Genomic DNA, 230,686 nt, shown 5'->3' with positions numbered 1-230,686 from the left:
CCAAAAGAATTTAGTCTTTCCTCGTCAGGAAGTAGTCTCCCACCTTCATCCCGTTCATCTGTCATTGTTCTAAATTTGTATAAACTAAAAATTTTTTCATCTTTTCCCGGACGTTTCTGTTTGAAAATAACAGGACTTCCTAATTTTATATATACACATACTATCAGTATTAAAAATATTGGGCTTAATATCACTATGCTTATAATAGCCAGTATTATATCCAATAATCTTTTTATATATTTTTCATACATTTTCTATACCTTCATTTTTCTTGCCGGAACCCCGATATAGGTTCCTATTTCATTCAAATTTTTTATCACAACTGCTCCTGCTCCAACAACTATATCTTCACTAACTTCAATATTATTACTTACAACTGCTCCCGCTCCAACCCACGTATTATTACCAATTTTAACATTTCCAGCCAAATGAGCTCCTACCGCAACATGTACAAAATCTCCTATTTTGTTTTCATGGTCAACAGATGTGCATGTATTTATTATTGTTCCTCGTCCAATGCTGGTTTCGGGTTGTATAACACTTCCAGCCATCACAACACATCCTCTATCAATTTTAGCATCTGTTGCCACACAGGCAAATGGCGACACCATTGTAACTACATTTACCCCTCTTTTTTCATATTCAGTTTGTATTTTATCACGGATTTTTGCATTTCCAATCGCAACAATTACATCATACTCTTCTTTATGCTTTATTGCATACTCACTACATCCTAAGACACCGCTCGTTTCTAACAAACTGGGATTATCATCTAAAAAAAATATATTATCATAACTTCTTGTCTGTCTTGCCAGTTCCATAACAGCCTTTCCATGACCATTTGCTCCTACCACTAAAAGTTTACTATATTTTCCATAGAGCTTAACTATCCTGGCGGGATTTCCTGCCACAGAACATCTCGTTTGAACACTTGATGTCACAACAGTCCCATCTATAACCTCTGCCGCAATGCCCACTTCTGTTTTAGGATAAATTTTTCCTCCACATCTAATCAAAGCGAAAGAGCCTACCAATGTTTCTTGATATATTTTGCAATCATTATCTATGATTGCAAAATTTTCTATAGTGGCATTACCCAAAATCTGACTTTCTCCAAAAATCAAATTGCCCTTTCCTATTTTTACTTCTTTAGATATCTTTACCTCTGGAGCAATCAAATTTGGAAATTTAAATTTACCAATTTTTTCTATTCTTCTTATAATTTTTTCTCTTTCATAATTGTTTTCAACCCCACATACGAGACATGTTTTTGGACCATACTCTTTTAATTTATCTATTTTCCCTAAAACTCTAATTTCCCCATATACTATTTCTGTTGTTACATTATCATCTAAACACCCTTCAATTTCCCACAAATTCTCTTTTTGGTTTATTTGCTCAATTAACTGCCGAACCTTTTTCGCAAACTCACTAATTCCTACAATAATAATTTTTTCCACAATACTCTCCTCCTACACGACATCGTTTTTGCGCCAAAATATTATGTAGTCAAATTATTCAAAGCAACAATGTATCATCTCTATTATTCTATCCTGCTGTTCTACTGTCATTTTATTATCACTAGGCAAGCATAATCCCCTGGAAAAAATATCCATTCCAACATCAGTTATTTTATTCTCAATATAAGCATTTGTTCTAGCTCGTCCATTTCCATCTTTTATAATAAAGGGATTTAAACGATAAATTGGCTGCATATGCATTGGTTTCCAAATTGGACGCCCCTCTGCATTCATTGCTGCAAGTACTTCAAGTATTTCCGTCGGACAGGTTTTCCCTATTTCTTTTTCAAAACACACATCTTGTTCGCCCCGAACCTGTTTACACATAGCTTTTTTATCTATCAGTAAGCATGATAACCAATAATTTGGTTCTGAATTTTCAAAATCTATTGGATTCATAGATACTGGTAAATCTTTCAAACCCTCTTTATAACGTATGTAAATTTTCCTTTTCTGTTCAATATGTTCATCCAAATACGGAATCTGTCCACGCACAACCCCAGCGATTACATTACTCATGCGGTAATTATATCCTAATTCCTCATGTTGATACCACGTTGCATTTTCTCTTGCCTGCGTAGACCACTTTCGAACTTTATTTGCTGCCTCTTCATCATCAGTCAAAAAGCAGCCTCCAGAACTTCCTGTAATAATTTTATTTCCATTAAAAGATATTGTATTGTATTTTCCAAATGTTCCTGTTTGTTTTCCCTTATATGTTGCCCCCATAGATTCTGCCGCATCTTCTACAAGAATAGCACCATGTTTCTTTATTATATTGTTTAATTCTTCTATTTTTCCCGGTGTTCCATATAAATGAGCAATAACAACAATCTTTGTATCTGGATACAATTCAAATGCCCTTTCCAATGCTTTCGGATCCATATTCCAAGTGTCATATTCTGTATCAATAAATACTGGCTCCCCTCCTTCATATACAACCGGATTTACAGTTGCATCAAATGTCATATCTGAGCAAAACACTTTTTTCCCCTCTAATGTACCATGCCCAATCTTAGGCATACCATATACCTCTATGCCCGCAAGTTTTAATGACAAATGAAGTGATGCCGTACCAGCAGATAATGCTACTGCATATTTGCACCCTATTCTTTCACATATCATGCGCTCTACTTCACTAATATTTTTTCCTACGGTAGACATCCAATTGGTCTCATATGCTTCTCTCATAAACTCCATTTCAGAACCATGCATTGTTGGACTGCTTAACCATACCTTTTTTTCAAATTTCTTCACTTCACTATTTTCTCTAAACACTATACTTCACCTTTTCATTCTTCAAATTATTTGTAAAAATTTTTAATTTGACTTTATCTGATATGTAGGCACTATCTCCTTTACTACCCTTCGTATATCAGAAGGTTCTTCCACTACATAGTCCCTAAGATATTCTAACTGTTTCATAAACATTTCTTCATCTAATTCAATTGGTTTACCTATATGAATCAACTTGTTTGCAGTATCCTGCATACCTTCTTCTTTCATAAGCATCTCTTCATACAGCTTCTCACCTGGTCTAAGCCCTGTAAAGATAATTTTTATGTCCTCATCTGGTTTATGACCAGATAATAGAATCAAGTTTTTTGCCAAATCTAAAATTTTTACCGGTTCACCCATATCCAGTACAAAAATCTCTCCTCCTTTAGCATAAGCTCCTGCCTGAAGGACCAATGATACCGCCTCCGGAATTGTCATAAAATATCTGATGATGTCTGGATGAGTTACCGTAACCGGTCCACCTTCTGCAATCTGTTTTTTAAAAAGTGGAATAACACTTCCATTACTCCCGAGTACATTTCCAAAGCGAACTGCAACAAACTCTGTCTCAGAACGTTTATCATAGGTCTGTATAATCATCTCGCAGATTCTTTTTGTTGCCCCCATAATATTCGTTGGATTCACAGCTTTGTCCGTAGAAATCATTACAAAACGTTTCACCTTCCACTTATCCGCAGCCTGAACCACTTTCCATGTCCCAAGTACGTTATTTTTAACCGCTTCATTCGGACTATCTTCCATTAACGGCACATGTTTATGTGCCGCTGCATGGTAAACTATATCCGGACGATACATTTCAAAAATCTGATCCATGCGTTTTGTATTTCGCACAGAAGCAATTAAAACAACCAAATTCAAATTAGGGAAATTGTGTTTTAATTCATTTTGAATATCATATGTAGTATTTTCATAAATATCTACAATAACAAGCATTGCCGGATTATGTGCAGCAATCTGTCTGCATAATTCACTTCCGATAGAGCCGCCACCTCCAGTTACCATGACTACCTTATCAGATACATATCCCATAATAGAATCTAAATCTATCTCAATTGGTTTTCTTCCAAGCAAATCATTAATATCAACATATCTGAGTTTACTAATACTAATATCTCCATTTACCAACTGATATACACCTGGGAGTCGTTTCAATTCACACCCCGTTCTTTTACAAATATCTAAGATTTCCCTTATCTCGCTCTCCTTAGCAGTTGGAATTGCAATAATAATTTCATCAATCTTTTCTTCCTTTGCCACAACTTCTATAAGTTTACGATTTCCTATAACCTTTATCCCCCGGATATAGTTTCCAATCTTTTTTTTATCATCATCTATTACACACACAGGTTTCATATCAATATATTTACTACTTAACATTTCACGAATCAATGCTTCCCCAGCTGCTCCGGCTCCAATAATCATAACTCTTTTTCTACTTGCCTGTGTTGCACGTCGTTGCAAAAAGGAACGTAATACACGGTATGAAAAACGACTAATTGCCACCAATATCATTAACACTATTGTAAAAATTGCATAAAAACTTCTCGGCATTGGAGTCATTTTCTCACGGTTATCACTAAATATCAGCAAAAGATTCATAAATCCAACTGTAACACTTGCACCCACTACATTTACCAGTTCAGTAACACTCGCATATATCCACAAGCTTGAATACATATGAAATAAGTAAAATATTACAACTGTTCCAATCAATGTAAACGGAAGTACCTGCAACATAATCGTTTTATAAGAATCCGGTATTGCTGATAACTCAAAATCAAACCTTACTAATAAAGCAGTATAGCTTGCCACTATTACAGCAAATACGTCATATATCATTAATCCTATTCTTCGTATCCATAATTGTTTGTCCATTGGTATTTTATCCCCTTTTTCTTTCTTAATGTTAAATTCAAATATTATTTTAATATATCTGATTTTTCCTACATCACCTATCGTCCCTCTATTGCTCCATAATTTATATAATGCATATAATAGTCCTTCCAGTCATTTCCGAATGCCTGCTGCAAGTCTGCATATTTATTCCGATAAGCAGCTACATCAAAGGTTGCGTTTCCCCTTCTTCCTTCTCTCATTCCATAATTTATAAAATGCGCAAGGACTGCTCTGTCATCATTTCCAAAGGCCGCTCTTATATCCGGATAAAGATTGATATAATAATTATAATCGTATACAGAAGAATAATCCACCCCATTATATATAGTCAACGGGTTAACCAGTTCTGTCACGCCACTGGTTACACGTTTTTCCGACTTGCCAGCATATAGATAATGCAGATAATACTGTCTTAAATCCATTCCAAAAGCTGCCCTAAGATCAGAATACGCATTCCGATAAGAATTTATATCAAATGCCTCATTTCCACGCCGCCCTTCGCTCATTCCATAATTAACGAAATGGGAAAGCACTGCTAGATCATCATCTCCAAAAGCTGCACGGATATCCGGATAGGTGTTGATATAATACGCATAATCATATACCGCCGAATAATCCACACCATTGTATACCGTTACCGCATCAAAATTATCAACCGGTCCGGATGCAATTCTGTGCTCATTCTGTCCGGAATAAACATAATGAAGATAATACAATTTTAAATCATTTCCAAATGCCATTCGAAGGTCTTTATAACGTCGTTTATAAGAATTTACATCAAAATATACGATTCCCTGACGCCCTTCCTTCATTCCATAGTTTAGGAAATGTGAAAGCAGGCTGTCCGAGCTGCCACCACAGGCTGCTGCCACATCCGGGTTATGTAACATGTAATAATCCGGATTATATACCGCTTCATAGTTCACTCCCTGATACCAGGTGGAATAGGTAGAATAATTCCGCATTCTTGCTATGTAATCATTGACAATGCTGTTTCCGTAGCCCCATGCAGTTGCCCAGCCGATTCCCGTTGGATTCTCATGTTTTCCAAGCCATTCTACATAAGGAGCACTTCCTTTATTTACCAGACTGTATCTCGGATCTACTACTTCCTGATTCAATGAAGCTGATGTTGCATATGCTTTCAGATGCTGCACCTGTGCCCGGATTCCCATCCGGACGGTTGGAAAGCTGTTTCCCGGATTGCCTCCACCGGTTGCACCCAGACCTGCAAAGTTAAACTGTTCAATATGAACATCTCCTCTATACCGGAGGAATCCGGTCTCTTTCATAGCCTGGGCAAATGCTACCTCTGCCCTTACGCCTTCTGCATTACATTCTTCCATATACATCATGCAGAATACATAGATGTTCGGTGCATCTGAATTGGCATAAAATGCCGGATATGCCTGATTTGCCTGATAATAATTAATCATCTGGCCAATAGTTACCGTCGTTGGTCCCATAATACTATATCCACCGTCATAATATGTATTTATCGTCGATACTACGCTCTGCGGCTTTTTTTCCGCCGCCTGCACGGTATTTACCGGCAGCACCATGGCACATAACAGTACTGCTGTCCACAAATTCCGAAATACTTTCTGTAACTTTCTCTTCATTGTTTTTCTACGCTTCCTCTTGTAACTCTGATTCACTCAACTGCTGATAATATACTTTTCCATTGTGCAGATTCCTCTTAACAATGAAAATGGCCGCATCCTTTCCTACATTTGGAATCTCTGCTGCAAATCCACACAGATAAATATTTTTGTAGTGCGGCATGGATAACGCTACATCATAGCGTTCCTTTGCCTGTGTGGAACATACTCTTGCCTTGTCACCTTCTACAACCAGAATCTGTGTCTCGCAGTTAATATTATCTACATGTTCTAATACTGCCCAGCCTTTGATACTAAAAAGCTCTTCAGTACGCTTTACGCCATCGATTCTGTGCAGTATCTGTTTTTGTTTCCATCCTGCACGTTCTTCCAATGCAATATCACGTACCACAGTTCCTTTTAATTCCTGTCTGCCGCTCATGACATCCAGCCATCTTATAAAGACTTCTTTTTGATATTTCTGCATAATACCAATGGTATACGCATGAAGATTCATTGAAATCTGGTTTCGGTCTACCCGGCAGCGGAAGCCTGCCAGATAATTGGTGTTTCCCAAAGACTGTGCAACATCCTCACGGAATACTTTTTCCATCTTACACTGATAGATTTTTCCCTGCTCGGAGCGAAGCAGCAGATAACGTTCTGACGCATTATCTCTCTCTGCGTCTTCTCCCTGACACCAGCCTTCAATGGCAAAATCTTTATTGTCTGCTATTTTATCAATGCAGACTTTGAAATCACTTTTTACTTTTTTCGGATAATGCTTCATCCACTCACAGATGGCATATTCCTGTTCTTCCTCTTCTACATTGATACTGAAATCCACTTTGTTCTGGGTTAAATTATCATTGTAGAACGGGTCTTTTCCTTTCAGCTTCGGATGCTTCGCGTATAAGCGTTCTCTCTCTTTCAGCAATCTCTGCTGCTTTTTCTCATCCACATCATCAGAGCCACGGCTGATAGATTCATAATGATACATTGGAACATCATTCCGCACGCTGTTGTAATAGCCCTTTTCGTACAATTTAAAGCAGAAATCTACATCATTGTAAGCAACAGTCAGTTCTTCATCCAGACCGCCTACTTCTTCATATTTGCTCTTCTTCACCATTAGACATGCTGCTGTTACTGCAAGCCAGTTATAATTCACACGGTTTCTGCCAAAATAATAGATATTGGAATCTGAAAATCCTATCTCACTGTGAGACGGCCCTATCTTAAGATTTGCAATTCCAATATGCTGGATAATGTCGGTCTCCGGATATAACAATTTCGCACCGACTGCTCCGGCATAATCAAGGGATGCCTGTCCCACCAGAAGAGACAGCCACTCTGCACGATACACTTTAATATCATCATTTAAAAGCAGAATATATTCTCCATCCGATGCTTTCACTCCCAGATTGCACATCTTCGAGAAATTAAAATTCATCGGCTCATAAACATAGGTTGCCTTCTGTTCTTCCAAGTAGTTCTCTATCTGTGCTTTATTCTCTTCGTTACTGCCATTGTCCACTACAATAATTTCATAATTTTCATAAATGGTGCACTGCTTTATGGAATCAATACACTGCTTTAATATTTTGAAATTATCCTTGGACGGAATGACAATACTGACCTTCGGATTACCCTCTGCTTCATAGCAGACTCTGTACTGATACATGTCACTGACGAATTCCACGGTTCCCTTTAATCCGCGTCTTTCCAGCGTTTCTTCTTTCAGGCGCTTCATCGCTTCCAGTGCATATGGCTTTGCCTCCATTTTTGCTGCAATGGATTCTGCCCGTTCACGCCAGTGATATAATACTTTCTTCACATGGCCAATCCGCTTATAATCCGTCAGTTCTGTAAAGCGCAGGGTAAAATCATAATCCTGTGCTCCATTATATTCCGTACGCAGTCCACCAGTCTTGCGCACCAATGCGGTACGGTATATTGCAAGATGGTTGGTATACATAATCGAAAAGAAGGTATCCGGTGACCAGTCCGGCTTGAAGAACGGAGAATGTCTTCTGGTTCCGTCCTCTGTCAGCTTGTCCTCATCACTGTAAATGAAATCCAGCTCCGGATTTTCGTTGATTAATGCCACCATTTCTTCTAACGTATTTAATTCTATTACATCATCACAGTCCATAAATGCGATGTATTCACCACTTGCTTTTGCAATTCCATCATTTGTTGCTTTGGAAATATTTCCATTTTCTGTACGATAGATGACATGAACTCCCGGTGTGGTTTCATAGCTGTGCAGCACTTCACGCACGGACTCCCATGATGAGAAATCATCCACCAGCCATAATTCCCAGTTCTTATAAGTCTGTCCGATAATGGAATCGATACAGGCTGTCAGCATGTCATCCGGCACATTATATACCGGCACTACAAATGAAATGAGCGGATTTTGCTCAAAGGTTCTTCCTGTAACGATATTGGTCTCATTTTCTTTGATAAAGCGCTGGTATGGATCTTTATTTTTGTGCTTTCTTTCTTCTTCCAGGAAATCAGCCGTAACTTTTCCATACTTCTTTAAATCTTTTTCATAAAGACTTTCTTTTGCCTGTTCTGCATCATCTGTTTCCACATCCTTATAATTCAGATGACGGTCCTGTGCAATCTGCTTTTTTAACTTTTCATCAATGTCCGGTCTCTTGAACAAGCCCTCCGCCCAGTATATTTCAATCTGTGGATTTTCTTTATATGAAGCTTCATCCAGTTTTGCGATATATTTTACAATTGCCTTCTGATTGGCAAATCCGTCTACATTGGCGATATTTCCTATTGTAACTGCTTCCTTTTCTGTCGGCTCATGAATCAAACGTAAAATAGCAGTCACAGCATGCTCCTGTTTCACCTGAATCTTATACTTCTCCACAAAGTCAATAGAGCGCTCCACAAAAGTAATAATACCCTGGCTGATTGCCTCTTTATATGCAGTTTCTTCCGGTATATCCTCTAATACTGCCCCTCCGTCTTTATATTTATAAACAGAGTTCATCGGCGCACCAAAGAACAATTCCATAATGACAATGGAATCCTTCATTTTATTCTGCAGATTATAATTTTCATCATAGTTAAACAGATAGGTCTCAAATTTTCTTCCGTTTAACTGGCGTTTACTCTTCTCTGTATTTAAAATTCCGGTATAGAAGAATTTATTTTTTTTCTGATAATCGACACATTCTAAGAAACGATCCAGAAGATACTGTGAGGAACCGTTCCAGCCACAGTCAAATACAATACTGTCTACGTCAAAGAAACCTTTTTCCTTAAAATACTGGTATGCTTCCTGTCTCTCTTCTTCACATTTTTTCAAGAAGGCTGTCTCATTTAATGTATACAGCTTCTTTACCTGTTCCATTTCTTCCCGTGTATGAATAATTTCATCTACACTTTCAAAGCCAGCTTCCTTTATGCTGTCCTGACAGATTTCAAGCACTCCAAGATATTCTAACACTTCTTTTATGGTCTGTCCTAATGTAAATGGGGGAAGAATCTGCATGGTTTCTTCGTCTAATTTACGGATTCCAGCCAATAACAAGGCTCTGCGGGAAGTCATCAGATATTCTGTCTTCTCATCGGTATATTTTCCAAACAACTGATAGAGATTATAACCATCTCTTGCAAGGAAAAATATCTTCTCATATTTTTCCCTTTTCAGACAGCTTTTTAACCAGGTGAATAAACCAAGATAAAGCGGTCCACCCACTTCTGCACCTAAATTTTTCCAGAATTCATAATGCTCCTTGTGAATACAGTTCTTTACTCCTTCGTCGATGCTGAACGGAAGCATGTTTTTATTATCTGCTTTTTCCTGTGGATAATGATAGGTCTGGAATCCCGCTTTCTGGGCATTTACCACATCAGATTCCCAGTTGTCACCGATATGTATGATTTTCCATGCAGGAACTCCTTCTTCCTTCTGCACCTGCTCGTACAAATCTCCGCGGAATTTTGTATGCATCTCATCTGCAGAATCATAGATTTTATCCATTTCATATCCGCATTTTTTCAATACTTTTCCTAAGAAATCCTTCTTTAAATACATATCACTTGTTGCTATCACACGCTTGCCCGCTGCTTTGGAAAACTCATAAATTTCTTTCATTTCCGGATTTGCAACCAGTGAATCATATTCCATTTCAAGCTCTGTCTGCTTTACTTTCTCCCAATCCATCTCAAGCCCGGAATGTGTCTTTATATAATCATAAATCTGATCCATAACCGCATGAGGCTGGTTCCATTTTTCTTCTGCTTCCATACTTGCCTGCCGCTGCATTTCCTGACGGATATGCTCATAATCCTTAATGCCGCAGACATCTCCAACCAGCTTAAATATGGTTTCCGGTGTATTTACAATTCGTAAAATCAGCGTATCAAACACATCAAACGATACCACATCTGCCTGTTCTATTTTTTTCTTTAATTCTTCAAAGCTTTCTCTATTACTCATAGTTGTTCTCCATTAGCTATTACCGATTTCTATGTAATATCCTGTTTTTCCAATTGCGTAATTTATTTTTGAATCTGTACCAAAGTCCATTCTTATGATACATCAGTTCATCTTCCCTTATCATAATCAGTTTACGCATTTCATCTATCTGCCTGCCCTGTTCTTCCAGCCGGATTATGCCCTGTTTCTGTTTCTCTTCATATTGTGCAATCTGCTCATTCAGCTCTTCGATTTCATTTTTCCGCTCTTCTGCAGTCTTTTTCACTTTCCCATAATCATAGAACTTGGTCACATCGGAAAGTTCTGTGATAAGAGCCGTTGTGGCTGCCACCATACATTTTATTTCAAGATAGGAAATTCCTTTTTCTATTTCAACGAGAATCTGTGGATCTTCCTCTTCAAAGAAAATACTCTGCTTAGAAAGCCACCGTCCGTTACACCACTTGATTGCAGTTTTCTTTCCGTTGGAATCCTGTATGGATTCTATATAGACAACGCATTTTCCCATACTTGGGTCAAAGCGCACTTCTTTCTCATTTTCGCTGACAGGAATACGTATTTCTTCCATCTCCCCTTCATCCGTATGCGGAATAAAATAGGAATTCTGTTCTGAAAATCCTTTTCCACTGTTATAATAAACCTGCATCCTGTCCTTTGCTTCTGTTTCCGGATGTAACACCGCGCTAAATGGAATTGCTTTTGTTCCTAGATACTCTGTCATATCCCGGACTGGAATCTTTCCACCAATGACATACTTTTGGAAATTTGCTTCCATCTTCCGGAATTTTTCTTCCTCTTCTTCCGTAATCGAAACTAATTCCATTAACTCCTGCCAGGTAAACAACTGGCTGACATTCTGTTTTAAAAACCAGTAAAGAATACTTCTGTATATTACAAATTTCTCTGGAATAAGAAATGCAAAGCTCCACTCATAATCAATTACTTTCCAGCTTTCGGCATCTATCATAATATTTTCAAATATCAAATCGATATCTGTTATTTCCGCAGCAGAACTCTGCTCTTTTTCAAATGTTGCATCTCCGAAAACTTTTCTAAATTCCTCTGTTACATGAAAGATTGCTTTTGGTTCTATTGATGTTATCCGGTTGCAATAATCCCGTACCAGTTCTTCTATTCTGTCTTTTTCACCCTGTTCAATGTAGTTTTCTAATATTGCAGATAACGCAGTTCCTTTCACAAACTCAAACGCTGCCGCCTGTGCTTCCATCTGACAGGCTGCAACACCGAAAACATTCTGATACTGCCTCTTAAGCTTCAGATAGTTTTCATAAACGCCCTGCACATGATGGATTCCCTCTTTTTCCACCGGACGTTTGCGGATGCTCTTCTTTCCATTTTCATCTTTCAGTATTTCCGTACATATTGCAAATTCATCTGCACGATCATTTGAATATTTTGCGAATACTACTGTTTTCATGCTACTGCTCCTTTTTGATAGATACCATAAACGAATTGGAAAATTCTGAAAATAGCCCTTCTTTTATTACCGTTCCGAATGCCTTTTCTTCATCAAACATAACATAGCGGTCCCGGTCAAAATTACGGATATTCATCGTAAGTTCATCTGTTTTTGGAAGATATTCATCAGAATAAATCGCCATTGGAAATTTATAATCCGGATATGGATAATAGAATTTCCAGGAAATCCCCTCTATTCCCCTCAGTTCCTCTTCCAGTTCTTTTTTTGAAAATGTGCGGACATTATCTTCCCCCGGATAATCTTCAATTCCCCGGTAATAACCACCATAATAATCATCCTGGCAGCCCGCCCAATACTTCATTCCCATTTTATTTTCTGTAGCAAGAAGCAGTTCTCCACCGATTTTCAAATGTTTTAACAGTTCCAGAAGAAAGGTTCTATATGCGTCTTCTGAATTCTCATAATAGGACCTGGCATATTTCCATTCTCCAATCAGCGTAATGTAATCATAGCTGCCGAGTTTATCTTCTACTTCCGGATAATTTCCCAGGATTATTCTGACATTATCTTTTTCAGCGTTCCATGCTGCATTCATTTCGGCTCTCGTTTCCGATGTTTCCACGCAGGTAACGTGTGCTGCCTTTTGTGCCAGTGCATCCGTAAGCATTCCTGTATCCGCACCCACTGCAAGCACTTCTGCCTGTCCGGAAAACGGATACCATTCTATGATATTCTTGCGGAGTTCCGACAAATAGAATAAATAATTATAACTCTTACGTTCTTTTATCACTTCCTGCAGGCTGTCTTTCCCATAATGTTTTATGTCCTCTAACATCATTTTATCCGGAACCGCTTCCCCAAACACAGGCTCTGCCTGATATCTGCTTCTGTCAATTTGAACTTTCCCACAATTTTCTGTCATTTCCGCCGTCTTTCCTTTATCTTTTTACTCATCTATCTTCTCTACTGTCGTAACAGAATTCATATCATAAAAACCTACGGTATTCTTATCTGAAACCACCGTCACATTGCATACATCATATAATCTGTGATATACCTGGAACTCACCGCCTTGATATCCGGTACAGCTCATAGACAGAAGGTATTCCCCTCCCTGCAAAAACATATCCTGCTCAAAGGTTGCCACATAGGTTTCCCCAGCTTTTGCCAATGGAACATCCTTCTTTTCATACATGGTATTGGTTCCGGTTATCGCCACACCCTGGATATTCTTAAATGTATAAGTAAAGATCGGGTTCTGTATATCCTGTTTAAACTTCACCTTTGATTTCAGCCGGAAGCGGCTTCCTTTCATAATTGCACTGTTGTAATTCCCATTCTCATCTACAATTGCGAAATCAACTATTTCCGCCGCACCATTTCCATATTCATCCACATTTGGATTCAGATTATAATGATTCTTCCAGAGACCTTCACAAACCGCCTCTTTAATTTCTTTTTCTTCCTCTTCGTCAAATGCACTCATATCCATCTGATGTGCAGCTATCTCTTCTGCCTTATCCTGGTTTACCATGATACGTTTATACATGCCCACCATTTCCTTCGGTGAACCTTCTGCCAGTTTCTTTCCTCTGTTTAAAAGCACAACTCTGTCACAGTATTTGCTGATGCTGCCCAGATCATGGCTGACAAAAAGGATGGTTTTTCCCATTTTTTTAAAATCTTCAAATTTCTTATAGCATTTCGCCTGAAAGAATACGTCTCCTACCGACAACGCCTCATCGACAATCAGGATTTCCGGGTCAATGTTAATCGCTACCGCAAATGCCAGCCGTACAAACATACCACTGGAATATGTCTTGACCGGCTGATGCACAAAGTCACCGATATCTGCAAAATCAAGAATATCCTGCATCTTTGCATCAATCTCTTCCCTGGAAAAACCAATCATGGTTCCATTAAGGTAGATATTCTCAATTCCGGTATATTCCATATTGAAGCCTGCGCCCAGCTCCAACAGTGCAGAAATTCTTCCATCAATCTCTACATGACCACCGGATGGATTCAAGACTCCGGTAATAATCTTAAGAATCGTAGATTTTCCGGAGCCGTTGGTTCCGATTATGCCAACGGTTTCTCCTCTTTTTACATCAAAAGAAACATTATGCAGTGCATAATGTTCCTTATATAATTTCTTTCGTGTCAGGCCTAACGATTCCTTCAGTCTGTCTGAAGGTTTATCGTAAAGCTTATATAATTTACTTACATCATCTACTCTAATTGCTACTTCGCTCATATCCTATGCCTTCCTATAATACATCTGCAAAATGAATCTTCAACCGCTTAAATATCATGGTTCCGATACCGAATAATACCGCTGTCAGAAGCCAGAAGTATAAAGTCAGTGGTGCATTTTCCCAGAACCACGCCTTATTAATCAACGCATCCCGGTATCCTGCCACAATATAGTACATCGGATTCAGTTTGAATATGGTAATCAGCACTGGAGATAATTCCATGGTATCAATGTTCCACATAATCGGTGTCATCCACATCCCAACCTGCAGAACAATGTTAATCACCTGTGTTAAATCACGGAAAAAGATTACAATCGCACAGGTTGCATACACGATTCCCAATACCATAATAAACATGGCAAAGGTATAATACACAATCTGCAATGTATATAAATCCGGATAATAGTGATATGCACTATACAGCACCAGCGTAAATACTACGAAGAATACATGTACAAACAGTGCAGATACTACTTTCACAATTGGGAGAATACTTATCTTAAATACAACCTTCTTAACCAGATAGCTGTATTCAATCAGTGCATTGGTTCCACCATTTAATGCATCCTGGAAGAAGAACCAAGGCACCAGACCTGCGACCAGCCAGAGTACAAACGGAACATCAATTCCTGCTCTGGTGTTGATTCCGCCAGCCTTTAATCCTTTTTCAAATACGAACCAGTATACCACTACCGTTACAATCGGCTGTATAAATGCCCAGATAATACCAAGGTAGGAACCTGCAAATTTAGTTTTAAAATCATTCTTTGACAAATTCCAGAGCAGCTTTCTGTTCTGATACACTTCTTTCGGAAGAACAATCAGCTTTTTACCTGCTTTTAATGCAACAATAAGAATGATATCTAATACAACACACGCAAGGATTTTAACCAGAAGATACTGAAGCCACAGGCTGTCCTTTACCAGCTTCGCAATTCCCCAGTTCTCTGTATTCCATACCAGGTAAGGATCCTCTTTTTCTGCTGTCAGGTTAATACCGTCTGAAACATTATTCTGTTTTACTTCCTGCAGACGCACTGTTTCTGAAAAAACATTCTGATCTATTACCGCAGTTTTTCCATTACTTTCAATGGTTATGCCGGAAATAGTTGTCTCGGATGCTCCGCTTCCCAAATCAAAGCGAAGATATGAAGCATCTGCCGGCACGGTATATTCTAACGTTTTCTCTGTTCCAGCTTTTTTATAATTTACTCCGCTGCTTTGTTCTGCCTTGAAATCATCCGGCATTTTCTGCCCGTCTGTCAGATAGAACATCTCCATATAATTTTCTTCATCGGATGTAAGTGTTACCTTTACCGTAACCTTCTTCTCACTTAAAGCCGGTTCATATCTGAAAACCAGGATGTTCGCCAATATACCAAACAGTACCACCAGCAGGCTGGCTGCGAGTCTCTTCTTAGACATATCATTTACTCCTTATGTTACTTCAACTGTCTATCAGTCTTTCTTGCAGTTATTCTTATTCTCTGCATATGCCTTGATGCCATGCCATACTTTATCTTTATCGGATAAAATCAAGTCTGCCTCTGTCATTCCTTCCGGCATCGGCCAATCTACTCCGATGTCAGGGTCATTCCACAGAAGTCCGCCCTCATCGTTTGGATGATAGAAATCAGTAACTTTATAGCAGAATTCTGCATAATCACTTAATACGATAAATCCGTGTGCAAAATCCTTTGGAATGAAGAACTGTTTCTTGTTCTCAGCAGACAAAGTAACTCCAAACCATTTTCCAAAGGTTTCAGAACCTTCTCTTAAGTCAACTGCGACGTCAAATACTTCACCGTTTACTACACGCACCAGCTTGTCCTGTGGATAGTTTAACTGGAAATGAAGTCCACGAAGTACACCCTTCTTGGATGCAGACTGGTTGTCCTGTACGAATTCACAGTCAATTCCTGCTTCCTTGAAATCATTATAGTTATAGGTCTCCATGAAGTATCCTCTTGCATCTCCGAATACTGCAGGTTCAATTACTTTTAATCCTTTGATTCCATTACAGTCGTTTGTTACTTTGATTTTTCCCATTTTTCTCTTCCTCGCTTTTCTACAATAATACCCAACTCTATTTTATAATCCGTTAGCAACGTCCATCAGATACTGACCATATGCAGTCTTAAGTAATGGCTGCGCCAGCTTCTCTAACTGTGCTTTATCGATGAATCCTCTCTTGTATGCAATCTCTTCGATACAGGAAATATATAATCCCTGACGTTTCTGGAATGCTGCTACGAAATCTGCTGCATCAAGAAGCATGTCATGGTTTCCGGTATCTAACCATGCAAATCCTCTTCCTAAGGTCTCAACCTGAAGGGTTCCACGGTTCAGATATTCATTATTAACACTTGTAATTTCAATTTCACCTCTTGCAGATGGTTTTACATTCTTGGCAATCTCTACTACATCATTGTCATAGAAGTAAAGTCCCGGAACTGCATAATTAGATTTTGGCTGAGCCGGTTTTTCTTCGATTGACAATGCTTTACCGTGCTCATCAAATTCTACTACACCGTATTCTCTTGGATCTTTTACATAATATCCGAAAATGGTTGCTCCCGGCTGGCTCTCTGTACGCTCTGCTGCACTGCGAAGCACTTTAGAGAAACTCTGTCCATAGAAAATATTATCGCCTAATACCAATGCCACTGCATCATTGCCAATGAATTTCTCACCGATGATAAATGCATCTGCAAGTCCTCTTGGCTGTTCCTGCACTGCATAAGAGAAAGACATTCCCAGCTGGCTTCCATCTCCTAATAACTCCTCAAATACCGGAAGATCTCTTGGTGTAGAGATAACCAGCACCTCACGGATTCCTGCTAACATCAGTGTAGATAATGGATAATAAATCATTGGTTTGTCATATACCGGCATAATCTGTTTCGATACTGCCTTTGTCAATGGATAAAGTCTTGTTCCGGATCCTCCGGCTAAAATAATACCTTTCATGGAATAATCTCCTCCTTAATCATATTGTTTACGTTCTCCAACGCATTCTTTCACTCAATAAATCATTTAATTATAACATATTACATCGTATTTTTCATCTATATTTTCCTTAATAATTTCTGTAGTACCCGTGGAAATACTGGCGAAAACGCACAAAAAAAGCGGACAGGTCTTGTATTTTCCTATCCGCTTCTCTTTCTATACTTCTATTTATTTATCTTTATACATATCTGCATAATATTTCTGGTAGTCACCACTGGTTACATTGTTCATCCAGTCTTCATGCTCAAGATACCATGCAATTGTCTTCTTGATACCATCTTTGAACATGGTCTCCGGCTCCCAGCCAATCTCAGCTTTGATTTTGTCCGGAGCGATTGCATAACGTCTGTCATGTCCTTTACGGTCTTCTACATAAGTGATTAAGTCTTTGCTTACATTTGCTTTTCTTGGATCATCATCCGGAAGAATCTCCTGCAAGGTTTCAATAATGATATTGATGATTTCAATGTTACGTTTCTCATTGTGTCCACCGATGTTATAAGTCTGTCCAAGACGTCCCTGCTCCTGAACCATATCAATTCCCTTTGCATGATCATCTACATATAACCAGTCACGGATGTTCATTCCATCACCATATACCGGAAGTTTCTTTCCGTGTAAAGCATTGTTGATGATTAACGGAATCAGTTTCTCCGGGAACTGGTAAGGTCCGTAGTTATTGGATGTATTGGTAATATTTGCCGGGAAATGATAAGTATCAATATAAGATTTTACTAACATATCAGAAGATGCCTTACTTGCAGAGTATGGGCTGTGTGGCTGATATGGTGTTGTCTCATAGAAGAAGCTCTTTCCATCATCTGGAAGGGAACCATATACTTCGTCTGTGGATACGTGAAGGAATTTCTTACCTTCCTTGAAGCTTCCATCCGGAAGTTCCCATGCTTCTTTTGCGCAGTTTAACATAACTGCAGTACCCATTACATTGGTATGAACGAATACTTCAGGGTTTTTGATACTACGGTCAACATGACTTTCCGCAGCAAAGTGTACCACGCGGTCAATGTCATTTTCTGCAAACACTTTGCGGATTGCTTCTTTGTCTGTAATATCTGCTTTTACAAATGTATAGTTGTCTCTGTTCTCGATGTCTTTTAAATTTTCCAAGTTTCCTGCATAAGTTAATGCGTCTACATTGATAATACGAATCTCATTGTCGTATTTACGAAACATGTAGTGAATGTAGTTTGAACCAATAAATCCGGCTCCTCCAGTTACTAAATAAGTTCTCATCTTATTCTCCTCCTGATTTAAAAATCGTTTTATTATGGCACAGTCCTCATTTATTTGTCAACTTTTTAGAAGTTTGTGCACATTTTTGTACATAATTTAACAGTTCTATTCTTTATCCAGTCTTTTCTTTCTCTCTTCGATTGCCTGCAGTTCCATTTCAAAATCCTGCCGGTTCTTCTGTCCAATGGTCTGCAGGATAAGTCCCGAGAAGAATGCCTGGGTTGCTGCCAATATCGTAAAACAGCAAGCAAATAAAGTCGGGAAGTTCGGCACCATTCCGGTCTTTGCATATACTACCAATACCGGTATCAGGAAACCAACTCCAAGAGCAGCCAGTATAAATGCAATAATGCCAAAGAATGACATTGGCTTATAAGTCCGGTACAGTCTTGCAATGGTACGCAGTACCTTAAATCCATCCGAATAGGTATTCAGCTTGGATACACTTCCCTCCGGTCTGTCACGGTACTCAATAATCACATTGTCTACCTGCATATTCTTATCTGCTGCATGAATGCTCATTTCTGTTTCAATTTCAAATCCCTTGGATAATACCGGGAATGATTTTACAAACTGATAACTGAAAGCACGATAACCTGTCATAATATCTTTAATGTCCGTCCGGAAGAACAGATTAATGGATTTCCTGACCAGTGAATTACCAAAGTTATGGAATGGTCTGGTATTCTCCTGAAAATAGGTTGAAGAAAGTCTGTCTCCCACTACCATATCAGCTCCATGCTCTAATACCTGTTTTATCATCTCCGGTGCTGATTCTGCCGGATAGGTATCATCTCCATCTGTCATGATATAACATTCCGCATCAATCTCACGGAACATTCTTCGAATAACATTTCCTTTTCCCTGCTGATATTCATAACGTACGACCGCACCGGCACTTCTTGCGAGCTCGTCCGTTCCGTCATTGGAATTATTATCATATACATAAATAACAGCTTCCGGAATTACCCGTTTAAAATCCTCTACTACCTTTACGATTGTTTTACTCTCGTTATAGCAGGGAATCAATACTGCAATTTTATCCATTTTAGTCCCCTTTCGCTTATTTATGCACAAACAGTTTCAGATATACAGATGCCGCAAAGCAACGGAACTTCCGGATCATTACACTGCGTCTGATATCTTTCGGTGTCAGTTTCAAGCGTTCTTTGTTTTTCTCCAGTAAATGCAGATGTTCCTCTACATATACTTTTGTTTTTTCCTTGTTGCCCCCCATAACTTCTCCGGTATTTGAACCTTTTCGCACACGGAAGAAATTCAGTGGTTCGTGTATGATATAAACATCGCCTTCACATGCCAGGGAAACAAAGAAATCATAGTCTAAGATATAGGTATAATCTGTATCAAATCCTCCGATTTTCTCTGCCACATCTCTCCGGAAAGTATTTGCCTGTGGTGCTCCGAAATAATCCTGTGAAAAGAAGCCCTTCCGGCTGATTTCTTTTCCATCTACCAGTCCGCTCTTCTTATAGCGTTTATAAAAGCCTTTTCCTTTTCCATTTAAATCAATCAGCTTGGTATCACTTTCCGCAATCACTGCTGTAGGATTTGCCTCTAAAGCATCTACTTCCCGCTTCAATGCATCCGGCGATAAAATATCATCTGCACAGACAAGCTTTGCATATTTACCGGTGCATAAGGAAAGACAGCGGTTCCAGTTTCCTGACATTCCAAGATTCTTATCATTATGATAAAGCTTAATCCTCTCATCCCCGATTTCCTGAATCAGTTCATAAGTATTATCTTTTGAATTATCATCCACAATTACAAGCTCTATATTCTGATATGTCTGATTTAAAATTGAATCAATCGTATCTTTAATGTATTCCGCATTATTATATGCCGGAATACATACGCTTACTAATGGTTCCATTTTTTCACCTATTATCCCAACAGTTCTTTCATATAGACATCCAGTGCATCCTGCCAGTCTGCCATTACAAAGTCACTGGTAAGCTTAATCATATAATCCTCCAAGATAGAGTATGCCGGTCTGTTAGCGGATGCCGGATTCATCTCTTTGTACTGCTTACTGGTTACATGATTTACTTTTACATTCTTTCCTGCTCTTTTGAAGATTGCTTCTGCAAAATCTGCCCAGTTGGTATCTCCTTCACAGGTTGCATGGAAGGTTCCATAATTCTCTGTGCCTTCCAGATAATGAATCATTTTTGCTAATTCCACTGCGCTGGTAGGTGTTCCCACCTGGTCACAGACTACATTTAATTCATCATGGTTCTCTGCCAATGCCAGCATTGTCTTGACAAAGTTCTTTCCATCCCCATAAAGCCATGCTGTTCTTAAGATAAAATGTTTCTTTGCAAATTCCTTTACAAAGTTTTCACCCTCTAACTTAGTCTTTCCATAAGCACTTACCGGATTTGGTGCATCAAACTCTGTGTATGGTCTTGTCCCATTTCCTTCAAAAACATAATCCGTAGATACATGAATCATTTTTGCATCTGCTTCGGTTGCTGCAATACTTAAGTTTCTTGGTCCGATTGCATTAATCTTATATGCAAGATCCCACTGTTCCTCACACTTGTCTACATTGGTATGTGCGGCGCAGTTGATGATAACATCCGGTTTCTCTGCACGTACCAGCTTCAGTACTGCATCTACATCAGTAATATCAAGAGATACAACACCTTCTCCCTCTACTACATCTGTATTGATAAATTCCACATCACTTGCTGCATATTCCTTGCGAATTGCTCTTCCCAACTGTCCATTACATCCAGTTACCAGTATTTTTTTCATCTTTTATTCTCCTAATCCACTTTCTACGGCTTCTACCATTGCCTTTAATGCTTCGTCCTCATCATCACCTTCGCAGACAAATTCGATTTCATCTCCAAATTTGATGCACGCACCCAGTACACTTAAAACACTTTTGGCATTAGCGGTATTTCCGCGATAATGAAATGTTACTAACGATTTATACTGCATTGCTTCCTTACAGAGTATTCCTGCCGGACGCAAATGTAATCCTGTCGGATTCTTTATTTTAACTTTCTGACTTACCATTTCTATTCCCCTCCTGATTACAGCATTGTGTTGGTAATTAATTCAGCCAGCTTCTGTGCTTCTTCTTCAATCTCGCTCTGGTTCTTTCCCTCAATCATAACTCTTACCAGCGGCTCGGTTCCGGATGGACGAATCAGCACTCTTCCTTCTCCATTGAATTTCTCTTCCAATGCCTTGATTGCCTCTGCAATCTCAGTATATTCCATGAATTTTTCTTTCTTGTGATTCGGCACTTTGGCATTCACAAGTGCCTGCGGCAATACTTCCATCACCTCTGCCAGCTCAGATAATTTCCTGCCGGTTTCCTTCATTACCTGTAATAAATGAAGTCCGGAAAGAAGTCCGTCACCGGTTGTATTATCATCTAAAAATATAATATGTCCGGACTGCTCACCCCCGATATTATAGCCATTCTCCAGCATATTTTCAAGGACATATCTGTCTCCGACCTTGGTTTTCTCTACATGGATGCCTTCCCGCTCTCCCATCAGACTGAAGCCAAGATTGGTCATAACGGTTACTACAATGGTATTTTTCTTTAAAGTTCCTTTTTTCTTCATATGGCATCCACAGATTGCCATAAGCTGGTCGCCATCCACCAGGTTACCTTTTTCATCTACCGCAAGCATACGGTCAGCATCGCCATCAAATGCAAGGCCAACGTCTGCTTTTTCATAAACAACCCTTGCCTGAAGTTCTTCCATATGGGTGGAACCGCAGTTGGCATTGATATTGGTTCCATCCGGCTTCGTATGGATAGCAACCAGATCTGCACCCAGGTCTTTTAATGTCTTAACCGATGTATAGTAGGATGCACCCTCTGCACAGTCTATCACAATCTTCATACCGGTCAAATCAACCGGCACACATTTCTTCATGAATTTCACATATTCATCACGCAAATCAAAACGATAGTCAATTCTTCCCACACCGGATCCAATCGGCAGTACAACATCTTTCATATTATTGCGGATCAACTCTTCGATTTCATCCTCCAACGTATCAGAAAGCTTATATCCGTCTCCATTAAAGAATTTGATTCCGTTAAATTCCATCGGATTATGGGATGCGGAAATCACAACGCCTGCATCTACTTTATGTTTTCTGGTCAGATAGGCAATCGCCGGTGTCGGCATTACCCCTGCATAGATTGCATTGGCTCCTACAGAACAGATTCCTGCCATCAGTGCATTGGCAAGCATTCCACCTGAAATTCTTGTATCACATCCTACAATTAATGTCGGCTGATGTTCCTGCTCTTTCGTCAGCACATAGGCACCTGCCTGCCCAAGCTTTGTTGCCAGTTCAATGGTCAGCTCCGCTCCTGCAACACCTCTTACACCATCTGTTCCAAACATTCTGCTCATTTTCTAATCTTCCTCCGAATTTCCATTATTCGTATTATTTCCATTGGTACTGCCCGTTCCCGTTTCTGTACCACCATTCGAACCCGTATGGGTTCCATTGTCATTTCCAGTATTTGTAGTATCTGATGTGTCTTCTGATTTCTTTGTTATGGTTATCACTGCAGTCTGTGTTCCATTTACCGAATATAAGCTGTCATCCAGCTCCAGGGTAACTGTTACGGTATGATTGCCTTCTGCCAGTCCTGCTGCATTTACATTTCCCTTAATACTGTCTGCCATAAGTTTATCCAGATCATTCCGCAGTCCCTTTAAAGTTATCGTAACTGTACTCTCTGCAAAGGCTGCTTCATAACCCTCTTTCAGATTCTGAATTGCAATGTTTTCAACCGGTACGCTATAAGATTCTGACACAATCTGCTCCACCACTGCGGTTACTTCAACATTCAGATTGTCAGCATCGACCACCTCTACATCATCCGGCAGATAAGAAGAAATATTAATTGTCTTCACTACATTGCCAGTTGCATCGCTGATATCCAGCTGGTCTGACGGAATCACAATACTTCCGGCTGCGTTCAGTGCTTCCGGCGTTCCCTTTATCGCTATCTTATTCGGATTAATCGTCACTCCGGTGCATACAAATCCATCTGCAACCGTTCCACTCGGTTCAATTTCTACTGAAAGGTTACGGATATTAAGTATCGTAGCCGAAATTGTCACCTTATCAATATTAAAATTCAGCTTTGAGGTGTCTACCGCCTCACCGTTTGCATTATATACAACCGGGACTACACTATCCGTCAAGTCTGCGGATGCACCTGTTACATCAATGGTTGCTTCTACATGATCAATCTGATTCACCACCGATTCCGGTCCGGTTACTTTTAAGATGTTCGGAGATACCCGCACATCTCCCACCGCATAATTCTCAGCTGCATCTCCTACTGTTTTTGCCTTAATAGAAAACTGTGACAGCATCAGATCTTCTACATTTACTTCCATATACTGTATTTTGCCCTGGAAGTTCACCGCAGACGCATATCGTGTTGCAGTTATCTCAATCGGTACCCGGTATACACCGTCTACCTGCTCAACATTTTCCATATCTGCTACTGCCCGGAAATCAGTATTGCTCAAGTTCTTCATAACAGAACGCACAGTAGAAACCTTAAAGGTTACCTGCAGATTACTGTCCTTTGCTTCAAAGTATTTGCCCTGCTGTGTCATATAATCCGAATTGGTTATCGTAATAGACGTGGTAAAGTTCTTCGCCTGTGTCGGATCATCAATGTTGACAACAACAAGCCACAGCACAACAGAGAAGAATAATGCTGCAACCTTCAGTCCAAAATTATTCGTCACCAGTTTTGTCAGCTTTTTTAACATTGCGTAACCTCCTCTTCAATAATTGGAAGCGCTTTGGTTCGATATTGCTGCTCTGGAGAAATTTCAGTTTGCTGCGCAGAAACTCCGCATCCACATTACGGTACAACTGTCCACCCATCGCAATAGAAACCTTTCCGGTTTCCTCTGATACCACAATTGTAAGAGAATCACTCACTTCACTAATTCCAACTGCTGCACGATGTCTGGTTCCCAGATCCTTGCTCAGTTCCAGGCTGTCAGACAGTGGCAGATAACAGGTTGCAGAGACAACCCTGTCCCCACGTACAATAATAGCTCCGTCATGTAACGGAGTGTTCTTTTCAAATATATTAATCAGAAGCTGGCTTGATACCAGGGAATCCAGCGCAATACCGGTTCTTTCGTATTCTGTCAGCATAATTTCATTTTCCACTACAATCAGGGCTCCGGTCTTCACCTTACCCATCTCATAGCTTGCCTTTACCAGTTCTCCAATCGTATGGTCATTGAAACGTTCCACTCCGTTTTTTCCAAAATCAAAAGAAAAGAGGGATGAAATAAATTTCTTTCGTCCCAATTCTTCCAGTGCTTTCCGGAGCTCCGGCTGGAAGATAACAACGATTGCAATAATCGCTACATTAATCGTCTTCTCTGCTATCCAGAGAATTGTATTCATCTGGAAGATTGCTGCCACAAGTACAAACGCTAAAATCACAAGAATTCCTTTTAACAGCATCCATGCCCGTGTATCCTTAATCCATTTCAGGACGTGATAAAACAGGAACGCAATAATAAGCATTTCTACAATATCAGTCTTTGATACCGTAATGTTCAAAACGCTTACCCACGCCAGATAATTTTCTTTAAAATTTTCCAACACTGTCAAAAATGACTGCACCTGTTCCACTTCCTCTCTGTCTTATTTCAGCAAATCTTCGTCTATATCCATTTCCTCTGCCAATGCTTTGCGGGAAATACGTTCTTTTTTCTCATCCTTGGCTGCGATACGTTTTACCTTTTTCTCCTTGGTTGTAACATAAATCTTCGGTACCGCTTTTACATAATAGTAATATTCATCATCTTCAAACTGCACCCGTTCTGTCCTGCTATAATCCAGGTTAAAGAACAGGAACTGCTGTATCAATGCAATCACCGTAGAAATTACGCTTCCTACAATAATCCAGACGATTCGTCCCTTGATGCCCAGCATTACAAAACCGCTGATCAGCACAGTAAGTCCAATCAGAATACCAGCCAGTGATGCTACTGTCCATGCATGATCTATGGACAGGCGGCGCACTACATAAACCACCAGTAAAATCACAATAAAAGTTGCCAGTACCAGATACATTTCCTTATTACCCAGCAGCTGGTTGATTGCTACCACCATTTTTGAAGCCGCATTGCTGTCCTCTTCCACCGCACTTAATACTGCCTCATTTTCCTTTATTCCCTTCAGGAAATAAAACATCACAGTTCCGCTCACAATAGATGCAGCAGATGCCGGTGTCCGTAACAGTCCTGCTGAAATCGGCATGATATACGGGATATGTAATGTAAATGTTATCGGTGTCAGCACTGCATAATAACCATCTTTTGGTGAAAACCGTAAATACAGCAGTGCGATAACCAGCATAAGAATCAGTCCTACCACGCATACATCCATAGACAGTGCAAATAAATGTGCAGCAATCAGAATGAATGCAAACAACAGGATAGCATTGACCGGAAGCACCGCACATAACAGTGCCAGTACCAGTGTTACTGGAAGTCCGGCCAGTCTGGTCATATAGCCAATATTTTGATTGATCAGCAGAAATACCACTGTTGCCAGAATAAACTTAAGTACCGGCACCACATATATTTCATTTTTTCCAAAAAAGCGGATTAACCGCTCCTTCAGTTCGAGTAAACCCGTCATTCTAAACCTCCCAGTCATCCGTATTAGATATATTTTCTTCCTCACGATACAGACTGCTCACCCTCTTCAGTCTGTTATAATACTCCTTTACCTGTCTTCTCCCCTTTGTATATCTGCGATTATAGATAATATAAGTAATAAGCAGATAAGCAGCCAGAAATACCAGATACACCATTACAATCCGGATGCCAAATCCAATCATATCCATATCATTAATTTTCTTTACCAGATTCTCCATGTCATAAAAAAGCCACAGCACAAAAAGAAGTCCGAACGCAATGGTTCCGGCAAAAAAGCTTTTTATTAACTCCATGGCAACATAATCTCTTCTGAAATACTGTGTTGCTTTCTGGCAGGCTTTACTTTCTTCATTTTCGAATTCTGACAGCTTTGTCATATGTCTGACGCGTTCTTTACTAATCATACTCTGCTCCTAAACAAACTCTCTTTAGTATAACATAGATATTATCTTCTGAAAAGAAAAAACTGCCACCAGTCACTGCGGCAGTTCTTAATCTACAGTTACAGATATCTCATCTTATCTCTTTCCTTCGGTCTCTTATCCAACTGAGGCTCCACCGGTTTTTTCTTTATTACACTCTGGAAGTCCGTTTCCATTTTACGTTTGCATTTTTCACAGAAACGTCCTGTTTTGATAATTGTTCCACAGCCTTCACATTCCAGACCAAGTGGTGAATCTTCTGAAAAGACAAGTCTTTCTTCACGCACCCACTGTTTAATCTGTTTTACAGAAACATCATTATCTTCCGATACAACCTGTATCGGAGTATTCGGGTTCTGCCGCAAATATTCTTTTACCTCCTGGAACTTCTCTTCCAGTTTATCTTTGCAGGCTTTACATAACGGTACGCCCCCATAATAATTAAATAATCTTCCGCATCCTTTGCAGTTTCTTACGTCCATTCTTTCTCCTCCTAATGTCCCCTGCCAATGCTAATGCAAAGCACATAAACCTCTTGTATTCCTGATACCTTCAAACATTCTGCTGCTGCATCCACGGTACTTCCAGTTGTGTAAATGTCATCTACAAGCAGAACTTTTCTTAATTGTACTATATTTTGTGCGATTGTAAAAGCCTTTTTCAGATTTTTCTTGCGTTCCTGGTCATTAAGTTCCTTCTGGGGTCTGGTATTTATACACCGATATAGCAATTTCGTTTCTACCGGAATTCCGGTACGTTTTCCTATTTCCTTTGCAAAGAGTTCTGCCTGATTATACCCTCTCTCCCTCCTGCGTTTCCGATGCAGCGGAACCGGTATGATTGCATCTATCCCCAGTCTTGAAATCCACCGGGCATACTGTATACATGCCATTTTTCCATAAAAAGCTGCATATTCACGCCGATTGGCATATTTAAAACGATACAGCGAGTGTTGCACTGCCCCCTGATAAACAAATACTGCCTTTCCCGAATCAAAAAAATGTTTTTTTCGGTCACAGTCACCACAATATTCCTTCCTGGCATTCCCAATGGGTTTTCCGCACCGTTTACAGACCGGTTCCTGCACCAGTTCTGCCTTTCCGATGCACTCCGGGCAGATTTCCCCATCCGGCGGTATCACCTCATCACACAGCGGGCATCTTCTTGGGAATATAATATCCAGTATATTCATTATTTCCTTTCCAAAACTCTCTTTGCACATATTAGCACAGTCCCTTTTGCAAAAACATTAACATTCTCTTAATTTTTCCTGATAAAAATAGGATTTAATTTATTGACTTATTTTTCTCTACTTATTATAATTAGTCTATTCGGATTAACGCTTTAATGCGTAAATGCGCAGACGCACGAACGCGTTAAATCAAAAAACATTACATATTTCAGGAGGAAATTATTATGAAAAAAATGAAGAAATTTCTCTCTCTTTCAGTTGCAGCAGTTCTTGCGCTCAGCATGACCGCCTGTGGCTCCAAAGCAGGAGATACCCAAAACGCTGACGCTACAGAGAAAAGTTCATCCAACGCAAAGTACACCGTTGGTATCTGTCAGCTCGTACAGCATGAGGCATTAGATGCTGCAACAAAAGGATTCAAAGACTATCTTACCGAGAAATTAGGTGATGACGTTGTTTTTGACGAGCAGAACGCCCAGGGTGATTCTGCCACATGTGCAACTATCGTCAACTCCTTCGTTTCCAAAAATGAAGACCTGATTCTTGCAAATGCAACTGCTCCTCTTCAGTCTGCAGCTGCTGCAACTACAGATATTCCTATTCTTGGAACTTCCGTAACAGATTACGCAACCGCTCTTGACATTTCCGGCTGGTCAGGCACAACAGGACGTAACATTTCAGGAACTTCTGACTTAGCTCCTCTGTCCGAGCAGGCAGCTATGTTAAATGAATTATTCCCGGACGCTAAAAATGTCGGACTGCTTTACTGCTCCGCAGAAGCAAACTCACAGTATCAGATTGATGTTATCAAAGAAGAATTAGAAAAATTAAATTACACCTGTACTGCATATTCTTTCGTTGATTCCAACGATATTGCAAGTGTTGTCCAGAGTGCTGTAAATGAAAACGATGTTCTTTACGTTCCTACCGACAACACTGCCGCTTCTAATACAGAAGTTATCAATAACATTGCGGGTGAAGCCGGTGTTCCAATTATTGCAGGTGAAGCCGGTATCTGTAAAGGATGTGGTGTTGCTACCTTATCCATCAGCTACTATGACCTTGGATATCAGACAGGTAAAATGGCATACGAAATCTTAGTAAATGGTGCAGACCCATCCACTATGGAAGTTGAATTTGCTCCAGCAGTTACCAAACAGTACAACCCTGACATCTGTGAGAAGCTTGGCATCACTGTTCCAGACGATTACGAAGCTTTAGACATGTCTGAGTAATTTTTACTTTTGAATTATTTATTTAGAAACCGGAGGAACTTATTGTGGAATTGCAAATTGCTGATTTATTAAACGCTATGCCCGGTGCTGTAGCCCAGGGATTAATCTGGGGTATTATGGCAATCGGTGTATACATCACTTTTAAAATACAGGATGTGGCAGACTTAACCGTGGATGGAACCATGAGTCTTGGCGGCGCTGTCTGTGTTACTCTGATTGCTTCTGGACAGAATATCTGGATAGCAATCCTTGCCGCTACCATATCCGGTATGCTGGCAGGATTAATTACCGGAATCTTCCATACAAAAATGGGAATCCCGGTAATCCTTGCAGGTATTTTAACCCAGCTTGGATTATACTCCATTAACTTAAAGATTCTTGGCGGCAAATCCAACCAGGCAATCAGCGCTGACAAATACGATTTAATTGTATCTTTACGATATGTAAAAAATGTGGCTTTTTATAAAAACACCATATTTATCGTTGCCATCTTCGTCATCGCCATTATAGCTATCCTGTACTGGTTCTTCGGAACTGCAAGAGGCTGTTCTATCCGTGCTACCGGATGCAACCCGAATATGAGCCGTGCCCAGGGTATCAACACAAATTTCAATACCGTAATCGGTTTAATGATTTCCAACGGTCTTGTTGGTCTTGCCAGTGCTCTTTACTCACAGTATCAGGGATTTGCTGATGTCAATGCAGGACGTGGTGCTATCGTAATCGGTCTTGCTGCCGTTATTATCGGTACTGTATTGTTCGAAAAGATTTTCCACAACTTTGCGTTGAAGCTTTTATCTGTCGCTATCGGTGCTGTTATTTACTACGCTGTACTTCAGATTGTTATCTGGCTTGGTCTTGATACCAACTACTTAAAGCTGTTATCTGCACTTGTGGTTGCTTTCTTCCTTGCAGTTCCTTACTGGAAGAAGAAATATTTTACAAAACCAGTAAAGAAAGGAGCCAAAACCAATGCTTAAAGTTGATCATATTTACAAAACATTTAATCCGGGAACCATTAACGAAAAAACCGCTCTTAACGGCACTACCCTTACTTTAAACGAAGGTGATTTCGTTACTGTCATCGGCGGAAATGGTGCCGGAAAATCCACTTTATTAAATGCCATTGCAGGAGTCTTTCTTGTAGATGAAGGTTCCATTTCTATTGATGACGTAGATGTTACAAGAATGTCCGAGCACAGACGTGCCAGTTTCTTAGGACGCGTATTCCAGGACCCTATGATGGGAACCGCTGCTACCATGGGAATCGATGAGAATCTTGCCCTCGCTGCCCGTCGTGGCAAAAGCAGAGGTCTTGGAAGCGGTATTACCAAGGCAGAAAGAGCACATTACAAAGAATTGTTAAAAGAGCTGGATTTAGGACTTGAGAACCGTCTTACCTCTAAAGTCGGACTGCTTTCCGGTGGTCAGCGTCAGGCACTGACTCTTCTTATGGCTACTTTAAACCGTCCAAAGCTGCTTCTCTTAGATGAGCACACCGCTGCTTTGGATCCAAAGACTGCTGCAAAGGTTCTTACTCTTTCGGATAAAATAGTTGCAGAGCAGAACCTTACCACTCTGATGGTAACACACAACATGCGTGATGCAATTGTTCATGGCAACCGTCTGATTATGATGAATGAAGGTCAGGTTATCTTAGATATTTCCGGAGAAGAGAAAAAGAATCTTACCGTAGAAGATTTATTAGAGAAATTTGAAGAAATCAGTGGCGAAGAATTTGCCAATGACAAAGCTTTATTATCCAAGTAATTGGTATCTGCCGGTTTTTAAACGAAAATTGACAAATGACTTGCTTTGCAAGTTGTCAAACACGCAAAAACCAGCCGGAATTCTGCAAAATACAGAATTTCGGCTGGTTTTTCTTTCTTTCCAGACACCCGTAAGAAGCGGTCGGTGGAAGGTTCCGCATGCCTGCACAGCCAACCACCTCTACACATTTTCTTCCAGTCTTGCCCGCAGACCGCTGTATCTGGTCTGCTCTGTAATATTCTGTTCCATCTCATAGAAGCACATTTCATTTCCCACAAGTGTTACACACTTTCTTGCCCGGGTTACCGCTGTATACAAAAGGTTCCTGTTCATCAGCATTCTCGGTCCCCCAAGAAGCGGAATTACAACTGCCGGATATTCACTACCCTGGGATTTATGTATTGTAATGGCATATGCCAGTTCCAGTTCCTCTAATATTTTAAAGGAGTACTCTACCACCTTGTCTTCATCATAGACCACGGTCATTGTCTCTTTATAATCATTGATTTCACGGATAATTCCCGTATCCCCATTAAACACACCGGTTCCACGGTCAATGGCAAATCCATATTTACTCAAGACCTCCCACTCCAGCTGATAATTATTTTTTATCTGCATGACCTTGTCCCCTTCGCGGAACACTTTATCGCCATACTCTTTTTCTTTCTTATCCGGAGCAGGAGGATTTAAATATTGCTGCAAGATACTGTTCAGTCGTTCTACGCCCAGATTTCCTTTTTTCATCGGAGTCAGCACCTGTATATCATAAGGCTGTGCATTTACAAATTTAGGCAGTTTCTGCATAATCAGCTGCAGTACCACATTGATAATCACATCTGCATCATATCGTTTCAGGAAAAAGAAATCCATGCTCTTGTTATCTAACACTACTTCTTCTCCCCGGTTGATTTTATGGGCATTGACAATGATATCACTCTGGGATGCCTGTCGGAAAATCTTGGTAAGCTGTACCACATGGAACTGTCCGCTGTCGATAATATCCTTTAATACGCTTCCCGGTCCTACGCTCGGAAGCTGGTTTACGTCTCCTACCAGAATCAGTCTTGTTCCGGCTACCATTGCCTTCAGAAGGGACTGCATCAGGCTGATATCCACCATAGACATCTCATCGATAATTACAACATCCGTTTCCAGTGGATTACTTTCATTTCGTTCGAATCCTACCGCTCCTTCCATTCCACCGTTTAATTCCAGCATCCGGTGTATGGTTTTAGCTTCATATCCGGTCATTTCGCTCATTCGCTTTGCAGCTCTTCCGGTAGGTGCTGCCAGGAAAATGTCCAGGCCTTCCAGTTCAAAATATTTGATAATACTGTTAATTGTCGTCGTCTTACCAGTTCCTGGTCCACCGGTGATTACCAGAAGTCCGTTTCTTACTGCCTCCGAAACAGCCTCTTTCTGGTGTTCATCCAGTTCCATGCCGGTCTGCTTCTCAATCTTATGGATTCGCTGGGCAATCTCTGCATCTGACACATCATAGGCAATATCCAGATTCTTAAGCATCATGGCTGTATTTACTTCCGTATAATAGAGTGGTGCGCCATAAATCTGAACCTGTTCACCCTCCTGTTTCATAATGATTTTCCGTTCTATCGACAAATCCATATACTGCTTTTCGATTGCTTCTTCTGTTACACCCAGAAGTTCTCCTGCCCGCTTTGTCAGTTCTTCCTCCGGCAGAAAGGTATGACCCTCCCCGGATGCCTGCAAAAGTGTATACAATATACCGCTTCGGATTCGAAAATCAGAATCTGTATGAATACCGACTTTCTTAGCAATTTCATCTGCAATCCGGAATCCCACACCACTGATATCATCCGCCAGACGATATGGATTCTCCTGAATGATGCCGTATACTTCCTGTCCGTATTCTTTATAGATTTTCACCGCAAGATTCAGTGTAATGCCATACTGCTGCAAAAATATCATTGCCTGACGCAGATCTCGTTTTTCAGAGACCTGGTCTGATATTTCCATTGCTTTCCGTTCACTGATTCCTTTCACTTCTGCTAACCGCTCCGGTTCTTCTTCGATAATCCGGAAGGTATCGCCTTTAAATCTTCTTACAATTCTTGCTGCAAGTGCCGCACCAATCCCTTTAATTGCTCCGGAGCCAAGATAACGCTCAATGGACAGTTCATCGGTTGGTTCTTTCTCCACATAACTTTCAGCTTTAAACTGCTTTCCATAGGTCGGATGTGCCGTATATTCACCGGTCACTTCGATATTCTCTCCCTCACTGATTCCCGAAAAGATTCCCACGCAGGTAATCTCTTCTTCTTCGCAAACCAGCACCAGTACCGTATAGCCATTGTCAGCATTTCGATATATGATATGATCTACATAACCGGTTATCGTCTCCATCGTCTTTCCTTTCCAACAGAATAAAGAATGTGCCTTGGCACAGTCTTGCGCCTGCGGCGGTCGCTTGCAACATCTGCCTTATACGCCGCAGTGTGCATCCTTGCGGAGCATTTTTTACTTTACAGGAAAGCAATTTCCTGTAAAGTAAGAGAAGGCTGTCATCATATGACAGCCCCTTTTATCGTCTTTTCTAAATTCTATTCCATATTATAATTACGCTTCATCTGCTCATACAGCTGCTGTGCCAAACTGTTACTTCCGCCACTCTGTTCTACTGACTGGCTTGCCAGCTTCTGTATCATCTCGTCTTCAAAATAATCCGTCATCTGACTCATACTGGCATCCTGGTCTTCGTTCTCCGGAATGGTTTTCTTCATTTCCTTATAAACCTGTTCTAAGAAATATGCCTCAAATTCCTTGCAGACATCCATCAGTTCGTCATCCGTTGCACCTGATAAATCTGAATTCAATGTCTTCTCCAGTCCATTGGAACTGTTACTTGCCTGTGATGAAGTTGTATTCAGCAATGTCGGAATATTATCCATCGATATACTCATACTTTACCCTGCCTTTAGAACTATCTTCTTAATGAATTTGCCTGTCCAAGCATCTCATCTGCTGCCTGAATCGCCTTAGAGTTTAATTCATATGCACGCTGTGCAATAATCATATTAACCATCTCGTCTGCCACCTGGACATTGGATGCTTCCAGATAATTCTGGCATACCTTGCTTCTGGTCAGTCCCGGAGTAGTCAGCTCATTCATCGGATTACCGGATGCTGCTGTTGCAACCAAAAGGCTTCCAGAATCCTTTTCCAGTCCAGCCGGATTGGTAAACTGATATACGCCAATCTGTCTGTTCATATCTATGGTATTGCCTGCCGCATCTTTATAATAGAACTTTCCATCATTTGATACTTCGATAGATGATGCAGTCACGCCATCCGGCAGAACAATTTCATTTCCATTACTATCTAATACCGGAAGTCCGGCTTCATTGCAAAGTGTCGTTCCATTAGTTCCGATTGCCCAGCCAAATTTACCATTTCTGGTATAGTATGTCTGTCCATCTTCTCCACGTACCGAGAAAAATCCTTTTCCTTCCAACGCAAATGCTGTATTGCTGGAATTGGCAATTAATGCTCCATTGGTAAAATCAGATGTAATAGAGGCTACTCTGGTTCCCAGTCCTACCTGAACCGGAACCGGCTTTTCATCACCATTTGCAGAAGTTGTCTTAGACTGCAGTGTCTGATACAGCAGCGATTTAAACTCTGCCTGTTCGGATTTGTAACCTGTTGTATTTACATTCGATAAATTATTAGAAATCGAATCAATATTTGTCTGCTGTGCAATCATTCCTGATGCAGCAGTCCACAATGCTCTCATCATAAGCCCTGCGCTCCTTATCTCTCTTGCGCCATCCGTGGCCAGCCTTTTATGAAACGTACCTGTTTCCTAGTTATTTATATCGGCTTCTTTTGCTCTTTTCTTTAGTTCTTTTTATACTTTACCTACATTATTTACGGCTTTGTCCAGTGTTGAATCCATCGTCTGGATAATCTTCTGTCCAGCCTCGTAAGCTCTGGTGATTGTAATCATATCTACCATTTCGGATACTACATTAATGTTGGAAGCTTCCAATGCACCCTGCTCTACTCTCGCATTCGATGCCACAAGCTGTCCGCCATTTACTACATCATAGAGATTCTCACCATATTTGCTGATATAGTCATAATTATCTACATCTACCACACCAAGTCTTGCAACCACCTGATTATTCTGCATAATACTTCCATCGGAAAGCACTTCAAAATCCAGATTCGGATTAATCCGGATATAATTCTCTGCACCAGGATTGCCAGTGGAAGCTCCATTCTGGTTCAGCACATAATCACCGTCTTTGGTCACCAGATAGCCTTCTCTGGTCAGTGTAAATGCTCCATCCCGGGTAAGCTTCATAGATGTTTCACCATTCTTATTGGTAAATGATACCGTAAAAAAACCATTTCCATCCAATGCCATATCGGTACTTCTGTCTGTCACTTTAAAGCTGCCCTGGCTGAAATCGGTATATACTTCGCCAATATGCACACCCATACTAATATTTCCCAGTACCCGCGGCTGCCCATAATCAGAAGTATCCTTAATCTTAATTGCCAGTGTATCAGCAAATGTATGGTTTGTGGTACCTTCCTTCTTATATCCGGTTGTGTCGGCATTTGCCAGATTATTTGTCAGAATATCCAGACGGTTCTGTTCGTCTAGCATTCCGGTCCATGCGGTATATAATCCTTTTACCATCTACAGTCCTCCCGAAATCTTAATCGTCGTCTCTCTTACCAGCTAAGAATTCTACGAATTTACCTGTACCAATTGCTACACAAGTCATTGGTTCTTCTGCTGTCATTGTATTAATTCCTGTCTTATCTTCAATCAGCTCTTCCAGTCCTCTAAGTAATGAACCGCCACCTGTCAGCACAATTCCTCTGTCTGCAACATCTGCTGCCAGCTCTGGTGGTGTTTTTTCCAGAACACTGTGTACCGCTTCTACAATCTGTAAAGTCGGTTCTCTTAATGCTTCCTCAGTCTCTTCTGAAGAAACAGTTACTGTCTTAGGAAGTCCTGTTACCAGATTACGTCCACGGACATCCATAGTTTCCGGCTGTGCCAGCGGGAAACAGGTTCCAATCTTAATCTTAATATCTTCTGCAGTTCTTTCTCCGATCAGAAGATTATGTTTCTTTCTCATATAACGGACAATTGCCTCATCAAAATCATCTCCGGCAATTTTAATTGATGTACTTACTACCGAACCGCCCAGTGAAATTACTGCAATATCTGCGGTTCCTCCTCCGATATCTACAATCATATTTCCACAAGGTCTTGCAATATCGATGCCTGCTCCAATTGCTGCTGCAATTGGTTCTTCAATAATTGCAACTTCTCTTGCTCCTGCCTGATAAGTTGCATCCTCTACCGCCTTCTTCTCAACCTCTGTTACACCACTTGGTACACAGACACTGATTCTTGGCTTACGGAATGTTTTCTTTCCCAGTGCCTTCTGAATAAAGTACTTAATCATCTTCTCTGTTACGGTATAATCAGAAATAACACCCTGACGGAGTGGTCTTACTGCTACAATGTTGCCCGGTGTTCTACCAAGCATCAGTCTTGCTTCTTCACCAATCGCCTTAATCTTGTTTGTATCTCTGTCAAACGCTACTACGGACGGCTCTTTTAAAACTACGCCTTTTCCTTTAATATAAACCAATATGCTGGCTGTTCCTAAATCAATTCCAATATCTGTTGAAACCATGTCAATGTTTCCCCTTTCATCTGTTTCATTATATGTGGAGTAATCTATCTCAAAAAAAGACAGACTACGCATTCAATCATATTCTTACATATATAATCACATTATATACAATAAATGGCATTTTTCAAAGGTTTTTTTCTGTTTTTACTTATTTTTAATGAAATCGCAACATCTTCTTAACTTTCTTTTGCTTTCTAATTGTCTTAACTTTTTGTTCACATAATAGTCACACGTCTTCTATAGTATCATATATGTACTAGCTATTAAGCTAATATAATTTTTCATAACTCAGCCCTTCGGATGTCCCTCGGGATGTCCGGAGGGTACTCCCCAAGATAGTAACTGCTGAATGTTTCAGCAGTTTTTTTGTGCACATAACAGGAACAAAGAATGTGCCTATAGAAAATAGCACCTGCCGAACCCGCCACTGGCAGTTTCTAGCAGATGCCATTTTTCATTGTCTTATGCTTATCCGGTATTACTATTCCAGATATTTCTTTACATATTGTCCGGTATAGGATTCCGGTACTTTGGCAATCTCTTCCGGCGTTCCCTGGGCAACCACAGTTCCGCCACCGTCTCCGCCTTCCGGCCCCATATCAATAATATAATCTGCCGTCTTGATTACATCCAGATTATGTTCAATTACAACTACTGTATTGCCACCATCAGACAATCTCCTCAGAATTTCAATTAATTTATGGACATCTGCAAAATGAAGTCCTGTTGTCGGCTCATCCAGAATATAAATAGTCTTTCCTGTACTGCGTTTGCTCAATTCTGTTGCAAGCTTAATTCTCTGTGCTTCTCCACCAGACAGTTCAGTAGATGGCTGGCCCAGACGGATATAAGATAAGCCCACATCATAAAGGGTCTGTATCTTTCTTGCAATAGAAGGCACATTCTGAAAGAATTCCAGTGCCTCTTCCACTGTCATATTCAGCACATCATAGATACTCTTGCCCTTATATTTTACTTCCAGTGTTTCACGGTTATATCGTTTGCCCTGACACACTTCACACGGAACATATACATCCGGCAGGAAATGCATTTCTATCTTAAGAATACCATCACCGGAGCAGGCTTCACACCGGCCACCCCTCACATTAAAGCTGAATCTTCCCTTCTGGTATCCTCTTGCCTTGGCATCCGGAGTGGATGCAAACAAATCTCTTATCATATCAAACACACCGGTATAAGTAGCCGGATTGGAACGGGGTGTTCTTCCGATTGGAGACTGGTCAATATCAATTACCTTATCTAACTGTTCCAGACCTTCAATATCATCATGGGCACCCGGAATACACCTTGCCCGGTTTAAATCCCTTGCCAGACGTTTATAGAGGATTTCATTGGTCAGGGAACTCTTTCCGGAGCCGGACACTCCGGTAATGCAGGTCATAATACCCAGTGGAATCTTCACATCAATATTCTTCAGGTTATTCTCTCTTGCACCCTTTACAGTAATGAATCCGGTTGGTTTCCGTCTTTCTTTCGGTACCGGAATCTTGATTCTTCCGCTTAAATAAGCACCGGTGATAGAGTTCTTATTTTTCATAATCTCCTCTGCTGTTCCGGTAGCAATGACTTCTCCGCCATGTTCACCGGCTCCCGGTCCGATATCCACAATATAATCTGCCGCACGCATGGTATCTTCATCATGTTCTACTACAATCAGTGTATTTCCAAGGTCTTTTAATCCCTTTAAGGAATTCAAAAGTTTATCATTATCCCTCTGGTGCAGACCAATACTCGGCTCGTCCAAAATATAAGCCACACCTACAAGTCCGGAGCCAATCTGGGTTGCCAGTCTGATTCGCTGTGTTTCACCACCCGATAAGCTTCCGGTTGCGCGGGAAAGGGACAGATAATCCAGTCCCACATCCATCAGAAAGCCTACCCGCGCCCGGATTTCTTTTAAAACCTGATCACCAATCAGATGCTGCTGTTCCGTCAGTTCCATTTCTTTTAAATAGGCATCCAGATTACGGATGGACATCGCTGTTATTTCATATATATTTTTACCGGAAACCGTTACTGCCAGCGACTCTTTCTTCAACCTCTGCCCGCCACAGCTTTTACACGGTGTAATCCGCATAAACTCCTCATACTGCTGCTTCATGGTATCAGAGCCGGTCTCACGATAGCGGCGTTCCACATTCTTAATCAGTCCTTCAAAGGCAATGTCGTATACGCCTTCTCCACGCTGACCTTTATAATATACCTTTACAGACCTTCCATTGGTTCCATGAATCAGCATATTCCGGACTTCTGCCGGCAATTCCTTATATGGTGTATCAAGACTGAAGCCATATTCCTCAGAAAGTGCCTTAAGGATTGCATAAGTAAAGCTCTTCTTATCAGTAGAGGATTGCCAGCCCATCACCTGAATTGCGCCCTCTGCAAGGCTTAATCTCTTATCCGGTATCATCAGTTCTTCATCAAATTCCATCTTGTAACCCAGTCCAAAACATTCCGGGCAGGCTCCAAACGGATTGTTAAAGGAAAAGCTTCTCGGTTCGATTTCATCAATACTGATTCCACAATCCGGACAGGAAAAGCTCTGGGAAAACTGCATGGTCTCTCCATCAATGATATCCACCATCAGAAGTCCGTTTGAAAGTTCTAACACATTTTCAATAGAATCCGTCAGACGCTTTTCAATACCTTCCTTTACCACCAGACGATCCACTACGATTTCGATATTATGTTTCTTGTTCTTATCCAGCTTTATCACTTCTGTCAGTTCATAGGTATTTCCATCCACCTGTACTCTCACATAGCCGCTTCGCTTTGCCCGTTCAAAAAGCTTCTGGTGTTCACCCTTTCTTCCACGGACTACCGGTGCTAAAAGCTGTATCCTGGTACGCTCCGGCAGCTTCATAATCTGGTCTACCATCTGGTCTACTGTCTGTTTCTTAATCTCCTTGCCGCAGTTCGGACAGTGCGGAATTCCAATCCGCGCATAGAGCAGACGGAAATAATCATAAATCTCCGTTACCGTTCCTACAGTAGATCTCGGGTTACGGTTTGTGGATTTCTGGTCAATGGAAATTGCCGGAGACAGTCCCTCGATTTTCTCTACATTCGGCTTCTCCATCTGTCCTAAAAACTGTCTTGCATAAGAAGACAGGCTCTCCATATAACGCCGCTGCCCCTCTGCATAAATCGTATCAAATGCCAGTGAGGATTTACCGGAGCCGCTGAGTCCTGTCAGTACCACAAATTCATCTCTTGGTATATCCACATCAATATGTTTCAAATTATGTTCGCTTGCACCACGAATCCTGATATATTTTCTCTCTTTCTTTGCCACTTTTTCTTCCTCTTTCTCTACCTTACAAATCGCGAAGCATCTTCTTTAACTCAATTACCTTATCACGATATTCTGCCGCAGCCTCAAAGTTCAACTCTGCAGCAGCATGGTTCATCTTCTTCTGAATATCTGCAATCAGCTTCTCCAATTCCTTCTTATCCATGGATTCCGGATCTTTCTTGAATTCCATTTCATTCTTGGCTACCTTCTTGGAAATACTGATTAACTCACGGACAGATTTCTGAATGGTAGTCGGCGTAATGCCATGCTCTTCATTGTATTTCTGCTGAATCTCACGGCGGCGCTTTGTCTCATCAATCGCAACCCGCATGGAGTCTGTAATCTTATCTGCATACATGATAACATGACCTTCACTGTTTCTTGCCGCTCGTCCGATAGTCTGAATCAGCGAAGTCTCGGAGCGCAAGAAACCTTCCTTGTCCGCATCAATAATTGCCACTAATGTAATTTCCGGTATATCAAGTCCTTCCCGCAAAAGGTTAATTCCCACCAGCACATCAAATACATCCAGCCGCAAATCCCGGATAATCTCTGCCCTTTCCAAAGTATCAATATCCGAATGCAGGTATTTCACACGAATACCCACTTCACGCATATATTCTGTCAAATCCTCTGCCATTTTCTTGGTCAGTGTCGTTACCAGCACCTTATGTCCTGCCGCAGTCTCTTTATTGACCTCTCCAATCAAATCGTCAATCTGACCTTCTACCGGGCGCACTTCCACGTCAGGGTCTAAAAGTCCTGTCGGTCTGATAATCTGCTCTACCCGCAAAAGTTCATGTTCTTCTTCATAATCATTTGGCGTTGCAGATACAAACAGCATCTGGTCTATCTGGCTTTCAAACTCTTCAAAATTCATTGGACGGTTGTCTTTTGCCGAAGGCAGACGGAAGCCATAATCCACAAGCGTTGTCTTTCTGGACTGGTCTCCCGCATACATTCCACGAATCTGCGGAATTGTAATATGGGACTCATCTACCATAATCAGGAAGTCATCCGGGAAATAATCAATCAGTGTTAACGGTCTCGAACCTGCCGGCTGTCCGGATAAATGTCTGGAATAGTTTTCAATTCCACTACAGAAGCCTGTCTCTTTTAACATTTCAATATCAAAATTCGTCCGCTCGGCAATCCGCTGTGCCTCTAAGAGCTTATCTTCCCCCTTAAAGTATTTCACACGCTCTTCCAGCTCTGCTTCAATGGTATCGCATGCACGCAGGATTTTCTCTCTTGGCACTACATAATGGGATGCTGGAAAAATACTGATATGATTAAGACTATTCTTAATCTCGCCGGTCAATACATCAATCTCTGTAATCCGGTCTATTTCATCGCCAAAGAATTCTACCCGGATAGCAGTCTCTCCACGGTCTGCCGGAAAGATTTCCAAAACGTCTCCCCGTACCCGGAAGGTGCCTCGCTGGAAATCCATATCATTTCTTGTATACTGTATATCAATCAACTGCCGGATAACATCATCACGATCCCGTTCCATACCCGGCCGTAGAGATACCATCATCTTCTGAAAGTTCTCCGGTTCACCCAATCCATAGATACAGGATACACTGGAAACTACAATAACATCCCGCCGTTCCGTCAATGCTGCTGTCGCAGACAGACGCAGTTTATCAATCTCATCATTCACAGAAGAATCCTTTGCGATATAAGTATCCGTGGATGGCACATATGCCTCCGGCTGGTAGTAATCGTAATAGGAGACAAAGTACTCTACTGCATTTTCGGGGAAAAATTCCTTGAATTCTCCATAGAGCTGCGCCGCCAGCGTCTTATTATGCGAAATAATCAATGTCGGTTTATTCATCCGGGCAATGACATTTGCCATGGTAAATGTCTTACCGGAACCGGTTACACCCAGTAGTGTTTCAAACTGATTGCCCTCTTTAAATCCCTTCACCAGCTTCTCAATTGCCTGCGGCTGGTCTCCGGTGGGTTGATATTTGGAAACTAATTTAAAATGATCCACTCAATTTCTCCTCTGTTCATTTACTCTTCCTTTAGTATTACCACGTTTCTCCGCTCATTATAGCATCCCTCAACAAAAAAGTACAGAACAAAATCGAATGTTTGTTCTGTACTCATTTTACTCTGACCTTTTTTATTTCTATTTCATTTGCTCTTCTGATGAATACCAGTGCTTTAGAAATCTTTTTTAATCTCTGCCACCAGCTCATCCAGCTGTTCCAGTTGTTCGTTCTTTAATGAAGATTTAATACTTACCCTTGGTTCAATAATCTTCATGTCTTTCATTTCCGCAATCTTATCTGCCATCTGTTTTCCGGCTGTTGCTGCCCAGGTACCATTATCCAGAATTGCAACGGTACGTTTCTGTACGGCAAGTGCTTTCATGTCATTCAAGAAGTTCTCCATAACCGGATAAACGTTTCCATTATAAGTCGGAGCTGCCAGTACAATATGGCTGCAACGGAATGCTTCTGAAATCAAAGTGGAAACATGTGTATTGGATACATCATATACTACAATATTATGGATATCTGCTTCTGCCAGCTTTGCTGCGAGTACATTTGCAAGATTTTCTGTATTTCCATACATGGACGCATAAGCAATCATAACTGCTTTCTCTTCCGGCTCATAGCTGCTCCAGGTATTGTATTTATCCAGAATGTAACCAAGATTGGAACGCCAGATTGGTCCATGCAGCGGACAGATAATAGAAATATCCAGTCCTGCCGCTTTCTTCAAGGTTGTCTGAACCGGTCCGCCGTATTTTCCAACAATATTGGTATAATAACGTCTTGCGTCATCCAGCCAGTCACGGTCAAAATCAATTTCATCATTAAAAATATTTCCGTTCAATGCGCCAAAAGTTCCGAATGCATCTGCTGAAAATAATACTTTGTCCGTTTCATCATATGTTACCATTACTTCCGGCCAGTGTACCATCGGTGCCATCACAAAGTGAAGGGTATGTTTTCCAGTATTTAATGTCTCACCTTCTTTCACAGTAACGGAATGTTCTGCAATATCAAAGGTATAGAACTGCTGTATCATGCCAAAGGTCTTGGCATTTCCCACAACCTTTACTTCCGGATATTGTCTTACGATTTCTTCGATTAAAGCACAGTGATCCGGTTCCATATGATTTACAATCATGTAATCCAGTTTTCTTCCATCCAGTGCAAATGCCAGATTTTCTAAAAACTGTCCTGCAATGGAACGGTCTACGGTATCTAATAATACTGTTTTTTCATCTTTTAAAAGATAGGAATTATAGGATACGCCTCTTGGAATCGGGAATATGTTTTCAAATAAAGCAAGTCTTCTGTCACTTCCACCAATCCAGATGATATCTTCTGTTACTTTTCTTGTGCAATGCATCTATTTTCCTCCTTTTGTCATGTTTGCTGTTATAATGCAATTATTATAAGTCGATTTAATTTTTATATTTTTATTCTTAAGCTTTTCTTCCGCAGCACTGTTTGTATTTCTTACCACTTCCGCATGGGCACGGGTCATTCGGGTAAACCTTTGCTGCCGCACGTTTCTTCGGCACGCCCTGTGCTGTTTCATCCTTATTGGTTCCGGTTACTTTTGCAACCTGCTCTCTTTCTACCTTCTGCTCTACTCTGACATGGAATAACAGGCGTACGGTATCTTCCTGAATACTGTTAATCATCTCTTCGAACATGTCATAACCGCTCATCTTATACTCTACCAGCGGGTCTCTCTGTCCATAAGCCTGTAAACCGATACCCTGACGTAACTGATCCATATCATCAATATGATCCATCCACTTACGGTCAATGACTTTCAGTAAGATGACGCGCTCTAATTCACGGACAGCTTCCGGCTCCGGGAACTCTGCTTCCTTCTCCTCGTAGAGTTTTACAGCCTGTTCTTTTAAAGCATGTTTTAACTTCTTCTGATCCTTGTATTCTTTTGCCTGCTCCGGTGTCACCTGCTGAAGTGGAATAATTGGAATCAATAACTGGTTCAGTTCATTAATGTCCCATTCTTCCGGTGGTAAATCCGGCGAAATGCAGGTATCTACTGTATTTTCCACTCTGTCGGTAATCATCTTATAGATAACATCACGCATGCTCTCGCCATTCAATACACGGAGACGCTCTGCATATATAATCTCTCTCTGGTCATTCATAACCTGATCATACTCCAACAGATTCTTACGGATTCCAAAGTTATTTCCCTCAATCTTTTTCTGTGCCTTTTCAATTGCACTGGTCAGCATCTTATGCTGAATCTGCTCGCCTTCCGGCACACCCAAAGTATTAAACATGCTAAGCAGTTTCTCAGAACCAAACAGACGCATCAAATCATCTTCCAGCGAAATGAAGAACTGGGATTCTCCCGGGTCTCCCTGACGGCCGGAACGTCCTCGCAGCTGATTATCAATACGTCTTGATTCATGACGCTCAGTACCGATGATTTTCAGACCGCCGGCTTCCTTTGCTTCATCATCCAGCTTAATATCAGTACCACGACCAGCCATGTTGGTTGCGATGGTAACCGCACCATGTACACCGGCCTGTGCTACAATTTCAGCCTCTAACTCATGGAATTTTGCATTCAAAACTTTGTGTGGTATACCACGCTTATTCAACATGGAGCTTACCAGCTCAGAAGTATCGATATTGATGGTACCAACCAGAACCGGCTGTCCTTTCTTGTATGCTTCTTCTACTTCATCCACAACAGCATGGAATTTTTCTTTCTTGGTCTTATAAACAGCATCCTCTTTATCCACACGGATAACCGGTCTGTTGGTAGGAATCTCGATAACGTCCATTCCATAGATGTCACGGAACTCTTTTTCCTCTGTCAAAGCGGTACCGGTCATACCTGCTTTCTTATCATACTTATTGAAGAAGTTCTGGAATGTAATATTGGCAAGGGTCTTGCTCTCACGTTTTACTTTTACATGCTCTTTTGCTTCAATTGCCTGATGTAATCCATCAGAATAACGCCGGCCCGGCATAATACGTCCGGTAAATTCATCTACGATTAATACCTGATCATCTTTTACCACATAATCCTGATCACGGAACATCAGATTGTGTGCACGCAGTGCTAAAATGATATTATGCTGAATCTCAAGATTATCCGGATCTGCAAGGTTATCAATGTGGAAAAACTGTTCTACCTTCTTTACACCTTCTAATGTCAGATTGACTACTTTATCCTTCTCATTTACCACGAAGTCTCCATCTTCTTCGATTTCCACTCCCATGATAGCATCCATCTTGGTGTATTCCTTCTGATCTTCACCACGTTTCATCTGTCTTGCCAGAATATCGCATGCCTCATAAATGCTGGTGGATTTGCCACTCTGTCCTGAAATGATAAGTGGTGTTCTTGCCTCGTCAATCAACACAGAGTCGACCTCATCGATAATCGCAAAATGTAATCCACGCTGTACTAACTGTTCCTTGTAAATTACCATGTTATCACGCAGGTAATCGAATCCCAATTCATTATTGGTAATATAAGTAATGTCGCAGTTATATGCATCCTGACGTTCCTTAGTATCCATGCCGTTAAACACAACGCCAACAGTCAGTCCTAAGAATTCATGAACCTGTCCCATCCACTCAGCATCACGTTTTGCCAGATATTCGTTGACAGTTACAACATGTACGCCTTTTCCTTCCAATGCATTTAAGTATGCCGGCAGGGTAGATACCAATGTTTTTCCTTCACCGGTCTTCATCTCAGCGATACGTCCCTGATGCAGGATAATACCACCAATCAGCTGAACACGGTAATGTTCCATTCCAAGCACTCTCTTTGCTGCCTCACGAACGGTTGCATATGCTTCCGGAAGCAGATCGTCCAATGTCTCACCATCAGCAAGTCTCTTTTTGAATTCTTTTGTCTTATCCTTTAACTGTTCATCAGTCAGTTCCTGCATGGCAGGCCGATAAGACTCTATCTTATCTATAAGCGGATAAATTCTTTTTAATTCTCTTTCGCTATGTGTTCCAAAGATTTTTTCTATTGCTTTCATATAATGCTCCTATCCATAATTTTGCTTACGCAACTATGAAATATTGTACCACTATCTGCCTTTCTTCACAATATCTAATCCCATGAACGTTTTATAAACTTTTTGTTAAATCAGTGGACTTTTTACAAACAGATGCTATAATAGGCAAAGATTGAACAGGCGATTGCAAAATGGAAAAACAGAATAAGATATTTTTATAGGTGAAAGACTTCACTTCTTTTTAATGGATATGAAATATCTCGTAACTCTTAGCACTTTATTTTTCTTGATTGAAGACTGTCTTTCCGGTTGCTTTGACATAGGATTCCAGAACTGTCCGCCGGTTGCGGATACAACGCCAAACCCGCAAGGGGCACTAGGAATTTCGATGAAATCATGATTATGTCCGGCAACCGGTGTATATTCACATCCGTGTTCAAATACACCTCACTGGCACATCCCTGTGCCAGTGTTGCCGGTTGCCAGTGAAATTCCAAGTGCCCCTAGCAGCTTTGCCAAGGTATCCGCACTCCGGCGGACAATTCTGGAATCATTGTCAAACATTGAAAAGACAGTCGATATAACAAAAAGGAAAATAAAGCGCTTAGAGTTACAATATTTCATATCGGAAAAGAAGAGGAGCCTTTCACCTCATAAAAAATATGTCATACACTATTTTTCATTTTGCAATCGCCTGACAACAAGTCCAGGTATAGAAAGGAGTTTCTTATGCATTACACATACAAAACCAAAGGAACCTGTTCCACCCAGATTGATTTGGATTTAGAGGGAAATGTTTTAAAACATGTTACCTTTACCAACGGATGTAACGGCAACTTAAAGGCTATCTCTTCTTTGGTAGAAGGATTAACGGTAGAAGAAGTAGAAGAAAAATTAAAGGGCATCACCTGTGGATTCAAATCCACTTCCTGTGGCGACCAACTTGCCCAGGCATGCTTAGCAGCCCTTGAAGCGCAGAAAAAAGAAGCATAACAGAACAAAGATGTGCCTTGGCACATTCCCGCGCCTGCGGCGGTCGCTTGCGACATCTACCTTATACGCTGCAGTGCGCATCCTCGCGGAGCGTTTTTTACTTTACAGGAAAGCAATTCCCTGTAAAGTGAAAAAGGGCATCATCTAAATTCTCTTAAGATGATGCCCTTTCATACTATTTCGTCCATTGGACTTTTACCTCATTTCGTATATTTCGTCTTCAATCCCTGAACCCTTCCTCCTGAATCCGTTCGCTTCTGAGTCCTGTTGGACTGGAACCATATCTTTACGTTGCCGTTCTGATTCTCCATCCACTTTTCTTTTGTATTTACCTCAGGTTTTCCTTCCGATTCTGAATCCATGAACTGAATCTGATTTTATTATTTATTATGTCAGGTTTCATAATATCTATCAGCTCTGCATTGGACCGTACCTTCCTTTCTTACTATTGCGTTTCTCTTCGTCTAAACGCTTGTCCGATTCTGATTTAATATCCTGGTGGTATCGACCTCCTCTTACATTATTATGAGTTTGTTCCTTCTCTTTCTGGTGGAATCTCCTCCTTACTTTGTTTCCGTTCATTTGTTTCTTTTGATGATTTGATTATATCTAACTATAGTTCATTTGTCAATACTATTTTTAGAATTTTCTTAATTATTTTTCGTATTTACTTTATTATATTGCATATATTGTGTAAATTATCTGAATTTTCAGTTTTATTTAAATTGTTAAAACAACTACAGGAAACATATGTAACTGTAATCTGTCTGCGATGCCATTTCCTATTCGCTGACTTTCCACTCTACCTGGGCACTTTCTTCCTTCTGAAGAGAAAGCAGAAGAGTAAATAACTGATGAATGGTCTCCATCAATTTCTGGCTTGGAAGAATTGCATACTGGGCCAGCCGGTCCAAATCAAAATAGCGGACATTCGGATCCGGCAGGAATACCATGTTGGTGCTCCGCACTTCTTCTCCACAAGTCTCAATATTTTCATAAGTAATCATTACAAATTCATTTCCATGCTCTTCGCAGGAATAGGCTGTATAACACTCATCTACTACCCACTGCTTTCCGTCGGCTTCTACAACCGGCTTTTCGGATTCCTCTTTATATTCGCTGGTCTTCATCTCAACATTCCAGTGCTGCTTTCCCTCTTTGGTTCTCTCATATAAATGCTCTAATGTGCTGTTTAAAAATTCTGGTGTCATTTTTTGCTGTCTCCTTCTATTTACTATTGTTTTTGTTCTGTACTTTTATGTTGTGGCTGTCCGCAGTTGCATTCGGACAGCCCCGGTTATTTTTGTCCTGTTTTTCTATTATAACACAGCCGCTTCTGCTGTGAAACCATAAGAAACAATACTTTTTAATGCCTTTTCTTTAACGAAGCCCGGATTCCTTTGCCTCTGTTTCCAGTCCGTTGGCAAAATAATCCGCCATAGCAATAATCTGCCGCTGGATATTCCAGAATGTCTGTAAATCTTTTTCATAATTGCCGGCAAGCCGCTCACTGATTTCCTGTCCGGTCAGGTCTACGTACATACGGAACATTTCTTTTAATACACTTTCTTCATATTCCGGTGTTGCAAATGCCAAAAGCTCTGCGATGCGGTCTGCATTTTCGTTTAACCGTCGTACCTGCTCCTCCGTATCCTTCGCTCTCCCTTCTTTTTTCTGGGTGATCAGTCCACCGGTAAGCTCTACCTGGCGCACCAGTAAATCTCTGAGGCTGTTCACCGTATTTTCCGGATAATATCTGCCGAAAAGGTCTGCTATTTCCTCTGCATTGTCAATTAATGCAGTAACCAGTTCCTGCTGATCCGGCAAATCCGCTGCCATGCTGACCAAAAGCATCCGGAGCAGGTAGGTATGATTCAGCCATGCCATCCGCATCAGTTCTTTTAAATTTCCTTTTCCATTGTTATTGGAAATCCCGGAATTTTCGGTATTTCCCAGCATTTCCGGTCTTGTGTATTCTCTGCCCGGGCATATTTCTATCTTCATTCCAATCTGTAAATTGTAAGGATTTATCCTTGGATTGCTTAAAATAATAGAGGATACCGTCGTCTTATACTGCCGGGAAAGTTTGTATAATGTATCCCCCGCTTCCACGGTATGTTCAATTGAATTGCTGCAGTTCACGCTGACCTCTTTCCATTCTTTCTTACTTTCGTATTAGTTTATGTCAAAAATATTGATTGGTTCCCTGATTTGCTCTTGTCAAGGAATGCGATTGCGTATACAGTAAGGGAAAAGCATGTTTTCGCGAGGTGTATTATGTCCATTAAAATATTCGTTATGACCCACAAACAATTTGAAGCTCCCACTGATTCCATGTATGTTCCCCTGCAGGTCGGACATGCAATTTCTCCGGAATTGGGCTATCTTGCGGATGATACCGGAGATAATATTTCCCGGAAAAACAAAAGTTTCTGCGAGCTGACTGGCATCTACTGGCTCTGGAAAAATTACCATGCCTGCGATTATATCGGCATCTGTCATTACCGCCGCTATCTCATAAATAGGCAGGGGCTTATTTTCACGGAAAGAGAGCTGATGCGGCTGCTTCAGAATCATGACATGATCACACCAAAGCTTCTGACTTTAAATACTTCGTATTTTAATGGTTTCAGCCAGAACCATCACCAGAAGGATCTGCTGATTACTGAGCAGGTTATTTCTGAAAAATACCCGGACTATGTGCCTGTTTTTCACCATATGGTTCATGATGTACATACTTATTTTGGGAATATTTTCATTACTTCAAAAGAACGATTTGATGCCTACTGTGAATGGCTGTTTGACATTCTCTTTGAAGTGGAGTGCCGGGTCGATATCAGCAGCTATGATAATTACTGCAAGCGGTTGTTTGGATTCCTGTCGGAATTTCTGTTAACAGTTTACATTGCGAAGCAGAATCTCTCCACTTATGAATGTATGGTGGGGATGTCCGGCGAAAAACATGAAACAAGAGTGCTCCGGGAATCTCTGGCAAAATGTTTTGCGGATGGCGACTACCAGAAAGCCCAGTCCATTTTCATGGAAAACTATGTGAAACGTCCGGACATTCTGATGGAAGCTTCTGATATTACCGGTGAATTGCACCTTTGCATGCAGGTAATTTCTACCTGTTCCTTTGAACAGGAACTTTATGGGCACAACCTTTTAGATATGATTCATGATTATCATTCCCTGATGGAATTCTGTCACCGGTTAAATGAAATTGTAAATCATTTTCTTACAGGAACAGAGTCTGCCGCTGATATTTCATGGCTCAAAAAATCCACTGCTCTCTCTCCGAAAGCAGTGGATATAGCGATTCAAATGTTCTGTTCTGATGAGGACTTAAAAGAGAACGTATTTTCAAAAATCTGTTCCCATCTCAAAGATTTTTGAATTCCGGCTTCTTCCTTCTAATCTGCCCATCTTTCCGGTCTCATCTGTTTCTACTGGCAGGCTGCCACAGAAACGGTCCGGCATCCCGGTGAAATAATTTCGCAATGGTCAGAGAATGTTACGGTCATTCCCTCTTTTTCAAAAAATGCTTCAATTGCCGCTTTGAGCATACCCTCTTTACCATCACATGCACAAAATCCTAACGGTTCTACAACGGCTGTCTCCGCATCATGAAAGCTAATACGGTATGGCAGGCGTTGTTCATGTAACGCTGCATTCAGGTGTGCAATCTGGTTATAAGTAAATTCCTGTCTCATAAGCACCCCTCCTCTACGGTCGTATGACAACTCTCTCGTATTACTTCTATATATATATATATATATTATAACTCAATTTTCTGAAAATATAAAGTAAAATGTATTTACTTTCTGTTATATTTCTATTACCATATTAGTATATTACATTAGGTCATTGTCAACGAGATAAGTTGATACCGGAAAACTTTGGTATCGAAGAACCTTTTGTTTTTATAATATGAAATACCTGCATTTCTTATGTGTGTGTTTCGCTTGATGATAAACTGTCTTTCCGTTGCTTTGACGGAATCGCTGCACTGTCCGTCGATTGTAGATGCCACCTAACGGCTGCAAGGGGCACCGGAAATTTCGGACAATATATCACTTTATCCGGCAACCGGTGCAAATTCACATCCGTGCTCATATGCACCTCTCTGGCACATCCCTGTGCCAGTGTTGCCGGTTTTCAGGCGAAATTCCAAGTGCCCCTAGCAGTCGTTATAAGGCATCTGCATTTCGACGAACCGTACAGCGATTTTGTCAAACATTGGAAAGATAGTTTTTATAACCAAAAGTGAAACACACACATTAGAAATTCGGTATTTTTATATCTAAAACAAAGGTCTTCGATACCAGAAGTTTTCCGGGGACAACGTATCCTTGTGCGGTCAATACCTGAGTATATTAAATCAAAAGAGGAGAATGTTATGTATGAATGTCCCAATTGTGGAGGAAATCTAAGGTTTGATATTCCAACACAATCACTTTTCTGTGACTACTGTCACACACAGCTGAATCCTTACAGCTATCAGAAGGATCACGACGCTGTGGAGACATCTACTTATGATGTCAACATTTTCACCTGTCCGCAATGCGGCGGTGAAATCTTAAGTACCGAGAATGCTGCAACCGGATTCTGTAGTTTCTGTGGTGCTTCTACGATTCTTGACAGCCGGATTGCCAGGGAAAAACGTCCGGACTACATTGTTCCTTTCCAGATTACCAAGGAGGACTGCAAGAAGGCTTATGGCAAAATGATGCGCCATGCCATTTTTGCCCCTAAGGAACTGAAAGACCCGCGCAATGTAGACAATTTCCGTGGGATTTATATGCCTTACTGGGTATATAACATTACCCACGAAGGTACGGTACAGCTGCCGGCTGAAAAAAGCCACCGGGAAGGTAACTATATTGTAACCGACCACTATAATCTGCTCTGCCAGACGGATGCCTATTATAAAGGGCTCTCTTATGATGCGTCTTCTTCTTTTTCGGATGTTATCAGCGAGAATATTGCTCCCTTTGATGTGCGCGGCATGAAAAGTTTTACTCCGTCCATTCTGTGTGGTTTCTATGCTGATACTGCCGATGTGGACAGCGATATTTATCTGGAGGACGCAAAAGCCATTGCCAATGAACAGACTTATTCCAAAGTCAAAAAAATACCTGCCTTCCAGGAATTTAGTTTTATTTATCCGGAAACAAACCATTATATGAGTTATGCATTAAATACGGAATGCAAGGAAGCTGCCAGCGCCATGCTTCCGGTATGGTTCTTATCCTACCGTAACAAAGACCGCGTTGCCTACGCTACGGTCAATGGACAGACCGGAAAGGTTGCTGCTGATATCCCGGTAGATAGACGTAAATTTTTACTCGGTTCCTTTCTACTGGCTATCCCGGTTTTTCTGCTTTTAAATCTTTTCTTTACCATACGGCCTGCTTCAACCCTGATACTTTCTGCGGCACTGGCACTTTTTGCCTCCATTATTTATTTTGTGGAGCTGAGCGAAATCCATAGTCAGGAAACCTATGAGCATGACAGGGGATATCAGTCCAAACAGGGAAATGTCAAGAAAGAAGCCAAAGTAAAAGTAAACTTAAAGCCCCATAAAAGCATGAAATCTAAATTTGAAAACATAATTCCTTATCTGTTTTTAGGTGTATTTGCAATTCAGGTTCTAATGGGAATCTTTAGTTCCGGCGGTTTTTCATTTTCTAAAATTGTCATGCTTATTGTTATCGGCGGTGGGGTTCTGACTTCGCTGTTTGGATTTTCCCAGTTCAGTGAAACAACCACTCGTGGAAAAATTCCGGGATTCCTAGGTGCCTTAATTTCCATTGCTGCTGCCGGAATGATTACTTTCCTGCATCCGGTTTCCGACCTTTATTACTATGGTGGTGCAATTGTATCTTTTGCCGGTATTATTTTTACGCTTCTTAGCATTTTAAAGGAATACAATATGCTTACCATGCGGAAACTGCCGCAGTTTAACCGACAGGGAGGTGATGACCGTGCCTGATACATATAAGAAGAAATACAGCTCTTTTTCTGCAAAAATAATTCTTGGCTGCCTGCTTGCATGTTTCTTCCTCTTACTTAACGGAAGTATTACCTGCAAAGCCGAAACCAAGACCTATACCAATAAAAGCACCGGTTATCAGGTTATCGTTGAGGACGATGCCAACCTTTTAACAGACGAGGAAGAAACCACCCTTGGAAAAGAGATGGCTCCGATTACCACTTACGGAAGTGTTGCTTTTAAATCCATCGATTACAATCCTTACTATTCTACTGAGGATTATATCCGAAGCTATTACCGCGACACCTTCGGTTCCACCAGTGCAACCGTATTTCTCATTGATATGGACAATCGGAACATCTGGATTCACAGCAACGGAACCATTTATGAAACCATTACGAAAAGTTATGCCAACACTATCACCGATAATGTATACAAATATGCCTCTGATGGTGATTATTACACCTGTGCATTTACCGCTTTTGGTCAGATTAATACATTGCTCGAAGGGCGAAAAATTGCGCAGCCGATGAAATATATCAGTAATGCCTTTTTAGCAGTTATCATTGCTTTGTTGTTAAATTATTTTCTGGTACGTTCCTTCTCCCGTGCGAAGAGACCATCGAAAACAGATCTTTTAGGAAAGGTATTTACACAGTGCAATATTGTCAATCCAAATGTCCGTTTTATCCGGCAATCCCGTGTCTACAGTCCGCCTTCCAGCAGCGGCAGCGGTGGCAGTAGCGGTGGCAGCAGCGGTGGCGGCGGTGGCAGCAGCAGTGGCGGTGGCGGCGGTGGCGGCGGTCACAGCTTCTAATCCCAAGACCTGCCTTTTGCCGTTTCATACCGCTATTTCATAACCTGTAGAACCTGCCACCGGCAAATTCCTGCATATGTCCGGAAATAGCAAAAATCCCATGGAGAATATTTCTGTTTTCCATGGGATTCTTTTTGACGTTTTTTATATTAATATTTTTTATACTGCTTTCTTTTCTAAATTTTTCATGATATTTAATTCACGCAGTGCATAGAAAATGGCAACGACAGCTGCAGCGGCATCTGCGATTGGTCCTGCATACATTACTCCGTCGATTCCCATAAACAAAGGGAAAATAAGAATCAGCGGCAGTAAAAACAGCACCTGCCTGGTCAGTGATACAACAATACCAAGTCTGGCTTTTCCAATGGATGTAAAGAAACCAGAAGACATTGGCTGGATTCCATTGATAAATGTCATAAACATAAAAATTCTGAAATACCGCTCTGCGAACTGGAAATATTCTGTACTTCCATCACCAAATACCGCCACCAGCTGATGTGGAAATATCTGAAATACAATAAAAAATGCAACACCCACCAGCACGGATATCTCAAAGGCACGCCAAAATGTTTTTCTTACTCTCCCAAAACTTCCCGCTCCATAATTAAAGCCCCAGATTGGCTGGCACCCCTGGGAAATTCCAATACAGATTGCCATAAATACCATATTTACTTTTGAGATAATTCCAACGCAGGCAAGGGGGATATCTGTTCCATATACAGACATTTCTCCGTAATGACGCAACGTATTATTCATGGTAATCTGCACGATTGCCATGGCTATCTGGTTGATGCAGGAAGCCATTCCCAATGCTGCAATCGCTTTCATATATTTTACCCTTGGACGAAGCATGGAAAACCGAAGTTCCATTTTTCGGAATTTTACAAAATATATAATAACAAGCAGACCTGATACAAACTGTCCGATTACAGTTGCCCATGCGGCTCCTTTGATTCCCCAGTTAAATGTAAAAATAAATAACGGGTCTAAAATCGTGTTGATAATTGCGCCCACAAGCATGCAGGTCATGGAATAGGTCGGGCTTCTGTCCGCACGAATCAGATGCGTTCCACCAGTTGTGGATACCAGAAACGGGATTCCAAAGGCTGTAATAAATGTATAATCCTGTGCATATGGCAGCACATCTGGTGTTACACCAAATAAATACAGCAGCGGATTTAAAAACAGCAATACGATTGCTGCAATTATCACTCCACAGATAAACAGAAGACCCAGTCCTGTTCCTGCAATCTTATTTGCTTCTTCTACATTTCCTTTTCCGGTCTCCAGATTATAATTGGATGCACTTCCGATTCCAAGTAACAATGCCGTTGCCGTGCAGATAATGGATACCGGAAATGCAATATTTGTTGCGGCATTTCCAAGCATGCCAACGCCCTGTCCGATAAATATCTGATCTACTATATTATAAAGGGAACTTACCAGCATGCTAATGATTGCCGGTATTGCAAAGCGGGCAATCAGTTTCCCGATTTTTTCTTCCGCCAGCGGATTCTTCGTAGTTTCTACTGTGTGTTCCATCGCGGTCTCCTTTCTTTCTCCGGCGAGGGGGAAAGCTTAAAACTTAATATATATAATCAATTGGTTATTCAGCAATTAACTGTTTTTTAACGGAAAATGCCAACAGTTCTTAGGTACATGTTTTTCTTGATTGTAAACTGTCTTTTGCCTGCTTTGACTGGAATACTGTACTGTCCGCTGGATACGGATGCCACATAAGTCCTGCAAGGGGCACTAGGAATTTCGATTTACAGCCTGCTTTGTCTGGCAACCGGCACAAATTCACATCCATGTTCAATTGTGCCTCGCTGGTACATCCCTGTACCAGCGTTGCCTGTTGTCAGACGAAATTCCAAGTGCCCCTAACAGTCCTTAAAATACATCCGTATTTCAGCGAACGGTGCAGTATTACTGTCAAACATGGAAAAGACTGTTTTCATAGCAAAAAGAAAAACATGTACTTTAGAACTGTGGGATTTTCCAGTCCCAAACAGGCAATTGGTGAATAACCAATGATTTTGTATTATCTTATAAGCTTTCCCCATCGCCTGCATAAAGCATTTCATACCGAACGATTGTAACACCCATTTTCTCCGAAGTCAAACCAGCGGTGGAAGAGATTTCATAGAACATAGAATGTGCCTTGGCACATTCTCGCGCCTGCGGCGGTCGCTTGCGACATCTACCTTATACGCCGCAGTGCGCATCCCCGCGGAGCGTTTCTTACTTTACAGGAAAGCAATTTCCTGTAAAGTGAAAAATATGTCTTTTGCAACCATACCCAAAGAATGGTATACTTAGCATAGATATGGAGGTCGTATGATACAGACAGATAAATTGGTACAATTCTATTGTGCCCAGTATAAAACCTTTGCGAAAAAGAAGCATAAAAAAACGATACCGGAAACAGGTCCTTATCCGAAGCGGATGCAGCGGCTTTCCAAGGAACTGCTGGCTATCCATTCTCCGAAGATAAAGCAGCCGCAGCTGGAGAATTATCACCGTCAGCTCCGTAATCTTTCCTATTTTGTTTATCGGGATGCCAATCCCATTTATATTATGCAGTTTGAGACTTATCTTGTTGCTGAGCTGGTCCGTCTTGATATCAGTTCCCTGCGGGACGAGGAACCGGAATTAATTACAGAGCGTTTCTTAAACTTTTTATATCAGGAAATGCCCCTTGCAATCTGCCGGCGCACCTTAAAGGATTTGTGCCATCAGTATGGACAATTTGGAATGCGTCATCAGATTGTCGGGATGGTTCCGTTGAAACCGGAAACAGAATTTCCACAGACCAGGGGCATGCAGCGGCATTTTATCCTGCATGTTGGTCCTACTAACTGTGGCAAGACTTATCACGCATTAGAGCGTTTAAAAGATGCTTCGTGCGGAGTCTATCTCGGTCCTTTGCGTCTTCTGGCGCTGGAAATCTATGAGAAAATGAAAGATGCCGGCATTGCCTGTACAATGCTTACCGGAGAAGAATGCATTCCGGAGGAAAACAGCCGGATTACTTCTTCTACCATTGAAATGTTGGACATGGAACAGCACTATGATATTGCCGTTATTGATGAAGCACAGATGATTGCAGACCGTGACCGTGGGCACTCCTGGACCCGCGCTATTCTGGGGGTAAAAGCAGATGAAATCCATATCTGCATGAGTCCTGCTGCCGAGGAAGTTGTTACCCACCTCATAGCCCTTTGCGAGGATACCTTTGAGGTTCGCCACTATGAACGGAAAACTGCACTGGTCTGTGAGCAAGAGGCATTTGTTTTTCCGGATGATGTCACAGAAGGTGATGCACTAATCACTTTTACCAAGCGTGCTGTCTTAGACATTGCCGGACGATTAGAACGTGAGGGAATTCGTGCCAGTGTCATCTACGGCAGTCTTCCACCGGAAATCCGCAGAAGACAGATTCGTCTTTTCTTAAGCCACAAAACAAAAGTAGTGGTTTCCACCGATGCCATCGGTATGGGACTGAATCTTCCGGTACGAAGAATTGTTTTTATCCAGACAGAAAAGTATGACGGCATTTCCACCCGCCCGCTTAATATTCCGGAGATACGGCAGATTGCCGGACGTGCCGGACGTTTTGGCATGTATGACACCGGTTATGTCAATGCCATGGGCGAGGATGCCAGAAATTATATTGCCAAACGTTTTGACCAGCCGGAACCGGTTATTAAGAAGGTAAGCCTTGGTTTCCCACATGTCCTTTTAGATATGGACGAGCCATTAAATGCCATTTTAAAAATATGGAAATCCGTAGAGCCCTCTGCTCCTTTTGAGAAAATCAGCATTGACGAAATTCTCTTTCTATATGATAAGGCATATAAAGCCCGTAAAGAAATCGATGGGTTTGAGGATAAACATACCCTCTACCGGATGCTGACCTGCTCCATTGATATCAAAAACCGGGATATCGTTGATTTGTGGCTCTATTACTGTAAAACCTATACTGCTGATGTCTCCCTTCATTTTCCATCACTGATTATGTGTAATGACAAGGGACTGATGCGTTACGAAACTTTTTATAAAATGTTGGACTTGTACCATCAGTTTTCCACCAGAATGGGAAAAATTTCTGATAGCGAGCGATTAAACCGGGAACGGGAAAAGACAGAAGATACAATTATGAAGCTTCTTGCCAAAGATAAGAAGGATTATATCCGCACCTGTAAATACTGCGGCGTAACGCTGCCGGTAGGTTATCCGTTCCGGGTCTGTGAGAAGTGTTATGGACACAGTCCCTATAAAAAAATCTGATAACAGGAGGTAATCATTATGTTTCTTTCCATTGAGTCCAAACATCCAAAATTTTATCAGGTCTTCCGGATTTTCATCGTATTTTTTGCATCGATTCTGTATGCATGGAACCTGCGTTGTTTTGCGAAAACTGCCGGATTATTTCCGGGTGGCTTTTCCGGAGTATCCCTGCTCTTGCAGGAAATCGGACTGACCTTTTTCCATATTGATATTCCATATACCTTTTTCAACGTGGCTTTAAATATTTTCCCAATCTATATCGGTTTCCGGTTCCTTGGGAAAAAATTTACCTGGTACTCGATTCTTACGATTTTCTTATCCAGTATTTTCGTAGACCTGCTGCCGGCTTATGTATTTACACAGGATGTTCTTTTAATCAGTGTGTTCGGTGGTCTTTTAAACGGATTTGCCATCTGCCTGTGCTTAAACGTTGGAACTACTACCGGTGGAACCGATTTTATCAGTATTTATCTTTCTTCCCAGAAGGGAATTGATGCATGGAATTATATTCTCCTTGGCAATGTCATTATCCTTGCCATTGCAGGTGCTCTCTTTGGCTGGTCTATTGCACTTTATTCCATTATTTACCAGTTCTGCAGCACACAGGTAATTCAGATGCTTTATAAGCGTTACAAGAAAGAGACTCTGTTTATTATTTCTGATAAATCCAATGAAATTTATCATGCGATCCGGGAAACCACCAACCACGATGCCACCCTCTTTCAGGGCATTGGCTGTTATGAAGAAAAAGAAAAGACGCTTATCTACTCCGTCATTAATACGGAGGCTAAGCGCCAGTTAATTCCTATGATACGTTCCATCGACCCACATGCCTTTATCAATATTGTAAAGACAGAAGAATTGGAAGGCCGGTTCCACAATACGCCAAATGATTAATGCATCATCTGGTATACAAAACTACTTTTCCTGATACCGGTCATAAATTTTCTCCGGTGTCATCAACGAAACTTCATCGATGAAAGCATTTCGGAATGTCATGGTACCGCCCTGACATTCCTTTGTTTTTTCTGCGGCTGCCTCGCCGCACAATCCAATAAAACTGCAGCAGGCTGCTGCCGCTTCTATGGTTGCTTCCACTCCAAGAAATGCACCCAGCATAACCGATGACATACAACCGCTTCCGGTAATATGTGCCATCATTTCATGGCCGCTTCTGCATTCAAAGACTTCTCTGCCATCCGTAATCACATCCACTGCACCGGATGCTATCAGTATCGTCTTCTGTGCTTTCGCATACTGCTTCATGTTTTCCACATCAACAGACTTATCCGATGCATCCACACCGGTTACGGTATTGCAGTCCTTTAACAGTGCACGAATCTCAGAATAATTTCCCCGAATGCAGGTCGGGTGAATTTCTTTTATCAAAGTCTGGCATTGCATCCGCCGGTAAGTAGAACCGGAAATTCCTACCGGGTCTAATACAATGGCATGTCCCATTTCATCCGCTTTCTTTCCGGCTTTCTCCATTGCTTCAAAATCCGCAATAGCTCCAAGATTGCAGACTAAGGCTGCTGCCCCTTCTGTTATCTCTTCCACTTCCAGCGGATGATGTGCCATGGTCGGAGATGCGCCTGCTGCCAGCAGAATATTAGCACAGTCATTGACGGTCACCGCATTGGTTATACAGTGAATGACCGGACGTTTCTTTTTTATTTCCTGATGCAGTTCTGTAATTTTTCCGGCTTCTAATTCCATATTCTAGTTCTCCAGACTGTCTTTCATTTTTGCTAACATTCCTGATTTCTTTAAAGGAATGGTAATAATCATTGCAATAATAGTTCCGCCACAGGTACTGATTAAGAATGGTACTACAAAAGTAAATAATGCAGCTGCTGTATTTCCCATTACCAGATAAGCAACCGGATAAGAAAGCATTCCACCGATAATTCCGGTTCCTACTACCTCACCGATATATGCAAATGGGAGTTTCTTTCCATATTTATAAAGGAGTCCGCCAAGAAGTGCTCCACACATACTTCCCGGGAATGCCAGTGGGCTTCCCAGTGCTAAAAGGTTACGGATTAAGGATGCAATAAATGCCTGGGCAAGTCCCCACCAAGGTCCTACCAGAACAGCACACAATACATTTACAAGATGCTGTACCGGGGCACATTTTGAGCCGAATACCGGAAATGAAAACAGGCTTCCTACGACTGCGATTGCTGCAAAAATTGCGGTTACGGTTAATTTCTTTAAGTTTGATTTGTGATTCATTTTGTCCTCTCTTCTGTTCCCATCCGAGAGGACAGGAACTTTTTAGTTTTTCTTTACTGCCTCTGCAACTTTTTCCACAATCACGCAGAGAATGACGGTAACCACCATATCCGGAAGTGTATTTCCAACCGGAGTATCAATGTGCATCAGCACACGGTAAAGTACAAATCCGATAAGCCAGACACCCAGATTACGCCACTGAAATGCCATGTCTTTTGCATTGGCTTTCTTTAAAATAAAGTAATCTGCAATCTGTACGGCAATCATCGGAGCAAAGACAGAACCGATAAGATATAAGAAATTTGTAATGTTATCCATTGGATATACAATTGCTGCAACAGTTCCGATTACCGTTACAATAATTGCTGCCCATTTCTCATTGATTTTCTCAGAAATGGATACACTGGAAACACCTGCAGAATAAGCATCCAAGAAAGTCGTTGTTACTGTTGAGAAAATGATAATCACAAGTCCTACGATACCAAATCCGGTCTTTAACATAATCTGTGCAATATCATATTCACCGGTAATAAGTGCTGCACCCATACCAATGACATACATGAAAATACTGACCAGACTGTATACAACAACGCTGACTGCGGTTGCTGCAAATGGTTTTTCTGCTTCTCTTGTATAATCACTGATTAATGGCAGCCAGGAAAGTGGCATTGCTACCGCAAGCTCTACGGCTGCGCCAAAGGTAAGGCTTCCATCATCCACGATTGCCGGAATGGCTCCATTTCCAATAAAAATCACTTTAAATAATACCAGTGACAGGATAAATAATGCGGTCATTGCAACGGTATTGAGCTTTCCAAGATTCGTAAGTCCAATCAGGATCCAAAGGATAATGAGAACTCCGATAATGGCTGCCCAGAACCAGTTTGCTACCGGAATGACACCGTTGGCTGCCAGTGCGCCATCATAAATCATTATGGCAGTCCAGCCTACCAGCTGCAATACATTCAACGCTGCAAAAAGAAGACTTCCCTTCTCTCCAAAGCTCATTTTTACGGTTTCCATGGCACTTCTTCGTTCTCTTGCACCAATCATTCCTGCTGCAAACATCATCAGTCCACCGATTAAGTGTCCCAATAAGATAGCTGCCATGGCTTTGCCAAATCCAAGTGGTGCAAAATAAGTTCCGGTTAAAATTTCAGCTATGGATACACCGGCTCCAAACCAGATTAATCCGTTACTGAATACAGATGTCTTCTTCTCATTCATTGGTATATTCTCCTTCTATTGCAAATGCGTGATTCATCGGGCCGCTTCCCTTTCCAAGGTCTAACATGGCTGCCAGTGCGCCGGATATGTAATTCTTTGCATACTGCACGGATGTTTCCAGGCTACGTCCCTTGGCAAGATTAGATGCTATGGCAGATGATAAGGTACAACCGGTTCCGTGGGTGTTTGGATTGTCAATTCTCTTTCCGTGGAACCATACCGGCTCTTTGTCCTTCTGCCAGAGCAAATCATTGGCATCATTTAACTGATGTCCGCCTTTTAACAGCACGGCACAACCGAAGGTTTTACAAATGATTTCTGCTGCTTTTTCCATATCTGCTTCTGTCTTTATCTCCATACCGGAAAGCACTTCCGCTTCCGGGATATTTGGGGTTATAACAGTTGCCAGAGGCAATAATTTAGTTTTCAATGTACCGATAGCGTCATCGCTGATGAGCTTTGCTCCGCTGGTCGCTACCATAACAGGATCCACGACTATATTTTTTGCGTGGTACGCTGTCAGTTTGTCCGCAATTGTCTCTATCAGAGCACTGGAAGAGACCATTCCGGTCTTCACTGCATCCGGATATATATCCGTAAAAATACGATCCAGCTCCTCTGCCAAAAATTCTGGAGTTACCTCCATAATGTCTGTTACGCCGGTTGTATTCTGGGCAGTAAGTGCCGTGATCGCACTCATGGCGTATACGCCATTGGCGGTCATCGTCTTAATATCTGCCTGGATGCCGGCGCCTCCACTGGAATCACTTCCAGCGATTGTTAATGCTGTGTTCATACATTTGTCTCCTTTGCATTAATTTTGTATAGCGACCTAAGGTGGTGCCCCCAATCTGCCGCTGTGGTTTGTTATTACATTGCAGGCGATGATATATCTTACTATATTTCCAATGAGCAATCCCGCTGCCCTTGCATACCTTCTTTGTCTTTCAGGGTCACTAGAATTTCCCGTAAGTATATCTTTTTTCCGGCAAACGGCGAAAAGTTGCATCCATGCTCCATTCCGCCTCGCCGGCACATCCATGATGCCGGCGTTGCCTGTTGAATAGGGGAAATCCAAGTGTCCCAGGAAAGACAAAGAAATGGTATTCCAAGGACAGCGTGTTTCCTCATTCAAAATAAGACTCATCTTATCATCATCTGCACTTTATATAAGTAAGACTTTTTTATGTCCTATCTTATTCATGATTTTTTACTACCATATTTACTTTTTGCAACAGTTCTTTCGTTCCCTCTTCGATGTCTTCACATGCGAAGATCCCACTTACAACTGCTGCTCCTGCAATTTCGCATCCTTTTAATTTCAGGATGTTATCGTGGTTGATGCCGCCAATTGCGACTACGGGGATGGTGACGCTCTGACAGATTTCCTGTAGCAGGGTTAGTTCCATCGGCTTTGCATCAGTCTTGGTGCTGCTGCCAAATACGGCTCCGCTTCCTAAGTAATCTGCACCGGCTTTTTCTGCTGCCTGTGCCTGTTCTATTGTTTTCGCAGTCACTCCGATGATTTTATCTGTTCCAAGAATTTCTCTTGCACGGGTCAGCTCCATATCGGACTGTCCCACATGCACGCCATCGGCTCCTATCCTTTCTGCCAGTTCCACATTATCATTGATGATCAATGGTACCCTATAACGGTGGCAGAGTTCCAAAAGGCTTCTGCCTTCTGCTTCAAATTCCGGCTCAGATAATTCTTTTTCCCGAAGCTGCACTAAAGTAACTCCGCCCTTCAATGCTTTTTCTACCTGCTCATATAAGGTCTCTCCCTTAAGCCAGCTACGGTCGGTAATAGCATAAAGAAGAAGCTGTTCTCTTGTAATATTCATATGTGATTTCTCCTCACCACCTGCAAAAACAAAAGTGCAGGACCCCTGTAAAAAAGATTCCTGCACACTAAGTAATCGCACCTGCGTTTCGTTATCTCCCTACGTTGGCATTATCCAAATCAGGTTCTGGGTTAAAGCTTCTGCTTACTCTCAGCCCGCCTATGCGAGCACCCCATTTTTCAACGATTTTTATTATACACATTCCCCACAAAAAAGCAAGCTATGTTTTCCATAAAATACCTTGAAAACCACAAAAAAATGGCTTAGAATTAGTTTAGCTTATTATATCATTGTACGAAAGAGAAGGATTAAGAATATCTATGAATTATGATGAAAATGTTTTTAAAGCCAAGGCCAATATCAAAGCCCGCAGAATCTGGCTTGTATTTTCCCTGCTGCTGACCGCTAACTATGGTGCCGATATGTCCAACGGTCTCTATCCATCGAAGCAGTATCTCTATTTTGTTCTGCTCTGCTGGATTCCATTTTTTATTGGAGAATTATTTCTAAAAATCAAAGGCAAAACTACTGACATCTATCGCTATATACTGGTGCTTGGTTACGGTATCTTTTATACTTATCTTTTATGTACCACAGCATCCCCAATTGCATTTACCTACATTCTGCCGGTAACCAGTCTTTTAATTATTTTTAAAGACCGGAAATTCATGCTGCAGTGCGGTATTGCAAATACTATCAGCGTAGTAATCAGTATTATTTACCGCTATATGGTATTAAGCTGCACCACTGCTACTGACGTAAAGAATTATCAGCTGCAGATATCCTGCCTGATTCTGTGCTATATCTGTTATATCATGTCCATCCGCCACTTAAATGAGGCTGACGGTGCACTGACAGACAGCATCAAGGATGATTTACACCGTGTGGTAAATACCGTAGAAAAAGTAAAAACTGCCAGCAATAACGTTATGGACGGCATTACCGTTGTCCGGGAACTGGCTAATGAAAATAAACACGGTTCTGACGTTGTCTTAAAAGGAATGAATAATCTGACCAACAACAATCAGGAATTACAGAACCGTACGACTTCTTCCCTTGATATGACAACTGACATCAATTCCCAGGTTGAGCATGTTGTATCCATGATTCACGAAATGGTATCTTTGACGGATGAATCCATTCACCATGCACAGATTAGTTCTGCCGACTTAGAGGGTCTGGTTACAACTGCCGGCACTATGTCAAAGCTTTCCAGCGAAGTAGAACAGGTTCTTACGGAATTTACTTCTGAATTTGAAAAAGTAAAATCTGAAACCGGAACCATTGACAATATCTCCGGTCAGACCAATCTCCTTGCCTTAAATGCTTCCATTGAAGCTGCAAGAGCCGGAGAAGCAGGAAAAGGATTTGCTGTTGTTGCTGAAGAAATCCGTACCTTGAGCACTGAAACCAAGGCTTCATCCAAACAGATCCAGGATGCGCTGATGCGTTTGGATGAAATCTCCGGCAAGATGACAAAATCCATTGAAGAGACCTTAAAACTTATTCAGCTTACTCTTGAGAAAGTCACACTGACCGGCGAAAACGTAAATAAAATTACCGCTGACTCATCTCAGATGGGTGAGCATATACAGGTCATTGACAATGCAATCAAAGAAGTGGAAACATCAAACCGACAGTTAGTAGAAAACATGAAGTATATTTCTGAAATTGTCGATACCATGACACTCTGCATTCATGATTCCGATGATATCAGTCAGCGTATGGTAAGTAAATATGATGAAAGTGCTAACAATATTAACAGCATAGAAAATGAAATCCAGGCGTTAATGTGCAAGCTTGGAATCGGCGGCTTCATGGGTATTGAAGATATCAATCCTGGTATGAAAGCAACTATCCGCCTGACGAAAAACCCCGACCATGATTTCCATGGTGAAGTTCTGAAACAGTATTCCAACCAGATTATACTTTCCCTGGAAGAAAAGCTTTCTCTTCGTAACAGTGAATCCTGTTCCATCCAGATTACTGTTGGAAATGTACTATACTGCTGGGATAATGCTTCCATCCATGTAGATAAAATAACCTCTGATTTCGTCGTAGAAATCACCGGCAGTCCAAATATTTTAAACAGACGGAAATATCCTCGTGCCGACCTTTCCAATTTCTGTAATATTACAGTTAAGAACACCGGAGAAACCTTCCATGGACGTATGGAAAATATCAGTGCCAACGGATTTGCTTTCCTTTGCGATGCACCGTTCTTTGCAGATAGCAAAGGGACTGATATTCTCTTAAATATCCTTTCCTTTGATTTACCAGATCAGGCTGCTTTGGAAGGTCATATTATCCGAAGTTCCGACGACGAAGGCATGTATATCGTCGGCTGCCAGATGCCGGAAGATAATCTGGCAATCAAAGATTATGTAGAACAGTTGTTAGGATAAAAGAAAACTCATAGCAGATTCCCAGTCGGAATTTACTATGAGTTTTTTTCTATAAGTTTTCTTTTCTGTCTGTATTTTATATTGCTGACCTCTGCCCTGACTTTCCAGAATCTTCTTTCAACGACTCAGAATAAATGTCTCAATTTCCGATAAGTCCTTTGAAATCAGTACCCGGTTAAAATCTTCTTTTGCTGCAAAGCCTGAGGTCTGCATTTCTTCGAAAAATGCTTTCAGTGGCTGATAGAAGCCATCAATATCATAAAGAATACATGGATTCTCATTGATGTGAAGACGCTGCAGGGATATGATATCCGATAACTCGTCTAAGGTTCCCGGCCCGCCCGGCAGTGCAATGTAAGCATCCGCTAATTCTATCATTTTCGCTTTCCGCTCTGCCATGTCTTTCGTATCTATGTACTCTGTTAAAAACTGGTGTCTGCGGTTTTGAATGGATTCCACCTGCGGCAGTACACCGATTACTTTCCCACCATTGGATAAGACGGAATTGGCTATGGTTCCCATCAATCCGCCACGAGCTCCACCATATACCAGCGTGTGTCCGTTCTCTGCAATCCACATACCAAGGGCTACTGCACCGATGGTATATGCTTCTTTACTTCCTGCGGATGAACCGCAGTATACTGCTATATTCATATGCTCTCCTCTGCTACTTTTCCTGACGTTCTACTTCCATATTTTTAGGCAATACAAGATTTAAAATAATGGCAGTAAGGAATACAACTGCTACACAGTTTTCTGCAAAGATAGAACGGATAATGCCCGGGAAGATTGCAAATAAATCCGGCAGCTGGGTAAAGCCTAATCCGATACTTAAGGACAGTGCCGATATGGTAATATTTCTCTGGGAAAATCCACATTTTCCAATCATCTGCAGTCCACTGATTACAATAGTTCCGAACATCATAATTGTACATCCGCCCAGAACTGCACTTGGCAGTGTGGCAAGAACTGCACCCACTACCGGGAAAATTCCTGCCAGAATCATAATTATGGCCCCCGTTGCAATGACAAAACGGTTTACAACCTTGGTCATGGCAACCAGACCTACATTCTGGCTGAAGGATGTAATCGGCATACAGCCAAATACCGAAGATAATGCACTGACAAATCCGTCACAGGCAAGTGAACCTGCAGTCTCCTTCCGGGTAACATCACGGTTTAAGCCGGATGATGCCAGTGCCGAGGTATCTCCAATTGTCTCGGTTGCTGACACTAAGAATATCAAAACAAATGCGATAATAGCATCTGCATGAAATTCCATTTTAAATGGCATCAGATGCGGCAGTGCCAGAAGGCTTGTATCGGAAAGTGCTGAAAAATCTACCACACCCATACACAATGCCACAATATAACCTACAATCAGTCCAAACAGTACGGCTAACTGTTTGAAATAGGATTTTGCTACAATATTAAATACGATACAGCATACCAGTGTCACAGTTCCAAGTATCCAGTTGGTTGCAGATCCGAAATCTGCACTGCTGCTGCCACCACCAAAGGAATCTGCGCCTACTTCAAGCAGGGAAAATCCAATTGCTGTTACAACGGTAGCTGCTACAATCGGTGTTACCAGTTTCATCCAGTATTTGGATAAAAGTCCAAGGACACCTTCTACGATACCTCCAACAAGAACCGCTCCCATGATTGCTCCATAGCCATACTGTCCGCCAATGACACAGGCAATGGATACAAAGGTAAAGGAAATTCCCATGACAATCGGAAGTCTCGAACCGATTCTCCAGATTGGGAATAACTGAATCAATGTTCCGATTCCAGCAATCATCATTGCACTCTGAATAATCATTGCCGTATTCTTTGCATCCATTCCGCAGGCCCCTGCCACAATCAGAATCGGTGCAATATTGGCTACAAACATAGCTAAAATATGCTGCAAGCCAAATGGAATTGCATTTAAAACCGGCACTTTGCCATCCAGCATATAAATATTATCTACACTGGCTTTCTGACCTGCTGCCATACCATCTTTTGTGTTTTTTCTTTCTAAAAAACTCATTTTCTTTTTTCCTCCGTTATCTATTTCCGCAATAGCATTCCCGCTATCTTTTTTATCTTATGACGGAACAAAGGGGAGGTCAACTTCTTTTTACAATTTCCAGCCTGCTGCCTGAAGCTGTGTCTTTGCCATATGCCGGTAAACGCCATCCTTTGCTGTAAGTTCTTCCGGTGCACCCTCTTCGGCTACCACTCCATCTTTTAATACCACAATCTTATCTGCATCTGCCACCGTACGCATGCGGTGTGCAATAATCATAACCGTCTTATCCTGAATCAGCCGGGACAATGCCTCCTGAATCAGTGTTTCATTATCTACATCTAAGGATGCGGTTGCTTCATCTAAGAATATAATCGGCGCATCCTTTAAAAATGCTCTTGCAATAGAAATTCTCTGACGTTCTCCACCGGATAATTCAGAACCGTTTTCCCCAATCATGGTATGCCAGCCCTCCGGCAGTTTATCTGCAAATTCATCACAGTGTGCCAATTTTGCTGCCGCAATGACTTCCTTGTCTGTTGCATCGGAACGTCCAATACGGATATTTTCCATAATCGTATTGTTAAAAAGTGTAACATCCTGAAAGACAATGGAATAAAGAGACATCAGTGTTTCCGGGTCAATCTTTGAAATGTCCATGCCGCCTACCGTAATGGTTCCCTTATCGATATCCCAGAATCTTGAGGCAAGTCTTGAGACCGTGGTCTTACCGCCGCCGGATGGTCCGATTAATGCAGTGACTTCGCCCTGTTTTGCGGTAAAGGTCACATCCTTCAGCACACTTTCCTGACTGTCATAGGAAAATCCCACATGGGAAAATGCAATGTCATATCCGTCATATTTCATCTCGGTGCTTCCACTCTGTACCGGATGGGATAAAATTTCATCCAGCCGCTCGCACTGCACATCCACGCTGATTATGGCAGCAAGGTTCTGCAGGGAAATCTGCATCGGGTCATAAAGTCTTGATACCAGTAATAAGAACATAAAGAAAGTCAGTAAATCAATACTTCCTTTCGAAAGTAAAATTCCGCCAACCAGTGCTACTGTTGCAATTCCAAGCTTTAAAATCATCTGGGCACCGGATACAAAGACTGCATTTCCAAGTTCTGCTGCCACTGCATGCTTTTCTACTGCTTTAATTTTCTTCTCAAGACCAGCCATATAATTTTCCTGTGCATCATTTGCCCGTAAATCACGGACAGTCTCTAAGCATTCCTGAATGCCATCTGCGCAGGCCATTTTCAGCTTCATCTGTTTTCTGCTAAGGTATCTTAAAAATTTTCCGGCACTCAGCACAATGAGAAAAGATACCGGAAGTACCCACAGCGCAGCCAGTGCCATCCGCCAGTCAAAGAAAAATAAGCTGACAGCAATAATTGCGGTGGAAACACAGGCTCCAAAAAGCTCCGGAATATAGTGGGAGGATGCCGTTTCTATCGTGGCACAGTCCGCCATAATGGTGCTGGTCAAATCGGATAAATCCTTTTTGCCAAAGAAAGATAATGGAATCTTTCTTAATTTTTCTGCCAGCGTAATTCTTCGCACACCACTTTCCACATAGGTGGCAAGGAAGGTGCAGTTATACTGGATATACGTTGTCACTGCGATCAGAACCAGACAGAGAATACTTCCCACAAGGTAGAACACGCCTCTGCCGCTCAAGTTATCATTCAGATAATCCTCCACCAGAAAATACAGCAGTCCCACCGGAAACATCAACACAATATTGGAAACGGTTGCTGTCAGAAATGCCTTTATCATGTCATTTGTGCCCTGCTCTGAAAGTGCATATTTATGTTGTAATTTTTCTTTCCAGCTCATGTTACGCACCTACCTTCCACTGTACCGATTTGTTGTATTCTTCCCACATATGGGCATATACACCATTTTTCTGAAGTAACGTCTCATGGGTTCCCTCTTCTGCAATACTGCCATCCTTTAAAACGCAAATCCGGTCTGCGTCTACAATAGAGGACAGACGATGGGCAATCATAATTACGGTCTTTCCCTTAGACAGTCTGGAAAACGCTTCCTGCACCTTTGCTTCATTATCCGGGTCTGCAAAGGCTGTTGCTTCATCAAGAATCAGAATCGGTGCATTCTTTAACATGGCTCTTGCAATGGAAAGCCGCTGGGCTTCTCCACCAGATACATAGGTTCCGCTGCTTCCGATTACTGTATCAATTCCATCCGGAAGCTTCGCAATGATGTCTTCACACTGGGCTTCCTTTAATGCCTGCATGACTTCTTCCCTGGTTGCATCTTTCTTTCCCATGCGGACATTTTCCAAAATGGAAGTTTTTAATAATTTGCTGTCCTGGAATACAAAAGATACCATATCCATTAACTGCTTCGAAGAAATCTCCTTCACATCCTTATTTCCAATCAGAATGCGTCCTTCCGTGGTATCAAAGAATCGTGCCACAAGGCTTGTCAGCGTCGTCTTTCCACCACCGGACGGGCCTACAAATGCTACATGCTCTCCCTCTTTGATGGTAAGATTAATCTGATGCAGCGCATCTCTTCCGCCATCTTCATAGCGGAAGGATACATTTTCAAAGGTAATGGAGTTGTTCTCCGGCTCCTGTGCATGGGCGGTTTCCGGTAACGGTTTCTTTTCTAAAATGCTTTCGATACGGGAAATTGCATCTGCTACAATCAGCTGATTTTCACTGGAATACATAATTTTATTCATGGTCACAGTGATAATCGGCGTAATGATAATATAGAACAAAAGATTCAATAAAAAGGTATTATCTCCTCCTTTTCCGGTAAAGAAAAAGGTTGCTGCAATCAGCACTGCAAATACCGCATTGATTGCTGTTGTATACACCGTCATTGGTATCCGCATTTCCTTCGTGTATGCAATTGTCCATTTCTCATATTTCTGAATGGATGTTTGGAAACGTTTGAAGGAAAATACAGACTGTCCGAAAGTCTTTACTACCGGGATTCCACGGACATATTCCACTGCCTCACTGGACATTTCGTCCAATGCATTCTGATATTCTTCCATCTTATCTTTCATACGCTGTCCGGTCATGGTTCCCATAATTAAAAATGCTGCCACCACAGGAATCAGGCTCAAAAGTCCAAGCCGGAAATCAAATACCATAAGCAATACTAAAAGACCTGCCGGTGTTGCGATGGCTCCTGCCTGATCCGGTAACTGGTGTGCCAGATAGGTCTCTGTTGCTGCGCTGGATTCATTGACGATTTTACGGATTTTGCCGGTTCCGTCTTTATCTAAAAATCCCATTGGCAGCGTCAGGATATGCCGCATCAGGCTGGTGCGGATATTTGCCTGGACGCGGAATGCTGCCAGATGGGAACACATCAGCGCGCACACATAAACCAGCATGGATAAAATGGCAAATCCAACGGCTGCCCAGCCATATTCTTTTAAATGAGCTGCTTTGCCAAAATCCGGTGCCACAGAAAGCACTTCTTTCATAATTCTCCAGATGTAATAAAATGGTACCAAAGCCAGCCATGCGCTGATTACCGATAAAATCCAGGATGCTATGGTCAGATAGCGGAATTTACCGGCATAGACAAAAAGCTTTGATAAGGAACTTTCCTTTTTCACTTTTTCTTCTCCTCCTTTAAAAATAATTGATTCTTTCTACTTATTGAAACGAAAACTGTTTTAAAAACCGCTCCCGGTGTGCTGCTGTCACATATTTTCACAGCCAAGTGCCACCTCACTGTTGGTATTCAGGCAGAAGAACTGACTTCTTGGATTCTGGAATGCACCTTTTTGATATTTCCATTGCGTAGTGCTATCTAACATAAATTAGTTTTAACTAACACGTGCTTTTAAGAAAAGACTGCTTCCTGCTGTTACAAGATAAGCAGTCTTACTATCTTTTACACTTCGAATTTTAAAATGGTATTCCAGCCTGCATAGTTGAATTTTTCCAGCATATGAACGTATTTCCGTGCAGTTTCTTTCTCCATCTTGTGACGCACAACTTCAAACATGCTGTCAAATAATGCCCTTGTCATAATATGGATGAATTCTCCCGTCACTTCATTTTCCTCTTCATTCTGAAAATGAATAACCTCCATGAACTTGTAGGTATATTCTGCCTCTACTTCTGCCAACTGTTCTACAAAATTCTGGAACTTCGTTCCATAGGACGCCTCTAATAACAGCTGAAATGCGGTAAAATTATCATAGATGTAATCCAGCATTTCATCCATTCCGGATATTACATAGTCATCCATTTCTTTCGGCTGCCGCTCCGGCTCTACTGCATGAAATTCTTCCTGCGTCTTCACAAAAAGATTCATCATATACTCTGCCACCGGTCCTACAATTGCTGCAAACAGCCCTTCTTTGTCTTTAAATCTGGAATAAATAGAACCTGTAGTTGTTCCCGCTTTCGCCGCAATGGTGCGAAGCGATGCATCGGAATAACCCTTTTCTAAAAATTCTTCCGTTGCGCAGGAAAGAATTCTTTCCGATACGCCTTCGATTGGTTTAGTCACTGATGCCTCCGTTTCATTTATAACAGTGTTATATAACACTGTTATAAATATAATTAGTTTTGGGGAAGATGTCAAGGGGGATTTATATTTACCTTACACTCTTAAAATACTGTATCAGTATATTTTTAATGTAATTGTACCTTCTGGCATAAGAATTTTCCACCCGGATTAATTCAAATCCATGCGCCCGGCAGATTGCATTTTTCTGCTCGTCTCTCGCCCGCACAATGGCATTTTCTTTATGTTCTTTTCCGTCTAACTCAATGGCAAGTATCGGCATATCCTGTCCCCGGAATCCTTTTTCATATACCACAAAATCAAACCTGCCGGTATAAAAAAGGTCATCATAGGAATCATTTTCCCGAAATACATGTGCAATACTGACTTCCCTCTGCACAACACAGCGGTTATTTGTATTCAGCACATTATCCAGTGCATGATTTAATGTGGTTAAAAATGCTGCCTCTGTCTGCGTGCTGTATGGCTTGATTCCCAATGCCCTAGAAGAAGTCTCTCTTGCTGTCACCTGCGCCTCACCGTTGGTCTGGACATAATCTACCAGCTCATAAATATCATCATCCCCAGCGGAATGCAAACGCTTCAGTTCCTTGATATCCGACAATATTACCAACTGGTCTTTTGCCCGGGAGGTTGCCACATTAATCAGTTCTTTATTATTTTTCAGCCAGTCATAAGTTCCCTGATAAGTCTGCTGGGTGATTGCCAGCGAAAAAAGCACAACATCTTTTTCATCTCCCTGAAATGCATGAACCGTTCCGCAGGGAATATTTTCCATCCCATTGTCTTTCAACGCCTTGTTAATCAGCTCTTTCTGATTGGTAAACGGAGTAATGATACCAATACTCTTATCCGGATGTTCTTTGATAAACGAAATAATCTCTTCCACTTCCTGCGGCGCTGTATTCTTATAGTTGGTGGTATTTGCTGGAATATTCTTAAAAATCAGCGGATTAGCTTCTTTATCCAGACTGTTGATAATCAGCTTGTTGTTATAATATTTTTTATTATTAAATGAAATAATTTTCTTATTGCAGCGGTAATGGTGGCTGAGCAGAATTTCCTCGCTGACTGCATCACATGCCAGATAGGTCTTATAAATGGAATTCTTTATATAATCATACTCATCTGTCACTCCATAAATCCGCTTAAGCTTCTCATTATCTATGGAATTCAGCAGAATTACCGGGCTCAACTGCTGCGGGTCACCTACTAACATAAGACTTCTGCCCCGGATAATCGGCACTAATGACATGGCAATATTTCCCTGGCTTGCCTCATCCATGATGACCATATCAAAATAAGTTCCCGGCTCACCAATCTTATGTGCCGATATGGATGTAGTTGCAATAATCGGGAAAATTCTCTGGAACTTCTTCAAATTTTCTTCCTGACGGATATAGGTATTAAACTGCTTGACTTTCTTTTCCTCATCCGGACAGTTTACAATCTCCATTAAATCCTGATTTTTCGGTTCCTTCAGACGCTGGATATATTTTGCAGACGTATAGTAGAGATATTTCTTAAACAGCTCCTCATCTTCCACTACAAGTTTCAATGCTTCTTCATCTGTAATCTCACCAATTTCTGCTAATTTTTTCCGTACCTCCTGAAGCTGAACACCCTGCAATTCTGTCTGAAAAGTCAGATGCTGATTAGTCTCTATCATTTTAAGAATCGCTTCTTCCCGCTCCTTTAATTCGATTCTCTCTTCATGCCTCTGTAAAAGCTTGGTCAGCTTCTCCGTCCTTCTCGTCTTATCGTCCTTGTTCTTCTCAAGGGTACTGTCAAATATGGAAATATCCTTTGTCCGCTTATACAAATCCCGAATATCATCCAGTGCCTGCAGCACGCATTTATCATTTCCAAGGCGGATAATCGGAAATGGTATCATCCCCTTATTCCGATAAGGAATGGACTTTAATTTATCGCACACTCCATCAATGGGATGATTGTTATAAGACGCAAATAAGACCGTTTTCTCGTTAAAGAAAGCAGTCACCATAGTATTTACGATGGTATTTGTTTTGCCGGTTCCCGGTGGTCCCTGGATATATGCCAGCGGATATTTCATGGCATTATGAATTGCCAGTAACTGGTCCAGATTGATTTTCCGGTCTAAAAGTGTTATCGGATAATTTTTCCTTCGGTCTACCTGTTTTAACAGTTCTCCGAAAAATGCTTTTATCGGAATGGTCACTTCATCTTTTTCATACATTTTATGAATTGCTTCATACTCCTGATGAAGGTCCACCAGCAAATCCCTGCCGATTGCAATTACATATGGCATATCATCCACGCCGTTTATCTGGGGATTGGACTTCGTTATTTTATCTTTTATCAGTTCCTGATTCTTTTCAAAATCATTTAAAAGTTCATAGTCATCTGCATCTAAAAATTTCCGGATTCCAAATTTTGCTTCCGGCTTATTCTTCTCCAACGCAAACTCCATGCAGACGGTTATTTCTTCATCCTGCCTTAAGGTCTTCTTCTGCACATCCAGCCGCAGCTTTCGGTATGCCAGCACATATACGCCTTTGGGCGTATGTATACTTAATACATTTATTGCCAGCTGCTTCATTTTCTTCTTGGAAGCGGCATCCTTTGCTCCATATTGAAACTTTGATACAATCTGCCTAAACTGCTCCGGTGTGAGCTTATAAGTCCCCTGCCATTCACCATCCAGATGCTCAATGAGTGCATAATCTGTTTTGTAAGGTACAGAATCCATTTTATTGCAGTCAACAAGATAATTGAGCACCTTCAGATTTGCAACATTATCAAAGATTCTCCGATATTTTCCCTGATTATATGTAATATCATCTATCAGCTCCCGCTTTGTTTCAAAATAAGAGCCTTCTATTACTGCCGATGACAGTATGGAATCAATATAAATGTAAAGGCTCATTGTGGTATACTGCCCCAAATGCAGTCCCATTACATGCATGGATTTCCGGATAGGGTCTATCTCCATAATTCCAATCCAATATTTTGTTACTTCATCTTTTCCGTTTCTGTACTCTATACTGAGCCATTTTCTCTCATGAATGGCCCGGAAGATATCTCTGCAAATTGTGTTCATGGTTTATAATTGTTTGTTTTGTAATGTTTCGGGTCGATAGGTTGCTTTGCTTCAAGTATGGCTGAAATCTTGGTGGGTAGTTCATAGCAGGGTCTTGGGAAGCGTTTTGGAATAGAGGCGGCGGGAACTTTATATGGAAAATAAATCAGTTCTTTAGCATCAAGAATTTGTTCATAAACTATTCTTTCAGAAGTTTTATTTCATTTCTGTCAAAAAGTTTTCAACAAATATTCTTTCATCTTCTCCTTTTGAACATAATTAATTTCACTCCTGCATATGCTGCACTCCCTTTCTATCATATCTATATATTCATCTACATTCATATTTCTTGCTATAAATGCGTTTCTTACAATTCCTTTTATATCATCCTGATTTTGCACCTTATGCGACAACTCATTTATCTTAATTAAAATATATATTCCAAAAATATCCGCACGTAAATAACTCTTTTCCCTCATAAATGCTATAACAACCAATACATGCATGCCTGTTAACAAAAGACATCTAAGTGAAATCTCTAATTTTTCAGGAAAACTAGTTTGTCCTACAAATGTTTTGTATTTCATATATTGGAGCCACTCGGCAATAGTCTGGCATTCTAATAATTCATCATGCTTTGACACTTCATTTATAATTGCTATTTGTGACGCCATATCATAATCATCTTGATATATACAATACATCACCTCATCTGAATTAGTAACACTGCTTTTTATTGTCCAAATATAAAACGCATCTAATATCCCGTCTTTACAAACAGTATTAAATAAATTTCCATTTGGACTGGCGTCAATATACTCCATCAACTTTGTATACATTTTCTTTTCAAACCGATGCCCTATGTTTGTATTTTTTATCTTCTGTATCACTGCTTCTTCATCACTTTTCATATCACCATGATAATTCCATAATACTCTTAACATCTTTATATTAAAAAATTCCCACTCAAATTGGAATCTATACAAAGAATAATACATAACAATATATGTAAATAAATATGTACAATTTTGTTTGCTTAACTGTTTTAATATTTCTTCTATATCAATTTTATTATAATAACCAATTCTATCTCTTATTATTTCTGTCAAATAGTCATTAAAATTTTCTTCATTTATGATTGTTCCAAATAAATCAATAACATCTTTTTGTTTTCTTTTCTCCTTAAATATATCGTTTACTTCCATTGTAATAAAACTTTTAAGGCACTCGTCACAATATGATGCATATAATTCTTGTCTATTACATATTTCTATATATAAGCGATGTATCAATGATTGTCTTCTTTCATCATCCATTTTTATATATATTTCTAATAATACTTCCTTCCACCCACTGGCATCAAATATACTATTATTCTCGTTCAACGACAAACTAATATACTTATTATAATTAATTTGATCATATCCTTCTAATTCAGCTCTCGAAATATTTTGTTTACATACATCCAGATAAAAATTCATAATTTTTTCTATATTTTCCTTATCTACCCGAAAATATTTTTCATCTATAATCTCTTGTAATAGAGATACTTCCTTTTTTGTATTATATATCCAATTTTTTTGATTTTTGAATTCTATATTATATTTTTTTCTCAAAGAGAATTCATGTTCTTTTTGTTTCCTATAATCTTCAAAAATAAACGAAATCAATTTGTCATATTTCTCTTGTAATCCATAATTATCATCATCTTTAATGGCATAATATAAACATCTAAAGTCTTTACGTAATAATTCTATATTTGTATATTTAATTCTATCTTTTACTGTTTTTTTCAAAAAAATTCTATTAATATCCTCCATCACAAACTCTTGCGTTTTTGCATCAGATAACATTTTTATTACTAGTACACTTTTCGTGCATTGATAAAAAATAATTACAAATAAAACAAAATATGTAATTGCAAATCCAAACCAAATAAAATTCATTATACTAATGGTTTTTATAGGAAGAACTGCCCTATAAATCGTTATAAAAGGCTTATACAAAATTTCCAATATAACTATAATGCCAAAACCTTTTTTTGATATAAAATTATTAAAAACTTTTATCTTTTTCTTTACAAAAAATTCTTTTATATTAATCCCTAAATACCTATTTATTCCTATTTCACTTCCCTGATATGACGCCACAAATTGGTAAAATGTTAGTAATATTCCATATATTGTAATTTGTCCAATTACTATGGTCAAAAAAGTTGCTTTATCAACATTTAATTTATTGTTCAAAATATATTCCCTTATTATTTGTACCCAATATTCTATTTTATCCATTGTACCTCCAATGCAATTCTAGTAGTATCTAAAACCAATTATGACTTTTTGAACTTTTTCTCTAATTGTTTTTTTCAAATTTTAAATACAAAAAAGCCCACAAAAAAGCCAACACCCTAAGCATTGTCTCTTTTGTGAACTTCTAATTTTTTTCTTATTATAATATCTGCGCTCATTTCTTATAACTCACTCTCCCAAATATGATATAGATATTATGCGACTATTTTTTACAAATTGCAACCCTTTTATTGACAAATTGTCTGATTTTTCTATCTATAAATGATATTTTTACTACTGGATTTACCAATAAATATCAACATGTCAAATTCTCTTGGCAAGTTCAATTGCGATATATAATTTGTCCACGTCATGATTTGCTGCCACCAGTCCAGTTGCATCATAAATTGCCTGGTCCAGCACATCGCCTGTAACCAGAAAATTATATAAATCCCAACCATAAAAATCACAAACTGCCTGAACTCCAGCCAATTCCATCTCTACGGCAATACATCCTTCCTTTTTCCTTGCGTCAAGCTTCGCTTTCGTTTCCCGATATATTGCATCCGTTGTCCAGACTTTTCCTGTCACATTAGGAAATCCTAAATTATCAAATATGGATTTCACAATCTGATAATTTCTAATTTTTATATAATTTGATGGTTCTGCATAGTGATAACTCATTCCTTCTTCCCGGTAACTTTCTATTGGAATAACAAACTTTCCAGTTGTCTTGTCACTATCCAGCGAACCTGCTGAACCAAACATAATAAACCTGCTTGCACCCGTCAGCCAATTTGCATCTATCACATCACTCCCTGCCATTGCAGAACCTATATGGCTTAAGTATGCCGCAATTTTCATATTATCTATTTCAAAAACATATACCTTTGTAATTCCATTGCAGCAATTTATTGTACCAGCCTGCTCATGTGCATATGTTTTCAGCATATAGTCAAATATCTGCTCTGAAAAAACAATAATACACTTATCACACAACTGCTTTTTCTCCCCATAAAAATCCTCCGGTTTAATTATTGCCTCTGAATTATCAAATGCCTCTGTTATCATTTTCTGCCTCCTTAGGTCACTCTGCCTCATGATTTTTTACAAATTTTTGTATACTCAACTAAAGTCATTTTTTCGTTTATAACTGTTTCATTGCCTACTCTGACAAATCCACATTTTTCATATAAATAGCAATTTTTTTCTTCCTGCTTAATAGTATCTAACCGCCATTCTATTGTATCAGAAGAATACATTTCAAATAATTGTTCTATTACAGCACTTGCTATTCCTTTATTTTGAAATTGTGGAATAACAAAAATAGGGGAAATCCACTTTACATTTCTCCCATTATGCCATTTAACTCTTGCACCACCTACTCGCTTACCATTAAACAAAATAAAATAGAAATCCGAATTGTCTTCAACTATCTTCTGTGTTATTTTTTCAAGACTTTCTTTTGCCGGGCTTGTAATATCATCCCGATATTTTTCATATAACGCTATAAATGCTTCTACCTGCATTTTATGCAAACATTCTGCTTCTCCACTTGTTATGAGTTCCAATTCTATTACGTCATTCATTTTCTACCTCTCCTTCTTGTAAACCTATTTCCAACAGTTCTTTACAAATGCTCTTTCACCTACAAAACCTGCCACCGGCAGCTCCTTCCAGATGCCTGGTAGCATAAAAAAAATCGCACTAAACCCTCAAAGTCCAGTGCGATATTTCCAATCTAAGATATAAAATGTGTTAAATCATCTCTTATATTCTGGTTTTATGCACTAGACTAAAAGACCTACAAGCCATAAACTAATGCACTAACCTTGCATATTTATAGCTGTGTACGTCCGTAATACATGTACATATAACGTCTTGAATATAAGTTCTGATTCATGTGTATGTTCTCCTTTTTTTGTTGGTAAATATACCATTATTGGCAATTCATGTCAACAATAGGCAACAATATATTTTTAAATATTATTTCACCATACTCTGTTTTTCTTCCATGCATACTACTCTGCTGTATAGATATGACTTCTTGTATTTGGGGCACAAATACAATATAATACTTACAATTCCACTTTGTATGTGCCAAACTATTAACATTCATTTATGATAGTCTCCTTTGTCTTTAATATAGTTGGCAAACCTATACTTAGTATAACATTGGCGATTTTTTATTGTAAGTTAAAACGTTTGTTGGCACACCTGCACAGCTGATGATTCAATTATATCTTATACGAATAAACCGGTTTCCCTTAGTTAAAAATATTACTCTTGTTGATTACTCAACTCTTCCAATAAATCGGTAATATATCTCAATTTCCTGTATTCTTTCGTTATCCTCATTCGTTGTTGCTTCATGTATGAGGATTTTTTCTATCATGGCATTTAATAATGGTGCTGTCAGTTCCTTTGGTACGGAATATTCCTTGATTAACTCAATCCACTTTTCAGCACCTATCATATCCTGTTCCATTTTACTTAGTTCTTCTCTTAGGCTTGTTATCTGCTGTTCCAGTTCTATCTGTTCTTTTTGGTACTTGCTGGACAACATCACAAAATTTCGCTCTGTTATCTTCTCACAGGCTCTATCTTCATACATTTTCGCAAATAAACGGTCAATCTCATTTTGTCTGTTCTCGGCTTTCTTCAATGTACTTGCCTTTTTCTTCTTTTCCCGTATTCTCTCTGCATTGCCAGCTTTCTGTATCTTGTTCAATACCTTTTCTTCGTCCTGCTGTACTGCCTTAGCCCAATACTGCAAGCGTTCCAATACGGCTTGATACAGCACATCATAACGAATGTAGTGCATAGAACAATTACCTTTGCCAAACTGCCCGTAGTAACTGCAAGCATAATAACTGTAAGGCGTTTTATTTGTCTTATTCGTTCCAAATCTCATAGACCAACCACAATCCGCACACTTGACAAGCCCTGCAAAAATCGGCGTTGCCTTTTCCTTTGTCTGTCTGCGTCTTGATTTTATCTGCTCCTGCACACGATAGAACACTTCCTTGTCAATAATCGGCTCGTGAGTGTTTTCTACTCGAAACCATTCACTTTCGGGCTTACGCACTTTCTTTTTGCTCTTGAACGATACCGTAGACTGCATATTGTGAACACTGTTTCCGATATAAACCTCACTTTTCAATATCGCCTTGACATGAGCAATCGTCCACTCATAACGCTTACTTTCGGGTTTTCCCTCAAAGATATGTGCAAAAGTACCGTATCTTGTAAAATTTAGCCATGACGCTGTCGGAACTTTTTCTGCTCTTAACTGCTTTGTGATTTTTGCACTTCCGTAACCTTGATAGGCTAGGGAAAAGATTTTTTCAATAATCCATTTTGTTTCATCATCAACCAACAGTTTTCCTTTGATGTCAGGGTGTTTCTTATATCCTAACGGAGCATAAGCACCGTAATGAGCCCCCTCCGCAAACTTTGTCTTAAATGCTGATTTGACTTTACGGCTTGTATCTCTTGCCACCCATTCATTGATGATGTTCTTAAATGGTGCAATCTCACTTTCGCCTTTTTCGCTGTCTACACCGTCATCAATCGCTATGTAGCGGACATTATGACTAGGGAAATACAATTCTGTATATTGTCCTGTCATAATATAATTTCTGCCAAGACGGGAAAGGTCTTTCGTTACAACACAGTTGATTTTTCCTGCCTCTATATCCTCAATCATTCTTTGAAAACTCGGTCTGTCAAAATTTGTTCCCGACCAGCCGTCATCAATATATTCATCAATGACATTCAAATGATGTTCTTTTGCATATAAACGCAACATACTTCTCTGTGTGGTAATGCTGGAACTTTCGCCCTGTAATTCATCATCTCGGCTTAACCTAAGATAAAGTGCAGTATTGTAAATCTGTTGTTTCATTGTCAGTTATCCTCCTTTATAACTAACCCGTGTTTACAATACCTGCTTGCAAGTAAAGTATAACACGGGTACTTTTTGTCATTCAATCTATTTCTTACAACTGCACCGATTTTATGCGATTGTCTGCTTTGCTTTTTCCAGCATGACATCAGTTAGAAGTTCTTCCATTGTTTTGCCCTTTTCGGAAAAATGCTCTTTTACTACAATCTTTGTCTTTCCTCTGTTGCCAATGCCACACTTGCCATTTTTCTTTTGAATTGTTTTTACAGCATTATCAATAACACATACCCCCTTTCTGTAAAATCTTTCTAAGCAATTCAACGGTTTTTGTCATAGCCCACAGGAGTTCCACCTCTGCATAGTTCTTATGTAGCCGTACCCATTGCGTGCGACGCTCTTAATGCTCAAGCTGTGGCTGTACGGGAGTATCATTATCTGACAGTACAGGTCATGGCGATAAAAGAGGACAAATCTTTTACAAGAACACAAATAGGTTTTCGCTCGCTCTTGCAGGGGAAAGGTCGTGGCGTATTTGTTTCAACGGCTAGCTGTCTGTCAAACGTATTGAATAGCTTTATTCAGTTGTCAAAGAACGATTGAAAGAAAAAAATCGTCTTTCCTATATATCGCGTTGGAAAAGAGGAGAAACGTAACCAAAATCCAAAACTTTTTCCATTATTAGTACAAATGGAACGGTTCATTTTGGCAATCAACGGTTGATTTTCTCCTTTTTCACTACTATCTGTACAGCAAACGTCCATTTGCTAAGTTTAAATGGAAAAATTTTAACTTCTTTTCATGCACCATATAGGGATAGAAAATGTCATTTTGCTAAGTTGATGATGAAAAAAGAATATTTTCCTTTTCACACCCTAACTACCCAAACCATACCGTTACTGCCAACAATAGAATGAAATATTTTCTTTGCACCATATAGGGAACGGAAACCTTAAATTGTTAAGTTGAGAACAAAGTATTTTCATCTTTTCACATCAACACTCAACTGCTAATGCCTGTTTGAATACAAAATGATGATGTTTTTCCTCTTTTCACAGAAGACTGTCCACTAATCACGAATTTCCGTCATTTTTTCAAAACTTTTTTCTTCTTTCACTTCATATAGGGACAGCAAGCCCCGATTTAATGACCTATTTTCAAAAAAAGTTTAGATTTCCTTTTCTCGCACCATATCTGTACGCAAGTAGCCATTTTGTTGCAGATTTAATAAAAAATTTATTTTTCTTCTTTCACTTCACATAGGGAATGAAAACAGCTCTTTGCTGACTAAATCTGAAATTTTTCAATTACATTAAAAAATACCGTCATTCTCTTGTGGAACAGCGGTATCTATACGTTCTTCTATGGTTGATTTCTCTAATTGTAATAAATGTTTATGCTTGTCTTTTAGTTCTGCCTGCTCAATCATATCTTTCAGTATCGTTGTACGATTTTCTCTGTCTAATGCCTGTACCATTTTTATGGTTGGTGCGACTTGTCTTTGTAGCCAATGCAACGCTTTTTGTAAAGTGTAAGGCTCTGGCTTTGTGGTTAAGCGTATCGGCTCTCTGTTTTCCCCTACAAACCATGCCCAATCATCATTTGTTATCCATTGACTTTTTGGCTTGTCGTCCTCTCTGTCAACAAAGCGGACATAATGATTGATGATAGAAAAAGCGGTGCGTTCAGCGTCCCGATAGGTCAGTAAATCTACAACCGCATAATAGGCTCGTTCGTTCTTCATGCGTATTTCAAAACGGTTCTTAATCTCCGTATCTTCAATTTCTGTGCCATTCTTGACATACTGCTCATAATTTTTCTGATAAGCACACATATATAATTCGCTACTTGTTGAACCGAGATATAAGGTTTCTCCTGTATTCTTTGGTAAATCGCTACCGCATTTTTCTGTACCGCTGTAATCTTTCTGCATACGGAAGTAGGACATACATTCGCCAGCCTTGTATTTTTCCTTTAACTTTGGAATATCCAATATTCCTGCTTTATCATTGATAGCCAAATCAAGCCGTTTCATCACACCACCAGCCGTCATACAATCCAGCATGAAGTCATACCATGAGCGTTCCTGTGCCAGCAGATAACATTCCATTTGCCGACAGCCTTTGCCTTTCAGTTCCAATAAAACACCTAAATGCTCCTGCATGGAACACATGATATTGATGTCGCCAAGTACATATTTGCTTTCATATCCGTATTTTCCATAATCTTCATAAAGCATGTAATTAGATTTCAGTTGTAATACATCACGGATAATCGCCAATGCGTCCGTAGTAGGAAAGCGGACACGAAAGTAATCAATCAATAAGAATAGTGGTTCTTGCGGATTGAAACGCTCAATCTGTTTTTCTATGATTTCTCTTAATTCGTCATTCAATGGCTGTTTTCCTTTTTCAATGCGGTTGTAATATTCACGGCTGATACCACAGGCAACAGCAAGCCTTGTTTGTGTTACTCCGTATTCCTCACGCTTTTGTCTTAGTTCTTCAATAAAGTTTTTATCATTCATTCTTCAATTCCTCCAATCAAAAAAGGCAACTACCATAATTGATAATTGCCTGTCATTAAAAATCTGTATAGAAAAAGCAGTCAATCCTAAGACTAACTGCTTTGTGTGTATGGATATAAAATTGCTTCTAATCTTGAATAGGTATCCAAATTTCAATAACTGAATTATCACTATTCCAATGAAAACGATAATCGTATTTTTCAAAGTGTAGGATAATATCTTTTATAGGAATATACGATGTACTAGGAATAATTTCTTCATAAATCTTGCCATAAGTTTCATATATTTTATCCATAGCACCAATATGCTCCACAACCAAATATTTATAAGACGGTATTTCTTTATACAGAAAGCCCTCTGGGGTAATGGTTCTTTGGGGAATAGAACAGAAATAATAAAGTTTTCCATTTCTTCTTTCCATAAAAGCATATTTTACCCAATTTCCTGATTGTGAAAGATACGCTTTTTTCAAACTACTGTTAAACTTTCTCCAAAACTGTGTACTAATCTGAATATTCTTTTTTTGATAATTAGTCAGTTCTACTTCCTGCCCAATAACTGCAAATGCGTTTAATTCCTTTATAGAAAAATTTATCATTTTACCTTGTGAGCAGTGATAACGGTATAACTGTACGCATTTACCGTTATAATACAATTATCAATCGTTATATACCAGTTTTTTCCTTTTCTTGTGATTTCCGCATTAGAAAGGCTAATTTTTTCTTTGCACCATTCAATTACATTTTCTACATTCAAAGATAAGTTCTTTTTAATTCTAATAACGCCAAGTTCAGTTGTGTGAAGTCTTCCTAAGTTTTCCAGTAATTCATTTTCCATATTTTGATACCTCATTTTTCAGCAAATTTATTTGTATGTTTTATACCCCAATTATAACATTCTCATATCAGCACTACAATAAAAATAATTAAGCACCAATAATCTTATTGAACATCTCCAACCGTAAATCTTTCACACCATCAGTGATAAACACTGAGCTGACAGCAATTACGACAACTACCATAATTGCCTGCACTTAAATTTCTGCAAAAGAAAACGACAATCAATTTCTTATTTTTTGAAATCAACTGTCTTTCTCATATTTACTATTCAATTTTCATAGTGATATAGGTACAATTTATATCACTACTGTAAAAATGGGGTTTTGCCTTATAAATACAGCGTTTTCCGCTTGTTAGTGTATAGTGTTTCTTGTTTTTTTTGCCCCCCTTGTTAGATAACGGGGGCTTTGAACGGCTCGCAAGCTCGCCGAACCGCCGAAGCGAACCGCCCCCTTGCAAGCATGGCGGAAAAATCTTAAGGATTTTCCCGCCAACGTGGTCGGATCGCTCCGTCGGTTTAACAGCTTTTCTGTTTCTCTCTAGTTATCTACGCATATAAATCAAATCGGTTATTCCGTTATAAGTCTGTGTTTTACAAAGCCTTAACTTTATTTCCCTGTCTATGTTGCCCAAAAGACGAACCCCATTTCCTAACAGAGTAGGAATAACAGAAATGTAATATTTATCAATCATATTTTTGCTTACCAACTGCTGAACAAGATTTGCTCCGCCACAAATCCAAATATCCTTTCCTGCTTCTTGTTTTAGCCGTTCCAATAATAAAACAGGATTTTCACTTGTAAAATGAATTTGTTGGGAAGAATTGCACTCTTTATGTGTTAATACATAAGTTGTAAATTTATTATATACCCATTCTTGCGGAGAAAGTTCAGTAACAACCTGATGAGAAGTATTCCACCCCATTAAGACAGTATCTATATCTTTGGTAAATTCTGTATAAGTGTCGATGTTTTCATTGTCATTTCCATGACCATTTAGCCAAGCTACTCCACCATTACCGTCCGCAATATATCCGTCAAGGCTCATGGCAATAAATAAAACTACTTTTCTCATTTTTTCTCTTTTATAAATACAAACAGGAATTTATTTCTCTTTTTTACTCATAAGGGAACAACTGATTGCTACAAATAAACCCATTAAAATCCATGGAAATGCTGCTCTTATAAAATCACTAACCATACTTTATTCCTCCTTAAATTCCAATTTCCTTAGTTCTACAAACTGAAATTTTTGCCTATGAATGTATCTTGTTCTTTATACGCAAACAGGCTTCTGTGTGCATAATCCAATGTCTTGAAAACGGCATTTGAATTAGTCCACAAATATCTTTATTACACCAATAATCAATCAGCCAAATTGCTTTTTCATTGTCGTTTACTACATTCAACGATTCTAAGTATCCTTTTCTTTCTTTCGGTATTTTTCTTTTCAATTCATCATAAGATAACCGTTCAAGCATTTTCTCAGTGCTTTCCCATACTTCGAAAATATATAAATATAATTCTTCCAGATTAAGCTGTTTTGAAAAGTCTGCAATCTGCTGTTTCATGAGTTCATTTCCTGTTGTAATGATAGGTGAATTGATACGCTCTTGATAATTGCCTGCAAAAAATACTTGTTCATCTTCATTTATCACTGTATGCACAACTATATCTTCAATGCGGAAAATATGCCAAATAGAATAAGCAATCGTCTTACTATGATAACCATCAGCGTTTATGAAGGGGATTGAGTTAAAATCTTCTCTGCATAATTCTTCTTTGAAAGATACTAAGGTTTGTATTAACTGACTTCGTAAAGTAAGTAAAGTATCAATACCCCTCTTATAAGTATCTTTCTTTTTTATTTGTGCCTGCATTGTTTTATTAAGTTCAGACCATTCCTTATTCATATTCAATCCTCTCTCAAATTCTGATTTTATCGCCCCATACAAACTGGAATTTGTCTTACAACAATTTATATATGCATAAAAAGCAATATATTTATGAAAACACCCTAAATCCAAAATTTACTCAATTCATTTTTTCCTTACATAAAATGTTCTCGTATATTTCACTTCCTCACCAAGTGTTTCCCCTATCAAAACTTCAAAATCATTGATATCAAATTCTGGAAAGAATGTATCTCCATCTTCAATATTTAAATCTACTTCTGTGATATACATTTTATCTACTATTTGCAAAGCTTCCTTAAATAGTCCATATCCACCAGATATGTATACATCTCGTCCTTTAGCCAATAATAATGCATCTTCTAATGATTTAACTGAAACTAAATTATCTCCTTGATACTCTGTTGTGGTGGAAACAACAATATTCATTCTATTAGGCAACGGATGACCGATTTCTTCATAAGACTTTCGCCCCATAATAACCACATTACCCGTTGTTAACTCTCTAAATTGCTTTTGTTCTCCCTTTATTTTCCATGGTATATTACCATTCTTGCCTATAACATTATTCTTTGACCTCGCAACAATCAAACCTATCATCTATTTCATCCTCCATAATATGATGTCGTACCTGTGATTCCATCAAGTGCACCACATCTTAACAAACTCAAAATTATCTCGAACTAACCAGCTCGACAAATTCCTTTTTTGTCTTCATCTGCATTATATCATATTGTTATAAGCATTGCCATTTCTTTTCTGCTTTTGAAAAGTTACTTATCAGCCTATGTTTTGTAAAGGGTGATATTCAGCATTTCTCACGCAACAAGCCCTTGACAAACCATAGACTAATAAGTTTTAAGGTAATCAAGCAGAAATGAAATAGTCTGCTGTTTCACGGCAACAAAAAAGAGATACCAACACACTTATGTAGTATCTCTTAGTCTAGTAGCAATATTCTTTTGTTTGCAAGCAGGTAAACATGGGCTGTTTCTTAATATCTTTTTGTTTGGGAAACACCAGTCTCACTTTTACATAAGAGACTGGTTTAAAGTCTTAACATATACTCTAATACATCTACATTTTAAATTCTGCGAAATTACCACTATATCCTACTTTTGTAATTTTTCTTTTAAATTCATTTCTGCGTTCAACTGAATCATATTCTTCAAGATACCACCTACTCGCTCTCATTTTTTTCGATTTTCTAAGTCTATCACATATTTCCTTAACATATGGCATATCTACATCTGAATATGATAAACCTACTGAATATCTGCTTTTTCGATATCTTCAAAAAATTCTTTTTCATGAAATATATTTTGATTCGTATCGTTTATTAATCCCGTTTTAGCAATATGAATAGCATTTCTTATGTTTTCATCATTATAAAGTAAATTATGCTCTTTTAAATTTAATAATTTTTCCTCATATCCAATAATCAGTTTACTATAATCCTTGCCAATTGAAACCATATCCTTACGTTTTTGCTCTTCATAATTTATCTCTCTTATCCCATGTATATGACAGATATTATGTTTGCATACCCCATATATCCTTTCAAGCGTTTCAGAATAATCAAATATGGCTTGCGGGTGCTTAACTGTACCTGCTGTCACCCCACTATGAAAGGAGCTTTACCATGAGCAATCAACACAAACATCCAACTATAAGTTTTAGAATCAGCGATGCTGAACGCAAATAAATCGAAGCCCGCATTCTTGCCAGTGGCATGATGAAGAAAGATTACTTTGTCCGTTCCTGCATCTATAACCGCATCTGCGTTGTCGGCAAGAAAGAAACTATATATCCTCTTGTGCAGACTGTTAATGCATTATATCTGCAATTACTTGAAATACAGAAAGCATTTACTAATTGCTGTAATCAACAAAATTTAAGCAATCTTCCTACCAATGATGAAATTAAGGAACTACAGACCGACTATAACAATATGCTTACAGCTATCATTGATCTGCTTGATGGTGCTAAGTATCTTTGGGAAGGAGAACACCATGAAACAAAATCGCCGCATCTTCATCTTCTCCTGATATCAGCTCAGCAATACATTTATTCAGTATCGTTGCGATCTCAAGTCTTTCCTTTATCTTGCCCTCTCTGCTTATCAGCTGATACATTTCCTGATTCAGCTCCGTCATCGTCACGATAAACATAATGATCATGGAGATACCAACAGAAAACTCGATCAGCGACATTCCATACCAGAATGCCTGCACAGCTGCCGCCACTGCCGGAAGTACAACGCATGACAGCATAGAGAACAGGAGCTTCCGACTGACTCTCTTTTTGTACTGGAACAGAAGCGTAAGATCAATGAGCAAGCCTGCTGCCGGAAGAAGAATTGACATAATATATAACGATGCCCGATGATAACAATTATCCCCATCTATGTAATAATACCAGTGAGTAAACTGCGAGATCACCACAAAAGCAGCCCCTGCGGCAGCAATAACATATCCGGCTTTTACTCTTTTTAATGTTCTCCGCTCTTTCTTCGAAAACAGATAAACACACACATAAATGTGAAAACACAGCAGGAATACGTCACTTAAAAGGAATACGAGAAAACTCGAAATACAGACCATCACACTGCCCGGAACTCCGGGATATCCGCTGAAAATATGCGCCATGGCATCCATCAGCAATAACAGGGAAGCAAAACTCTCCATCAGGATAAGATACCGACGCTTTTCCCTGTCATAATTACTGCTCAGAAATATACGTAATGCAGCTATGGCACAAAATACACATCCCCATATAAGTATCGCTACCTGCAGTACTTTTTCATCCGGCATAAAAAACACTCATCACATTCGTCACTTACAATAAGTATTACACTTTACCGTGTAAAAGTCAACCTTCCCAAAAAATCCCGGAGTACATTGTCATACTCCAGGATTTTGTCGTCAACCGGATAAAAGCAACCGCATTCGTTACATAATTCTACACCAGATAACTGCTTCGCAACTGATTCAGTTAAAGCTCTTCCCCGCAGGATTCAATCACTTTTTTGTACCAGTAAAAAGAATCTTTGCGGATTCTGGAAAAGTCTCCGGTCCCGTCATCATTTTTATTTACATAGATAAGACCATAACGCTTCTTGAATTCTCCGGTGGAGGCACTGACAAGATCTGTACAGCCCCAGCAGGTGTAGCCGATCAGATCTACTCCGTCATGGATTGCTTCCTTCATCTGCTCTATATGGCGGCGCATATATTCAATACGGTAATCATCGTGAATCTTTCCATCCTCTGTCAGCTGATCCACCGCCCCAAGACCATTTTCCACGATCATGATTGGAATCTGATAGCGGTCATAGATCTGGTTCAGAACATAGCGAAGACCAGTTGCATCGATCTGCCAGCCCCAGTCGGAAGCTTTCAGATATGGATTTTTCAGATTGTCACTTCCATTTCCGGCCGTTTTCTCTCCGTCCTTTGTCACGCTGACACAGCTACTGGAATAATAGCTGATGGTGAAAAAGTCCACCGTACCCTTCTTGAGGATCTCTTTATCCTCCTGAAGAACCTCCAGCTGGATTCCGTGCTCCTCAAAGTATCTCGCTGCAAATCCCGGATAATATCCTCTTACATGAACATCACCGGCAATGGAATTGTGGATCTGCCCAAACTGCTGTGCATATAAGATATCATCCGGATGGCAGGTATATGGATAACCATTGTGATAAGCAAGCATACAGCCAAGCATAAACTCCGGATCGATCTCATGAGCCATGGAAACTGCAAGTGCACTTGCTACCAGCTGGTGATGCATTGCCTGATAACGGCTCTGCTCACATACATCCTTCGGGTCCAGCATTCCTGCACAGAATACCGCACCAAAGTCCTGCGTCAGCATATTGATCTCATTAAAAGTCAGCCAATATTTTACCTTACCTTTATATCTCTCAAATAAAACCTTTGCAAATCGAAGATAGAAATCGATCATCTTACGGCTTTTCCATCCGCCATACTCCAGAGAAAGATGAAGGGGATTCTCATAATGAGAGATCGTTATCAGCGGCTCAATGTTATATTTTCTCAACTCATCGATCACATTGTCGTAGAACTTAAGGCCTTCCTCATTTGGAGTTTCCTCATCCCCATTTGGGAACACTCTGGACCAAGAAATAGAAAAACGATATACCTTAAATCCCATCTCTGCAAAAAGAGCAATATCCTCTTTCCAGTGATGATAAAAATCAGTTGCCTGGTGATTGGGATAAAATTCTTCCGGTAACGGTGCCGGCGGTGTAAGACGACGTTCCTTATCCACACTTCCTCCTGTCAGGACATCTGCAATGGACGGGCCTCTGCCATCCTCATCCCAACCGCCTTCATACTGGTTTGCAGCAGTTGCTCCGCCCCAGAGAAATTTTTCCGGCATACGATTATAATTTTTCATTTTTTAATTTTCTCCTTTTTACAAACATCAGGCGGATCTGTTATCTCCGCCTGATGTTTCGTTGTTATTCTTATACAATAGTCAGAAATTTATCTCCTGCATTTACAGCTGCATCTTCTTTTTCCATACATACTGCTTTGATATAATCAGAAATATTGGTCACAACAACCGGTGTGATCAGATCATATCCTTCTTTCTTAATGGCATCCATATCGAATTCCACAAGAAGCTTTCCTTTTTTTACCTTATCTCCCTCAGAAACATGGGATTTAAAATATTTACCATTTAAATTTACAGTATCAAGTCCGATGTGGATCAGAATTTCTACTCCACTTTCTGTCACAAACATGATTCCATGTTTGCTCTCCATGATATTTGCCACCGTACCATCTGCCGGTGCATAAACCTTTCCTTCTGATGGAACGATCGCTGCTCCGTCACCTAAAACCTTATCAGCAAAAGTTTTATCCGGAACATCGGAAAGTGCTTTTACAGTTCCTGCTACCGGTGCACAAAGCTCGATCTTATCTACAAGCGGAGCGTTCTGCTGTGCCGGCTGTTTTTCTGTATCTGTGTTCTGTACTTCATCCTCTGTCTCAGCCTTTACATCCTCAAATCCGAAGATAAGTGTAAGAACAAAAGCAGCTACAAAAGATACCACGATCATAATGATTCCATAAATCAGATTGCTTAATCCCTTCTCGCCGATAAACGCCGGGATCGCCATGATACAATTCTGTGCAATGTAAAGAGAAACCTGAAGAAGTCCTCCTACGATACCACCGATTCCGGCTGCGATGGAAGCTGCTACAACCGGTCTTTTCAGTTTCAGTGTAACACCATACAGAGCAGGCTCTGTGATACCCATAAGAGCGGAAACACCGGCTGCACTTGCCAACTGTTTCATGTTGCTGTCCTTGGATCTTACAGCTACTGCAAGAGAAGCTCCGGACTGTGCAAGGTTAGAGCATACCTGAGATACAAAGATCAGTGTATCGGTACCACCGGTTGCAATGGCATTCAGTCCGATCGGTGTCAGCGCATGGTGCATACCGGTCATAACGATGAACGGGAAGGTTGCTGCAAGGATACCTACAATAATAAAACCAAGTTTTACGGACAGGAAGTTGATGGCTACCGCAAGTCCGTTACCAATAATTGTTCCGATCGGTCCAACTACGATCAGGGCGATTGGTGCACTGATCAGAATTACCAGTGTCGGGTGCAGGATCAGTTTTACCATTTTCGGTGTGATCTTATCAACCAGAATCTCAATATAATGTGTGATCCATACCATCAGGATAACCGGAATAACGGAATAAGAATAAGTTGCTTTTGTGATTGGCAGACCAAACAGTGTGATTGCCGCATCACCAGCTACCATAGTTACAAAGGTAGGGCTTAAGTAAACACCGGCAATAAACAGCGCCAGTGACTGGTTCACGCGGAAAACCTTGGCAGCATTTGCTGCGATCAGGAACGGCATGAAGTAGAAAGTAACATCTCCGATAAAACTGATCACCTGGTAGGTACTGCTTGTTTCTGATACCAGATGAAAAGTTGTCAGCAGGGTAAGTACAACTTTGATCATACCGGCTGCAGTCAGGGCAGGAATCATCGGAGTCATACATCCGGTGATGGCATCGATAACTTTTGAAACAACACTCTTTGAGCTGTCAGAGTTCGCTGCCGGTGCATCATCGGTAGGAACGCCTTTGTCTTCCAATGCCTTGTAAACAGCGTTTACTTCGTTTCCTGCGATAACCTGGAACTGATCTTCATGCCAGTTAACGCCGGAGATCTCAGAAAGCTTTAAGATCTCTTTCTCGTTGATCTTCGATCTGTCTTTCACATAGAAACGAAGCCTTGTCATGCAGTGGAACAGACGGGTGATATTATCTTTTCCGCCCAGCGCTGCAATCAGTGTGTCTGCAGTTTTTGCATAGTCCTTTTTCATTTGGGGACCTCCTTTAATAATAAATATTGAAATTTATATTAAAGGTCTTGCCTGAAAAGATACGCACATGCCACGTATTTCAGTAACAATCCATTAACACCTAATTTATAAAACAATCTCTTTTCACAGATTTTTCAGACGTTTATGGTCTTCTGTGATCTTCTGGATATGAATCGTCAGATACAGCATTTCGTCCTCAGTCATAGCGTATTTATATTCCTCTTCCATCATAAGATAGATCATTTTTACACAGCCGTAAGCTTCTCTGTACTGCTCCTTGATGATCTTGAAAAGCTCCTGATTCTCATCATAGTGAAGTTCTTTATGAAGGAATCTCTGGGCAAAATATTTCAGATGCGTGAGAAACCGCTGATAATACAGATTATCCTCCTGAAATTCCATATTGTCATAATACTTCTCCACGATGTCCAGGATCTGATGTACGATAATGGAAATCTGATAGCTGTCCGTCTTGCCGCCATCTTCCGCATTCACAAAATGCAATGCAAAAAATCCTGCTTCATCTGCAGAAAGATCTACCTCGAACATCTCATTTACCTTTTTCAGTAATTCCAAGCCGATCTCATATTCCTTATGATAAAGCTGCTTGATATCCAGAAGCAGCATATTCTGAAGACGGATCCCGTTTTCAAGTCTGGAGATTGCACCCATGATATGGTCGCTAAGGGAAAAATAAATACTGTCATTTAATTTCATCCCCTCTTTTTCCTTCACTTCATTTACAAAAGCTCCCACAAAATCCAGATATTTTTCCGGAATAGCAGTCAGATAACCCTGTATCTCCTTGCTGATCTGGGCATTTTCCGCAGTAAAGATCTTCTCGATCCTGGACTCCTCCACTTGCTGTCCTTTCTTTTTCTGAAAGGCAATTCCGCAGCCCTTTACAATAACTTCATGTCCCTGTCCATCCCTGGACAGTATCAGATTATTATTCAAAATCTTATAGATAACCATATTCCTGTTCCCCCGCTGCCAGACAAATAAAAAAAGGCCATTACAGTATATAGAAAACCTATTCCTATACTACTATAAGGTCTTGCCTGACGATAAATAAATATTTCAGTAACAATCCTTCTGATTCGTAACTATTTAATAACTGCATGTAATAGTATCAGAAAAAATATATGTTGTCTATCTGGAATATTTAATAAAATATTTATAATATTTTTGTGAACTTTGACAAAATCCTCTGATGATCCTGCCATACGGATGATATGTACCCTCTTTCTCCATTAAAAAAAGAGCCCCAAACATACCAAAAAATATGTTTAGGACTCTACCTATGACGGGATAATGAAGTTTACTAATTTCAGGATAATAGAGTTTGCTAATTTACAGTTTACTACTCAAACTCGCAGAGTCTGGTTTAATTCAGATTATTTCAATGCAGTTATCTATACTATTGTGTATTGATAAACTGCATCTTTTCCACACATTATTTTTCGTTTCACATATTTTTAGTACCAATCCAGTACCATTGCACTTTTTTATTATTGTGTGTAGTTCTGGTGGCTTGCAGGTTCGTTTACTATTCACAGAATAATTTTCTGCCGACTTGCTTGTCCACCTATGGAAATTATAATCTCCAGTCGATATTTCTGCAAGAAAAAGTTTTGTGGTACTAATGGTTAGTACCACGATTGTTTTCTATGTACTGAGCGAAATCAATTACCTTTGCCGGCTTTCTCTTCGCAACAATCCCTAATCGTTCCATGTCTAATTTAAAAAGTTCACTCGGATATCCATACGCATCAAATCCCTCTGGCTGGCAGATATCTCTGTTCAGATACTCACTAAGTTTCCATTGATACTTTGCTTCTTTCTCCAGCTTTTTACCAAAATACTGTGCATCCATTACCATTCTGTTAATGCCACCAACCGATTTCCTACCATGAGTTTTGGTTATAGTTGTATCGCCTGACATTTTAAAATACAGCCCTATCTGCTCCTCGGAATATCCCATTTCCTGCATCATGCCATGAATCACACGGATAATATACATTGCATAGTAATTCCAGTTTCTTGGTTCAATATCTGTCATTGCTATTGTATAACGATTACTGGCATTTACAATAAACAAGACATTTCTTCCTTTTATTTTCGTCAAATGTGTGTCCCAGCAGAACACAAGTGAAGCGCTTTTGCTTTCTTCAATCTTTGTTGTTTTTAGTCGATCTTGAACTGCTTTTGTTGCACCAATCTCCATATGTATCACCTGCTCATCTCAAGTATTCTCTTGACTTCCAGCTGTAATTCATCTCTAAAGTCTGATAAATCATCATATGCAATTACTTTCAATCTAATAAGACGAACAATATCCCATATCACCTCTGACTTACTCATCTCCATGATAACTCCCGGATGACGCTTATCTTCTTTTATCCGTTTTTCAAGTTCCCAGAATTTCTCTGATGCAGGCTTTTTATCATCATTCAAAATTTCTATGACATTCCCCATCTTCATTATAAGAGTTATTGACTTCAACATAAAAGCATTTGTATGATTAACTGGATCTGCTGATGTCTTTCTCTCTATTTCATTGCTCTATTCTCTAAAATATACTTTATTCTTTGTTTTTCCATAACTATTAAGAATGTACAATTTTTCTGCCTTCGATAACAGTCGGCTTGCCGTCTTTATTTCCACTTTCAATAATTTTGCTGCAATAGAGCTATTTATTTCTTTATTTGTATCGAGATAGTGCAAAATAATCTGCATTCTTGTTCTTTCCAATTCGGACATTGATTCGGACATTAATTTGGACATTGATTCGGACATTGTCTTATTTTCTTCAAATTCTTGAGAAACATCATAGTTCAGGTTCGGCATTACTACAGTAAACTGATATCTGTCTGAACGGAATGATGGTCTTTTACTCTCATCATAATTAATTTGAAATTCATATCCACTAATAATCTTTCCAAATCCACTACCTTTACGCTCCATATATCCAAGCCTGTTGAACACATCTGCAAGAATCGAGTTTCTTCTGGTTGAAGGTACTATAAGCGGATCTCTGTCCTGAATTATGGATCCGTCCGGCATTCCTCCCGGAGAATAGATTTCCATTCTGTCATCATATATGTCAATATGAACTTCACTTCCATTTACCAAATAATCACGATGTGCCAAAGCATTTACGAGTGCTTCATGATAGCTTCGCTCTACATACTCCGGCATTTCTTCTCTTGAATTTGCTGTTTTACGCCATTTCATTTTGCAATTACTTTTGATAAATGCTTCACCATTTTCAATCAATGAAATAACACTTCCCGAATACTCAGCATCATCCAATGCATCGACTGCACCGCCACTTTTATTCAACCCATTCCATCTTGTACAAAAAAGCCTTGAACAACGAATAGGACTTTCATCGGCAAGTAACGCTCCTGCATTGGTCAAGTTTCCCCGTTCATTTACCAGACCAAAAGAAATCAAATCCTTATCATCGAAGCTATTTCCAGTCCATTTTTTATATCTTTCTTTAAGCTTTGAAAATGCATAGTCTTCCTCCTTATAGGTAGAATTCTGCGAATCATATGATGTGTGCTTACATGTTGTATATAATATACAATTCTTACAAATCAGTAATTCTGCTTATATGATTCCACGCAAGTTTCCATCATCAATGTTCCTAATTGTTTCTCCAATACTTACTTTGTTAATCACACATAAGAACTGCTCTTCCATTCATTGTTCTTGCTATCTCCTTTGCTAATACAAGAGAAGCTATAAATTTGTCTTGTCCCTCAATATTATTTTCAATAACATCTGACATTCCCTCTGCAAAATCTTTATCACATTCATAACCAACTAAAACTGCTGCCTTTTTTATCAGTTCATCATCTACAACTTCAATATCATCTTGAACTAATTCATATCCAATACTGCTATAGAACCAGCTCAGACTACAACATCTGTATTCGTTACAATACACAGCTTCTGTAATGTGTTCCTTTTCAAGTTACTTAACTTCTGTTGCGGTAACAACATAATCATTTCCTTTATATTGAATTATGCTGTTTTTTAAATAATCTGTATGCATCGAGAAATTATGTATTTCACCTAATGAATATTTTTCACTTGCAAATCTAACAATATCGTCAAGTGATGCATAAACAGACTTACTCTTCAACCTTATATAATATATGCCATCTGGCTCTTGCCTTAAATCTGTCATTCTAAGTGAAATATCTTGACTTTTATATATCTTATCTTCCTCATAACCTTCTATGGGAAGTAAAATATGTAACGATAATCTTCTACTCATTTACTATCACCAATCTGTGCAATATCTACACAAGATCAATCCTTTTCTGTTCCTTCATACATATCTTTATATGTATATATTTCTGATGTAATCATTTCCGGATACAAATATATATACTTTCTGCATACCTGCTTAAATAGTTCTAGCATTCTATCGCTATTACACATTCCGACCATATAATCCAAAATGTGTTCAACCTCTGATTCGGATGCCTTTCTGGTACATATATCTTCAACTATTGGTTTATATGTACTATATGCTAATCCATCAAGTTCTGTTATCATACATGCAATTTTCTTAATATCTTCATCCATAGATTGCGCCATGTTATCTCCCCAACCAAAATCTATGCACATTTCTTTCTGCATAAGCGTTTCCAATATTCATATAGTCTTTTTTCACCTAATGACTTTTCTACATACTTTTCCTTAACGATACTATATTCACATTTAGGCACAAGCAAATCTTCCATATGCACCTTGAGCAATCTGCTCAATACATACAAATGATCTACTGATGGTAAAATGTTGCCCTTAAACCATCGATATATAGGCTGTGGGCATGATAAATGCAATATTTTCTGAATATCATTGACTGTATAACCACATTTATCAAACATCTCCTTCAATAAAATTCCAGTTTTTTCCATATCAATATTCCCATACATAAGCATATGCTCCTTCTAGCAAAACTCACCTTCTGTCCAATCAAATGGATAATCCGGATCTTCCCAATACTCTTCTTTGCACCATAGTCTTTCATTCACATGAAAGCGTTCCTTCGCCAGCTTTTGCTTTTCGTTATATTCTCTATGACAGAATGGAATATATATTTCTGCCTCCTGTTCAGTACATGATACATTTTGTAAACGTGGTTCACAATTGGAGAAAGTTGAATCGATATCATATATCCATTTACGTGGCTGTTTCTTTTGCTGACTATGCTCATATACTCTTTCAAAATATTGTTTCCATGTATATCTTCTTCCATATTCATCATAAATGCTTATAACGCTTTTATTTTTTAGGCAAAACTCTTCCAGCTCCTTAAATGTCTTGATTGTCTTATGTCTTTGGAATAGCGGACGCCATCCACAACTTAACTTATTCAGATGAATCTCATATCCTAGATAGGGTTCATCAACTATTGCGTATTCAATATCCTTTATGTCATATTCTGTTTCGACAGCAAAATGCTCCCTTATCAGCTTTTTATTTCTACTCATAAGATAAAAATTAGTTCCCATAAGATATCCTCCAAACTTTTTATTTTATAATACCTTATAAGAACTATCATTTCATTGGACTGTTAGTCCAAAATCATACTGCTGTCTCAAAAATTATTTAATCACTCAATGTCCGCTATATCCGTTTCCTATATATGATACATTTGACATTTTTTATTTTACGTTTTACTGTTGCAATGCCGATTCCCAGTTCTTTTGCCATATCAGCTGTTCATACTCCTTCGAACAGTATAATTTTATGCCATAATAACTATATCAGATTTATTAAATCAACTTTGTGCATCATCTGTGATATTAAAAATCTTAGTATACACATTTTAATGATATTATGCTTAAAACCAAACATTATATTATTATCATAACATATTCTTTAAATAAATGCTCCAACTATTGACATATCTACACATATTTCAGCTTAATAATGCATAATTATATCTCTGGACACTTCTGTTTAGTACTCCTTAATATCTGTGGTACTATCAAAACAGGTATCACGATAAAAGAAAAAGCCCCATAAATGGCTTATTTACGCCATTTATGAAGCTCTGTTTACTACTCAAACTCTTTTTCTGGTTTGATTTTTCATATAAATCTGATGTTATTTCATCGCAAAATCGTATCATTTTGATACGATTTTGTGTCTTGTTAATTTGGTTACAAAACTGTTGTACCCAAATTGTACCCAATAACTTTATTCCAAGCTTTCATACTTATGAATTTCACCCTCAACTATCATGTACTTATCTTTTATCTCTATGGTAATTAATCGAATAACATTTTTCGTTGATACTCAATATACTTTTCAAATCGTCAACATCAATTCTATCTTGTAACCCAATTTTAAATGTACTATTACTAGAATAAAACAAATCTATATGATCAACCGGATGTAAAATTGGATCTACTCTATTCTCATCTTCATCATGATCATATCTTAAATAACCAGATTCAAATGATAATAAATATAATAATAATTCCCAACAAAACTGAGCATAATTATTATCTAGAATTTCAAACTCATTCATGGTATCCATAAAAACATCCAGCATATTTTCTATTGACTTCACAATACTATTCTTATCTCTAATAATTGTAGATAAAATCGCCATTGTTTGACTATCAATTATCCTGCCCTGAAATAATGATATTAAAAATCCTTCTTTCTCCTTTAGTAGAAAAGGATATTGGATACTATGAATTTTATCTTCTTCACCCCAAAACAAACGGCTCATCTTGTCAACAAATATCACAAGGTCTGCCTCTTTACTATCTATTTCACGCAATGGTTCAACATTTAAAATGGTCATTACTGAAAGTAAATAACTTACAATATCATATTGCTCTCTAATAGATCCCAGTTCTTGATTTGAGTATTTTGAGGTGTGAAAATAATATTTTTTCATTAGCTACACCTCATCAATCATTGCCTCTATTATTCTTCTAGTTTTTGCTTTTACTTCATTTTCTGTTCTTTCCACAACTCTTTTAGGCACTATTCTCTGTAATTCGCTTCTTTCATCCGCAGACAACTGCGGGTACTCATTACAAACTTCATTTATCATGTCTTCAACAGATTTCCGTCTATTTTGGGCAGCAATTCTAATTTTTTCTGCCTGCAATAATTTTTCTGTTTCCCCAGGCTCTCGTAACTCCATGTAACCATTTTTATTAATATAATTTATGGCTGCTTCATATATTTTTATAAATTGCTCATTTACACTATTAACTATAAAATATGATGATAAAAATGATCTTGTTAAAATCATATAAATTGAGTTTCTCTTCCGAATATCATCATTTATAACCCCTGTTTCTATGCATATTACAAAAGGAAATTCCAACCCTTTAATATTGTTTGTATTACTAATAAAAACCTTATTCTTTTCTTTTACCTTACTCACATATCCTCTGGTCGACTCCCAATCATATCTTTCGTCAATCAATAGGCATAAACTATCTGCAATATTATAATTAATCTTATTATTTCCCAAAAGAACTATAGCAATATCATGTGGTTCAACTGTGGGATTTTTTTCTATAATCTCATCCATACACTCCATTACCTTTTGATTTATAACTTGAATGTCTGCAGATTTTATCTGTATACTCATAATTCCAAATGAATCGATATCCTCAAATCGACGAAGTGGCATTCTCTTTAAAAGAAATTTTCCATCATGTCTTTGTGGTAAATATCCGCACGCTTCCCACTCATCATCATCCAACCATCTAATGACAGGTTTTTCATACAATCCCATTCCTATCGAATGTGCTAACATTAGTGTCTTAGGATCTGTTCTATAACATTTATTTAATAAATAATCACTACTAACAGATTTTTTTATATCTGTATCAAAAACATTTTGAAAAATATCTCCTGCAATATAAATTCTTTTAGCAGTAACCATTTTACATAACTTTATGAAATTATCCGTAAAATCTTGGCTTTCATCAATAAAAATGTAATCAAAACATTTTTCTATTGTTTCTTTTTTCTCCAATTCCTCAATTGCCAATTTACATACATTATCAAATGTATTAGTAAATGAATATCTTCTAAAATCTAAATGATAGTTCCAACAGATATAACTATATAAACCTGTATTAGGCATATTCTGAGATCCCCAACTAGGAAAAACCCATAAACGCTTATTCCATTCAATTTGTTCTTCTACTTTCATAAAATTAAAAAATTGAGGAATCCTATAAACCATATCTTGTGCCAAAACTTTATTGTGACACGTAAATACTATTTTACTTTCCTTTTCGCCAACATATATTTCTCTAAGTTTGTTCAATAACAATTCCGTTTTCCCTGTTCCAGCCAATCCTTGAATAGTAATTATATTCTTATCAATATCTTCAAAAATAAATCTACTTTGCATTCCATCAAATAATACTATTTTCTTCTTTACCTTATCTAATAAAGTTTCCGGAACTTCTGCACCAATTTTATTAATATCATTAATACTCCCTATTAATAGTGATATTAAAAGTTCTACAATTCTCTCATTTTGAACTGGAATCCTATATTTTCTTAATATTTCCTCTATTTCTAAATCTTTTATATATTCAAATTGCACGATTTCTATACAATCTTGCCATATTCTTTTTCTACCTATATATTTTTGATATTCATATCTTTTAGATAAATATTCTAGGTCATCTATAAAATCATCTACAAAATTGTTAAACTCTTCACATTCTTTTCCAAGGTTAATTAGTAAAATTCTCTGTTTTGGTATTAAGACAATTATCTTTTCCTTATACTCATATTCATCAATTTTTCCTTCATTTCCCAATGCCTTTTCTATAATATATATTGGTCTAGAAGTTTCTTCCGAATATCTGTCCAATTTTTCTATAAAATTATTAATTATCTCTTTTCTTTCTACGCCACAATAAAATAAACTATTCATTGGTTCTCCTTATTCTAAAATGCTAATTATATTAAATATTCAATAAATACACTGTCCAATTTTGTTCACTAGACTATATCCATCTTCAATATTATATAATATACTAATATCGATTTAACACCCGATAAATACTTCATACCCCACATTCACAAAATATTCTGCCACATATTTACTTACAAAAGTTGTTCCGCCTGTCACTAATATCTTTTTCATAAAGTTCTCCTTTACACAAAAATTCTGATTTTCTTAGTTCTAAAAACTTGATTACACAACTAATTATTATATCAGATTTAACCAATACATCACATAATGAAGCAATATAAATAATGCAGGAATAGCTATTAACAACGTAAATGTCAAACTAAAACAATTTGATAAAATAAAAGCTGGAAACTCGCATAAATAGAGGTTTTCGGCATTTCAATCTGTTATTCAAACTCCTCTTTGCAAAGTTGTTTTCATGTATCTAGAAATACTTTCATTACACAAACAGTTCATTTATGTACTGTTTTCTATATCTTTTTGCTTTCTCCTTCTTCTTATTGTCATTTTATTGCCATCCTAATCTCACTCTTTTATTCAATTGTCGAGCTAACAACTCTATATTTTTCTATAATGTCCCCTTCCTCTAAATTCTAATATTCCTTTATCTCTTAGTATCTGGAGCTTCTGACGTATCTTATCTTTAATATGGTTGTTATCTGGATGTTTCTTTGACAGTACATCTTCAAACTTATACATCTGCTCCAAAGTAAAATCTCGTCCTTCTATTTGATTCACACAATTTAAAACATCTAAAACCCAACCTCTTGCATCTAACTTATACTGTTTTATAAAATCTGTTCTTTTTACTTTTGATATAATTTCTTTCTGCGGTATCTCAATTTCATTTTTTACTATGAAAATTCTTCCTTCTTCAGGAATTTGCTTCAAGACTATATTACAACCTACCCAACCTGCCCTTCTTGCTGTATCCGATAAAGGTTTTCTCTTTTCGATAATCTCTGGAGAGAAAAAATACTTCGGAACCATCAAAAAATCTTTTACATGCAAATCCTGCTTATTATAGTTCATAAAAAAGAAGTTCGGATTATTAATTGATTCAATTCTTTTTATCATTGTGTCATATGCGCCATCATTTACCTTATTCTCAATTGTTCCATTCTTACTTTTTAATTCGTATTCCTCCGCACAATCTGGACAATAAAAATCCGCAACTGGTCTATTATTCTCATAATGAGCAATCTTTTCTTTACCGCAATACGGACAGAACAAATTATTGCTTACCCACTGTTCTGTTATTACTCGTATTTTCTGAGAATTACTTTTATAATTTTCAGCCACTTTATCGTCCATTGTCAGATTCATTTTTTATCACTCCATTGCTGTTTTCATCAAAACATTATTCTCAAATCTTTTCTTAATCTTTTCAATATTATCTTTTAATATTTCAATTAGAATGCAATTTCTTTTCAGATTTAGTGCCGCCTCACCCACAGCACCACTGCCCGCAAACGAATCTAAAACGACCTCTCCTTCATAAGTCAAGAACTCAAGAATTTGCTCACACAACGAAACCGGTAATTCACTTTGATGAATTCTATTCTTCTTTGATACAGGTTGAACATCAAACATAGTCGGTAGCATTCCTTTACAGCCACTCATATATGTCAATTTACCGGTCTGCTCTGTTCTCTTTGTGTCAATACGCATATTTCTCGCTTTTCCTTTAGAGAAAATCATAATATCTTGCGTATTTTTTGCTTTTCTTCCTGTATTGCTTACAAAGGTTCCTTTCTTCCATGCAACCTTCGAATAATAAATGAAGCCCGCTTCTTTTGCATATTGCTTAATCTGATATAAATATTCATAGTTATTTTCATTTTCCGCCGGTAGAACTTCTACCAAAAAACAACCATCTTTTAAAACCCTTGCTTTTTCCTTAAAGTCATCTAGTGTATATTTGAAACAATCATACACTGCAAATGCTCTGGTTCCCCCTTTATTTGATTTTATATCCAACCATGGATGATCTGTAAAAATACAATCTATACTATTATCTTCTATAATAGATAAATCCCGTCCATCACCTTCTAAAACGATACACTTTTCATCCTCTGATTCGACCGTGCAATATATACCCTTTGCGATACGTTTAAATTTCACGCCCAAATTATCATATATCCTTGCCCGAATTGTTTCAGCCGGTTTGTCCGAATATTTTTCGTATGCTTCTTTTAATGTAAACCTCTCTACTCCTTTAAAACATGTAAAAATCTTATCTGCTAAAGACATCGCATCCTCCTGTATTTTACCATAAATACTACAAATTCAACACTCTATTTTGTATTATTTGATTCAATTCCGTAAACCCTTTCTTCAAAGTATTTACTGGATACTTTTCCACTTACTGTTATGTATCCTTTAGTATTTAATTCTTGGTTCAAACATTTAATTATTTTGTATGCTTTGGATTCTCCTACTCCCATCACATCCATTACATCTTTGCAGGTATAAAATTGTTTCATGGTATCTCACCTCCTTGGCTGGATCATACCACAAATTTTTGCACCTGTGTTTTCACTTATAGTGAAAGAATTAAACAGCTCATTACAATTTTGAGGTAACATGTACAATACACGCTACCTCTTTTCTTTTTTCACATCCTTTACCTTCTCCCAATCCATTCCAAAAACCTCTCCAGCAGATTCATTCCGTCAATTACAAACTGCTTCATAAACTCACACGCCTTTTCCAGCTTGTCCTTCAAACTTCGGTTCTCTTCCCAGATCCTCTGGTTCTGATACCTCAGTTCTATTACCTGCTCCTTCGATAATCGTCGCCATCAACAGTTGCCAGAAGTTCCTTTTTAAGCCTTTCCGCCTCCTCCAGCTTCATCTGTGCCTGCTCTACCTGACACTTTGCGGTATCCAATATCATCATCCACTTATCAGCCTCTTTTTGAGCTGCCTCGATTTCCTTTTGTTTATCTGTGAGCTGATCCACATTCTCATAATATTCCAACCGTAATTCAGAATTCTTTAAGCGTAAATCCGTTGTTTTCAACTGTAATTTCTCATTTTCAGCCTTGGTATCATCCAGTTTCTTTTGAGCCTCGACCTGTTCTGTTCTCATACTGACACGCTTACTCTCTATTTCCTTTTCCAGCGATTCAATTCTTTCCTCTTTCAATTCAAGATCAACCTGTGCACCCTCCAGTTCTTCCTCAAGAGTAGCCACTTCCTTTGCCCGCTCCTGCTTCTTATAATCCAATTGCTGATTGTGCGTATTTTTCTTCTTCCAATCAATCCCGTACCGGCGCATGATAATGGCAATATCATCTTTCTCCGCCTCTGCCCACTGCTTCCATTCAGTGTTTCCCTTGCCTTCGCTTGCAAATCCTCTGGTAGCAAGTGCCGCCTTAAGACTCGTCTTAGTTTCCAATCCTCTTTTACAACCGGATACCCATGGAACAAAATTCAGATGTAAATGCGGTGTTTCCTCATCCAGATGAATATAAGCACCTATCACATATAACTGCGGATTACGAAGCTAGAACATTTTTACATAATCCTACAACACCCACATTGCAACCTCAGCAGCCGAACTGCCCACTCCGGTGTCATCCTTATTGCCAATCTGAACAATCACCTCATAAAATAATTTTTCCTGCTTACTCCAGGATATCTTTTCATAATAGCTTTTAAAATCTGCCTGTCCTTACGTTTCTGCTTTGCATTGTATTCATCCCACGCCTTGTCAAACAGTTTATGGTAGACCTGCTTAATATCCTCGTGGATAAGTGTAATATTATTCTTGGTGCGGCTGGCATCCACATTGTCTGCGATAAAGCTTCTTGTGTTGTGCCCGATGGAACCCTTCCCATTCATAAAACTGATTGTTCTTTCCATTGTCAAAATTCTCCTCTTTCGTTATGTATGTAAGCATTTCTTTCTTATCCGTAACGAGTGCCGGATACGGCACGAGACAGCAAATTTCTTAGGGAAGGTTTTGTTACTTTTGTCAAAAGTAACGCAAAAGCACTTTTGACAGCTTCGCCATCAAAAATGCAGACCCGCAAGCGGGTTTTGCGCGTCCTCGCCGGAGTGGCTGTACGGCTCTGCGAGCCGGATAAAGCTCCCTTGAGGAAGCTTATGAGCCGCAGATATGCGGCATATCATTTACCATACACAGCTCTTAATGAAAACAGTTCACCACATCATGCAGCACTACCTCCTCTGCTATCATTCTTGCCTGTGTTCGTAACCGATACATTTCCACAAAAGAATTGGCCTGCTTCGGTTTATGTTCGCCCAGCCATTCCTTTTCAATATCCTCCAGCAGCTCATAGGCAACCTCATTTACCTCTGCTGCCTTATCATGTAATTCTCCAAACCGCACCAGACTTTTGTATCGCTGCGGATACTCCGTCCGTATGTAATCAATCCACATGTGACCGTATTTCCCAACATCTATGTTTTTCTCCTCGCCACCTAATGTAATCAACGGATAAAAGATGTCGTCCTTTTCTATGTATTTCACGCCTAATTTTTCAAATAATGTTTCTTTGCTCATAGCCGCCACTTCCTTTCCAAAAGTATTTTTATTCCTCATTCGGTACGGTAAGTTCCTTCATACCTGCTAATGTTCTCGGCTGTTCCTTAAATCCTTCCAATATTTCCAGCATGGAGCGGATGGGAGTCAATAGCTCCCCATCCATATCCGATGCCTTTTCAATTCTTTCAAGCTCACGCTCAATCTGTTGCAGGCTCTTCCGAAATTGCACCAGCATCAACGGATTTCCCATAGCAACCACTTTTTGATGAAGAACGCTCTGGATAATATAATCCTGCTTGGTACGAAACCCGCTGAGTTTTACCCGGTTATTGAGTTCTTCATTCTCTTCCGGCAACATGCGAAATGCAATTGTCACATTACGCCATCTGTTTTTATCATCTCTATTCTTTTTCTGACATTAACTAACGCCTCCCTTTCTGTTTCCAATTGTGCTGTCATATCTGTCTGCACCGTTGGAAATAAATGTGCATAATGATAAGTGATATCTACCGCCTCATGTCCGACTCTTTCCCCTATTGCCAATGCAGAAAATCCTAAATTGATTAACAGAGAAATGTGGGAATGTCGTAATCCATGGATTCGGATTCTTTTCACTCCTGCAAGCTTTGCTCCCCTATCCATTTCGTGATGAAGATAACTTTTTGAAATGGTAAAAATTCTGTCGTTCCTCTTTATTCCGTATATGCTATTTATAAAATCCTCCATCTCTATAGCAAAGAAATCTGGCATAACGATTGTCCTGTTACTCTTTGGTATTTTCGGATAAATAAATCACATCTTCTCCCTCCAGCCTCTGATATGATTTATTTATCCGAAGCGTTTTCTTTTCAAAATTGAAATCTGCCGGTGACAGGACAAGTAATTCTCCCTCTCGTATTCCCGTCCAATAAAGCATTTCACTTTTGTACTGTTGATGTTATAATCTATGTAAGTGCATGATTTGTACCTCGTGTTTTCGTGCATGCTACAACACTCATTACACTTATAAGGAGCAGTTAAAATGGGCGAAAATTTCACCAGCCGGGTAGGCTTTTTGATTAGGAATTTCAGAATTGCAGCAGAAATGACGCAAAAGGAATTGGCAGATAAGTGTGGGCTAAACGAATCCACAATCCGAAATTACGAGCTCGGAAACCGATATCCTGACGAGGCGACTTTACTCAACATCGCCAACAATCTAGGTGTCAGTTTCTATGCATTATCAGACCCGAATGTTGCCAGTATCTTCAGTGCGCTCCATGTGCTGTTTGATATCGAATGGGCATACGGACTACGCCCTACTATGAAAGACGGAGAAATATGTTTCAAATTTGAAGAACGGCTTCCAAGTGCCGGACCACGCCCACAGGAAGACCTTGATAACTTCAAGAAGATGGTTGAGTATTGGGCACGCCTACGAGATAAACTAGAGGATGGCGAAATAACCGAAACAGAATATTATCTCAAAGAGATAAAGTTTCCAATGAATCCAATAGAGCCGGATAAGGAATATACTGTTTCGTTGAATCTTGATGATGACGACCAACTACTGGTTCAGAATATGAATGAGGATGATAAGGCAGGAGAAACTGCTGAGTTGCTAAAAGACTTATTTCCGGATTTCTCTTATGTGAAGAGGAAGAGGAAACCGAAGAAGGAGTAAATTACTTAAAAAGGCAAATATTATGGCAAAAAACAAAAAAGAAATAACACATTTAAATTATGGCGAATTGCACATGTACTATCCCATCAAATTTGATACAAAATTATCGTTTTCAAAATTATGTGATGCATTATCCAAGAGCAATGTAAGTTTTAATAAAGAATATCAGCAAAAAATAATGGATTCATTAGGTGTTTCGTTAGCCAATACCGTCAATGATTTTCATCAAAATATGCCTTGCACGGATATGGATGATATTGCCTTATCTTTTAAGGTACGTGACTTTGAAACAAACAAAATATATCAACCCCACCCTGGCTATAAACCAGCTTACGAAATTAATGCAGAAACTATTAGAATAGAGCTACTTTCTTCCGATTCATCAATCTATCTAAATGTTGTCAATACGGAATTAGAAGCACTTCAGCAACGCATTTCAAGAATGCAAAAAGAATTCGAATTATCCGATAAAATATATGGGAATTCCTTCACTTCAAACCAAGAAAGAATCCTTCTTTTGCCATTTAAAGCAAAGTTATCTAATGACAAAATTGTTTGGATACACGCAATACTTTTTATATTTCGCAACAATATGGGAATTTTAAAATTAGAGCTTCCACTTATTGATGCAGATATTACTCCTTTAAAAGAATATGATGCGGACTCGATGGTAAAATCTATTGATAATTGTTGGCATATTAATACTGTTGACTCTAATATAAAATTATCAGAGTTGCCTAACTACTATTTGAAATCCATCGTAGAAAACAATAAAATAAATATCATCAAATACAATAACGATATACGAAATATAATTTTCGTTGATTTTGACGAAATCCCTAGACAAATAAACAATATTTCAGCAGATATACAAGAGGAACTTTTTAGAATAATATCCGCACCTGTCCCTAATTATCCTTTTACCTCCTACTCTAAGGATGCCAGAGAACATATTGAAAAACTTAGTTGGGGACAACATGGTATTAAGTATATCATTAAAACCAACGGAGGTGTACTTTCACTTATTGATAAAAACTTGTTAGACTACTATTCAAGTATTTTCAAAAAAGAAAATAATACTTCTGTCTTAGATGATAGTGATTATACATATATGTGCAATATGTTGGCAAATGACATAAATATTAATATCGAATTTGCCATAATAATAATCATGCTAAAGAAAACAAACGAGTGTAATGACATATATAACAAAACACAGAAGAAACATAACTTATTCAAAATACGAAAAGAGTATAATCAAAATATTTTATTCTTTAACGAACTGCAAAACACCTGTTATGGAACCGTGATAGATCAAACTTCTCAAATAGAGAAAATGATGTCTCTCTACCTAAAAAAAGATATAAACACTGCAAATCAAACGGCATTAAATAATATTTTGAGGGATGAAGAGCAGAAAAAAAATGAACATTTTATAAATTTCATATCAGCGGGAACTTTAATGCTTTCAATAGTATTTGGTCTACCATCCATTTATGAATCTTTGAGTATTTTACGAAAAACAACTTTTGGAATTTTAGAAAATAATATTCCATTTATAACCATAGAAAACTCCAGTGTAATTCTATGGCTATTATTAAACTTCTTTATAATAATACGGTTATTATTAAAAAAATAATTGCCAAAATTATTGTCATTTGATTGTCACACAACATAAGGTGAGCCAAGAAACGCCGTAAATTCGGCATTTCTTGGCTCTTGTACATTATTCAAACTCTACAAAGACTAACGCTTTTTGTTTAGGAATTATTCTCTGTAATGTTTCTCGTTCTTTTGATTATTTGATATATCCATATTATCCTGCCTATACGAGCTAATGTTATCATTTTGTTATCGGCATTGATAACACCTACTCGATAACTGTGGATAATAACTATATGTAGCATGTCAAATTATAAGCTATTTTGCTTAGAGATTCAACACAAAACTGAAATTTTACTTTTCCTTATATTCATCTGGTATTGCTATTTGAAATGTTTCACACAACAGCATCACATCATGCACATCATTTTTATCGTGTTCATATCCCAAATGAAGCATTACCTGACTCAATGGTTCAATACAAGAAACAGTTATATCTCCAACTTTTCCAATACCGGAAAAAGTTTTTGATGGAAATATATCTCCCTCATAAACAATTCCGTCATCTGTAAATTCAAAACAATGTAAATCAATGATTCTTTGTTTATCATCTTTCCAGACAGTATGACCATCCGTTGTATAATCAGTATTTACTTCCTCAAATCCATGCTGCTTAATCACATAAATATAATCATGATAATGTTTCAGTTCAACAAACAAATCAATATCATTGTGTATTCTTGATTCTCTTTTAAGAAGTGCATCAACACCCCATCCGCCATCTAAATATACTTTAATTTCGTTTTGCAAAGCATATTTTATAATTTCACATGCATCTTCTGTACGTACCATAATCTATCCTCCAAATTCAAATCTTTGTATGCTTTCCAACTCACTAAAAGCCTGAAATTTGTCAGTCTTTCATCCTTTTTGTTATCAATCACCAATTAGCTGTAATCCATTAGGATTTAGCTGATATATTTTATCGCACACCTCTTCAATATACTTTCTATCGTGAGAAATGCTAATGACAGCCCCCGGAAATTCTCGGAGCATTTTTCTTATTACCGGACCGGACAATGGTGAAAAATTTCTTGTCGGTTCATCCAGAATAAGAACATTTGCACCACTTAAGCTCATCCTCAAGAGAAGCACTTTCGCCTTTTGTCCGCCTGATAACTCCCGAATCGGATGCTCCATTTCATCTGGTGTGTATTTAAGTGAACCAAGGTATGTTCTAATTCTTGTACGCTCTTCTTTATCTCCTGTTTTATCAAGGTAATCAACCGGTGTAACATCCAAATCCAGCAGGTCTTCATAAGTTTGAGGCATATATTCTGCTTTAATGTCATTCCGATTTAGGAGTTCTTCCGCTATCTTTTTTAGAAGAGTCGTTTTTCCTGCCCCGTTGGCTCCTATCATACAGATTTTTTCTGAACCTTTTATTTTTAAATGAATTCCTTCTGCTAAAATTCTTTTGCCATCCGGAGTCACAAGCTTTGAAAGTTCATATTCTATGACCGTTTTTCCTGCGGGAATGTGTGAGTTTTCATCCCCTAATTTGACAAAGATTGCTTCTTCCTGTTCCGGCATCTGAGTCATATTTTCATCTTCTTTTTCAAATCTTCGTTCCATTGCCTTAACCGTATGCATTTTGTCCTTTAAGTTTTTGGCAACAGACGGTGCTTGTCTGGTACAACTTCTTAATGCACCTTGTACACTCTGCATAACTCTTTGATATTTTTCATCGCGAATCTTTTTCTCCCTACGGTCACTCAGTGCCCGCTGTTTTTGGATTTCAAATTTATGAAGCCGTTCTTCCACATAGCGTCTATAGGGAAGCTTTGCCACGGTATATCTCGCCTTTGTTTTTCGTATAATCTGCTCGATATGTATCACCATGTTGGCAGTACGCTCTATCAGCGTTTCATCGTGTGAAATAAAAAGCACAATGTGCTTCCAGTCATTTATGATTTTTTCCAGTAATGTAAGCGTCGCAATGTCGATGTCATTGGAAGGTTCGTCCAACAACAGCACAGAAACATCGCGAATGAAAAGCCTCATAAGTTGTGTCTTGACTTTTTCGCCTCCTGAAAGACTACCCATTGTCTGGTTACTGTAGAAAAAATCATTTTTCATTCCAAATTTTCCCGCAATAACAGACAATTCTTTAGGCGTTTTCTCCCAGAATATTTCCTCTTCAGAAAAATATTCGTATATTGTTTTTTCCTTATCTTCATCGAGCATCTCCTGCGGAAGATAACCAAGACGTTCGTGTCCCATTATCCTTTCCCCATCTGCTTCTATATAGTTTTCTACAAGCGACGGATTGTATATCCACTTCATTAATGTCGATTTCCCATTTCCCTCTTCTCCAATAATAACTGCCTTATCTCCATCATTTAGCACAAGGTTGAAATCATTAAGAATTATTCTCAGGTCTTTTTTATGTGTTAAATTTAATTTTTTTATCTGCAACATTAAAGTTTCTCCTTTTCGAAGTCTGAGCCAATTATTATTTTGAACACACAAAAACGAGTCTTTTTTGCATACGCAAAAATAGACTCGCTAAATAGCCCCTTATTTCTTTTCCAAAAGGAAAACAAAGGAAATGCCTCTTGCGATAATCCAACTTAAGCGTACACAAAACAAACCTATTCTCTACAGGCTCAATAACTATATGTGTCTTACTTAAATCAAATTATCTATTAATCATTTCCTCACCTTACACAAAATGTGCCTTTCTTTCTTCTAATGGCAATACTATCATACTGTATTTTTTGTGTCAATACATTTCACCTTATGGAAGTGCAAATTAAAATTTTCACTTCCTAATTATACATCCAACCATTACGAAATTCAATCTTTCACAACCTCTTTACAACCACAACCACAGCACTCCAGCAAACGCAGGAGCACCATACCGTAAAACGCTTATGTGTAAATCAACTCCGTTCCTACAACTTCCCTCACACAAGCCTGAATATTATTCATTCTTCCAATCCATTCGTAGGGATTATCTTTCTTTAATTGTTCCGTCACATCTTGTCTGTCGGCATATTCCTTTACCAGTCGAAGAAACATATCCTCTGCTTGCTTATCGACTTCTGCAAGATAACTATGCAGCTTTCCGCTTGTCAGCAGGTTCATATATAACACTTTATAGTGTTCCTTTAAATGCCTTGCATGTCGTTTCCCCCATAAACCAATCGGCTCTATTTCTTCTTCGGCTGGTACTGTGATGTTCGGCAATAAATAATCACCCACCTGTCTATAAGTTCCGCCCATTTCTTCAAAAATTGTCTTTGTCATTTTCCTTTTCCTCCTGTGATTTTTGTCTATCGTGATCGTGTATTATCACGCTTGCGACCTTTAACTGTTCTTGCCTGCTCCAACAAATCATCTATCTGTTTGCGACCAAAAACCTTACGGAGCAGGCTGTAATCTTTATTTTCTGCTTTTAGGATTTTGTTTTCTTCGGTCAATCTTTCATTGACTTTCTCCAAACGCTGATTGGTGCGGTATAACTGTGCATTCGCTGTATTCAGCCTATGATAGTTGTCCCACCCCTCAAAGCAGCGGGCAAGCACCGTTTTGACAAGTTGCTTCAATTTCCTTACAACCGGCTCTGCCATTTTGGTTTTATATGCCTTTGCAGTCATAAATTTCTCTGGTTCTGGCAACTGATATTTCGGTGCAGTATCAAGCTCTATTTCAAGATTTGACAGCTCGTCTTTTGCCTTATCATAGTTCAATACTCGTTCCGACAACACATCAAATTCAATCTGTTTCTGCTCGATTTTCGCACCTAATGCCGCCACTTCTTTTTCTCTTTCCTGCTTTTTATAATCCAAAACAGAAAGATGTTTTTCGTGTGTGCCTAAATGTTCCCACTCAATCCCATAACGTTCCATCACCGCCGCAAGCTGTTCTTTTTCGGACTGTATCCATTGCGACCACTCCGTATCGCCACGACTGCCGCCCTTAAAACCTTGCGTTGCAAGAGCCTGCTTTAGTGACACTCTTGTATCAAGTCCACGCTTGCTGCCTGTGGTAAAAGGTACAAAATCTATGTGCAGATGTGGTGTAGCTTCATCCATATGCAGATGAGCCGAGAACACCCGAAGCTGTGGATTTCGCTCCTGAAAACCCTGATAGTATTCATCTAAAATCTGCTTTGCCAGTTCTCCGTTTTCCGTATCGGCGTTCATATTTCCCTTACCGCCCACCTGTAAAATGATTTCGTGGAACGGTTTTTCCTGCTTGGAACTTCGGATTTTTTCATAATAATCTTTTATCTTTCGGTCTGACCTTATCTGCTTGGCATTGTATCTTTCCAATGCTTCATCAAACAATTCGTGATAAACTGTCTTTATATTTTCATTGCAGTAGTCGATATTGAGATGAGTACGAGTTCCGTCTACATTTTCTGCTCGGAACTTTCGGCTATTGTGATTGACCGAGCCTTTACCGACCATTGCACTTATCGTTCTCTGCATTTTTTCATCTCCCATCTGTAAATTTCAACATTCTCAGGTTTTGTTACTTTTGTCAAAAGTAACGCAAAAGCACTTTTGACGGGTACACCCATCAAAAATGCGACCTGTAAACAGGTTTTGCGTTCTCCGAAGGCTCTCCGAGGGGTGAGCGTGTGCCGGTGGCACACACGCCTGCGAACCGACCGAGCCAGCAGGCGAGACCAAAGAGCCGCCTTTGAAAAGGCACTCTCTGCACACTCCCCTAAACTTTATCCGGTGTCAAAGTGTGACGATGGTGACAATGTTTTTCACAGCGTGCTGCTCTCAAAAACATTGACACCTTTGACACCGTTTGTCACGCCGTCTGCTCGGTTTCTTTCCAAAGTGAAACCTTTCTTCCGTCGTGTGTGCGGCTGTTCTGATAACGGATACCGTAATCACGAAACAGCCTGCTTGCGTTGATACTGAGCCTTAAAGAAAGTACATTCGGCTTTATATCCACCGCAAGCCTTTCGCAAAGTTCCGAAGCAGTTCCTTCCCATCTGTCACTTTCCGAAAAGAGCGTATCCGCTATCTTCTCAAGCAGAGGTTCGGGCGGTTCTTTCCACATCTCCGTTTCCGATTTTGCAAAGTTCCACACCAATCGCTCGCTGTCCCTTACAAGATGGATTTTCATATCCTGCTGGTCTCTGCCAGCAACATCAAGTGTGGCATTGTTGGAAGTACGCTTGTCCTTACTGAGAACAAATGCACCGTCTGCCGCACCCATCAGACCATTCGTGCCTGAAATCATATCGAATATATCTTCCGATTTTTGTTTGCGTGTATGATGAACAATAAGCATTGAAACCTTGTAACTGTCTGCCAACGCTTTCAGCCTTGCCACAACATCATAATCACTTGCGTAGCTGTAATCTGCTCCGCCTGCTTCACGCACACGCTTTAAGGTGTCTATGATAATCAAGCCTGTGTCTGGGTGTTCCCTCATAAACCCTCTTATCTGTTCTTCCAGTCCGCCATTGACCGTTTTACATTCCGTTGCGAAATACAGATTGCCTGTCTCCTTTGCACCGAACATCTGAAACAATCGCTTCTGCAAACGTGGGTAATCATCTTCAAGGGCAAAATAAAGCACCGTTGCCTTACGCACCTTATACTCCCAAAGCGGTGTGCCTGTGCTGATATGATAGGCAAGCTGTGCCATCATAAAGCTCTTTCCCACTTTCGGGGAACCTACGAAAAGGTAAGTTCCCCTTTGGAGCAGACCGTCGATAAGTGGTGTCTGAACCTCAAACACCGTATCATACAGCGTTGTCATTGATACTGTTTTCAGATAGGAAGGGTCTAACTGTCTGAGTATTTCCCTTTGCATTTCTTCAAAAGATTGCTCGTACCCCTTGAAATCCGTATCCTGATTGACTATACTATTGTCAGTACATTTGGAAAGTGACTGTTCCGCATCTGTTGCCGCAGATACATTTGGAATAGTCATTTCTTTTTTATTCTCCATTCGCATCCTCTCCTTTCAAACCGCCGAGAATAATGGAAATCAGTTCTATTACACTCAGCAGTTCATCATCCACACCTTTTCCTGCTTCAATCCTTTTCAGTTCCGCAAGGACTGTGGCAAATTCCGTTTTCAACGCCTTATACACTCTCGGATTGCCCTGTACCACCACATCCTGATTTAAGCAACGGCGGTAACAATACTCCTGTTTTGGCAATCCTGATAGAGCTACAGCTCTGTTAATGAGTTCGTTTTCTTCGGGCGATACTCGAAACCCTACTGTGATATTCCTCCAACGATTTTTGTTATCTCTGTTCTTAGCTGACATTTTCAAAATCTCCTTTCCCTAAATCATCTAATTTTTCTGCCATCTCAATCTGCTTTGACGGAAAGAGGTGTGCGTACTGATAAGTAATATCAATACTTTCGTGACCAACTCGGTCAGCAATCGCCACCGCAGAAAAGCCCATATCAATCAAGAGTGAAATGTGGCTGTGACGGAGATCGTGAATGCGGATACGCTTCACGCCTGCCGCCTTTGCCCCTCTGTCCATCTCGTGATGAAGATAGCTTTTCGTCACCGTAAAGATACGGTCTTTCTTCTTCAATCCGTAAAGCATACCGAGATATTCTTTCATTTCCTCACACAGAAACTTCGGCATTTTAATCGTGCGGTTGCTCTTTTTCGTTTTCGGAGAAGTAATCACATCCTGCCCTTTCAAACGCTGATAGGATTTATTGATTGTGACTGTTTCCTTATCAAAGTTGAAATCTGCCGGAGTCAAAGCTAACAGCTCGCCCTCTCGGATACCGCACCAGTAAAGCATTTCAAACGCATAAAAGGAAACAGGCTTGTCCATCATCTCAAAAGAGAATTTCTTGTATTCTTCCTTTGTCCAGAACAGCATTTCCTTGTGTTCCTCACGTCCCATATTTCCCACCTTTGCCGCAGGATTGGAACGCAGTTCATAGTAGCGGACAGCGTGATTGAAAATGGCGGACAACTGATTGTGCAGCGTTTTCAGATACGTCTGTGAATAAGGCTTTTTCTTCTCATCACGATAGGCAAGCATTTCATTCTGCCAAGTAATAATCTCCTTTGTGGAAATCTCGCTGATTTTCAGTTTCCCGAAATACGGAAGTATCTTTGTGCGTATGATATGCTCTTTGGTAAGCCACGTGTTTTCCTTCAAACGGTTCTTCACATCATTGATATAAAGCTCCGTAAAGGCTTCAAAACTCATATCAAGGTCTGAAGAAGTCTGCAATTTGAACATTCTTTCCCATTCCTGTGCTTCTCGTTTGGTAGCAAAGCCACGCTTGCATTTCTGCTTGCGTTCCCCTTTCCAGTTCACATACCTTGCCATCACATACCAAGTACCGTTATCTTCATTCTTAAATACCGGCATTTACATTTCCCCCTTTCCTGCTCCGTAGAGCCTTTCGTAAAAATACTGGCGATTTACACGCCCTGCAATCGTAATAAAGCCCTTTGCTTTCAATTCCTCATTTAATTGTCTGATGAGTTTATATGCATAAGGTTTTGATACGTTTAGTTCCTGAGCCACATCTTCGGCTCGGATAAATCTGTTTTCCATATCCTTTTTCTTCCTTTCTTAAAATAATTTTTTGCTTGCCGCTTTCTCCGTGTTAAAGTTCCAACAGGCACTCCTGCTTGTCGGCAGGCGCTGTGCTGTCCCAATGCACCGCAGTACATCAGGCGCTCGCTCGTATAGGGGTTCCCGAAAAGTCGGAGACTTTTGGGGAAGAGGAGGAGCAGTGCAGCGAATGAGCTTTTGTGCTTGCACACAAGCGAACGATACGGAACTTGCTCCGACGAGGTCTTGGCGGTTTGGCTTTTCGGACGGTCATTCAGTTGTCGCATTAAGCATATTTGTTTAATTCGTAATTTATTTTACTAAACATATTTGCTATTGTCAAGTGGTTGCAAAGAAAATATTAAACATTTTTGTTTCGGTTTTTCTTGACTTCCACTAAACATTTCTGCTATACTTATTTCACTAAATATAAAAGGAGCGTATCATTATGGCTATCAGCGAAAGAATACATTTTTTCAGACTAATGCGTGGTATGACACAAAAGTATCTCGGTACAGCAATCGGTTTTCCAGAAAAGAGTGCTGATGTGCGTTTGGCACAGTACGAAACTGGTACACGCAAACCGAAAGCAGACCTTACAAATGCATTGGCACAGGTGCTTGATGTTTCTCCACAGGCTCTTGATGTTCCTGACATAGACAGCTATATCGGTCTTATGCACACTCTGTTTACCCTTGAAGATATTTACGGTCTTACTGTCAGTGAAGCAGACGGAGAGGTATGCTTAAAGGTCAACAAGGACAAAGGCAGAGAAGCATATGAACTCCTCAAAATGCTGTATGCTTGGAAAGAACAGGCAGACAAGCTATCTTCCGAAGAAATCAACAGAGAAGAATACGATAACTGGCGTTACCATTATCCAGAGTTCGACACCACACAGCGTTGGGCAAAAGTTCCATCACAGGAATTAAGTGACGCTCTCGTGGAAGCATTCAAAGACCACTTGAAAGATAAATAAGCACCTACAGGACCTGCCACTGGCAGCTCCCTACAGATGCTTTGGCAACGACAAAAAAGCCCTTAACTATGGTTATTAACCACAGCTAAGGGCTTAGTTTATAATATGGAATTTGTTCAGAGCCAAGCTCCGAACTTTAGTCTGCAAGCCACCTGTTAATTGTTCCGTTACCCATAAACCACTGGATAACAAGAATAATGGCACTTGCTATGACTGTTATCAATTTGTTATCAAAAGACTAATCGAAATCGCTGAAACCCGCATAAACACTGGCTTTTTTAAGCAACTCGATTTATTCAAACTCAATCGTTCCAGGTGGCTTACTCGTCAGATCATAGAATACACGGTTTACCCCGCGTACCTCGTTGATGATTCGGCTCATTACTGTTTGCAGTACTGCAAATGGAATCTCTGCACTTTCGGCGGTCATGAAATCGACGGTATTTACGGCGCGCAGTGCAACTGCGTAGTCGTAGGTTCTCTCGTCGCCCATTACTCCAACGGAACGCATATTGGTCAGGGCTGCGAAATACTGGTTCGGCATCCAGGATGGAGCTTTGCCGTTTTCTTTCTTGTAAGCAGCTACTGCCTTGTCCACTTCTTCCCGGTAGATGGCATCGGCATCCTGTACGATGCGGACTTTCTCAGCATTGACTTCACCGATGATTCGGATACCAAGACCCGGGCCCGGGAATGGCTGACGGAATACCAGATGCTCCGGAATTCCAAGTTCAAGACCGGCTTTACGAACCTCATCTTTGAAGAGGTTACGCAATGGCTCGATGATTTCCTTGAAATCAACATATTCCGGAAGACCACCTACGTTATGGTGGGATTTGATGACAGCGGATTCTCCGCCAAGACCACTTTCTACCACATCTGGATAAATGGTTCCCTGTGCCAGGAAATCAACGGCTCCGATTTTCTTTGCTTCTTCTTCAAAGACACGGATAAATTCTTCACCGATAATTTTACGTTTTGCTTCCGGCTCTGTTACTCCGGCAAGCTTGTTATAGTAACGCTCCTGGGCATTTACACGGATGAAGTTTAAGTCAAACTGACCGTTCGGTCCGAATACATTTTCCACTTCATCTCCCTCGTCTTTACGAAGAAGACCATGATCAACAAATACGCAGGTAAGCTGCTTTCCGATTGCTCTGGATAAAAGACCTGCTGCCACAGAAGAATCCACTCCACCGGACAATGCCAGAAGCACTCTTCCGTTGCCGACTTTTTCACGGATTTCCTTGATGGTATTTTCCACAAAGGAATCCATTCTCCATGTTCCGGCACAGCCACAGACACCACGCACGAAGTTGTGGAGCATCTTGGTTCCCTCTTTGGTATGGAGTACCTCCGGGTGGAACTGGATGGCATAGAGATTCTTTTCACGATTTTCTGCGGCTGCCACCGGGCAGTCTGCAGTATGTGCTACGATTTCAAAACCAGGTGCTGTCTTTGAAATATAATCAAAATGGCTCATCCAGCAAATGGTCTTTTCTTCTACATTCTGGAATAATGGCGAATTCTTATCTACCATTACTTCTGTCTTACCATATTCACGAACCGGTGCTTTTTCTACCTTGCCGCCCAACACATGCATCATGAGCTGTGCGCCATAGCAAAGTCCTAAAACCGGAATACCAAGTTCAAAAAGCTCTTTGCTGTAAGTTGGTGAATCTGCCTCATAACAACTATTTGGGCCTCCGGTCAGGATAATTCCCTTCGGGTTCATCGCTTTGATTGTCTCGATATCCGTGCGGTAAGAATATATTTCACAATATACATTGCATTCACGGACACGTCTTGCAACCAGCTGGTTGTACTGTCCGCCAAAATCAATGACAATAACTTTTTCCTTATCCATGGACGTTTTTCCTCCTAATTTTTGCTGAGACTCGCCCAGCGTCTAAATTTTATTATAGTTGAGCCACCCTGGAAAGACAAGCCCTATTTTGTTTTCGCAAGATATTCTGAGTTGTTATTTGGGGCAGCACATAATTCTTTATTATATGGAAATACTCCCTGTATGCATAAAGACTATCTGATTAAATCCATCACACAATATATTTTCTTTTTCTTTCTGGGATCATTTCTTGGATACCTGTGGGAAGTGCTGCTTTTTTATGTGCAGGATGGGGTTTTCTGTAACCGTGGCTTTCTCTATGGTCCATGGCTTCCGGTCTATGGTGTGGGTGCTGTCCTGATGCTGCTTATTTTAAGACGCTTTCAGAAGCATCCTGTCAAAGTCTTTTTTCTTGCAGCGCTTCTCGGCTCTTTCGTAGAACTTTTTATCGGATGGTTCCTCGCCCAAGTTTTCCACCTGCGTTACTGGGATTATCACGGTTATCCACTGCAGCTTGGCGGTTATATCTGTCTTTATTCTGCACTGGGTTTTGGTATTGCTGGTGTGCTCTGGGTCTGTGTGTTTGCGCGGATTGCCTCCCATTTATGGAGAAAAATGCCAGTACCCCTGCAACACATTTTTCTTACGCTGCTGATACTGGCATTTCTTTTTGATTGTGCCGCCGCACTGATTTTTCCCAACGCCGGGCACAATATCACGTTTTCTTAATTTTATTCTTCCATTTCAGCCATGGTTGGATAAGAGGCAATGGCTCCGGCTTTCTGTACACTCTTTGCACAATAGCGGTTGGAAAAATCAAGGTATACTGCCATCTTATCCGAAGTCAGTTCCGGCAAATCTGCTTCCGTCACACCATCTGCATAGAGTTGATACAGGAAGGAGCCGATAAATGCATCCCCAGCTCCGGTGGTATCCACCGCCTTTACTTTCTCTCCCTTGCTTTGTGCCTTTGCTTTCTTCGTATAACACTCTGCTCCATCTGCTCCCCTGGTATAAATAAGGAGACAAACATTTCCTACAAAAAGTTTTTCTTTTGCTGCTTCAATCGAATCCTCTCCAGTCAGGAAATAAAGTTCCTCATCCGAAAGCTTTAATACATGTGCCAATGGGAGGAATTCCAGCACTGCTTTCTTTAAATCTTCCGGATTTTCCCAGAGTGCAAACCTGAGATTCGGGTCAAAGCTTATAATTGCACCAGCCTCTGTTGCGGCTTCAATCGCCTTTTTATGTGCTTCCTTCATTGGAAAATCTCCCAACGAAACGGAGCAGAAATGCAACGCATAAGCATCCTTAAACCAATCCGCTTCTACTTTTTCTTTTGAAAAAAGCATATCGGCTCCCGGCTTCCGGTAAAAAGAAAATTCACGGTTACCATCTTCCTTTAAAGCCACAAAAGCAAGTGAAGTATTTGCCTCTTTTGTACGAAGTACATGACTGGTTCCGATTCCGTTTTCTTCCAATGCTTCTTCAATTTTATCGCCAAAAGGATCATCTCCAAGCTGCGTTATCATCTCAGATTTACCACCAAGTCTGGTAAATGCACCGCACACATTCGCCGGTGCACCACCTACTTTCGGGCAGAATCCCAGGACATCTTTCATAGGTCTGCCGCTTTCCTGCGGAATAAAATCAATCAGTGCTTCTCCGATTGCATACAGTTTTTTCTCCATCTGATCTGCCTTCCTCTTTTCACCATTTTCTAACTATGTTCAATGGTAAATGTTTTCTTCACAAGGTCTGCCTTTAATACTGCATAGTCTGCTCCGCTGCTTCTTCGAATCTCAAGCAGTCCCTCTTCCGGAAGTTCTACTGCAATATCACCTTCCACATCAAATGCCGGATGGCTATTGCGGAATTCCATTAATTCCAAAAGCTTCTTTACCACCGGACGCTCTACCTCTTTTGCAATCTCTTCCTTCAAATAATAGTGGCGGTTAATATTTCTGCCTTCCTTTGTTGCTTCCAAAAGCTCCAGGTCATTGCTGCCTGCCAGCATGCCTACATAGTAGACCTGCGGAATTCCAGGTGCAAAGAACTGGATTGCACGGGCAAGAAGATAAGCATCATCCTGATTTCCAAGTGCAGAATAGTAAGTCGTATTCACCTGATAAATATCAAGGTTATTGTAGGCTGCCGTATTGTAAATTTTCTTGACATTCGCTCCTTCGGAGAACATCATTTCCTTAGTGCGATCAATCTCTTCATCCGGCATCAGATCCTTCACATCCACAATTCCGATTCCATCATGGGTGTCTAACGTGGTAAACTGATGCTTCGGACTCATTTCCAGCCATTTCTTAAGATAAGTTCCCTTTCCAAAGTAAAGGGCGTTCAATACCAGCACCGGAAGTGCAAAATCGTAAATCCAGAAATTCTGATTGGCAATTTTCATCTGAATACTGTAATGCTCATGAATTTCCGGCAGAATTATCACATCATGTTTCTTTACGATTTCTTCAATTCGATGCAGGAGATTCCAGATTTCCGGTTCCACAAAGAAACAGCTTGTATTCGCTTTCTTTACGGCATAAGCAAATGCATCCAGCCGGATAATGGAAGCATTTTTACTGCACATCAGTTCCAGTGTATCTTCTATAAATTTCTGAACAGCTTTAGATTCCACATTTAAATCAATCTGCTCTTCCCCAAAGGTGCACCAGACCTTCTCGCTGCTTCCGTCAGCAAAGTCCGCATCAATATAAGGTGCTCTTGGTTTTCTTTTATAAATCAAATCTACCTGTTCTTCTGTCGGTTCTCCGTTTTCCCAGAAATCCTTGTATCGGATGAAGAAATCCTTATATTCCGATGCATCTTTTTTTTCTAAAAAATCTTTAAAATACGGAGACTGTCTGGAAATGTGGTTGACCATAAAATCAAACATCAGATAATATTCTTCTCCAATTTTGCGTACATCTTCATAGGTTCCAAACTGCTCGTCTACCATGTCATAACGCATCGGTGCAAATCCCCGGTCTGCCGAGGACGGAAAGAACGGAAGAATGTGTACGCCACCTACTGCCTTATGAAAATAAGTTTCTAACATTTCTTTTAATTCAGAAAGATTTTTTCCAAGACTGTCTGCATAAGTGATCAGCATAATTTTATTTGTCAGTTTCAAGTTTCTTCCCTCCTTTTATTGTAAATGTAAATTCATATTTTCCCGGCTGTTCCATCCGGTACTGCGGATGTGGTTTGGAAAGCCAGCTATCATCGCCGCCAACTCCCATCTGATGGAGGGATGGACGGAGAACCGTATATTCACTATCCGGCAGCTCGTAAAGATGTCTGGCATTTTCCAGTTCATGCGGTGTATATGGCAACGCTGAAAAATCCATTTCTTCTGCACTAATCCGAAGTCCATAACCATTCTCATCTTCGATTACTGCTTCTCTGACACCACTACGTCCGCCACTTTCCTGCGGAGCCAGATATTCTGACAGATTTTCCTTTACGGAAAAATGGAATTTTCCAAGTCTGCTGCCCTGACGGCGGTCCCAGTAATTTTCTTCCGGACCGTATCCGTAGTAAGTTACTTTATCATATTGCTCCGGGATTCGAAGCAGCATACCAAATTCCGGCATTTCATGGGTCTTGATTTTCTCATCGGCTTCATATTCCATATGGATGGTGAGTGCTCCGTCTTTTCTGATACCATAAGTCACCCTGCACTCATTTCCCGGGATGTTCTCTCCCGCATCAAAGAGACGGTATACATAAGAAATTTCTGCACCATCCTTTGTTTCTTTCAGCTCTGCCGGCATTGCTTTTGCATACATGCTGGCTGTCTTCCAGCATCCGCAACGCAGCGGCATTCCACTTCCTTTGTCATTGTCTGTCGGTGCCCGCCAGAAATTCGGTCTTGGAACGGATACAATAAATTCTTTCTCTTCTACCTGATAAGAGGTCAGTCCGCCACCTTCTTTTGCAAAAAGCATTTTTATATTCCCTGCTCTCACACCGATGTTCATAAGTCCATTAACCAGTTCAAAATCTTCTGCTTCTCTGATTACTTCTTCCGGAGCTTCCTTTTTTCCTGCATACTGACCAAAGGCAAGCTCATATCCGGCTTTCGCCCATGCAGTATCTTCTTTGGTAAGTAAGGAGGCGGTCACCGTAAATTCTCCGGCTATCTTAAGCCCCTTGGAAAGGCTGCTGATATCTATTGTCTCTTCTTCCTGTGGTGCTGCCTGAAGTTCATAAGCGTTCTCTGCACATACACCGTCTTTTGTTGCAATAACAACTTTTAATATATAGTTTTTTAAAGAAATAAATAAATTTTCGTTTTTTACAATAACCTTTGTTTCCTCCGGCAAAAGCTTTACACTCTGATACTGGAATTTTACTTCCTGCATCTTTGGAGACACCTTACGGTCAGCATAGAGAAGTCCATTTCCACAGAAGGTTCCATCATTCGGACGGTCTCCGAAATCTCCTCCGTAGGCTAAATATTTCTCACCCTTTTTATTGGTAAGATAAAAGCTCTGGTCAATAAAATCCCAGATAAATCCGCCCTGATATCGCGGTTCTTCTTCCGTAAGCCGGATATATTCGTCCATTCCACCGGTGGAATTGCCCATGGAATGCATATATTCGCAACTGATTACCGGTTTTGTCTTTTCACTGACAGAGGCTTCACTCTCTCGTAAATATTTCCGCAGTTTTTCCGCCGGAGCATACATAAAGCTCTTCACATCAGAAGTATCCGGATAAGTATCATCAAAGGTAATACCCTCATAATGCACCAGGCGTTCGGAATCATTTTTCCGGAAGAACTCTGACATTTCATATAAATTACTTCCACCGCAGGACTCATTTCCGCAGGACCAAAGCAGGATACAGGCATGGTTCTTGTCCCGCTGATACATGGAGTTAGCGCGGTCTAAGACGTTTTCTCTCCACTCTGCTTTGCTGCCCGGTATCGTCTCACTCATCGGTGCCTTTCCTACTGTCGCAAGGAAACAATCCGCATGGGACTCAAGGTTCGCCTCGTCTATCACATACAGCCCCAATTCATCGCAAAGTTCATAGTAATAACTCTGATTTGGATAATGTGAAGTCCGCACTGCATTGATATTATTCTGCTTCATGATAAGAAGATCATGAAGAATCTCTTCTTTTGTAATACTTCTTCCATGGTCACAGCTTAATTCATGACGGTTTACACCACGAAATACAATACGTTTTCCATTCAGGCACATGATGCCATTTTCCATAGCAAAATGCCGGAAGCCGATGCGCTGTTTTATTACTTCTATTACGTTATCATCGGAGTCTGTTACTTCTATATATAAGGTATAAAGATTCGGCTCCTCCGCGCTCCAAAGCTTCGGTGCTGTTATTTTTAACTCTGTTCCAGCTTCTGTATAAACTGTCTCTGTCTTTACAACACATTCCTTTTTATCATTGTATAAGGAAATATGCAGCTTGCAGCAGGTATCTGCACCGGCTCCTACCGGCTCTTTCTCCTGCCAGTTTTCCTGTGCCGGCTGGTCTTCCTGTTCCGGTACACCCTTCCACTGCAATTTCAAAACTGCTTCTGTCAGATTATCCTGAAACTGCTGGCTTACCTTCAAATCATAGATATGATGTGCCGGCATACGACGCAGTGCCACATCACGGAAGATTCCAGACATCCGGAAGAAATCCTGACTCTCTAAAATACTTCCGGTGCAGAAGTGAAAGACTTCTGCCGCCAGCTTATTTTCTCCCTCGCATACCAATTCTGTGACATCAAATTCTGCCGGTGTAAAAGAGTCTTCGCTATAGCCTGCAAATCTGCCATTCACCCAGAGTGCCATAGCACTTTCCACACCATCAAACCGGAGAGATAACCGGTCCTTTAACATTTCTCCGGTCACTGTAAAAGAATGCACATACATTGCAACCGGATTATATTTCTTTGGAATCTCTTTGCCACGGACAGCTTCTTTTCCATCCCATGGATACTGGGAATTCACATACTGCAATTTGCCATAACCAAAAAGCTGGATGGAAGAAGGCACCATAATCTCATCCCAGTCTCCGCTGTCATAATCCTTACGATAAAAGCCCTCTATGACTTCCGCTAAGTTATTGGCATATGCAAATTTCCATCTGCCATTGAGGCTGGTGAGAAAACTGCTTTTCCCACCGTCTGCCTCTTTTCCGGTTGCATAATATCCATGGTCTGAATGTGCCGGCATCCGCCGGATTGCAAAACAGTCTGGCTCATAAATTACATTTTCGTTAAATTCCATAGCTCTTCTCCTTTATGATTTTACAGAACCGGTAATTCCTTCTACAAAGTTCTTCTGTAATACGAAGAATATAATCAACATCGGAATTGTAGAAATCGTGACTGCAAGCATCATGCTTCCATAATCAATGGTATATCGTGCGGTCAGTCCAGATACCAGAATCGGCATAGTCTTGGAATTTTCATTCTGTAATACAATCAACGGCCACATATAACTGTTCCATGCATTCATAAAGCTTACGATTGCTGCTGCTGCGTAGGTAGATTTCATAATTGGTAAGAACATTTTAAAGTAAATGCCCCATTCACCTACTCCATCAATCCGGGCTGCTTCAATGATTTCATCTGGAAATGATTTTGCTGCCTGGCGGAACATGAATATCATAAATGCAGTAGAAACGGTCGGTAAAATACATCCAACGGTTGTATTTAAAAGTCCCATCTTTCCAAACATACGGAACAGCGGAATTACAGTTGCAGCAGTCGGTACCATCATGGAAAGTAATAGGATGGACATAATTTTATTTTTGTATTTATCATGAAATTTCTCGAATCCATAACCTGCCAGTGAGCAGACAAATACATTTAAAACCATGGAAACTACTGCGTTCCGGATGGAATTCCACATTGCCTGTGAAAGTACTGTTGTATCCAGAAGAGATTTTAAGTTTTCCATCAGGTAATTGCCTGGAAGAATTTTTCCTGCAATGACATCCACACTTTTATTGGTTCCACTGACAATCATCCAGTACATTGGGAAGATGGAAATGATTGCGACCAGAATCAGGAATACATATTTCCCGAAATATACGAATTTTCTTTTACTCATTTCTCATCACCTACTTTCATCTGAATAAAGGCAAGGATTGCCACCAGGATAAATACTACATAAGAAATTGCGGATGCATATCCGAAGTTTGGATTTCCTGCAAAAGACAAATTGTATATGTAGTGGGATATTGTCATGGACGTATTTGCCGGTCCACCATTGGTAATATTCATAGACTCATCGAAGAGCTGTAAGGTTCCATTGGTTGACATAATTGCTGTCAGTAAAATTGTCGGACGAAGCATCGGGATTGTAATCTTAGTAAACTTCTGGAATGCATTGGCTCCATCTACAACTGCTGCTTCATAAATAGAACTGTCAATATTCTGCAATGCTGCCAGGAAAAATATCATATTATAACCGGTCCATCTCCACAATAATGCCAGTACGATTACAATTCGTGCGGTCCAGGTATTTCCCAGCCAGTTGATTGGAGATGCAATCAGATGCAGATTCGTAAGAATCGTATTGATGAATCCGTCCACAGAGAAAAGGGAACGGAAAATAATGGAATACGATACCAGTGAAGTAGTACATGGTAAGAAAATTGCAAGGCGGAAAAACCATTTTCCTTTTAATCTCTTATCATTCAAAAGTGATGCTAAGAACATTGCCATCACCAGCATGATTGCCACTTCTAAGATCAGATAAATAAAAGTATTGCTTAATGTCATTTTAAAAATTTTATCCTGGAACATTCTTTTATAATTAGAAAATCCGGTAAAAATCATGTTCGTTCCGCTTCCGCGTTTTAAGGATAAAATAAAGGACTGTATCATCGGCACGAAATTGAATATGACAATCATTATCGATGCCGGTATTACGAATGTCCATCCCATAATCTTTCTTTTCTTCGTTTTCACTGTTGTACCTCCAATTCGTATCGACTTTACAGCTTTCCCTTCTTCTTGAAAATTCTGCCTGCACAGCAGCTGCTATGCAGGCAGTTTGTAAAGTGCTAATGCTAATTTATTCGCTCATTGCAAATGATACAGTATCATCTGCTTCTTTTAACGCTTCCTGAATATCCTGTCCCTGCTGAATCTGGGTAAGTGCTGTTCCAAGTGCGGATTTTGCTTCCTCCCAGTACTGGCCTAATGTGATAGCCGGTACTTCAGCACCGTAGTTGGCAAATTTCTCATAAATCTTATCGCCACCGAAGAATTCATTTTCCTGTGAGTATGCATCACTTTCTGCTGCCGGAAGGTAGGTTGCTACTGCACCGGTAGTAGGAAGAATGGTATCATAAAGCTCCGTGCTGCTTGCAAATGTGTTCTTTAAGAAATCGATAGCAAGGTCTTTGTTTGGTGAGTCATTCATAACCATCCATCCTGCACCACCATTGTTACTGTAGTTGGTTGCATTTGGAGCATTGTCCAGTCTTGGCATTGTAGTAACGCCCCAGTCACCGGACTGATCTTCCTGTGCCTGAATGGTACTTGTAATCCAGCATCCATTGATTACGCTTGCTACTGTTCCGTTGTTAACGGTTCCAATATACTGATCCCAGTCATTTACTTCTACTAAAATTCCCTTGTCAACCATGGTCTCATAATCTTCTACAGCTTCTGCAACTACATCATTTCCTGCAAAATTCGGATTGCCGTCTTCATCAAACATGCTGTCGCCTGCACTTCTTAACATTGCAATCAGTAAGTCAGGTCCACCAGCCTGTGCGCTTAATAATGGTTTTCCGGTCTTTGCTAATACATCTTCACCAAGTTCAATGAATTTTGACCATGTAATATCAGTAAAGTCATCGATAGAATAACCAGCTTCACCGATTACATCGGTACGAATAAATAATGCGGTTACACCACTGTCGAATGGTACATTGTAATTCTTTCCATCTACTGTTCCAATTGCTGTTTTATAACTTGCAAATTTGGAGAAATCGATTCCGGAATCAGATAAATCTGCAAATAAGTCCGGATAGTTCTTTACATTATTTAATAAAGCAGTGTCATTCATAAGAATGATGTCTGGCAGTGTATCGGTCTGTCCAGAGGTTGCTGCTGTTGTAAGCTTGGTCTGAATATCCTCCCAGGATGTTTCTACTACATTTACGTTTACATCCGGATGGTCTTTCTGATAAATCTTTTCTGCCTCTTCCATTGCCGGAATATTAAAGGTTGCATCCCAGCACCAAACGGTCAGTTCGTTTGAAGATGCTTCGGTATTTGAAGCGGAATTGTTTCCATTATCAGAGCTGCTGGTGGAACCACATCCAACCATTCCAATTGTCATTGCTGCAGTAAGAATTGCAGCCAAAATCTTTTTCTTCATTTGTCTTCCTCCTGTCATTGTAAAAAGTATCTCTTCCCCGTTCCTTATATTTTCTTATCGTGAACGCGTTTCACTTGATTACATTTCTAATATAATATCGCTTTCGCAAAATGTCAAGCGGTTAACATACAAAATGTTAGATTTTCACAAGATAACGTCCTGTTTTTTGTTCATAATGTACTAATATCAACCGATTTATTCGTTTTTATCACAAAAAATAGTTCCTAATTCATGTCAACCGAGGAACACGAATCAGGAACTATCATTTATTCTTTTATTTACTTATTATTTCTGTCAATCTATTACTTTTCTTTTGTTGTACCGCGCTTCATCAGGCTGACCGGAAGTACCACCTTTGCCGGCATTACGCCGCCACCGCGTTTTTTTAAGATAGCATCCACTGCTAACTGTGCCATTTCCTTAATCGGCTGCCGAATGGTTGTCAGCATCGGATTTACCAATGTTGCAATATTGACATCATCAAAACCTACAATCTGCACATCCTCCGGAACCCGCTTTCCAAGAGCACTGCATGCCTGAATGGACTGGGCTGCAATAACATCACTGCTGGCAAAAATCCCATCCATTTCCGGATATTTCTGCAGTGTCTGCTTGATATTTTCCAGATATTCCATCACACTGTAGGATGCCTCGCTTGTCTCTATTTCATGATGCTGGATTCCATATTTCTCACAGACTTCCCGAAAACCTACACAACGTCTGTCTGCCGGCATCACCTGACGCTCTACTCCACTGAAATGTACAATTTCTTTACATCCGCATTTAGCAAGATGTTCTGTGGCAAGCACTCCGCCCATATAGTTGTCACACTGAATATTGCAGTCCCCCAATGCATCATCACACTCTATGGTAACAATTGGGATATTCAGGTTCAGGAATTCATTGGCACTTACCGTTCCACTGCACAATATAATTCCCGCCACCTGATTACTCTTAAACATCTCTACATATTTCCATTCGTTGCTGCGCTCCTCCTTGGAATTGCAGACAATCATTTTATAATTCTCTGCTGCCGCCGCTGATTCAATATTGCTTAAAAGCTTTGCAAAATACGGATGAACGATATGCGGTACGATTACGCCAATCGTGCTGGTATGCTGTTTTGAAAGAGAACGGGCTACCTCATTGGGCTGATAGCCTATCTCCTTCATGACATCATATACCTTCTGCCTGGTCTTCTCACTGATATATCCACGGTTATTAATTACTCTCGAAACAGTCGTAACAGTTACTCCTGCCCGTTCTGCCACATCCTTTAATGTACTCAAAATTGTCCCCCTTCTCCTTGGTTGTTACTATAACGATAGCACTTTTATATCATTATGTCAACATGACATATCAACCTGTCACATGTTGATGAAGATATTTTTCTCTCGTTGCCAGTCCCCCACGGATATGACGCTCCGACTTATTGACATCCAGCACTTTCCTTGCTTCCCGCGCCAGGGTCGGATTCACCTGGGATAAACGTTCTGTTACGTCCTTATGTACTGTGCTCTTGCTGATTCCAAACTGCTTTGCGGTCTGACGCACTGTCGCATTGTTATCTATAATGTATTTGGCTATTTCTACGGCTCTTTCTTCTATATAGCTTTTCAAAGAAAATCCCCTGCAATACTTGTTTTTACATTGTATGCAGAGGATTTGCTTTTATGTATGGCTTTTTATCTCATCTATATTCTATTTTAAATAACCCTTTTTCCCTGTGAATACTACTGCCGCTCCGCATAATACCAAAAGTACAAGCAGATATCCAACCGGTGATTCATCGCCCGTTTTCAATGCTTTTGTTTTCTGTGCTGCGGTCTGCTCCGTATTTGAAGTGCTATTTCCACTTGTTGTATCGGCTTTCTTCGCAACGGTAAATTCGGCGGTTGCTTTCTTTTCTTCCCCACTGATAGAAGACACAATCGCAACCGTATGCTTTCCGGTAGCAAGGCTTTCTAAGTATTCTGCAGTAAAGGTGACAATGGTAGAGCCTTCTGTTACCGTATAGTTTTTCGCATCTACTACGGTGCCATCCACTTCTACACGAAGGAAGCTGCTGATACCGGCGTCACTGCGGAAACGAAGCGTTGCACCACTTTCCTTTGTCCATTCTCCACCGGCACCTTCAATAATGACCGGTGTTGCCGGTTTATAATCCGGGTTCTTCTCATTACAGCCTTCCCGTCTGCAGGCTTCTGCATTGTTGCTAAAGTCATGTCCTAATGGTTTTCCGCTGGTAAATGTCTCTGTTCCCTTTGCCCCACACAGCTTGCAGGATTTGTAGTAAACTGCCGGTGCCGTACAGGTTGCTGCTGTTTTCAGATAGGAATCTGACACTGTTTCCACCCATTCACCATGCTTGCATGTAATTGTAAATTCTTTTGTTGCTTTCGTATCTGTTCCAACCGTAACCTGTGCCTTATAACTGCCCGGTAACTTTGGTGCACCTCCAACGGCTTCTGCTCCACTGTTGTCACTGTTGGTCTTTGTGTCTGTTCCACTCAGATAATATACGATTTCCGGAACCGGAAGATTAAGTCTCTTCCAGTCTTCGGATGTTGTTATATTGGCAACTTTTGCTGTTCCATCATAGTCTGCATTCTCAGCTGATAAGGATAACCATAAAGATGCATCTTTCTCATTGCAGTCTTCCAGGCCACTGCAGGCTGCAAGAATACGGCTTCCATCTTTGCCTTCATCCACTGCATAACTCCATGTGTGACTGTGCTTCCACATACCAATCAGGAGTGTTTTGGCAAATCCTCGCTCTCTATAGTCCTCATTGTTATTAACTGCAATACAATTTGTCCATGTCTTCGGTGTATCTGTCAATTCCGAAATATCTGCCATCATAGCTGTAGAACTTTTCATTGACATGGCATCTCCAACTGTAATGCATGCATCACTTTTTCCATATCCTTCTGATACAGAAATGGCACCCCAGCCGAGTCCATCTGCAGTTGCATAAAGAGAACCGTTTGGACTATTCTCAATGCTTACACTTCCATGTCCAAAAATTGCAAAACTACCATAAGTTTCAGAGTCTCTTTTTATGCTGACCAGTTCATTACTTCCAACCAATGTAATATGAATATGGTCTACATTACTGTATATATTATTATAATAAGATTTCATTTTTAAATTTGAAAATGTTACCTTAGAAAAACTGTCAAGTGGGGGGGTATTAAATTCTCCCAGCTCAATAATATCTGATGTAGGTTCTGCGTTTTCATCCATTGCAATCATAATGTCATCCGTCAAAATGGTAAGCGAATTTCTATTTCCAGATCCATATTTTACATAGGTATAATCGACTCCTTCTACAAGCGTCCCCGAATCCCTTGACAACGTAAATGGTCCTGCCTGAACCGAATTTGTAGCTGCCTTTGTCTCAACTGTCATCCCCTGCATAAGACCTGCCATCATCATCAACGCAAGTAACAAGGAAAATAAACTTTTCTTCTTTTGTTTCATGTACATCTTTCCTTTCTTAAATTACTGTTTTTCTTTCTTTTTTCACTTTTCACACTTTCAATGCTGTGTTACAATTACATTGTTATTTTACACCGTACATTGATGTACGATGCAATTATTTTACAAATTTTGCCGATATTTGAGAAAAGAAATATGATATGGAAATTTTTGAAGAGTGAAAGAGTGTTGCTTTGTCTTAAAATACCACTGTTCTAAAATACATGTTTTGCTTGTTTGTAAGCTGTCTTTCCGTTGCTTTGACCGGCTGCCCGGTTGTCCGTCTGCTACAGATACTTTCACAAACCCGTAAGGAGGTCTAGGCATTCTGGCAAATAAGTTTATGATTCCGGCAACCGGCGCAAATTCATATCCATATTCAACTGCGCCTTGCAGGCACATCCCTGTGCCTGCATTGCCGGTTGCATAACAGAATGCCAAGACCTCCTAACAGGCTTGTTTATGTATCTGTATGCAGGCGGACAACCGGCGCAGACTGTCAAACATTAGAAAGACTGGCTTTCATAGAGAAAAGCAAAACATATATTTTAGAACTACGGTGTTTTGAAGTGATGCAGCCGACTTTATTTCTTCAAAAATTTCTAAATCCATTCTTTTCACAATCACCGAATAAATAAAAAGGGGGAAACATTTTGAAAGAACTGTTTTCAATTGGAGATGCCGCAGACTTTGTGGGCATCACAAGAAGAATTATTTTAAATTATGAAGCTCATGGACTGGTTTTTCCGGATGTAAAAGAAGACCCATCCGGCAATCGTTACTATACCATTGATACACTGACGAAGATTCGAACCATCCGCTCGCTGCAGAATCTTGGCCTGTCACTGGATGAAATCCATGGCTACTTCGACAACTCCAACGACCTTTTATCCATGGTTCGAAGGCTGGAGGCTTTACGGGATGAATTAAATGCCAATATCAAAGCCTTATACGAAAGAATCAATCAGGGATTTGAAGCAATGGAAATCATTACAATTCCACCACAGACGGTGTACTGCCGCAAAACGGAAAGTGACAGCATCGCAGAAAAGACGAATTTGTTAAGAGAGGTTGCCTTGGAAGCACTGCAGAACTATGGTCCGGCACATACTGGGCAGATTTATTTTACAGAAGCTCCCATTACGGATGCAAAGGATATGTCCTTTTTTGCTGTTGTCCCGGCAGGAAGCAAGGGTGAGCACATCTTAAATCTCCCTGCCCAGAAAGCAGTCTGCCTCTATCATCATGGAGCGTATGAAGAATTGCCATCGGTTCATGATACCCTGCTTTCCTATGCCAGAGAGCAAAAGCTTACACCGGTTGGCATCTTCCGCCACTGCTATTTAGAGGGACCGCCACAGCATAAAGACAAAAGTAAATTTATTACCCAGGTACTGCTTCCGCTAGCATGTTCTAAATGACATGTATCCGGCTCCACCTGCCGCTTAGATACCGGACGCTGAATGCGATAGCACGAAGCGTCCAATCGGCAAACATGCCAATCCACACCGCCATTGGTCCGAAACCACAGCTGCGGATCAGATATACACACAGTGCCACACGGCAGAACCACATGGTAAGGCTGGATAAAATCATGGAGAATTTCACATCTCCGGCGGCACGCATGCCATAAGCCGGGATAAATGCCAGCACCCATACAATCGGTTTTACAATCGTAATTGCTATTATCATTTCCATGCAGAGGGAGGCACTTTCTGCTTCCATTCCAGCTAAAAATGTAACCGGCTTTGTCAATAAAAATACCACTGCACAGGAAATCAGAATAACAATTTCTGCATAGCCACAGAGTTTCACCATATAATAACGCGCCTCTTCCACTTTTCCGGCTCCAATACATTGTCCTACTACTGTCATCAGGCCGATTCCGATTCCAATGGCTCCGATTCCATTTAAATTTTCCAGAATAATGGTCATTGCCTGCGCGGCAATGGCTGCCGTTCCAAGGGTTGATACGCTGGACTGGATTGCCAGCTTTCCGAACTGGAACATTCCGTTTTCAATTCCGGATGGAATTCCGATAGAAAGAATTTTTCCAATCAATGGGAAATTGGGACGGATCTTAAGATAATGATTTACCACAATCACCTGATCCGGTTTCCGCAGATTCCAGAAAATGACTACTGCACAAAAGATTCTGGAAAATAATGTAGAAAGGGCTGCTCCTTCCACGCCCATTTTTAATCCAAAGATAAGCACTGCATTTCCGGCAATGTTGAGTCCATTGGAAAGGACAGAAATCATCATTGGAAAACGACTGTTTCCTGCTGCCCGGTAAAAAGCTCCACCGGCATCAAAAAGTGCAATAAACGGAAAGGAAATGGCTGTCAGCAGGAAGTAAATCATGGAATTATCCATAACAGCCTCTTCTACCTGGCCAAAAATCAGATGCAGCAGTGGTCCACGAAATATAATACAAAATATAGACAATACCGTAGAAATCGTCAGTACGCTTAAAGTTACCTGTCTTGCAGCCTCATTGCTGGACTCCCTGTCTCCCCTTCCAAGATACTGGGAACAGATAATTGCTGCTCCTGCTCCTAATGCCGTAAATACCTGTATGACCAGTACATTGATGGAATCCACCAGTGATACCGCAGAGATTGCCGCACTTCCCACATTGCTTACCATCATGGTATCCGCCATTCCCATAAAGGAATTCAAAAGCTGCTCTACCATAATCGGCAGAAGCAGCGTAATAAGTTGCTTATTGGAAAACATCATATGTTCCCGGTCTAATTTTGTTGCATCATATAATCTTATCTTTTGCATTCTATTTCACTTCTTACTCTTTTACTACCGGTGTAAAATCCTCTGTATCACCGCAGAAGAAGCCTCCTGCACCGGCGATGATTTTCTGCATGATTTTTTGCATAAATGCATAGTTTTCTGTGTCAATTGTGACAGCAAAAAGAGCATGAATGTCATGCTCTTTTAAATAAGCATTGGCATATTCATCCTTTAAATTGACTGCAATCTCCTCGATATCCATGGAATGATGCTCCGGAACCTCCACCTCTAATACTCCCGCCTCTTTCCAGATTTCTGTTTCGATGCCATCCATTCCCTCTAATGCAGCTTCAATCTCTGCTACTGTGATGGAATTTGGATTCATATAAAGCCACTCTTTGGTAACGGTGGCTGTGCCTGCTTTCTTTTCTCTTATTTTCCTTAACTTTGATTTATTCTTCATATCCGCTCCTGTTTGTGTTTATGGATATGTTCATCTTAGCACAAACATGGACTTCTGTCTCCCTACTTTTTTACTTCTCCATCCATAAAATATAAACGGGATGCAAAATCCGGGTAGTGCCTTACCTTATCATTGTATCCGGTTCCGCCAAATGCCGGACTGACATGAACGCCGCCATACATTAAGGTATCTCCATATGCATGGAAGTCTTCCGTCTCGCCATCCATTTTTACCAATTTCGAAAGCACCTGATGGGTCAGGGAATCCTGTCTGATATGAACCGGCGAAACCGTATTTACCAGGTCTCCGAATTCTTTGATATTATATTTTAATTTCCGGTTGTAGAAATGGTAACGGACATCCGGCAGCAATCCCTTCGGATAATAAGTCTGCTGCTGCGTATTTGGTACCACTAATTTCTGCATCAGCATACCCACTGCCTTCGTGCCATCTTCCGATACGCAGGTCCACTCCATCTGGTTACCGGCTTCGTCCGCTAAAACACTGCCACCCATTCCACTCTGTGCTCCGTCGTAAAAGCTTCTGCCCCGGTAAAAAGTTCCCTGCTGCAATACCTTCCGCCATTTCTTATATAATGCAATCTGCTCCTTCATGGCTTCCTTTTCTTCTTTTTTCATATCGCAGAGGTTGCATTCATAGCCGAAGCTTCCAAAGCATGCCACCTGAAATCTTGTCTCTAATGGCGTATTCCGCAGCGTCTGGTGATTCGGGCAGGCAGACACATGGGCACTGACTGCTGACAGCGGATAACCGTAACTATAATTTTCTTCTATCTCCGCCCGGCACAATGCATCCGTATCATCACTGCCCCAGATCTGTGGAAAATAGCATAAGATTCCAAGGTCAAAACGGTTGCCGCCTGCCGCACAGCCTTCAAATAAAATCTCCGGAAACCGTTCCGTCAGTTCCCTCATACACCGGTATAATCCTAACACATAACGGTGTGCCACTTCTCCCTGCCGTTCCGGTGGAAGTGCTGTGGAATAATAATCACTGAAGGTCCGGTTCATGTCCCATTTCACATAGGAAATGTCCGCTGAAGAAAAGACTTTGCTCATGCTCTCAATAATATAATCCTGTACTTCTCTTCTTCCCAAATCTAAAATCCGCTGGTTTCTTCCTTCCGAATGAGGCTGTCCCGGAATCTCAATCGTCCAGTCCGGATGAGCCACATAAAGTTTGCTTTTCACATTGACCATTTCCGGCTCCACCCAGATTCCAAACTGCAGTCCCAGTCCATGAATCTTATCAGATAAGCCCTTAAGACCGCCCGGCAGCTTCTTCGTATTTGCTTCCCAGTCTCCTAAGGAACTGCTGTCATCCATCCGCTCGCCAAACCAGCCGTCATCCATTACAAATAATTCTATGCCAACTTCTTTTGCTTCCTTTGCCAGCTTCAGTAACTTCTTCTCACTGATGTCAAAATAGGAAGCCTCCCAACTGTTAAGCAGTATCGGCCGCTCCTTCTTCTGCCAGGTTCCACGGATAATATGCTCCCGGATAAAATGATGCAGCCTCTGGCTCATCTGGTTAAATCCGTTTTCTGCATATGCCATCACTGCCTCCGGTGCCTGAAAGCTTTCTTCCGGCACCACTTCATAGGAAAATGCCTGTGGATTGATTCCTGTCACCAGACGCATTTTGCCAAAGCTGTTTACTTCTGTTGCTTCATAGTGATTACCGGAATAGATAAGGTGAAAACCAAAGCATTCCCCGGCATCCTCTGTAGTCTTCGGCCGGCTTAGCATCACAAAGGAATTGGCCCGGCTGGAGGTGGTTCCGGTATAGGAAGCATTTACTAATTTTCCTGCTATTACCGGCATATCACTCCGCTTCATTTCTCTTGCCCAGGCTCCATGAAATGTAGTAAATTCATAATCATGCCCATCAAAGTCAAGCTGCAGGCTCATCAGCCGTTTCAACTGCACAGCTTTCTTTCCGTTATTATAGAATTTCGCACTGCGGCTGATGATGTCACAGGATGGATAGACATAATAATACAATTCCAGTGCCAGCTCATTTCCTTCGTCCGCAAGCCGGATACAAAGCTGCTCCACTTCCTCTTCGCTGCCATAGGAACCCGGCAGTTCCGCAAAGGCTTCCTTACCTTTGGTTATCTCTGCTTCCCTGTATACAAAATCTATCGTATTGCTTCCATTGGCATTCACCACTTCCACAAAAGGCTCTCTTATATCTCCTTTTCCATAGGAGGACATTTCAAGGCGCATATCCTCTAAGGAATATGCTTTCTGCTCTTCGTTATACAGATTCACATTACCCGGTGCAAAGACATGCTTTTCCACCAGCGGCTGCATATCTGCTTCGTCCTCGATATGAAGCTTTCTGCCATAATAAAGATGTTCCAGTTGTCCGGTAGGAAGTACCCGGAAGCAATAGGTGGTATGGTCGGTATCCAGAATAAAATAATCCTTTTCCTTACGAATCATCGATAATTTTCCTTTCCTTTAATCTGCTCTGTGATTTCCTGCACTTTTTCTTCTGTCAGGATAAATTTCTTACGGAATACCAGTACTGCAATCAGTAAGCCGATAATCGGAATTCCTGCCATCGTCATGCGGAGTCCTAAAAGGGAGCTGCCGGACGCAGCAGCTGCGGCTGCTGTTTCTGCAGTATCATTACTTAAGTGGCAGAGATTTAAGCAGATGGAAGCTGCCAGTGCAGCTACTCCGGATGCCAGTTTTACCACAAAGGTCTGCATGGAAAAGATAACGCTCTCATCTCTCCGGTTATTTTTCAGTTCGCCATAGTCCACGGTATTTGCAAGAAATACGGTGGTAAGTACCGTCAGCATTCCAAAGGCTGTAAAGATAAAGAATGCCGGAACAAATAATAACAATAAGTTTGACATATTTGTCAGTGTCAGTATAAATAATACACCATAGCCTGCGATTGCCATAACAAAGCTTACATAAAATACCTTTAGGGCACTTAAAAATTTACGCAGCAGCGGAAAGAAAATCATCATGGAAAGTATCTGGATTCCACCGCCAAAGGTATTGAATAAGGTATAGCTGTTATACCACGCATCTCCGCCAAAATCATATTTGAAGAAATAAATCAAAAGATTCGAAGTAATATAAAGAGAGCAGTTAATCAGCACAATGGTAACCACAACGGTCATTGCCTGGTCATTCTGTAACAGTGCCTTAAACATCTGTCCTACCGATGGAGAGTCCACATTTACGGTGGATTTTTCTTTGATGCTCATACAGGTAATAGTGATAAAAATCACAAATAACACTGCAATGATTAATGCAAACCATTTGAAACCGGCACGTTCATTGCCCTGCCCTAATAAAACCACACATTTTACCGTGATAATAGTAATCAGTGCAGAGCCCACGCCTGCACAGGATCGGGCAAGGGTAGAAAGTCCCTCTCTTTCTTTGCCGCCTTCGGTAAATGCCGGAATCATGGACCAGAATGGAATATCCATCATGGTATAAGTAACGCCCCACAGCACATAGGTTACTGCTGCATAGGCAACCAGTCCACCGCCATCTAATGCAGGTGGTGCCGCAAACATCAGATATAAAATTACTGCATTGGTTATGGTTCCAATCAGAAGCCACGGACGGAACTTACCCCAGCGGGTTCTCGTCTTGGCTACGATAATTCCCATAACCGGGTCATTGAATGCGTCAAATACTCTTGCTGCCATCAGGATAATTCCCATTGCAATGGCACTGACACCCAAAATATCCTGATAGTAATATAAAATGTAACTTGCAGAAAGCATGTATACCATGTCTTTGCCAACTGCACCAAGGCCATATGCCACTTTTTCTTTTGTTGTTAATCTCATTGTCCTTCTCCTCCTTTTCGTAAGCCCATTGCCAGTTCCACTACCCTGTATGCGCCATCGTAAATCCCCTGTTTCTTATTTTCCATAATTGCTTCACACATATCGGTAAGCAGATGGTCTGAGCTTTGGAATAATTCCAGCATCTGCAAGGTATGTGGAATATCACGGCATTCCAGGGTACCGTCCCCAATCTCTGCGGAATGGATGGCACCCCACTGTTCATGTCCACCCACTCTTTTGATAAAGAGCTTCGGCACCGGATAAAATGCCAGCTCGCTAGGCTTTGTCACCAGTATATCGCAGCTTCGCATCAAAAGATTCGTGCAGTACACTGCTTCGAAAATATTCTTATGGTAGAAGCCATGGACTCCGATTACTTCCCCATCCAGTGCAGCTTCGGCAAACTGCTTTGTATTCTCCCAGTCATCAAAATGCTCCGTTGCTGCATTTTTTAGTTCCGGAATTTCCTGTAATAATTCTTCCCAGACATTCCGGTAATCTCCCACATTGACATAAAGTGCTGCCCTGCCTTCCCGGATTGCCGGCAGCAGATATCTGATAATAGCCGCAAAAATTTCTCTCTGGGCTCCGGCTCCGCCGATGGTTAATAAGAAACGCATCGGTTTCTTCTCCTGCTTTCTTTTAATTCTAGCTTCGCAGTCTGCTTCAATATTGCTTACCAGCTCATGGTCAATATAATGTCCCGTGTATATAAGATCTTTTTCCGGCATAGGATTTAAGACATCTTTTCCCTGCATGCCATTTAAAATCCGATAGCCCTGATACGCATAATGAGTCTGAACTGTATGAAGGCTTCCTTCGGATAAATGCAATGCCATCGGCCAGTTATCCGGAATCGCATTGACTACATATTTCATGCCGGCATGTATAGCTGCCTGTGCCGGCCACACATGGGTTGCTACCACCGGAATTTCCTTTGGTACATTCCGGTAAACCGGAGCCATAAGCTCTGCATTTTTCTGGTCGGAGGCATTATAGGAAAGCTTCCGGAACCCTTCATAATTCATTGGCTCCCATACCAGTTTATTAAAAAGCTTACTCTTTCCGGAAAGTCTTGAGCCCAGAGAATACAAATCATTCTGTGCGCCGATTACTTTGGTGCAGGTCGTCTGCTTATAGGAATTCAAGTCCATCCAGTATGGGATATAACCCATGGATTTTGCTGCTGATGCGATTGCCATGGAAATACGGTAATGTCCAAAACCCATACGGATATTTCCTACGATAATGCCTTTTTCTTTGTCAAATTCCAGTTTTGAAGCCTCTTTCTGCTCTGGCAGCAGCACATCCACAACACCAAGTGCATCACCGATATGTGCATTTTCTTTTAACACTACCGGATAATCCACCTTACTATCATCCCCAAATTTCTTTTGAAATTTCTTCTTACTCTTTACCGCTTTCCGGTACACCTTCTGCGGCATTTTGTTTCCGAAGATTTCCCTTGATTTCTCCTTCATAGATACCCTCCTTATCGTTATACTCCCTTATTCTATTTCAAATGTAATTTCTCTGGTTCCTGCCTGGCGGTTGCTTATCATAAGTTTTCCGCTTCCGGTCTTTCCTATGGTCTTTACATAAGTGCCACCCATACCGCCCTGCAGGCTGATGATGTCCGGTCCGATGAGTTCTATTGTTCCCTCACATTTTAGCTGCACCGGCTCCTGAAAATATGGTAACAGATTTCCATTTTCATCCACTGCCTGTATTCTTACTGCAGCCACATCATAGGTATGTGTTTCTCTTAATTTCCGGCTGCTTGCGGTAACCTGAATATTCACCTCATGTACCGGTTCTCTTACTAAAGTTTTGACCACCTTACCATCCTTTATGGCTTCTAACTTATATACCATAGATTGTCCGCCCCAGTCCCCGACATACCTGTTATAAAGTGCAACCGCATCCTCCATCTTCATATGATAAAAAAGCATCAGCTTTGCTGCCAGATAATATGCTCTTTTCGGCAGATGGTTCATGCCATATCGTGCTGCCGGATTCAAAACCTCTTTTACCATTGCCGCCTGTTTCGGTGCGAAATTCTCTCCCTCTTCGATGGCATTTCCAATGTAATCATCAATTGGAACCGGACCATGTTTCAGATTCTTATATGGAGAATCCGTTTTCTTATATTCCTTGATAAACCGGTCATTTTTGTACATTTTAACACTGTCTGCATTGGTAAAAATATAAGTCTGCCCCCGGTTGCAGGCTGGATGCTCTCCAATATCCATCGTTGAACTTAAGGCTAATACCGGTCTTTCTTCCTGCTGGCAGGCATACACATCTGCCGCCATTTTCGGATTACGGAACATGTCTAAGACTCCGTGATAGCAGATTCTGTCTCCACTGCCGAAATCTTTATGTGTATTATAATCTGCCATACACCATCCGAAGCTTCCGGCAATGTCCTCTTCTCCTGCTACTGCATCCAGTACACTGGCGTGGCGGAGTGCATGCCACATACGATGTTCTTCCCAGTCGAAGGATTTGGTGGAATACATATGTCCGTTATATTCTGTGATAAGATACGGTTTTTCTATATCGGATGTCACATCCTTCTTATGCTCACAGCCTTTGTTCAGACCATTGTGTACAAAATCATTATAGGTATATACATCCTCCAAAAGACTGCTCTTTTTATGCGCCCGCACACCACCGGTCTGCCTGGTATCATCCAGCTTGTGTGCCATTGCATTGGTGCGGCGGTAAAATTCATCATCATCCTGTGATTCATTAATCCTCACACCCCAGAGAATAACGGATGGATGGTTGCGGTACTGCATCACCATGTCTTTTACATTTTCCACCGCCTGTGCTTTCCATGCTTCATCACCGATATGCTGCCAGCCCGGAATCTCGGTAAATACCATAAGCCCCAGCTCATCGCACCGGTTTATAAATTCCTGGGACTGCGGATAATGGGAGGTCCGCACTGCATTCAGCCCTAACTCTTTCTTTAATACTTCCGCATCCATCCTCTGTATGGAAGCCGGCATGGCATAACCCACATAAGGATAGCTCTGGTGACGGTTCAAACCCCGGATTCTAAACTTCTGTCCATTTAAGTAAAAGCCATCTTTTTGGAATACTGCCTGACGAAAGCCCACCGTTGTTACAACCTCATCGATTATATTATTTCCGGTTACAAGCTGGGTCTTTACTTCATATAACGCCGGATTCTCTACCTCCCATAGGGATACGATTCCTGCCGGAAATGCAAGTTTTTTCTTTCCCTCCTGCGTAGGAATTTCAGAAAAAGTTTTCTCTCCAACCAGACGGTATTCCTCTTCACCTTTTTTCCGAATGTTCTGCCGTAACAACAGGTTTTCTTCGTTTCCTGCCAGCGTGATTTCCGATAACAGTGTTCCCTTCTTCGTTTCCAGCTCCACCTGTGGTTTTAAAAATACATCTGCAAGATAGCTTTCCTCATTTATCTCAAGGTACACATCCCGGTAAATTCCACCGTAAGTCATATAATCAATGACAAATCCAAAGGGCGGAACATTCAGATTCTCATTGCTGTCCACCCGCACCGCAATGATATTATCTTCCCCATAGTGAAGCTGTGCTGAAATATCAATGGTAAATGCCGTATATCCGCAGTGGTGTGTGCCTGCTTTCTTTCCATTTACATAGACTTCACTGTCATGGGCAACTCCCTCAAAGGTCAGCCGTACCACTTTTCCTTCCCACTCTTTCTTCGCCAAAAGGTGTCTGCGGTAGCCGCTTACCATCTGATACGCATGCTCATCAAAATAGTGAAAGGGCAGTTCCTTTACCGTATGGGGAATCCGTACGCTCTGCATTGCTGCTTCGTCATATTCTGCATTGCCCTGTGTTGCTTCCCATTTCTCACTGAAATACCAGTCATTGTCCAAATAGTATTTTTCTCTCATACCTTTTCCTCGCTCTTTCTACTGGTGTATTTCTATTCATGCATCTCTATTCACACATGTCTATTGTCTCGTGTTAATTCCATCCACCAGAATATTCACTACTTCCTCTAATGCCTCACCATAGGAAAGTTTGCTCTGAATCAGGATGTCTCTTTGGAAGAACTGTTCTAAGGAGGCTTCCAGCATCATCTTTAAAACCGGTATGTTGATGCGGCGGATTACGCCTTCCTCCATGCCCTGTTCCAATAACGCAATGGTGGTCTCCCAGCCGGTCTCTAACCGAAGTTCCACCTGATGATAGATTTCCGGAAATTTATCTTTTAATAAATACATCTGCCGGAAATCAATTTCCTTATAACTCTCCGGCATTACCCCTAAGATTTTCCGTATTTTTTCTAAAGTTCCAAGGCTTTCGTCTGCCATAACTTCCCGTTCACTTTCCTTGATGCAGTCAAACAGATAATCCACCATGGCAAGAAATAACGCCTCTTTATCTGCAAATACCTGATAAATCGTTTTCTTGCTGATACCAAGAATGTGGGCGATATCATCCATGGTAAATTTCAATCCCTTCTGGTTAAATGCCTGCATCGTGCCCTGCAATATTTTTTCTCTCAATTCCATGTTCACTACCCCTGTTCTCTGTGGAAACTACTTTTTGTTTTTCGGTTTCCTTAATTGTAACACCTTGGGATTTCCGTTACAAGAAACTGAATCACCAAAATTAGTTTCCTGAATTTGTGGATTTTGACGAGAAGGGAATTTCAACTATGCAAAATACCATTTATATTTTTTCAATTACAACATAACTTACTTCATTTTGCCCCCATCCTGATGTCTTAACACTCAAATATTAGTAAAAGAGCCAGATACCTTAAAACAAAGATATCTGGCTCTTCATAATTATTTTATTTAATTTTGAATCTCCTCTTACAGGAAGATATATTTACAAATGAATAATACTGCAAGAATATACATCAGTGGAGTGATCTTCTTAACTTTACCACAGATTAAGTTGATGATAACGTAAGAGATAACACCGATTGCGATACCTTCTGCAATGCTGTACATAAGAGGCATAGCAATTAAGCAAAGGTATGCAGGAGCTGCTTCTGTAACATCGTTGAAGTCAATCTTAACGATTGCAGATACCATAAGGAATCCAACGAAGATTAATGCAGGAGCGGTAGCAAATCCTGGGATTGCTGTAAAGATTGGTGCAAATAAGATTGCAATCAGGAACATGAATCCGGTTACAACAGATGCAAAACCGGTTCTGGCACCTGCACCTACACCAGCAGAACTCTCTACGAAAGTTGTGGTTGTAGAAGTACCAAGAACAGCACCAGCGGATGTTGCGATAGCGTCAGCTAATAACGCATTTTTAACTCTTGGAAGCTTTCCTTCTTTGTCTAACATACCAGCTTTATCAGAAACACCGATTAAGGTTCCGATAGTATCAAACATATCTACAAATAAGAAGGATAATAATACTACGATAAAGTTAACAATACCTACACCGGTAAAGTCAGCTTTGAAACACTGTCCAAAGGTTTCTCCGATTTTGGTGAAGTCTGTCATTGCAAATGTAGGATATAAAGAATAGAATCCAGCTTCTGCATCAATCTGATAGATGCCTGCTGCCTGGCAGATCATACCAAGAATCCATGTAGCAAGGATTCCGATAAGGATGGAACCTTTTACATTCTTTACATATAAAATGATGGTAAGAATTAAACCAATCAGTGCAAGTAAAGCACAGATTCCTTCTGTATGCCAATTCTCTGTAAATTTAACATAAGATAATAAAGTAGTGCTGTTGTCAACAACAATGTGAGCACCCTGTAAACCGATGAAAGCAATAAACAGACCAATACCGGCACTTACACCTTTTTTCAGTGTAGCAGGAATGGCATTGAAAATTGCCTCACGTACGTTGGTCAGTGAAAGTACGATAAAGATGATACCTTCAATGAACACTGCCATTAAAGCGACTCTCCAGTCATAACCCATATTTCCACATACTGTAAATGCGAAATATGCATTCAATCCCATACCAGGAGCTAATGCGAATGGATAATTAGCCATCAAAGCCATTGCAAGTGTTCCGATAAAGGATGCAAGACAGGTTGCAATCAGAACTGCAGTAGGATCCATGCCAGCAGCAGATAACAGGTTCGGGTTAACTGCCAGGATGTAAGCCATTGTCATAAATGTGGTAAGACCTGCAATTACTTCTGTCTTGACGTTAGTGTTGTTCTCTTTGAATTTGAACATTTTCTCTAACATTTTTCTTCCTCCAAATTGTTTTTTATACCTAAAGCCAGCCTCTCTGGCAATAAGTCATGGTAAACTTCTCTTCTGTAAATTATTTTCCTTCATATGTAATTACAGAAGCAACATCATAACCCTTCAAACGTTCTCTTCCCTTTAATCCAGCCAGTTCCATTAAGAAAATGACTTTGACTACTTCACCGCCAAGCTGCTCTACTAATTTGATAGCAGCTTCAATGGTTCCGCCGGTTGCGATTAAGTCATCTACTAACACAACCTTCTGCCCCGGTTTGATGGAATCCTTGTGCATCTCAATGGTAGCCTGTCCATACTCTAAATCATAAGACTGTGAAATGGTCTCACATGGTAATTTTCCTTTTTTACGAACCGGTACAAACGGTTTATGCATTTCGTAAGCAATTGGTACTCCGAAAATGAACCCTCTGGATTCTGTACCGGCAACTACATCATAGTCCACACCATCTAAAAGCTTGATCATGGAATCTATTGCAAGCTGAAGTCCGTCTGCATCCTGCAATACGGAAGTAATATCCCTGAAAATAATTCCCGGCTCTGGAAAATCCGGTATACTTCTTACATATTCTTCTATTTTTTTCATCTTAATACCCTTCTTTCTATTTACTGCCCTCTGTTTAAAAAAACACCTTTTTATTATAAATTTATACTGCCAGAAATACAAGCAATTTTTTATAAAATGTTTCGTTTTTGGTTATAAAATTTTATGAAAAGTTGCTATTTTATTGCAAATATATTAAGATGTTCTATACGAAAGAAAAGTTCGGAAAGGGGATTTTTTGTGAAAATTCTGATTTTATCCTGCAACACAGGAGAAGGACATAACGCCGCCGGTCATGCCGTGGAAGAAGCCGCTCTGGCAAGGGGACACGAAGTAAATTTTGTCGATGCCATGCAGCTTGGCAAAAGACATACTTCACGCCTTATCAGCGGACTTTATATTGGGATTGTAAAACATCTTCCGTGGTTTTTCGGTTTCATTTATAAGCTGGGAAGGCTTATCAGTAACCGCCATTTCAAATCTCCGGTTTACTGGGCAAATGCAAGGCTGGCAAAACCGCTTGCAGCCCTCATCGAAGAAGGAAATTATGACATTGTGGTGATGCCGCACCTTTACCCGGCAGAGACCATTACTTATATGAAGAAACACAACATGCTGCCGGTAAAAGCAGTCGCTATCGGAACCGATTATACCTGCATCCCTTTCTGGGAGGAAACCAACTGCGACTACTACATTATTCCCCATGAGGATTTAGCAGACGAATATATAAAACGCGGTGTTCCAAAGGAAAAATTACTGCCTTACGGTATTCCGGTGCGACGTTCTTTTACCAAACATACGCCAAAGGATATTGCCCGCCGCAAATGCCACCTAGATGCTGATGCCCCGACCTTTCTCATTATGAGTGGAAGTATGGGATTTGGAAAGCTTGCAGTCTTTGCCATGGCACTTTATAAGCAGTGTAAAAATGACGAACATATCGTAATTATCTGCGGAAACAATAAGAAATTACAGTCTGTTCTCACCAAAGAATTCCGGCATTGCCCGCGGGTTCATGTCTTAGGCTACACCAGACATGTTTCCCTTTATATGGATGCCTGTGATGTCATCTTTACCAAGCCGGGCGGACTTACTTCCACTGAAACTTTAGTAAAGGGAATCCCAACTATCCATACCGCACCGATTCCAGGCTGCGAAACCGCAAACAGTGCATTTTTCGTAGACCGTGGCATTTCCTATGCCTCTAAATACATGATAGAGCAGATTCGCCTTGGAATGCTGCTGATGCGAAGCCATGATTTGCAGGAGGAAATGCATACCGCACAGCTCCGGGAGCAGAAATCCGATGCAGCAGAACGCATTGTAGACCTGTTGGAATCACTGTCTGAAAAATAACGACAATTGCTTTTATTCAAACAAGTGATTGTGGAAGCGTGAGGAGACAATTTGCCCCATAATATTACGCTGATTCACAGGAAGTTATCTTTCTCTACGAAATACCACAGTTCTAAAATGCGTGTTTTTCTTTTTTGTGATTAAAACAGTCTTTCCAATGTTTGTCAGAATAGCGGCACGGTTCGCCGAAGTGCAGATGCCTGATAAAGGCTGTTAGGGGCACTGGGAATTTCGTCTGGCAACAGGCAACGCTGGTACATGGATGTACCAGCGAGGCACAATTGAACAAGGATGTGAATTTGTGCCGGTTGCCAGATGAACTTAGCATTATATCGAAATTCCCAGTGCCCCTTGCAGGCATTATGCGGCATCTGCCCTCGACGGACAGTACCGCTATTCAGCCAAAGCAACCGGAAAGACAGTTTACAGACAAGAAAAACACGCATTCTAAGAACTGTTGGCATTTCATAGTGCACAAAGATAACTCCCCTGCGAATCCCGTAATATTTTCCAGCAAAATCTATCTCCTTCCGCAATCACCTGTTTATCGAAAAGAAAAGGAGCCTTTATATGAACCAGTCAATTATCACCTGCATCTTTTTTTCCATCGTTGGCTATCTCAGCGGCAGCATACTCTATGCCTACTGGATTCCAAAGATATTATTCCAGAAAGATATCTGTGCATTAAGTCCGGATGGGAATCCAGGCACTGCCAATGCCTTTGTGTACGGCGGATTCCGGGCTGGTATTCTTGCGCTCCTTTTGGAACTTTTCAAGGGCTTTTTCCCGGTTATACTTGCCCTGCGGACACTGAGCATTGACTCTCCTTATATGATTCCGATTCTGATAGCACCGGTTCTCGGACATGCGTTCCCATTGCAGTTTCATCCGAAAAACAGTAACAAAAAAGGCGGCAAAGCCATTGCCGTCTCCTTTGGTGTACTGCTTGGAATCTTTCCGGTTGTTCTTCCGGTTCTTTTCCTTGCTGCTGCTTATATTCTTTTTTCTGTGGTCTTAATTATCCGGCCACATCTTTTCCGGTCCATTATTACCTTTGGCGTATTCTGCCTTCTGGTCTTTCTCTTTGTGCCGGTTCTCTCCATTGACTTTGCCTGCCTTGGAATTGCACTGCTTGTTATCTATAAGCATCTTTGCGCTTACCAGAATGAGAAACTTTCCATCCGGTTTTTCTTTCAAAAATAGCTTTTTTAAGAGATACCTACCAGGAAATAACTTCGGTTCCCTCTTCGGTTACCAGAACCTGAATCTCCCACTGGGCACTTGGAAGTCCGTCTTCTGTATACACGGTCCAGTTATTTTCATCATCTATGTAGATAGCTTCTTTTCCCATATTTACCATTGGCTCAATCGTAAACATCATGCCCGGAACTAAGAGCATCTCGGTTCCTCTCTTGCTGTGATAGCCAACCCATGGCTCTTCGTGGAATTCTTTTCCAACACCATGTCCACCGATTTCTCTTACGATAGTATAGCCATTTTCATAAGCATGGTCATGCACTGCCTGACCCATATCTCCTAAAAAGCCCCATGGTTTTACCGCTTTTAAGCCTTCTTCCACACATTCTTTCGTTACCTGGACAAGACGCTTCTTTTCTTCACTGACATCTCCAATCAGAAACATTCTGGAGGAATCAGAAAAATATCCATCTAATATTGTGGAAACATCCACATTAATGATATCGCCATCCTTTAAAATAATATCCTCCGATGGAATACCATGGCATACCTCTTCATTAATTGACGTACAGACGCTCTTCGGAAATCCCTGATAATTAAGTGGTGCCGGGATTCCACCCATAGCTGTTGTTTTCTCATATACCATACGGTCAATTTCTTCTGTACTCATGCCGGCTTTGATATGCTCAGCCACATAATCCAGTACTGCCACATTAATTTTGGCACTTTCCCTGATACCTTCGATATCCTTCGGTGTCTTAATCAAATCATGGGTTGGCACAATACAGCCTGCCTCACGATACTTTTCAATCTTCTCATCAAATGACTGATGGCATGTCTTATACTTTCTTCCACTGCCACACCAGCAGGGATCATTTCTACCTATTTTTACAGACATTTCTATTTCCTTCCATTCTAATGATTCAATATGATATTCCCAAAATCCACTCTGTCCCAGAGCTTCTCATTCAGTTTATACTTATGTTCTTTTAAAATCTGCTCATATGGCTCTGCCCCGGCACTGTAACCGTCAAAATCACTGTTATTCTCTGCTGCTATCTGATTCTGATATTTCTGTGCCAGTGCAGCTTTCTCTAACTGACGATCTATCTCTGCTTTATCAACGCCCAGTCTTTCCTGCTGTTCCTCTGTCATATCCGTCCAGAAATCCTCCTGACGGCTGCAAAGCTGTTCTTCTTCTTTTTCATCCAGCGTCAGTTTCTCTGCCATTGCCTGCCGGTAAAAGATTTCATCATGTACTGCCATTTCGATGACATGGGTCTTTGCCACTTCTTTTACAAACCTTCCACTGGTATGAAGATTCCAATACTTATTCGTATCATAATAGTCATAGGCTGCTGCCTCATCTTCTACCTTCAGTTCCTCATAAGCGATATACATTGCCAGATCCCCAAGCTGCAGTTTTTCTCCATCTACTGTCAGGATATCTTCGGAAAGATACTCCCTGTATACAATCTTCCCCCTTCGTTCGGAAACAAAGAGACTGATTAATAACAGTACCAGTAGAATCAGTATTGTAATGAACCATATGCGCTTCTTCTGTGATTTATTTTCACTCATACACTATCCTATTTGCAAAGCTCTGCTACAACCTGTCCGATTAATTTACCATCTGCCTTACCTTTTAACTCCGGCATAACTGTTTTCATAATCTGACCTTTATTTTTGGTTGCAATGACATCTGCAAATTTTTCTGTCAGAATCTTACGTACTTCTTCCTCAGAAAGCATTGCCGGTGCATATTCGCTCATAATGTCATAACGCTGCTGATATTCCGCAAGTAAATCTGTTCTTTCTGCCGGACAGGAATCAATCTGTTCTTTTACGGTCTTCATTTCTTTTAAAATCACACGGTTTACTAATTCTTCTTTTATGTCATCACGACAGCCTTCATCAATTGCTGTTTTCTTCACTGCAGAAACCAGCGAAGAAATTGCATCTTTTCTTGGTTTATCTTTTGCCTTCATTGCTGCTATCATTTCTTTTTGTAACTGTTCTATCTGCATTTCTTATTCCTCCTAAAATATTTTCTACTTTTTCATTATACGCAACTTGAAAGATTTTACAAGTTCTTAAAACCCCGCAGTAGTTTGCTTACTGCGGGGAATTTTTATCATTTTTCTTCTTTATGGATAACTTTTTACAATACACGCCGGACAGATATAATGCTTCGATAAGTTGCTGAGCCTGTCTTAATGCCGGTAGACGGTGAACTTGCATGGACAATCTGTCCTCCGCCCATATAAATTGCCACATGACCGGCATAGCAGACAATGTCACCTGGCTGGGCATTCTCATAGCTTACTTCACTTCCTGCCCGCTGTAATGCTACCGAACTATGAGGCAGGCTGATTCCAAAGTTTGCATAGACACTTTTAATGAATCCGGAACAATCTGCTCCATCAGTCAGGCTCTCGCCGCCCCATACATACGGGTTTCCAATAAACTGACAGGCATAAGATACTACATCACTTCCACTTACTGATGTACTAAAAGAAGGATTCAATCCACCTCCCCCTGTACTGCCACCAGTAGTGCTGTCACCTCCGGTATTGCTGCCATTATTATTTCCCGTTGTATTTCCATTATTATTGTTAGCAGTTGTTGTATTATTACCTTTATTATTATTCTGAGCAGCGGCAGCTGCTGCAGCTGCCTGCTCCTGTCTTATGATTTCATTCTGCTCATCAACAGTAGCTTTATACTGGGCTGCAAGACTCTGGGCTGATGCAAGCTGAGTATCAAAATCAGACATCTGAGACTGTTTCTCTGCAATCATGCTTTCATAAGAAGCCTGCTGTTCCTGATAAGACTGCTGCACTTCCTCTAACTCTGCCTTCTCTGTCTCCACCTGACTCTTAAGGTCAGCTACCTGCTGCACTGTCTCCTGATACTGCGTCAGAAGATTTCTGTCATAATCATAAATCTGCTGGGCATATTCCAGACGATTCAGTAAATCGGAGAAATCTGTTGCGCCCACCAGTGCCTCAATATAACTGTCATCCCCATTCTCATACATATATACGATACGCTTTTTCATAGCATCGTACTGGTTCTGTTCATCTTCCTGCGCCTGTGCAAGCTGTGCTGTCACATTATCCAGTTCAGTCTGCTTATCCGAAAGTTCCCCTTCCAGAATATCTAAGTTCATAATAATATTTACCAGATCTGCATCCAGTGCATCAATCTGGGACTGCAGTTCCTGCTGCTGGCTCTGTATATTCTCTATATCTGCATTGGCATTATCCAATGCGGTCTGTGCTTCACTCTTCTTGTTTTTAGCCTTTGAAAGAGCGCTTGCTGACGCACTTTGAAAACATGAAATTCCAAGAATTGCTACCAGTCCTGCTGCAACCAACCGCATTTTCCACATATGTTTTTTTCTGTGCATATTTCTGCTCCTTCCACTTTTGTGTATTTCCTATCATCTTAGTATAACATCATGATACCATCTTTACAATTAACAATTTATCGCCTTTTTGAATTTCTTCACTCTTTAAGTCGTTGGTTTCCATTAACTGGGAAATAGTCGTATGATTTGCCTTGGCAATTTTCCAGAGACTGTCTCCCTCTCTTACAATATATCCGGTAATTCCTGGCTGTCTCTGTAATTCTTCCATATCCCGTTCTGTAATTCTGATTTCATCCATTTTCTGGATGTTCTCCTGTGAAAATGCAATCAGATTCAGATTCAGTACTGCCTTTACCTCAATCTGGGTATTATCCAAAAGAATCGCTGACAACTGCTCGATTCCCGCTTCCAGTTCATAGTTCATATCGTCTGTCATTTCCGGGACTTCAATCAGCTGTTCAAAAGGAAATGTCTCCCGGCAGGTTCCAATCGGCATGGCATCGTCCGTGGTTACATAAAGAATTTCCACATTCAGGCTTCCTTCCACTTTAAGACCGTCTGCCTGTGGCTCCACATGGTCAATAAATGCCATTCCTTCGCAGGAACAAATCTGCAGGATATTCTCCTGATTCTTCTTTAAATTCATGTGGTCTGTCAACCGGCATTTTGCATAATTCTTTGCCAGCAGCCTGCTCATGGTAACTTCTTCATAAGCTGGTGTCATCTCTTCCCGCAGCGAATATACGTCCTCTACCACATCTGCCTCTGTTTCCTTCCAGATACAGATATCTAATTCTAACGTCATATCCAGACTGATTTTCCGGTCTTCTCCATCATAATCCGGTCTGACCTCTACTTCCACACTGGCAGGTGTTACCTGAATCCGATAGATTTTTTCCTCACTGCATCCCTCGCAGGCAAGTTCTCCGTTCAGTGGTATCGTCTCTTCTAACCATTCTAACCGGCGTTCTTCTTTCTGGGCATAATATAGCAAAAACAGTCTTATTTCTCCGGTAAGCTGGATTTTTTCTTCTCGTAACCTCGTTTCCACACCCCGAAGCTGCACACTTTTCCATAAAATCTGTTCTACATCTGGCTTGCTCTGGGGCAACTCTATTTCCTGTTTCAACCGGTAATTATCTTTCTTACAGGTTTCCAATTCCAGAATATTATGCCTGTTCTGAAGGATTTCCAACGGATGTTCCATGGCTACTCCCGTAATCAGTTCCGTCTCCTTGCGCATCCGCATTTCTGCCTTCAGCATCACCAGTGCACGAACACTTAATTTTCTGGAATTAATAATCCCGATATTAATGTCTTCCAGTTCTGCTGTGACATCCACCGGATCTAATTCATTCACTCCATCCATACTGATGGTTTCTTCAAATGGAATCTGTCCCCGCAGGCAGTCTAATTTGTGCTCCTCCATATCGCTGCGGTAGAGCACATGAAAGATAAGATTCCCCTTCACATAAATACGTCCTTCTTTTACCTGTATCTCATCAAAGCGGATTTCACCTTTTTCTTTCAGTACTTTTACAATATCCGGCCGGTAATCCGGCAGATTGTAATCATCATCCAGAGTAATCTGACTCATGGCACTGGCTTTTTCATAATTCATATGTATGTTCTGTTTCTTTATTTCCACTAAAAAAATCCCCTTCCTGAATGTTATTTCATTTTATTCAGGAAAAAGGGACTTTATTCTTCTAACATAATTTCATTCGGATATCTCTTGTGATGATATCTGTATAACTGAAAGATAATAACTGTGGCGGATTGCCTTCTCTTTCATCATCTACAAGAATCGTGAATACACTCGGATAAGCATTCTGTATTACACCACGCTGTACATCTACTTTATTACGACCTCTGTCCAGTTGAATCATTACACTGCTACCGCACTGCTGGTGCACGGATGCCCGGACTCTGTTAATATCTGCTCTCTGCATATACCAGTTCCTCCTTTTTTATCCACGCTCTTTAGTATATCACCGTGTTAAAATGCTGTCAAAGGGAAAAAAGTACCATTTTTTCACTCAAACACCACGTTCTTGTCACATTTTGTCACCTCAACCACAATATATGGGAAACTTGGTGCCTTTGCCACCGTCTCATTCTCCCCCGGGCCAATCAGCGTTGTAACAAAACAGAGGGCATTCTGAGTCAGATAAACATCTTTTACGGAAATGCTGTAGCCTCCCGTTTCCTTCTCTCCATAACCCCTTGCAATATAGAGTTTTCCGTTATCTTCATAAGTCAGCTTGAAATCCATTTCCTTTCGTTCTTCAATTTCCTGTTTCAATTCTTCCGGCACTGCTTCCTCTTCTAACACGGTAAATTCCACGTCTTCTATTTTACTGCCATTGGTATCTTCGATACCGCAGCCTGCTGCTGCCAGTCCAATCCATGCCACCGCAAGCAGACCGATGACACTCCGGACAGCTTTCCTTGCTTCTATTGTTTTCTGTTTCACTTTCTTCTCCCTGTTTTTATTCTTTTCATTCTATTCCAAAATCCGGATTATCATGTTGTAATTCTTAAGTTTTACCGCTATAATAGGGAAAGAAATCAGTATTTTGTTTTTGAAATTTATATCCAGAAAGGAATTCTATCTCTATGATACGAGCAATTCTTGCACTTTTATTTGCTGTTCTTTACCTGATTCTTGGTATTCCAGTTCTCTTTGTAGAATGGATTATCCGTAAATGCAACCGCCATGCCGCCGATATCAGCAGTCTTCGCATGGTGCAGTGGGCATTCCGTGTGATTATGTTTATCTGTGGCGTTAAACTGACTGTAATCGGGGAAGAAAATGTTCCAAAAGATGTTCCGGTTCTTTATATCGGAAATCATAGAAGTTATTTTGACATTATTATCACTTATTCCAGATGTCCGAGACTCACCGGTTACATTGCCAAAGACACCATGGGAAAAGTTCCTCTTTTAAACATCTGGATGAAGCGGCTCTACTGCCTCTTCTTAGACCGTACCGATATGAAAAAGGGCTTAAAAACCATTCTGACCGGTATCGACCAGATTAAAGCCGGCATTTCCATGTGTATCTTCCCGGAAGGTACCAGAAACAAGACTGAGGACGAAATGCTTCCTTTCAAAGCCGGAAGCCTAAAGCTCTCTGAGAAAACCGGATGTCCGATTGTTCCTATGGCAATCACCAATTCTGCTGATATTCTGGAAAATCATTTTCCAAAGGTAAAACCTACCCATGTTATCCTGCAGTATGGTACTCCGATTTATTTAGACCAGCTTTCTGCTGATGACCGCAAACATCTTGCTGCCTATACACAGAATACGGTGCATGAGCTGCTGGCAGATAACCGGAAATATCTTTAAACCGCAAATATTGATAAAAAAAGGAACTGTAGCTTTGATGACATACTTCAAAGTTACAGTTTCTTTTTTCATTTTTCTATATTATTATCAAATACTTCCTGTATTTACCATTTAAAAAAACATTTTCTTATGCTTCGGTTAATGCTGCCACCACTTTCGGGAATTCCATAAAATGGGATGCCTTGACTAAAACAGCATCTCCTTCTTTTACGGTAGCAAGAAGTTCTTCTGTCATCTCCTCACGGGTTGCATAGTGTTTTACGGTCAGAGCCGGATTCTGTTTCTTCGCTCCTTCTGCCAGTTTCCCGGATAATGTTCCAACACAGAATAACAAATCAATCGGCAGTGTTCCGGCATAGGTTCCCACTTCATAATGAAGCTGTTTTTCATCCTCGCCTAATTCACCCATATCTCCAAGAACCGCTATCTTTCGTCCCCCTGCCTTAGACAGGACATCCAAAGATGCCTTCATGGAAACCGGATTCGCATTGTAGCAGTCATCAATAACCGTCATGCCCTTTGTGTGAATCAGATTAGTTCTTCCGCTGATGGTGGAAGCGGCTGCAATTCCACATTTAATTTCATCCATGGAAAGGCCTAACTGTTCTGCCACGCAGGTTGCTGCCAGTGCATTATATACATTATGTTCTCCCGGAATTGGAATAAATACTTCCATGTCTCCCTGTGGAGTGTGGAATTCTGCTGTCATTCCTTCTAAGCCATGCTCTGTAACTGCATCTGCACAGACAGAAGTCTCGCAGAGATTCCTTCCCTTGATTCCATAAAATACAGGCTTTCTTCCTGCCACCTGCTCTACAGTTGAAAGTTTGTCATCATCTCCATTTAATATCACAACACCATCCGGTTTCAAATGGGCAAAGCTTTCTGTCTTTGCTTTTAAGATTCCATCTCTGGTTTTCAAATTCTCCAGATGACATAAACCGATATTGGTAATAACCATAATATCCGGCTGCGCCATATCTGCCAGTTCATGCATCTCGCCAAATTCAGAAATTCCCATTTCCAGAACTGCAACCTGATGCTCTTTTTCAATCTGAAAAATAGTCAGTGGCAGACCGATTCCATTATTAAAATTCCCCTGTGTCTTATGTACCCGGAATTCTGTGTCTAGTACAGATGCAATCATTTCTTTGGTACTGGTCTTTCCAACACTTCCGGTAATTCCCACTACTTTAACGTCAAGAGTACTCCGATAGAAACGTGCCAGACGCTTCATGGCAGTTACGGTATCTTCCACCAGAATATAAGCTCCATCTACATCAAGACTCTGCTGGGACAGTGCATATGCTCCTTTTTTTAATACATCCGGAATAAATTTGTGACCATCGACCTTTTCTCCCGGAATGGCAACAAATAAATTTCCTGCCTTTACTCTCCGGCTGTCAATCTCTACTCCGGTTACGGTATATTCTTTTGCTTCATTCCCACCTATTAATGTTCCACCGCAGGCTTCTGCAATCTGTGCTAATGTCAGTTCCTTCATATCTGCCTTCTCTGCCCTTCCTTATGCTCCGTATTTCTCCATGGAAATATCAACCAGCTGCTGGCATAACTCTTCGAAGTTTACTCCTTCTACCTTGGCTTCCTGCGGCAGTAAGCTGGTTGCTGTCATACCAGGCAATGTATTTGCCTCTAAGCAGTATACTTCATCTTTTGCATTGACTAAGAAGTCGATTCTGGAATAGGTGTCCAGGCCTAACGCTTCCGCAACTTTTACTGCATGCTTCTGCATCTCTTTTGCCACACTATCTTTAATATCTGCCGGACAGGTTTCCACTGTGCTTCCAGCCTTATACTTATTTTTATAATCGTAAAATCCTTCTTTTGGTGCAATCTCGATAACCGGCAATGCTCTTCCTTTGATGACACCTACTGAAAATTCTCTTCCCTCTACATACTCTTCAATTAAGATTTCATCTTCCCAGAAAAATGCATCCTCCAATGCTTTTGTAAAATTGCTTTCTTCTTTTACAATGGAAACCCCAATACTGGAACCACCGCAACATGGCTTTACCACGCAAGGCAACGTAATTCCAATTTCAGCCAGGCTGTCTTTTCTGTCCTTTTTCTTCATATAAATGCCCTTCGGGCAAGGGATTCCATTGGCTTCAAAAAACTGCTTTGCCATATTTTTATTCATGGCAATCGCACTGCTTAAATAGCCGCTTCCGGTATAACGGATTCCAAACAAATCAAAGGCTGCCTGAATCTTACCATTCTCTCCATTTTCTCCATGTAATGCCATAAATACAATATCTGCCATACGGCACATTGCGATTACATTCGGTCCAAAGAAGCAGGCAGACTGGTCTTTTCTACTCTTTCTTACCTTATCAAGATCTGGAGCCGTCTCCGGTATATCCGCTACTTTTACACTTGCTTCTTCTGAATGTTCAAAAATTCCAGTAATATCCTGTTCTTCTTCTCCATATCCCATAAACACATCCAGAAGAATAACCTGATGTCCATTCTTCCGCAATGCCTTTGTTACCATATCTCCTGTTTTAAAAGACACATCACGCTCTGTGCTCAAGCCGCCTGCCAAAACTACGATATTCATTCTCTAATATCCTTCTTTCTTTCAGATTCAAATATGTATATTACATCTCTTTTTTCAATATGTATATTATACCTTTTTTTCTTAGAATGACAAGAGAATCTCACAAAGCAATCAAGATTGGTTCTCCGGGCTTTGCATTATGATTTTCAAACACCTGAAAAAGATGCTCTGCACACTGCTGTACATCCATGGCTTCTTCCGGCTGCTCCATCCATTTTAAAATTCCGGACTTGCAGAGCAAAAGATATGGCAATACCATATATTTATTGCTCCTTGTGCAATAATCGATACCTTTATTACATAATTCCAGCGCCTCTCTGTAAATTTCCATCTCATACAAAAGATTAGCTTCATTGTAAAGTATCATCGGATATACCTTTTCTTTTTCTTCATCATCTACTTTTCTTACTTCCAGATAATCAGATAACTGCATCCAGATGCGGAGTGCCTGCTTTCTTTCACCAAGCCGCTGTTTCTGTACCGCCATACTGTTGATAATGTTGATTTCTTCAAAGGTAAACATCCGCTTCTGCACCAGATTTGCCAGCCCTGCCGGATGCGTCAGATGTAACGCTTCTTCCAGCTTTGCATATACAAGTTCCGGACGGACTCCTTCCTTACTGTCCAGCACCGCCTTTATGTATGAAAAGAACTGTCTGGTCAGTTTATCCTCTTGTTTATGTTCCGGTTGTCTCTGCCAGAGTTCCCTGCTGCCTTCCATATCATTATTTGCTACTGCATGCACCAGCTGTCGCATATAGGCATATAATTCCATTTCTTCCGCCGTTGCATGAATATTGCATATACCCATTGTCTTTCCAAGACGCTGCATAATAGCTTCATAATTTTTCCGCTTTGGTACCACAAATCCGTTTTCAATTTTTGATAAAGTTCCAGTTGAACAGATGCCAAAAGCAAGTTCTTCCTGTGTAATGCCAAGCTGTTTGCGGGATTCACATATATAATCCCCAAGATTGTAACAAGCCAATTCCTAACCTCCCTCTTCTCATAACCCATCGTATTGACTGTTCCATAGAAATGTCTTATCGATATATTATAACTACTGTAGCATAAAAATAGCGGTACCGCTATTGGCGTTTTGTCAAGACTGTTGTCAAAACGTTAACTGCGATACCGCTGTCTGCTACCAGTTATCCATAAGGAACTGCCGGTGATAGTCTTTTTCGTTATATATCTAGAATTCCGGTTCAATCAGACCGTAGGTGTTACCTTTTCTCTTATATACAACGTTTACATTGTCATCCTCTGCATTTACGAATACAAAGAAATCATGTCCTAATAATTCCATCTGAACACATGCATCTTCCGGATACATTGGTTTCATATCGAATTTCTTGGTACGGATGATTTTAATTTCATCATCTGCTTCCACTTCTTTTTCAATATATTCCTTACGGAAATTGCTGTTGCTCTGCTGTTTTGTAATAATCTTATTCTTATACTTTTTAAGCTGTCTCTCAATAATCTCTTCTACAAGATCAATCGATACATACATATCATTGCTTACCTGCTCTGAACGGATAATGTGTCCAGGTACAGGAATCGTAACCTCGATTTTCTGTCTCTCCTTTTCTACACTCAAAGTTACAAATACGTCTGTGTCCGGAGTAAAGTACTTCTCCAGTTTTCCAATTTTGTCCTCAACTGCTGCCTTAAGACCGTCTGTCAATTCGATGTTTCTTCCTGAAATAGTAATACGCATGATGTCCAACCCCTTTGCCATTTATTTGATACAGACTGATATCATGGTTTTATTATACTATTTTGTACGAATATTTACAAGTTTTTTGTGCAATATTTACTGTATTTTTAGAGAATTTTTCGAATATCTTTCTGAAATCAGGAAATCTGCAGGATTTTTCAAAAGGGATTGCCTGTATTCTAAAATAAGTCTAAAATATAACTGTATTTTTTAACGCTTTCATCTGTGCTATCATTTTTCTAAGGCAGATAAAAACCAGAAAGGATTTGTTTCTTATGAATACTGTTTTAATTACCGGAGCTTCCCGGGGCATCGGTGCTGCTATTGCAGAAGTATTTGCCCGCCACGGTTATCAGCTCATTTTAAATTGCTGTCATTCCGAAACTGCTCTTAAGGCTTTGTCTGATGAACTTTCGGACAAATATCATGTCACGGTTCTTCCGGTTATCGGAGATGTCAGTGATCCGGATTTTGTTGCCAATATGTTTGCCATAATTCACCAGCAGTCCCTTTCGGTTGATGTTCTGATCAACAATGCCGGAATCTCCCACATCGGCCTGCTGCAGGATATGACTTATGAACAATGGCAGCACGTTATAAACACCAATCTTTCTTCTGTTTTTTCCTGCTGCAAATATGCTCTGCCAGATATGCTGCACAAAAAATCAGGCCGGATTCTTAACATTTCTTCTGTCTGGGGAAATGTAGGTGCCTCCTGTGAGGTTGCTTATTCCGCCAGCAAGGGAGCTGTTAATTCCTTTACAAAGGCACTTGCCAAAGAGGTTGCACCCAGTGGAATCTCTGTCAATGCCATTGCCTGCGGCACCATTGATACTTCCATGAACGCCTGTTTTTCTGCCGAAGAGCGTGCTGACTTAGAATCCGAAATTCCCTGCGGCAGATATGGTACACCTGTGGAAACAGCTGAACTTGCTTATGCTATCGTATCACAAAGTCCATATCTCACCGGTCAGATTATTACCTTAGATGGTGGTTGGTGTTAATTTATATATGTGAATAGTTTGTGCTCCGTTGATATAATTTATCTTTCGTTTATTTTTGCCACTGGTTTTTTAACATGTTTTAAAATAGAGGTATTATTTACGAAAGATGAGGTTTGTATATGAATATCGGTTCTAAGTTACGATACCTGATTGAAGAAGCTAACATTACCCAGCGGCAGCTTGCAGATGCACTACATATCTCTCCCTCTGCTCTGAATGGATATATCAATCAGGGGAAAGAACCTGACTATGCAACCTTAGTAAGAATAGCCGACTATTTTCATACTTCCACCGACTATCTGCTCGGTCACAGTAACATCCGCAATGCCAGTCTGACGCATCTCAACAGCTGTGAGGGTGAACTGCTAAGTATCTATCATACTCTTTCCAGTTATAACCAGCAGCTTTTCTTAGAAGAATTGAAGGCTGTTGACCGGATGGTTTCCCGGGCAACAGCCTCGCCATTAAAATAGTTAATCTTCATCAAAGTAGCCGATGTATTTTACATCATGCTTTCCTTTCGGGAACATTTCATGGTACAAATCTACAAAATAGTCATCCGTCATGCTTGCGATGTAATCCACCACAAGCTGGTTCGGTTCTGTCTCCATGTATTGTTCCTTCGAAAAGGTTCTGCTGAACCGATTGTTTTCTGCCACATATGCAATATGGTGGCGGTAGAGCCAGGATTTTTCATTCTTATCCTTTGCATCTTTCAATAACTGATAGTACATCTCTTCAAACATCGGATTCAGATTTTCCCGGATGACTTTTTCGATTTTCTCATTGTGATAGATATACTCATAATTTTCAGTCTTTGCAAGCTTCAACTGTTGAAAATATGCTTCATCCATGGAAAGATATGGTTTTCCATAGCTGTTTTCAATGATGTTAACTACCATATTATTGATGATTTCCGCATTGCTGCTGCCTATAGTATCTCCGTTAAAACCTCTGTCATCCGGCAGAAGATGCAGGCGTACAGCATCCTGTCTGTCCTTGCCAAGATAGGCTATAATATCACAAATCCGCATTACACAGGCTTCCAGGGTTCCCGGCACAAGATGTTTAATTCCATCTTCCTTCTGATAACACATTTCTACTTCTGTATCCAGATCTGCAAAGGTTTTTGCCTTTTTCGGCTGATACTCCTGCTGTTCCATTTCACCATTATGACATAGGACACCATCCAGAGTCTGCAGACTGATATTTCTCTGTCCCAGTACATCCAGCACACGCACACTGTGCACATTATGGTTAAAATATCGTCCGGTCTCTCCCCGCAAAAGTGTACTTAAAATTCTCTCACCGGCATGTCCGAATGGTGCATGTCCGATGTCATGTCCCAGGGAAATTGCTTCTATTAAATCCTGATTGAGATTTAATACATTTCCAATATTCCTTGCAATCCTTGAAACGAGCTGCACATGCTGCGCCCGTCTTGAAATATCATCATTTCTGTAAAGGGAAAATACCTGCGTCTTGTCTCCATAACGGTTATAATAAGGCAGATGCATGATTTTCTCAATGTCCCGGACAAAGGGAGGCCTCCAGAGATTCGCCCTGTCATGATTCATCTCCCGGCGCAAAACCTGTTCTTCGGAAAAAGCATATGGATTTGCCCTATGCTCTTTTCTGTCTTCTATGATTCTCTGCTGTAATTTTTCTGAAAGATTATGATATGCTCCCATTTTCTGCTCCCTGCTCATATAATAAATATCTTTACTGCTGAAGCTGATGCGTCAGTTCAATTAAATTTTCAGTCTCTGCCATCAGATGTTCTACGCTCTTCTGGTTCTTCTCGCAGGTTGTCAGTGTATTATTTGTATGAGCTGCTACTTCTTCTGAAATAGCGGAAATTGTCTGGATACTATCCATGATACCTGCATTGGCACTTTCTAATTCTTTCACAATACCGGACAATGCATCCGACTGGCTCTGTACACGGTCCGAATTATCCTCTATTGTACGGAAGCTGCCGGCAGTTTCATTGACTGTTACATTCTGATGTTCAACCTGTGAAATCATGCTTTCGATGATGGTCACTACTTTTTCCAGTTCTTCCGATACATTTCTTATCAGTTCTTCAATACTGACCGTTGCTTCCTGTGTCTGGGTTGCCAGACCGGAAATCTCAGATGCTACTACAGCAAAACCTCTTCCTGCTTCACCTGCACGGGCTGCTTCAATTGACGCATTTAATGAAAGCAGGCTGGTTTCTGAAGTAATATTATTGATAATCTCAATGATGGAATACATTTTATCCATATACTCTTTTAAAGAAGTAAGTTCTGCTGCCACCTGACTGTTCGTCTGCTCAGTCACACTCACCTGCGATACCAGCTGTTCAATATTTTTCTTACCCGCGTTCAATGCTTCTGCTGTAACTGTCATGCTCTCAGCAATGCTGTCAGAAGCCTGGGTTACCTGCATTACTTTTTCCTGGATTGCTTCTGTCTGGCTTAACTGATTCTGCACCGCCTCCGCTGTATCTGTTGTTCCACCGGTCAACTCTTCCATTGCATTTCTGGTATCGCTGACACCACTGCCAAGTAACTCTACTTCATCCGACATTCCATTAATTTTCTTTGTCATGGCATCAGATACTTCTAAAATTTTCTGAAGCATGGTATCAGACTGTCCCTTTGCCTGATTCATTTCACCCAGCCGTGATAAAAACGATTTCTGCAAAACAGCAGAACTGCAATAAGAAAATGCCGTTGTCAAAATCAGTATAATAATCTCTGTTCCATAGAAAGTAGGTCCCTCACCCTGGCCTTTCATGGTATGTACTGCAATAGAAATAAGATTTACGATAGTTGCTCCAATTCCAAGCTCCAATGCATATTTCGAATCTGAAAATACAGAAATCAAAATAAACATCGGTATTACATATACAAAAACCAACTGATTGCCGGCACCTATCAGTGCTACTGTATAATATACTGCAAATCCAATCCCCAAAAGATGCTTGATTGCTTTTGTCTCCTGGTTTTTCCTATAGCAAATCCATTCTGCCACCACCGGTCCAAGTGCCAGCACAATAAGCGCCGCCACATAAACTACATTCTTGGAAGTTCTGAAAATTTCCAAAAAATTAACCAGTGCCAATAAGATTCCCATAATTGTATGCCCTGTCATTGCAGTCTTATTTACTCTTCCTTGTTCTGTCAATTCTTTCATCCTCCCATATATAACATATATAAACTGTAATTTTTGAACTTTACCAGCAATTTTATTATACCTTTCTCTACATAAATTGAAAAGACTTTTATTTATACGCCTTACCATATGCCTTTCCATTGGACTCTTTTATTATTACGTTCATAAAAAACTTGCTCTTCATCTTTAAACTGGCATGGTCATTTTTATCAAAATTGGATGTTTTTATAATGCCATTTCTGTTTTATGATAAACCGCAACAAAGAGAAAGAAAAGAGGACTTTATGATGAAAAACGAAAGAATCTACAAACTTGTACTGACTGCTCTTATGGCAGCACTTTCCTATGTGGTATTCACATTCTTACAGATTAAAATCGCACTTCCTGGCGGAGATGCCACATCTATCCACCTCGGAAACGCGGTATGTGTATTAGGTGCATTACTGTTAGGCGGTGTTTATGGCGGAATCGGCGGTGCCATCGGTATGACAATCGGCGACCTTTTAGACCCGATTTACATTGTATACGCACCAAAGACTTTTATCTTAAAATTCTGCATCGGCCTGATTACCGGTCTGGTTGCTCACAAAATTGGTAAAATTTCCACTTCCAAAGATAGCAGGCACATTTTCAAATGGGTTGTCATCGCAAGTATCTGCGGACTGTTATTCAACGTTGTATTTGACCCACTGTTCGGCTACTTCTACAAACTGGTTATCTTAGGAAAACCTGCAGCAGAAGTTACACTTTCTATTAACATTGCAGCAACCAGCATCAATGCAGTATTATCCGTTATCGTAGCGACTGCTGTATACATGGCACTGCGTCCGGTACTGGCAAAATCTAATATGCTGCCACGTCTTGGAAAGGAAAACGCATGTGCATGAAATTAAATACTTTACCACCAAAGCTTCTGATCATCAATGATATATCCGGTGTGGGACGCTGCTCCATGAGCGTGTCCCTCCCGGTGGTAAGTGCATGTAAGGTACAGGGAATCCCTGTGCCTACTTCTGTTTTCAGCAATCATACCGGTTTCCCTACCCACTTGAAAATTGATTTAACCGGACAGCTTAAGGATTATTTTGCTGCACTGAATATTCTTTCCATGAACTGGGACGGCATCTACTGCGGCTACCTTGGTGCAAAAGAACAGCTTCATGCCATTTCCGATTACTATGATTCTCTCACCGAAAAACCTCTTTTTATTATAGACCCGGTAATGGGTGACCACGGCAGAGCCTATCAGCATATTACGCCGGAATTCTGCAATCACATGAAAGACTTTGTATCCCGGGGTGATATTATCACACCAAATCTGACGGAAGCCTGCCTTTTAACAGATACGCCTTATCCGGAGCATGACTGCACCGATTCGGAGCTTTCTGCCATTTCCAAAAAGCTTCATGCACTGGGTGCGAAAAAATGTATTATTACCGGCTGTCCAAAAGGCGACACTTTCCTTAACTATATTTCCGATAGCAGCGGAAATGTGGATACTGTTTCCACGAAAAAAGCCGGTCCGGGGTATCCCGGAACCGGCGACATCTTCGTCAGTATTGTATCTGCACTTACCTTACGGGGCTTCTCCCTACAAGAATGTACCACACAGGCAGCTCATTTTATTGCTTCCTGTATTTCCTATTCGCAGTCGCTTTCGGATGATACTTTGCAGGGTGTTATTTTTGAACCGCTTCTTTCTGACTTAGTGACACTTTAATCTCAAGAAAGAGAGTCTAAGTAACTGCCTATCAGATTTGCCATCTGGACATATTCTGCGGATGTACCACCTGCTGTATAGTTGGCACAACTGTCCACATACTGGTCAGCCGCAGCATTTGCTCCGATGTAAATGCTTTTATCAGCAACTTTTCCTGCAACGGAATTTTCTCCCTGGAACAGGTCTTTTAATTCCTTCTTATCTGCATTTTTCAGAGTTTCCTCATCTATTACAAGTTTTCCATTACTGTCTACGGTAATACCGACCTTCTGTAACGCTTCACTCTGACCGGAAATAATGCTTTTTAATTCCTTGCTGTAATTTGCAGATTTGTCTGTATCAAGGTCTGACAGACTTTCTAAAAGACTGTTATAATCTCCGGTAAAACGCTCTATCAGTGAAATCAAATCGGAATAATCTCCGCTTTCTTCTGCCTTGTCAAAAATGGAATCCTCTCCTGTTTCACTTAATACTGCTGCACTTGCTTTGAGTGAGGATGCAGACTTCTTGACACTGTCATATTCTTCACTCTTTTTCCCGGTTGTCTTGCTGCTCTTCTCTGTCTCACTGCTCTTTTTTAACAGGTCCACCACTTTTGTATCATTGTCTGTGTCCGTATTCAGTGAACTCATCAAAAGGCTGTTATTTCCTGTTACACGAATCATGTTTCTCCTCCTAATTTTAAGACAAAATTGCCTCCATGCCGTCTTATACCTGATATATCGTTCTTTTTTCCGAAAATCTTAACCTTTAAGCTAATCCTTTCTTGCCGCTTTTAACATGGCAATCTCTCTGGCATAGCCTTCTAAATCATTCGGTGTTTCAAGGTAAAACGGCAGTTTTTTCAATGCCGGATGGTTGATTATCCGCACAATGGCATCCATGGTCAGATTGCCTGCACCCAGACATTCATGACGGTCTTTATGGCTGCCCAGTACATTTTTCGAATCATTCAAATGAATGGCACACAGCTTATCCAGTCCGATAATGCGGTCAAATTCTTCTAATACTTCCTCTAAATGTCCGCTGATATCATAGCCACCATCAAAAACATGGCAGGTATCCAGACAGATTCCCATTTTCTCAGGATATTTTACCCGGCTTAAAATCTCCTGCAGTTCTTCAAAGTTTCTTCCTACTTCTGTTCCTTTTCCAGCCATGGTCTCAAGCAGCACTGTTGTTTTCTGCTCCTGCCACATGATTTCATTTAAGACTCCTGCAATCTTTTCAATTCCGACTTCCGCTCCCTGCTGCACATGACTGCCAGGATGAAAATTATATTTGCAGTCCGGTATCTCCTCTAAACGCCGCAAATCATCCGCCATGGTCTCTCTGGCAAATTCCTGTACCCGCTCATCTTTGCCGCAGGCATTTATTGTATAGGGTGCATGGGCAAGAATCTGCCCGATGCCATGCTCCGCAGCATACTGCTGATATGCAGCTATATCTTTCACATCTAAATCCTTTGCTTTGCCGCCTCTTGGATTTCTGGTAAAAAACTGAAATGTATTGGCTCCGATTTCCTCTGCCTGCTTTGCCATAGCGAGGAAGCCTTTTGATGATGATAAATGACAACCGATTCGAAACATATTTTTCTCCTTTTTCCTTTTCCTGCATTCACTTAATGTTACGTCATAATAACTATTCTATCTTTTTCATCCGTGTCAGTCCGTCCATTGAAGCCAGATGCGATACAACGTCTGCAAGTGGCACTATGAATTTTGTTCTGCTTATTGGCTTTTCCGGCAACCGGTGCATATTCGCATCCATGCTCAAATGCACCTCGCTGGCACGTCCCTGTGCCAGCGTTGCCTATTACCAGACGAGATTCCAAGTGCCCCTAGCAAGCATCATAAGGTATCCGCGTTCCGGCGAACAATGCAGTGTTTTTTGTCAAACATTGGAAAGACTGTTCTTATCGTCAAAAGAAAAACTTGTGTCTTAGAACTACGGCATTTTAAAGTAAATCAAATTCTCTTTCTATTCCAATGATTTATCGATGTCTTTTCCCCTCTCCCAATCACCGGACACTTGTTATTTCATTATAACCGTTATAAAATGAAAAAGTAACCCCAAACCAGTAATCCCGCCCTCGCAATTTAATAGGACAGATACAAAAAGGTACATTTTATGAAAATTGGAATTTTATCAGATACACATGGTGTATTAAAGGATACATTTTTAGACGAGCTGCAAAGCTGTGATTATCTTCTGCACGCAGGAGATATTGGAAGTCTCAAATGTTATGAGACTTTAAAAGATCTGCATGTTCCGCTTTATATCATCAAGGGGAACTGTGACAAAGGCGAATGGACGAAATATCTGCCGGAGACTCTGGCAGCACCCATTGGTGGGAAGATTTTCTATCTCATCCATAAGAAAAGCGATTTGCCTTATCCACAACCGGAAGCAGATTTTATTATTACCGGGCATACCCACCATTATGAAGTAAGTAAAAGAGGAACCACTACTTTCATCAATCCGGGCAGTGCCGGTCGAAGCCGCAGTGGTTCCTCCTGTACTATCGCTATTCTGACTTTGGATGGGGACGATGTTTCTATTTCACCCATTTATACCGAATAGCAATTTATATCGTGTGATAATTTTTATTGCATATCAATTGATATTACATCATGATTCTATGTCATTTGACTCTTTCGGTTATTTTCCAGCACCGGTTGAAAATATCTCTGAAACAGCAGCCTGGTATTCTATCAGGCTGTTTGCTTTCTTTATCTTCTTCAACGGTTTTTCAATTCCGGTAAACTGTGTGCCAAGATAAAACCACAATTCTTTCATTTTAAAGAGGACATTTTTCTCCCCAGACATTTCTTCCTGATAGCCGGCAACCAGCTTATTGTGAAATGCATAAAGCCGCTTTAATTCAACAGCCCTATCTATTATGCCGCCGGAGCGGATTTTCTCTATGAGTGCCGGGTCTCTTATAACACCACGCCCTAACATAATGGCATCTATCGTTGGAAAACGTTCTGTAAACCGCTCATAATCTTCCACTGTAAAAATATCTCCATTGTAAACCAGCGGATTCCTGCTGTACTCCAGTGCATACTCTACCATCGTCCAATCCGGCTTATTTTTATAATAATCTTCTCTGACACGGGGATGTAAAATCAGCTCCTTTATTGGGAAACGATTGTATATTTTTAAAATGCCTTCAAATTCATCCGGATATTCCATGCCAAGTCTTGTCTTAATGGAAATCTCTGCATCCGTCTTTTCAAACATTTCATCCAGGAAATGAAGCAAGGCTCTTTCATCATCTAAAAGTCCGGCACCTCTTCCCTTCGATACTACCGTTCCGGAAGGGCATCCGGCGTTGATATTAATTTCCTGATAGCCAAATGCTTTCAGCTCTTCTGCAATTGCTGCCACATCTTCTCCGCTCTTTGACAGCACCTGTGGTACGGTATACATGCCGGCATTATGCTCCGGGATTAAATCATTTCTTTCTCTGGCATTGAAGCTCCGCTTCGTATGTGGTGCTAAAAATGGTGTAAAATATTTGTCGGCATCTTCATAGCATGCATGGTAAGCCTGCCGGTATACATATCCTGTAATTCCCTCTAAGGGAGCTAAATATAGTTTCATTGGTACATCCTGTTTTTTATTTTATTTTTCAATTCTGTTTTCAAATTCTGCTTTTTATCTTACCCTTCGATTTCAAGCATGCTTGTACAATGTGGACAGCGTGTTGCTTTCAGTGCAATAAACCAGTTACTGAAATCCAGTCTTCCAACTACAAGACTAAGAATCGGCATAATTACATTGTCTACCAGCGAGCTTACCAGTTAATTAAAAGCACCACCGATAATCACACCGACTGCAAGGTCTAACATATTTCCTCTTACTGCAAACTTCTTAAACTCTTTCCACATCTTCATTCTCCTTTGTTCCTGGCACACTATTTAGCAGTTCTTCCTTCTGCTTTTCCATTGGTCATATAATGGATATAGCAGCTCTTAAAATCATTCCCAAAAGCTGCCTTTGTATCACCATTGTTACTAATATAATAATTATAATCAAAAACCATACTATAGTCTACTCCATTATGTAAACTTCTGATTTTTGATATCCTCTTTTGCCATCATTATAAAAGTTTCCATCTCATGCATTGCTCTTCCTCCTTTCACTTGCTAGACGGATGAAAAATGGATGAGGTTTTAAAATTTCCAAAAAAATTTTATTTTTTCAAATTTGTTGACCAAATGGCTGAAAATTGGATTTTGTAATTGAAATAAGACTATAAGAGTGCTAAACTTTTGAATTGCGTGTTTAGTGGGGGAAGGTGAAGTTTTCGCTGTATTCTGGAATATCTGTGCAGATATCCTGACAAAACAGAAATTTCATCTTCCACCATAAACAAAGGAACAAATGAGGAGATTTTATTATGAACGAACTACGACCAAAGCTCTTTGATGTGATGAAGAGCTACACGAAGGAGCAGCTGATGAAGGATATCATTTCCGGTATCATTGTTGCCATCATCGCTCTGCCACTATCGATTGCCCTTGCGATTGCATCCGGTGTTGGTCCGGAACAGGGGCTTTATACTGCAATTATCGCAGGATTTTTTATTTCATTCTTTGGCGGAAGCCGTGTACAGATTGGCGGTCCGACTGCCGCTTTCGTTGTTATCATCTATGGCATCGTTGCAGAGTATGGAACCGACGGTCTGATTGTTGCTACCATTCTTGCCGGTATTATCTTAGTAATTATGGGAATCTGCCGTTTTGGCTCCCTGATTAAATACATTCCCTATACCATTACCACCGGATTTACCTGTGGAATCGCAGTTACTTTATTTGTGGGACAGTTAAAGGATTTCTTCGGTATGGATATTGCCTCTGTTCCTTCTGAATTCTTAGATAAAGTAATTGTATATGCCAAAAATATCCGCTCCATCAACCTGACTGCAACCCTGATTGGCATTGCGGCTGTTGCAATTATGCTGCTCTGGCCGAAGGTTACCGATAAGATTCCGGGGTCCCTGATTGCGATTATCGTAACAACAGCAGTGGTTTATTTTGCCAAGCTTCCGGTCAATACCATCGGAAGTGTTTACGGGGAATTAAATTCTGCATTTCCAGGTTTTCATGTTCCATCCCTTTCCATGAAGCTGGTACAGGAAATGTTGTCCCCGGCATTTACCATTGCAATCTTAGCTGGAATTGAGTCCTTACTGTCTGCTGTTGTTTCCGATGGTATGATTGGCGATACCCATAAATCCAATGCCGAGTTAGTGGGACAGGGGTTTGGAAATATTTTCTCCGGTCTCTTCGGCGGAATTCCTGCCACCGGAGCCATTGCCAGAACTGCTGCCAATGTCCGAAACGGTGGACGTACTCCGATTGCCGGAATCACCCACTGCATCACTTTAACCATTATTCTTCTGGTGCTGATGCCGCTGGCTGCACTGATTCCTATGACAACACTGGCTGCCGTACTTTTAGTAGTTGCCGCTAACATGGCAGACTGGTCCTCTTTCTTCCGCCTTTGTAAGATGGCACCTAAGAGTGACATCATCGTTCTGGTTGCAACCTTTTTCTTAACGGTATTTTTCGATCTTGTGGTTGCCATCGAAATCGGTGTTGTATTAGCAGCTCTGCTCTTTATGAAACGTATGGCAGAAACAGCTGATATCAAAGCATGGAAATACACAGATTCTCCTGACATTACACCGGGTGAAGCGGAAAAACTGCGTGACATCCCGCATTCCATCAGTGTTTTTGAAATCTGCGGTCCGATGTTTTTCGCCGCAGCAGACCAGATTCTTAATATCAACAGTAACCATCATACGAAGGTTGTTGTCATCCGTATGCGTAGCGTTCCTGCCATTGATGCCAGCGCAATGCGTTCTCTCCATGAGCTTGCCAACCGTGCAAAACGCAAAAATATCACGCTGGTATTCTCCCATGTCAATGAGCAGCCAATGCGCGTGATGGAAAAAGATGGTTTTATTGGATTAGTTGGGAAAGAAAATTTCCATCACAATATTGTGGATGCACTGGATTATGCAGAAGCACTGGTAAAATAAAATTTGAGAATAAAGAATGTGCCCTGGCACCTTCTTGCGCCTGCGGCGGTCGCTTGCGACATCTACCTTATACGCCGCAGTGCACACTTTATTTTTAATAATGCAATCGCATATACTTCCTGTAATTACACTCTTTTTCCTCTTTTACAATAATCCCTGAATCAAAATAAACAGAATCAGTATCGGAAGGATAAACTGGAAATATGGCTTTAATCTTCTTGCAATCTTAATGCCTTTTCCGGTATTTGCTTCCTCTAAGTAGTTGTCAAATCCCCAGCCCCACTTCGTCACACAGAACAGCAGGTAAACAAGAGAACCGATTGGCAGCAGCAGGTTACTTACAATAAAATCCTCGCTGTCCAGCACATCCCTTCCGCCAATCAGGTGGAGATTGCTCCACACATTGTATCCTAAGACACATGGCAGACTGGCAAGAAGGATAATAATTCCATTTACCAGTGCCGCTTTGTTGCGGTTCCAGCCAAACATATCCATGCAGAAGGACATGATATTTTCAAATACGGCAATTACCGTAGAAAAGCTTGCAAATGTCATGAACAGGAAGAACAGTGCGCCCCAGATTCTGCCGCCAGCCATATTTACAAAGACATTTGGCAGTGTCACAAAGATAAGGCTTGGTCCTACACCTACTTCCACGCCATAGCTGAAGCATGCCGGAAAAATAATCAATCCTGCCATAATCGCCACAAAGGTATCCAGTGCACAGATACGTACTCCTTCTCCTGCCAGCGTATGGTCTTTTCCCATGTAGCTTCCGAAAATCTCCATTGCTGCCACGCCAAGGCTCAAAGTAAAGAATGCCTGATTCATGGCAGAGGTTATTACATTTTTCAAACCGACTTCCCGGACACTGTCCATATTTGGCACCAGATAGAACTTCAATCCCTCGCCTGCTCCGGAAAGTGTCAGGCTATGTACTGCAAGGACAATAATCAGTATCAGCAGTGCACTCATCATAACTTTACTGATTTTTTCCAATCCGTTCTGCAAGCCGCGGCTGCATACAAAGAATCCAACCACAACAGTCAGTATCATCCAGAATGCCATCTGTTTGGGATCTGCTAAAAGATTGCTGAACACAGCTCCGGTCTGCTCGACATCCATTCTTGGGGTAAATTCACCTTTTACAAACTTATAGAAATAAGTTACCATCCAGCCGGAAACCGTTGTATAATACATCATCAGCATATAACAGCCGAAAATTGCCACCCAGCCATGAATATGCCATTTACTCTTTGGCTTCTCCAATGCCTTATATCCTAAAACTGCACTTTTTCTGCTGGCTCTTCCGACTGCTAATTCCATTGTCAGTACCGGAAGCCCCATGGCAATCAGGAATATAAGATAGAACAGTACAAAGATTCCTCCGCCATTCTGTCCTGCCACATACGGAAATCTCCACACATTTCCAATTCCGATTGCGCATCCTGCGCTTACCAGTATAAATCCCAGACGGGACTTAAATGATTCACGACCCATATCTATAAATTTCTCCTTTTGTAGTTTTCTCCCTAGTATAACATGGAATCACCGGTTTTGATAACTACTTCTTTTTTATTACTTTTCTTTTTCTAAAAAGATAATTCCCGGTGCCGGATTTTGATTACTGTCTTTTTCTGTCTTTTTCTCTTTCTCATACTCCGACAGTGCCTTCAATGCCTGTCCCCCCATAAGATACAGCATTCCGATATTAAATATCGTCATCAGTCCGATTCCCACATCGCCTAAATCCCATACGAAGGTATAGGTTGCAATTCCGCCGATAAAAAGCATAATCAGTGCAACGACTTTATAAAGGGTCTGCCAGATCCATTTATCTCCAAATAAATATGCCACATTGCTTCTGGCATAAAACAATATTCCAAGAAATGTGGAAAAGCTGAACAGAAATAAGGTCAGTGCAATAAAGATAACTCCGAATCTGCCCAGATGATACTGCATGGTGGACTGCAGCAAATCCATACCAGCTTTTCCTGCAATTATCTTTTCCGGTGCAATAAGCATAATCATAGCGGTACAACTGCAAATGATAATCGTATCGATAAATACGCCCAATGCCTGTGTCAGTCCCGCACGTACCGGATTATCGCATTCCGCTGCTGCCGCTGCACAAGGTGCAGAACCGGAACCTGCTTCATTAGAAAACAGTCCTCTCTTAACTCCATTCATAAGCACTGCTCCAAATCCACCGGATACTACCTGCCGGATACCAAATGCCTCTTCAAAAATCCTGCCAAATACGCCCGGAATACTGCGGAAATTTACAATAATAATAAATAATGTAATAAAGAAATAACACACTGCCATAATCGGTACTATCATATCCAGTACTTTTACAGTTGCATTTTTCCGCAATACAATCACTGCCGCAACTGCCACCAGCACAATTGTTGTATACAAGGGTGGAATATGAAATGCATTTTCAAAAGAAGATGCCACCGAATTACTGATTACCTGGCTGATTCCACACCAGCAAATCAGACCGGATATGGCAAATAACACTGCCATCAGCACATGTTTTTTCTTCTTTCCAAGCTTTTCTTCAAAAAAATGATGGATATAATATGCCGGACCACCGCGGTAACCGCCATACAGCGGATCTTTTTCCTTATGCAGCTGTGCCAGTGTTGCTTCAATAAACGCTGTAGCAGAACCAATCAGCGCTGTAATCCACATCCAGAATACCGCTCCGGCTCCACCTGCCGACACTGCTGCAACTACACCTACCAGATTTCCCATTCCCACACGGGTTGCCGTGGACACAATCAGCGTCTGAAAAGTTGACAGACTGTCTTTATGCTCCTTCTTTGCTACCAGTGCCCGCACCATATCCGGGAACAGTCTTATCTGTAAAAACTTTGTCCGAATCGTAAAATAAATTCCTGTTGGAATTAACAAAATAATCAGCAGTGAAATGCCAAGACTGCCTCCCCCCGGAAGCGGAATTTTAATCCAGTCTCCCCATAAAAATGAATACACTTTTTCAATAATTGAAACTACCATTATAAAATACCTTTCTCTCTCCGTAATAACCCTATTGTGGTATTTTAACATTTAATTTCACATTTGGCTATCATAATGTGACAACTCTTTTTCTATCCAGGTCATAATCACATCCACCAAGTATTCCTTCTGCACCTGGCTCAGTTCTTTCCCCGGCTGTATCTTGTGCCACTTTCGAATGCACTCCCGGCAGCAGGTTGCCGTTGCATGCTGGGCGACAAAAACCGGATGGCCCCACATGGGTGTCTGCTTTCCATCGTTCGGAATTACTGCCGGTGCCTCCCTTTTGGCAATAAAATCTCTGGCATGCTCCCGGATTACATCCAGTCCTTTTTCCTTTATATATGCAATATCTTTTTGTTTTAAATGAAAGCTGCTTCTGAATTTAGAGGCTGATAAATGTTCAAAAAGCTGCCGGTACCATTCCTCTTTGGTCATATGGGGGTCCTCTTTTCTAAACTATAGTTACATTTTACAACCAGACTGTTTTCGTTGCAATCTTCTCCCGAAACCGCACATCATGGTCTACCACCAACATAGTTGGCTGATATTTAAGAATCAGATTTTCAAGCTGCATTCTTGAAAAAACATCAATATAATTCAGCGGTTCATCCCAGATATACAAATGCGCCGGTTTCAAAAGGCTGGCTGCAATCACTACCTTTTTCTTCTGTCCTTCGGAATATTCTTCCAGCTTTTTGACAAATTGTTCCCGTCCGATATCAAGCTGCCGCAAAATACTGCAAAGCAGACTTTCCTCTAACTGGTGCTCCATGCAAAAAGAGTGCACGGTTCCTCTAAGATGCGAAGTGTCCTGATTGATATAAGAAATCTCTATTCCGGACGCAATTCTTAAATCTCCCTGTTCCAAAAAATTTTCTTTTTCTCCTAAAATTGCTTTTATCAGGCTGGTCTTTCCGCTTCCATTTTTTCCACTGATAAATAAACGGTCTCCGTTTCTGATTTCAAAGGTCTGGTTTTCAAACAGCATTTTATCGGCATCTTGATACCGCAAACCATACTGATATGCCGACACCAGTACTTCTTTATGATGTGTCAGGGGATTCAGTTTCAAATCAATGGGCTGTTCTAAATCCACCAGCAATCCCTCTTTTTCCGCAATCTCAGTCTGTATCCGCTGCTCCATCTGCTTTACTCTTGCCTGCATTTTCTTGGTTTTCGAACCGATATATGCCCGGGTGCTGATGCTCCGGTCATTTTCCTTTATGGGGTCAAAACCGATTTTGCTGTTCTCGCTCCTTTCCGACCAGTTGCGCACTCTCTTTGCTGCTTCGTTGAGCTTACTTATTTCCTTTTTATGCTTTTCATTTTCCGCTACTGCAAAATTGTCTTTCTTCTCTTTATTTTCCCACCAGGAGGAAAAGTTGCCCGCCTGCACCTCAATGGTACTGCGATTCAGCACCAGCACATGGTCTACGCAGGCATCCAGTAAATCCCTGTCATGGGAAACAAGGATAAAGCCCTTTTTCGATGCAAGATACTGTTTTACCATTTCCCGGCTCCCATCATCCAGATGATTGGTGGGTTCGTCTATCAGCAGGAAATCATTTCCTTGCGAAAACAGGACTGCCAACATAACTTTGGTCTGCTCTCCAAAGCTTAGTGTTTTCCATGGCCGATACATGATTTCTGCATCTGCCTGCAGCTTCGAAAGCTCCGCATAAACTCTCCACAATTCAAGATTTGCCTTGAATTCTTCTACAAATTCCGCCGCCGGAAATTCCCATTTTTCCTCTGAAATATCATATGGGAAATAATCAAAAACGGCATTCGAAGTAATAGAACCGGTATATTCATATTTTCCCATCAGTAAATTTAAAAACGTGGATTTTCCTTTTCCATTTCTTCCGATAAATCCAAGTTTCCAGTCCGTATCAATAGAGAAAGAAACATTTTCGAAAATATTATCAAAGCTTCCCTCATATGCAAATGTTAAATGATTTACTCTAATCTGTGACATATAGCCTCCTATCTGTCACCAAATAGTGGTTACGTTCTGTCACCAGCAGTTTCTTATAATATGCTAATTAAGTGCAACAAAAAAAGAGTGGTCATGAGAACATAATCCACTTTTGGCAACACGAAATAGCGGTACGATTACCGCAGTTAAAATCTTCATGCTCTCAAAAGTCAATTATTTTCTCATTGGACACTCTCCCTTCAAAATTAAATCTAGGGTTAGTATACGGCAGGGTGGGGTGATTGTCAATGGAGCATTTTTTAACCATGCCATAAATTTCTCAGTTGCTACTCTTCGACAGTTTCAGCTAAATAGATTCCCCACTCTTTTAACAATTCCGGTAAATCGTATACTGTTTTTCCATTTTTCTCTATCCTCTCCGATGAACCCGGATGTTCCAGTGAAAATGTATCCCAGGCTGTAATGAAATTTTCTGCTTCTCTAATATTATGTGGTTCATAAAAATCATTATATTTTTTTATATCCTGACTATATATAGAAACAACATTGTACTTCTCAACCATTATTTCATCATGTGATTCATGGCATCCAAAGCCAAATTGGCACATTCCATCTGCTAACAGCAAATCTTTTGTTCTTTCAAATAATATAAGTGCCGCATCAACACTACATCCATCAATATAATAAATGTCTTTATGAAGTGCTGTCACAATTCCCGAAGCTTTTGGTGACTCCTTTTCACCAGAAGCCTGCAATTCAAGAATAAAAAATAATGGTTCATCCTTAATTGCAATAAAATGCTGTATTACCTCTTCTAATTTGTCAACTCCCACATTTGCAACGATACTATTTTCTTCCATTTCATATCCTTCCGAAAGTTTCTCCGGAAATGGGACATGATATCCTTCTTTTAACTTTAACATAACTTTATCACCTGCATTTCTATATTTTCTTTGGCTCCCTCTCTCTCTTTACCGTTCCATCAATTGTCTGCTAATTTCTCTTACTGATCCAAGTTGTCTTTCAAACATGATATCCCATAAGTTTAAACACTTATCAGCGATCTGTTTATCTGTCATTCTACTAGAATTAGCGGTCTTATCATATAAAGAAATAATCAACTTTGAAAGCTCATTTTCTATGCCCCATTGTTTTCTCAACTCTTTAATCTCCATCTTTAAAACATTCTCGCAAAGCTGTATTATAATATCTGCATAATCAACGACAAAAACTGCACTTTCCTCCAAATAACGAACAAATGCCCTTACCAACCTTCTACTTACTTTAGTTTTCATAAATTCCTGCAAAAACACTTTATCACGCTCGGCATCAACATACTTATCATAAAACATTTTGGCTAATGGAAATTCTACATCTGCATCAACGTTCTTATAAGTAAGTATTATATTTTGGGCTTTATTTCGATAATCATTGACGTTCAAATAAATTACAGCCATATCTAATATAACCTTGATTTGCTCTTCACTTTTAGATTGAACAGCCATTATAGTTGCTTCAAATTCATTATGTCGTATATAAAATTCGCAGACAGCATATCCTCCTAACTCTACAAGTTGCTTATCTTCAGAGTCAAAACATTTCTCGATAATGCGAATAACTCTTTCTTTATATTGGGGATATACGAGAAAGAACATATTTTTCGAATCACAAAAACTTGCCATTCGAATGTCTGACTCATACAAATGCAATATCTTTTCCGCAGCCCATTCTCTATCAATATTATAAGATGGCCATAAAGCATACAATGAAGCAAAACGCACTGCAGGATTTTCATCTTTCATCAATCCTTCAATAACATCTTTAAATCGTAAAAACGCTTCCTGATCTTCCCAGAGCAAATGTCCTATCACCATTGCTGCACTGCCTCTCGCACAGTTTAATGCATTGCTATGCAACATATTGCAACTCTTCATTTCTTTATCTTCTGAATTTGTTACCATTGGGTTATCTAATTCTGGATTGCAATGTCTCAAAGCAATATTCATTAATTGTTCCATTACCTCCGGTGACCAATTAACATTACTTATTTTTTCAACTATCTTACAAAAATACAAAGCCCTATAACTTTTCATGTCACACGGAAATTCAACCAATAACCTCTCTATAACTACAGAATCAACCTCATCCAACTTTTCCGATACTTCCACTCCTAAAAACAGCGAATCTACAAAAGCAGGCAACACTCGTTCCTTATTCTTTAAAACAAGTTCTATCATCTCCTGTGGATGTTGTTCTACCACCAATTGAAAATCACTTGCATAGGCTTCATAAGAACTTTCAATAAATCCGCCTTCTACTTCAATCCATCTACGACCATCTCGATTCTTCAACTTGTTGTTTGTAATAATTTGAAGCCACTGACCCCTACTAATATTTTTACCTGAAACAGGAGACTTTCTCCATCCCGCATGTCCATTCTTATTATAATAGCACAACGGTTCTTTATGAAAACGCCTATCTAGTATACGCAATAATTCTTTTGCTTTTTTGCTAATTCTCTCTTCTGGTAAATATCGTAATAATTCATACTGCAAATCTCCCCAAAAACTCCAATACACAGGTTGACATTCTTTTCGTTCATTCTGCTCAATTCTTCTTTTATACCATTCAGACGCCTTTGGAGAAATATATCGGCAAATTGCATTTTCTATCATTAATAATTCTTCTTTATCACAACTATTCCCATGAATTTTTAGAACCTCTTTTACAAGCCCTAATTCATCTTCTGCTCCACTCGTGTAATCAAAAATATTTTTGTCCATATCACTGCAGAGATAACGCATTATCCGATTACTATATTCAGGAGACACAACTGTCAATCCTGTTAGAATAATTTCATTAAACACATAATACCCCTGCCCCATATATGGTTCATAGCATTTCCAAAAATACTCTGGAGATTTGTAGCACAAAGCTATGGTCGCCTTTTTAACTAACTCCACACAAGTCCTTTCAATACTACTTTTATACATATGTACTCCTGACCAATCGCCATACTTTACTTCATACCCACACTCCTTTGGTATATATTGAAGCAATTCTTTAAGTATATATTCCCCGTTATCCACTAAAAAAGAATTATCTGAATCCACTAATTCTTCCTCGTAACGATATACATATCTCCCTTGACTTTTAATTTTATTTTTCAGCAAAAATGAAATAAGCCGTATCGTTCTCCCTTCAAATTGATTCATCATTGTTTTGACATCTATATAAATTTCTTTTGCGTACTTCGGATAATGTTCATAAAACATCATCCGAAGTTCAAACATTTCATCACTTTCCTGTGTTATATCATGAAGAAAACATCGCATAAACTGCTCATCATCACTTTTATCACTAAAAGCATGTCTTTCAATAAAAGAAATATCCTCAACATCTAAATTTGGTGCAATACTCGTCAACAAATTAAAAACAATACTTTTTTTCTCCTCCATCGAATACCATCGTTCTAAAACACCTTGATTTCTTAATATAGTTATATATTGCTTTCTCGTAAAAATAACATTATTCAGCAAATAATTTCCATAAATCTCATTTTCACAATTATCTATAATAAATTGAATAATATTATCATCTGGTTCTTGAATTTGTCCCAAAATCTCATAAAAAACATATTTGACATAATATCTTATGTTATCTGAAATTAACATTTCCTTACCAAATATGATGAAGTCTTCACTATTATATTCCAAAAGATTCTGCAAAAACATCTGTACCTGATATCGTCTTCCGGGCGTTTGTCTGCATTTTTCGCCTATAATATTTTCCAGCTTTTGCACCTGAAAATATTTTTCCATCATTCTTTGCGACATAAAATAATCTAAAATCGATTGATGCACAAAGCCCACCCTATCATTTTGAATCACAACAATTTCTGATGATATCAGATAATCTAATCCAGCTTCTTCAACATTCAGTATTTGTTTAGGAACATACAAACGTCCTGTTTTCTCCAAAACATCAACAATTCTTATTTTCGTTTCAGTAATAGTTCTTTGCTGTAATCCCATGGTTATACTTTTTCTACATATTTGCTCAAACCATTTATCTATCAAATGACTGGTAGTTAAACCATCCCCATAAATTTCTTTTTTTTCCAAATGTTGCCAGATATAAAGATTACTTGGTATTCTTAATAGTCTTTTTAATTTAAATGACAATTGTTCATAGTTTTTACCAATAATATCTTTTACAACATCTTCTTTAAAATCACCTACTTTAATTATTTTCCAAACCTTCTCTGAAGATTCCTTCTTTTTAAATAGAGATTTTATATTATTATCATTTTCAAGATCATATGTTCTGCAGACAAATATTATAATTATTTTTTTCTTTCTTTCATAATTTAAGTATTCTACCTGTCTAATTAACTCTAAACAAACTGCAAGTGCTTCGCTAGAATTTGCCTGTGTCCATCTTAAAGCATCTAATTGATCTAAAATAATTACTGCATTTTCATTTCTTGAAGTGCAGTGCAAAGAATGAGCAATTGAACTGGGAAGTCCTAACCCTTTTCCCCAAATCTCACAATTTTTATAAGGTATTCTCTGATCAAGTTTTATCGCAATATGTGGAATTTTCCTTTCTTCGCAATAATTTAGAATTGCTTCTGTACACCCACTTTTTCCAGAACCAGCACCTCCAGAAATAATAGTTGATTTTTCATTTTCAATAGATTTTATGCAATCATCAAATTCATCTCTATATATCAAAGTACCTTGCAATGCCCTGAAATTTTCCCTATACTCTTGATTAATCTCCTCAATTCTCGGTGCGATTCTTTTATCTCCCTCTTTTAGTCGAAGAATAATTTCCTGTTTTATAAAATAGTCGCTTAATAGGGATTGTGTAATTTCTTTTCCTAATATATTCTCTGCTGTAGCAAATGAAAGTAATGCATTGTAAACTAATTTTTGTTCACTGTTAAACAAATATTGTATATTCTGACTTATACGTTCCTCTAACTCGTATTCTGATATCTGCTTATAAAAAATTCTCTTCAAATAATCAATACTTTTTAAGACATCAACTTCTTTTTCACTATTCAAATCCATTTCCTTGCAAAAACTTTTGTAGAATTTTCGAAATTCTTTACTACTTTTCATGATTTGTATATCATAAAAATCTTCTGCATTACCACTAGTATTGCATGCTCGATTATGTAAATCAAACAAAAAGGAACACGTCATAGGACTAACTAATGACACTCTTCTATTGTTATCCCTATTTAACTGAGTCTTCCACGAAAAAAATATACCTTTCCCTTTTAAATCCGAAATATCCCAATACTCTTTACTTGCATTCCGTGCTTTACATTGTTGATGCTCTTTCTTTCCATCAAAAGTCGTTACTAATATATCAGTACCAACTTCATCTATACCAAGTGCTTCAACAATAACACTATAATTTGTTTCATTCAAAATTTTGAGAAGTTCATAAATTATACAGTTTATCTCATATCTATTCCCTTGTTTGTCTGCTCTTCCACCTTTTTCAAATGGCATAATTCCATCCCTCCCACAAAATTTTAAAGTTTCCTCTCACTAAAATTTATTTTAATAATTACGTTAAATCTGCTCTTCATATATTGCTTTTTTCTCTGCACAAATCATGTTCATATCATCTAGTTAACTTCTGTCGATATATGATGTCCTGATTTAAGTTTTGAAAGCACACACACAACTTCTATATGATACGTCCACGGGAACATATCCACCGGCTGGCACCGCTCCACCCGGTAGCCCTGGCTTGTAAGATACTTCAGGTCCCGCGCCTGAGTGACTGGATTACAGGAAATATAGACCACACGCTTTGGAGAAAGCTGTAGTAGTGAAGATAGGAAAGCCTCATCACTTCCGGCACGAGGCGGATCCATGAATACCACATCGGCAGTTTCGCCCTGTGCTGCCATCTTGACCATGAATTCTCCGGCGTCCTCATTGTAAAATGTGATATTTTTCATGTTATTGCGCTTCGCATTGGTCACGGCATCACGCACCGCATCACGGTTCACTTCCACACCAATGACAGAGCCGGCTTTTCCTGCTGCTGCCATGCCAATGGTACCAATGCCGCAATACGCGTCGATTACCTTTTCTTTTCCGGTCAATCCGGCAAACTCGATAGCTTTGCCATAAAGGATTTCTGTCTGCACCGGATTTATCTGGTAGAATGAGGATGGAGAAATGCGGAAACGGAGTCCACACAACTCGTCCTCGATAAATCCTTTTCCATAAATGGTAATATTCCGCTCTCCTAAGACAACACTGGTGCGCCGGTCGTTCACATTTACCACCACCGTTGTAACTTCCGGATGCTTTTCACGAAGTGCTTTTACAAAATTATTTTTTGACGGCAGAATTGGTGATGCCAGCACCAGAACAACCATAACTTCGCCGGTACGGAAACCTCTTCTTACCAGAACATGGCGTAGCAATCCATACCCGCTGTCCTCGTCATATACTTTTATTTTAAAGGAGCGAAGCATTCCACGAATATCATAAATGATGCCATCCGCAATCTTATCCTCAATCTGACATTCATCAATCTTTACCACCGAATGTGTTCCCTGCTGATATGCTCCGGAAATCACTGTTCCATTTTTCAGCCGCTGAAATGTAGCATTGACCTTGTTCCGATAATGAAATGGCTCCTGCATTCCGATAACCGGCTCCACTTTTCCAAAGCTGCCTAAAAGTTCTTTTACTTCCCGATGTTTCTTGTTGAGCTGCTTTTCATAATCCATTCCCTGATACTGGCAGCCGCCACATTTTTTTGCAAGATCACATTCTCCCGGTGGGCAGATGTGTTTTTCCGGACGTTCCGATTTCGAACCATGCTGCTTTTTTGCATTTTCCTTTTTTCTAAATTTATTGTTCTCTTCTGACTTTCTCATTTCCTGTACCGTTCCTTATTTTTCAAATACTATACTATTTTTTAGTTTAACGCATTTAGCAGCCTTTTTCTATGGTTATTGCAGAAATATTTTCATACCTAAATTTTCATAAATGAATTAAAATAAAATGCGAAATAATGACATCTGCTGAGCCTGCCACTGGCAGTTTCTTACGGATATACAAAACGTCGATACAGGCTGTACCGACGTTCCTTCAACACTTCACACTATTTAATTTTTGCAATCAAACTGCAATCATCTCTTTTTGTAAAGAAGTAATTCCGGATTTTCGCCATTTTCCTACCAGTGCATTTAATTTTTCAACCTTAGGAAGCCCGTCTATGTGAAGTTCATTTATTTCCTTTATTAGCTGTTGCTTAAACTCCTCAAACTCTCCATTGTCGCTAAGTTCATCATATTTTTTCCAATAATCTAACTTTGGGAGCATTTCTTTCATATATGCGCGCGCCTGCTCCTCTGTAAAATCATCGCTTACCATGTTTTTAACGCATATGTCGATTAATTCATCCATATCGTTATAGGTATATGTTCCGTTGGCTCATTCTGGGACATTCCTCTTTGTGTACGAAGTTCCAGAATAATATTTTTTGTCTCCATCGTTGCTACCTCCTTTATCCATATCATACCGGTAAATTCAGTTTCAGAAAAGCAACTTACTGTTGCTGTACGATAAGGCAACTAAAACTTTAGATGCAAAATACACTATATAGCGGAACTGATTTTATTCCTTTTGCCATCCCAAAATTTCTTGTTGAAATCCGGATTGCATACGAAGGATTATATTTTTCCATATAAACCATCATGCTTTTGGCTTTTACATGGTTACCAGCCTTACACTCTACCGGAATAACGTGACTTTCTTTTTGTATCAGGAAATCCACTTCCGCCGTATTATCAGACTCCCAATAATGAAGATCATAACCATTTGTTTTCAAAGCAATTGCAACATAGTTTTCTGTCAGTATGCCACGAAAATGCTCTGTTTCCATGCTTTGTAATGCTTCCAACGTCATTCCTATTCTTGCAGACATAATACCCATATCACTGTAATATAATTTGAATGCACTTACATCCTGATATGCCGCAACCGGATAAAATCCCTGACTGCACTTCATGCATTTATTCACAATTCCAGCCCGAATCAGCCAATCAATTGCATCTCCATATTGAGATGCCCGTGCTCCTGATTTTATCAGCTTGTATTGAAATTTTTTTGCATCTTTTGCCAACTGTGCCGGCAGGGAATCATACGCTTCAAAAATACGCACGGTGTCCGTCTGATTTGCATATTTTGTCATGTCTGCAATATAAGAATTTAACAGCATCTGACGAATTTCCGTCTGCTCCAATGGACTGTCTTTTGCAAGGTCTGCCTTTACTGCTGCCGGCATTCCTCCCACGATGCAATAATGATAAAATTCCTGCAAAGCTTCCTCGTGCAATATCTCATCTAACGGCTGATTATTTTCATAATGTTCCCGTATGGTATCCGAAAGCATCTGCTTTCCCTTAGCCCACAATACCTCTTCCAAATCCATCGGGTACATGGTAACCATCTGAACTTTTCCTACCGGAAATGAATATTTTTCACGGTTGACTGCTACACCCAGCAGACTTCCGGCAGCTATTACATGGTATTCCGGTGTCTCTTCTGAAAAATATTTTAAAGAAGTTAATGCTCTTTCACACATCTGTATCTCGTCAAAAATAATGAGCGTATTTTCCGGTACAATCTTTACCTGATAATATTTTTCTAATATGGCGATGATATAATCTGCATGAATATCTGTATCAAAATACTTCCCAATTCTTTCGTCCGTTTCAAAATTTACATAGACTGTATTTTTATAATATAATGCTCCAAATTCACGCATTTCAAACGTTTTTCCAACTTGTCTTGCACCATAAATAAGTAACGGCATTCTACTTTTTTTCATATTTTTCCATTCATATAATTTAGCAGTTATTTTACGCTTCATGTGTGTGCTCTCTCCCTTCTTTAAAATATCATCGCGTCTTTTAATGTATTATATTACATTTTTCCATACGAATCAACGTGTTTTTGCACACAAAAAAGTGGCAATTCACTTAGGACCTGCCACTTTCAAAAATTTTCACATCTCATCAACAACCTGGAACACATAGAACTTCAGATAATAGGATTCGTCCGCCGCCCAGAGAATCGGATGATCCGGTGCCTGGGTGCGGAATTCCACCTGACGCAGACGCTTGTGGACGCTGTGGGCTGCCTGTCCGATTGTCTTGGTAAACAACTCATACGTCATAAAATGGGAGCAGGAGCAGGTTGCAAGAAATCCGCCATTTTTCACAAGCTTCATGGCACGAAGGTTAATCTCACGATAGCCCTTGATGGCATTTTTAACAGAATTTCTGGACTTGGTAAATGCCGGTGGGTCTAAGATTACCACATCATACTTTTCGCCTGCTTCCTCTAATTCCGGCAGCAGTTCAAAGACATCCCTGCACAGGAATTTTACCGTGCCGGAAAGACCGTTCAATGCTGCATTTTCTTCTGCCTGATGTACGGCAAGTTCCGAAGCATCCACTCCGGTGACTTCTTTTGCTCCGGCAATTCCGGCATTTAATGCAAAGGAGCCGGTATGGGTAAAGCAGTCTAACACTCTTGCATCCTCACATAATTTCTGAATGGCAAGACGGTTGTATTTCTGATCTAAGAAAAATCCGGTTTTCTGACCATCCTTTACATCTACGATATAACGCACACCATTTTCTACAATTTCCACATTGGTATCAAATGCTTCTCCGATAAAGCCCTTCTTAAGCTCCATGCCTTCCTGTTTGCGGACTTTTGCATCACTCCGCTCATATACGCCGCGGATTGTAATGCCATCCTCTGCCAAAATTTCCTTTAAAAGCTTTACAATAAGCTCTTTGTAACGGTCGATGCCAAGTGCTAAGGACTGCACTACCAGCACATCTGAAAACTTATCGATAACCAGTCCCGGCAGGAAATCTGCCTCTCCAAATACCACGCGACAGGATGAGGTGTCTACCGTCTTTTTCCGGTATTCCCATGCCTGCTGCAATCGTGTCCGGAAAAATGCTTCATCAATAACTGTATCTTCTTTTCTGCTGAAAAGGCGCACCCGGATTTTGGAATTGCGGTTGATAAATCCAATGCCCATCGGATATCCGTCAAAATCGTGTACCAGCACCAGATCTCCGTTTTCAAATGTTCCCATGACACTTTCTATTTCATTATCGAAAATCCACATGCCACCGGATTTTACCATTCTTCCTTCGCCTTTTTTCAATGTTACAACTGCACTCATGTTAATCCTCCTTCGTAACCTCTTTCTTATAATTTACCACAAATATACCGATGCATACCAATATCAGGGCAATCACACTTTTGATGCCTGCTGCCTGCTCTTTTTCTCCCAGAAGCCATGCTGAAAGAATCACACCAAACACCGGGTTCATAAATCCAAATACCGCTACACGGGAAATCGGATTATATTTTAGTAAAATGCCCCACAGCGTGTATGCGACGGCAGAAATGCATGCCATGTAAAACAGCAGTCCAAAGGATGATGCCGTAAATCCGCTCACCCGTCCACCTGCTGCAAAGCCGCACAATGCCATAATAATTCCACCCACCAGGAACTGGTATCCACTCAGCATGACAGGATTTTCGGATTTGGAATACCGCTTTAACAACACGGAAGAAAATGCATACGCTACCGTTGACAGGAAAATAAATCCTTCTCCGGTCACGCTCATATGAAAATCAAATCCGCTGCTTCCCATATTTACCAGTGCCACGCCTGCAAATCCAATGATACAGCCTGCTATTTTCCGCGTCGATAATTTTTCCTGATGGAATAAAAGACTTGCTACCAGAATTGCCACGAATACATTTAATGCTTCAATAATGGACGCTTTTACCCCGGAGGTGTGCGCCAGTCCGATATAGAAAAGCAGGTACTGTCCCACAGTCTGCAAACTGCTTAATTTAAAAACTTTTCCAAGAGAGCCATTTGTCGGACGCAGAAACTGTCTGCTTCCGATACTTCCCAATATTATTGTTAAAATTCCCGCCAGCGTAAACCGATAGCCGGCATACAGAATCTGGGACGCCACCTCATCCGATGCAATGTACATCATCTGATAGCCGATTTTAATACACGGAAATGCACTGCCCCACAACAGGCAGCACACCAATGCTCCCAGCCAGACTACTATGGTTTTCTGCATGAATTTTTCTTTTGTTTCCATTGCTTTCATCCTTTTCTCAAGCTTTCGCTTTTCTTCTCATTCTTGTCTCATTTCATCATAGACACCAGTGCCGGCTCTGTCAAATAAATTCTGTCCCTACTGATATACTTTTTCCCTGAAATATGCGATAATAAATATGTTTGTATAGGTGCTTGCGAAAGGAGATGATTTGATGATAACAATAAGCCTTTGCATGATTGTAAAAAACGAGGAGCAGGTTCTCTCCCGCTGTCTGGATTCACTCGCCGGTCTGATGGATGAAATCATTATCGTGGATACCGGCTCTTGCGACCGCACCAGGGAAATTGCTACCCGCTATACCGATAAAATCTATGACTATATCTGGAAGGATGACTTTGCAGATGCCAGAAATTTTGCTTTTTCCAAAGCTTCCATGGAATACATTTATACCGCAGATGCAGATGAAGTCTTAGATGATGAGAACCGAGAACAGTTCCGGCTTTTAAAAGAAGCCATGGTTCCGGAGGTCGAAATTGTACAGATGAAATATGTGACCAAAAATGAATTTAATACGGTGCTTAACTTTAAAGAAGAATACCGTCCGAAGCTCTACCGGAGACTCCGTACCTTTACCTGGATTGACCCGATTCACGAAACGGTGCGCTTAGACCCGGTTGTCTTTGACAGTGATATTGCTATTACGCATCTTCCGCAGTCCCTGCACAGCAGCCGTGATTTCAAAGGCTTCTTACTGGCATTTGACCGGGACGGACGGCTTTCCGAAAAATTGCACCGGATGTATGCCAAAGAGCTCCTCATGACCGGGGAGAAAGAAGATTTCATTGCCGCCGCAAAAGTATTTCTTGCTACCCTGCAGGATGAAACCGCTTCTGGGGATGCCCGCAAGGAAGCCGGCTGTATCTTAAGCCGCTGCTACCGGATTACCGGAAATGTCAATGAATTTTTCAAGCTGGCACTGAAGGATATGATTACTACCCCTTGTGCAGAAATCTGCTGCGAATTGGGAAATTATTTTTTTGACGCAGAAGATTATGATGAAGCAGCCGTGTGGTACTACAACGCTGCCTTTGAAACTGCCAGCATTCTTGATGTCCATACCAGTGGAAATATTCCGCTGAACGGACTGGCTGACTGCTATGAAAAATCCGGGAATGCAGCCCAGGCGGAAGAATATAGAAATGCAGCCAGACAATGGCAGCTCCCAGACGATAATTCTTAGTCCCTTCGACTTGAATAATCATGTACGAAGTGGTACTATGATAATAATTTAACAAACAAAATATACAGGAGGTTTTTCATGGATTACACACAGGAATATAAACAGAAATTAGTCTCCGCAGATGAGGCTGTCAAAGTCATCAAATCCGGTGACTGGGTAGATTATGGATGGTGTACCGGAACTCCGGATGCACTGGATAAAGCCCTTGCAAAACGTACGGATGAATTAAAGGATGTCAACTTAAGAGGTGGTATTCTGTTAAAACCGTTAGCTGTCTTCGAACGTGAAGATGCCGGCGAACACTTTACCTGGAACTCCTGGCATATGTCCGGAATCGAGCGTAAATATATCAACCGTGGTTTTTCTTACTACGCTCCAATCCGTTATTCCGAGCTTCCAAGATACTATCGTGACTCCGCTACTCCGGATGATGTAGCAATGTTCCAGGTTGCTCCAATGGACAAACATGGATATTTCAACTTTGGACCAAACGCTTCTCATATGATGGCAGTTTGCGAGACTTCCAAGAAAGTTATCGTTGAAGTAAATAAAAATATGCCTCGCTGCTTAGGCGGATTTGAAAACAGCATCCATATTTCCGATGTTGATTTCATCGTAGAAGGCGAGAACCCGGCTATCGGTGAATTAGGTGGTGGCGGAGCTGCTACTGAAATCGATCAGGCAGTTGCAAAATTAATCGTAGATGAGATTCCAAATGGTGCATGTCTCCAGCTTGGTATCGGTGGAATGCCAAATGCTGTTGGTTCCATGATTGCAGAATCTGATTTGAAAGATTTAGGTGTACATACCGAAATGTACGTTGATGCATTCGTTGATATTGCAAGAGCAGGAAAAATCAACGGTTCCAAGAAAAACATCGACCGTTTCCGTCAGACCTATGGTTTCGGTGCAGGAACTCAGAAAATGTATGACTACTTAGATGAAAACCCGGAACTTATGAGTGCTCCGGTAAGCTATACCAATGATATCCGTTCCATTTCCGCACTGGATAACTTTATTTCCATTAACAATGCAGTAAATGTAGACCTCTTCGGTCAGGTAAATGCAGAGTCTGCTGGAATCAAACACATCAGTGGTGCCGGCGGACAGTTAGACTTCGTTCTGGGTGCGTACCTTTCTAATGGTGGTAAGAGCTTCATCTGCTGTTCTTCTACCTTTACAACCCGGGATGGTCAGTTAAAATCCCGTATCCTTCCTACCTTAGATCCAGGATCTATCGTAACCGATACCCGTGCCAACATCCACTATCTGGTAACAGAATATGGTAAAGTCAACTTAAAGGGACTTTCTACCTGGCAGAAATGTGAAGCAATTATCTCTGTCGCACATCCGGACTTCCGTGATGAATTAATCGCAGATGCAGAGAAAATGCATATCTGGAGAAGAAGCAACAAATAACTACGTAACTTTTAAAAATCCCATGGGATTATCCCATGGGATTTTTGCAATATGATAGGTGGAACCCTTATGATTCTGTCCATAAATGCACACAATTTTCATGTTATCTCTTTTTCCTCTCTTCCACAGATACTGCGATAAATTTCCCAGATTAAAAATCCGGAAAGCGGACCTAAAATAACACCGGCTGTTCCATATATTTTCAGACCTGCATAAATACTGATAATAACCGCCAGCGGATGCACGCCCAGCCCTCTTCCCATAAGCCTTGGCTCCATAAATTCCCGGATAAAGGTACTCAATATAAACAGTATACCATATATAACTGCCGCAAAATACTTTCCACGAAATAAATCGATAATCAGCCATGGTATAAAGACAAGTCCTGTGCCAATAAAAGGCAGTGCATCACTCATGCCAATCAGCACTCCCGCCAGAATGGCATAAGAATTTCCGGTAAGGAACAGACCTGCTATACATACGCCACTGATTAATGCCAATATAATAAGCTGTGCCTTAAGATATGTTCCACCGGCATGACACATATTTTGAAATATCCGTCTGCCCCAGGAATAAAAACTGCTTTTTCTCCAACGCTGCACCAGATTATCATAATCACAGAGTATCAGTACTGCCGCCACAACAGTTACAATGCAGATGCCAAAGAATGCTGCCAGTCCCCGCAAAGATGCCAGCGAACCATTCATCATTGCCGGAATCAGCTTCGTTTCTGCCTGACTGCTGACATATGCCGCGCAGTTTTTTCCCCACTGCACCATTGTCTCTGTTTTCATGCCGGTGATTTCCGCAACCCGCTCACAACAACTGCACCAGAGTGTATCTGCTTTTCCAAATAATGCCGGATAATTCGTTATCAGTGATGCAAGTTCGCAGATTCCCTTGTATACAAGATAGCCCATCGGCAGAAAAATCACTGCCAGCAGCAACAACACTGCCGCCGTACTTACAATTCCTTTGGGAAGCTTTGTTTTCTCTGACAGAAAGGCTACTGGTTTACATAATATTCTTGCAATAAGGATTGCCAGTAAAAAAGGAATTACAATCGGCAGTGCGAAACGCATTCCCAAATATACTGCAACTGTAATCCCTGCTAAATATATAATCTTTTTTATAAGTTGTCTTGTTTTTCCAGTCATACCATCAGTATGTGTCATACCGGGTTTTTTATGTATTATAAATCTGAGAACAAATGAAATGCCTGACCTTCCGGTGTTATCTGAAACTGCATCTTCTTTTTGCTAGTGGGATGCAGAAATTCCAGCCAGTAAGAACAAAGTGCCAGTGGCATCTGCCTCATTCCCGGCAGACTTTCATTCTTCCTTCCATACTTTCTATCTCCCACCAATGGCCAGCCATGATGCGACATCTGCACACGGATCTGGTGATGCCGCCCGGTCTCTAATTTTACTTCAAGAAGACTGATTTCTTCCGCAGCTTCAGTTTTTTCCGATGTTCCATCCGCTGTACCCGCTCCTGAAGCAGCTTTACCATCTCTGCCATCTCTATCATCGCTATCATCAAGCGTACTACATTCCAGCACCCGATAGGTTAACGCCGCCCGCTTTGCATCTGCGGTTCCCTGTTTTACGACAGAAGAAGTATTACTTCTGCCGTCCTTCTTAAGAAAGTCAATAAGCTGTCCTTCTTTCGGTTCTGCTTTTCCATATACCACTGTCAGATAATATTTTCCAAAACCATTTTTCTGCATCTGCCGGTTCAGCTCTGCTGTAGCTTCTTTGGTCTTTCCAAAGACCATTACGCCTTCCACCGGCTGGTCTAAGCGATGGATGATTCCAATAAAGGGAGTCTCTCCTTTTGCAGCAAGATAATTCCGAAGCAGGCTCTCCATATCCTGCTCGCCCATATGCTTCGTCTGCACTGCAATCCCTGCCGGTTTTACACAAACAAGCAGCTTGTCATCCTCATATAAAATATGTTCTGCAATCTTATACATATGTTTTTCCTATAATTTAAAGCGGTAACCCACACCCCAGATTGTCTCGATATACTGAGGCTTTGCGGTATCCATCTCAATCTTCTCACGAATCTTTTTGATATGTACCGTTACGGTTGCGATATCACCAACGGATTCCATATCCCAGATTTCTTTAAACAGTTCTTCCTTGGTAAATACATGATTCGGATTCTGTGCTAAGAATACCAGTAAATCAAATTCCTTTGTGGTAAATGCTTTTTCCTCGCCATTTACCCAGACGCGGCGTGCTGTCTTATCAATCTTGATTCCACGAATCTCAATAATATCATTTTCCTGCACATTGCTGCCAATCAGTCTTTCATAACGGGCAAGGTGTGCCTTTACTCTTGCTACCAGCTCGCTTGGGGAGAATGGTTTTGTGATATAATCATCTGCACCTAGTCCCAGTCCGCGAATCTTGTCAATATCGTCCTTCTTGGCAGATACCATAAGAATCGGTGTATTCTTTACTTCACGAATACGTTTGCAGATTTCGAAGCCGTCCATGCCCGGAAGCATCAGGTCTAAGATATACATGTCAAAATCAGATGCCAGTGCTTTCTCTAAGCCCCTTGCTCCATCACTTTCGATTTCGACATCGAAACCGCTTAACTCTAAATAATCCTTCTCCAGTTCTGCAATTGAAACCTCATCTTCAATAATCAATACTTTACTCATTTGGAACCTCCTGATATTTTCTCAGTACAAAATACATGATTGTACCTGTTTCTTCTTTACTGGTTGCCCATATCTTTCCGCCATGGTCTTCAATAATTTTACGGACAATGGATAAACCAATACCGCTTCCGCCGGTTGCGGAATTTCTTGAAGTATCTGCCCGGAAGAACCGGTCAAAGATATATGGCAGGTCTTTCTTTGCAATTCCTTTTCCATTATCTTCTATCTCTACCTGGATAAAATCACCCACATCCTTTACACGAATATTGATAAAGCCCTTCGGCTTATCCAGATATTTGATGGAATTATTAATAATATTATGAATGACACGCTTTAACTGCTCCGGGTCTGCAATAATCTGCACATCATCCCCAGCGTAATTAAAATACGATAAACCAATATTTTTTGCCTCTAAATCCAGGCCGATTTCTTCTACGCAGTCATCGAAATATTCCATTACATTTATCTTGCTAAAATTATATGGAATTCGATTAGTATCAATCTTTGAATAAAGTGTCAGCTCATTTAATAGTAAATCCATCTCATTGGCTTTATTATAAATGGTCTTGATATATTTATCCCTTTTTTCCGGCGTATCTGCCACACCATCCATCAGACCTTCCGAATAACCTTTCACAGCAGTAATCGGGGTCTTTAAATCGTGGGCAATATTACTGATTAAAACACGGTTTTCTTTCTCTGATGCCAGCTTCTCTTCTGCAGAATCTTTCAGTCTCTGCCGCATCTCTTCGAAGTTCTGGCACAGCTCGCCAATTTCATCATTGCTGTCTATTTCCAAAGTAAAATCAAGGTTTCCCTCTTTGATATTCTGGGTTGCCATCTCTAACTTCTTAATCGGAGTAATGATGCTCCGGTAATTCCATATGGTAAGCATACCTGCCGTCAACAAAAGTATCAATAACACAGAAATAATAATATCTATCAGAAGTTCCTTCATTTCCGGCACAAGTGATTTAATAGATGTAATTACAAACAACGTTCCTTCCGAACCATCCAAAAAATCAAAGTCAATCCGCTTAATCATTTCCTGTTTATCACTGTCAATGAAATAGCCGGTCTCTCCCCCTGTCTTTGTATCCATGTAATCCGGCAGATTTTCCGGAACCGTATTCAAATCATCCGTTCCCACATAGACTTCTTCATTATCCCTCATGACAATCAGGTAGGAGTTTTTCCCCTGCAAAGTCTCATTAACCTGCATTAAATATTTCATGTCCAGGAATTTGTCCGGGTCGCTTTCCGCTGTATCCAGTAACTTCTGACAACTGTCCTTTGTCACCCGGTTCCACATCTGCACCGTATTGGTCAGATAACTAATATTTCCATCTTCCACCTGATAGGTGTTGGCAATATCTCTTAACTGAAAATAACGGAATCCGCACATTGCCAACGCGGCCAATGTCACCGGCACAAATATGATAATACAAAATGATATAATCAGCTTTGTCCTTAGTTTCATTCTCAAGCCTCCAGTTTTTCATAATCATAGTATACCACATGCAGTCTCTTTTCCCATGAAAATTCTGAGAATTATTCTAAAGAATTTATAAATTATTTTCCAACCACCCAAAACTCTTTGCTGGTTTTCTCATTAAAATGCCAAAAGACCTCTTTCCGGCATTTCAATCATTTCCCTTAAGAAATAAATCTTTTCCGAAAAGAGGTCTTTCTTCTTTATACTATTCTGGAATCTATTCCAATATTATAAGTGTTTCTTTAATTCATCAACTTTGTCCAACGCTTCCCATGGAAGTGCAACATCGGTTCTTCCAAAGTGACCATATGCTGCTGTCGGGCGATAAATCGGTCTGCGTAAATCAAGCATCTTGATAATTCCTGCCGGACGAAGGTCAAAGTTCTCACGGATAATTTCTACTAATTTCTCATCAGAAACTTTTCCGGTACCAAAAGTATCAACCATAACAGAAGTAGGCTGTGCTACACCGATTGCATAAGATAACTGAATCTCACAACGCTCTGCAAGACCTGCTGCTACTAAGTTCTTAGCAACGTAACGTGCTGCATATGCTGCTGAACGGTCAACCTTAGTGCAATCCTTACCGGAGAATGCTCCGCCGCCGTGACGGGCGTATCCACCGTATGTATCTACGATAATTTTACGTCCGGTAAGACCTGCATCACCGTGTGGTCCACCGATTACGAAACGTCCGGTTGGATTGATGAAAAATTTAGTATTCTCATCAACTAATTCCTTTGGAAGGACTGGGTCAAAAACATATTTCTTAATATCCTCATGAATCTGTTCCTGGGTTACATCCTCGTCATGCTGTGTAGAAAGTACAACTGCCTCTAATCTCTTTGGTTTTCCAGCCTCATCATACTCTACAGAAACCTGTGATTTTCCGTCTGGTCTTAAGTATTTTAAAGTACCATCTTTACGAACTTTGGTTAACTGTAATGCCAGTTTGTGGGCTAAAGAAATCGGATATGGCATATATTCCGGTGTCTCGTTGGTTGCATAACCAAACATCATACCCTGATCTCCGGCACCGATTGCTTCAATCTCCTCATCAGTCATTTTATTTTCTTTTGCTTCCAAAGCCTTGTCAACACCCATTGCAATATCCGGTGACTGCTGGTCTAATGCTACCATAACAGCACAGGTATGTCCGTCAAATCCGGTTTCTGCATGGTCATAACCGATTTCATTTACAGTATTTCTTACAATTGCAGGAATGTCTAATTTTGCCTTTGTAGTAATCTCTCCTGTTACAAGTACAAATCCGGTACAGCTTGCTGTCTCACAGGCAACACGGCTCATTGGATCCTCTGCCATACATGCGTCAAGAATTGCATCTGAAATCGCATCACACATTTTGTCTGGATGTCCTTCTGTTACGGACTCTGATGTGAATAATCTTTTTTCCATCGTTTTCTCCTCTCGTTTTGTTGATTCCCTTATTAAGTATCTGGTGGGTGCGCTTGGCTCCTCTTTCTTCCAGACCTTTTTTCGCTGCTCACATAAAATAAAAAAACCGCTTACATCATAAGCGGACCCGATAACGGTAAAGATAATCAAATCCTCTTATTGTTCGACTTGCTCGCTCAGGTTGGCACCTTCCTTATGCTGTGGGGTTGCCGTGACTTCATTGATCCTATGTATCTCCATCACTCTGAATAAGAGAAATTACAATATTGAATTTTCAAATCTCTATGGGAGAGAATACACCTATTATATCGAAATGTCAAGCACCATATTTTCTCATCAACAGAGAAAACATTCCTTATTACTTTTTGTATCCTTTTGACAAATTTTAACGGTTTTTACTGTTAAGATTGACATTTTTGGCAAAAAGAATATACTTAAATAGGAATATAATTGTGATTTGTTCTATCATAATTATAAAATCCATCCAGAACGAGGACCACATGCATGAAAGAATATCAGACAAAAGATTTGTTACCAGGTATGGTTACAGCAATTCCTGTCCGCACCAAGCGTGGACAGCTTATTATTAATCCGAATGTAGAACTTACGCGTACCCTGATTTCCAGACTGGAATTTTATGGCATCGCCAGTGTGCAGATTACAGAAAATAAACAGACCGCTGCTCCAATGGAAACGCCAAAGGATCCGGCATATTTTCCTGCCAAAAGCCCTGTTTCTGCACCAAGTCCGGTTTCTGATGCTTCTTACTCACAGAAGCTCAAAAGTTCTCCGGAATTCCAGCGTTTTCAGGTGGATTTCACCCTGCGTTCCCAGGATTTAAAGAACTGTTTTGATGCTTACCTTTCCGATGGAGGAACCGTAAACAAAGAAGAGCTTTTATCAAAGACCATTTCTTTAGTAAGTCCAAAGCAGACCACTCTGGATGTCTTTGATATGTTACATAATATGCGTCAGGTCAACGACAGCACCTATGCACACAGTCTGAATGTTGCCATCATCTCCCGTATTATCGGAAAATGGCTGCATTTTTCCAATGAAGAATTAGACACTCTCACCCTTGCCGGTCTGCTTCATGACATCGGTAAGACAAAAATTCCGGATGAGGTCTTAAATAAAGACGGAAAATTAACAGATGAAGAATTCCAGATGATTCGTAATCATCCGAAATATGGCTATGATATTTTAAAATCCCAGCCATTAAATTCCCATATTAAAAAGGCAGCTCTCATGCACCATGAACGTTGCGATGGTTCCGGTTATCCAATGGGGCTTACCATGGAAGAAATCGATGACTATGCACTCATCATTGCGATTGCCGATGTTTACGATGCCATGACAGCAGCACGCTCCTATCGTGCTCCCCTTTGTCCGTTTGAGGTAATCGCCGAATTTGAAAAAGATGGTCTGCAGAAATATAAGCCAAAGTATATTCTGACCTTCTTAGAGAATATTGCCAATGCATACCAGAACAACCGGGTTATGTTAAGTGATGGTACTTCCGCCCGCATTGTTTTATTGAATCATCGTCGTCTTTCCAAGCCACTGGTTCAGTTAGATGATGGAGCCTGTATCGACCTTGAGAAAAGTCCTTTATATATCAAAGCAATCATATAAAAAGAATGTGCCTTGGCACATTCTAGCGCCTGCGGCGGTCGCTTGCGACATCTGCCTTATACGCCGCAGTGCGCATCCTCGCGGAGCGTTTTATACTTTACAGGAAAGCAATTTCCTGTAAAGTATAAAAGATATCTGATAACTATGCCTCATTTGCAGCATATTTACCAGATATCTTTTTTTGTTATGATAACGCTTTTTAACACTTCTGTCTCATTGCAATATTCATATTAGTATTTATATTCAGAACTTTCTATATTGTGATGCTCTTATCTTATGATACTTTCAATGTGAATTTCTGGATTTCTTTCTCGGAGCTTACTTTTTCAATCATTGCACCAAGGGAAGCTAATTTCTCTTCAAAATGTTCATATCCACGTTCAATATAATAAATATCATCTACAATGGTGATGCCTTCTGCTGCAAGACCTGCAATTACAAGGGCTGCACCTGCTCTTAAATCCGGAGCACTGACTCTTGCACCTGTGTATTTTTCAACACCGGTAATAATTGCAATATTGCTCTCTACTTTCACCTGTGCACCCATACGGGTCAGTTCATCTACATATTTGAAACGGTTTTCAAAAATACTTTCTGTTACGGTACTTGTTCCTTCTGCTAATGCTAAAAGCACCGACATCTGTGGCTGCATATCTGTTGGAAAGCCAGGATACGGCAAAGTAGTTACCTGGGTATGATGCAATGGCTTGCTGGATACCACACGTACTGCATCATCAAATTCTTCCACTTCACAACCAATTTCAATTAATTTTGCTGTGGTTGCCTCTAAATGCTTGGGAATAACATTTTTAACAGTTACATCACCTTTGGTTGCAGCCGCTGCAAACATAAAAGTTCCTGCTTCAATCTGATCCGGAATAATAGAATATTCTGTTTTATGAAGCTTCTCTACACCCACAATACGGATGACATCTGTTCCTGCACCACGGATATTTGCTCCCATGCTGTTTAAGAAGTTAGCTACGTCTACGACATGTGGCTCCTTAGCCGCATTTTCAATAATAGTCTTTCCCTCTGCCATGGATGCCGCCATCATAATGTTGATGGTTGCTCCTACAGAAACTTTATCTAAATAAATATGGTTTCCCACCAGATGCTCTGCAGTAGCAGAAATTAACCCATGCTGAATATCAACATCGGCTCCTAACGCACGGAAACCTTTCAGATGAAGGTCAATCGGACGGGTTCCGATTGCACAGCCACCCGGAAAAGCTACTTCTGCTTTCTTATATTTACCAAGTAATGCTCCTAACAGATAGTAAGAAGCTCTGATTTTATTAATATATTCATAGTCCACGCTCAAGTCATGAATCAGTGAACCGTTAATTTTTACCTTATGTTCTCCAAGACGTTCTATCTTAGCACCAATTCCCTCCATGGCACTTAATAACACATTAATATCACGAACGTTTGGTAAATTATCTATTATTACGGTCTCATCCGTCATAATTGCTGCCGCAAGAATTCCCAGTGCAGCATTCTTAGCTCCACCAATCTCAACTTCGCCAACCAAAGGATTTCCACCTTTAATCACATACTGTTCCATCTCGCACCTCTATGCTTAGATTCCCTACAAAATTGCAAACAAAATATTATAGTAACTTATTTCCTCTTTTGTCAAGTATTTCTCGTACCTCAAAAGAATTATCTACAATAGTATTATTATATTATATATTCACTGACTTGTAAATCGAAATTAATTCAGATAGTTCACCGGATTTACCTGGGAACCATTAATTAATATCTCAAAATGCACATGCGGACCTGTAGAACGTCCCGTACTTCCGCTTAATGCAATCACTTCACCCTGTGATACGCTCTGCCCTGCTTTTACCAGTAATTTACTGTTATGTGCATAACGTGTCATTCTTCCATCCGGATGGCTGATTAAGACACAGTTGCCATAACCGGAAACATAACCGGCACTGACTACTACACCATTGCTGGATGCAAATACCTTGGTTCCGGTCGGACATGCCCAGTCAATTCCTTTATGCATTCTGCCCCATCTTCTTCCAAAACCGGAAGAAACTCTTCCGCCAATCAGCGGTTTAATGTAAGTTGGCGGTATCTTGGTTCCACGCTCAATAACTGCCGGCGTTGACTCTGTCAGTATGGTCTGGTGGATCATACTCCGCTCCGTCTCAATTCCATTCTCTGTTGTCACCACCATATTAACCTCGCGATGTCCGGTAGTTCCCTCTGCAAGCACCACTTCGTCGGTCGTATACCAGGAATCATTCGGTACAATCTCCGGTTCTGCGGTATAATCCTCTTCATATACTACGCCTTCGCTGATCCGTAAGCTGATGTCCGGCTGAGGCACCGACAGAATCAGTTCTTCACCGGCACTGATTACTGCATCTTCCCCGGACAATCCATTGAGTGCGATAATTGCTGCCACCGATGTATCATGCTCCTGTGCAATGACCGACAGACAGTCTCCCGGCTGTATCTCATATATTTTATTCGTTTCTTTCTCTTTTGTTACTTCTTCCACCGCGGCATCTATATCCGTCAGAGTGTCCGCTGCTACCAGATTGGTGAACACTTCCACATCCTGTGCAAATTCCATCGAAAGAATTCCGGTTTCATAATTATTTTCCCCGGGATTCTCCTGTGCATCGGAAAGATAGGTCCCAAGCTGCTGCACAATACCGGCATCCGCAGAATCTTCTGTTTTTTCTGAATCACCTGTTTCTTTTAAGTTTGCAAGAAGCATTCCCTCCTGATGATCCGTTTCCTTTTTGAACTCTATCTCAAACCGATTGTCCGTATCCTGTTCTTCCTTCAAACGTCCTAAAAACGTTTCTACTTCATCTAAAGTTGCAAAAGAAAGCTGGTTTTCACCGGCACTTACCGTATATGCAAAGATTTCTCCGGAATTGTCTTTCTTAAGCTCCTTTGTAATCTTTTCTTTTAATGCAGTTTCACTTAACAGTTTCTGAAATGGCTTATGGCTTTCTGTTGTCTCATAAGAAATCTCCTGCATCAGATATCCTTCACTCTCTTTTGCCATTTGCCGCCGGCTTTCGTGTACTGCCTTTTCCACATCTGTCTTGCTGCTGACACAGCCTACCACTTTATTATTTACGGTTACCACAAAATAATTCTGTCCCAGTGAAAATTTCTGCAAAAGTACCACCAGTACCAGACAGACGAAAAATATGCCTGCTGCCCACATGCGGATACGAATCTTTTTATCGACTTTTCCAATTCTATTTAAAGTTGTTGATTTCTTTTTCTGCTCCTGCATCTTATCTGACTTCTTCATTTTATCTGATTCCTGCATCTTCACAGGTTCCTGTGCATTCCCTGGTATCTGCATCTTTTATTCCATCCCGAGTTTTTCTTTTACCACATCGATTGTTTCACGAATAGACAATCCCTCTTCACTTACGGTGATATCCGCATATTTTTCATAATATGCCGTTCTCTCATCATACAAATCTTTCAGGGTCTGTCCATCTTTTAATACTACACCGCGGTTTTTCAAATCACCAAGACGCTCTTCTAATATCTCATAAGATACGCTCAGATAAAGTACGGTTGCAATTTCTTTATAATGCTCCATGGCATTTGCACAATATACTGCACTGCCTCCCGTGGCAATGACTGCTTTATGTCCTTCTATTCTGCTGTTTACCTCATCCTCAATCTCAAGAAATCCTTCTGTTCCATGCTCTGCAATCAGCTCACACAAAAGCTTTCCAGTCTGTTGCTGGATGACTAAATCTGCATCCACAAAATTATAGCCTAATGCCTTCGCCAATACGACACCTACAGTACTTTTTCCTACGCCCGGCATTCCGATTAATACGATATTGTCTTTCATTCCATACTCCTGTATCTATGTGATAGAAAAGAAGCAGAAAAATAAATTTTCTGCTTCTCTATGTTCTTGTCACTTTGTAATTTCTGCAATTATTCTGTTGCTGCCTCTGATGCTGTCTCTGTCTCACTTACAGATTCTGTTTCTGTATCTGTTTTCTTGATGGTATAGAGCTTATCAAAATTAACAGCTGCCCATACATCATCATTTACCGTCCATTCTTTTTCTTCCTTGTAGCTGTCGCATACTTCAGTATATTTATCGGACTGACGCTGGGAAACAATTGTTTCTTTCTCTTTGTCGGTTGCATCACGGTCAAATTCACTGTCTAAGCGGATAACATAATATCCTTTTCCATCTACGGAAATCATGGAAGAAACTTCTCCCTCTTTTAACGCATCTGCTGCTGTAATAACGGATGCATCCATACTTCCGGTTGCTGTTCCATCTTCACCGATTTCATCACTGCCGTATGAATAAGTGCTTACAGTATATCCGTTGTCTGTTGCTGCTGCATCAAAATCGGTTTTCGCTTCTTCTGCGATTTTCTCTGCAGCTTTTTCTAATTCTGCCTTCTCATCATCGGTATATTCCACATAATTCTTGCTGTCATCATAATGTGCCTCGGTAGAAACCTTGATATAACTGAAGGTTCTCTGTGCCGCTTCTTCATCAGAAACTTCGGTGTCTGCAGTTGCAATGATTGCATTATACATCTTCTTCTGAATCAGGTTCAGTCGAAGCATTTCTGCTACATATTCTTTCTTGGCACCCATGGTCCTGATTGCTTCCTTACTGTTATCATCCATAAACTGCTGTGCTGCAGTATCAATATCAGAAAGCTCCTCATCCGTTATTTCCACACCATAGTCTTTCATATGGTCTTCTAAGAGATAATCGGTCTGAATCTGTGTCAGGATTCCATCTTTTACATTATCCTGCATAGTCTTACCGTTTCCGGATAAATCCTGTGACCACATATTTTCCTTAGCATATCCCATGGTAATATAGCTGTCATAGGATACTGCTGTATATTGTGCCATAAAGTTGGCAAGTCCAAGTGAAATCTCTTTATCTCCTAATGTAGCAACAACTGCATCTTCATCGATTCTGCTGCCACATCCTGTCATAGCTACGGAAGCTGCAGTAACAACCGCCAATGCAAGTGCTGTGAATTTCTTAAATCTCATATCACGTTCCTCCAAAATATTTATCATCGTTCTATTATAGTGCTTTTTCGTACATGCCGCAAGATTTTTATGCAGTTAAGCATCCTTTTTTATGGTTTTTTCTACTAAAATCGTCTGCACATCCAACACAAACTGGCGGATATAGTCGATACTGCTGCCTGATACTGTCCGGCTGTTGGTTCCCCGGTTCAGCACAAAATACGGTCCTTTCTGATCCGGTATAAATTTCAACGCATGATCATATTTTGACAAAAGTTCCGGTATTTTTGCCGGATTCACCGCAGCTTTTTCATACATGACAAAGCGCACTGTATTGCCACGCTCTACCACTTCCTTCATATACGCCTGATGCGCCAGCACTTTTATCAATGCAATGGAAAGAAGGTTTGTTACTGATTTTGGCGGGTCTCCAAAACGGTCTGTCAGCTCATCAAGCATCTCATCACTTTCTGAATCATTTTCAATGGCTGCAATTCGTTTATAAATATCCAGCTTCTGTGTCTCGTTTGGAATATAGGACGGTGGGATAAATGCATCCATTTCCACATCTACTGTTGTATCGAAGCTTTCTTCCACTCCGATTCCCCTCTCCTGTTTGACAGCCTCATTGAGCATCTTGCAGTAAAGGTCATAACCGACTGCCTCCATGTGTCCGCTCTGCTGGGCACCCAGCAGGTTTCCGGCTCCACGGATTTCCAAATCCCGCATGGCAATCTTAAAGCCGCTTCCTAAGTCTGTATATTCCTTGATTGCAGCCAGACGTTTCTCTGCGATTTCTTTTAACATTTTATCCCGGCGGTACATTAAGAACGCATATGCCGTCCGGTTGGAACGTCCTACTCTTCCGCGAAGCTGATAGAGCTGTGACAGTCCCATATTATCCGCATCATGAATAATCATGGTATTTACATTGGAAATATCAAGCCCCGTCTCGATAATCGTTGTGGATACCAGCACATCAATCTCTCCGTTGATAAACTGATACATAATATCCTCAAGTTCCCGTTCCTTCATCTGTCCGTGGGCAAATGCCACATTGGCATCCGGCACCAGTTCTGAAATTTTCGCTGCCATTTCTGCAATCTGGTTTACCCGGTTAAATACATAATAAACCTGTCCGTCTCTTGCTAATTCCCGGCAGATTGCCTCCCGCACCATTTCTTCATTATATTCCATGACATAAGTCTGGATTGCCACACGATCCATCGGCGGCTCCTCTAAAACACTCATATCACGGATTCCGATAAGGCTCATATGCAATGTCCTTGGAATTGGTGTTGCCGTTAAAGTCAGCACATCCACATCCTTTTTCATCTGCTTGATTTTCTCTTTATGAGCCACACCAAAACGCTGCTCCTCATCGATAATGAGAAGTCCCAAATCCTTAAATTTCACATCCTCAGAAAGCACTCTGTGGGTTCCGATAATAATATCCACCATGCCTTTTTTCAAATCTTCGATGGTTTTCTTCTGCTCTTTTGGGCTGCGGAAACGGCAAAGCAAATCTACTCTTACCGGGAAATCTTTCATCCGCTGGGCAAAGGTATTATAGTGCTGCTGCGCCAGGATTGTGGTCGGTACTAAATAAACTACCTGTTTTCCCTCCTGCACCGCCTTAAAGGCAGCACGGATTGCCACCTCCGTCTTGCCATATCCTACGTCTCCGCAAATCAGACGATCCATAATCTTGGTGCTTTCCATGTCCTTCTTGGTTGCTTCAATGGCAAGTTCCTGATCTTCTGTCTCCTCAAATGGAAACATCTCTTCAAATTCCTTCTGCCATACAGTATCCGGACCATAGACATAGCCTTCTTTGTTCTGCCGGATAGCATAGAGTTCCACCAGTTCGTGGGCAATTTCTTTTACCGCACCACGCACTCTGGTTTTTGTCTTATCCCAGTCCGGGCTGCCTAGCCGGTTTAGTTTTGGTTTCTTGGCATCGGAACCGGCATATTTCTGAATCAGTTCCAGCTGGGTTGCAAGAATATAAAGATTGCCTCCCTTGGCATATTCAATCTTGATATAATCCTTGACTTTTTTATCGACTTCGATTTTCTCGATTCCACGATAAATGCCAAGGCCGTGATTTTCATGTACCACATAATCACCTACATGAAGGTCACGAAAGCTCTGTATCTTTTCTCCCTCATAGAGGCGGTGTTTCTTCCGTTTCTTCTTTTCCTGCCCGAATATATCACTTTCTGTGATAACCGCAAATTTAATCAGCGGGTATTCGTATCCACGTTTTACTTTTCCATAGGCAGTTAAGATTTCTCCCGGCTGCAATTCCCGTTCAAAATCTTTGGCATAATAACAGCTTACCTCTTCTTCCTGTAAATCCTTCGCCAGATGCTCTGCCCTTGTCTTAGATGCGGATAATACAACGACCCGGTATCCGTTTTTCTTATAATTCTTTAAATCCTTCACCAGCGTTGCAAAGCTGTTATTATAGGAATTCACACCCTGCACCTGAATATGGTAACGGTTCGTAATGTCTAACTCCCGCACCTTCATATCCAGTGCTGCCAGTGCAAGTCCGTGGAAACTCTGCATCTTCGCAGTAATTTCCTTTCCGGTAAAGAGCGTTTCTGCCTGTCCCGGCAGGATATAACCCTTCTCCAAGCGCTGCTTCATGCTCTCTTCAAATTCCTGCTCCGTCACTCTGCCCTTTTCCATCAGCCGGGCAGGTTCATCCAGGACTAAAAGAGTCTCGTCTTTGCCAAAATAATCCAAAAGGCTTACCGCCTCCGGGAAGAAATATGCAAGGCTGCTGTCCAAATTAGCTGCACCACCTAATTCTTCTATCTCTTCTTCCAAAGCAGCCGCCGTCTGTTTGATGCGATGGCCTTCTTCATTTTTCATCTGGTCGCGGAACTTCTTTTCTGCTTTTACCGCTTCCTGTCGAATTTTCTTCAAGCCCGCCTGCTTCCGTTCTTCCGTCAGCACCAGTTCCGTTGCAGGATACAACATAATTTCTTCCAGATTCTCTATGGAACGCTGGCTCTCAGCCTCAAAGCTTCGCAGGGAATCAATGGTATCTCCCCACATTTCAATACGCAGCGGATTTTCTTCCGTCAGAGGATATATATCAAGGATTCCTCCACGCACCGCAAATTCTCCCGGCATTTCCACCTGATAATTGCGCACATACCCCATCTGCAAAAGCCGCTTTGTCTCTGCCTCAAAGTCTAATTCGTCTTCCACCTTATAAGTACGCACCGCTTCTTTAAAGGCTTCAAGTCCTGCCATCCGGTTCATCAGTCCGTCAAAAGTCAATACCACTGTAACCGGCTTCTTTTCGGATAAACGTTTTAACAGGGCAATCCGCTCTCCGGTAAGCTGATTACTTCTGATATCCGACTGATAAAATAAAATATCCTTCGCTGGGAAATAGAGAGTCTCCCTGTCGAAAAAACGATAATCTTCTAAGATTTCCCTTGCTTTTTGTTCGTTAAAAGTAACGATGATTTTATTTCTAAAACCATCGTTCGCCGCAAATACCATATGTGCCTTCTGCGCATCCATGCATCCGGATATCTGAACGATACCCGGACTGCTCTTTAGCTGCTTTAAGGCATTTTGCAATTCTTCCAGTTCCGAAAGGGGCTGCAAAAATACATTCATAATGTTCTTCCTTTAATTATAGTCATTCATTGCCTGTTCGATTTTTCCATCGACAATCAGTTCTACCGCAGATACCGCATCTAAAAATGCTTCCTCTGCCAGTTTCCGGTCTGCCTTATCCATATGGCCAAGGACATGGTCTGCCAAATCCCAGCCCTGTGGTTTCTCACCGACACCTACCTTGATCCTAGCAAACTGCTCTGTTCCCACCTGCGCAATAATATTTTTAATTCCATTGTGTCCGCCGGCACTGCCTTTTTTACGAATCCGTATTCTTCCCGGTGCCAGGCTGATATCATCAAAAATCACTAACAGTTCACTGGCCGGATCCACTTTATAGAAATTTACTGCTTCAGCGATGCTTTCTCCGCTTAAGTTCATAAAAGTCTGTGGCTTCACCAGAACAACTTTTTCACTTCCGATCATTCCTTTGCCGCAGATTGCTTTATACTTTTTTTCGTCCATCCTTATATTATATTTTTCTGCCAGTACATCCATGACATCAAAGCCAACATTATGTCTGGTATGTTCATATTTCTTTCCAGGATTTCCAAGTCCCGCTATAATGTACATTCTTTCTTCCTTCTTCTGATGATTTCTGCAGCTGATTCTAACTGCTTCTGGTCATTTACTCCATTGATGTCTTCCGGGCTTTCCAGTGCAAATGCATCTACACGAAGTCCTTTATCCTTTAATATCGTAAGCGTATCCGGCAGATAATATTCACCCTGTGCATTATTCGGCTGAATCTTATCCAATGCCTGTGATAATTCCCAGGTATTAAACACATACATTCCGGAATTAATCTCATGGGATTTCAACTCTTCCTCGTTTGCATCCTTATGTTCTACGCTCTTTATAAATTCTCCTGATTCATTGCGGATAATTCTTCCGTATCCGGTCGGGTCATCTATCGTTGCTGACAATACGGTTACTGCATTTTTATGCTGGATATGATGCTCCAAAAGCTGCTTTAAGGTTGCAGATGTAATCAGTGGCGCATCTCCAAAAAGAATCAGTGTATGTCCATCTTTTCCCAGAAAATCCTTGGCACATTTTACCGCATGACCAGTTCCAAGCTGCTGCTCCTGCAGTACAAATGTTACATCATCTTTATGTGAAATGGTATTCTCTACCTCTTCATGCTTATAGCCTACCACCAGACAGATATCCTCCGCTCCTGCTCCTTCTGCCGCTTCAATTACATAATCTACCAGACACTTTCCATCTATTGTATGCACTACTTTCGGAAGGTCTGACTGCATTCTGGTTCCCTTTCCAGCTGCCAATATTACCGCTTTTAATGCTTCCATATTTTTATCCTCTTTATTCCTCTCCGGCTTTCTGCCGAAAATACTGTTACATTTTAGTATACTTCTTTCTCAGAAATTTGTCATCCTTTTTTCCACAATATGAAATAGATGACAATGTAAATATGCCGTGGGGCAAATGGAAAAGCGAAAAAGACTATAAGGAGCACTAAGAATTTTGAAAAAATTTTTATCAGTTCTGACAACCGGCGCAAATCAACATCCATGTTGCTTGCGCCTCGCCGGCACTTCCCTGTGCCGGCGTTGTCTGTTTTCGCCCGAAATTCCAAGTGCTCCTAACAGTCTTTTTCATGCTTTCTCATTTGCCCCACGGCATATTTATACTTCATTCTATCAATTGTTCAAAAAAAGAAGTGTGAAAAACAGGCTGCCACATTTCTGTGACAGCCTGCTCGTCTTCCTTATTCTATGTACGTGTTACGCCTCCTCAGCTGCGATTTCACTTTCGTACTTTTCTAAAATAATCTGCTGTATCTTATTTCTGGTATCTGAGTTAATTGGATGTGCAATGTCTCTGTATTCCCCATCAGCAGCCTTGCGGCTTGGCATTGCAATGAAGAGTCCCTTCTCTCCGTCAATCACCTTGATATCATGTACAACAAATTCTTCATCTATGGTAATAGATACCACAGCTTTCATTTTACCTTCTTTTTCAACTTTACGTATTCTTACATCTGTAATCTGCATTATGTTACCCCCTTCACGCCTTTCTCTTAAGTCTTCTGCCTACAGTGCATATCTGTCATTGCGCTCAAGTACAACCTTTACTCCGTCGTCACCGCAATAATACGTGTTGGCTTTCAGCGTTCCACGGCTTTCCACGATACAGTTTTCAATATGCGTATTATCTCCAATGTATACGTCATTGAGAATAATGGAATTCTTGATTACACAATTCTTTCCTACAAACACATTTTTAAACAATACAGAATTTTCTATTTTACTGTTGATGATACATCCACTGGAAATCAGGCTGTTCTTCACATCAGAACCTGCATTGTATTTTGCTGGTGGATAATCATCTACTTTCGAATAGATATGCGGTGTCTCACGGAAGAAGTAATTTCTCACATCCGGTTTCAGGAAATCCATATTTGTATTGTAATATGAATCTACTGTTGCAATATTGCTCCAGTAATCTTCCATTTTATATCCATAAATTCGTTTCATATTCTTATAACGAATCAGAATATCTGTAACGAAATCCCATCTGTCTTCCTGACCGCTCCGCTCTAACATTTCAATCAGCTGTCTTCTGCGGATGATATAAATACCGGTAGAAATTGTATTAGAGCTGGATACCATAGGTTTCTCTTCAAACTCTGTGATTCTGGATTCTTCATTCATGCGGATTACACCAAAGCGGCTGATATCTGCGCCTTCCGGCATATCCTTGCACACAACAGTTATATCAGCTTTCTTCTCAATATGGTAATCCAATACCTTATTGTAATCCAGCTTGTATACACAATCACCACCTGTAATAATTACATATGGCTCATGACGTTTTTTCAAGAAATCAATGTTCTGGTACATTGCATCTGCAGTTCCTCTGTACCACCAGCTGTTGTCAGCGGTTACGGTAGGAGTGAAGGTATAAAGACCTCCCTGTTTTCTCCCGAAATCCCACCATTTGGATGAGCTTAAATGTTCATTTAAAGAACGTGCATTATACTGAGTCAGCACTGCAACGGTCTGAACATGTGAGTTGCTCATATTACTCAATGCAAAATCAATGCATCGGTAACTTCCACCGATTGGCATTGCTGCAATTGCACGCTTGCTGGAAAGTTCCTGCATACGATGATTGTTTCCACCTGCTAAAATTAATCCTAATGCCTTCATATTCTGTCACCTTCCTTAATAATAGCTCCACCGCCTGCTAACATTCCATCTGGATAATCTGACGGTTCCGTTACTCCGGAAATCGCTGTATTTTTTCCAATTGAAACTCCGTCTGGTATTACAGAATCTTCTCCGATAGTAACCAGATCAGATGCATATACTTTTTCATTCAATGTGCTTGGTGCATACTCGCCTACGCCTAAGTGGCAGTTTGCTCCAACAATGGTCTTATCTGCAATAATGGATTTCTCCACCACAGTATTCTCTCCAATCACACATTCTTTCATGATAATGGAATTGTGTACCACCGCACCCTTTTCAATCCGGACTCCTGCACCAATTACAGAATTCTGCACTTCTCCATAAATTTCAGCACCTTCTCCGATAATGCTGGTATCAACCTTTGACTCTGCTGCAAGATACTGCGGAGCTACATTATCGCTCTTGGTATAAATCTTCCAGTATTCTTCATAAAGGTTAAATTCCGGAATCAGATCAATCAATTCCATATTTGCTTCCCAATAGGAGGAAAGTGTTCCAACATCCTTCCAGTAACCATTGAATTCATAAGCAAATAAACGCTTTCCATTCTCATGGCAGTATGGAATAATATGCTTTCCGAAGTCACAATTACTCTGATCCTTCATAGCAATTAAACTGTCACGCAATACTTTCCAGTTGAATATGTATATTCCCATGGATGCGAGGTTACTTCTCGGATGTTCCGGTTTTTCCTCGAACTCTTTAATTTTTTTATTTTCGTCTGTTATAACCACACCAAAACGGCTTGCTTCTTCTATTGGAACAGGCATTGCTGCAATTGTTACGTCTGCATTATTTTCCTTATGGAAATCAAGCATTACTTCATAATCCATCTTATAAATATGGTCGCCTGATAAAATCAGCACATAATCCGGATTATAAGTCTCCATATATTTCAGGTTCTGGTAAATCGCATTTGCTGTACCAGTATACCATTCACTGTTATCACTTCTCTCATATGGTGGAAGAACCGTTACTCCTCCGTTATTACGGTCTAAGTCCCACGGAATTCCAATTCCAATATGTCTGTTTAATCTCAATGGCTGATACTGTGTCAGCACTCCGACGGTATCAATACCTGAGTTGATGCAGTTGCTCAATGGAAAGTCGATAATACGATACTTTCCTCCAAATGCGACTGCAGGCTTCGCTACACCGGAAGTTAATACTCCAAGACGGCTTCCTTGTCCGCCCGCCAAAAGCATGGCTATCATTTCTTTCTTAATCACGTCATTCACCTCTCGTCATAAAATCAGGTCATTTTGGTATAACAAAAGTATAACACACTGCCCATATGTTGTACAGCATTTTGTATAATTATTTTATCTTTTTTTGCAAATTTTAGTCATTTTAGACAATTTTCAAACATTTCTTGTCATTTTTACAAAATCACCTCCATTATTTTGCATTCTTTTTTCCTGACAGACAAAATAGATTTGCAAATTCCCTGCATATGGTTATAATATTAGGAAGAAATCTTTTCTCAAGAAACGAAATTATAAGTCAGGCAGGTAAAGAATTATGTATTCATTAAATTTTGAAGAACCTATTCATGTACATTTTATCGGTATTGGCGGTATCAGTATGAGTGGTCTTGCAGAAATCTTGCTGGAAGAAGGTTTTACCATTTCCGGTTCTGATGCAAAGCAGTCTGCGCTTACCGACAGCCTTGCAAAAAAAGGCGCAGCCATTTACATTGGCCAGAAAGCATCTAACTTATCCATCCGTCCTGCACTGGTTGTCTATACTGCTGCCATCCGCGAGGACAATGAGGAATTTAAAGCAGCCGTAGATGCCGGTATTCCAATGCTTTCCCGTGCAGAACTGCTTGGACAGATTATGGATAACTATGAGAAATCCATTGCAGTTGCCGGTACCCATGGAAAAACCACTACCACATCCATGATTTCACAGATTCTTCTTGTTGCAAAGGCTGACCCTACAATCAGTGTTGGTGGTATCTTAGAAGCAATCGGTGGAAATATCCGCGTAGGTGGTTCAGAAGTATTCATTACCGAGGCCTGCGAATATACCAACAGTTTCCTGCATTTTCATCCGAAATACAGTATCATCACCAGTGTGGAAGCTGAGCATCTCGACTTCTTCAAAGATATCGATGATATCCGCCGTTCTTTCCATGAATTTGCCGGAAATACTGCACATGATGGTGTATTAATCATCAACGGCCAGATTGCAGCTTTAGATCAGATTACCAACAATTTGTCCTGTAGCGTCACTACTTATGGTTTATGCGAAAACGATGACTTTTATGCTAAAAATATTACTTATAATGACCATGCCTGCGGCACATATACTCTGATGCACAAAACCGAAGACTTAGGAACCGTTTCCTTAAGTGTTCCAGGCAAGCATAATGTCTCCAATTCACTGGCTGCCATTGCGCTTTGCTTAAATCTCGGTCTTCCTTTGGATGTTATCAAAAAGGGACTGCTTCAGTTTGGCGGCACCAAACGTCGTTTTGAATACAAAGGAACAAAGAACGGTATCACCGTTATCGATGATTATGCCCATCATCCGACTGAAGTAGCTGCTACATTAACCGCAGCCCGGAATTATCCACACGGACGGATTATCTGCGTTTTCCAGCCACACACTTATTCCAGAACCAAGGCATTCTTAAGTGATTTTGCCCGGGTACTTTCCATGGCAGATATTGTAGTCCTTGCAGACATCTATGCAGCCAGAGAGAAAAATACGATCGGAATTTCTTCCAAAGACCTTTTGGCAGAGCTTCAGAAAAACGGTCAGGAAAGTTATTACTTCCCGTCTTTTGATGAGATTGAAAAATTTTTATCGGAAAAATGCATAAACAATGATTTGTTGATAACTATGGGGGCCGGAGACGTGTATCTTATAGGAGAACACCTGCTTCAGCAGTAGTTATCCACATTATCCACATCGTAATTCACATTTTTGTGAATTATGGATGTGGATTTTTTTGTTTACATAATGTATTTTTGAAAATCGCCATTCTATCTGCATTAACCGCCAAACTGCTCCCATTTCAGTTACCATAATGCACTTTCAAAAGAAAGTTATCCACATTATTCACAATTCTGTGCAAATGTGGAAACCCTTGATTTTACTGGATTTTTGGTTAAAATAAGACTTCTCAATTTTAGATTCATATGCTATAATGTGGTCGGTGAAAGAGGGAGTTCTTATGACAGACATAACATTACATACGAAAAGCAAATCCACGGTTACCTGCGTATCCAATACCTTTATTGATGAGTATATGGCAGATGCCAATGGAGAATTTGTAAAAATTTATTTATATTTACTCCGCTGCATCAACGCAGCTGAGAATTTTTCCATTTCTAAGATGGCTGATAAATTTGACCATACAGAAAAGGATATTAAACGTGCCTTAAAATACTGGGAGAAGAAACACTTACTCCAGTTAGAATATAATTCCGGCGAACAGCTTACCGGCATCTGCCTGTGTGAGCCTGTTTCTGCGGTTACGCAGGATTCTGAACATGTGGAAAAGCCTACGGAAGTATCTTCTGTAGATATCCGTCCATCCTATACGAAAGACCAGATTCTGTCTTTCCAGAACGATGAGGCTTCCAGTGATTTATTATTCATTATTGAACGCTATATCGGACATCCTTTGTCCATCAAGGATTATGAAACCATTCTTTACTGGTCAGATGAATTGAAATTCTCCACAGACCTGATTGAATATCTGGTAGAATCCTGTGTGGACAACGGTCATAAGAGCATCCGCTATATGGACAAGATTGCCCTTTCCTGGTCTGCTTCTTCTATCCGTACTGCGGAGGATGCCAGACGTTCTTCCAGTGCCTATAAGCAGACACATTATGGTGTCATGAAGGCATTTGGAATCAGCGGCAGAAAACTGGCTGAATACGAACTTGAACTGGTAGATAAATGGACCAGCCAGTTTGGATTTACACTGGATATCATTTCCGAGGCATGCAAACGGACACTGCAGGCGACAAATCAGCCAAGCTTCCAGTATGCCGATACCATCTTAGAGAACTGGCATAAATGCAATATCCACCATTTAGAGGATATTGCTATATTAGACACTGCTTACAAAAAAAGCAAGGCATCTTCTTCCCGCAATGTCACCGTAAACAAGACTGCCGCCAACCGGTTTAACAATTTTTCACAGCGTACCTATAATTTTGAACAGCTTGAAAAACAGCTCTTAAATAATTAAGACACTTTTTTCAGGAATACTAAAGGAGCATTTCATGTCTCTTAATAATTCACAATACGATACTTTAATCCGGCAATATAATGCCAGACAGTTTCACAATCAGCATCTTCTGGATGAACGCATTCAGGAAGTCTACGGAAAATGTCCGCGCCTTACAGAAATAGACAACGAGATTTCTTCCATCTCAGTAGCAAGTGCAAAACAGCTTTTATCTGATGATGGAGCAGAAGATTCCTCTGTTCTCTCTTCATTAAAAGAACAGCTTGCTGCTCTTCGCAGGGAGAAACAGAATCTGATTGCTTCTCTGGGTTATCCGGCTGATTATCTGGAACCGGTTTACACCTGTAAGGACTGTAAGGATACCGGTTATATTGGGAATGAACGCTGTCATTGTTTTGTACAGGCTGCCATTGATTTAGTCTATACGCAGTCTAATGTAAAAGATATTTTAGCCAAAGAGAATTTTTCGAATTTCTCTTATGCATACTATTCCAAAGAGCAGATAAATCCCACAACCGGATTATCTGCTTATGATACTGCAAAAAAAGCTGTTGCAGACTGTAAGTCCTTTATTGAGCATTTCGATACCTCTTTTGAAAATCTCTTTTTCTATGGAGCAACCGGTGTCGGTAAGACTTTTCTTTCAAACTGCGTTGCCAAAGAGCTTTTAGATAAAGGACATTCCGTTATTTATTTTACAGCCTTCCAATTATTTGATATATTTGAAAAGGACACTTTCCAGAAGGACGCTGCAGCTTCTGCTGCCGGGCAGAATATCTTCGACTGTGATCTTTTAATCATTGATGACCTTGGAACCGAACTTGCCAACTCCTTTACGGCATCCCGGCTTTTCCTGTGTCTGAACGAACGTATGCTGCGTCAGAAATCAACATTGATTTCTACGAATTTAAGTATCGACCAGCTTGCTGATGTATATTCCGAGCGTATCTGCTCCCGCATCTTCAGCAGCTATACGATGATCAAGCTTTTTGGGGACGATATCCGTCTTAAGAAAAAGCTGCATTAATTACGCATTCAATTAGATGCTATATCTATTGAACTATATAAGATAAATTATTTCTATGGAGGAACCTATTCATGTCAAACAGTGAAAGAAACTTAGAAACCCTTCCTACTGGTTCTCTTGGAATTATTCCATTACAGAGCTGCCAGGAATTAGGAGAAAAAGTTGACAAATACCTTGTCAAATGGAGAGACGAAAGACAGCATCAGCACCAGAATGATGCAGCTTTTATGGGCTACAAACGTGATTCTTATATCATTGAAGCAGTTACCCCTCGTTTTGGTTCAGGCGAGGCAAAGGGAATGATCAAAGAAACTGTTCGTGGTTATGACCTTTATCTTATGGTTGATGTCACCAACTACAGCCTTACTTATTCTCTGTGCGGTCAGACAAACCATATGTCCCCAGACGATCATTATCAGGATTTAAAGAGAATTATTGCTGCAATTGGCGGCAAGGCAAGAAGAATTACTGTTATCATCCCATTCCTTTATGAAAGCCGCCAGCATAGAAGAAGCACCAGGGAATCTTTAGACTGTGCACTGGCTTTACAGGAACTGGTTGCCATGGGCGTTGACAACATTATTACATTTGATGCACATGACCCTCGTGTCCAGAATGCAATTCCTTTAAAGGGTGGTTTTGAAACTGTTCAGCCTGCATACCAGTTTATCAAAGGTATCTGCAAAAACGTTCCTGACTTACAGATTGATTCTGACCACATGATGATTATCAGCCCGGATGAGGGTGGTACCGGACGTGCAATTTATCTTTCCAGTGTACTTGGTCTGGATATGGGTATGTTCTACAAACGTCGTGATTACAGCAGAATTGTTGACGGACGTAACCCTATTGTCGCACATGAATTTTTAGGTTCTTCCGTAGAAGGAAAAGATGTTCTGATTATCGATGATATGATTTCTTCCGGAGAAAGCATGATTGACGTTGCAACCGAACTAAAGAAGAGAAAAGCAAACAGAATCTTTGTCGTTGCAACCTTCGGACTTTTCACCAATGGTCTGGAAAAATTCGATAAAGCTGTAGAAGATGGAACTATCTACCGTGTAGTTACCACCAACCTGACTTATCAGACTCCGGAGCTTTTAAGCCGTCCATATTATATCAACTGTGACATGAGCAAATATATTGCTTATATTATTGATACATTGAATCATGATGCTTCTATCAGCGAGCTCTTAGATCCAAACGAGCGTATCCAGAAGCTTATAAAGAAATATAAAGCTAATCAGAAAAAGAAATAAATAACAACAGCAAAAATGGCTTCGGAATTCCGAAGCCATTTTAATATCATGGGCAAAATAAAACTAGAATAAGTTAACCTTGCCTGCATATGTATCGTTTATAACATAGTATGCTGCATATTCTTCCGGTTTTAAATAAACCTTTAAAGACTTGATGCTGGATGCTCTGTGTCCGTCTGCTGTGAAAGCTTCTTTTGCTCTCTCAATCACGTTTGCAACAACATCTTCATTACCATCAAACTGAACAAATACTTCCGGTACAAGTTCTTTCTTCTCTACCTTAGTAGTTTTCTTAGCCGCTGCTTTCTTGGTTGCTTTCTTTGCGGTAGTCTTTGCTGCTGCTTTTACAGTTGTCTCTGCTTTCTTTGCTGTCTCCTCTGCCTTCTTAACTGTCTCTTCCGCTTTCTTTACTACGGTTTCTGCTTTCTTCGCTACAACTTCTTTTGCTTCTGCCTTAACCTCTTCTGCCTTAACTACTGCCTTTGTCTCTGTAGCTTTTACTGCTGCCTTTACTTCGGCTGCTTTTTCAACTGGTCTCTTCTGCATTATAATTCCCTCCCTGAAAATTAATCACACACTAAAAACTTCTCCATTGCTAATAGGGCTTCTTCTTCATCATTTCCCTCTGCAACAATGTTAACCGTCATTCCTTTGGACGGATTAAATGCCATAATTCCCATGATGCTCTTGGCATTAATTTTACGGTTATCACTTTCCAGAGTAATATTGCTGTCAAACTGGCAGGCAACCTGAACCAACTCTGCAATTGGATTATCGTGTTTTTTTGAAACGTTTGAAACTGTAACTTCTTTTCTACTCATGTTATCTTCCTCGCTTCTAAGTAGTACAATTAGTACAAAAGTTAATATATCCTACACGAACAGATTTTGCAATAGACTTTGTGAAAATACAGCACTAATACCGAAACTGCCAAAAAACTTCGGCTTTTTTTAGGCAATTTTATACGTTTTTTGCGTCTTTTTCACGCCTGTCTCTGCCTGCATCCCTATTCTGCCATTTTCATATAAGCAAAATATACATTACCTGCTGTATCAAATAAATTCTGTGCATCCGTCATTGACATCTTCTCTGTTGCACCGGTTGCCGGATTATAAATATAGACTCCTGCGTTATCATAGCCTGTAATCAATACAGCTTCGCTTCCACTGTTCATGGCAAATACCGGTGTTCCCAGATTGACATAATATAACACTGCATCCAGATCGCTTCCGGTCAAATCAATGACTACAGAGTCCTGCAGGGTATCCTTTAAAATTTGTTTTGGTGTATTTCCGGATGTCATCAATTCTCCTACACCAACATTTAATCCCTGCATCGAAAGCATACCATTGATTGCTTTTGCTATCGTTGTTCCGGATGCGTCTGCATCACCTATTGTAATCGTCAGTGGTGACTGGGAAGATTTTCTTGCCCTCTTCCAGATATACTGCTGTCTGCTTCCTACCACAACGCCCACATTATCATTTGCCACTGCAATGGCTTTTGCCGCATTATCCGTTGCCAGCACTACTCTTCCGGCAGAATAAGCATAATAATAATCTGTCTCTTCCGGCTCTTTCAGATTCACATTTCTCGGTGACTCCAATACAATCCGTTTCGGAGTCAGAAGACGACCCGAGCTTATCTCTTCTTCCTGTAATAATTGCAGCTGCAGCTGCGTCTGTTTTCGTTCCGTTACCGTACTGTGAATGCTGACTACTTCTGCAGAATCTCCCTCACGATTCATAATCGTATCCTGTTCTGCCGGAACATAAGCCATACCGTTATATTGTTCCCGGTTCAGATAAATAGTATAATCCACAACTTCTACAGACGCTACATAATATCCATCCTTATGATAATCTTTTAACACTCCGTGTTCTTCATCATCCGTATCTACAATATAAATATGATTCATCGGGAACTGTACATTTCCGGCAGAATCTGTATACACATCACTGTCATCTGCCTCTCCATAGATAAAATCATCTTCCATAAATGCCAGTGGCCGGATATACGTTCCTGCTGCCGCTGCCACTTCAAAGCTTTTCGAATTCTCCAGATTCAGAACAGTAATTTTCGAACCGCTGTCACTGTTGCCATCTGCAATATAAGCAACAAACTGGTTATTCTCTGATACCGCATAATTTCCTGTTTCAAATCCGCTGACTACTTCCTTTTCTTTGGTAGTAGCAAGATTAATCTCATACAGTGTCCCACCCATCATAATGTAGAACATTCCACTTTCATTTTCATACATCAGCTGTCCCAGTTCTGATTTCAGCACTTCGTAAGAGTGGGTGGATGGTATAAACAGTTCCTCTTCTACTGTATTTGCCACGCTGTCATAATGATAAACACCTACGCCCACCTGACCTTCGTGGTTTCCCCTGTTCATATAACCATATACAACAAAATCAGCACTTCCTGTTTCATCCACCTTAATAATCCGGATATCATGTTCCTTATGATTTTCCCTGGAATCAATCCCCTCATAACCACGGAAGCTGAACACCTGGGAAAGCTTTTTTTCTGTCGCATTGTAACACCAGAGTTCTCCTTCTTTTACAAAACAGAGAATACTTCCTGTCTCATTACTCTTATATTCCACATCGGACGAACATATTCCAAGCTGTAAATAATTCTCATAAAAATCATCATTCTCTGCCCGGAAAATTTCATCCATGGTTCTCTCAAAATTCAATAGATACATCCGGTCGTTGGTATAACGGACACGGTAATATTCTTCTACATTATAATATTCCAGTTCCCCATTATCTCCGGTTGCCGTCACTACATAATCCAATAGAATTACATTATAGGAATTATTGATTTCTTTGATGCTTACCGATGGGTCCGTCAGAACGGTCCCATTGAATTTATCCCATGTTACCTGTCGCAGTGTGGAATGAATACTGACATTGGCAAGTGTGGTATTATCCGCAGAAGAATCCGGTTCCATATAAGTTGCCAGAGAGCCGCTTCCATCCTCCTGAAATGTTTTTTCATGGAAATCTTTTGCAAAATCAATGCTTTCCTTCACATAACAATCCTGCGGTTCAATAATCCTTGTATAATAATTTAAAGTATCATCCCCATGCAGTAAATGTATAATCAACAGATATTCTGCATTGGAATCCAGAAGATTCTGAATCGGAAGGTCTGCTGTAATCACTCCATTCTTCTGGGAATAACTATCTACCTTCGCATCTGCAATAAGACGCTTAGTATCCATACTCCGGATCTCATAGGAAAGTTCATCCACTGCATAGCTTCCATTCTGAACGCGGATTGGAAGCAGCCTGTCCGTATCAATCGGCGTAATGCTGTCCCTCATGTAAACTGCATTCATTTCATCTACATACCCGTAGAGTTCATTGATTTTCTGCTCTTTATAATAAAGCTGGACAGTCGGCAGCGTTGCCTCCTCCAGTTCTGTTGTCATATCGGGATTTGTTTTATTTGTCAAAAAACTAAACACTACGGTTGATACCAGAAACACACCTGCTAACACCAGTGCCCGAATCATTCCTTTATTCATCTGTATTCCTCATCTTCCTAAACTACGAAAAACACGCTTTGCGAGTTTCTCGAGTTATCGCGGTGCTCGTCAAATCTGCATGCAGGCATGCGATTTTTCTCGCTACTCACGTAAACAAACAATATAGCCATCAAAAAACGACAGCTATATTGTAATTCCTTTTTTGCAAAAGCTCAACCTCTATTTTATTATCCGCTACCAGCATCTGCGGCAGCGTCTGTAACGGCATCTGCGGTAAAACATCTCATGAAACAGAAGAATTTCCGGAGCATCCATTCCTTCCCGGCTTTCCCCAAGTCCCGCCTTATCACGGATTCTCTTACAAATCTGCCGCAACATCAGCCGGTCCGGATACTCGTCAAACATGAGACTTCCCTCATATTCCATCTTATCGCATTCTTCTTCCACCAGCTCCTGCACTTTTCTTATCTCCAGCGGATACATCTCTTTCATGCGGTCTAAATCCCTCTGATATTCTAACTCCGTCATGTAAAGATTCTGGATTGGATTTGTCATGTAAAAGGGCTGTTTGCCTGGCATCTGCTGCTGTTGCATCTTAAAGAAAATATCCTGATTATAATCCAATGTTTCCTTCTCTCCTGATTCTCATCAGTATAATATATGCAGCAGAGACTGTTTGTTGACGGCAAAAATGCTGTTATCTGTTTGTTTCCAACGACATCAGAAATAACACCGCTGTCAGTTCCTTTGGGAACATGGCATGCAGTTTCAGAATTTCTTTTGACGTCAGTGTGTCCTGTTGTGCCGCATAATATGCAGCCGCAGCCACCAGCATTTCTTTTCCAAAGTTTTTAACCTCTGCAATCAGTCCTGCCGGCTCCCTTAATTTATGTGCAATGATACATTCTGTCACCTGTCTTAACTCTGCATCTGCCAACTTCTTATGAAGTGTTTCCACAAAATGTTCCATGGAATATTCAATTGCTGCATCTGCATCAAATACCTCTCCACAGATTTCTGCCGCTGCAAGGAAATATTCCCTCGGTGACATTTTCTCCTTTTCGCTTCGTTCTGCCAGAAGTGTATGTACTTTATTAAATTCACTTTTCTTAGCAAAACGTTTTACCGGAATTTCATCCCTGACCAGTAAATCCAGTTCTGTCATCCGATACAAAAAGCACTCCATTGCCCTGCGGTATTTCTCCATGGATTCCTTTTCAAAGGTATATACATAGCCATAATATTTTCCATAAACCTTCATGGTATCCTGGTATCCCATTCTGGCATTTGCCATTAAAAGAGCATGGTCAAAATTCATCATGGTTCCAAGGGAGCGGCTTGGCTTGATATAAGTTACATACGGCCGCTTTGCATAGGCATCGTGTGCCGGTGATGTATGTAAATCAACAGCAATAATCTGCTGTGCTCCCATTCGGATAGCAAGGTCAATTGGAAGATTATCATAATAACATCCATCCAGATACGTTGTCTCTCCGATTTTATGCATCGGAAATAATGGAAAAATTGCAGAAGATGCCAGAATATAATCTTTCATAAGTCCTTCCGGAATGTCACGCTTTGTCAGTTCGCAGGGTTTTAAAGACGGAAATTCCACCGTAACCAATCCAAAGTCTGTCTTTGATTTCCGAATCTTATCCTCTTCTATCAGTGTTTCAATAAAAGCAGTAAAAGGTGAAATATCTGCGCCTTTATTCTTGACATATTTTTTCAGGAATGGACCAATTGCCTCTCTCTGGTCATACATGCCCTCTATGGTATCCGTCAGATTGATTCCATCCTCCATCATATCTTCCATGGTTATGGTGCTCCATAGTTCATAAGCCCTGTCATAATCTCCCGTTGCCATTAAGGCTCCGTTAATGGAACCTATGGATGTTCCGGTTACAATCTGATAATCGATACCAAGTTCATTTAATGCTTTCCAGACTCCCAGTTCATAAGAGCCTTTCGTACCGCCTCCACTTAATGCAATTCCACGTTTCATATAAGTCCTCCTCCGGTTATCTCCCGGCTTCTGCCTTTCTTTTAAGAAAGCCAGACTGTCAGTTTCTCTCCATTGAATGCGAACTCATTTTTACGTCCTTTGTAACATATCACAAATTTCTTATATACTTTTTCATAACCTTTATGCAGCATCCGGACCGTTAATGTCTCATCCTTTGTGACGGTCATCTCATATTCATTATATTCACCATCCTGATATGTAAAATCTTCTCCGTCATCCTGATAATGCACATAACGGCCTTCTCCCGGATATACATCAAGAATCAGGGTATCCAGTTCAATCTCTCCCACATACTGCATCGGTTCAAAACATGGGATAATGCTTCCTGCTTTTACAAAAACCGGACATACATCAAGAGGTGCGTCTTTTACAATATACTGCTTTCCGGTATATTTTTCCCTTGTATCATAGTCATACCAGGTTCCCTCCGGCAGATACAAAAGCTTCTTCGTCATTCCCTGCTCTACTACAGGAGCTACCAGCATATGCTCTCCAAACAGGAATTCTCCATTGAGATTCCATGTTTCTTTATCTTTCTCATAATGCAATACCAGTGGACGGATTACCGGCATACCATTCTGCTCCGTCTCATGGAATAAATCATAAAGGTATGGCAGTAATTTATAACGAAGTTCAATATATTTCCGGTTAATATTTAATGTCTCTTCTCCGAAAAGCCATGGCTCCTGTCTGGTAGAACCCTTGGAAGAATGATTTCGGAACAACGGTGAAAAACAGCCGACCTGTACCCATCTTGACAACAGCTCCGGCGTCACATCTGCACCGAATCCACCTACATCTGTTCCGATAAATACCATACCGGATAATCCCAGATTGCACATCTGCGGAATTGCCATCCGCAGGTGCTCCCACAGGCTCTGATTATCTCCTGTCCATGCTGTGGTATACTTTTGGGAACCACTGTAACAGGCACGGGTGATTACAAACGGTCTTCTGCCGTCCTGCTTCTTCAAGCCTTCATAGGTAGCCTTTGCCATCAGATGTCCATAGACATTGTGCATCTGGCCATGGTCACATGGTCTGTCTTCGTCTGTAAATACGACATCTTCCGGCAGTTCTCCACGAAAACTTGCCGGCTCATTCATATCATTCCATACACCGCGGACTCCTAAGTCCACAAGATATTTCTGTTTCTCTCCCCACCACTGTCTTACCTTCGGATTTCCAAAGTCAGGGTATACCGCATCTCCAGGCCATACTGCATTTACATAGGTATCCCCTTCCGGTGTCTTGGCAAAATATCCCTGCTCCATGCCTTCATCATACATATCATAACCTGGGTCTAATTTGACACCCGGGTCAATGATAGTAACAATTTTAAATCCTTTTTTCTTTAAATCTGCAATCACTTCACCAGGCCTGCCAAAGTCCTTTTCATTCCAGGTAAAGACCCGGTAGCCATCCATATAGTCAATATCCAGATGAATCGTATCAATCGGAATCTTTATTGCACGGTATTTATCCGCAATTGCGCGGATCTCTGCGGAAGTCTCATATCCCCAGCGCGACTGATGATAGCCTAATGTATAAAGCTGCGGAAGCGGTGTTCTTCCGGTCAGATAAGTATAATCAGCTACTACCTCCGGCATATTATCCCCGGCAATAAAATAATAATCCAGATTGCCACGGTCTGAGCCAAAGAAATAGTATTCCTTATTTTCTTTTGCCAGATCAAAATAAGTCTTACAGGTATTATCAAAAAAGATTCCGTATACGCAGCTTTCACGCAATGTTATAAAGAACGGGATTGATTTATACAATGCTTTAAAGGCTTCCGTATGCGCCGCCGGATTATCCGTATTCCACATCTCATAATCATAATTCTTCTTATTTAATACCCCTGCTTTATCACCAAAGCCATAGAAGGCTTCGTCTCCTTCCATGCGTTTTACAGCCTGCACATGATAATTCTTATCTGTCGCCTGTGGCACCTCATGTCCCTCTGCTTTTAAGAATTCGATAAATTTCTCACTAATCTGTGTTGCAAATTTCCTTCCACCACGATAGTCCGCACAGAGAAGCTGTCCATTCACATCATAAAAATCCACCATAAAATTATCATATACGCGTATGATTAATTTTGCAGTCCGAACCTCAAGATAGTCAATTCCTTCCTGCACATCAAAATGTATATGCTTTGACTTTTCTCCCTCGATGGCTTTTGAACGATGTTCCTCACATTCGAACGGAACAAACACATTTACAATGTTATCTGTCAGAACCTCTAAACTTCCCTTGCCATATTCAAATGCAAAATGAATGATTCCATTCTCCACATAATAAGATTTTCTTTTTCCCAGCATACTTTTTCCTCCGCTTTTGCTTATATCAGCAGCAATGTGCCACCCACTATCATAAGTAATCCAAAAAATGCCTTTGGCTGTAGTCTTTCATTTAAAAACACAGATGAAAATACAATTGTAACTACAATGCTTAGTTTATCAATCGGCACCACTACGCTGGCTTCGCCCAGCTGCAGCGCCCGGTAATAACAAAGCCAGGATGCTCCGGTTGCTATTCCGGATAAAATCAGAAACATTCCATCCCGGAAGGTCATACTCCGGACCTGTTTCTGTTTCTTTGTTACAAATACTACCACCCATGCCATAACAAGTACCACTCCAGTACGATATGCCATTCCAAGATTGGAATTCACACCATCTATTCCCACCTTGGCAAGGATGGACGTCAGACTGGCAAATACTGCCGACAGCAGTGCATAGATAAGCCATGTCCGGCTCTTTGTGCCACTGCTTTTCTTTCTGGTAATCATGAGCATCGTTCCAACGCCAATCAATACCATGGCAATGATTTTCTTCTCGTTCAGTCCTTCATTTAAGAAAATGACTGCCAGAATCATCGTCAGGATTGTACTGGATTTATCAATCGGTGTTACTTTATTTACATCTCCTAGCTGCAATGCCCGAAAATAGCAAAGCCAGGATGCCCCGGTCGCTATTCCGGATAATGTAAGATAAATTAACGTCCGCGTTCCTATACTTCCGATTGGAGTATAAGATCCGGTAAGCCGTACCATAATCCATGCAAAGATCAATACTACAATCGTCCGGATTGCTGTTGCAAGATTCGAGTCTATTTTCTTAATTCCAACTTTTGCCAATATTGCCGTAATACCTGCAAAAAAAGCAGAGCCACATGCATATGCAAGCCACATATTTATTCCTCTTTTCTATTATCCTGGGAAAATTCTGTCTTAGTCTGAACTACAGCAGACTTTATTTTTACCACCCACTTTTGCATCGTTCAAATACAGATGCCACTTCACTTAATATCCATACCCGTCATAATATTTCAAATATTATCTTATTCCATTCTTCCGCCTCTTTCGGTATTTCTCTTCTCTTGTTTGTTCTTTCCTGCACCCTTCATTCCCCATACATATCCTATTTCAGAAATCCATTTACAATCTGCTCCTCTGCCTCTTTTTCAGACAGTCCCAGTGTCATCAGCTTAATCAGCTGTTCTCCTGCTATTTTTCCAATTGCTGCCTCATGAATCAATGCTGCATCGATATCATTCGCTGCAAGAGACGGAATTGCCTCCACCTTTCCATTGTCCATGATGATGGCATCACATTCTGTATGTCCGCTGCATGCATTATTACCACGAATATAAGAAACAAACTTCTGGTGAGAATCTCCCTTTGCTACCGAACGTGATACCACATTTGCACTGGAATGTGCCCCATTTAAATCTACCGTAAAATCTGTCTCTGCTTTCTGCTGTCCATGAGTCATAATACGTTCATGAATCACAAGGGACGCATCTTCTTTAAGGTCTGCTTCGGTTGTACGGATTGTGGAGTCTACTCCTTTAATCTGAACACTGTCCATATCCATGAATCCGCCTTCTTCCATGTGGATCACGGTAGTTGGATTTAAGACTCTGGCTCCATTTCCATCCCCTTCACCATAATGCTTTTCCACATATCTTACTTTTGCATTCTTTCCTATATAAAAAGTGTGTATTCCATCATGCTGTGATGTCTGGTCTCCGCAGTTGTGGATACCGCATCCCGCAATGATTGTCACATCTGCACCTTCCCCGATATAAAAATCATTATACACCAGGTCCTTTAAGCCGCTTTCACTTAAGATAACCGGAATATGCATACTCTCATTCTTTGTTCCCGGTTTTACATAGATATCAATTCCCGGCTTGTCCTTCTTAGTTACAATATCAATATTTGCAGTTGTATTTCTTGCCTCCAGTTTTCCGTTGTTGCGGATATTATATGCGCCTTCCGGCACGCTGTGCAAATCTGATATCTCTGCTAAAAGATTCTTTTCTATACTGTCCATTTTCTCACCTTTTCCTAGACTAATTTTTCCATCAAAGTAGAGCAGGCTTCACTGCTGCCTAACAGCTTTGGAAGTACTTCTTCCCGGCTTCCGGCTGTGCTTACTTCTCCATCTGCAATTACAATAATCCGGTCTGCAATGTTTAAGATTCTCTCCTGATGTGAAATAATCAGAATCGAGCCATTGATTTTCTGATACATATTCTCAAATACCTGAATCAGATTGTTAAAACTCCAAAGGTCAATTCCTGCCTCCGGCTCATCAAATATGGATAATTTGGTTCCTCTTGCAATTATCATTGCAATCTCGATACGCTTTAACTCCCCACCGGAAAGGCTGTCATTTACCTCCCTGCCAATATAATCCTTTGCGCAAAGTCCTACTTCTGAAAGATAGGAACATGCCTGACTGATGGAAATATCTTTTCCCGATGCCAGTGTAATCAAATCCTTTACGGTCAATCCCTTAAATCTTACCGGCTGCTGAAACGCAAAGCTGATTCCCTTTCTTGCCCGTTCGGTAATGGATAATCCTGTAATATCCTCTCCATCCAATAAAATCTGTCCGGAAGTTGGTGTTACTATTCCGGCAATCAGCTTCGCCAGCGTGGATTTACCTCCACCGTTTGGTCCGGTAATTGCCACAAACCGGTCTTCTATCTTCAGATTGATATTTTTTAATATTTCCTTGTCTGCTGTTTCATCATTTACCTGAAAACTAATGTCTTTTAATTCCAGCATTTCTCTTTCCTCACCTTACTGTCAGATTCACCTATCTGCCTCTCTGCGAACCTGGTTTTTATAAAAAAAGGATAGCACAAAATGGCTTTTTTGCCAACTTCTTTCCCTTCTATTATACATTTTGGATTCTTTTTAATGAAATATTAATAAATTTTTATCGAGATTTACCGTTGTTTTTTTTCTTAAATAGATATATCCTTATTCAGTCAAAAGTAAATTATATGTAAAAAGTGTGTAATCTACTGGGAGGAGAACCATTATTATGAGAGAAAAACATTCTTTTTCAAGTAAGTGTAAGAACTTATTTTTTAAACTAAAAAACAAAATAAATACTTTTAAGAACCGGGAGAAGAAACCACATCCACACCTTGACCGTGCAGTTGTGATTATGAACAAATACTCTTTGGTATTCCATCTGTTACTGTCCTGTTTCCTCGTTCTGGTGATTGAATGTATTTCCAGACGAAATGTGCTTTCTGCATTTTCCTTTATTGCAGGACACACCATTGCTTACCTTTATAACTCATTTATTATTTTTGCAAGTTTATCCCTGGTCTATCTGATTCGAAGAAGAACACTTGCCCGTCTCTTAATCAGCGGCTTCTGGCTTTTCCTTGGAACCATCAATGGTGTTATTCTTTCCAAACGTGTAACTCCATTTGGTTTTACAGATTTGAAATGTCTGTCTGACTTATTTGCCATGCAGAACACCAAATACTTTACCTTTGGTGAAGCACTCGCCGTTATTATCGTAGTCGGTCTTTTCCTGCTTTTCTGTATCTGGCTTTTTATCAAAGGACCAAAATATCAGGGCAAAATCAACTGGATTGTAAGTCCGCTTATGGTTGCTGTTATCTTCCTGATGTTACCGGTAACTACCAAGGCAGCCCAGTCCAATAATATTGTTGCTTCCTATTTTGCCAATATTGCACAGGGCTATGAAAATTATGGTTTTGTCTACGGCTTCTCATCCAGCGTTGTTGACCGTGGTATGAGTAAACCGGACAGTTATTCCGAAGAGCGTATTGCCAAAATAGGGGCTTCCGTTCCGGAAGAAACTACCGAAGTTGCCGAAGATGCGCCAAATATTATTGTTGTTTTACTGGAATCCTTTGTAGATCCCTCTGATGTTAAGTTCTTACAGACTTCAGAAGATCCGGTTCCAAATTTTCACAACTTATTAAACAACTATTCTTCCGGTTACTTAAAAGTTCCTGTTGTAGGTGCCGGAACAGCCAATACTGAATTTGAAGTATTAACCGGTATGAGCATGCAGTATTTTGGTACCGGCGAATACCCATATAAGACTACTTTAAAAGAAATCGACAGTTGCGAAAGTATTGCTTCCGACCTTGGAAGTCTCGGCTATGGTACACATGTTGTACATAACAATGGTGGTAACTTCTACAGCCGTGCCAATGCCTTCTCCCTGATGGGATTTGACAGCTTCACCAGTAAAGAGTGTATGAACATTCAGGAGTACACACCACTTGGTTCCTGGCCAACCGATAACATCTTAATCAGTGAAACCTTAAAGGCTATGGATTCTACCCCTGACCAGTCAGATCTGGTATATACCATTACCGTACAGGGACATGGTGATTATCCTACTGAAAAGATTCTTGAAAATCCGGAAATTGCAGTAAGCGGTGCTGCAGATGAGGCTTCTAACAATCGGTGGGAATATTACATTAACATGATTCACGAAGTAGATAAATTCATCGGCAACTTAACCGAAGAGCTTTCCAAACGGGATGAAAAGACCATCGTGGTATTCTTCGGCGACCACCTTCCTACCATGGGACTGACCGATGATGATATGGTATCCGGTGACATTTTCAAAACCAAATATGTTACCTGGAACAACTTTAATTTACCAAAACAGGATGCTGACTGTGCTGCTTATGAATTATTAGCAAACATCACCAACCAGCTTGACATCCACAAAGGAACCATGTTCTCTTACATCCAGAGCCAGAAGGGTTCTGCTTCTTACGACGAGAACTTAGAGAATTTACAGTATGACCTTCTTTACGGAAAACGTTATGCTTACAACGGAACAGATAAATATCCAGCAAGTGATCTGGTTATGGGTATTGATGATGTAACGATTAACAGTGTATGGAAATCCGATGACAATAAGTTATGTATTTACGGCTCCGGATTTACTCCTTGGACGAAAATTTATGTCAACGGAGAGAAGGTATCCACTTCCTTCTTGGGAAGCACCATGTTAAAGATTAATCTTGACGACATTGAAGACGGCGATACGATTGTTGCTAACATTGTAGGTTCCAGCAGCACCATCTTCCGAAGCTCCAACGAGTTCCTCTATGAGGATCCGGATGTAGAGCATACGGAAGAGCCTACTACCGAAACAGAACAGCCTTCTACTGATACAGAAGGTTCTACCCAGTCCACTGAGAAATCCACAGAGCAGTCCTCTGAACAGTCTTTAAGTGGTGCCGGTACAGCAACTGACCAGTCTGTAGAGCATGCAGTCAATACTCCACTGACACAGAATTAAAAGAATAAACAGAAAGCCCCAATGGGATGAATTCTTCTATCAGATTTCTGATATGTACCCTCTTTACTGGACAACCAGTAAGGAGGGTGTTTTTATGCGTTATAGTTATGAGTTTAAACTGATGTGTGTTGAATTGTATCATTCAGGTTCGTATCCAGATATCCCAGAGGGTACGAATCCAGATACTCTCAAAAGACATATACGAGAATGGTCTGGATTGGTTGATTTACATGGTCCAGAAGTTTTAAAACATAAGGTGTTCAATAAAGTGTGGACACCAGAAGAAAAGCTTGAACTGGTTTTAATGGTTATTGCAGGTATACCAAGGAGAAAAGTTGCCATAGAAGCAGGAATCAGCGCAGGAATGCTTTATCAATG

At 40.4% G+C, this 230,686-nt stretch carries 195 protein-coding genes, 4 pseudogenes and 2 riboswitches (1 of these 201 only partly in view); of the genes and pseudogenes, 34 read left to right on the top strand and 165 right to left on the bottom strand.

Annotated features, from left to right (window positions below):
- The 24 genes from DV740_RS12255 to DV740_RS12140 form a co-directional block, all read right to left on the bottom strand.
- Positions 1 to 251, bottom strand: the beginning of a protein-coding gene (locus DV740_RS12255) for a sugar transferase (RefSeq protein ID WP_118088198.1). Its footprint begins 358 nt before the window's first position; only the first 251 of its 609 coding nucleotides appear in the window; its start codon is at positions 249 to 251; its stop codon lies beyond the left edge, outside the window.
- Between the two features lie 3 nt (positions 252 to 254).
- Entirely contained in the window at positions 255 to 1,460 is a 1,206-nt protein-coding gene (locus DV740_RS14830; protein WP_158561565.1) for a NeuD/PglB/VioB family sugar acetyltransferase, read from the bottom strand.
- Between the two features lie 54 nt (positions 1,461 to 1,514).
- Entirely contained in the window at positions 1,515 to 2,735 is a 1,221-nt protein-coding gene (locus DV740_RS12245) for a DegT/DnrJ/EryC1/StrS family aminotransferase (RefSeq protein WP_442969789.1), read from the bottom strand.
- Positions 2,736 to 2,840: 105 nt separating this feature from the next.
- A complete protein-coding gene (locus DV740_RS12240; RefSeq protein WP_118088196.1) occupies positions 2,841 to 4,694 on the bottom strand; it encodes a polysaccharide biosynthesis protein in 1,854 nt (617 codons plus the stop codon).
- A gap of 77 nt (positions 4,695 to 4,771) precedes the next feature.
- Complete coding sequence (locus DV740_RS15275; RefSeq protein ID WP_118088195.1) at positions 4,772 to 6,337, bottom strand: glucosaminidase domain-containing protein; 1,566 nt, start codon at positions 6,335 to 6,337, stop codon at positions 4,772 to 4,774.
- Positions 6,338 to 6,344: 7 nt separating this feature from the next.
- Positions 6,345 to 10,787 carry a glycosyltransferase gene (locus tag DV740_RS12230; protein WP_118088194.1) on the bottom strand — a complete coding sequence of 1,481 codons (4,443 nt, stop codon included), beginning with the start codon at positions 10,785 to 10,787 and terminating at the stop codon, positions 6,345 to 6,347.
- A 19-nt stretch (positions 10,788 to 10,806) separates the two neighbouring features.
- On the bottom strand, positions 10,807 to 12,225 hold the full coding sequence (locus DV740_RS12225) for a hypothetical protein (RefSeq protein WP_118088193.1): 1,419 nt from the start codon (positions 12,223 to 12,225) through the stop codon (positions 10,807 to 10,809).
- Between the two features lies 1 nt (position 12,226).
- Complete coding sequence (locus DV740_RS12220) at positions 12,227 to 13,150, bottom strand: class I SAM-dependent methyltransferase (RefSeq protein ID WP_118088192.1); 924 nt, start codon at positions 13,148 to 13,150, stop codon at positions 12,227 to 12,229.
- A 24-nt stretch (positions 13,151 to 13,174) separates the two neighbouring features.
- Positions 13,175 to 14,485 carry an ABC transporter ATP-binding protein gene (locus DV740_RS12215; protein WP_118088191.1) on the bottom strand — a complete coding sequence of 437 codons (1,311 nt, stop codon included), beginning with the start codon at positions 14,483 to 14,485 and terminating at the stop codon, positions 13,175 to 13,177.
- Between the two features lie 13 nt (positions 14,486 to 14,498).
- Complete coding sequence (locus DV740_RS12210; RefSeq protein WP_242988682.1) at positions 14,499 to 15,911, bottom strand: ABC transporter permease; 1,413 nt, start codon at positions 15,909 to 15,911, stop codon at positions 14,499 to 14,501.
- Positions 15,912 to 15,944: 33 nt separating this feature from the next.
- Positions 15,945 to 16,535: a dTDP-4-dehydrorhamnose 3,5-epimerase gene (gene rfbC / locus DV740_RS12205; RefSeq protein ID WP_118056508.1), complete on the bottom strand. Its 591-nt coding sequence runs from the start codon at positions 16,533 to 16,535 to the stop codon at positions 15,945 to 15,947.
- A 42-nt stretch (positions 16,536 to 16,577) separates the two neighbouring features.
- The gene (rfbA, locus tag DV740_RS12200; protein ID WP_118056509.1) at positions 16,578 to 17,456 is read right to left on the bottom strand and encodes a glucose-1-phosphate thymidylyltransferase RfbA; all 879 of its coding nucleotides are present in this window, start codon (positions 17,454 to 17,456) and stop codon (positions 16,578 to 16,580) included.
- 210 nt (positions 17,457 to 17,666) lie between these two features.
- Positions 17,667 to 18,752, bottom strand: a complete 1,086-nt coding sequence (gene rfbB / locus DV740_RS12195) for a dTDP-glucose 4,6-dehydratase (RefSeq protein ID WP_022244503.1) — start codon at positions 18,750 to 18,752, stop codon at positions 17,667 to 17,669.
- A 105-nt stretch (positions 18,753 to 18,857) separates the two neighbouring features.
- The gene (locus DV740_RS12190; RefSeq protein ID WP_118088190.1) at positions 18,858 to 19,799 is read right to left on the bottom strand and encodes a glycosyltransferase family 2 protein; all 942 of its coding nucleotides are present in this window, start codon (positions 19,797 to 19,799) and stop codon (positions 18,858 to 18,860) included.
- A 16-nt stretch (positions 19,800 to 19,815) separates the two neighbouring features.
- Entirely contained in the window at positions 19,816 to 20,646 is an 831-nt protein-coding gene (locus DV740_RS12185; RefSeq protein ID WP_118088189.1) for a glycosyltransferase family 2 protein, read from the bottom strand.
- 11 nt (positions 20,647 to 20,657) lie between these two features.
- The gene (gene rfbD, locus DV740_RS12180) at positions 20,658 to 21,533 is read right to left on the bottom strand and encodes a dTDP-4-dehydrorhamnose reductase (RefSeq protein WP_022244506.1); all 876 of its coding nucleotides are present in this window, start codon (positions 21,531 to 21,533) and stop codon (positions 20,658 to 20,660) included.
- A gap of 3 nt (positions 21,534 to 21,536) precedes the next feature.
- Positions 21,537 to 21,800: an HPr family phosphocarrier protein gene (locus DV740_RS12175; protein ID WP_022244507.1), complete on the bottom strand. Its 264-nt coding sequence runs from the start codon at positions 21,798 to 21,800 to the stop codon at positions 21,537 to 21,539.
- A gap of 17 nt (positions 21,801 to 21,817) precedes the next feature.
- A complete protein-coding gene (gene glmM / locus DV740_RS12170) occupies positions 21,818 to 23,167 on the bottom strand; it encodes a phosphoglucosamine mutase (RefSeq protein WP_118088188.1) in 1,350 nt (449 codons plus the stop codon).
- A 3-nt stretch (positions 23,168 to 23,170) separates the two neighbouring features.
- On the bottom strand, positions 23,171 to 24,553 hold the full coding sequence (locus tag DV740_RS12165) for a CdaR family protein (protein WP_118088187.1): 1,383 nt from the start codon (positions 24,551 to 24,553) through the stop codon (positions 23,171 to 23,173).
- A complete protein-coding gene (cdaA, locus tag DV740_RS12160) occupies positions 24,519 to 25,430 on the bottom strand; it encodes a diadenylate cyclase CdaA (protein WP_330414758.1) in 912 nt (303 codons plus the stop codon). Before cdaA ends, DV740_RS12165 begins: the two co-directional genes overlap by 35 nt.
- Positions 25,431 to 25,451: 21 nt before the next feature.
- Complete coding sequence (locus tag DV740_RS12155) at positions 25,452 to 26,453, bottom strand: hypothetical protein (protein WP_118088185.1); 1,002 nt, start codon at positions 26,451 to 26,453, stop codon at positions 25,452 to 25,454.
- A 1-nt stretch (position 26,454) separates the two neighbouring features.
- Positions 26,455 to 26,877 carry a hypothetical protein gene (locus DV740_RS12150; RefSeq protein WP_117842149.1) on the bottom strand — a complete coding sequence of 141 codons (423 nt, stop codon included), beginning with the start codon at positions 26,875 to 26,877 and terminating at the stop codon, positions 26,455 to 26,457.
- A gap of 98 nt (positions 26,878 to 26,975) precedes the next feature.
- Positions 26,976 to 27,377 carry a flagellar protein gene (locus DV740_RS12145; protein WP_117698439.1) on the bottom strand — a complete coding sequence of 134 codons (402 nt, stop codon included), beginning with the start codon at positions 27,375 to 27,377 and terminating at the stop codon, positions 26,976 to 26,978.
- An 11-nt stretch (positions 27,378 to 27,388) separates the two neighbouring features.
- Positions 27,389 to 28,087, bottom strand: coding sequence for a ComF family protein (locus DV740_RS12140; protein WP_242986176.1), 699 nt, complete (start codon positions 28,085 to 28,087; stop codon positions 27,389 to 27,391).
- Positions 28,088 to 28,311: 224 nt separating this feature from the next.
- On the opposite strand from DV740_RS12140, the gene DV740_RS12135 reads away from it, so the two are divergent.
- From DV740_RS12135 to DV740_RS12125, 3 genes are all read left to right on the top strand, one after another.
- A complete protein-coding gene (locus DV740_RS12135; RefSeq protein WP_330415642.1) occupies positions 28,312 to 29,322 on the top strand; it encodes an ABC transporter substrate-binding protein in 1,011 nt (336 codons plus the stop codon).
- Between the two features lie 77 nt (positions 29,323 to 29,399).
- Entirely contained in the window at positions 29,400 to 30,302 is a 903-nt protein-coding gene (locus tag DV740_RS12130; RefSeq protein ID WP_416390268.1) for an ABC transporter permease, read from the top strand.
- On the top strand, positions 30,295 to 31,092 hold the full coding sequence (locus DV740_RS12125) for an ABC transporter ATP-binding protein (RefSeq protein ID WP_022244517.1): 798 nt from the start codon (positions 30,295 to 30,297) through the stop codon (positions 31,090 to 31,092). The genes DV740_RS12130 and DV740_RS12125 overlap by 8 nt, the downstream gene beginning before the upstream one ends.
- Positions 31,093 to 31,272: 180 nt before the next feature.
- On the opposite strand, the gene recD2 is transcribed toward DV740_RS12125, so the two are convergent.
- The 9 genes from recD2 to secA form a co-directional block, all read right to left on the bottom strand.
- The gene (recD2, locus tag DV740_RS12120; RefSeq protein WP_117946354.1) at positions 31,273 to 33,477 is read right to left on the bottom strand and encodes an SF1B family DNA helicase RecD2; all 2,205 of its coding nucleotides are present in this window, start codon (positions 33,475 to 33,477) and stop codon (positions 31,273 to 31,275) included.
- A 197-nt stretch (positions 33,478 to 33,674) separates the two neighbouring features.
- Positions 33,675 to 34,034, bottom strand: a complete 360-nt coding sequence (locus DV740_RS12115; protein ID WP_118088184.1) for a rod-binding protein — start codon at positions 34,032 to 34,034, stop codon at positions 33,675 to 33,677.
- A 20-nt stretch (positions 34,035 to 34,054) separates the two neighbouring features.
- Positions 34,055 to 34,870 (bottom strand): flagellar hook-basal body protein, encoded by an 816-nt coding sequence (locus tag DV740_RS12110; protein WP_117698443.1) that lies wholly within the window; start codon positions 34,868 to 34,870, stop codon positions 34,055 to 34,057.
- A gap of 111 nt (positions 34,871 to 34,981) precedes the next feature.
- Complete coding sequence (locus DV740_RS12105; RefSeq protein WP_117698444.1) at positions 34,982 to 35,782, bottom strand: flagellar hook-basal body protein; 801 nt, start codon at positions 35,780 to 35,782, stop codon at positions 34,982 to 34,984.
- Positions 35,783 to 35,801: 19 nt separating this feature from the next.
- Complete coding sequence (locus tag DV740_RS12100) at positions 35,802 to 36,797, bottom strand: rod shape-determining protein (protein ID WP_022244522.1); 996 nt, start codon at positions 36,795 to 36,797, stop codon at positions 35,802 to 35,804.
- Between the two features lie 481 nt (positions 36,798 to 37,278).
- On the bottom strand, positions 37,279 to 40,113 hold the full coding sequence (gene uvrA, locus DV740_RS12095) for an excinuclease ABC subunit UvrA (protein ID WP_118088183.1): 2,835 nt from the start codon (positions 40,111 to 40,113) through the stop codon (positions 37,279 to 37,281).
- A gap of 22 nt (positions 40,114 to 40,135) precedes the next feature.
- The gene (gene uvrB / locus DV740_RS12090) at positions 40,136 to 42,118 is read right to left on the bottom strand and encodes an excinuclease ABC subunit UvrB (protein WP_118088182.1); all 1,983 of its coding nucleotides are present in this window, start codon (positions 42,116 to 42,118) and stop codon (positions 40,136 to 40,138) included.
- 173 nt (positions 42,119 to 42,291) lie between these two features.
- Entirely contained in the window at positions 42,292 to 43,491 is a 1,200-nt protein-coding gene (locus DV740_RS12085) for an FprA family A-type flavoprotein (protein WP_118088181.1), read from the bottom strand.
- A 76-nt stretch (positions 43,492 to 43,567) separates the two neighbouring features.
- Positions 43,568 to 46,138 (bottom strand): preprotein translocase subunit SecA, encoded by a 2,571-nt coding sequence (gene secA, locus DV740_RS12080; protein ID WP_117946347.1) that lies wholly within the window; start codon positions 46,136 to 46,138, stop codon positions 43,568 to 43,570.
- A 708-nt stretch (positions 46,139 to 46,846) separates the two neighbouring features.
- On the opposite strand from secA, the gene DV740_RS12075 reads away from it, so the two are divergent.
- Positions 46,847 to 47,110, top strand: coding sequence for a TIGR03905 family TSCPD domain-containing protein (locus DV740_RS12075; protein ID WP_022244527.1), 264 nt, complete (start codon positions 46,847 to 46,849; stop codon positions 47,108 to 47,110).
- A gap of 782 nt (positions 47,111 to 47,892) precedes the next feature.
- Here the strand turns inward: DV740_RS12075 and DV740_RS12070 are convergent.
- A complete protein-coding gene (locus DV740_RS12070; protein WP_118056522.1) occupies positions 47,893 to 48,321 on the bottom strand; it encodes a hypothetical protein in 429 nt (142 codons plus the stop codon).
- A gap of 169 nt (positions 48,322 to 48,490) precedes the next feature.
- Positions 48,491 to 49,252, bottom strand: coding sequence for a LysM peptidoglycan-binding domain-containing protein (locus tag DV740_RS12065; RefSeq protein ID WP_118088180.1), 762 nt, complete (start codon positions 49,250 to 49,252; stop codon positions 48,491 to 48,493).
- Positions 49,253 to 49,387: 135 nt separating this feature from the next.
- Between DV740_RS12065 and DV740_RS12060 the strand changes: the two genes are divergently transcribed.
- A complete protein-coding gene (locus tag DV740_RS12060) occupies positions 49,388 to 50,506 on the top strand; it encodes a DUF4422 domain-containing protein (protein WP_118088179.1) in 1,119 nt (372 codons plus the stop codon).
- Between the two features lie 50 nt (positions 50,507 to 50,556).
- Here the strand turns inward: DV740_RS12060 and DV740_RS12055 are convergent, their stop codons facing one another.
- Entirely contained in the window at positions 50,557 to 50,823 is a 267-nt protein-coding gene (locus DV740_RS12055; RefSeq protein ID WP_117698453.1) for an RDAC family protein, read from the bottom strand.
- A 686-nt stretch (positions 50,824 to 51,509) separates the two neighbouring features.
- On the opposite strand from DV740_RS12055, the gene DV740_RS12050 reads away from it, so the two are divergent.
- Positions 51,510 to 53,105: a zinc ribbon domain-containing protein gene (locus tag DV740_RS12050; RefSeq protein WP_118088178.1), complete on the top strand. Its 1,596-nt coding sequence runs from the start codon at positions 51,510 to 51,512 to the stop codon at positions 53,103 to 53,105.
- Complete coding sequence (locus tag DV740_RS14825) at positions 53,098 to 53,922, top strand: TPM domain-containing protein (RefSeq protein WP_158561564.1); 825 nt, start codon at positions 53,098 to 53,100, stop codon at positions 53,920 to 53,922. The genes DV740_RS12050 and DV740_RS14825 overlap by 8 nt, the downstream gene beginning before the upstream one ends.
- Positions 53,923 to 54,081: 159 nt before the next feature.
- On the opposite strand, the gene DV740_RS12040 is transcribed toward DV740_RS14825, so the two are convergent.
- Positions 54,082 to 55,467 (bottom strand): MATE family efflux transporter, encoded by a 1,386-nt coding sequence (locus tag DV740_RS12040; RefSeq protein ID WP_118088177.1) that lies wholly within the window; start codon positions 55,465 to 55,467, stop codon positions 54,082 to 54,084.
- A 798-nt stretch (positions 55,468 to 56,265) separates the two neighbouring features.
- Between DV740_RS12040 and DV740_RS12030 the strand changes: the two genes are divergently transcribed.
- Complete coding sequence (locus DV740_RS12030) at positions 56,266 to 58,218, top strand: helicase-related protein (protein ID WP_118088175.1); 1,953 nt, start codon at positions 56,266 to 56,268, stop codon at positions 58,216 to 58,218.
- Between the two features lie 18 nt (positions 58,219 to 58,236).
- Positions 58,237 to 59,115 (top strand): YitT family protein, encoded by an 879-nt coding sequence (locus DV740_RS12025; RefSeq protein ID WP_117698457.1) that lies wholly within the window; start codon positions 58,237 to 58,239, stop codon positions 59,113 to 59,115.
- A gap of 21 nt (positions 59,116 to 59,136) precedes the next feature.
- On the opposite strand, the gene thiM is transcribed toward DV740_RS12025, so the two are convergent.
- The 5 genes from thiM to thiE form a co-directional block, all read right to left on the bottom strand.
- Positions 59,137 to 59,937, bottom strand: a complete 801-nt coding sequence (gene thiM, locus DV740_RS12020) for a hydroxyethylthiazole kinase (protein ID WP_118088174.1) — start codon at positions 59,935 to 59,937, stop codon at positions 59,137 to 59,139.
- A gap of 3 nt (positions 59,938 to 59,940) precedes the next feature.
- On the bottom strand, positions 59,941 to 60,456 hold the full coding sequence (thiW, locus tag DV740_RS12015; RefSeq protein WP_022243897.1) for an energy coupling factor transporter S component ThiW: 516 nt from the start codon (positions 60,454 to 60,456) through the stop codon (positions 59,941 to 59,943).
- Positions 60,457 to 60,498: 42 nt separating this feature from the next.
- Positions 60,499 to 61,683 (bottom strand): putative hydroxymethylpyrimidine transporter CytX, encoded by a 1,185-nt coding sequence (cytX, locus tag DV740_RS12010; RefSeq protein WP_117698459.1) that lies wholly within the window; start codon positions 61,681 to 61,683, stop codon positions 60,499 to 60,501.
- A complete protein-coding gene (gene thiD, locus DV740_RS12005) occupies positions 61,676 to 62,479 on the bottom strand; it encodes a bifunctional hydroxymethylpyrimidine kinase/phosphomethylpyrimidine kinase (protein WP_117841259.1) in 804 nt (267 codons plus the stop codon). The genes cytX and thiD overlap by 8 nt, the downstream gene beginning before the upstream one ends.
- A gap of 400 nt (positions 62,480 to 62,879) precedes the next feature.
- Positions 62,880 to 63,527: a thiamine phosphate synthase gene (gene thiE / locus DV740_RS11995; RefSeq protein ID WP_022243900.1), complete on the bottom strand. Its 648-nt coding sequence runs from the start codon at positions 63,525 to 63,527 to the stop codon at positions 62,880 to 62,882.
- Between the two features lie 79 nt (positions 63,528 to 63,606).
- Positions 63,607 to 63,712, bottom strand: a riboswitch (TPP riboswitch).
- A gap of 135 nt (positions 63,713 to 63,847) precedes the next feature.
- Between thiE and DV740_RS11990 the strand changes: the two genes are divergently transcribed.
- On the top strand, positions 63,848 to 65,932 hold the full coding sequence (locus tag DV740_RS11990; protein WP_118088173.1) for a methyl-accepting chemotaxis protein: 2,085 nt from the start codon (positions 63,848 to 63,850) through the stop codon (positions 65,930 to 65,932).
- 117 nt (positions 65,933 to 66,049) lie between these two features.
- Here the strand turns inward: DV740_RS11990 and DV740_RS11985 are convergent, their stop codons facing one another.
- From DV740_RS11985 to DV740_RS11890, 19 genes and pseudogenes are all read right to left on the bottom strand, one after another.
- Positions 66,050 to 66,586: a TIGR00730 family Rossman fold protein gene (locus DV740_RS11985; RefSeq protein ID WP_118088172.1), complete on the bottom strand. Its 537-nt coding sequence runs from the start codon at positions 66,584 to 66,586 to the stop codon at positions 66,050 to 66,052.
- Between the two features lie 13 nt (positions 66,587 to 66,599).
- A complete protein-coding gene (locus tag DV740_RS11980) occupies positions 66,600 to 67,931 on the bottom strand; it encodes a uracil-xanthine permease family protein (RefSeq protein ID WP_118088307.1) in 1,332 nt (443 codons plus the stop codon).
- A 126-nt stretch (positions 67,932 to 68,057) separates the two neighbouring features.
- A complete protein-coding gene (locus DV740_RS11975) occupies positions 68,058 to 69,791 on the bottom strand; it encodes an ABC transporter ATP-binding protein (RefSeq protein WP_118088171.1) in 1,734 nt (577 codons plus the stop codon).
- A gap of 1 nt (position 69,792) precedes the next feature.
- Positions 69,793 to 71,559 (bottom strand): ABC transporter ATP-binding protein, encoded by a 1,767-nt coding sequence (locus DV740_RS11970; protein WP_118088170.1) that lies wholly within the window; start codon positions 71,557 to 71,559, stop codon positions 69,793 to 69,795.
- A gap of 281 nt (positions 71,560 to 71,840) precedes the next feature.
- Complete coding sequence (locus DV740_RS11965; protein WP_117841265.1) at positions 71,841 to 72,464, bottom strand: TetR/AcrR family transcriptional regulator; 624 nt, start codon at positions 72,462 to 72,464, stop codon at positions 71,841 to 71,843.
- Positions 72,465 to 72,552: 88 nt separating this feature from the next.
- On the bottom strand, positions 72,553 to 75,564 hold the full coding sequence (locus DV740_RS11960) for an AAA domain-containing protein (protein ID WP_118088169.1): 3,012 nt from the start codon (positions 75,562 to 75,564) through the stop codon (positions 72,553 to 72,555).
- A gap of 209 nt (positions 75,565 to 75,773) precedes the next feature.
- Complete coding sequence (locus DV740_RS11955; protein WP_118088168.1) at positions 75,774 to 77,834, bottom strand: hypothetical protein; 2,061 nt, start codon at positions 77,832 to 77,834, stop codon at positions 75,774 to 75,776.
- A gap of 321 nt (positions 77,835 to 78,155) precedes the next feature.
- Positions 78,156 to 78,902, bottom strand: coding sequence for a nucleoside phosphorylase (locus DV740_RS11950; RefSeq protein ID WP_118088167.1), 747 nt, complete (start codon positions 78,900 to 78,902; stop codon positions 78,156 to 78,158).
- A 26-nt stretch (positions 78,903 to 78,928) separates the two neighbouring features.
- Positions 78,929 to 79,420, bottom strand: a complete 492-nt coding sequence (locus DV740_RS11945; RefSeq protein ID WP_118088166.1) for a GNAT family N-acetyltransferase — start codon at positions 79,418 to 79,420, stop codon at positions 78,929 to 78,931.
- A 433-nt stretch (positions 79,421 to 79,853) separates the two neighbouring features.
- A pseudogene (locus DV740_RS15440) lies at positions 79,854 to 79,950 on the bottom strand (IS200/IS605 family transposase); the annotation flags it as partial.
- Positions 79,951 to 80,124: 174 nt separating this feature from the next.
- On the bottom strand, positions 80,125 to 81,738 hold the full coding sequence (locus tag DV740_RS11935) for a recombinase family protein (protein WP_002303255.1): 1,614 nt from the start codon (positions 81,736 to 81,738) through the stop codon (positions 80,125 to 80,127).
- A 111-nt stretch (positions 81,739 to 81,849) separates the two neighbouring features.
- Positions 81,850 to 82,059 carry a hypothetical protein gene (locus tag DV740_RS11930; RefSeq protein WP_002303258.1) on the bottom strand — a complete coding sequence of 70 codons (210 nt, stop codon included), beginning with the start codon at positions 82,057 to 82,059 and terminating at the stop codon, positions 81,850 to 81,852.
- A 988-nt stretch (positions 82,060 to 83,047) separates the two neighbouring features.
- Positions 83,048 to 84,262: an XRE family transcriptional regulator gene (locus tag DV740_RS11920; RefSeq protein ID WP_002303260.1), complete on the bottom strand. Its 1,215-nt coding sequence runs from the start codon at positions 84,260 to 84,262 to the stop codon at positions 83,048 to 83,050.
- A 127-nt stretch (positions 84,263 to 84,389) separates the two neighbouring features.
- Positions 84,390 to 84,860, bottom strand: a complete 471-nt coding sequence (locus DV740_RS11915; RefSeq protein WP_002303261.1) for a GyrI-like domain-containing protein — start codon at positions 84,858 to 84,860, stop codon at positions 84,390 to 84,392.
- Positions 84,857 to 85,099: a DUF3781 domain-containing protein gene (locus DV740_RS11910; RefSeq protein WP_002303262.1), complete on the bottom strand. Its 243-nt coding sequence runs from the start codon at positions 85,097 to 85,099 to the stop codon at positions 84,857 to 84,859. Before DV740_RS11910 ends, DV740_RS11915 begins: the two co-directional genes overlap by 4 nt.
- A 545-nt stretch (positions 85,100 to 85,644) precedes the next feature.
- Entirely contained in the window at positions 85,645 to 86,175 is a 531-nt protein-coding gene (locus DV740_RS11905; RefSeq protein WP_002303421.1) for a dihydrofolate reductase family protein, read from the bottom strand.
- 181 nt (positions 86,176 to 86,356) lie between these two features.
- On the bottom strand, positions 86,357 to 87,013 hold the full coding sequence (locus DV740_RS11900) for a hypothetical protein (protein ID WP_002303420.1): 657 nt from the start codon (positions 87,011 to 87,013) through the stop codon (positions 86,357 to 86,359).
- Positions 87,014 to 87,117: 104 nt separating this feature from the next.
- Positions 87,118 to 87,613, bottom strand: a pseudogene (gene dfrF / locus DV740_RS11895) (trimethoprim-resistant dihydrofolate reductase DfrF).
- A 665-nt stretch (positions 87,614 to 88,278) separates the two neighbouring features.
- Complete coding sequence (locus tag DV740_RS11890; RefSeq protein WP_118056546.1) at positions 88,279 to 88,632, bottom strand: hypothetical protein; 354 nt, start codon at positions 88,630 to 88,632, stop codon at positions 88,279 to 88,281.
- 23 nt (positions 88,633 to 88,655) lie between these two features.
- Between DV740_RS11890 and DV740_RS15365 the strand changes: the two are divergent.
- Positions 88,656 to 89,042 (top strand): annotated as a pseudogene (locus DV740_RS15365) (plasmid mobilization protein); the annotation flags it as partial.
- On the opposite strand, the gene DV740_RS14820 reads toward DV740_RS15365, so the two are convergent.
- The 22 genes and pseudogenes from DV740_RS14820 to DV740_RS11780 form a co-directional block, all read right to left on the bottom strand.
- A complete protein-coding gene (locus DV740_RS14820) occupies positions 88,999 to 89,826 on the bottom strand; it encodes a hypothetical protein (RefSeq protein ID WP_158561563.1) in 828 nt (275 codons plus the stop codon). The pseudogene DV740_RS15365 and the gene DV740_RS14820 overlap by 44 nt on opposite strands.
- Positions 89,827 to 90,007: 181 nt before the next feature.
- Complete coding sequence (locus DV740_RS11880) at positions 90,008 to 91,435, bottom strand: glycoside hydrolase family 1 protein (protein ID WP_118088164.1); 1,428 nt, start codon at positions 91,433 to 91,435, stop codon at positions 90,008 to 90,010.
- Positions 91,436 to 91,505: 70 nt separating this feature from the next.
- Positions 91,506 to 93,392 carry a beta-glucoside-specific PTS transporter subunit IIABC gene (locus tag DV740_RS11875; protein ID WP_118088163.1) on the bottom strand — a complete coding sequence of 629 codons (1,887 nt, stop codon included), beginning with the start codon at positions 93,390 to 93,392 and terminating at the stop codon, positions 91,506 to 91,508.
- Positions 93,393 to 93,515: 123 nt separating this feature from the next.
- The gene (locus tag DV740_RS11870) at positions 93,516 to 94,367 is read right to left on the bottom strand and encodes a PRD domain-containing protein (RefSeq protein ID WP_117841278.1); all 852 of its coding nucleotides are present in this window, start codon (positions 94,365 to 94,367) and stop codon (positions 93,516 to 93,518) included.
- Between the two features lie 667 nt (positions 94,368 to 95,034).
- A complete protein-coding gene (locus tag DV740_RS11865; protein ID WP_118088162.1) occupies positions 95,035 to 95,619 on the bottom strand; it encodes a DUF6933 domain-containing protein in 585 nt (194 codons plus the stop codon).
- A gap of 5 nt (positions 95,620 to 95,624) precedes the next feature.
- A complete protein-coding gene (locus DV740_RS11860; protein WP_242994309.1) occupies positions 95,625 to 95,876 on the bottom strand; it encodes a hypothetical protein in 252 nt (83 codons plus the stop codon).
- A gap of 81 nt (positions 95,877 to 95,957) precedes the next feature.
- Positions 95,958 to 96,815, bottom strand: a complete 858-nt coding sequence (locus DV740_RS11855; protein ID WP_242994308.1) for an ATP-binding protein — start codon at positions 96,813 to 96,815, stop codon at positions 95,958 to 95,960.
- 259 nt (positions 96,816 to 97,074) lie between these two features.
- A complete protein-coding gene (locus DV740_RS11850; protein WP_118088160.1) occupies positions 97,075 to 97,350 on the bottom strand; it encodes a hypothetical protein in 276 nt (91 codons plus the stop codon).
- A gap of 27 nt (positions 97,351 to 97,377) precedes the next feature.
- Entirely contained in the window at positions 97,378 to 97,683 is a 306-nt protein-coding gene (locus tag DV740_RS11845) for a hypothetical protein (RefSeq protein WP_118088159.1), read from the bottom strand.
- A 35-nt stretch (positions 97,684 to 97,718) separates the two neighbouring features.
- A complete protein-coding gene (locus DV740_RS11840) occupies positions 97,719 to 98,051 on the bottom strand; it encodes a hypothetical protein (protein ID WP_242994307.1) in 333 nt (110 codons plus the stop codon).
- A complete protein-coding gene (locus DV740_RS11835; protein WP_118088158.1) occupies positions 98,030 to 98,350 on the bottom strand; it encodes a helix-turn-helix domain-containing protein in 321 nt (106 codons plus the stop codon). The genes DV740_RS11840 and DV740_RS11835 overlap by 22 nt, the downstream gene beginning before the upstream one ends.
- Before the next feature lie 15 nt (positions 98,351 to 98,365).
- A complete protein-coding gene (locus DV740_RS11830; protein WP_242994306.1) occupies positions 98,366 to 98,929 on the bottom strand; it encodes a hypothetical protein in 564 nt (187 codons plus the stop codon).
- 740 nt (positions 98,930 to 99,669) lie between these two features.
- Positions 99,670 to 100,332 carry a hypothetical protein gene (locus tag DV740_RS11825; RefSeq protein ID WP_118088157.1) on the bottom strand — a complete coding sequence of 221 codons (663 nt, stop codon included), beginning with the start codon at positions 100,330 to 100,332 and terminating at the stop codon, positions 99,670 to 99,672.
- A gap of 3 nt (positions 100,333 to 100,335) precedes the next feature.
- Complete coding sequence (locus tag DV740_RS11820) at positions 100,336 to 102,348, bottom strand: DEAD/DEAH box helicase (RefSeq protein ID WP_118088156.1); 2,013 nt, start codon at positions 102,346 to 102,348, stop codon at positions 100,336 to 100,338.
- Between the two features lie 600 nt (positions 102,349 to 102,948).
- Positions 102,949 to 103,716 carry a DpnI domain-containing protein gene (locus DV740_RS11810; RefSeq protein WP_118088155.1) on the bottom strand — a complete coding sequence of 256 codons (768 nt, stop codon included), beginning with the start codon at positions 103,714 to 103,716 and terminating at the stop codon, positions 102,949 to 102,951.
- Positions 103,717 to 103,722: 6 nt separating this feature from the next.
- Positions 103,723 to 104,643 carry a DNA-methyltransferase gene (locus DV740_RS11805; protein WP_118088154.1) on the bottom strand — a complete coding sequence of 307 codons (921 nt, stop codon included), beginning with the start codon at positions 104,641 to 104,643 and terminating at the stop codon, positions 103,723 to 103,725.
- A 44-nt stretch (positions 104,644 to 104,687) separates the two neighbouring features.
- Positions 104,688 to 104,876, bottom strand: coding sequence for a hypothetical protein (locus DV740_RS11800; RefSeq protein WP_015569083.1), 189 nt, complete (start codon positions 104,874 to 104,876; stop codon positions 104,688 to 104,690).
- A 289-nt stretch (positions 104,877 to 105,165) separates the two neighbouring features.
- Positions 105,166 to 105,879, bottom strand: a complete 714-nt coding sequence (locus tag DV740_RS15105; RefSeq protein WP_242994305.1) for a hypothetical protein — start codon at positions 105,877 to 105,879, stop codon at positions 105,166 to 105,168.
- A 116-nt stretch (positions 105,880 to 105,995) separates the two neighbouring features.
- Positions 105,996 to 106,259, bottom strand: coding sequence for a plasmid recombination protein (locus DV740_RS15100; RefSeq protein ID WP_242994304.1), 264 nt, complete (start codon positions 106,257 to 106,259; stop codon positions 105,996 to 105,998).
- Positions 106,260 to 106,545: 286 nt separating this feature from the next.
- Positions 106,546 to 106,923, bottom strand: a complete 378-nt coding sequence (locus DV740_RS11790; protein WP_118088304.1) for a TnpV protein — start codon at positions 106,921 to 106,923, stop codon at positions 106,546 to 106,548.
- A 28-nt stretch (positions 106,924 to 106,951) separates the two neighbouring features.
- The gene (locus DV740_RS11785; RefSeq protein ID WP_118088303.1) at positions 106,952 to 107,263 is read right to left on the bottom strand and encodes a plasmid mobilization protein; all 312 of its coding nucleotides are present in this window, start codon (positions 107,261 to 107,263) and stop codon (positions 106,952 to 106,954) included.
- A gap of 14 nt (positions 107,264 to 107,277) precedes the next feature.
- A pseudogene (locus tag DV740_RS11780) lies at positions 107,278 to 107,833 on the bottom strand (site-specific integrase); the annotation flags it as partial.
- Between the two features lie 93 nt (positions 107,834 to 107,926).
- Between DV740_RS11780 and DV740_RS11775 the strand changes: the two are divergent.
- Positions 107,927 to 108,568 carry a helix-turn-helix domain-containing protein gene (locus tag DV740_RS11775; RefSeq protein ID WP_118088153.1) on the top strand — a complete coding sequence of 214 codons (642 nt, stop codon included), beginning with the start codon at positions 107,927 to 107,929 and terminating at the stop codon, positions 108,566 to 108,568.
- 22 nt (positions 108,569 to 108,590) lie between these two features.
- Positions 108,591 to 110,207: a hypothetical protein gene (locus DV740_RS11770; RefSeq protein WP_118088152.1), complete on the top strand. Its 1,617-nt coding sequence runs from the start codon at positions 108,591 to 108,593 to the stop codon at positions 110,205 to 110,207.
- A 317-nt stretch (positions 110,208 to 110,524) separates the two neighbouring features.
- Here DV740_RS11770 and DV740_RS11765 read toward each other — a convergent pair whose 3' ends face one another.
- The 8 genes from DV740_RS11765 to DV740_RS11730 all read right to left on the bottom strand — a co-directional run bounded on the left by DV740_RS11765 (position 110,525) and on the right by DV740_RS11730 (position 117,753).
- On the bottom strand, positions 110,525 to 111,022 hold the full coding sequence (locus tag DV740_RS11765; protein ID WP_009247521.1) for a nucleotidyltransferase domain-containing protein: 498 nt from the start codon (positions 111,020 to 111,022) through the stop codon (positions 110,525 to 110,527).
- Between the two features lie 84 nt (positions 111,023 to 111,106).
- Entirely contained in the window at positions 111,107 to 112,651 is a 1,545-nt protein-coding gene (locus tag DV740_RS11760) for an ATP-binding cassette domain-containing protein (protein WP_009247522.1), read from the bottom strand.
- Positions 112,652 to 113,104: 453 nt separating this feature from the next.
- Positions 113,105 to 113,482 carry a TnpV protein gene (locus DV740_RS11755; protein WP_009247523.1) on the bottom strand — a complete coding sequence of 126 codons (378 nt, stop codon included), beginning with the start codon at positions 113,480 to 113,482 and terminating at the stop codon, positions 113,105 to 113,107.
- Positions 113,483 to 113,508: 26 nt separating this feature from the next.
- Positions 113,509 to 114,648 carry a plasmid recombination protein gene (locus DV740_RS11750; protein WP_019190307.1) on the bottom strand — a complete coding sequence of 380 codons (1,140 nt, stop codon included), beginning with the start codon at positions 114,646 to 114,648 and terminating at the stop codon, positions 113,509 to 113,511.
- Positions 114,649 to 115,003: 355 nt separating this feature from the next.
- A complete protein-coding gene (locus DV740_RS11745) occupies positions 115,004 to 116,158 on the bottom strand; it encodes an AAA family ATPase (protein WP_009247525.1) in 1,155 nt (384 codons plus the stop codon).
- The gene (locus DV740_RS11740; protein ID WP_009247526.1) at positions 116,148 to 116,483 is read right to left on the bottom strand and encodes a plasmid mobilization protein; all 336 of its coding nucleotides are present in this window, start codon (positions 116,481 to 116,483) and stop codon (positions 116,148 to 116,150) included. The genes DV740_RS11745 and DV740_RS11740 overlap by 11 nt, the downstream gene beginning before the upstream one ends.
- Positions 116,473 to 117,564 carry a site-specific integrase gene (locus DV740_RS11735; protein ID WP_009247527.1) on the bottom strand — a complete coding sequence of 364 codons (1,092 nt, stop codon included), beginning with the start codon at positions 117,562 to 117,564 and terminating at the stop codon, positions 116,473 to 116,475. Before DV740_RS11735 ends, DV740_RS11740 begins: the two co-directional genes overlap by 11 nt.
- The gene (locus DV740_RS11730; RefSeq protein WP_009247528.1) at positions 117,565 to 117,753 is read right to left on the bottom strand and encodes a transcriptional regulator; all 189 of its coding nucleotides are present in this window, start codon (positions 117,751 to 117,753) and stop codon (positions 117,565 to 117,567) included.
- A 448-nt stretch (positions 117,754 to 118,201) separates the two neighbouring features.
- On the opposite strand from DV740_RS11730, the gene DV740_RS11725 reads away from it, so the two are divergent.
- Positions 118,202 to 118,732: a helix-turn-helix domain-containing protein gene (locus DV740_RS11725; RefSeq protein ID WP_009247529.1), complete on the top strand. Its 531-nt coding sequence runs from the start codon at positions 118,202 to 118,204 to the stop codon at positions 118,730 to 118,732.
- Positions 118,733 to 119,024: 292 nt separating this feature from the next.
- Here the strand turns inward: DV740_RS11725 and guaA are convergent, their stop codons facing one another.
- Positions 119,025 to 120,599 carry a glutamine-hydrolyzing GMP synthase gene (gene guaA / locus DV740_RS11720; protein ID WP_118056559.1) on the bottom strand — a complete coding sequence of 525 codons (1,575 nt, stop codon included), beginning with the start codon at positions 120,597 to 120,599 and terminating at the stop codon, positions 119,025 to 119,027.
- Between the two features lie 162 nt (positions 120,600 to 120,761).
- Here guaA and DV740_RS11715 point away from each other — a divergent pair, with 162 nt between their 5' ends.
- The gene (locus tag DV740_RS11715; protein WP_118056560.1) at positions 120,762 to 121,307 is read left to right on the top strand and encodes a putative ABC transporter permease; all 546 of its coding nucleotides are present in this window, start codon (positions 120,762 to 120,764) and stop codon (positions 121,305 to 121,307) included.
- A 2-nt stretch (positions 121,308 to 121,309) separates the two neighbouring features.
- Here the strand turns inward: DV740_RS11715 and DV740_RS11710 are convergent, their stop codons facing one another.
- The 10 genes from DV740_RS11710 to DV740_RS14685 form a co-directional block, all read right to left on the bottom strand.
- Positions 121,310 to 122,269, bottom strand: a complete 960-nt coding sequence (locus DV740_RS11710; RefSeq protein WP_118056561.1) for a carbohydrate kinase family protein — start codon at positions 122,267 to 122,269, stop codon at positions 121,310 to 121,312.
- A 29-nt stretch (positions 122,270 to 122,298) separates the two neighbouring features.
- Positions 122,299 to 123,717 carry a sucrose phosphorylase gene (gtfA, locus tag DV740_RS11705; protein ID WP_118056562.1) on the bottom strand — a complete coding sequence of 473 codons (1,419 nt, stop codon included), beginning with the start codon at positions 123,715 to 123,717 and terminating at the stop codon, positions 122,299 to 122,301.
- Positions 123,701 to 126,835 (bottom strand): glycoside hydrolase family 2 TIM barrel-domain containing protein, encoded by a 3,135-nt coding sequence (locus DV740_RS11700; protein ID WP_118088151.1) that lies wholly within the window; start codon positions 126,833 to 126,835, stop codon positions 123,701 to 123,703. Before DV740_RS11700 ends, gtfA begins: the two co-directional genes overlap by 17 nt.
- A gap of 12 nt (positions 126,836 to 126,847) precedes the next feature.
- Positions 126,848 to 127,663: a carbohydrate ABC transporter permease gene (locus DV740_RS11695; RefSeq protein ID WP_118088150.1), complete on the bottom strand. Its 816-nt coding sequence runs from the start codon at positions 127,661 to 127,663 to the stop codon at positions 126,848 to 126,850.
- Positions 127,660 to 128,502, bottom strand: a complete 843-nt coding sequence (locus DV740_RS11690; RefSeq protein WP_118056717.1) for a carbohydrate ABC transporter permease — start codon at positions 128,500 to 128,502, stop codon at positions 127,660 to 127,662. The genes DV740_RS11695 and DV740_RS11690 overlap by 4 nt, the downstream gene beginning before the upstream one ends.
- A gap of 130 nt (positions 128,503 to 128,632) precedes the next feature.
- Complete coding sequence (locus DV740_RS11685; protein ID WP_118088149.1) at positions 128,633 to 129,949, bottom strand: ABC transporter substrate-binding protein; 1,317 nt, start codon at positions 129,947 to 129,949, stop codon at positions 128,633 to 128,635.
- 302 nt (positions 129,950 to 130,251) lie between these two features.
- Positions 130,252 to 131,238, bottom strand: coding sequence for a LacI family DNA-binding transcriptional regulator (locus DV740_RS11680; RefSeq protein ID WP_118088148.1), 987 nt, complete (start codon positions 131,236 to 131,238; stop codon positions 130,252 to 130,254).
- A gap of 70 nt (positions 131,239 to 131,308) precedes the next feature.
- Positions 131,309 to 131,569, bottom strand: a complete 261-nt coding sequence (spoIIID, locus tag DV740_RS11675; RefSeq protein ID WP_022242357.1) for a sporulation transcriptional regulator SpoIIID — start codon at positions 131,567 to 131,569, stop codon at positions 131,309 to 131,311.
- Between the two features lie 81 nt (positions 131,570 to 131,650).
- Positions 131,651 to 133,432, bottom strand: coding sequence for a hypothetical protein (locus DV740_RS11670; protein WP_118088147.1), 1,782 nt, complete (start codon positions 133,430 to 133,432; stop codon positions 131,651 to 131,653).
- 120 nt (positions 133,433 to 133,552) lie between these two features.
- A complete protein-coding gene (locus DV740_RS14685; protein ID WP_147342282.1) occupies positions 133,553 to 133,870 on the bottom strand; it encodes a hypothetical protein in 318 nt (105 codons plus the stop codon).
- A 212-nt stretch (positions 133,871 to 134,082) separates the two neighbouring features.
- On the opposite strand from DV740_RS14685, the gene DV740_RS11665 reads away from it, so the two are divergent.
- Entirely contained in the window at positions 134,083 to 134,850 is a 768-nt protein-coding gene (locus DV740_RS11665) for a MerR family transcriptional regulator (RefSeq protein ID WP_118088146.1), read from the top strand.
- Here DV740_RS11665 and DV740_RS11660 read toward each other — a convergent pair.
- The 9 genes from DV740_RS11660 to DV740_RS11620 form a co-directional block, all read right to left on the bottom strand.
- Positions 134,843 to 136,219: an MATE family efflux transporter gene (locus DV740_RS11660; protein WP_242994301.1), complete on the bottom strand. Its 1,377-nt coding sequence runs from the start codon at positions 136,217 to 136,219 to the stop codon at positions 134,843 to 134,845. The two genes, DV740_RS11665 and DV740_RS11660, sit on opposite strands and share 8 nt — an antisense overlap.
- A gap of 13 nt (positions 136,220 to 136,232) precedes the next feature.
- Positions 136,233 to 136,640: a hypothetical protein gene (locus tag DV740_RS11655; RefSeq protein ID WP_118088145.1), complete on the bottom strand. Its 408-nt coding sequence runs from the start codon at positions 136,638 to 136,640 to the stop codon at positions 136,233 to 136,235.
- Between the two features lie 62 nt (positions 136,641 to 136,702).
- Positions 136,703 to 139,108, bottom strand: a complete 2,406-nt coding sequence (locus tag DV740_RS11650; RefSeq protein WP_118088144.1) for an alpha-galactosidase — start codon at positions 139,106 to 139,108, stop codon at positions 136,703 to 136,705.
- Positions 139,105 to 140,487 carry a glycoside-pentoside-hexuronide (GPH):cation symporter gene (locus DV740_RS11645; RefSeq protein WP_118088143.1) on the bottom strand — a complete coding sequence of 461 codons (1,383 nt, stop codon included), beginning with the start codon at positions 140,485 to 140,487 and terminating at the stop codon, positions 139,105 to 139,107. The genes DV740_RS11650 and DV740_RS11645 overlap by 4 nt, the downstream gene beginning before the upstream one ends.
- Positions 140,484 to 141,968: a DUF6937 domain-containing protein gene (locus tag DV740_RS11640; protein WP_118088142.1), complete on the bottom strand. Its 1,485-nt coding sequence runs from the start codon at positions 141,966 to 141,968 to the stop codon at positions 140,484 to 140,486. Before DV740_RS11640 ends, DV740_RS11645 begins: the two co-directional genes overlap by 4 nt.
- A gap of 27 nt (positions 141,969 to 141,995) precedes the next feature.
- A complete protein-coding gene (locus DV740_RS11635; protein ID WP_118088141.1) occupies positions 141,996 to 144,404 on the bottom strand; it encodes a glycoside hydrolase family 2 protein in 2,409 nt (802 codons plus the stop codon).
- Positions 144,405 to 144,464: 60 nt separating this feature from the next.
- Complete coding sequence (locus DV740_RS11630) at positions 144,465 to 145,028, bottom strand: TetR/AcrR family transcriptional regulator (RefSeq protein ID WP_118056574.1); 564 nt, start codon at positions 145,026 to 145,028, stop codon at positions 144,465 to 144,467.
- Positions 145,029 to 145,334: 306 nt separating this feature from the next.
- Positions 145,335 to 146,693 (bottom strand): NCS2 family permease, encoded by a 1,359-nt coding sequence (locus tag DV740_RS11625; RefSeq protein WP_118056575.1) that lies wholly within the window; start codon positions 146,691 to 146,693, stop codon positions 145,335 to 145,337.
- 79 nt (positions 146,694 to 146,772) lie between these two features.
- On the bottom strand, positions 146,773 to 147,297 hold the full coding sequence (locus DV740_RS11620; RefSeq protein WP_118088140.1) for an adenine phosphoribosyltransferase: 525 nt from the start codon (positions 147,295 to 147,297) through the stop codon (positions 146,773 to 146,775).
- Between the two features lie 198 nt (positions 147,298 to 147,495).
- Between DV740_RS11620 and DV740_RS11615 the strand changes: the two genes are divergently transcribed.
- Positions 147,496 to 148,611 (top strand): MGDG synthase family glycosyltransferase, encoded by a 1,116-nt coding sequence (locus DV740_RS11615; RefSeq protein ID WP_118088139.1) that lies wholly within the window; start codon positions 147,496 to 147,498, stop codon positions 148,609 to 148,611.
- 570 nt (positions 148,612 to 149,181) lie between these two features.
- Positions 149,182 to 149,814 (top strand): glycerol-3-phosphate acyltransferase, encoded by a 633-nt coding sequence (locus DV740_RS11610; RefSeq protein WP_118088138.1) that lies wholly within the window; start codon positions 149,182 to 149,184, stop codon positions 149,812 to 149,814.
- Positions 149,815 to 149,830: 16 nt separating this feature from the next.
- Here the strand turns inward: DV740_RS11610 and DV740_RS11605 are convergent, their stop codons facing one another.
- From DV740_RS11605 to DV740_RS11575, 7 genes are all read right to left on the bottom strand, one after another.
- Positions 149,831 to 150,706 carry a methionyl aminopeptidase gene (locus DV740_RS11605; protein ID WP_022244192.1) on the bottom strand — a complete coding sequence of 292 codons (876 nt, stop codon included), beginning with the start codon at positions 150,704 to 150,706 and terminating at the stop codon, positions 149,831 to 149,833.
- 17 nt (positions 150,707 to 150,723) lie between these two features.
- Positions 150,724 to 151,389: a hypothetical protein gene (locus DV740_RS11600; RefSeq protein ID WP_117698850.1), complete on the bottom strand. Its 666-nt coding sequence runs from the start codon at positions 151,387 to 151,389 to the stop codon at positions 150,724 to 150,726.
- A gap of 8 nt (positions 151,390 to 151,397) precedes the next feature.
- The gene (locus DV740_RS11595) at positions 151,398 to 151,835 is read right to left on the bottom strand and encodes a GatB/YqeY domain-containing protein (RefSeq protein WP_022244194.1); all 438 of its coding nucleotides are present in this window, start codon (positions 151,833 to 151,835) and stop codon (positions 151,398 to 151,400) included.
- 134 nt (positions 151,836 to 151,969) lie between these two features.
- Positions 151,970 to 153,220 carry a C40 family peptidase gene (locus DV740_RS11590; RefSeq protein WP_117698851.1) on the bottom strand — a complete coding sequence of 417 codons (1,251 nt, stop codon included), beginning with the start codon at positions 153,218 to 153,220 and terminating at the stop codon, positions 151,970 to 151,972.
- Between the two features lie 49 nt (positions 153,221 to 153,269).
- Positions 153,270 to 154,829: a DUF3794 and LysM peptidoglycan-binding domain-containing protein gene (locus tag DV740_RS11585; RefSeq protein WP_117698852.1), complete on the bottom strand. Its 1,560-nt coding sequence runs from the start codon at positions 154,827 to 154,829 to the stop codon at positions 153,270 to 153,272.
- Between the two features lie 61 nt (positions 154,830 to 154,890).
- Positions 154,891 to 155,133 (bottom strand): Veg family protein, encoded by a 243-nt coding sequence (locus DV740_RS11580; protein WP_022244197.1) that lies wholly within the window; start codon positions 155,131 to 155,133, stop codon positions 154,891 to 154,893.
- 83 nt (positions 155,134 to 155,216) lie between these two features.
- A complete protein-coding gene (locus DV740_RS11575; RefSeq protein ID WP_242994299.1) occupies positions 155,217 to 155,657 on the bottom strand; it encodes a protease complex subunit PrcB family protein in 441 nt (146 codons plus the stop codon).
- Between the two features lie 143 nt (positions 155,658 to 155,800).
- Between DV740_RS11575 and DV740_RS11570 the strand changes: the two genes are divergently transcribed.
- Positions 155,801 to 156,535 carry a lysophospholipid acyltransferase family protein gene (locus tag DV740_RS11570; protein ID WP_022244199.1) on the top strand — a complete coding sequence of 245 codons (735 nt, stop codon included), beginning with the start codon at positions 155,801 to 155,803 and terminating at the stop codon, positions 156,533 to 156,535.
- Positions 156,536 to 156,662: 127 nt separating this feature from the next.
- Here DV740_RS11570 and DV740_RS11565 read toward each other — a convergent pair whose 3' ends face one another.
- The 4 genes from DV740_RS11565 to hpf form a co-directional block, all read right to left on the bottom strand.
- The gene (locus DV740_RS11565) at positions 156,663 to 158,039 is read right to left on the bottom strand and encodes a UDP-N-acetylmuramoyl-tripeptide--D-alanyl-D-alanine ligase (RefSeq protein WP_118088137.1); all 1,377 of its coding nucleotides are present in this window, start codon (positions 158,037 to 158,039) and stop codon (positions 156,663 to 156,665) included.
- Between the two features lie 21 nt (positions 158,040 to 158,060).
- Positions 158,061 to 159,116 (bottom strand): D-alanine--D-alanine ligase family protein, encoded by a 1,056-nt coding sequence (locus DV740_RS11560; RefSeq protein WP_117698855.1) that lies wholly within the window; start codon positions 159,114 to 159,116, stop codon positions 158,061 to 158,063.
- Between the two features lie 100 nt (positions 159,117 to 159,216).
- Positions 159,217 to 160,104, bottom strand: a complete 888-nt coding sequence (locus tag DV740_RS11555) for a helix-turn-helix domain-containing protein (RefSeq protein ID WP_118056582.1) — start codon at positions 160,102 to 160,104, stop codon at positions 159,217 to 159,219.
- A gap of 207 nt (positions 160,105 to 160,311) precedes the next feature.
- Positions 160,312 to 160,839: a ribosome hibernation-promoting factor, HPF/YfiA family gene (hpf, locus tag DV740_RS11550; RefSeq protein WP_117698857.1), complete on the bottom strand. Its 528-nt coding sequence runs from the start codon at positions 160,837 to 160,839 to the stop codon at positions 160,312 to 160,314.
- Positions 160,840 to 161,114: 275 nt separating this feature from the next.
- Between hpf and ymfI the strand changes: the two genes are divergently transcribed.
- Both ymfI and DV740_RS11540 read left to right on the top strand, forming a co-directional pair.
- Positions 161,115 to 161,843, top strand: a complete 729-nt coding sequence (ymfI, locus tag DV740_RS11545) for an elongation factor P 5-aminopentanone reductase (protein ID WP_118056583.1) — start codon at positions 161,115 to 161,117, stop codon at positions 161,841 to 161,843.
- 119 nt (positions 161,844 to 161,962) lie between these two features.
- Complete coding sequence (locus DV740_RS11540; RefSeq protein ID WP_022244205.1) at positions 161,963 to 162,316, top strand: helix-turn-helix domain-containing protein; 354 nt, start codon at positions 161,963 to 161,965, stop codon at positions 162,314 to 162,316.
- Here DV740_RS11540 and DV740_RS11535 read toward each other — a convergent pair whose 3' ends face one another.
- Together DV740_RS11535 and DV740_RS11530 are read right to left on the bottom strand one after the other, a co-directional pair.
- Positions 162,317 to 163,534 (bottom strand): deoxyguanosinetriphosphate triphosphohydrolase family protein, encoded by a 1,218-nt coding sequence (locus DV740_RS11535; protein WP_118088136.1) that lies wholly within the window; start codon positions 163,532 to 163,534, stop codon positions 162,317 to 162,319. It abuts the gene before it with no gap.
- Between the two features lie 31 nt (positions 163,535 to 163,565).
- Positions 163,566 to 165,017: a methyl-accepting chemotaxis protein gene (locus tag DV740_RS11530; protein WP_158561562.1), complete on the bottom strand. Its 1,452-nt coding sequence runs from the start codon at positions 165,015 to 165,017 to the stop codon at positions 163,566 to 163,568.
- 275 nt (positions 165,018 to 165,292) lie between these two features.
- Between DV740_RS11530 and DV740_RS11525 the strand changes: the two genes are divergently transcribed.
- Positions 165,293 to 165,892 (top strand): ECF transporter S component, encoded by a 600-nt coding sequence (locus DV740_RS11525; RefSeq protein WP_117699055.1) that lies wholly within the window; start codon positions 165,293 to 165,295, stop codon positions 165,890 to 165,892.
- Entirely contained in the window at positions 165,889 to 166,725 is an 837-nt protein-coding gene (locus DV740_RS11520; protein WP_158561561.1) for a pyridoxamine kinase, read from the top strand. The genes DV740_RS11525 and DV740_RS11520 overlap by 4 nt, the downstream gene beginning before the upstream one ends.
- Before the next feature lie 2 nt (positions 166,726 to 166,727).
- On the opposite strand, the gene DV740_RS11515 is transcribed toward DV740_RS11520, so the two are convergent.
- The 3 genes from DV740_RS11515 to DV740_RS15225 all read right to left on the bottom strand — a co-directional run bounded on the left by DV740_RS11515 (position 166,728) and on the right by DV740_RS15225 (position 168,495).
- Complete coding sequence (locus tag DV740_RS11515) at positions 166,728 to 167,390, bottom strand: hypothetical protein (protein ID WP_118088133.1); 663 nt, start codon at positions 167,388 to 167,390, stop codon at positions 166,728 to 166,730.
- Between the two features lie 90 nt (positions 167,391 to 167,480).
- A complete protein-coding gene (locus DV740_RS11510) occupies positions 167,481 to 168,314 on the bottom strand; it encodes a deoxyribonuclease IV (protein WP_118088132.1) in 834 nt (277 codons plus the stop codon).
- Between the two features lie 52 nt (positions 168,315 to 168,366).
- Positions 168,367 to 168,495: a hypothetical protein gene (locus DV740_RS15225; RefSeq protein WP_278336393.1), complete on the bottom strand. Its 129-nt coding sequence runs from the start codon at positions 168,493 to 168,495 to the stop codon at positions 168,367 to 168,369.
- 360 nt (positions 168,496 to 168,855) lie between these two features.
- Here DV740_RS15225 and DV740_RS11505 point away from each other — a divergent pair, with 360 nt between their 5' ends.
- Entirely contained in the window at positions 168,856 to 169,308 is a 453-nt protein-coding gene (locus DV740_RS11505; protein WP_118088131.1) for a metallophosphoesterase family protein, read from the top strand.
- A 78-nt stretch (positions 169,309 to 169,386) separates the two neighbouring features.
- Here DV740_RS11505 and DV740_RS11500 read toward each other — a convergent pair whose 3' ends face one another.
- From DV740_RS11500 to DV740_RS15220, 3 genes are all read right to left on the bottom strand, one after another.
- Positions 169,387 to 170,334 (bottom strand): tRNA dihydrouridine synthase, encoded by a 948-nt coding sequence (locus DV740_RS11500; protein ID WP_118088130.1) that lies wholly within the window; start codon positions 170,332 to 170,334, stop codon positions 169,387 to 169,389.
- Between the two features lie 200 nt (positions 170,335 to 170,534).
- Entirely contained in the window at positions 170,535 to 170,627 is a 93-nt protein-coding gene (locus DV740_RS15270; RefSeq protein ID WP_330415632.1) for an MscL family protein, read from the bottom strand.
- A gap of 20 nt (positions 170,628 to 170,647) precedes the next feature.
- Positions 170,648 to 170,776: a hypothetical protein gene (locus DV740_RS15220; RefSeq protein ID WP_255415049.1), complete on the bottom strand. Its 129-nt coding sequence runs from the start codon at positions 170,774 to 170,776 to the stop codon at positions 170,648 to 170,650.
- A 357-nt stretch (positions 170,777 to 171,133) separates the two neighbouring features.
- On the opposite strand from DV740_RS15220, the gene DV740_RS11490 reads away from it, so the two are divergent.
- Positions 171,134 to 172,780: a SulP family inorganic anion transporter gene (locus DV740_RS11490; RefSeq protein WP_118088129.1), complete on the top strand. Its 1,647-nt coding sequence runs from the start codon at positions 171,134 to 171,136 to the stop codon at positions 172,778 to 172,780.
- Between the two features lie 144 nt (positions 172,781 to 172,924).
- On the opposite strand, the gene DV740_RS11485 is transcribed toward DV740_RS11490, so the two are convergent.
- The 11 genes from DV740_RS11485 to DV740_RS11435 all read right to left on the bottom strand — a co-directional run bounded on the left by DV740_RS11485 (position 172,925) and on the right by DV740_RS11435 (position 188,955).
- Entirely contained in the window at positions 172,925 to 174,280 is a 1,356-nt protein-coding gene (locus DV740_RS11485) for a sodium-dependent transporter (RefSeq protein WP_118088128.1), read from the bottom strand.
- 78 nt (positions 174,281 to 174,358) lie between these two features.
- Positions 174,359 to 175,804, bottom strand: coding sequence for an alanine/glycine:cation symporter family protein (locus DV740_RS11480; RefSeq protein WP_118088127.1), 1,446 nt, complete (start codon positions 175,802 to 175,804; stop codon positions 174,359 to 174,361).
- A gap of 57 nt (positions 175,805 to 175,861) precedes the next feature.
- Positions 175,862 to 176,242 (bottom strand): DUF4186 domain-containing protein, encoded by a 381-nt coding sequence (locus tag DV740_RS11475; RefSeq protein ID WP_118088126.1) that lies wholly within the window; start codon positions 176,240 to 176,242, stop codon positions 175,862 to 175,864.
- A gap of 34 nt (positions 176,243 to 176,276) precedes the next feature.
- A complete protein-coding gene (gene abc-f / locus DV740_RS11470) occupies positions 176,277 to 177,785 on the bottom strand; it encodes a ribosomal protection-like ABC-F family protein (protein ID WP_117841348.1) in 1,509 nt (502 codons plus the stop codon).
- A 287-nt stretch (positions 177,786 to 178,072) separates the two neighbouring features.
- Positions 178,073 to 178,669, bottom strand: a complete 597-nt coding sequence (locus DV740_RS11465; RefSeq protein ID WP_117841349.1) for a hypothetical protein — start codon at positions 178,667 to 178,669, stop codon at positions 178,073 to 178,075.
- A 48-nt stretch (positions 178,670 to 178,717) separates the two neighbouring features.
- Positions 178,718 to 183,274, bottom strand: a complete 4,557-nt coding sequence (locus DV740_RS11460; RefSeq protein ID WP_118088125.1) for a hypothetical protein — start codon at positions 183,272 to 183,274, stop codon at positions 178,718 to 178,720.
- 119 nt (positions 183,275 to 183,393) lie between these two features.
- Positions 183,394 to 184,665 (bottom strand): 23S rRNA (uracil(1939)-C(5))-methyltransferase RlmD, encoded by a 1,272-nt coding sequence (rlmD, locus tag DV740_RS11455; RefSeq protein ID WP_118088124.1) that lies wholly within the window; start codon positions 184,663 to 184,665, stop codon positions 183,394 to 183,396.
- 244 nt (positions 184,666 to 184,909) lie between these two features.
- Entirely contained in the window at positions 184,910 to 185,122 is a 213-nt protein-coding gene (locus DV740_RS15215; RefSeq protein WP_255415053.1) for a hypothetical protein, read from the bottom strand.
- A 250-nt stretch (positions 185,123 to 185,372) separates the two neighbouring features.
- Complete coding sequence (locus DV740_RS11445) at positions 185,373 to 186,665, bottom strand: ATP-binding protein (protein WP_118088123.1); 1,293 nt, start codon at positions 186,663 to 186,665, stop codon at positions 185,373 to 185,375.
- 135 nt (positions 186,666 to 186,800) lie between these two features.
- Positions 186,801 to 188,000: a class I SAM-dependent rRNA methyltransferase gene (locus DV740_RS11440; protein WP_118088122.1), complete on the bottom strand. Its 1,200-nt coding sequence runs from the start codon at positions 187,998 to 188,000 to the stop codon at positions 186,801 to 186,803.
- A gap of 1 nt (position 188,001) precedes the next feature.
- Positions 188,002 to 188,955 (bottom strand): DMT family transporter, encoded by a 954-nt coding sequence (locus tag DV740_RS11435; RefSeq protein WP_118088121.1) that lies wholly within the window; start codon positions 188,953 to 188,955, stop codon positions 188,002 to 188,004.
- Positions 188,956 to 189,118: 163 nt separating this feature from the next.
- On the opposite strand from DV740_RS11435, the gene DV740_RS11430 reads away from it, so the two are divergent.
- Both DV740_RS11430 and DV740_RS11425 read left to right on the top strand, forming a co-directional pair.
- Positions 189,119 to 190,147 (top strand): glycosyltransferase family 2 protein, encoded by a 1,029-nt coding sequence (locus DV740_RS11430; protein ID WP_118088120.1) that lies wholly within the window; start codon positions 189,119 to 189,121, stop codon positions 190,145 to 190,147.
- Positions 190,148 to 190,225: 78 nt separating this feature from the next.
- Positions 190,226 to 191,566 (top strand): butyryl-CoA:acetate CoA-transferase, encoded by a 1,341-nt coding sequence (locus tag DV740_RS11425; protein ID WP_118056599.1) that lies wholly within the window; start codon positions 190,226 to 190,228, stop codon positions 191,564 to 191,566.
- Between the two features lie 98 nt (positions 191,567 to 191,664).
- Here DV740_RS11425 and DV740_RS11420 read toward each other — a convergent pair whose 3' ends face one another.
- The 5 genes from DV740_RS11420 to metK form a co-directional block, all read right to left on the bottom strand.
- Positions 191,665 to 192,741, bottom strand: coding sequence for an AI-2E family transporter (locus DV740_RS11420; RefSeq protein WP_118088119.1), 1,077 nt, complete (start codon positions 192,739 to 192,741; stop codon positions 191,665 to 191,667).
- 17 nt (positions 192,742 to 192,758) lie between these two features.
- Complete coding sequence (locus DV740_RS11415) at positions 192,759 to 193,541, bottom strand: RluA family pseudouridine synthase (protein WP_118088118.1); 783 nt, start codon at positions 193,539 to 193,541, stop codon at positions 192,759 to 192,761.
- A gap of 9 nt (positions 193,542 to 193,550) precedes the next feature.
- The gene (locus DV740_RS11410) at positions 193,551 to 194,240 is read right to left on the bottom strand and encodes a response regulator transcription factor (protein ID WP_022243614.1); all 690 of its coding nucleotides are present in this window, start codon (positions 194,238 to 194,240) and stop codon (positions 193,551 to 193,553) included.
- Complete coding sequence (locus DV740_RS11405; RefSeq protein WP_118088117.1) at positions 194,233 to 195,720, bottom strand: sensor histidine kinase; 1,488 nt, start codon at positions 195,718 to 195,720, stop codon at positions 194,233 to 194,235. The genes DV740_RS11410 and DV740_RS11405 overlap by 8 nt, the downstream gene beginning before the upstream one ends.
- Positions 195,721 to 195,963: 243 nt before the next feature.
- The gene (metK, locus tag DV740_RS11400; protein ID WP_022243616.1) at positions 195,964 to 197,151 is read right to left on the bottom strand and encodes a methionine adenosyltransferase; all 1,188 of its coding nucleotides are present in this window, start codon (positions 197,149 to 197,151) and stop codon (positions 195,964 to 195,966) included.
- Between the two features lie 153 nt (positions 197,152 to 197,304).
- Positions 197,305 to 197,406, bottom strand: a riboswitch (SAM riboswitch).
- Positions 197,407 to 197,655: 249 nt separating this feature from the next.
- Between metK and DV740_RS11395 the strand changes: the two genes are divergently transcribed.
- Entirely contained in the window at positions 197,656 to 198,786 is a 1,131-nt protein-coding gene (locus DV740_RS11395) for an HD-GYP domain-containing protein (RefSeq protein ID WP_118056602.1), read from the top strand.
- A 274-nt stretch (positions 198,787 to 199,060) separates the two neighbouring features.
- Here the strand turns inward: DV740_RS11395 and DV740_RS11390 are convergent, their stop codons facing one another.
- From DV740_RS11390 to DV740_RS11345, 10 genes are all read right to left on the bottom strand, one after another.
- Positions 199,061 to 200,353: a UDP-N-acetylglucosamine 1-carboxyvinyltransferase gene (locus DV740_RS11390; RefSeq protein ID WP_117841358.1), complete on the bottom strand. Its 1,293-nt coding sequence runs from the start codon at positions 200,351 to 200,353 to the stop codon at positions 199,061 to 199,063.
- A gap of 150 nt (positions 200,354 to 200,503) precedes the next feature.
- Positions 200,504 to 202,135, bottom strand: a complete 1,632-nt coding sequence (locus tag DV740_RS11385) for a M23 family metallopeptidase (RefSeq protein WP_242994298.1) — start codon at positions 202,133 to 202,135, stop codon at positions 200,504 to 200,506.
- 3 nt (positions 202,136 to 202,138) lie between these two features.
- A complete protein-coding gene (locus DV740_RS11380) occupies positions 202,139 to 202,642 on the bottom strand; it encodes a shikimate kinase (protein ID WP_118088116.1) in 504 nt (167 codons plus the stop codon).
- An 89-nt stretch (positions 202,643 to 202,731) separates the two neighbouring features.
- Positions 202,732 to 203,829, bottom strand: a complete 1,098-nt coding sequence (locus DV740_RS11375) for a peptidyl-prolyl cis-trans isomerase (protein ID WP_158561560.1) — start codon at positions 203,827 to 203,829, stop codon at positions 202,732 to 202,734.
- A gap of 75 nt (positions 203,830 to 203,904) precedes the next feature.
- Positions 203,905 to 207,453 (bottom strand): transcription-repair coupling factor, encoded by a 3,549-nt coding sequence (mfd, locus tag DV740_RS11370; protein ID WP_118088114.1) that lies wholly within the window; start codon positions 207,451 to 207,453, stop codon positions 203,905 to 203,907.
- A gap of 12 nt (positions 207,454 to 207,465) precedes the next feature.
- Complete coding sequence (gene pth, locus DV740_RS11365) at positions 207,466 to 208,026, bottom strand: aminoacyl-tRNA hydrolase (RefSeq protein ID WP_117698657.1); 561 nt, start codon at positions 208,024 to 208,026, stop codon at positions 207,466 to 207,468.
- Entirely contained in the window at positions 208,014 to 208,766 is a 753-nt protein-coding gene (locus DV740_RS11360) for a sugar phosphate nucleotidyltransferase (protein WP_022243623.1), read from the bottom strand. Before DV740_RS11360 ends, pth begins: the two co-directional genes overlap by 13 nt.
- Before the next feature lie 435 nt (positions 208,767 to 209,201).
- Positions 209,202 to 209,471, bottom strand: a complete 270-nt coding sequence (gene spoVG / locus DV740_RS11355) for a septation regulator SpoVG (protein ID WP_117698655.1) — start codon at positions 209,469 to 209,471, stop codon at positions 209,202 to 209,204.
- Positions 209,472 to 209,510: 39 nt separating this feature from the next.
- Positions 209,511 to 210,629 carry a glucose-1-phosphate adenylyltransferase subunit GlgD gene (gene glgD / locus DV740_RS11350; protein WP_117698654.1) on the bottom strand — a complete coding sequence of 373 codons (1,119 nt, stop codon included), beginning with the start codon at positions 210,627 to 210,629 and terminating at the stop codon, positions 209,511 to 209,513.
- Complete coding sequence (locus DV740_RS11345; RefSeq protein ID WP_022243626.1) at positions 210,626 to 211,900, bottom strand: glucose-1-phosphate adenylyltransferase; 1,275 nt, start codon at positions 211,898 to 211,900, stop codon at positions 210,626 to 210,628. Before DV740_RS11345 ends, glgD begins: the two co-directional genes overlap by 4 nt.
- Positions 211,901 to 212,192: 292 nt before the next feature.
- Here DV740_RS11345 and murC point away from each other — a divergent pair, with 292 nt between their 5' ends.
- The 4 genes from murC (at position 212,193) to DV740_RS11325 (ending at position 217,170) form a co-directional block, all read left to right on the top strand.
- Positions 212,193 to 213,572 carry a UDP-N-acetylmuramate--L-alanine ligase gene (murC, locus tag DV740_RS11340; RefSeq protein ID WP_117841362.1) on the top strand — a complete coding sequence of 460 codons (1,380 nt, stop codon included), beginning with the start codon at positions 212,193 to 212,195 and terminating at the stop codon, positions 213,570 to 213,572.
- 283 nt (positions 213,573 to 213,855) lie between these two features.
- Positions 213,856 to 214,884 (top strand): DnaD domain protein, encoded by a 1,029-nt coding sequence (locus DV740_RS11335; RefSeq protein ID WP_117698653.1) that lies wholly within the window; start codon positions 213,856 to 213,858, stop codon positions 214,882 to 214,884.
- 34 nt (positions 214,885 to 214,918) lie between these two features.
- Complete coding sequence (locus DV740_RS11330) at positions 214,919 to 215,911, top strand: ATP-binding protein (protein ID WP_117841363.1); 993 nt, start codon at positions 214,919 to 214,921, stop codon at positions 215,909 to 215,911.
- A gap of 71 nt (positions 215,912 to 215,982) precedes the next feature.
- On the top strand, positions 215,983 to 217,170 hold the full coding sequence (locus tag DV740_RS11325) for a ribose-phosphate pyrophosphokinase (RefSeq protein ID WP_022243630.1): 1,188 nt from the start codon (positions 215,983 to 215,985) through the stop codon (positions 217,168 to 217,170).
- 63 nt (positions 217,171 to 217,233) lie between these two features.
- Here the strand turns inward: DV740_RS11325 and DV740_RS11320 are convergent, their stop codons facing one another.
- The 9 genes from DV740_RS11320 to DV740_RS11280 all read right to left on the bottom strand — a co-directional run bounded on the left by DV740_RS11320 (position 217,234) and on the right by DV740_RS11280 (position 227,781).
- Positions 217,234 to 217,716: a DUF6465 family protein gene (locus DV740_RS11320; RefSeq protein ID WP_117698652.1), complete on the bottom strand. Its 483-nt coding sequence runs from the start codon at positions 217,714 to 217,716 to the stop codon at positions 217,234 to 217,236.
- A gap of 20 nt (positions 217,717 to 217,736) precedes the next feature.
- Positions 217,737 to 217,991, bottom strand: coding sequence for an HPr family phosphocarrier protein (locus DV740_RS11315; protein WP_117698651.1), 255 nt, complete (start codon positions 217,989 to 217,991; stop codon positions 217,737 to 217,739).
- A gap of 185 nt (positions 217,992 to 218,176) precedes the next feature.
- A complete protein-coding gene (locus DV740_RS11310) occupies positions 218,177 to 220,711 on the bottom strand; it encodes a hypothetical protein (protein ID WP_118088113.1) in 2,535 nt (844 codons plus the stop codon).
- Positions 220,712 to 220,906: 195 nt separating this feature from the next.
- Positions 220,907 to 221,296 (bottom strand): hypothetical protein, encoded by a 390-nt coding sequence (locus DV740_RS11305; RefSeq protein WP_117698649.1) that lies wholly within the window; start codon positions 221,294 to 221,296, stop codon positions 220,907 to 220,909.
- Between the two features lie 73 nt (positions 221,297 to 221,369).
- Positions 221,370 to 222,677, bottom strand: a complete 1,308-nt coding sequence (locus tag DV740_RS11300) for a patatin-like phospholipase family protein (protein ID WP_118088112.1) — start codon at positions 222,675 to 222,677, stop codon at positions 221,370 to 221,372.
- 41 nt (positions 222,678 to 222,718) lie between these two features.
- Positions 222,719 to 225,022, bottom strand: a complete 2,304-nt coding sequence (locus DV740_RS11295; RefSeq protein ID WP_118088111.1) for a glycoside hydrolase family 31 protein — start codon at positions 225,020 to 225,022, stop codon at positions 222,719 to 222,721.
- Between the two features lie 20 nt (positions 225,023 to 225,042).
- Positions 225,043 to 225,894: an EamA family transporter gene (locus DV740_RS11290; protein ID WP_118088110.1), complete on the bottom strand. Its 852-nt coding sequence runs from the start codon at positions 225,892 to 225,894 to the stop codon at positions 225,043 to 225,045.
- A 229-nt stretch (positions 225,895 to 226,123) separates the two neighbouring features.
- The gene (locus tag DV740_RS11285) at positions 226,124 to 227,041 is read right to left on the bottom strand and encodes a SufB/SufD family protein (protein ID WP_117841369.1); all 918 of its coding nucleotides are present in this window, start codon (positions 227,039 to 227,041) and stop codon (positions 226,124 to 226,126) included.
- Positions 227,042 to 227,055: 14 nt separating this feature from the next.
- Positions 227,056 to 227,781 carry an ABC transporter ATP-binding protein gene (locus DV740_RS11280; protein ID WP_117698644.1) on the bottom strand — a complete coding sequence of 242 codons (726 nt, stop codon included), beginning with the start codon at positions 227,779 to 227,781 and terminating at the stop codon, positions 227,056 to 227,058.
- A gap of 262 nt (positions 227,782 to 228,043) precedes the next feature.
- Here DV740_RS11280 and DV740_RS11275 point away from each other — a divergent pair, with 262 nt between their 5' ends.
- The gene (locus DV740_RS11275) at positions 228,044 to 230,308 is read left to right on the top strand and encodes an LTA synthase family protein (RefSeq protein WP_199534953.1); all 2,265 of its coding nucleotides are present in this window, start codon (positions 228,044 to 228,046) and stop codon (positions 230,306 to 230,308) included.
- A gap of 94 nt (positions 230,309 to 230,402) precedes the next feature.
- The coding region (locus tag DV740_RS14975; RefSeq protein ID WP_330415567.1) for a hypothetical protein at positions 230,403 to 230,686 on the top strand (284 nt) is incomplete at its 3' end.

The sequence above is a fragment of the Roseburia sp. AF02-12 genome, assembly GCF_003461765.1.
Taxonomy (GTDB): domain Bacteria; phylum Bacillota; class Clostridia; order Lachnospirales; family Lachnospiraceae; genus Roseburia_C; species Roseburia_C amylophila.
This window is presented reverse-complemented; position numbering and strand designations above follow the sequence as displayed.

Bases quoted from the DNA above. Each gene is read 5' to 3' on its own strand.
- DV740_RS12245 (WP_442969789.1), bottom strand. From the start codon at position 2,735: ATGCATGGTTCTGAAATGGAGTTTATGAGAGAAGCATATGAGACCAAT.
- DV740_RS12240 (WP_118088196.1), bottom strand. From the start codon at position 4,694: ATGGACAAACAATTATGGATACGAAGAATAGGATTAATGATATATGAC.
- DV740_RS15275 (WP_118088195.1), bottom strand. From the start codon at position 6,337: ATGAAGAGAAAGTTACAGAAAGTATTTCGGAATTTGTGGACAGCAGTA.
- DV740_RS12230 (WP_118088194.1), bottom strand. From the start codon at position 10,787: ATGAGTAATAGAGAAAGCTTTGAAGAATTAAAGAAAAAAATAGAACAG.
- DV740_RS12225 (WP_118088193.1), bottom strand. From the start codon at position 12,225: ATGAAAACAGTAGTATTCGCAAAATATTCAAATGATCGTGCAGATGAA.
- DV740_RS12220 (WP_118088192.1), bottom strand. From the start codon at position 13,150: ATGACAGAAAATTGTGGGAAAGTTCAAATTGACAGAAGCAGATATCAG.
- DV740_RS12215 (WP_118088191.1), bottom strand. From the start codon at position 14,485: ATGAGCGAAGTAGCAATTAGAGTAGATGATGTAAGTAAATTATATAAG.
- DV740_RS12210 (WP_242988682.1), bottom strand. From the start codon at position 15,911: ATGTCTAAGAAGAGACTCGCAGCCAGCCTGCTGGTGGTACTGTTTGGT.
- rfbC (WP_118056508.1), bottom strand. From the start codon at position 16,535: ATGGGAAAAATCAAAGTAACAAACGACTGTAATGGAATCAAAGGATTA.
- rfbA (WP_118056509.1), bottom strand. From the start codon at position 17,456: ATGAAAGGTATTATTTTAGCCGGAGGATCCGGAACAAGACTTTATCCA.
- rfbB (WP_022244503.1), bottom strand. From the start codon at position 18,752: ATGAGAACTTATTTAGTAACTGGAGGAGCCGGATTTATTGGTTCAAAC.
- DV740_RS12190 (WP_118088190.1), bottom strand. From the start codon at position 19,799: ATGGATAAAATTGCAGTATTGATTCCCTGCTATAACGAGAGTAAAACA.
- DV740_RS12185 (WP_118088189.1), bottom strand. From the start codon at position 20,646: ATGGAACCATTAGTAAGCGTATGTATTCCGGCATATAATAATGCGGAA.
- rfbD (WP_022244506.1), bottom strand. From the start codon at position 21,533: ATGAAAAAAATACTGGTAACTGGATGTAATGGACAGTTGGGAAGAGCA.
- DV740_RS12175 (WP_022244507.1), bottom strand. From the start codon at position 21,800: ATGGTAAGTCAGAAAGTTAAAATAAAGAATCCGACAGGATTACATTTG.
- glmM (WP_118088188.1), bottom strand. From the start codon at position 23,167: ATGAGCAGAATGTTTGGAACAGATGGTGTAAGAGGTGTTGCAGGAGCG.
- DV740_RS12165 (WP_118088187.1), bottom strand. From the start codon at position 24,553: ATGTTAAAAAAGCTGACAAAACTGGTGACGAATAATTTTGGACTGAAG.
- DV740_RS12155 (WP_118088185.1), bottom strand. From the start codon at position 26,453: ATGACGGGTTTACTCGAACTGAAGGAGCGGTTAATCCGCTTTTTTGGA.
- DV740_RS12150 (WP_117842149.1), bottom strand. From the start codon at position 26,877: ATGATTAGTAAAGAACGCGTCAGACATATGACAAAGCTGTCAGAATTC.
- DV740_RS12145 (WP_117698439.1), bottom strand. From the start codon at position 27,377: ATGGACGTAAGAAACTGCAAAGGATGCGGAAGATTATTTAATTATTAT.
- DV740_RS12140 (WP_242986176.1), bottom strand. From the start codon at position 28,087: ATGAATATACTGGATATTATATTCCCAAGAAGATGCCCGCTGTGTGAT.
- DV740_RS12135 (WP_330415642.1), top strand. From the start codon at position 28,312: ATGAAAAAAATGAAGAAATTTCTCTCTCTTTCAGTTGCAGCAGTTCTT.
- DV740_RS12130 (WP_416390268.1), top strand. From the start codon at position 29,400: ATGCCCGGTGCTGTAGCCCAGGGATTAATCTGGGGTATTATGGCAATC.
- DV740_RS12125 (WP_022244517.1), top strand. From the start codon at position 30,295: ATGCTTAAAGTTGATCATATTTACAAAACATTTAATCCGGGAACCATT.
- recD2 (WP_117946354.1), bottom strand. From the start codon at position 33,477: ATGGAGACGATAACCGGTTATGTAGATCATATCATATATCGAAATGCT.
- DV740_RS12115 (WP_118088184.1), bottom strand. From the start codon at position 34,034: ATGAGTATATCGATGGATAATATTCCGACATTGCTGAATACAACTTCA.
- DV740_RS12110 (WP_117698443.1), bottom strand. From the start codon at position 34,870: ATGATGAGAGCATTGTGGACTGCTGCATCAGGAATGATTGCACAGCAG.
- DV740_RS12105 (WP_117698444.1), bottom strand. From the start codon at position 35,782: ATGGTAAAAGGATTATATACCGCATGGACCGGAATGCTAGACGAACAG.
- DV740_RS12100 (WP_022244522.1), bottom strand. From the start codon at position 36,797: ATGGTTTCAACAGATATTGGAATTGATTTAGGAACAGCCAGCATATTG.
- DV740_RS12085 (WP_118088181.1), bottom strand. From the start codon at position 43,491: ATGCATTGCACAAGAAAAGTAACAGAAGATATCATCTGGATTGGTGGA.
- secA (WP_117946347.1), bottom strand. From the start codon at position 46,138: ATGAAAGCAATAGAAAAAATCTTTGGAACACATAGCGAAAGAGAATTA.
- DV740_RS12075 (WP_022244527.1), top strand. From the start codon at position 46,847: ATGCATTACACATACAAAACCAAAGGAACCTGTTCCACCCAGATTGAT.
- DV740_RS12070 (WP_118056522.1), bottom strand. From the start codon at position 48,321: ATGACACCAGAATTTTTAAACAGCACATTAGAGCATTTATATGAGAGA.
- DV740_RS12060 (WP_118088179.1), top strand. From the start codon at position 49,388: ATGTCCATTAAAATATTCGTTATGACCCACAAACAATTTGAAGCTCCC.
- DV740_RS12055 (WP_117698453.1), bottom strand. From the start codon at position 50,823: ATGAGACAGGAATTTACTTATAACCAGATTGCACACCTGAATGCAGCG.
- DV740_RS12050 (WP_118088178.1), top strand. From the start codon at position 51,510: ATGTATGAATGTCCCAATTGTGGAGGAAATCTAAGGTTTGATATTCCA.
- DV740_RS12040 (WP_118088177.1), bottom strand. From the start codon at position 55,467: ATGGAACACACAGTAGAAACTACGAAGAATCCGCTGGCGGAAGAAAAA.
- DV740_RS12030 (WP_118088175.1), top strand. From the start codon at position 56,266: ATGATACAGACAGATAAATTGGTACAATTCTATTGTGCCCAGTATAAA.
- DV740_RS12025 (WP_117698457.1), top strand. From the start codon at position 58,237: ATGTTTCTTTCCATTGAGTCCAAACATCCAAAATTTTATCAGGTCTTC.
- thiM (WP_118088174.1), bottom strand. From the start codon at position 59,937: ATGGAATTAGAAGCCGGAAAAATTACAGAACTGCATCAGGAAATAAAA.
- thiW (WP_022243897.1), bottom strand. From the start codon at position 60,456: ATGAATCACAAATCAAACTTAAAGAAATTAACCGTAACCGCAATTTTT.
- cytX (WP_117698459.1), bottom strand. From the start codon at position 61,683: ATGAATGAGAAGAAGACATCTGTATTCAGTAACGGATTAATCTGGTTT.
- thiD (WP_117841259.1), bottom strand. From the start codon at position 62,479: ATGAACACAGCATTAACAATCGCTGGAAGTGATTCCAGTGGAGGCGCC.
- thiE (WP_022243900.1), bottom strand. From the start codon at position 63,527: ATGAATATTACAAGAGAACAGCTTCTTCTTTATGCTATTACCGACCGT.
- DV740_RS11990 (WP_118088173.1), top strand. From the start codon at position 63,848: ATGAATTATGATGAAAATGTTTTTAAAGCCAAGGCCAATATCAAAGCC.
- DV740_RS11985 (WP_118088172.1), bottom strand. From the start codon at position 66,586: ATGAATATAGCAGTATACTGCGGTTCATCCGCAGGAAGTAAAGAAGCA.
- DV740_RS11980 (WP_118088307.1), bottom strand. From the start codon at position 67,931: ATGGCAGCAGGTCAGAAAGCCAGTGTAGATAATATTTATATGCTGGAT.
- DV740_RS11975 (WP_118088171.1), bottom strand. From the start codon at position 69,791: ATGAGCTGGAAAGAAAAATTACAACATAAATATGCACTTTCAGAGCAG.
- DV740_RS11960 (WP_118088169.1), bottom strand. From the start codon at position 75,564: ATGAACACAATTTGCAGAGATATCTTCCGGGCCATTCATGAGAGAAAA.
- DV740_RS11955 (WP_118088168.1), bottom strand. From the start codon at position 77,834: ATGGATAAAATAGAATATTGGGTACAAATAATAAGGGAATATATTTTG.
- DV740_RS11950 (WP_118088167.1), bottom strand. From the start codon at position 78,902: ATGATAACAGAGGCATTTGATAATTCAGAGGCAATAATTAAACCGGAG.
- DV740_RS11945 (WP_118088166.1), bottom strand. From the start codon at position 79,420: ATGAATGACGTAATAGAATTGGAACTCATAACAAGTGGAGAAGCAGAA.
- DV740_RS11935 (WP_002303255.1), bottom strand. From the start codon at position 81,738: ATGAAACAACAGATTTACAATACTGCACTTTATCTTAGGTTAAGCCGA.
- DV740_RS11920 (WP_002303260.1), bottom strand. From the start codon at position 84,262: ATGAATGATAAAAACTTTATTGAAGAACTAAGACAAAAGCGTGAGGAA.
- DV740_RS11915 (WP_002303261.1), bottom strand. From the start codon at position 84,860: ATGATAAATTTTTCTATAAAGGAATTAAACGCATTTGCAGTTATTGGG.
- DV740_RS11910 (WP_002303262.1), bottom strand. From the start codon at position 85,099: ATGGAAAATGAATTACTGGAAAACTTAGGAAGACTTCACACAACTGAA.
- DV740_RS11905 (WP_002303421.1), bottom strand. From the start codon at position 86,175: ATGAGAAAAGTAGTTTTATTTATTGCCATGAGCCTTGACGGATATATT.
- DV740_RS11900 (WP_002303420.1), bottom strand. From the start codon at position 87,013: ATGAATAAGGAATGGTCTGAACTTAATAAAACAATGCAGGCACAAATA.
- DV740_RS14820 (WP_158561563.1), bottom strand. From the start codon at position 89,826: ATGCCGGATGAAAAAGTACTGCAGGTAGCGATACTTATATGGGGATGT.
- DV740_RS11880 (WP_118088164.1), bottom strand. From the start codon at position 91,435: ATGAAAAATTATAATCGTATGCCGGAAAAATTTCTCTGGGGCGGAGCA.
- DV740_RS11875 (WP_118088163.1), bottom strand. From the start codon at position 93,392: ATGAAAAAGGACTATGCAAAAACTGCAGACACACTGATTGCAGCGCTG.
- DV740_RS11870 (WP_117841278.1), bottom strand. From the start codon at position 94,367: ATGGTTATCTATAAGATTTTGAATAATAATCTGATACTGTCCAGGGAT.
- DV740_RS11865 (WP_118088162.1), bottom strand. From the start codon at position 95,619: ATGGAGATTGGTGCAACAAAAGCAGTTCAAGATCGACTAAAAACAACA.
- DV740_RS11860 (WP_242994309.1), bottom strand. From the start codon at position 95,876: ATGAAGATGGGGAATGTCATAGAAATTTTGAATGATGATAAAAAGCCT.
- DV740_RS11845 (WP_118088159.1), bottom strand. From the start codon at position 97,683: ATGAGTAGAAGATTATCGTTACATATTTTACTTCCCATAGAAGGTTAT.
- DV740_RS11840 (WP_242994307.1), bottom strand. From the start codon at position 98,051: ATGCAGAAAGAAATGTGCATAGATTTTGGTTGGGGAGATAACATGGCG.
- DV740_RS11835 (WP_118088158.1), bottom strand. From the start codon at position 98,350: ATGTATGGGAATATTGATATGGAAAAAACTGGAATTTTATTGAAGGAG.
- DV740_RS11830 (WP_242994306.1), bottom strand. From the start codon at position 98,929: ATGGGAACTAATTTTTATCTTATGAGTAGAAATAAAAAGCTGATAAGG.
- DV740_RS11825 (WP_118088157.1), bottom strand. From the start codon at position 100,332: ATGAAAAAATATTATTTTCACACCTCAAAATACTCAAATCAAGAACTG.
- DV740_RS11820 (WP_118088156.1), bottom strand. From the start codon at position 102,348: ATGAATAGTTTATTTTATTGTGGCGTAGAAAGAAAAGAGATAATTAAT.
- DV740_RS11810 (WP_118088155.1), bottom strand. From the start codon at position 103,716: ATGAATCTGACAATGGACGATAAAGTGGCTGAAAATTATAAAAGTAAT.
- DV740_RS11805 (WP_118088154.1), bottom strand. From the start codon at position 104,643: ATGTCTTTAGCAGATAAGATTTTTACATGTTTTAAAGGAGTAGAGAGG.
- DV740_RS11800 (WP_015569083.1), bottom strand. From the start codon at position 104,876: ATGAAACAATTTTATACCTGCAAAGATGTAATGGATGTGATGGGAGTA.
- DV740_RS15100 (WP_242994304.1), bottom strand. From the start codon at position 106,259: ATGGAAAGAACAATCAGTTTTATGAATGGGAAGGGTTCCATCGGGCAC.
- DV740_RS11790 (WP_118088304.1), bottom strand. From the start codon at position 106,923: ATGAGCAAAGAAACATTATTTGAAAAATTAGGCGTGAAATACATAGAA.
- DV740_RS11785 (WP_118088303.1), bottom strand. From the start codon at position 107,263: ATGTTGCCGGAAGAGAATGAAGAACTCAATAACCGGGTAAAACTCAGC.
- DV740_RS11775 (WP_118088153.1), top strand. From the start codon at position 107,927: ATGGGCGAAAATTTCACCAGCCGGGTAGGCTTTTTGATTAGGAATTTC.
- DV740_RS11770 (WP_118088152.1), top strand. From the start codon at position 108,591: ATGGCAAAAAACAAAAAAGAAATAACACATTTAAATTATGGCGAATTG.
- DV740_RS11765 (WP_009247521.1), bottom strand. From the start codon at position 111,022: ATGGTACGTACAGAAGATGCATGTGAAATTATAAAATATGCTTTGCAA.
- DV740_RS11760 (WP_009247522.1), bottom strand. From the start codon at position 112,651: ATGTTGCAGATAAAAAAATTAAATTTAACACATAAAAAAGACCTGAGA.
- DV740_RS11755 (WP_009247523.1), bottom strand. From the start codon at position 113,482: ATGACAAAGACAATTTTTGAAGAAATGGGCGGAACTTATAGACAGGTG.
- DV740_RS11750 (WP_019190307.1), bottom strand. From the start codon at position 114,648: ATGGTCGGTAAAGGCTCGGTCAATCACAATAGCCGAAAGTTCCGAGCA.
- DV740_RS11745 (WP_009247525.1), bottom strand. From the start codon at position 116,158: ATGGAGAATAAAAAAGAAATGACTATTCCAAATGTATCTGCGGCAACA.
- DV740_RS11740 (WP_009247526.1), bottom strand. From the start codon at position 116,483: ATGTCAGCTAAGAACAGAGATAACAAAAATCGTTGGAGGAATATCACA.
- DV740_RS11735 (WP_009247527.1), bottom strand. From the start codon at position 117,564: ATGCCGGTATTTAAGAATGAAGATAACGGTACTTGGTATGTGATGGCA.
- DV740_RS11730 (WP_009247528.1), bottom strand. From the start codon at position 117,753: ATGGAAAACAGATTTATCCGAGCCGAAGATGTGGCTCAGGAACTAAAC.
- DV740_RS11725 (WP_009247529.1), top strand. From the start codon at position 118,202: ATGGCTATCAGCGAAAGAATACATTTTTTCAGACTAATGCGTGGTATG.
- guaA (WP_118056559.1), bottom strand. From the start codon at position 120,599: ATGGATAAGGAAAAAGTTATTGTCATTGATTTTGGCGGACAGTACAAC.
- DV740_RS11715 (WP_118056560.1), top strand. From the start codon at position 120,762: ATGCATAAAGACTATCTGATTAAATCCATCACACAATATATTTTCTTT.
- DV740_RS11710 (WP_118056561.1), bottom strand. From the start codon at position 122,269: ATGGAGAAAAAACTGTATGCAATCGGAGAAGCACTGATTGATTTTATT.
- DV740_RS11700 (WP_118088151.1), bottom strand. From the start codon at position 126,835: ATGGAATTTAACGAAAATGTAATTTATGAGCCAGACTGTTTTGCAATC.
- DV740_RS11695 (WP_118088150.1), bottom strand. From the start codon at position 127,663: ATGAGTAAAAGAAAATTCGTATATTTCGGGAAATATGTATTCCTGATT.
- DV740_RS11690 (WP_118056717.1), bottom strand. From the start codon at position 128,502: ATGGGATGGACATTCGTAATACCGGCATCGATAATGATTGTCATATTC.
- DV740_RS11685 (WP_118088149.1), bottom strand. From the start codon at position 129,949: ATGAAGAAAAAGATTTTGGCTGCAATTCTTACTGCAGCAATGACAATT.
- DV740_RS11670 (WP_118088147.1), bottom strand. From the start codon at position 133,432: ATGAAACAAAAGAAGAAAAGTTTATTTTCCTTGTTACTTGCGTTGATG.
- DV740_RS11660 (WP_242994301.1), bottom strand. From the start codon at position 136,219: ATGCAAAAGATAAGATTATATGATGCAACAAAATTAGACCGGGAACAT.
- DV740_RS11655 (WP_118088145.1), bottom strand. From the start codon at position 136,640: ATGAAGAATAAATCAAAGTTAAGGAAAATAAGAGAAAAGAAAGCAGGC.
- DV740_RS11650 (WP_118088144.1), bottom strand. From the start codon at position 139,108: ATGATTCGTAAGGAAAAGGATTATTTTATTCTGGATACCGACCATACC.
- DV740_RS11645 (WP_118088143.1), bottom strand. From the start codon at position 140,487: ATGAGATTAACAACAAAAGAAAAAGTGGCATATGGCCTTGGTGCAGTT.
- DV740_RS11640 (WP_118088142.1), bottom strand. From the start codon at position 141,968: ATGAAGGAGAAATCAAGGGAAATCTTCGGAAACAAAATGCCGCAGAAG.
- DV740_RS11635 (WP_118088141.1), bottom strand. From the start codon at position 144,404: ATGAGAGAAAAATACTATTTGGACAATGACTGGTATTTCAGTGAGAAA.
- DV740_RS11630 (WP_118056574.1), bottom strand. From the start codon at position 145,028: ATGGAATTGAGAGAAAAAATATTGCAGGGCACGATGCAGGCATTTAAC.
- DV740_RS11625 (WP_118056575.1), bottom strand. From the start codon at position 146,693: ATGTTAGAGAAAATGTTCAAATTCAAAGAGAACAACACTAACGTCAAG.
- DV740_RS11620 (WP_118088140.1), bottom strand. From the start codon at position 147,297: ATGAAAAAAATAGAAGAATATGTAAGAAGTATACCGGATTTTCCAGAG.
- DV740_RS11610 (WP_118088138.1), top strand. From the start codon at position 149,182: ATGAACCAGTCAATTATCACCTGCATCTTTTTTTCCATCGTTGGCTAT.
- DV740_RS11605 (WP_022244192.1), bottom strand. From the start codon at position 150,706: ATGTCTGTAAAAATAGGTAGAAATGATCCCTGCTGGTGTGGCAGTGGA.
- DV740_RS11600 (WP_117698850.1), bottom strand. From the start codon at position 151,389: ATGAGTGAAAATAAATCACAGAAGAAGCGCATATGGTTCATTACAATA.
- DV740_RS11595 (WP_022244194.1), bottom strand. From the start codon at position 151,835: ATGCAGATAGAACAGTTACAAAAAGAAATGATAGCAGCAATGAAGGCA.
- DV740_RS11590 (WP_117698851.1), bottom strand. From the start codon at position 153,220: ATGCACAGAAAAAAACATATGTGGAAAATGCGGTTGGTTGCAGCAGGA.
- DV740_RS11580 (WP_022244197.1), bottom strand. From the start codon at position 155,133: ATGCAGAGAGCAGATATTAACAGAGTCCGGGCATCCGTGCACCAGCAG.
- DV740_RS11570 (WP_022244199.1), top strand. From the start codon at position 155,801: ATGATACGAGCAATTCTTGCACTTTTATTTGCTGTTCTTTACCTGATT.
- DV740_RS11565 (WP_118088137.1), bottom strand. From the start codon at position 158,039: ATGAAGGAACTGACATTAGCACAGATTGCAGAAGCCTGCGGTGGAACA.
- DV740_RS11560 (WP_117698855.1), bottom strand. From the start codon at position 159,116: ATGAATATCGTAGTTTTGGCAGGCGGCTTGAGCACAGAGCGTGATGTG.
- hpf (WP_117698857.1), bottom strand. From the start codon at position 160,839: ATGCGTATTACTATTTCAGGAAGAAACATCGAATTGACAGACGGTCTT.
- ymfI (WP_118056583.1), top strand. From the start codon at position 161,115: ATGAATACTGTTTTAATTACCGGAGCTTCCCGGGGCATCGGTGCTGCT.
- DV740_RS11540 (WP_022244205.1), top strand. From the start codon at position 161,963: ATGAATATCGGTTCTAAGTTACGATACCTGATTGAAGAAGCTAACATT.
- DV740_RS11535 (WP_118088136.1), bottom strand. From the start codon at position 163,534: ATGGGAGCATATCATAATCTTTCAGAAAAATTACAGCAGAGAATCATA.
- DV740_RS11525 (WP_117699055.1), top strand. From the start codon at position 165,293: ATGAAAAACGAAAGAATCTACAAACTTGTACTGACTGCTCTTATGGCA.
- DV740_RS11520 (WP_158561561.1), top strand. From the start codon at position 165,889: ATGAAATTAAATACTTTACCACCAAAGCTTCTGATCATCAATGATATA.
- DV740_RS11515 (WP_118088133.1), bottom strand. From the start codon at position 167,390: ATGATTCGTGTAACAGGAAATAACAGCCTTTTGATGAGTTCACTGAAT.
- DV740_RS11510 (WP_118088132.1), bottom strand. From the start codon at position 168,314: ATGTTTCGAATCGGTTGTCATTTATCATCATCAAAAGGCTTCCTCGCT.
- DV740_RS15225 (WP_278336393.1), bottom strand. From the start codon at position 168,495: ATGGATGCGAATATGCACCGGTTGCCGGAAAAGCCAATAAGCAGAACA.
- DV740_RS11505 (WP_118088131.1), top strand. From the start codon at position 168,856: ATGAAAATTGGAATTTTATCAGATACACATGGTGTATTAAAGGATACA.
- DV740_RS11500 (WP_118088130.1), bottom strand. From the start codon at position 170,334: ATGAAACTATATTTAGCTCCCTTAGAGGGAATTACAGGATATGTATAC.
- DV740_RS15270 (WP_330415632.1), bottom strand. From the start codon at position 170,627: ATGAAGATGTGGAAAGAGTTTAAGAAGTTTGCAGTAAGAGGAAATATG.
- DV740_RS15220 (WP_255415049.1), bottom strand. From the start codon at position 170,776: ATGGTTTTTGATTATAATTATTATATTAGTAACAATGGTGATACAAAG.
- DV740_RS11490 (WP_118088129.1), top strand. From the start codon at position 171,134: ATGAACGAACTACGACCAAAGCTCTTTGATGTGATGAAGAGCTACACG.
- DV740_RS11485 (WP_118088128.1), bottom strand. From the start codon at position 174,280: ATGGGTCGTGAATCATTTAAGTCCCGTCTGGGATTTATACTGGTAAGC.
- DV740_RS11480 (WP_118088127.1), bottom strand. From the start codon at position 175,804: ATGGTAGTTTCAATTATTGAAAAAGTGTATTCATTTTTATGGGGAGAC.
- DV740_RS11475 (WP_118088126.1), bottom strand. From the start codon at position 176,242: ATGACCAAAGAGGAATGGTACCGGCAGCTTTTTGAACATTTATCAGCC.
- abc-f (WP_117841348.1), bottom strand. From the start codon at position 177,785: ATGTCACAGATTAGAGTAAATCATTTAACATTTGCATATGAGGGAAGC.
- DV740_RS11465 (WP_117841349.1), bottom strand. From the start codon at position 178,669: ATGTTAAAGTTAAAAGAAGGATATCATGTCCCATTTCCGGAGAAACTT.
- DV740_RS11460 (WP_118088125.1), bottom strand. From the start codon at position 183,274: ATGCCATTTGAAAAAGGTGGAAGAGCAGACAAACAAGGGAATAGATAT.
- rlmD (WP_118088124.1), bottom strand. From the start codon at position 184,665: ATGAGAAAGTCAGAAGAGAACAATAAATTTAGAAAAAAGGAAAATGCA.
- DV740_RS15215 (WP_255415053.1), bottom strand. From the start codon at position 185,122: ATGAAAGAAATGCTCCCAAAGTTAGATTATTGGAAAAAATATGATGAA.
- DV740_RS11445 (WP_118088123.1), bottom strand. From the start codon at position 186,665: ATGAAGCGTAAAATAACTGCTAAATTATATGAATGGAAAAATATGAAA.
- DV740_RS11440 (WP_118088122.1), bottom strand. From the start codon at position 188,000: ATGAGTGCAGTTGTAACATTGAAAAAAGGCGAAGGAAGAATGGTAAAA.
- DV740_RS11435 (WP_118088121.1), bottom strand. From the start codon at position 188,955: ATGAAAGCAATGGAAACAAAAGAAAAATTCATGCAGAAAACCATAGTA.
- DV740_RS11430 (WP_118088120.1), top strand. From the start codon at position 189,119: ATGATAACAATAAGCCTTTGCATGATTGTAAAAAACGAGGAGCAGGTT.
- DV740_RS11425 (WP_118056599.1), top strand. From the start codon at position 190,226: ATGGATTACACACAGGAATATAAACAGAAATTAGTCTCCGCAGATGAG.
- DV740_RS11420 (WP_118088119.1), bottom strand. From the start codon at position 192,741: ATGACACATACTGATGGTATGACTGGAAAAACAAGACAACTTATAAAA.
- DV740_RS11415 (WP_118088118.1), bottom strand. From the start codon at position 193,541: ATGTATAAGATTGCAGAACATATTTTATATGAGGATGACAAGCTGCTT.
- DV740_RS11410 (WP_022243614.1), bottom strand. From the start codon at position 194,240: ATGAGTAAAGTATTGATTATTGAAGATGAGGTTTCAATTGCAGAACTG.
- DV740_RS11405 (WP_118088117.1), bottom strand. From the start codon at position 195,720: ATGAAACTAAGGACAAAGCTGATTATATCATTTTGTATTATCATATTT.
- metK (WP_022243616.1), bottom strand. From the start codon at position 197,151: ATGGAAAAAAGATTATTCACATCAGAGTCCGTAACAGAAGGACATCCA.
- DV740_RS11395 (WP_118056602.1), top strand. From the start codon at position 197,656: ATGAAAGAATATCAGACAAAAGATTTGTTACCAGGTATGGTTACAGCA.
- DV740_RS11390 (WP_117841358.1), bottom strand. From the start codon at position 200,353: ATGGAACAGTATGTGATTAAAGGTGGAAATCCTTTGGTTGGCGAAGTT.
- DV740_RS11385 (WP_242994298.1), bottom strand. From the start codon at position 202,135: ATGCAGATACCAGGGAATGCACAGGAACCTGTGAAGATGCAGGAATCA.
- DV740_RS11380 (WP_118088116.1), bottom strand. From the start codon at position 202,642: ATGAAAGACAATATCGTATTAATCGGAATGCCGGGCGTAGGAAAAAGT.
- DV740_RS11375 (WP_158561560.1), bottom strand. From the start codon at position 203,829: ATGAGATTTAAGAAATTCACAGCACTTGCATTGGCGGTTGTTACTGCA.
- mfd (WP_118088114.1), bottom strand. From the start codon at position 207,453: ATGAATGTATTTTTGCAGCCCCTTTCGGAACTGGAAGAATTGCAAAAT.
- pth (WP_117698657.1), bottom strand. From the start codon at position 208,026: ATGTACATTATAGCGGGACTTGGAAATCCTGGAAAGAAATATGAACAT.
- DV740_RS11360 (WP_022243623.1), bottom strand. From the start codon at position 208,766: ATGGAAGCATTAAAAGCGGTAATATTGGCAGCTGGAAAGGGAACCAGA.
- spoVG (WP_117698655.1), bottom strand. From the start codon at position 209,471: ATGCAGATTACAGATGTAAGAATACGTAAAGTTGAAAAAGAAGGTAAA.
- glgD (WP_117698654.1), bottom strand. From the start codon at position 210,629: ATGAAGGCATTAGGATTAATTTTAGCAGGTGGAAACAATCATCGTATG.
- murC (WP_117841362.1), top strand. From the start codon at position 212,193: ATGTATTCATTAAATTTTGAAGAACCTATTCATGTACATTTTATCGGT.
- DV740_RS11335 (WP_117698653.1), top strand. From the start codon at position 213,856: ATGACAGACATAACATTACATACGAAAAGCAAATCCACGGTTACCTGC.
- DV740_RS11330 (WP_117841363.1), top strand. From the start codon at position 214,919: ATGTCTCTTAATAATTCACAATACGATACTTTAATCCGGCAATATAAT.
- DV740_RS11325 (WP_022243630.1), top strand. From the start codon at position 215,983: ATGTCAAACAGTGAAAGAAACTTAGAAACCCTTCCTACTGGTTCTCTT.
- DV740_RS11320 (WP_117698652.1), bottom strand. From the start codon at position 217,716: ATGCAGAAGAGACCAGTTGAAAAAGCAGCCGAAGTAAAGGCAGCAGTA.
- DV740_RS11315 (WP_117698651.1), bottom strand. From the start codon at position 217,991: ATGAGTAGAAAAGAAGTTACAGTTTCAAACGTTTCAAAAAAACACGAT.
- DV740_RS11310 (WP_118088113.1), bottom strand. From the start codon at position 220,711: ATGAATAAAGGAATGATTCGGGCACTGGTGTTAGCAGGTGTGTTTCTG.
- DV740_RS11300 (WP_118088112.1), bottom strand. From the start codon at position 222,677: ATGAAACGTGGAATTGCATTAAGTGGAGGCGGTACGAAAGGCTCTTAT.
- DV740_RS11295 (WP_118088111.1), bottom strand. From the start codon at position 225,022: ATGCTGGGAAAAAGAAAATCTTATTATGTGGAGAATGGAATCATTCAT.
- DV740_RS11290 (WP_118088110.1), bottom strand. From the start codon at position 225,894: ATGTGGCTTGCATATGCATGTGGCTCTGCTTTTTTTGCAGGTATTACG.
- DV740_RS11285 (WP_117841369.1), bottom strand. From the start codon at position 227,041: ATGGACAGTATAGAAAAGAATCTTTTAGCAGAGATATCAGATTTGCAC.
- DV740_RS11280 (WP_117698644.1), bottom strand. From the start codon at position 227,781: ATGCTGGAATTAAAAGACATTAGTTTTCAGGTAAATGATGAAACAGCA.
- DV740_RS11275 (WP_199534953.1), top strand. From the start codon at position 228,044: ATGAGAGAAAAACATTCTTTTTCAAGTAAGTGTAAGAACTTATTTTTT.